Below are 222,456 nucleotides of genomic sequence, written 5' to 3' on the forward strand. Positions count from 1 at the left end.
ACGCGATCTGTCGTTCGACACCATCTCTGCCGCCGCCGGTCACGCCGCGCTGCCGCATTACAAGGTCGACGCGGACAGCAATATCCCGATCCCGCCGGGTTCGATCTATCTGGTCGATTCAGGGGGGCAATATGCCGATCAGTCCGGCGGCGGCACCACTGACATCACCCGCACGGTGTGGGTCGGCACGCCCGATGGTTTGGGCGAGCCAACCGCCGAAATGCGCGACCGCTTCACCCGTGTCTTGAAAGGCCACATCCAGATTGACCGCGCAGTATTTCCGCAAGGCACCTGCGGCGGGCAGCTCGACGTGCTGGCGCGGCAATATCTGTGGGAAGCGGGCGTTGATTACGGCCACGGCACCGGCCACGGGGTCGGCAGCTTCCTCGGCGTGCACGAAGGCCCGCAGCGGATCGCCAAGCCGGGCGGCGGGCAGGCGGGCACCGGGCAGGAATTGTTCGCCGGGATGATCCTGTCGAACGAACCGGGCTATTACAAATCGGGCGCATTCGGCATCCGGATCGAAAATCTGGTGCTGGTCGAAGAACGCGAAATTGGAGGCGCAGAAGGCCGCTATCTCGGGTTCGAAACGCTGACCTTCGTGCCGCTGGACCGCAAGCTGATCGCGCGAGAACTGCTCACCGCAGACGAAATCGCGTGGGTCGATGCCTATCACGCCAAGGTGCGCGCGCTGATTGCCCCGCAGCTTGCGGGCGAGGATCTGGCGTGGCTGGAGCGTGAGACGGCGGCGCTGTAGCGCTGGTGGTGAGGTGGTATGAACGCCCGTTTCTGCCGGCAAATGACGATAGCGGCACGGCAGGTTTCAGGACAACGCCGCCCTGCTCGCAATGGCTGGACGTGGGTGGAAAACGGGCGTTCGTCGCTTCATTTATAAGGCAGGTTCACGACCCTGCGCTGCTCCGTCACCATGAACTTTCCGACGCCGGAGGCAGACCCCTCGCTGACCGTGGTGACCTCATAGACTACTCCTACGCGGAGCGGTTTCGCCTTTACCGCATACTCATCGTTCTCCCGGAACGGAGGGCCTTTCAGCGGCTCGCCGTAGACAACCGGGAATGGATTTTCACACGAGGTGACGGCGAAGCTCTCATGCCAATACATCCCATTCTCAACCATCCCGAGGCTGTCGCCTTCTTCGGGGTTCGTGGACGGCCCGTCCGCCGCTGAGACCGAGATCGAGTAGATGCAATCGGGTTCGCCCCAGATGTCGGTGTCGGTCGGCACGAATGCGACCTTGCCGTCGATCACTACTGCTCGAACGTCATAGACCGAAGAGCACCCGCTCAGGGCCAAGATTAGGATAAGCGCCGCGGTTGTCCTGTAAAGCATCGGCAGTCTTTATCAGAGGCCAACCGAATGTCCTAAGCGGGGTCGATACCGGAAAGGCCGAAAATGCCAAAAATCTCTTGAAAGCTGCCTTATCGCGAGCGGTCATTCATCGATTGCGCCGAACATCCGATCAGAACAATACCATCGACACCCGCGCATGTTCTGGTATTGTTCCGACATAGGCGAGTCGCAGCGGGCGGCGCGGGGGATGGGAGAACAGATATGATCGGTTACGTTACGGTTGGCACCAATGATTTGCCGCGCGCGGCGGCGTTTTATGACGCCTTGGCCGCGCATTTCGGGGTTGGGCGGATGATGGACACGGAAAGCTTCATCGCCTGGGGCGAATGGGGCGGCGCGCCGGGGATTGCGGCGACGGTGCCGTTCGATGGCCAGCCCGCCACGGTCGGCAACGGGGTGATGGTCGCGCTCGAAGTGAAAACGCCGGAGGATGTCCATGCGGTCTACGATATCGCCATGGCTCACGGCGGCAGCGACGAAGGCGCGCCCGGCCCGCGCGGCGATGATGGCTTTTTTGCAGGCTATTTCCGCGATCCCGATGGCAACAAGCTGAACGCCTTTTGCATGGTTGCTGCGGCCGAAAATTGATGCGCGCGATCAAGGCGGGCTAGACCCTGCCTAGGTCGCTCCAGACCCCGCCTAGACCCCACGTTCCGCGATGTTTCACGTGAAACATCGGGTCTGGGCGGGTGCAGGTTCAGCGCATCAGCCCGCCGATCAGGTTGCGCACAAACCGGCCCACGATTGGCCCAGCCAGATCGGTCGCGATCGATCCGGCGGCTGAGGTAACGCCCGAGGCCACCGGGTTCGACCGGCTTTTCTTGCCGAGTATTTTTGACGCCGCCATCCCCGCCGCGCCGCCCATTGCAACCTTGGCCCCGCGCGACATCGCCTTGCCCCACAGATTGGGGCTTTTACGAGGCTGCCCGCGCACGTCCGCCTCGCCGCGCTCCTCAACTTCAGCCGCAGTGGCGGCGGCATCGGCTGCTTTGGCGGCGATCACTTCTTCGGCGCTTTCGCGGTCGACCAAGGTATCATATTTGCCATCCAGCGGGCTGACGGACTGAATGATCGCGCGCTCTTTCGGCGTCACCGGGCCAAGGCGTGAACGCGGCGGTTTGATCAGGGTGCGCTGGACGATGGTGGGCGCGCCCTTCTCGTCGAGCGTGGAAACCAGCGCCTCACCCACCTTCAACTCGGTGATCGCCGTTTCGACGTCCAGATCGGGGTTGACGCGAAAGGTCTCCGCCGCCGCCCTGATCGCGCGCTGATCGCGCGGGGTAAAGGCGCGCAAGGCGTGCTGCACCCGGTTGCCCAGCTGGCCCGCGACTTTCTCAGGAATATCAATCGGGTTCTGGGTGACAAAGAACACCCCCACGCCCTTTGACCGGATCAGCCGCACCACCTGTTCGATCTTGTCCATCAACGCCTTGGGCGCATCGTCGAACAACAGGTGCGCTTCATCGAAGAAGAACACCAGCTTGGGCTTTTCCGGGTCGCCAACTTCGGGCAGGCTTTCGAACAATTCGGCCAGCAGCCACAGCAGAAACGTGGCGTAAAGCTTGGGGCTGCGCATCAGCTGATCGGCGGCAAGCACATTGATATAGCCGCGCCCCTGTTCGTCAACTTGCAGGAAATCGTCGATTTCCAGCGCGGGTTCGCCAAAGAAATTGCCCGCCCCCTGCGCCTCGAAACTGAGCAGCTGGCGCTGGATTGCCCCAACCGAAGGCCGCGTGACATTGCCATATTTGCCCGACAATTCCGCGGCGTTCTCGCTCGCCCATTGCAGAACGGCTTGCAGATCCGCGAAGTTGAGCAGCAGCAGACCGTTTTCATCAGCATGGCGGAAAATGATCTGCAGCACGCCTTCCTGCGTCTCGTTCAGATCGAGCAGCCGGGCCAGCAGCAGCGGCCCCATTTCCGAAATCGTGGTGCGGATCGGGTGGCCTTGCTTGCCGAACAGATCCCAGAAAATCACCGGATTATCGGCATAGGAATAATCGCTGATGCCCAATTCCTTGGCCCGCGCCTCAAGGCTGGCGGCGTGTTTGAAGGTGGACGAACCCGGCATCGCGATGCCCGACAGATCGCCCTTCACATCGGCGACAAACACCGGCACCCCGGCGGCGGAAAAGCTTTCCGCGATGCCTTGCAAGGTCACGGTTTTGCCGGTGCCGGTCGCCCCCGCGATCAGCCCGTGGCGGTTCGAGCGGCTCAGCGCGAGCGCTTGGCGCGATCCGTCCCCGCCCAGCCCCAGATAGATGTCGCCTGCCATATCCGTCATTGCCCGTCCCTGAAATTGCCTGTTCGCGGGTGATGTGCAGGGCCGCGCGGCGGCGGTCAAGTTCTCGACTTGGCGGCGAATTGGGCTATGGGTCGCGCCATGGTTAGCCCTGCGCCGTTTGTCCTGCTTGATGATGCCCGCGCCGGAGCGGCTGCGGCGGATGCATTGCTGTACGAAAGCCCGCGCAAGGTGTTTGTCGCCGCCCGTCCCGATCAGGTTGAAATCACGCTCGACGCGGCAGAGGCGGCGCGGCAGGCGGGCGGCGGATCGCTGGCGGGGTATATTGCCTATGAAGCGGGCCTTGCGCTCGAAGGCAGGCTGGCGGGGCTGGCGGCGGCGCGCAGCGGCGCGGCGGGGCCGCTGGTGTGGCTGGGGCTGTTTGACGCACCGACGCCGATTGCCGCGGCTGACGTGCCCGGCTGGCTGGCGGCGCGCTCGCAAGGCACGGGCAGCATCGGCCCGCTGGAACCGCAATTGTCGCCCGGCGGATACACAGCGGCGTTCGCGGCTCTGCGTGAGGCGATCCTGGCGGGCGATATCTATCAGGCAAACCTCACCTACCTGCTCGCCGGTTCCTATCGCGGCGACCCGGCGGGGCTTTATGCCGCGCTGCGCGGGGCGGCGGCGGCGGGTTATGGCGGTTTGATTTTCGATGGCTCGCACTGGCTTTTGAGCTTTTCGCCCGAATTGTTCGTGGCGCTTGCGGGGAATGAGGCCAAGGTCAAGCCGATGAAGGGCACGCGCCCGCGCAGCCCCGATCCGGCGGCAGACCGCGCGCTGGCCCAAGACCTTGCCACGTCGGTCAAGGATCGCGCCGAAAACCTGATGATCGTCGATCTGATGCGCAATGATCTTGCCCGCGTGGCCGAGGCGGGCAGCGTGGTGGTGGATGCGCCGTTTGCGGTAGAAAGTTACCCGACGGTGCACCAGATGGTGTCAACCGTGCGCGCGCGGCTCGCCCCCGGCAAGGGCGCGATGGATCTGGTGCGCGCGCTGTTCCCGTGCGGATCGATCACCGGCGCACCCAAGATCAGGGCGATGGAACTGCTCGGCGAAATCGAGCGCGACGCGCGCGGGGCCTATTGCGGGGCGATTGGCCGGATCGACGATGATGGCAACGCGGCCTTCAATGTCGCGATCCGCACCTTGCGCCTCACCCCGGTCGAGAATGGTCAGGGTAGCGCGGTGCTCGGCATCGGCTCGGCGATTGTGGCGGATAGCGATGCGCTGTCCGAACGGCGCGAATGCGAGGTCAAGGCCGGGTTCGTGCGCCGTGCATCGCCCGATCTTGCCGCACCCGCGTTCGACCTGATCGAGACGATGCGGTTTGCACCCGACAGCGGCATCGCCCTGCTCGAACTGCATCTGGCGCGGATGAAACGCAGCGCGGAAATCCTCGGCTTTGCGTTTGATCGCCATGCGGTGCGCAACCAGATACAGGCGTTGTGCTTTGAACTCGATGCGCCCGCGCGGCTGCGGCTGCTGGTGGCGCGCAGCGGGGCAAGCGCGCTGGAGGCAGCGCCGCTGCCCGCCCCGCTGCCCGCGCCGCTGGATAAGCCGGTCAAGGTCACCGCGTTGCCCCATCCGATTGATCCCGGGGACTGGCGGCTGATGCACAAGACTTCCGATCGCGGGTTTTACGATGATGCGCTGGCAGCGGCGCACAGTATGGGCGCGGCTGAGGCGGTGCTGGTGCGCGATGATGGGCTGGTGACAGAGGGCAGTTTCACCAATCTGTTCGTGGATGGGCCGGACGGCGCGCTGCTGACCCCGCCCGCCGCGCTCGGCCTGCTGCCCGGTGTGCTGCGCGAAAACCTGATCGCAGACGGCCGCGCGCGCGAGGCGCAACTTACTCTTGATGATTTGCAACACGGCTTCTGGCTCGGCAATGGCCTGCGCGGGCTGATGCGGGCCACCTTGATCTAAACCCCGCTCCGCTCGCCCTGAGCTTGTCGGAAGCGAAGCTGACGCGCAGGGTCAACGGCCGTATTTCACTTCTAGCACCACCCTCGAAGACAAAAGCGGTGCTTCGACAAGCTCAGCACGAACGGTTATTGGAAAATCATGCCTGACATCACAATTCTCTACGAAGACGGCGAAGCGCTGGTGATCAACAAGCCTGCGGGCCTGCCGGTTGATCGGCCCAAGCGCGGCGGGGTGTGTCTTGATGACCATCTCGACAATCTGAAAATGGGGTTCCTGCGGCGTCCGGTGGCGGTGCACCGGCTGGATACCGACACGAGCGGCTGCCTGCTGCTCGCCCGCAATCCCAAGGCGCTGGCGCGGTTCAACAAAGCGTTTGAGGATCGGCTGGTCGGCAAGACCTATCTGGCGGTGCTGGCGGGCCATCCGGTGGGGACGCAAGGCACCATCGAACTCGCGCTGACCAAGATCAGCTCGGCCGAAGACGGCTGGCGGATGATCCCGGCGAAAAAGGGCAAGCCTGCGGTTTCGCACTGGGAACTGGTGCAGGAACTGGGGCCGTACAGCCTGATCCGATTCCGCCCCGAAACCGGCCGCACGCATCAGTTGCGCGTCCATGCGCTCCACGGGCTGGGCGCTGCGCTGCTGGGCGATCCGGTCTATGGCGCGGGATCGGTGCCGGGGGCTGCGCGCACCATGCTCCACGCCGAAAGCCTCACCGTCACCCGCCCCGGCAAAACCCCGATTGAGGCGCGCGCACCCTTGCCCGCCGATTTCGCCGCGCTGGGGGCGCAAGATGGATGACGATGCGCCCAAACCAGACGCCGAACCGCTAACAACGCGCGCGCTGCGGCTGGCCGAGGAAAGCTTCCTCGCCGGGTCGGGGCCGGGCGGGCAGAACGCCAACAAGGTCGCGACCGAGGTGGAACTGCGCGTCAATATCTACGCGCTGCGGCTTGCCCCGCCGGTGTTCGCGCGGCTGCGGGCGCTGGCGGGATCGAAGCTCGCGGGCAATGGCGATCTGATCATCACCTCCAAGGCCAACCGCACGCAGGAAGCCAACCGCGCCGACGCCCGCGCCAAGCTGACCGCGCTGCTGGAGGACGCGCAGACCGAACCCAAGCGGCGGGCGAAAACCCGGCTCAACCGGGTGGGCAAGACCGAACGGTTGAAGGGCAAGAAGGTGCGCGGGACAGTGAAGGCCAATCGCGGGCGACCCAGCAGCGCCGATTGGTGATATCAGCGGGGTGCTCCGCACCACCTGACGGATCTGAGCGGATTTCATGTCAAGCGCGCGGTATTCGTCCTCGGTCTCCGAAATTGCATCGATCCGGCCACACAGGTGCCCCTGCCTTTCAGCAGAGGCGGCGAGGCCTTGGAGCTTTGGTAGGCTATCAGCAACGTGGTGGCTGTGTGGATCGACAATATCAAACATCGCCCGCCAACCTGCGCGGCAGCACACGCGTGACGCATCAGAAGTGCACGACACTGCTGGTATTGTGACCGTAGCCCGAAGATTACGATGGCGTTGATGCGGGCGGCGCAGAGGATGGTGACTTCGCCTCTTCGGAAACAGGGATTTGCGTCGAATCATCGACCGGCAATTTCGGCTCAGGAATGCTCACTGCAATCTCGACCCGGCGGTTACGCGCGCGGCCTGCGGGATTATCGCTCCCGTCGGCGAGAGAATTGGGTTCGAGCGGGCGATCCTCTCCCAAGCCGATAACTGTGATACGCGCTTTATCCACGCCGTGTTCGATAAGGTAATCGCGCACGGTTTCAGCACGTTTAATCGACGCGCGCCGATTGTCTTCATCCGATCCGCGGGAGTCGCTGTGACCGCGCAAGGTAATCCTCCCGCCAGCCTGTAATTCCTCGGTTTCGAGTAACTGATCGAGCGTGCTGCGTGCCGAATCGTCAAGGCCATTGGCCTGAAACCCGAAGGTGATCGTTCGTGAAATCGGTGCCAGCGGCGCCTTTTCAGTCGCGGCCATTGACGGGCGTAAAATCGATTTGGCCGACGAAGCGTGCGGCGCGGGTTCCGGTTGCGCGGCAGGATCGTCCGTGGGCTCAGGCGTAGGCGATGATCCGGGATCCTGACGACAGGCGGCAAGGGCAGCAACCAGTGCTAAAGCGGTTGCCCAGTGTTTGCGGCGCGTCATAAAGGCGACTCTCCTGTGACTGGTTTTTCCGGTTTTACGGCCCGGGCACCGCGCGCTTCGGGCGCGCTGGGGGGGGCGTAGGACACCACAATGTCACCGGTATCGGCTGACGGGCGCGATGCATGGGTAAAGAAGTGTAATTGTCCATCGGCACGGAGCAAAAACAACAGCTCGGCCCCTTGCGGAAGCTTGGCGCGAGCGGCTTCGAAATCGAATTGCGCGGTCAGCTTAGTCTTACGGAACTTCCATCCCGCCGCATGACAGGCAAACACGTCGTCAACGCCCAACCCAGCTTCGAACATGGCCTGCCCCCGCAGCGCACCAGGAAGCGCGCGATGATCATCATCATCATCACGCGCCTCACCCAGCTGGTATACCTTATCGCGCCCGAAATCCCGTCCAAATTCCTGACATACCAAGGTGTTATAGGCTTCGTTATCGGATGTCGCAACCAGCACCTGAAACTGCCCCAGATCAAGTCGGTCTTCCGTCGTTTCGGATAGGATCTCACCGTGATAGGTCTGAACTCCGGCCTGTCGCAGCGGCGCAAGCTTGTGCCAGCGAGTATCGGCGACGGTCACCGGGATATCCAGCTTGCGCACCTCCTTGGCCAAGGCAGAACTCCATTCATTTGCGCCAACAATCAATAAGCCCTTGCCCGAAACGCTGTTCACCTTCAGCCTGCGCGCCAGCGGCTTGATCGTGAAGCCATGCGCCAGGATCGTCACGATCACGACCGCGAACGACAGCGTGACCAGAATCCCACCATCGCCATAGCCCAGCGCATCAAGCCTGAGCGCAAACAGGCCCGAAATCGCCACAGCAACAATCCCCCGCGGGGCGATCCACGCGATCAGCAAACGCTCATTCCACGGCACGCGGGAAAAGGCCATGCTGGTCAGCACCGCAGCCGGACGCACGATGAATAGCAAAACCGCGATAAATGCCAAAAAGCGCCATTCGAACTGGCGCAAAACCTCAAGATTGAGCGACGCAGACAGCAGCACGAACACGCCCGACAATAGCAGAACCGTAATGTTTTCCTTGAACAGCTGAATTTCGCGCAAGCTTTGGAAGCGCATATTGGCCAGCGCCATTCCCATGACCGTGACCGCCAAAAGACCGGTTTCCTGCTGGATCGCATTTGATGCCACAAATGTGCCGATCACTGCCACCAGCAGCACAGGCGCCTTCAAGTATTCTGGCACATGGCCGCGCGGGAACGTCCATGCGATGGCGCGCGCAGCGATATAACCAATCAGGCCGGCAACCACAGCCGCGCCCAGCATCGCCACTATGGTCCCCAGTAGCGAGGGATCCTGTTCGGCCCGCCGCAAATATTCATATGTCAACACCGCGCACAGTGCGCCAAACGGATCGTTGACGATACCTTCCCATTTCAGAATTGCACGCGGCCGCGGCGCGATATTGCTTTGCCGCAGCAACGGTGTGACCACCGTTGGCCCTGTGACTACGAGGATGCCTGCAAACAGGATCGCCACCGGCCAGACAAGCCCGGCAATATAATAACAGGCCACCGCGCCCAGCGTCCAAGCCACCGGAATGCCGATCACAGCCAGCCGAGTCACCGCGCCTTCGGTTTTGCGCAATTCTCGAAAATTGAGGCTTAGCCCGCCTTCAAACAGGATCAGAGCCACTGCTATCGATATCATCGGTTCCAGCAGTTCGCCAAATGTCTCTTCAGGATGAATCAGGCGCAGCACGGGTCCGGCGATAACCCCCGCCGCCAGCATCAGCGCAATAGCGGGCCAGCCGGTGCGCCAGGCAACCCATTGCGACCCCACCCCAAGCAACCCGATAAGCGCAATGATTAAAGCATTATACTCCATCATGTTTGTCTACGGGGCGGTTCAAAGTCGGTAAACCATTATATGGGTCACTTATGCCAGCGCGCTGAGATGCTGAGCGCCCGCTTCGAAAGTTCATCAAGCATAGCAATATCTTGCGTTACGGTATGCGCGTAGGCGGATTGAGGCGATGTGCACCCATGCGGTTGAGCTTCCGATGGATTTCTCCCAGTCTTCAGCCAATCGCCTGCACCGGCCCAGCCATGCAAAGGTTCGCTCAACCAGCCAGCGGCGTGGCATACCTATTGCAACCCTATTGCAACATGTGCATCGGTTCATACCGCAACGCTGAAGGCTATCGTGGGCCCCGTCGCTGACTGCACCTTCATCGTGGACATATTTTCCTCACGGTAAAACGGCCATGGCGGTGGGGCTGAACTGAGTCACTATCGGGGTAAGCTCCCGCCTTGACTTTTCCCCCTGATTCGCCCAATGGCCCGCCCGTGTGGCGGTGTGCCGGGCTTTCCGGGCGCGCCGCTATTTTATTTTTCAAGCCCGTGCGCATCTTCGCGGGCCGACCCATTTGACAGGAACCCGCCATGGCGAAGCCCACCACCGTCAAGATCCGCCTCGTCTCATCCGAGGGCACCGGTTTCTTTTACGTGACCAAAAAGAACCCGCGCAACATCACCGAAAAGATGAGCTTCCGCAAATATGATCCGGTGGCGCGCAAGCACGTTGAGTTCAAGGAAGCCAAGATCAAGTAAGATCTGGCTGTGCCCGCCGCATAATGGCGGGCGCGATAATTCATCGACAGTTCAACCGGGCGGCCTTAGGCGGCTTGGCATGACACAGCTTCAAACATCCGCGCGCGCGCTCATCCTTGGTCTTGGGGCCGGGGCTTTGGCGCTTGGTCTTGCCCCGGCTGGCACCACCGCAATCACCCCGCCGCTCGCCGCGCAATCTGCCACCGATGCCTCCGCCGATCTCGACCGGGTGGTGGGTGCCTTGCGCGAAATCAGCACGATGCGCGCCGATTTCACCCAGACTGATCGGCTTGGCAACACCATGCGCGGGGTGATGACGATGAAGCGCCCCGGCAAAATCCGCTTCGATTACGGCAAGGACGCCGATTTTCTCGTCATTTCGAACGGCAGGTCGCTCTATGTCGTCGATTACGAAGTGAACCAGGTGGAACGCTGGCCGATCAAGAATTCACCGCTCGGCGCATTGTTCGACCCCGAACGCGATGTGAAGCGGTTCGGCAAGCTGGTCCCGACCGGCAACCCTGACGTGTTCAGCGTTGAAGTGCGCGATCCCAAAAAGCCCGAATTCGGGATGATCAACATGATCTTCGTGCGCAATCCGGCCGCGCCGGGGGGACTGCAACTGACCCATTGGGTGGCATTGGACGCGCAGAATCACCGCACGCGGGTGCAGCTATCCAACCAGCGTTACGGCATCGCGGTGGCAGACAGCGCCTTCACCTTCCGCGATCCGCGCCGTTCAGCTCGTCGCCCCGGATAGGCAGCACGTCGACGAACAGTTGTATGGAAACGACCAAAACGGGGCTGTGTTCATGTCAGTGAAAGGCGCCAACGGTTAATTGTTGTCAACAAGGCGGTTCGAAGGTGGGTTTCCCCCCTGTTGCCCTCCCTTCCGCAAAGACCGCTTTGTACAAGCGTGACGAACGCTCAATGGAACCCTCGACCCAACGCCCCCGGGTCGGGGGTTTTGTTTGCGGGTTACTCCCAACCCAGCGCCTTGCGCATGATTGTGTAGATCACGTTCTGTTCAATCACCCCGCGCGCGCGCTGTGCTCCCGGCCCGGTGGCAAACAGCGCGACATCCTCGCCCGCGTGGGTTTCCGCGCCGGTGGGCACGGTCGCCTGCTGTCTTGCCGCGACCCCGGTTTCAGGTACCGTCCGCTCGCCGCGCAGCGCGCCGGGGCCGTTGGCATAACCGAGCGTGGTATAGGGCTTGCCATCCGCAGCCAGCACCGGCGATAGCCCGTCACCGCCATCCTCACCGCGCCCCTTGGGTGCCACCACCAGCCCGAGAATGTCATTCCCGCGCCGTGGATAGCCTGCGATGGTGAACACGTGGCTGTGATCGGCGGTGACCAGAATCAGCGTTTCGGCCGGATCGGTGTGATCCACCGCCCACTGCACCGCGCGGGCAAACTCCACCGCTTCTTCGAGCGCATAGCCCGCCTGTCCGCCGTGATGCGCGTGATCGATCCGCCCGCCTTCGACCATCAGGTAGAACCCGTCAGGATCGGCCTGCAATCGCGCGATTGCCTGCGCGGTCATGTCGGTCAGGGTCGGTTCGGGCGAATCGGGCTTGCGATCGACCATGAAGGTCAGATGGCTGGGGTTGAAAATGCCGAGCACCGGCTTGTCCATCGGCGCGGCGACGAGGCTGGCGGCGTCTTTCACCACCACCCCGCCGCTGCGCGCCGCCCATGCGCCGGGCAGATCAGCCGCTGCATCGGCGCGCATTCCGCCCTTGTCCTTGCCGTAAAACACCGCCGTCCCGCCGCCGAGCGCCACGTCGAAATCAGCCTCTGCCAGTTGCAGCGCGATGTCCTTGCACCCCTGCCCCTGCTGATCGTCGGGGATTGCGGCGTCCGCCTCCCAGTCGCGGTCGGCGCTGCGCGAATAGACGCTGGCCGGAGTGGCGTGGGTGAGCCGGGTGGTGGTGACGATGCCCAGCGCCAGCCCGCGCCGCTTCACTTCTTCGCCCAGCAACGGCAGCGGGTGCGCCAGCGCATCCTTGCACACGCCCTTTTCCGCGTCCGGCCCGATGCCGAGCACCCCGATGCGGGTTTTGACGCCCGAATGCATCGCGGTGGCCGTACCCGCGCTATCGGGCACCTGCGCATTGGTGTTGTAGGTCTTGACCAGCGCCACATGATCGAACTTTTCAAAGCTCAGCTGGTTTTCCTCACCCGTTTCCCCGCGCTTTTGCGCTTCGTAGATGCGCGCGGCGGTGATGGTGGAAATGCCCATGCCGTCGCCGATAAACAGGATGACGTTTTTGGCGCGCGGCTCGGCGGGGGCCTCCTCGGCAAAGGCGGGGACGGTCGCGGTGGTGAGCAACAGGGCGGCAAGGATGGTGCGGGTCATAGAGGGCTCCGTTGAAGTTGCTGCGGCCTATCGCGCCTTCGTGCGACAATAAAGTGAAAGCTGGAATGTTGGATGATTGCCGCTTAAGTCCGCCCCCATGATCTCTGTCGCCACCTGGAACATCAATTCGGCCCGCCTGCGCGTCGGACTGATCGAAAAACTGCTCACCGAAGCCGCGCCCGACATCCTGTGCCTGCAGGAAATCAAGTGCGAGAGCCACCTGTTCCCTGCAGAAGCACTGGCGAACCTCGGCTACACCCATCAGGCGGTAAGCGGGCAGAAAGGCTATCACGGCGTAGCCACGGTCAGCCGCGTGCCGATCCGCGAAGTCACCCGCCACGATTGGCAGGCCAATGGCGAAGCGCGCCACATCGGGGTGGAAGTGCTGGGCAAGGATCTGTGGGTCGAAAACGTCTATGTGCCCGCAGGCGGCGACGTGGCCGACCGTGAGGTAAACCCAAAATTCGCGCAAAAGCTCGATTTTCTCGGGCGCATGACCGGCTGGGCAGACACGCTTGACCGCCCCACGCTGATCGTCGGCGATTTCAACATAGCCCCGCTGGAAAGCGACGTGTGGAGCCACAAGCAATTGCTCAAGGTCGTCAGCCATACGGCCGTAGAGGTGGAGACGCTGGGGCGGTTTCAGGACGCCCACGGCTGGATCGATCTGGGGCGCGAACACGTGCCCGCCCCGGCGCGCTATTACAGCTGGTGGAGCTATCGCAATCCCGGTTGGCAGGAGAACGACAAGGGGCGCAGGCTCGATCATATGTGGGCCTCGCCCACCCTTGCCCGGCAGGCGAGCGCGCACCGGGTGCTGGAGGATGCGCGCGGGTGGGAAAAGCCATCCGACCACGTGCCGCTGATCACGGAGTTTGACCTCTGAGCGAGCCGCCCTCCCCAGCCCGCCGCGCAGCGCAGGCGGTTGACGCATTGCGCCACGGCTGGCCGCTGGCGTTTGCGGGCGGGCCGACCTTGCTGCCGGTCGAAACCGCCATCGCCAGCGCGGCGAGCGCGCCGCAAATGCTGATTTCGGCGGCGCGCGCGGCGACGCTCAAACTCGCTAATCAGCGCGATGCCGCTGCCCCGCACGCCCCGGTGCTGATTGCGGGCGGAGAACGGTTCGACTTGCGCGATGCCCTGCCGATTGCCGATCCCGCGCTTGATCTGGGCAATCCGTTGAAAGGCCCGTTCAAGGCGCTGACCCTGACGTGGGAGGAAAGCGCGCGCGCCGCGCTCGAACTGGCGCGGATCGCCGGAATCCTGCCCGCCTTTCTGGTCGATCCGGCGGACGCGGGAGAGGCGGTTGCGGTCGCCCCGTCTGACCTTGCCGCCTATGCGAACGCCGGCGCGCTGCGGATCATCACCCGCGCGCGTCTGCCGGTCAGCGCCAGCGAGGATGCCGAAATCGTCGCCTTCCGATCCACCGCCGATTTGCGCGAACACGTCGCGCTGATCATCGGCAGGCAGACCGGCGACCGCCAGCCGCTGGTGCGGCTCCATTCCGAATGCCTGACCGGCGACATCCTCGGCAGCCTCAAATGCGATTGCGGCCCGCAACTGGACGGCGCGCTGCACGCAATGGCGCATGAGGCGAAGGATGCAGGCGGCTGGGGCGTGCTGCTCTATCTGCGGCAGGAAGGGCGCGGGATTGGGCTGATCAACAAACTGCGCGCCTATCGCTTGCAGGATCAGGGGTTCGATACGGTGGAGGCCAACCAACGGCTCGGCCTGCCCGATGAAGCGCGCGATTTCCCGGTAGCGGCACGGATGCTCGAACTGCTGGGGGCGACGACGATCCGCCTGCTGACCAACAACCCGGCCAAGGTGACATCGCTGGAAGCCGCCGGGATCACGGTGAGCGAACGGGTGGCGCATCAGCTCCCCGAAAACCCGCACAACGCCCGCTATCTGGCGACCAAGCGCGACCGGTCCGGGCATTTGCTGATCTAGTCCACCCCGAAATCCGCGTCGAGCGAGTCCTGCCACGCCTGCATCGCCGCATCATGTTCGGGCGTGCCGGGGATGCGATCGGGGCGCTGGGGGATGGCGGCGGCTGGGTCGATCCAGACTGTCTTCGCTCCCGTCGGCGTGGCGAGCCGGGCGATGGCGGCGAACTGCGGCTCAGGCGCGGCGATCCAAAAGGTCGAATTGACCGCTGCCCCGGGTTTCACGCGCGCCGCCGCCTTGGCGAAGGCGGCCACCAGCCCATCCGGATCGCAGGGCGCGGCGAAGGCGGCGTCGGTGGGGAAGTCCAGAACTTCTGTCACTTCATCGCGCAGCCACTTCACGGATTCGCGGTAGCGGGGATGGTCGCGCGGGAACAACACCGTGGTCGAAGTCGAAAGTTCGAACGGCGGCTCGGTACTGAGCCGCCCGTGCGCCTCGCGCAGGTATTCATGCCAATCCTGCTCCTCACAACCCTGCGGCGGCGTGAGCGGGGCCTTGCGCTCGGCGAGCCACTTCGCCTCCGCCGCGATCATCGCCGCCCTGACTGCCGCAGTGGCGGCCAGCGCAGACTCCCACTGCGCCGCCGGGGGCAAGGTCACCGCCCCGTCAGCCAGCGCGATGGTGAAGGGGACGGTCTCCACATCCTCCCCCAGCCCGCCGCCATGCGGGACCACCACGGGGATGACGACGCTGGCACCATCGGCTGAAAAGCCCTCACCCTTGCTCCAGTAGACCGAGCTGACCGAGCGCGGCAGGGCGATCATGTAATCTTCCGGCACCAGATCAGTCAGGCTGAGCGAGCGCACCAGCGCGCCCTCCGGCCCGTAGATTACGACCACATGCTCGCCGTGGCCTATGCTGTGCCAGTTATCGAAGGTGACGACATGGCGACCATTATCGGCCACCAGCACGGTGACCGGCGCCACCGGGTTGGCGAGCGGCCCGGCCCACACCGGCTGCCACTTGTCCCGCGCATCGCGCTTTTCAAGCAAGCCGAGCGGCGCGGGGCGCTCCACCGGCATCCCGCTTTTCTCCGCCGCCACTTCCCCGCGGAAATAGTCGAGCTGGCTGCCAATATGGGCGGGGGTGACGGTGAAGCGGAACTGGCCGTTGGCGGAGAGCGTCGTCTCGGTCTCGGGCATTGCCCAGCTATCCGCGCGTGCCTGTACGCCTAGCAGCAATGCGACCGCCGCTAGACACAGCGCGGCTAACGACAAGCGGTTGATCGAGCGGGCTTTCGTCATGGGTGAAGCATACGCCACCCCAACGGAGGTGCAAGCGTTAACGCTGTTCGTATGGCTTCAGCCCGGCGGCCAGCTTGTTGCCCTGCATCACGATCCGCGAACCCGTCCAGTCGGCGAAGAATACGCTTTGGCGCTGCAGGCCGGGGACGAAACGCGCTTCGTTGTTCACGACCTCCAGCCCGTCGGACGAATGCAGCAGGTCTTCCGCGCCGAGAGCGATGAAGGCCGAATAATTCTCCTTATCGCGCCCCTGCACGAACCAGTTGTCGGCGATCCGGCCCGCGCTGCCCGCGGGCAGATCGATCATGTAATTGGTGGCGCGCCCGTTTGCGTCGTCAAAGCTGTTGCCTTCGATCACCACCTCGGCAGCGCGCGCCTTGAGATAATGCCCGCCGGTGCCGCGTTCGAACCGCGATTCGCGCACCGTCAGCGATCCGTAATTGCCGATATACAGCGAATGCGCGCAGCCTGCGGAGTTCTCGCAGGTGCCCAGCCCGCTGAAGGTTGACCGGGTGATATAGATGCGCCCCTGCGGATCATCGCCTGTCAAAATGCCCTGCTGGCTGTTTTCAAACCGGGCATAGGCGACATTGAGCGCGCCCTGTTCCAGCCGGATGCCCGCGCCATTGCCATCGGCCACCGCCAGATTGCTGAAGGTGATCCCGCGCACTTCGGCCCCGGTGCCGCGCAGCACCAGCGCGGCCTTGCCCTCGCAGGATCGGCCCGCAAAAGTCACGCTTCCCGGTTCAACCGCGACATAGGTGATGACGCCTTGTTCCTGAACAGCGCACTGGCGATAGGTGCCGGGCGCAATGCTGATCGTGGCGCGGGTGTTGCCGATGGCGTTGACCGCGTCCTGCAAGGTGGCGAAACTCTGCCCGCTTTCGACCACGGTAAAGGCACCGGGAACAGGCTGGGCGACCAGCATCGCGGTGGGCAGCGCGGCAACCCCGGTAAGGGCCAGCAAGGCAAAGGAGCGGGCGTAGTTCATGCCTGCAATCCTACCCGCCAATGGTTAAAGCACCATTTGCCACTTGGCGTTGCCCCCCCGGCTTGGCTACACCCCTGATCAAGGCTGCGGGCACCGGCCCGCGCGTAACCCTATCTGAGGAGAGACACTGATGAAAACCTTTGCCCCACTGGCCGCCCTTGGCGGTGCCGCGCTGTTGCTGAGTGCCTGTGGCAGCGCCGATGATGCCTCGACCGAAGCCAGCGCCGACACGGTGGAAATGCCCGCTGACGAAGCGTTGAGCGCAGTGACCGATGAGGCCGTGGCCGATCCTGACGCCACCGCGACCGATGCGCCTGCCACTGACGCCGAAGTTGAGGCCGGGGCGGAACAAGCCGCTGATGCCGCTGCCAATGTTGCGGCAGAAGCTGCTGCTGCGGCCGAAGCGGCCAGCGAGTAAGACTAATGGCACCGCGCCTGCTGATCGCGCTCGGCCTCGCGCTTGCCCTTGCTGCCTGCGGCGGCGACCGGGCGAGCGCGCCGGGCGGAGTCAGCGAAGGCGAGGCCAGGGCGCTCGACAAGGCAGCGGCGATGCTCGATCAACGCCGCCTGCCGCCCGAGGCCATCCCAGCCGAACCGGCCCCTGCCGAAATCGCAGGCGACAATGCCAGTCAGCAATGATCCGGCGCCTGTCGTGAAACGCGAGAGCGCCGCCGCCCAAGGACAATGAACACCATGAATGTCTCTGCCACAATTCCCGCACCGTTTAATCCCGGTATGGATGAGGACGTGTTCGAACAATTTGCCGAGCAGCTCACCCGCTATGTCCGTGAACGGCTGATCCCGGCCGAAGCGCAGGTGATCGCCGAAGATCGCGTGCCCGAAGATATCCTGAACGAGATGCGCGAGATGGGGTTGTTCGGTCTGTCAGTGCCGGAAGAATATGGCGGCGCGGGGCTGAACACGGCGCAATATGCCCGCGTGGTGAACATCATGGCCTATGCCGCGCCCGCCTATCGGTCGATTTTCTCGATCAATGTCGGGATGTTTGCCAGCGCGCTGAAAAACGGTGCGACCGCAGCGCAGAAGGCCGAATGGTATCCGCAGATCGCCGCGGGCAAGATCGCCTGTTTCGGCCTGACCGAGCCGGGTTCGGGCAGCGATAGCGCCGGATTGCAGACCACCGCCGTGCCCGACGCGCAAGGCAATGGCTGGATCCTCAACGGCACCAAGCGTTACATCACCAACGCCCCCCACGCCGATGTCGCGCTGATCATGGCGCGCACCAACAAGGAAGCCCTGCCCAAAAACGCGCACGTTTCCGCCTTTCTGGTGCCGATGAACGCGCCGGGCGTTTCGACCGGGTCGCCCGACAGGAAGATGGGCCAGAGCGGATCGCACATTTCCGACATCATGCTCGATGATGTGCGCGTGCCGGGCGATGCACTGCTCGGCGGGGAAACCGGCAAGGGCTTTGTCTTCGCGATGAAGAGCCTTGATAATGGACGCATTTCGGTCGGCGCGGCGGCGACCGGCTATGCCCGCCGCGCGCTCGATTCGGCGCTGCGTTATGCCAATGAACGCAAAGCATTTGGCGAACCGATCGCCAATTTCCAGCTGATCCAGCAGATGCTGGCCGACAGCGAGATCGAGATTTACGCTGCCGAAGCGATGATGGCGGATGTCACCGCGCGGGCCGACCGGGGCGAAAGCATTCTGGTCAAGGCCGCCGCGTTCAAGGTGTTTGCCTCGGAAATGTGCGGCCGGGTGGTTGACCGGGTGGTGCAGATTTACGGCGGCGCGGGATACCTCGCCGAATATGACGCCGAACGCTTCTTCCGCGATGCCCGCATTTACCGCATCTACGAAGGCACCACGCAGATCCTGCAACTCCAGATCGCCAAGCACATGCTGCGCGAATGGAGGGATTCTTGATCCTCCCCGAAACGGGGAGGTGGCAGACGCCGAAGGCGGCTGACGGAGGGGACTCTCCGATAGCGGGGCCCGGGCGGCGAATCCCCTCCACCATCCTGCGGATGGTCCCCCTCCCCGAAACGGGGAGGAACTGATGTATAACCTCCTCTCCGACCTTTCGATCATCGAAGTTTCCAGCTTCGTCGCCTCGCCCACGGCGGGGCTATACTGCGCGCAGATGGGCGCGGAGGTGATCCGGGTTGATCACACGGCGGGCGGGCTGGATTACAACCGCTATTTGCTGACGGCAGAGGGGCGCTCGCTCAGCTGGGAAAACCTCAACCGCGCCAAGAAATCGGTCGCGCTCGATCTGCAATCGGGCGCGGGGCGCGAATTGTGCGTGGAGCTGGCGGCGACCACGGGCCAGCTGATCACCAACCTGCCCGAACAAAGCTTTCTTGCCCACGCGGCACTACAGGCGCGCCGCGCCGATATGATCTCGCTGCGGATCATGGGCTGGCACGATGGGCGTCAGGCGATGGATTTCACCGTCAACGCCGCTTCGGGTTATCCGCTGATGTGCGGGCCGGAAGATTGGGACGCGCAAACCGCGCCGCCGGTCAATCAGGTGCTGCCCGCGTGGGATTTCATCACCGGGGCATACTGCGCCTTCGCCATGCTCGCCGCGCTGCACCACCGGGGCCGCACGGGTGAGGGCAACGAGGTGCGCGTGCCGCTGGGCGATGTGGCGATTGGCACGCTCGCCAATTCGGGTGCGATGGCGGAAATGCTCTATCGCGGCGCGGACCGCGAACGGTTGGGCAATGCGATCTGGGGTGCGTTCGGACGCGATTTCCGCAGCCGCGACGGGGTGCGCTTCATGGTCGCCGCTTTGACGCCCAAGCAGTGGCGCGGGCTGGTCACGGCATTCGGATTGCAGCAGGGTATCGCCGCGCTGGAGGCGGAACTGGGCGTGCGCTTTGCCGACGGGGATACGCCCCGGTTCCAGCACCGCGCCGCGCTGTTCGCGCTGTTCCAGCAGGCGGCGGACGGTTTTGATTACGCCGCGCTGGCTGCGCGCATGGCGGCCGAGGGCTGCACCTTCGAACGCTATCGCACCGCTTACGAAGCCGCCAATGATCCGGCGCTGGTGGCAGACAACCCGCTGTTCGGCTCCGCGCCCGCCAACCCCAGCGGCTTCGACTATCCCGCCACCCGCAGCTTTGCCAACCTGCCGGGGCGCGACGCGGGCGACCCTGCCCCTGCGCCTTTTCTGGGTGAGCATACCGAAGAGGTGCTGGCCGAGCGGCTGGGGCTATCGCCCGGCGCTATTGCCAAGCTGGTCGATGCCGGGACGGTGGCATTGAGTGACAAAACCACAATTTAGGACAGACCATGACCAGAAGAGCCGCCATCTGCACCCCGCTGCGCACCCCCGTGGGCAAGTTCCTCGGCGGGCTATCCAGCCTTAACGCGGGCCAATTGGGCGCGGTAATCCTGAAAGCGTTGATGGAACGCAGCGGGATCGATCCGGCGCGGGTCGATGACGTGGTGTTTTCGCAAGGCTACGGCAATGGCGAAGCGCCGGCGATTGGCCACTGGGCATGGCTGGCGGCGGGACTGCCGATCGAAGTGCCGGGATTCCAGCTTGATCGCCGCTGCGGATCGGGCGTGCAGGCGGTGGCGACGGCAGCGATGATGGTCGAGACCGGGATGGCCGATGTGGTGGTTGCGGGCGGCGTCGAATCGATGTCGAACGTCGAACATTACACGCTCGCCGCGCGCGGCGGTTCGCGGATGGGCGACATCACGCTGCATGATCGCCTCAGCCGGGGGCGGGTGATGAGCCAGCCGATCGAACGCTTCGGCGTGATTACCGGGATGATCGAAACCGCCGAAAACCTCGCCAAGGATTACGGCATTTCGCGCGAGGCCGCCGATGCCTTCGCGGTGCGCAGCCACCAGAACGCCGCCAAGGCGTGGGCCGACGGCAAGTTTGCCGAACAATTGGTGCCGGTCGCAATTCCCCAACGGAAGGGTGATCCGGTAATCTTCGATCACGACGAAGGGTACCGCGCCGATGCCAGCATGGAAACGCTCGGCAAGCTTTCGGCGCTTGATATCAAACGCGACCCCGCCGCCATCGTCACCGCCGGCAATGCCAGCCAGCAGAACGACGCAGCGTCTGCCTGTCTGGTGGTGGCCGAAGACAAGCTTGAGGAGCTCGGCCTCACCCCGATGCTGTGGTTCGGCGGCTGGGCAGCGGCGGGGTGTGATCCGTCGCGCATGGGGATCGGCCCGGTGCCTGCGGTGGAGCGCCTGTTCGCGAGGGCCGGGTATTCGTGGGACGATATCGGGCTGGTCGAACTCAACGAAGCCTTCGCCCCGCAGGTGCTCGCCGTGCTGAAAGGCTGGGGCTGGAGCGAGGACGATTCGCGCCGCGACATCCTCAACGTCAACGGATCGGGCATCAGCCTTGGCCATCCCATCGGCGCGACCGGGGGGCGCATCCTTGCCGACATGGCGCACGAAATGCATCGGCGCGGGGCGCGCTATGGGCTGGAAACAATGTGCATCGGCGGCGGTCAGGGGATCGCGGCGGTGTTTGAGCGTGCAGCATGAGTTTCGACGCGTGGATCGGGCGGGAGGTTCGCGCCAGCGACCGGCTGGATGAAAGCTTGGCGGCGCGCTGGCTTGCGACCTTTGACCTGCCGCGCCCCCGCCCGGCGATCATGCCTCTGGGCATCCACTTTGCGCTGTGCACCCCGGACGCGCCGACCGCCAATCTGGGCGAGGATGGCCACCCGGCGCGCGATAATAGCGCGGACAGTTTCCTGCCGCCCTTCCCCATGCCGCGCCGGATGTGGGCCTCCTCGAAGATGCAATTCGTCGCGCCCATCGCCATCGGGTCAGTGATTGAGCGGGTCAGCTGCGTCGCATCGGTGAGCGAAAAGCCGGGCGGATCGGGCCGCCTCGCCTTCGTCGATGTCGAGCATACCACGCGCGCGAACGGCACGATCGCGGTGATCGAAACGCAGACGCTGGTCTATCGTGATGCCGCAAGCGCCGATGCGCCGCTATCGCCGCCCGCTCTGGGCGAGGCGCAATTCGATCCCGCCGGGTGGGACGCGCACCGCAGCCTGACGCCGGACGCACGCCTGCTGTTCCGCTATTCCGCGCTGACCTTCAACACCCACCGCATCCATTACGACGCGCCCTATGCGCAAACCGTCGAGCGCTATCGCGGGCTGGTGGTGCACGGGCCGTTGATCGCGAGCCTGCTGCTGCAACTGGCGGCGCAGGAACTGGGTGAGAACCGCTTGCACACGTTCCAGTTTCGCGGGCTGTCCCCCGCGATGGCAGGCGAGCCGCTGCATCTGGTGCTGCGCAAAAACGACGCGGGCTATGATCTCGCCGCCTTTGCCGATGACGGGCGGCAGGTGACGGGGGCGAGCGCGGCGCTTTAACCCACCGGATAATCCGCAATCGGTTTGAGCACGCCGTATTTCTCCGTGGCAGGCTTGCGCCCCAGTTCAGGAAAATCGATCGCGGGCGGCTCCTCATGCGTATCCGGCACCCGTTCGAGCAAATCGCGGATCAGCGTCAGCCGTCCGCGCCGCTGATCGTTGAAATCAACGATCCGCCACGGCGCGTGTTTGGTGTGGGTCGCCGCCAGCATCGCCTCTCGCGCTGCGGTGTAGGTATCATATTTCTCGCGCGCGGCGAGATCGATCGGGGACAGTTTCCAGCGTTTGAGCGGGTCATCCAGCCGTTCGCGCAGGCGTTCCTCCTGCTGTTCCTGATCGGTCGCCAGCCAGTATTTGAACAGCAGGATGCCGTCATCGGTCAGCAGTTTTTCAAACACCGGAACCGCGTCCAGAAACGCATCGACCTGCGCATCGCTGGCGTAACCCATCACCTTTTCCACGCCCGCGCGGTTATACCAACTGCGGTCGAACAGCACGATTTCGCCCGCGTGCGGCAGGTGCGCGACATAGCGCTGAAAATACCACTGGCTCGCCTCGTCCTCGCTCGGTTTGGATAGCGCCACGGTGCGGCACTGGCGCGGGTTCAGCTTATCACGCACCGCGGTAATCGCGCCGCCCTTGCCCGCCGTGTCGCGCCCTTCGAACAATATCACGATCCGCGCGCCGCAACATTTGGCCCAGCGCGCCATGCTCACCAGTTCATGGGTCAGCGGTTCGAGCGCCGCTTCATAATCCTTGCGCTTCATCCCCATGCTCGCCTCCTCAATTGTCCTTGCGGCACTGGCGTGGTAGTATCATATGAAACAATATGGCCACGCTCACCGATCTTGCCCCTGATTACACCGTCTTGCCCGAAATGGCGGGCGATGTCTTTACCGCGCCGCTGGCGAAGCCCAAGCATGTCGGCGCGGATTGGCTGGAGCCTGCGCAAACCGCCTACACCGCCGAAGATAACGCCGTGTGGGACGATCTGTTCGCGCGCCAGATGGAGGTGCTGCCCGGTCGCGCCTGCGCGGCGTTCCTGCACGGACTTGAAAGGCTCGACCTGGGGCGCGGGGGCGTGCCCGAATTCGGCCGTCTGTCCGAAGAACTCGGCGCGCTCACCGGGTGGAGCGTGGTTCCCGTGCCGATGCTGATCCCCGATCACGTGTTCTTCTGGCACCTTGCCAACCGCCGCTTTCCCGCTGGCAATTTCATCCGCACGCGCGACACGTTCGACTATATTCAGGAACCCGACGTGTTCCACGATGTGTTTGGCCATGTGCCGATGCTGACCGACCCCACCTATGCCGATTATATGCAGGAATATGGCCGCGCCGGGTGGAAGGCGATGCGTTACAACCGGCTGAAAGCACTGGGCGCGCTGTATTGGTACACGGTTGAATTTGGCCTGATTGCCGAAGCAGGCGGCGTGCGCGCTTACGGCGCGGGCATATTGTCCGGGCCGACCGAGGCGCGCTTTGCGGTCGAGGCGCAAAGCCCCAACCGCATCATGCTGAATGTCGACCGGGTGATGCGCACCGATTACGTGATCAGCGATCTGCAACCGACCTATTTCGTGATCGAGAGTTTCGACGACCTCTACCGCCAGACGGTGGAGCGCGATTTTGACCGGCTGTATCGCAATCTTTCCGCCGGGTTCACCTATGCCAATTCGGCGGTGATCGATGTCGATAATGTGCTGCACCGGGGAACGCAGGAATACCACCTGCGCGGCGGGCGCGGCAGCGCGGCGGTGCCGGTTTAGCGCACGGTCCAGCCATTCTAGAATCAGGCCCAATCCCCCAGCAGCGGGGTGAACTCGTCAACCCGGATCAGCTGCCAGACCCCGCCGGTAAGGTAGGGATCGCCCGCGAGCACCGCCCGCGCGGCGGCTTCGTCCTGGGCTTTGACGATCAGCAGCGTGCCGATGATCAACCCGTCGGCGCGTTTCAGGGGGCCGACGATCACGAAATGATCGGCGTTGGCGTGGATGAAATCGAGATGCGCCGGGCGGTGGATCGCGCGCAGGCGGCCACCATCTTCGCCATCGCGGCAATGAAAGCAGAACATTCGCATTGGCGTGACCCCCTGTGATGAAGCGCAGGCTAACCGGGCGATGCCACGCGATCAAGCAGCGCGCCGGGAGTTCTGCCTGCAAACACTAGCCTTGAAGCGCCGCCGCCATGCGTCCAAGGCGCGGATTTGTGACCCGACTCGTTTCAGGTGATATCATTTATGGCTAACCGTACAGCTACCGCCCCTGCTTTTGCCCCGATCGACCGCACCGCGCTGCGCCGCGCCTATCGGTTGGAAGAGGAGGCCTGCATTGCCGAGCGGCTGGATCAGGCCGCCCCGGCGGCGCAGGTGCATGGCGGCGCGGCCGCGCTCGCGATCGATCTGATCGAAGGCGCGCGCGCCCACAAGGCCAGCGGGATCGACGCATTCCTCCAGCAATACGGGCTCGACACCGATGAAGGCATCGCGCTGATGTGCCTTGCCGAAGCGCTGCTGCGCGTGCCCGATGCCGCCACCGCCGATGCGCTGATCCGCGACAAGATCGGGCAGATCGAATGGGGCGACCATCTCGGCGAAAGTTCCTCCACCTTTGTCAATGCCGCCACCTTCTCGCTGATGCTGACGGGCGAGGTGCTCGATCCGCCCGAAGCCCATCAACGCGGCATGGGCAGCGTGCTCAAACGCGCGATGAACCGGCTGGGTGAACCGGTGATCCGCTCCGCGACAATGCAGGCGATGAAGATCCTTGGCGGGCAGTTCGTGTTCGGTCGCACCATCGACGAGGCGCTGAAACGCGCCGCGCCTGAACGCGCGGCTGGCATCACCCACAGTTTCGATATGCTGGGCGAGGCGGCGATGACCTTTGCCGATGCCGAGAAATACCGGCAGGCCTATGACGCCGCGCTCACCCGGTTGACGCGGGAGGCGGGGGCCGGGATCACCGGATCACCGGGGATTTCGTTGAAACTGTCGGCGCTTTACCCCAAATATTCGTTCCTCCACGCCGATGCGGCCACGGCGGCAATGGTGCCGATGATCAAGGCGCTGGCGCTGCGCGCGCGCGATGCCGACATCCACTTCACCATCGACGCCGAAGAGGCCGAACGGCTCGAACTCAGCCTTGATATCATCGAGGCGCTGGTGGCTGATGATGAACTGTTCGCCCGCCCCGATGGCAGCCGCTGGGACGGCTTTGGCCTGGCCATCCAGGCCTATCAGAAACGCGGCGTGGCGGTGTGCGACTGGGCGGGCAAGCTCGCCCGGCGGCATGGGCGCCGCCTGTTCGTGCGGCTGGTCAAGGGCGCATACTGGGACAGCGAGATCAAGCTGTCGCAGGTTGGCGGCCATGGCGATTACCCGGTGTTCACCCGCAAGGTGGCGACCGATGTGTCCTACCTCGCCTGCGCCGCGCGGTTGTTTGAACACGGCGACGTGCTGCACAGCGCGTTTGCCACCCACAACGCCTATACCATCGCCGCGATCAAACAGATGGCCGAGGCATCAGGCTGCGACGCGGCAGGCCAGCCAAAAGCATTTGAATTCCAGCGCCTGCATGGGATGGGCGAGGAAGTTTACGCGGCATTGCGCCGGATCGAGGGCGACAATCCCACCCCGGTGCGGATCTATGCGCCGGTTGGCGGGCACAAGGACTTGCTCGCCTATCTGGTGCGCCGCCTGCTGGAAAACGGGGCCAATACCAGCTTCGTCAACCGCATGGGTGATGCCGATATCCCGGCCGAAGAACTGGTCGGCGATCCGGTCGCGGAACTCGCCGCGCTCAGCCCCCGCCGCAATCCGGCGATCCCGCTGCCCAAGGACATTTTCGGCAGCCGCTTGAACAGCGCCGGGATCGACCTGTCCGATCCCACCGTGCTCGGGCCGTTGCAGGCGCAGCTGGCGTCGCTCGACGGGGCGCTGTGGCGGGCCGAGCCGACCTTCCCGGCGGCCACCCCCGGCGAAACCGCCCCGATCACCATGCCGCATGATCTCGCCAGCGTGGTCGGCACCCGCCGCGATGCCACCGCCGAGGAGGTTGAGGCCGCCTTCACCCGCGCCGCCGCGATCCAGCCCGGCTGGGATGCGCTGGGCGGCGAAGCGCGCGCGCTACTGCTCGAAGAAGCCGCCGATCTGTTCGAGACGCACACCGCCGAATTCCTGTCGCTATGCCAGCGCGAGGCGGGCAAGACCTTGATGGACGCAGTGCTCGAACTGCGCGAGGCGGTCGATTTCCTGCGCTATTACGCCGCCGAGGCGCGCCGCCAATTCAGCGAGCCCACCATCCTGCCGGGGCCGACGGGGGAGGAAAACACCATTGCCCTGCACGGGCGCGGGGTGTTTGCCACGATTTCCCCGTGGAACTTCCCGCTGGCGATTTTCATCGGCATGGCGTCTGCCGCGCTGGCAGCGGGCAACAGCGTGATCGCCAAGCCCGCCGAACAGACCCCGCTGATCGCCGCCTTCGCGGTCAAACTGTGCCACGAAGCAGGCATTCCGCCCGAAGCACTGCAACTGCTGCCCGGCGCGGGCCACGTCGGCCAGATGATCACCGCCGATCCGCGGCTGGCCGGAATCGCCTTTACCGGGTCGACCGAAACGGCACAGGCGATCAACCGGACACTGGCCGCGCGTGACGGGCCGATTGCCACGCTGATCGCCGAAACCGGCGGGCAGAACGCGATGATCGTCGATAGCTCGGCGCTGCCCGAACAGGTGGTGCGCGATGTGCTGGCGAGCTCATTCCAGAGCGCGGGGCAACGCTGTTCGGCGCTCCGGGTGCTGTATCTGCAAGACGACATTGCCGATGAGATGCTGGAGATGATCCGCGGCGGGTTCGAAGCGCTGACCATCGGTGATCCGGCCAACATCGCCACCGATGTCGGCCCGGTGATCGATCCCGATGCGCAGGCGCGGCTTGAACGCCACGTCGCGCGCTGCGAGGCGAGCGAACGCAAGGTCACGCGCCTGACGCTGCCGCCTGAAACAGCCAAGGGGTGCTTTGTCGCTCCGACCATAGTCGAACTCGGTTCGATCCGCGATCTTGCCCGCGAACATTTCGGGCCGGTGCTGCACGTCGCGCGGTTCCGTTCGGACGGGTTGGCGCAGGTGATCGAGGATATCAACGCCAGCGGATACGGCCTCACGCTCGGCCTGCACAGCCGCATCGCGGAAACCCGGCGGTTCGTGCAAGCCCGCGCGCGGGTCGGCAATTTCTACGTCAACCGCAACCAGATCGGCGCGGTGGTGGGCAGCCAGCCCTTCGGCGGCGAGGGCCTGTCAGGCACCGGGCCGAAAGCGGGCGGGCCGCATTACCTCGCCCGGTTCGCGACCGAACGGGTGATGACCATCGACACCACCGCGGCGGGCGGCAATGCCAGCCTGCTGGCGGCGGGTTAATCCGCAAGGACGCTGGTCAGGCCGCGAGTGATGCGAGGCACGCCGCGAATATGTCGCGCTGTTTCTTGACGGGGAAGGCTGCCAAAGCCTCAGCCCGGGTGAACCAGCGCGCTTCGGCGATTTCTTCGGCTTGCAGCGCGATTGACGCGCCGCTTGGCAGGCGCACCACGAACATCGCGGCTTCCTGACCATCGTGATCGAGCGCGCGTTTGGCCTTGTGTTCGGCGGTGTAGATAAAGCGGTTGCTGACCGGAAGCTGTTCCAAATCCTCTTCGAGCGCCAGCCCAAGTTCTTCGGCAATTTCGCGGCGCATTGCCTGATGCACAGTTTCGCCCTGCTCCACGCCGCCGCCCGCCAGCGTCCATTCGCCGTCGCGATAGCCGTGCGGGCGAACCAGCAGAAATTCGCCATTATCATTGACCACGACAGCGTGGACTTTCTGGCGCAGCCTGAGCCCGCCCGTGTTAAGAAAAGCAGCCATGGCAACCGTTTATGATAACAACGGTTAAGCCTCCGTCACCATCAGCGGTTTTTCCTGTTGCCGGGCGCGTCCGTGACGTAATACCAGCGCGCTGAGATGCTAACGCATCACGCGCTGGAATTGCTCAAGCGCCGCACGGGCTTAACCAAAGTCCGATGAGGCGGGGCTCATCGAACTTCGGTATAGGGCAAACCCATGCTTCAATTCATGCGCCACAACGCCCGCTGGCTGGCGGCGGGCTTTCTGCTTTCGATGTTTTCATCATTCGGGCAGACCTTCTTTATCGGTCTGTCGGGCGCGGCGTTTCAGGCGCGGTTCGATCTGTCTGGCGGTGAATTCGGGCTGCTCTACATGGCGGCAACTTTGGGAAGCGCGGCGATGCTGCCGTGGATCGGCCGATCGATGGATGTGATGCGCGGCGCAGTGGTTGCAGCATTCGTGATTCCAGGGCTGGCCGCTGCCTGCCTGCTGGCTGCATGGTCGCCCCATATCCTCGGCTTTATGGTCGCGCTGTTTCTGCTGCGTCTGCTGGGTCAGGGGATGATGACGCATATTGCCCAGACCGAAACCGCGCGCGGCTTTGTGGCCAATCGCGGGCGGGCGATGTCGCTGGTGGTGCCGGGGCATCAGGCGGGCGAGGCAGTTCTGCCGGCGCTGTTCGTGGTGGTGGCCGCGGCCATCGGCTGGCAAGGGGCGTGGAGCGCTGCGGCGGCTGTGCTGCTGCTGGTGGGAATGCCGGTGATTGTCGGCCTGCTGGCCCGGCCGCGTATCCCCCAACAGGCCGAAATCACTCAGGCCAATGCCGAAGGGCGGCGCAACTGGACACGCGGCGAAGTGATCCGCGATCCGGTGTTCTACCTGCTGCTGCTGGGCCTGCTCGCCCCGCCGTTCATCGGCACCTCGATCTTCTTCCATCAAGGGCATCTGATCGCGGTTCGCGGCTATGATCAATTGGCGTTTGCCGGGGCATTCCCGCTGATGGCGATAACCACGGTAGGGTTCGGGCTGGTGTGCGGCTATCTGGTTGATCGGTTCGGAGCGGTGCGCCTGCTGCCGTTTTTCCTTGGGCCGATATTCATCGCCAGCCTGGCGGCGGCATCGATCACCGCGCTGTCCGGAATCTATCTGTTCATGTTCCTGTTCGGCATCAGCTACGGGCTGACTTCGACCTTGTTCGGGGTGATCTGGCCCGAGATTTACGGAACCGCGCATCTGGGTTCGATCCGGGCGCTGATCGTATCGGGCATGGTGCTGGCCACCGCGATCGGGCCGGGACTGACGGGGGCCTTGATCGATCGGGGGATCACCCTGCCCGAACAATTGTGGTGGATGGCGTTATGGTGCGTGTTCGCCACCTTTGCGCTGGTGCTGGCCGCGCGCATGATCGCGCAGCGCAGCCCATCACCGCGCGATTGCGCATGACGCTGATCCGTTTCAACAAGCCGTTTGGCGTATTGTCGCAATTCACCGATCAGGCGGGCGATGGCGCGCGCGCGACCTTGTCCGATTTCATCGCCATGCCGGGTGTCTATCCCGCAGGTCGGCTTGACCGCGATAGCGAGGGATTGCTGCTGCTGACCGATGATGGCGCGTTGCAGGCGCGGATCGCCAATCCGCGGTTCAAACTGCCCAAAACCTATCTGGTGCAGGTTGAAGGCATTCCCGATGCCGCCGCGCTTGACCGGCTGCGCAAGGGTATCACGCTGAAAGATGGGCCGACCCGTCCGGCGCAGGCCGACCTGATCGATCCGCCCGATCTGTGGCCGCGCGATCCGCCGGTACGATTCCGCAAGAGCGTGGCGGATTGCTGGCTGCGGCTGACGATCACCGAAGGGCGCAACCGCCAGGTGCGCCGCATGACAGCGGCGGTCGGTCATCCAACCTTGCGGCTGGTGCGCTGGAGCATTGGCGAATGGACGCTGGATGATCTGCCGCAGGGCACGTGGGCACTGGTCTGATCAGGGGCGCCGCCCGAGATAGATCAGATTGAACGCCGGTTGTTCGCGATAGGGGGTGGCAAACTCCACCCGCTCCACCCGCACATCGATCAGACTCTGGCTGAGCGCGGCGACGAAATCGGCATCTTCGGCATCGGTTGACCACAGCGCGAACACGCCGCCCGGCTTCAGCTTGCCCGTGATCGCGGCGATGGCGGGGGCGCTGTAGAAACCCGCACTCGTGTCCTTGATCAGATGGGTGGTCGAATGGTCGATATCGATCAGGATCGCATCGTGCAGCTGCTGCGGCTGGGCCGGATCAAACCCCTCAGCCGCTCCGGCCAAGGCAAAGAAATCCCCCTCACGCAGGATGCAGCGCGGATCGTCGGCCACGATCTTGCCCAGCGGCAACAGGTGATCGCGGTGCCACTGGATCACCTCGGGGATCAGATCGACAACGATCAGCTTTGCCACCCGGCTATCGCGCAGCACGGCTTCGGCGGTGTAGCCCAGCCCCAGCCCGCCAACCACCACATCCAGATCATCGCCGCGCGTCATCGCCAGCGCCAGATCGGCCAGCGCAATCTCGCCATCGACGAATTGGCTCGACATCAGGTAGCCTTCGTTGAGCTTGATTTCCCAGATATCCTCGCCGTCACTGCTCAGCCGCCGTCGCCGCAGCGCCAGTTCTCCGATCGGAGTCTGCTGCCAGTCAATTTCTTCAAACATCGGGTTCATGGCCACGGGCATTAGCCTGCCCGCGTGCAGGCGGCACCCCTTTTTGTTTATCTTCGCACTTGCAGCATAGAGCCACTTGGCCTAACGCGCGGCGACATTCGCTGGACCCGGCATCTGCCGGGTGGCTCAGCCCGGCGCCTATCCCCGGGACAAACCTTTCCCCTGATCTGCATCCCGCGACGCGGCCCACCGGGTCTGCGTAACGGGCGTTGCAGAGCGTCATAACGATACAAGGTCATTCATGCCAAATTTTGATACCATCAAACGCGAGTGGTTTTCGAACCCGCGCGGCGACATCCTGGCCGGGATTGTCGTAGCGCTGGCGTTGATCCCGGAAGCGATCGGGTTTTCGATCATCGCCGGGGTTGATCCGCGCGTTGGGCTGTATGCCTCGTTCTCGATTGCGGTGATCATCTCGCTGGTCGGCGGCAGGCAGGGCATGATCTCGGCCGCGACCGCCGCCATCGCGGTGCTGGTGCTGCCACTGGTGCGCGACCACGGCGTCGATTATCTGTTCGCCGCCACCATCCTGATGGGCGTGATCCAGCTGATTGCCGGCTTCCTGCGTTTGAACGTGCTGATGCAATATGTCTCACGCTCGGTCATCACCGGGTTTGTCAATGCGCTGGCGATCCTGATCTTCATGGCGCAGCTGCCCGAATTGATCGGGGTGCCGGTGATGACCTATGCGCTGGTCGCAGGCGGGCTCGCGGTTATTTACCTGCTGCCATACCTGACCAAGGCCGTGCCATCGCCGCTGATTGCGATCGTGGTGCTGACCGCGCTGGTGTTTTACACCGGGTTCGATGTGCGCACCGTGGGCGATATGGGCGAATTGCCGTCGTCGCTGCCGGTCTGGTTGATCCCCGATGTGCCGTTCACGCTGGAAACGCTGCAGATCATCCTGCCCTACTCGCTGACGATGGCGGCGGTTGGCCTGCTGGAATCGATGATGACCGCGCAGATTGTCGATGATCTGACCGATACCCCGTCCGACAAGCAGCGCGAGATGAAGGGGCAGGGCATCGCCAACTTCTTCACCGGATTTCTGGGCGGCATGGGCGGCTGTGCGATGATCGGGCAATCGGTGATCAACGTGAAGTCCGGCGGCGAAACGCGGCTATCCACCTTTGTATCGGGCGCGTTCCTGCTGTTCCTGATCGTGGTGCTGGGGCCGCTGGTGGCGATCATCCCGATGGCCGCGTTGGTGGCGGTGATGATCATGGTGGCAATCGGCACGTTTTCGTGGCGATCAATCCGCGACATCCGGCATCATCCGTGGCAGTCGTCCATCGTGATGGTGGTCACTGTCGTCATCACCGTGTGGACACACGATCTGGCGCAAGGCGTGCTGGCGGGCGTGATCCTGTCGGGGCTGTTCTTTGCCAGCAAGGTAAAGCGCATCTTCACGGTGGAATCGCAGCTATCGGCTGACGGCCTGACCCGCCATTATCAGGTATCAGGGCAGGTGTTCTTTGCATCGTCGGACAGCTTTGTCGAAGCCTTCGATTTCAAGGAAGTGCTCGACCACGTGGTGATCGATGTGTCACAAGCCCATTTCTGGGATATCTCTGCGGTGGGAACCCTCGACAAGGCGATCCTGAAGTTCCGCCGCGAAGGCACCGTAGTCGAAGTGATCGGGCTTAACCTGGCGAGCGCGGCGATGATCGACCGCTATGCCATCCACGACAAGCCGGGCGCACAAACGCAGCCCGGAGCGCATTGAGAGGATCATGACCATGGAACACGTCCTCGCCTGTATCGACGCATCAAGCTATGCCGACAGCGTCTGCGATCTCGCCGCCTGGGCTTCCAAGCGGCTGGCCATGCCGGTTGAACTGCTGCACGTCGTTCAGCGCAGCGATGCGGTGGCCGCGCGCGGCGATCGGTCCGGGGCCATTGGCCTTGGGGTCAAGACCAGCCTGATGGAAGAACTGGTCAATCTGGAAGCCGCCGATGCGCGGCTGAAGGTGGAGCGCGGCCGCGTGCTGCTCGCCGCCGGGGAAAAACGCCTGCGCGAAGCGGGCGCCTTTGATGTGCGCACCTTGCACCGGCACGGCGGGATCGTTGAAACGATCCTTGAACGTGAAGAAGGCGCCCGCGTTGTGGTGATTGGCAAGCGCGGCGCGAGCCACGAATTTGCCACCGGCCATATTGGTTCGAAACTCGAACGCGTGGTGCGCGCCAGCACCAAGCCAGTGCTGGTCGCCTCACGCGAAGTGACCGAGCCGCGCAGCATCGTGTTTGCCTATGATGGCAGCCCGGCTGCCGAACGCGCGCTGGGCCGTTTGGTCACATCGACGCTGTTCGCCGGGATGCCGGTCAATATCGTCATGGCCGATGCCGACACCGAAACCCACCGCCGCGCATTGCAAGATGCAGCGACGCGGCTGGGGGCGGGGCGTGACGTCACGACCACGCTTGAACCCGGCAAGCCCGAAGCCGTTATCGCCAAGGTGGTCGAACAGACGCCCGGCGCGATGCTGATGATGGGTGCCTATGGCCATTCGCCAATCCGCACCCTGATCGTCGGCAGCACGACCACCACGATGATCCGCACCGTCCGCGTGCCGGTTCTGCTTGTGCGCTGACATGGCGCTCGACCTCGCCCGGCTGCGCGAAAAACTGCTCGCCCGGCGCGAAGAGCTGCTGGCTGAAGATGCCATGTCGGCAGAAGGCCGCGCGCCGGTGACGCTGGATCAGGACAGTGTCGGCAGGCTGTCGCGCATCGATGCGATGCAGATTCAGGCGATGGCGCTGGCGCAGGCGCGGCGGCGCAAGGCCGAGCGCGGCGGGATTGACGAGGCGCTGCGCCGCATGGACGAAGGCGAATACGGCTATTGCCTCAAATGCGGCGATGACATCGCGCCCGCCCGGCTGGAACACAGCCCCGCGGTGACAACCTGCATCGAGTGCGCAAGAGCAGGGTAATCACAACCCCCAGTCGATCACCCCGCGTCCGTGCTGTTCCAGAAAAGCGTTGGTCTGGCTGAACGGGCGCGAGCCGAAGAAGCCGTTATGCGCCGATAGCGGGCTGGGGTGGGCCGACGTCAGCACCAGATGCTGTGATGACCGCGCCAGCGCCGGAATGCGGCTCGCCTTCTTGCGCGCGTGGCTGCCCCACAGGATGAACACCGTCGGCGCATCGCGCTGCGCCGCCGCCGCGACGCAGGCATCGGTGATCGCATCCCACCCGCGCCCCGCATGGCTGCCCGCTTGGCCCGCCTCAACCGTCAGCGTGTTGTTGAGCAGCAGCACGCCCTGCCGCGCCCACCGCGTCAGATCGCCGGTCGCGGCGCGCGGCAGGCCAAGGTCAGCCTCCAGCTCTTTATAGATATTGACCAGCGAGGGCGGCACCCGCACCCCGTCCTGCACCGAAAACGCCAGCCCATGCGCCTGCCCCGGCCCGTGATAGGGATCTTGCCCCAGGATCACGCAGCGCACGTCATCCAGCGGGGTCAGCGCCAGCGCGGCGAGGCGGGTTCCGCGCGGCGGATAAACCTGTTTACCCGCCGCCTCTTCCGCCGTGAGCCATCCGCCCAGCCGCCGCGCCTCCGGGGTTGCCAGCACGGGTTCAAGCACGCTGCGCCAGCTATCGGGGATCGTTTCGGCTGCCATCATCCACCCCTGCTACACCCGGTATAAGCAGTCGCGCCACTCTGCCCTTCCCCTCTTTCCCCAATCGGCGTAGGGCGGCACCTATGACTGTGCATTTCCACGAAGAAGACCTCCCCCCCGGCGTGCTCCAAGGCAATAGCGCGATTGCCATCGATACCGAGACGATGGGCCTGATCACCACCCGCGACCGGCTGTGCGTGGTGCAATTGTCCGATGGTTCGGGCGATGAACATCTGGTGCGCTTCAACCCCGGCAGCAGCTATGATGCGCCCAATCTGAAAGCGCTGTTGAGCGATCCTTCGCGGGTGAAAATCTATCACTTCGGCCGGTTCGATCTGGCTGCGATCCACCACTACCTTGGCGTGATGGCCGCGCCGGTGTTCTGCACCAAGATCGCCAGCAAACTGGTGCGCACCTATACTGATCGCCACGGATTGAAGAATCTGGTCGAGGAACTGCTGGGCGAGAATATCTCGAAACAGCAGCAATCGAGCGATTGGGGCGGCCCGGTGCTTTCCGATGCGCAGCGCGATTATGCGGCGTCCGATGTGCGCTACCTCCACCGGCTGCGCGATGAATTGACCCTGCGGCTGGAACGCGAAGGGCGCACCGCGCTGGCGCAGGCGTGTTTCGATTTCCTCCCCACCCGCGCGTTGCTCGATGTGGCAGGCTGGGCGGAAACCGACATATTCAGCCACATGTAAGCGCGCGGATCGCAAACCTGACCGATGGTGACCGGCAAACCCCGCATTGAAACGACCGAGGCCCGCGAACTGCGCGGCCGGCGCCAGCATTTCGCGGCGCCCGGCGGATCGCACGACCGGATGGTGCGTTTCCTCGCCCGCGCGCTGCCGATGGCGGTGGGGGTGGTTGCGGCGCTGATGGTGATCACGCCGCTCGGCCCGCGCGGCGAAGTCAGTTTCCTGCTGGATCGCAACAAGGTCGCGCGGATCGATCAACGGCTCAGCGTCGATAATGCGATGTATCGCGGGCGTGACGATCAGGGCCGGCCATTTTCGGTAATGGCGGGCGAAGCGGTGCAGGCATCCAGCGCCGAAGGTTTGGTACGGATGCAGGATCTGGTCGCGCAATTGCTGCTGACCGAAGGGCCAGCGCGATTGAGCGCCCCGGGCGGCACCTATGACATTGAAAACGAAACCATGGCAATCGATGGCGCGGTGCGCCTTGTTGGTGCCGATGGCTATTCGATGATCGCGCGGGGGGTGTCGATCGATCTCAGGACACGCGAGATGCGCGGGGATGACGGCGTGTCGGGCACGCTCCCGGCGGGTGAGTTTTCGGCCCGGTCGATCCGTGCCGACCTCGCCACCCGCAAGATTTTGCTTGAAGGCGACGCGCGCGTTACCATGATCCCCGGCCAGTTGAGGATACCGCAATGACCCAGCCTACTTCCCGCGCGTCACTTCGTAACATCGCCCTAGCCTGGGGGATCGGCGGCTTTGCCCTGACCGCCGCGCTGGCGGGCGGCATGGCGCTGCACGCGCAAGGCATTGCCGCGCATGATTCGCGCGCGCCGGTCAGCACGCAGGCGAGCCGGATCGAATGGCTCGACCGCGAAAACCGGGTGCTGCTGAGCGGCGGTGTCACCGTTACCCAGGCCGATCTGACCATCCAGTCGAACCGGATGCTGGTCAATTACACCGATGTCGGCACGCTCGAAATGCAACGCATTACCGCGACCGGCGGGGTGATTGTCACGCGCGGCAACGAACGCGCCAGCGGCGATAATGCGATCTATGATTTTAACCGGCGGATCATCACCATGGCCGGCAATGTCCGCCTGCGCCGCGGCACCGATACGCTCAACGGCGGGCGGTTGGTGATCGATCTTGAAAGCGGCGTTTCAAGCGTGGACGGCAGCGCGGCAGGCGGCGATCGCAATGGCCGGGTGAACGGCACCTTCACCGTGCCGCAGCGGAGCGACGCGAAAAAGGAACCAGCCGCCCCCGCCGATCAATAGGCATTATCGTGCCGCAGCACCATCATGGTGCGCATCACGATGCCGATATCACGCAGAAGCGACCAGCCCGCAATATATTCCAGATCGGATTGCAGCCGGTCGGTAAGGTCTTTCTCGACCTCGGTTGCGCCACGATGGCCGCGCACCTGTGCCAGCCCCGTCAGACCCGGTTTCAATGAATGGCGCTGCCAGTATGCGGCGTCGACCTCCCAGAAATATTTGTCGTTCGCACGGCTGCCGATTGCGTGCGGACGCGGGCCGACGATCGCCATATCGCCGCGCAGCACATTGATCAGCTGCGGCAGTTCATCAATGCTGGTGCGCCGCATGAAGGCGCCGATCCGGGTGATCCGCTCATCATCGCGCGCGGTTGACCGATCACCATAGGGATCGCGCCGTTCTTCGCGCATCGACCGGAACTTGAGCATATCGAAAAACTGGTTGCCGCGCCCCAGCCGCCGCTGAATGAACAGCACCGGGCCGCCATCTTCCAGCTTGATCAGCACCGCGACCACGATCATCAGCGGCGCCAGCGCGATCAGCCCTGCCAATGCTGCAACCACATCAAACCCGCGTTTAAGGATGCGGTTGCGCAGTCCCAGCGGACCGGTCGACACCACCAGCGTGGTGCGATCCAGCGCGTCGTAATGATGCACGCCGATCGCGCCGAGCGCATGGGCGGGTTCGCTCACGATCTCGCCATGAACCCCCGCCGATTTGAGCACCAATGCCCAGGCACCGCGCCGTTCACGCGGGCAGCTGACCACCACCTTGTCCTGATTGCGCAGCAATTTGCCCAGCCGGTCGAGCATGAAGGGATCATGGCTGGCGGGATCCAGATCATAATCAGCCGCCGCGATCGTGACCGCATCATTCATCGCGAAGCCCGATCCGCCGTCATCGATCACCAACTGGTTGATGATCCGTCCGCCCCAGAGATGCGCGATTCCGACCGCCACCAATCGCCGGAACCCCACCAGCAGGATCGCGGTGAACACCAAACCCAGCGTCACCGCGGCGCGCGAAAAATCCTCATTGGTCTTGGTATAAAAGCCGAGGAAATTGATAAGCGCCGCCGCAATTGTCAGCGCGATCAACACTTTGCGCGCAGCAAACAGCCAATCGGACAGCGCCCTGACGCCATAAGTTCCGCTATAGAGCGCGATGGTGAAAAACACCGGCAACATCGCTTGCGCCGCCAACATCGCGCGCGGTTCCCACCAGCGCCCTTCCCACAGCAGGGCAGCGAGCGCGAAGCTGAGATTGAGCAGCGCGCCATCCGCCACGAGCATCAGGATATAGGCGCGCAGCCGCCGCCGCTCCAGCGATGGCGGAATCTTGTTTTCACCAATATCATTCCGCACTGATCTGATCAGTTGCGGCGTGACCTGATTCATCAGGATGGCTTCCAATCGGCACGAACCCTAGGGAAATTACTTAGGGGCAATTACAGGGGATTGGAAAGGTCTGAGCAACAGCGACGTGCAATTCGTCACAACTAATTATCGTTTCGCGGCAAATCGGGCGATTTCGGTCAGTTCCTGCGCCAGCAGCAGCTCCGCCGCCTGACTATTGGCAAGCAGCGTGCGGTGCAATCCGATCAGTCGCGGGATCAGCCGGTCGAGCCGGGTTTCGCGCCCGCCGCGTGCGGCCGGCTGGGTCCAGCGTTCAAATTGCTGGATGATCGCGCGCTCTTCACGAAAGAAGATGCCGAGCTGCATTTTCTCGCCTGGCCCGAGCGACGGGATCTTGCCATTGGTGCCGATCTTCGCCGCGATCTGCGCCAATTGCGCAGCGCGCCTTTCGAGCGCGAGCGCGACGCCGACCGGGTTCAGCCCCAGCTCGCGCATCCGCCGCACCTCCCCGCCGATCCGGCCCACCTCTCCGCCCAGCACCGCGTTGACCAGCGGGGCAAAGCCGTCCTCCTCGGTCGCCGCGCCAATCGCGGCGTGATCTTCAAGGCTGGCGGGCTTGGGAGCCTGCGGATCGGCATCGCAATAGAGCGCCAACTTGGTGACTTCGGACTGTGCCAGCCGCACATCAAGCCCGGCCCCGCGCGCGATCCGTTCGGCCAGATCGCCGCCCAGCCGCAGGCCCGCCGCGTCCGCCATCCCCCGCACCGCGCCTGCGACCGACCCGAGATCGGGCGGGTGGAACATCGCCACCATCGCATCTTTGCGCTTTTCAAGCAGCTTGGCGGTGCGCGATTTGTCGGTCGCCGATGTCGCGATCACCAGCACCGGAGCCGCCGCGCCCGCGCCTGCATCGGCGGTTTCGATCAGGATTTGCAGCGCATCATGCGCTTCGTCTCCGCTGGCGCGCACCCAGATATGGCGCTGCCCGCCGAACAGCGAGGTGGAGCGCGCCTCGTCCCCCAGCAGCGCGGGATCGCGTTTGAGATCGGCTCCGGTCAGTTCCACCCGGTCGCCCGCGTCGGGTAGCGCGGCGGCGATGCGATTGGCAGCCGCGCTCGCCCCGGCTTCATCGGGGCCGCAGAAGAAGAACATCCGCGCCGCCTGCGTGCCGGGCGGCAGGCCGCGAGCGAAATCGCTGTTCTTGGCCTTCACTGGCTCACTGCGGCGCGATTGCGCAGCGTCAGCGCAACCTGCGTCACGATCCGGTCAGCCACATCGACGGCAAGGTTTTCAAGCGCTTTCTGTTCGGCAGCGATGGTAGCATATTCAGAACTCACCACGTCGATCCCGGCATCCGATTCGGCGGTCGCATCCAGCAGCACCGTGTCCGTAGCCAGATCGATCAGCTGATAGCGCGCGCGCAAGATCCGGCGTTCGCGGCTGATCGTATCATCGTTGAGCACGCCCAATGCCTCAAGCGCATCATCAAGCCGCACGTCAAGGCGGTAGGCAGGCGTGGTGTGCCCAGCCGCGCCCAGCCGCGCTTCAAGCGCGTTCTTGACCAGCCACCCGTCGCGTCCGTCAATCGCGGGCACATCAACCGCAGCGATCCCTTGCGCCACCGCCGAAGTCCCGCCGCCCGCATACATCGGCGACAGGCCGCAGGCGGACACGGCAAGGGCGGCACAAAGGGCGAGAGCAACGCGCATCAGGTAACGATATTGACCAAACGATCGGGCACCACAATCACTTTGCGCACCGCCGCGCCATCAATCGAGCGTTGCAGATTGGCCGAGGCCAGCGCCAGCGCCTCCAGCGTGTCCTTCGACGCTCCCTTGGGCGCGGTGATGGTATCGCGCAGCTTGCCCATGTGTTGCAGCGCGATGGTGACTTCATCATCGACCAGCAGTGCGGGATCGACTGCGGGCCACGGCGCATCGGCGATGAGTTCTGAATACTCGTCTCTCATGGTTGAAATAAATTTCGACTTTTCAGTAGGATAAATAAATTTTGCCCAGACTTCCTCGGCCAGATGCGGCATCATCGGCGCGACCATGTGCACCAGCGCGCGGATCGCGGCGGAGCGGCTGGCCGAGGGTGCGGATTTTTCAGCCGCGCCGGTCAACTCGTAAATCCGCGCGACAGCCTTGTTGAAGCCCAGCGCCTCGATATCGGCGGCAACCGCAGCGATGGTCTGGTGGGCCTTGCGGTCGAGGCTCTTGTCTTCGCCCGTCGCGCCCGCGTCATAGGCGTTGAACAGCCGCCACAGCCGTTGCACGAAGCGCGCACAGCCCTCGATCCCCGCATCGGACCACGGGAGATCGCGTTCCGGCGGCGAATCCGACAGCATGAACCACCGCACCGCATCCGCCCCGTGGCGGGCGATGATCGCATCGGGATCGACGACGTTCTTCTTCGACTTCGACATCTTGATGACGCGGCCGATGTCGACTTCTTCACCACTGAATTTAATGAAAGCCTTGTTGCCTTCTCGACGAATTTGATCGGGGCTGAAGTAAACAACACGTTCTCGAGCAGGCTCCCCAGTCGAAACATCAATCCATTGATCGCCAACTTTTTTGAACTCGAGTGGCTCAGAATCTTGGTATTGACCGGGGACGAACGGACGGACACGAGAAATTTCGATGGCGCTATAAGTCTCATGCGTCACCATGCCTTGCGTAAACAGCGCCGCGAAAGGCTCCTTCACCGCGATCTGCCCCATGTGTGCGAGCGCCCGCGTCCAGAACCGGGCGTAGAGCAGGTGCAAAATCGCGTGTTCGATCCCGCCGATATAGTGCTGCACCGGCATCCATTTGGCGACCTCTTCCGGGTCGAACGGACGGTCGGCAGGCTGGCTGGCAAAGCGCAGGAAATACCACGAGGAATCCACAAAGGTATCGAGCGTATCGGTCTCACGCAGCGCGGCGCACCCGCACTTGGGGCAGTCCACGTGCTTCCACGTCGGGTGGCGCTCCAACGGGTTGCCGGGGATATCAAAGCTGACATCATCGGGCAGCGTCACCGGCAGCTGATCCTTGGGCACCGGCACCACGCCGCACGCCTCACAATGGATGAACGGGATCGGCGTACCCCAGTACCGCTGGCGCGAAACACCCCAATCGCGCAGCCGCCACACGGTGCGCCCGGTGCCCCAGCCTTCGCCCTCGGCGCGGGTAATCACCGCCTGAATGGCATCGTCAACGCTCATGCCATTGAGGAAACCGGAATTGACGATCACCCCGTCGCCGGCTTCCGCCTCACCCTTGAACGGGTCGTCCGCGCGTGCCGGGTCGTTCGCCACCACGCGGGTAATTGGCAGGGCGTATTTGGTCGCAAAATCGAAATCGCGCTGGTCATGCCCCGGCACGCCCATGATCGCGCCGGTGCCGTAATCCATCAGCACGAAATTGGCGATATAGACCGGCAGGTCTGCCCCGGTGAGCGGGTGGCGCGCGGAAATTTCAGTGTCAAAGCCGAGCTTTTCCGCCGTTTCCAGTTCCGCCGCCGTGGTGCCGCCCTTTTTGCAGCGGGCAATGAAGCTGGCGACGTCGCAATTGTTCATCGCCAGCGCCTGTGCCACTGGATGATCGGCGGCCACCGCGACAAAACTCGCGCCGAAAATCGTATCGGGGCGGGTGGTGTAAACCGGGATGCGATCCCCGTTTGACAGGTCGAAACTGAACTCCAGCCCCTGTGACTTGCCGATCCAGTTTTCCTGCATCAGCCGCACTTTTTCGGGCCAATCCTCAAGGCTTTCCAGCCCGGCGAGCAAGTCCTCGGCAAAATCGGTGATCTTCAGGAACCACTGGTTGAGCTTGCGCTTTTCCACCTCGGCACCCGAACGCCAGCCCTTGCCGTCGATCACCTGTTCGTTGGCGAGCACGGTCATGTCGACCGGATCCCAGTTGACCGTGCTTTCCTTGCGATACACGAGGCCCGCTTCGTACAGATCAGCAAACAGCGCCTGTTCGTGGCCGTAATATTCGGGATCGCAGGTGGCAATCTCGCGCGACCAGTCGAGCGCGAAGCCGATGCGCTGCAACTGTGCCTTCATCTGCGCGATGTTCTGGCGCGTCCAGCCGCCGGGGTGCACGCCCTTTTCCATCGCCGCGTTTTCGGCCGGCATCCCGAAAGCGTCCCACCCCATCGGGTGCAACACTTCAAACCCGCGCATCCGCTGATAGCGCGCCAGCACGTCGCCCATGGTGTAATTGCGCACATGGCCCATGTGGATGCGCCCCGAAGGATAGGGGAACATTTCAAGGATGTAGCTTTTGGGCTTTGTGCTGTCCGAATCGGCGGTGAATGTCCCCGCCGCATCCCAGGCGCGCTGCCAGCGTCCGTCTGCGGTGGACGGATCGAACCGCCCCCGACCGTCAATGACGGACGGATCAATACGAATGTCGGTCATACGCAGTGGCCTTGGGCGAAAGGTCTCAGGAGGAAGCGAGCGCCTGTCGGCGCAAATCGCGGGCTTTGGTCAGGATGATGTCTTCCAGCTTCTGCACGGTAGCGGCCTGCACCGGGGCTTCCACCCAGTTTCCGCCGTCGGACACCTGCCGGATAGCGGCCACCCGCAGCGCATCAGCGCGCAGATCCTGATCGAGGATCGTCACCGTCATCTTGACCCGTTCATTGGGATTGGCCGGGTTGGCGTACCAATCGGTCACAATCACCCCGCCCGCGCTGTCCGCCTGCAGCAGCGGCGCAAAGCTGACCGTTTCGAGCGCGGCGCGCCACAAATAGGCGTTGACCCCGATGGTGTTGATCTGCGCGGCCTGCAATTCGGTGCGCGGGCGATCGCTGCCGCCGCACGCGGCCAGCGCAAACAGCGTCCCGCCAATCAGCGCGGCGCGAAGGGTGCGGCGCAGGGCCGGGCGGAAAAGGGCGGAGTTGGCACGTGTCACAGCCGAATAATCCTCATCATCTGTCGTGGTGACGCTCTATAACCCTCAACGCCTGCGCGGCAAGCATCATCCGCCGCAGACCGGCTGACAAAGGCGCCCGGCGGCTTTACCCGCGCTGAACCTGCGCGCCGCATTGCCTGCTGTGTGTATCGCGCCACAGTGTTCAGGGGAATCCGCCCGCGCACGGTAAGACCATTGCAACATTGCAATGTCAGACTATCACATCATAACGGTCCCAATGCGACTCAGCTTCGGTTAATGTCGCATATGGTCTGGTGAAAGCCGGTTGGGGTTACACGGGGGTTCAGGCAAAATTATGAAGGCACGGCCAGACAGGACAGCAAAGGCGCGGCATTCGCTGCCGCTGGTTGTGCTGTGCGGCGTGCTGGCATTGGGCTTGCCGAGCGCCGGGCTGGCGCTGGCCGGTTCGGGTGCGGAAGCCCGCGCTGCATCTTTGGCGGCGATGGGCCTTGATGTGTTCACCCCGGCATCGGTCGATCCTGCACTTGCCGCCCGCGTCGCTGAAAAAGCCCGGGCGCGCGGCATCCGCTTCACTCCCGCCAGCGCCACCCCGATCTCGGGCGAGCGCACGGTGACAGTCGCGGTGCGGGTGGATGATGAAAACGCGCAGGCGATTTCGGTGCGCAAGGCGATTAATGCAGCCCCCGGCCGCGGGATCGGGCTGACCGCGCTTGATACCAGCCGGTTCCAACTGGGATCGGCGCGCGGTTACAAAAGCTTTGCCCGCACGGTCGATCTGAGCGCGAATGTCAACAGCATGAGCCTGCCCGATCTGGCGCAGTTCGAACCATCACGCCCCAAAGCGGATGAGAAGCCCAGCCGCCTGCAGCCGCGGATCGAACTGGAAGACCGCCCAATCGTGGGCCGATCACCCAACACACTCGATTCGATTGGCACGCAGACCGTGGATGTGGGTGGCAGCTTCAGCCTCTCGCCCAACCTCAACGTGACCGCTGGCGTGCGCTATTCGCAGCAACGCGAACGGCTCGATCCGCTGACCAATTCGGTGCAGGATAGCCAAGCGGTCTACGTCGGCACCCAGATCAAGTTCTGATCGGCTGCAAATTGCTGGTCAGCGCGGCTGACTGGTTCAGATCCTTTGCCAGACCCGCGCTTGCTGCGGCTAGGTGCCAGTTAGACCCCTGTTTGACCCCTGCTTGACGGGGCCTTGCCCCCCTCTTGCACGCCGTTTGACCCCGGTTTTCGCGCATAGCTATTCCCCGCTTCCCCTTACGCTACGGCAACGCTAGATTGCTTGTCATAAGACTTGCAAACAAGGGAGAATGCCATGGGCCGGGTTGCCATCGTTACCGGAGGAACGCGCGGAATCGGGGCGGCGATCTGCAAACGCCTCCAACGCCAGGGCCATACGGTCATCGCCAATTACGCCGGGAATGAGGAAAAGGCGCGAGCCTTCACAGCGGAAACCGGCATCCCTGCCTACAAGTGGGACGTGGGCGATCACGAAGCGGCGATGGCGGGCTGCGCCCAAGTCGCCGCCGATCATGGCCCGGTCGATATCGTCGTCAACAACGCCGGGATCACCCGCGACGGCACGCTTCACAGGATGAGCTTTGACGACTGGAACGATGTCATGCGCATCAACCTCGGCGGGTGCTTCAACATGGCCAAGGCAACCTTCCCCGGAATGCGCGAAAGGGGCTGGGGGCGGATCGTCAACATCGGCTCGATCAACGGGCAGGCGGGGCAATACGGGCAGGTCAATTACGCTGCGGCGAAAAGCGGAATTCATGGCTTTACCAAAGCCTTGGCGCAGGAAGGCGCGAAGTTCGGGGTGACTGTCAACGCGATTGCGCCAGGCTATATCGACACCGACATGGTCGCCGCTGTGCCGCCTGCGGTGCTCGAAAAAATCGTGGCGAAAATCCCGGTCGGCCGCCTCGGCATGGCCGAAGAAATCGCCCGCGGCGTGGCGTTTCTGACGAGCGAAAACGGCGGCTTCACGACCGGCTCGACCATGAGCATCAACGGCGGCCAGCATATGTATTGAGGTGGGCGGCGGGTTTGCCGTCGGCTCCCGCCATCACCTCAATCAAACACAACGCCCGCCACCTTCCACGCGCCATCCTCCCACGCCAACGACAGGCTCTCGGTCTGCGCGGTGCCATTGGCGTAGATCGAGCGGAACTTGACCAGCCGGTAGCCTTCGGGCGGAGCGGGGACGTATTCGTTGGCGATCAGATCGCGGGTCAACAGCTTGCCGAGCGGCGGGCGCACGCGCTCGGACACTTCGCTCCAAACCGCAAGCGTGTTGAGGCGGCGGAACTGCGCGCTGGTGGCGGCGTAGCTTTCAGCCCAGCGCGATTCGTCGACCAGCATCAGGAAATCCTCGGCGGCACGCGCGGCGACGCTGGCCGAAGGTTCGGCGGCGACTGGCACCACAGGGGCAGGGGCAAGCAACGACAGCGGTGAGGCAGGCAGGAACAGGGCGGCGAGAATCAGCGACATGGCAAGCACTCCGATCGAGGTAAGGGCGAGGCCGAGCCTCACCCACCGCCGGGTAGCGGATGCCGTTACTGGTGCATCGGGAGGGGTCGCCAAAGCATCCCTCAAAGGCTTGTCCCCCAGCAATTCGGGGGTCTCGTCCTCCTCCGCCAGCAAGCGCCGCGCCGCTTCCCGGCTGCTGGTTACACCCAGCTTGCGCCGCGCATCGCGTAGCCGTTCGTTGACCGTGTGCACCGACAACCCCAATTCTCGCGCCGAGGATTTGGCATCATGCCCGCGCAGGATCAGCCGCAGGGTCTGGCGTTCCTTGTCGGTCAGGGTGTCGAGGGCGGTGGTCATGCGGAGAGGTTTAGGGAGAGGGGCAAAGGCGGGCCACCCCGAATTTTTTGGATTGGCGCGCCGGCCGGCCGGCAGAGAAGACCAAATTCCCGAAAGGGGTGGCGGACACGGCCTTGGCGCACCCGACAGGATTCGAACCTGTGACCTCTGCCTTCGGCAGCGGGTACAAAAAGAGTACGTCAGACTACGAAAATCTACGCTAAAGCACTGTTTTACCGTATTTTGCATTGATTCCAATTTGCGCTGGCGTAACCCTGTTTACGCCGCGGTTTTCGCTTGCCTGCTTACTCCATTGGATGGTTCACACTCATGCTGCGCTTACTCCTGCGGGATCTGCGCGTTCCGACTTGGCCTTCTCCTCTTTCCGGCGATTCACCAGCAGGTAAAGCGCCGGAAGCACGAGGAGGGTCAGGATCGTCGAGGTGATGATCCCGCCGATCACCACGGTGGCGAGCGGTCTTTGCACTTCCGATCCGGCGCCGACATTCACCGCCATGGGCACAAAGCCCAATGAGGCGACCAGAGCGGTCATCAGAACCGGGCGCAGGCGCACAAGCGCCCCGTGCCGGATCGCTTCGGCCAGCCTTTCACCCCCTTCACGCAGATCCCGGATGAACGATAGCATCACCACCCCGTTCAGCACCGCTACCCCGGACAGAGCGATGAACCCCACTCCGGCGGAGATCGAGAACGGAATATCGCGCAGCAGCAGCGCCGCAATGCCGCCTGTCAGAGCCAGTGGCACGCCGGTGAAGACTACGCCCGCATCGCGCCACGACTTGAACAGGGTGTAGAGCAGGCCGAAGATCAGCAGCAGCACCAGCGGCACGACGATCGACAGGCGGGTGGCCGCAGACTGCAACTGTTCGAATGTTCCGCCATATTCGACATAGTAACCAGCGGGCAGTTCCATATCGCTGTCGACCTTGCCCTGCAATTCATCGATAAAGCTGCCGAGATCGCGGTCACGGACATTGGCGGTGATCACTGCACGCCGCTTGCCGTTTTCCCGGCTGACCTGGTTTGGCCCGGCGGCGAGCGTAATATCCGCCAGCTCGCCCAAAGGCACCGAGGCACCATTGGGCAGCGGGACGGGCAGATTGGTCAAGCGGTCAAGGTCGGTGCGAAGGTCCTCGGGCAGGCGCACCACCACCGGAAAACGCCGGTCGCCATCGAAGATCTGGCCCGCCTGCTGCCCTCCGGTCGCGATGGAGACGATATCCTGCACCGTTGACATGCTGACGCCATAGCTCGCCAGCATGTCGCGCTTGGGAACGATCGAGAGCACCGGAAGGCCGGTCACCTGTTCGAGCTTCACGTCTGCCGCGCCCGGAACGCTGGCAACGATCTCTTCGAGTTCCTGCCCGCTGGCAATCAGCTGATCGAGATCATCGCCAAACAGCTTGACTGCGACATCTGCTCGAACCCCGGCAATCAGCTCGTTCATACGCATCTGGACAGGCTGAGTGAACTCGTAATTGTTGCCGGGGATCAGATCGACGGCCGCATTTAGTTCAGCGATGAGCTGTTCGCGAGGCTTGCGCGGATCGGGCCATTCCTCCCGCGGCTTCAGCATGATGAAGTTGTCCGCGACCGAAGGGGGCATCGGATCGGTGGCGACATCGGGCGTGCCGATCTTGGCAAACACCCGCTCCACCTCCGGGAACTGGCGAATGCGCTCCTCCAGTGTTTCCTGCATCTTGATCGCCTGCGACAGGCTGGTGCCCGGAATGCGCAGCGCGTGCATGGCGATATCGCCTTCATCGAGCTGCGGAATGAATTCCGAGCCAAGCCGCGTCGCCCCGAAGCCCGCCACCGCAATCAGCAGCACTGCTCCTGCAACAACGGGCTTGGGACGGGAAAGCACCTTTTCAAGCAGCGGAGCGTAGCGCGTGGAAAGCCAGCGCATGACCCGGTTCTCCTTCTCCTCGACTTTGCCGGTCACGAACATGGCGACTGCGGCAGGCACAAGCGTGAGCGACAGGATCATCGCTGCGGTCAGCGCGAGCACCACGGTGATCGCCATCGGATGGAAGGTCTTGCCCTCGATCCCTTCGAGCGCGAAGATCGGCAGATAGACTGCTGTGATGATGATGATCCCGAAGATACTGGGCCGGATTACCTCGGCGCTGGCCGAAGCGACCAGCCCGAACCGCTCGTCCCGGTTGAGCAGGCGGCCCAGGCGGTGCTGCTGTTCTCCCAGACGCCGCAGACAGTTCTCGACGATGATCACCGCCCCATCAACGATCAGACCGAAGTCGAGCGCGCCGAGGCTCATCAGATTGGCCGAGGTGCGCGTTGCCAACATCCCCGTCAGCGCCATCAGCATTGCCACGGGAATCACCGCTGCTGTAATCAGCGCGGCGCGGAAATTGCCGAGCAGCAGGAACAGCACCACGACCACCAGCAAGGCGCCTTCGGCGAGGTTCTTCTCGACGGTGGCAATCGTGCGCTCGACCAGTTCCGTGCGGTCGTAAAGCGGGTGCGCGACGATGCCTTCGGGCAATGAGGCGGTGACCTGCTTCAATCGATCGGCAGTAGCCTGTGCCACCATGCGCGGATTTTCGCCCGTCAGCATCAGCACTGTGCCGAGCACGATCTCGCGCCCATTTTCGGTCGCTGCACCAGTGCGCAGTTCAGAACCAATAGTGACCTCTGCCACGTCGGATACGCGGATCGGCACGCCGCCTCGGGTGGCGATGACGATTGTGCCGAGGTCGGCTTCGTTAACTGCCTGACCCGGCACGCGGATCAGGATCTGTTCCCCGCCGCGGTCAACATAGCCCGCGCCGCGATTGGCATTGTTTTGTTCCAGCGCCTCGACCACGTCGGTTAGCGACAGGCCGAGCGCAGCCAGCTGCACCGGATCAGGGGTGACATGATATTGCCGTTCATAGCCGCCGACGGTGTTCACCTCGGCAACGCCCGGTATGGTGCGTAATTGCGGGCGCACCACCCAATCTGACAGGGTGCGCAGATCGGTTGGCGTCCATTCACTGCCATCCGGCTTGCGCGCGCCCGGCTCGGGCTCGATCGCAAACATGAAGATTTCGCCAAGCCCGGTGGCGATTGGGCCCATCTGCGGCTCGATCCCGCCTGGCAACTGGCTCTTCACCTGCTGGATGCGTTCATTGACCAGCTGCCGCGCAAAATAGATGTCGGTGCCGTCCTCGAACACAACCGTCACCTGGCTCAGGCCGTAGCGCGAGATCGAACGGGTGTATTCGAGCTTCGGGAGACCGGAAATGGCGGTCTCGATCGGGAAGGTGATGCGCTGTTCTGACTCCAGCGGCGAAAAGCCTTCAGCCTCGGTGTTGATCTGCACCTGGACATTGGTGATGTCCGGCACGGCATCGATGGGAAGGCGCAGGGCGCTCCACACCCCCAGCGCGCTCACCAGCGCGACAAGGGCAAGGACAAACCAGCGCTGGCGGATCGATAGTCCGACGATACGTTCAAGCATGATCTGGTCTTTCCTTAATGGTCGTGGCTCGCGCCGGACTTTTCGATGTCCGCGCGCACAAGGAAGGAGCTTGCCGTGACATAGGGCGTGCCGGGTTCGATCCCCGCGAGCACCTCGGTAAATTCGGCACCTTTGCGTCCGAGTTCCAGCATCCGCACTTCGTAGGCATTGCCATAACGGGCATAGACCACCTGAAAGTCGCGGAAGGGCTGGATAGCCACGGTTCGGACCGCGAGCGGAACACTTTGCTCGTTGACGATCAAGCGCCCGCGCATCGCCATGCCAGACCGGATCCACCCCCCGCGATTGGGGATTGCGGCACGGATCAGCGCGGTTCCCGCCTGCGGATTGCCTTCGGCCAGATATTGCCCAAGCGTCGAAGTGCCGACCTCGCGCCCGTCCTGCGACGCCACGGTGATACGCATACCGGGACGCACAATGCCCAGATCCCGGGGGAATATGTTGAAAACTACCGTGGTCGCAGAAGGGTTGGTGATGACGAAAAGCGGCTCCCCGCCGGTCATATTGCCTGGGTTTCCACCGCGTTCAGCCACCACACCGCTGACGGTGGAATAGACCGGATAGACCTGTAAGCTTTCCGAAGATTCGATCCGGGCCAGCAGTTCGCCTTGCTTTACAAAATCACCAACCTGCTTGGTGACCGAGACGACCCGGCCCGGAAATTGTCCGCGGATTTCAGAGCGGGCGGAAGGGTTGAGCTCGACCGTGCCGTAAAGCTCGCGTTCGTCGCCGATGGTGGCAGGCCCGGCTGCCTCCACCTTGATGCCGCCTTGCTCGGCCGCCTCAGGGGTGATCGTAGTGCGGCCTTCGTAATTCTGGTAGCTCCACTTGCTGCGTTTGCCATTGACCGCAGCGACCACTTCGACATCGAAGCTGTGCGGTTCGCCCACGACGCCCTGACCAGCAAGAAAGTCTCCCTCGGGCTTGAAAGCGAAGCGATCCACTTTGCCGCCGAGGCGCGAAAGGGTGATGGCGAGGTCGACCTTGGCCGGATCAAGCGGCTTGCCGTCAAGGAAGGGATAGACGCGGTATTGCGGCTCCTGTCCGGTCTCGAAAATCGTGATTTCGAGGCCGAGCGTGCCATCGGTCAGCAGTTTGCCGCCATGCGGGCCTTTGGGCGCTTCGGCGGCTTCGGCCTCGCCGTTTTCGGCGTGCTGCGGATCAGAGCCGCAGGCTGCGAGCGTTCCCGCCAAAAACGCCAGCGGCGCGAGGCGAACGAGGATGTGTATGTTAGTCATGGAAGTGTCTCCGCGGCCCCGTCGAAGCGGCCAGTCAGTCGGTCAATTTCGGATTGGGCGTCGCGGAATTCGGTCATCGCTTCGGCCCATTGCTGCTGCACGGTGACGGTCGCATCGGCCGCATCCTGCACATCGGAAAAGCGGAAGCCGCCGCGATTATAGCCCTCGCGCACCTGTTCGAGTGTCTTGACCGTTTGCGGGTAGACCTGATGCATCAGGCCATCCGCGCGCGCTGCTGCCGCACTGGCCTGCGCCCGCAACTGGGCGAGCCGCCGCAGACGGGCGAGACGGTCAGCTTCAGCTTCGGCTTCAATCCGCTGCCGCTGCGCCTGTGCCTGCGCGATGTTGCCCTGATTGCGGTCGAACCGCCCGAGTGGGATCGATACAGAGGCGACCAGGGCGGCATCATTGGTCTCGCGCAGGAAGCGCACGCCGCCGCCGACGGTGTAATCCTGCCGCGCGCGCGATTGTTCGAGCACCACCCCGGCGCTCGCCTGTGCCACAGCTGCCTCGCGCACCGAGGCATCGACATGCGCGAGAGTTGGCTTCACAGAAGCGGGCTTCTCGATGCCCTCGGCCACTTCCAGCGCCGCGCCATCGCCGCCCCAGTAAGACGCGAGCAGCGCGCGCGCCGCATCCGCACGGGCCTTGGTCTGCTCCAGCGCCAGTTCCGCGCTGGTGATTCGCGCGGCCATCTGGGTCTCGACGAACAGCGGGTCACGATAGCCACGCACCCGGCGGAGCGCCTCGACCTGCAATTCGCGCTCGGTCTCCAGCCGGCGACCGGCGATCCAGACGAGCTGATCGGCAATCTGCACGTCGATGAAGGCGCGCTGCACCTGCGCGGCCAGATCCAACCGCCGCTGACGAGCCTGCGCATCGGCCAGATCGAGCCCGCGCGCTGCATAGGCGAGCCGTGCATCGCGCTTGTTGCCGCGTTCGATGCGCTGCTCATAAGTGAGCGTCACCTGCGATTGTCCGAAGGCGTTGAAGGGACCGGTTCCGGCGAAATCTTCCGTCTCAAGCGTCACGACAGGGTTGGGTCTGACCCCGGCCTGCGTGATCCCGGCTCTTGCGCCCTCGACCGATGCCCGTGCGGCAACAACCTCAGGCGAGGCGCCGACGGCACGGTCAATCGCGGCCTCAAGCGTCAGCGGCTCAGCTGAAAGCCCAGCTGACCACAGCCCTGCGACCCCTGCAAGCAGGGTCGCACAAATTCTCGTATTCATTGGGAAACATCCCTTGGCTAACTGCTAGATTACGCGTGTCTTTCCAGCACGCGGTGAAGGCAGTCAGGGCTTGGGAGGGTTTAGCGGCGGTGCGCGCATGGTCGATCCAAGTGGTTTGATGGCCGCAGGCTTGAACCGCTCACTGCCAACGAAGTCAGCATCCTGACACGGGTCCATATCAACCGCTGCAAAACTGGGGCAGTGATGGTGCGAACCATACTGATCGCTTGCATCCGGCTGCGAGGAACTGCCTTCGTCGTGCTGGTCGGCATGATGCGCGCTGAAATGTTGCGGATCGCCCTCGTGCGACTCCGCTGGCCCGGCGTGGATGCCGGACACGAGCAACGCCATGGCGGCGAAAAGGGCGAAAACGATGCGCACGTTCCAGAGATAGCCGACGGTTTGGGGAATAGCCACTGTCACTGCATGAACTTTTTCAGGTCGGGCAGATCCCCACAGGATAGCCGAGGTGCCAAGCAGGCAAATGCAGACTCCGATCGCGTCCCTACGGTCAGGCCTGACCCCTTCTGCGATTCACAACCAGTCCAGCGCCGATAGGATGTAGATGCTGCCATAGGCCGCATACCTCTTTGCTGCCATTACGGTTAGCCGTGCACCAGGCTAAGGAAGCACGCTGGATTTGCGGGGCTACACAGTTCTGCGGAATATGCAGAGCAGCAATTGTTCTGTCTGCATGCGACAGACTCAGCCGGTGTTTCGCCGGAAAACGCACCAATTGAATTTCTGGATTGCGCCCCAAGGAGTGCGGTGTTCGCTGCGCCAGTCATCAACTAGGGAGAATTCACTGCCCAACGCCACCGCGAGGCTGGCAGCATCATGCCGGCAGACTGGCAGGCCACTGCACTTTTCCGGGCCATCTGGCGCAAAGGTGGCGATGATGACCAGTGTATCAGTCGTCGTGCCGGCCAGCAAAGCCTGACGGTAGGCCGCCTGCTGCTCGGGCTCGGTCAGGAAATGGAACACCGCCCGGTCGTGCCAGACACCATAGCGGCGCGCAGGGTGCCAGGCCGTGATGTCGGCGATCTCCCATAGGACGCATGCTGACTCATCGCCCAACCGGTCTTGTGATGCTTTCAACGCTGATCCAGCGATATCGACCACTGTCAGGTCGCTCCACCCCCTTGCCAGGAGTGCATCAACAAGGTTCGACGCACCGCCCCCAATATCTATGAAGGCACGTGTGGTAGGCACTGCAAAGCGGGTGAGCACTGCGAGAGTGTCGCTCGGCTCGGGCTGAAACCAGCTCACGTCGCCGGGCATCTTTTCAGTATAAACCCGTTCCCAGTGATCCTGCTGCTGGTCTGTCATCACGAAATTCCTGAAATTTGCATCTAATGGGCCACCTTAACCACAACGCGGGATGGCATGCCTCACCGCTGTGTCGATTGGCATATGCAATCTCACAGCAATCGAGCACCCTCGTTCACAGCAAGGCGATCCGCACGCGTATCATCGTCGGGTCTTGGCTCGCGCCTGCTTCCCGCTTTATTTGCGCCACAGGGAGCCCTGCGGCGAGTACTTGAATCCCGACAGGCGGCTTCGGCCTATTCGCGGATAGGAGCGGCAATGCGACAAACTGCCCAGCAGCGGTCATGATAACTCTCAGCGGCTACGCTGACTCTTTCCCAAAAGAGGACCCGTCCTTACTGCGGAGCGCAGTCGGCCGTTGATCATTCTTCCTTAGGTGATTGCAGATTACCGTTGCCATCTTGGCGGGGATTGCAACGCACCTGTCGAAGTAGAGCGCCTTAAGAGCGGTTCCATCGTTGAGGCACAACATTGCAACCTGACAACCCGGAACGCACCAGAGAGTGCAATTCTCCATATATTTCAATTGATTGGCGCACCCGACAGGATTCGAACCTGTGACCTTCGCCTTCGGAGGGCGACACTCTATCCAGCTGAGCTACGGGTGCTTCGCGACGCCCGACTAGCCGTTCCGGGGCCTGTTGGTCAACGACTTCCGACGACCCGCTGGAAACCTAAAGGTTCATTCAGTTGACCGAGGCGATCCGTGCCTGCTCGCACGCGTTCAAAGCAGCCGCCCGCTGGATGTGCTTACAGCCTGCTTACGGCGGACACATCTTGCGCTGAGCGCAACCCCACCAAGTATAAAATATCACTTGTTTACAGAAGTTTGAAAATATTTATGCCCGAAAAACCGGCCTTGACACGTGCCTTCGGAGGGCAGCGCTCTATCCAGCTGAGCTACGGGTGCATGGGCCATGCGTCGCGCGGCAATTTTGCCTGTGGGCGCGGCGCTTAGCAATAGCGTGGGCGCGGCGCTACACAATTGTTCCCTTGCGGCGGCCAGACTCGTCTGGGCGCAGGATTGGCACGGCCCGGCTTAACCAATCGGCAAGGTGCGGCGGTTAGATTTACCCGATGGCTACGCTCCCGCCCGAAACGACCTTGCCCCGAATAGATTCGGCCCTGCCTGGCGCGGCGGCAATCGAGGCGGAGTGGCTTGCCCTCCACCGGCAGGCGCAGGAGCTGGCAAAGCTCGCCCGAATCGCTGCTGAACCTGCGCAGATTACCCCTGCGCTTGGCCAGTTGATCGCCAACGCCAAATCATGGCAGCACACCTTGCTGAGCCAAGGGATCGAGGATGTCGCGGCGATGCTGGGCAGCGGAATGGCTGCATTGGCGACGCTTGCTGACCGGGGGCAGGACACCGGCGCCCCGGCGCTGGCGCTGTGGCGCGAGTTCCATGCCGCACGCGGCGCGCTGCTGGCGGTGCTGCATACCGATGGGGATGGCTGACGCAAATCTGTCCGGCTTGACTGCGTTCCCACTCTGTTCCATTTTGCCGCCATGGCTGGTGCGCATTCTTCATCCGCTGATTCGCCGCCGCTGGCGGGATTGACCGCTGGCGATGTCGCGCGCGGGATCGGGCGGCTGTTCGCGCGCAACGATATCTGGTGCCTGGGCGAAGTGCCGATCCGCAATGGTCGCCGCGCCGATCTGATGGGGATCGATGCCAAGGGGCTGGTGGTGATCGTTGAGATCAAGGTTGCGCGGGCTGATCTGCTGGGCGACACCAAATGGCCCGATTACCTCGATTTTTGCGATCGGTTCTTCTGGGGGGTGCCGCCGGGGCTGGATCGCAGCCCGTTGGAGAGCGAGGCTTACCGGCCCGAAACCTGCGGCGTGATCGTTGCCGATGGCTATGATGCCGAAATCCTGCGCCCGGCCGCGCTGGCTCCGCTGGCCCCGGCGCGGCGCAAGGTCGAGGTTGAACGGCTGGCGCGGATGGCGATGCGGCGGCACGCGGGGCTGATCGACCCGCTGTCCGCGGCAACCGGTGTGCGCGGCTGATATTATTGTGTCGCGCCGCAGCGATTTGTTCCATAGCCTGCCGTCATGCTTCCGCCTGATCTGCCCGTCCCGCTTGCGCTGCTGATCGTCAGCTGCGCCGTGACGCTGATCGTCGCGCTGCGCTATATGCTGTCGAGCGGGCTGTTCGCCTTTATCACCGCGCGGGTGCGGCCTGGCCTCTATGCCGGGCGCGGGCAGCAGATCATGCGCGAAGTGCGCTGGTCGATGCTGTCGGCAGCGATTTACGGCACGCCGGCGGGGATCGTGTTGTGGGGCTGGCAGCACCTCGGATGGACGCACATCACCGCCGATTTCGCCGCGCTGCCATGGTGGTATCATCCACTGTCGGTGCTGATCTACCTCGCGGTGCAGGACACCTGTTTTTACTGGGCACACCGCTGGATGCATCAGCCGCGCTGGTTCCGCATCGCCCATGCCGTCCACCACCAAAGCCGCCCGCCAACCGCGTGGACCGCGATGAGTTTTCACCCGATCGAGGCGCTGACCGGCGCGGTGGTGGTGCCGCTGCTGGTGTTTTTCGTGCCGATCAATATCGCAATGCTGGGACTGGTGCTGACGGTGGCGACGGTGATGGGGGTCACCAATCACATGGGGTGGGAAATGTTTCCGCGCTGGGTTGTTCATTCGCCATTGGGCAAGTGGCTGATAACGGCCAGCCATCACGAACGCCATCATGAGGAATATGGATGCAATTTCGGACTATATTTCCGCGTCTGGGACCGTTTGTGCGGCACCGACAAGGGATTATCGCAGCGGATCGTCGCAGCGGCCGGACATGGGCGCGAGGCGGCGGTTTGATGAGGCTCATAGCGCTGATGCTGGCTGGTGGCGGCGCGCTTGCCGCGGCAGGCCCCGCGCTGGCGGGCGATGTGGTGATTTCCGTCACCGATCTCAGGTCAACCAAAGGCGTGGTGCGCGCCTGCATGACGACCCGCGAAGATATATTCCCCAAATGCATCAAGGATCCGACCGCGCACCGCACGGTGGTGCCAGCCGGCGAGACAATCGAGATCCGCTTTTCCGGGGTAAAGCCCGGCGACTATGCGATCGCGCTGCTGCATGACGAGAATGACAATGGCAAGGCCGACCGCGCGCTGGGGATGATGCCTAAGGAAGGCTATGGCTTTTCGCGCGATGCACCGGTCAGGATGGCGCCGCCCAAATTCAAGGATGCGGTGTTCAAGATTGAAGAAGGCCTCAGCCGCGTCTCCATCAGGATGCGTTATTTCCTCTAGGGTCAGGATTTTCTCTAGGGTCAGGGCCTATTAACCCCGCCAAATCCGCCGATCGCTTAACGTGATGTTTACCACGCCGCGCCACAACGGCCGGGTAATTGTTCACACAAGGGGCGAATGACAGCCATGGACACTCTGCGCGGCACCTTCGACCACGGCGATTCTGCTGATCGGAGCTGGGACGCATCCGATGAGGAAAGCGCCGAACCGGCAAGCAACCGCGTGTCGCCGCCCGAAGCGATCGGGCAGGACGAACGCCGGATGCAGGTGCGCGCCTATAATCATTGGGCGAGCCTGCTGGGTGAACGGATGTTCCCCAATATCGATGATCTTGAACCGGCGCACCTGCCCGATTTCGGCCCCTATAGCGTGCTGCTCGATTTCTCGCTGGGGATTGATGATCCGGTGGTGCGTTTCGTTGGCGAAACGCTGGCGCGCGAATGCAGTTCTGACGGCAAGGCGATCAACCGTCTTTCGGACGTGCCGCCGCGCTCGTTGCTGAGCCGCATTACCGATCACTACATGCAGATCCTCGCCAATCAGGCCCCGATCGGATTCGAAGCCGAATTCGTCAATCAACGCGGCGCGGCGATCCTGTATCGCGGCATCCTGCTGCCCTATTCGAGCGATGATGAAACGATCGATTTCATCTATGGCGTGATCAACTGGAAAGAAATGGCTGACCAGTTGACCGCTGATGAACTGCTGCTCGAAATCGACCAGGCGCTGGAGCTGGGGGCTGATCTGGAAGTGGACTCCGAACAGCCGCTACGCGCCGCTGATCCCGTCACCGATTGGGCGGATTCTCCCGCGCACGAAGCCGACGATATGCCCGCCGAAACCGGCTCTGCTGCGTTTGTATCCGAGTTTTCTGACGAGCTTTCCAGCGATTATGCGGATGATGGTGACGATGATTTCGCCAATGTCGCGCCGCTTGATGCTGCGCCGTCGGAGGATGCCTCCCCTGCCGACCTGCCGCAGCCCGATTTCAGGCACTTCGGCCTTGACGACGATGATGAGGAATATGACGAGGACGAAGGCGAGGCCGAAAGCCCCGGCTACAGCTTTGCCAGCCTCGCCGATTATATCGAACCGCCGGTCAAAAAGGCGATCGACCCTTCGGAGTTCGCGCTTGATCCCTATGTCGATGCCAGCGTTGATACGGATTACGCCGCCATCGCCGCCGATGACGATGATGATGACGCGCCTTTCGTCGCAGAACTGCCAGCCGATGCCGGGATTTACGATTGCCTCGCTTCGGCGCGCGAATTGGCGCGCACCGCTGACACCACCGAAGACCGCAGCCGCAGCGCGCTTTATGCTGCGGTCAGCCGCGCTTACGACTTCGCGCTCGCCGCCGAGGCTGCGCCGGATGACTATGCCGAACTGGTCGCCGAAAGCGGGCTGACGGTGCAGGAACGTGCGCCGATGACCCCGGTGGTCAAGCTGGTGTTCGGGCATGATTACGACAAGACCCGGTTGACCGAATATGCCGCCGTGCTGTCCCATGCTCATCGGATCGGGCTTGAACGCGGGCGGTTGGCCGATTTCCTTGCCGAAACCGAAGGCGGGGTGAAAGCGGTGGTCAAGGCCGAACGCCGGATGCGCCGCGAAGAGCAGGGCAAGCCGGTTGACGATCCCGCCGCCGTGCGTGAGGCACTGGCGCAGCAGTTGCGCGCGCTCGACGCGATCATGCTCGAAGAACTCGACGGCGCAGGCCCCGAATTCGCACTGGCGCTGATCCGCCGTGACGAAACCGGCTGCGCGGAAATCCTCGCCGAAGTGCCCGAAGACATCGCGCAGATCGAACGCGCGGCGCGCAAGCTGTTTGGCTAGGCGCAGAACCTAGGGCGCTTTCCGGCCATTCCGGTTCACCTTGCGAACCGCTTCAGTTTGAGTTCAGGCAGAAACGCGGTAGGTATGGCAGCATGCGCAGTCGCCCTAACCTTGTCGCTTACGTCTTCGCTTTGCTGGCGAGCGCGCTGGCCGCGTTTCAGCCGGTCGCGGCGCAATCGATTCTGCGCGATGCCGAAACCGAACAATTGCTGGCCGACATGGTCGCCCCGCTGGTCGAAGCGTCGGAGCTTGAATCCGACAATGTCGACGTGGTGCTGATCAATGATGGTTCGATCAATGCCTTCGTGGCCGGGGGGCAGGCAATCTATGTCCATTCGGGCCTGATCAACGAAGCTGAAACCGCCAACGAGGTGCAGGGCGTGCTCGCGCACGAATTGGGCCACATCACCGCCGGTCACGTGATCCGCTTCAATGAGCGGACAAAGGCGGCGACCAACATCTCCATCCTGTCATTGTTGCTGGGGGTTGGTGCGGCGCTGGCCGGATCGAGCGATGCAGCGCTGGGTGCGGTGATGGCTGGGCAGCAGGCCGCGATGGGCAGCTTTCTGGCTTATAATCGCAATCAGGAAGCTTCGACCGATCTTGCCGGGGCGCGCTACCTTTCGGGAGCGGGTATTTCTGGTCGCGGCATGCTCAAGTTCTTCGAACGGCTGCGCGGCAACGAGATTCGCCGGGGCTATAGCCAGTCGGATGAAGCCGCCTATTCCCGCACCCACCCGCTGTCGGGCGACCGGATTCAGACCTTGCGCGGACTGCTGGAAGAAGACCCGGCGTGGGGCGTTCCCCCCGATCCTGAATTGCAGGAACGCTTCATGCGTGCCCGCGCCAAGCTTTACGGTTTTCTCGCCGAACCGCGCCGCACGCTGACCTATTTCCCGCCGAGCGACACCAGCATTCCCGCCCGCTATGCGCGCGCCTACGCCTACCACAAGGATGCGCAGGTCGACATGGCGCTGGCCGAGGCCGATGCGCTGCTTTCAGCCGAGCCTGACAATCCGTGGTTCCTCGAACTCAAGGGGCAGGTGCTGCTCGAATCCGGGCGCCCGCGTGATGCGCTCGTCCCGCTGCGCCGCGCGACCGAGATCACCCGCGCCCATCCGCTGATCGCTGGAATGCTGGGCCATGCGCTGATCGCGACCGAGGATGAAGCCAATTTCGCCGAGGCGGAAACCGTGCTGCGCGCGGCGGTGCAGAAAGATCGCTACAATCCCTTCGCCTGGTATCAGCTGGGCGTGGTCTATGCCGCGCGCGGCGATATTCCGCGCGCGCGGCTGGCCAGCGCCGAACAGCAGGTGATGAGCCGCCGCTATCCCGAGGCCCTGCAAAACGCGCAGGCGGCCGAGGCGAACCTGCCCTATGGTTCAGCCGACTGGATCCGCGCACAGGATATTGCCCTGCAGGCGCGCAGCGAACTGGAACAGCTGCGCGACCGGCGCTAGGCTGATGACCACCCCCTGTTGTTGACGGAAACCCGATGTCCACCACGCCCCTGCCTGAAACGAACCACGCCGCGCCTTCGACCTTGCGTCATACCCTGCTGACGGCGTTGCTGGCGCTGGTGTTCGGTTTTGCGGGCGCGGCGGTGTGGTCTTATTCCGGCCTCGCCGATAACCGCACCCGCGCGTTCATGCTCGGCAATCCCGATATGTTGCCGCAAATGGTCGAAGCCTATGAGGCGCAGGAGGCTGAAAAGCGGCTGGCCGATATGGGGCCAGAACTGTTCACCCCCTTCCCCGGCGTGGTGATCGGCAACCCGTCGGGCAGCAAGGTGCTGGTCGAGTTTACCGATTATAACTGCCCCTATTGCGAGGCGAGCCTCAAGGATGTGAACCGGCTGGTGGCCGAAGATCCCGATCTTATGGTCGTGGTGCGCGAATGGCCGATCTTCGAAGGCAGTGAACAGGCCGCGCGCATGGCGCTTGCCGCTGGAATGCAAGGCAAATACCGCGCCTTTCACGACGCGATGTTCAGCACCGGCGATGTTACCGCGGCTGCGCAGGCGGCGGGGCTGGATATGGCGCGCGCGCAGGCGGATGCGGCGTCGCAGGCTGTGACGACCGAGATCGCGCGCAATTACGATCTCGCCCAGTCGCTCGGTTTCACCGGCACCCCGGCATGGATTGCGGGGCGAAAGCCGATTAGCGGTGCGGTGGGTTACGATAAGCTCAAGGCTGCGATTGCCGGGGACAAGGCGGGCTGATGCGCGCCAGCCGGGGGGTGGCTGGGGGGCTAATCGGGGCCGCGCTGCTTGCCGCCCCGCTTTCGGCTCAATCTGAATCGGCCGCGATCGATTACGCCGCTGAACGCGCTGCGATTGCTCACTATCAGGACGCCGACCAGCGCCTGCAAGACGTCGGCTGGCAATTGGTGCGCGGCAATGCCGGGTTCTGCCCCCGCTTGGTGCCATCCATCGGGCTGCAATTGCAGGACATGGCAAGTTACGGCGCGCCCGCGATTGCCCGGACGGCGATCGGCCTGAACGGTGACTTTGCGGTGCAGACCGCCGCACGCGGATCGCCCGCCGCGCGAGCGGGTGCCTTTGCCCGCAACCGTGAAATCACCCGGCTCGAACGGCTCGATCCCAATCAATGGCCCGCAGCAGGCCCGGCGATGGATTGGCAGCGACTGGTGTGGGCGCATGATCATATCGACGCGATGCTGACCGAACATGGCGGCATCGCGGTTGGCTTTGCCGATGGCAGCGAAGCGCGCGTTCAGCCGGTTGAGGTGTGCACCACCCGGTTCGAACTTATGGGCGAAGGCAAGACCGCCGTGGCTGACGGCGCGCGCGTGGTGATCGGCATTGATTTTCCCGCTTTCGCCTATGACGAAGCAGTTTTCGCCGGCGTGGTCGCGCATGAACTGGCGCATAATGTGCTGGGGCATGACGCGTGGCTTGATCGGAACGGGCGCAGCCGCCGCCATGTGCGCCGCATCGAACGCGAAGCCGACCGGTTGATCCCGTGGCTGCTCGCCAATGCGGGCTATGACCCCGCCGCCGCCGTCACCTTCATGACCCGCTGGGGATCACGGCACGCCGCCGGGTTCCTGATAGTGCGCAAACACGATGGCTGGGACGAGCGCGCGGCATTCATCGCCGCCGAATTGCCGATCATCGCCGAGGCCATGGCGCGCGAGGGCCGGGCTGATTGGGCAAGGCATTTCCGCCGCGAGATCGACCCTTCAGGCGGCCTTGCGGCCAAGCCCGGCAAATGATCGCTGCGCCCAACCGTGGCTGGCCCGCGCCCGCCGCCGCGATTTGCGGTGCGGACCGCCGCGAAATCGTTTAGGACGTTCCGGCTATGGCAGTGCTCCAGATCCAGGCTGCGCCGTTCTTTGCGAGCAAGAACCGGGCGTTCTGGAACCTCCAGCTGGCTGGCTGGGGCGCGGCATTTCTGCTGCGCGCGGCATCGGCGCTGGCAAATGGCCAGCCGCTCGATCTGCTGACGCTGATCCTTGTCACCACCATCACCGGCTTTTCGATCAGCCTGATCCTGTCGGTGATCTATCGCCAGCTGATCCGGCAACAGCCGTTTGTCACCTGGGGGCTGACCGCGCTGGTGCTGCTGGTGGCGGTGGTGCTGCACGCCTCGATCGATGCATGGGTGCAGGGGATCTATTACGCCGCCAGCCGCGAGACCACCTTTGCGCAGCGGCTGATCGGCTTGCTCTATCTGCCGCTGACCTTGCTGGGCGGGTGGAGCGCATTGTATTACGCGATCAATTTCTTCCTCACCGTGGAACAGCAGGCTGACCGGCTCGAACGGCTCGAAGCGCAGGCAACCGCCGCGCAGCTGGCGATGCTGCGTTACCAGTTGAACCCGCATTTCCTGTTCAACACCTTGAATTCGATCAGCACGCTGGTGCTGCTCAAACAGACCGGGCCTGCCAATGCGATGCTCACCCGGCTATCGGGCTTTCTGCGCCACACGCTGGTGGCGGAACCCGGCAGTCAGGTGACGCTGGAGCAGGAGATCGAGACGCTGCAGCTCTATCTCGACATCGAACGGATGCGGTTTGAAGAACGCCTGCGCACCCATTTCGACATTGATGACGCCGCCTTGTCGGCGCGGTTGCCATCGATGCTGTTGCAGCCGCTGGTCGAAAACGCGATCAAATATGCGGTCAGCGCGCAGGAAGAAGGCGCGCGCATCTCGCTCACCGCTCGGGTGATCGGTGATCGGCTGCGCTTGACGGTTGAAGATACCGGCCCCGGCGTGGATGAGCCGCTGCATTATCTGACGCGCGATAATGGCGATTTGCGGGCGGTTATCGATGCCAACCCGGTGCCGGGCCGCCCGGTCTCCACCGGGGTTGGCCTTGCCAATATCCGCAACCGCCTGCGGCAGGCCTACGGCGAAAATCACCTGTTCGAAACGCGCTCGGAAGCCGGCGGCGGCTTTACGGTGATGATCGAGATTCCATTCATCAGGCAAGACGCCGCCCAACCCCAATCTCGCTCTGCGCCAGCGGCGGTATCCGCTGCTGCCAGCACGAGCGACAACGTCATCGCCATCACCCCCCCGCAACGCAACTTCGGAACCCCAGCATGACCATCAGAACCATCCTCGTCGACGACGAGAAGCTCGCCGTTCAGGGCCTGCAATTGCGGCTCGCCGCGTTTGAAGATGTCGAGATCATCGACACCTGCGCCAACGGGCGTGAGGCGATCCGCAAGATCAAGACGCAAAAGCCCGATCTGGTGTTCCTTGATATCCAGATGCCCGGATTTGACGGGTTTTCGGTAGTCAAGGGCGTGATGGAGATCGAACCCCCGCTGTTCGTGTTCGTCACCGCCTATGAGGAACACGCGATCCGCGCGTTTGAAGCCAACGCGGTCAATTACCTGATGAAACCGGTTGACGAACAGAGGCTTGCCGACACCATCGAACGCGTACGCCATCGCCTTGCCGAGAAGAAATCGGCCGAAGATGCCGAACAATTGCTCGATGTGCTGGCCGAAGTTGCGCCTGACCGGGCGGCCGATTTCGTCGATACTGCCTCCTCCACCCCTGAAAGCGCCGATCGCTTTGAAAAGCTGATCAACATCAAGGATCGCGGCCAGATCTTCCGGGTCGAAGTTGACACCATCGAACATATCGAGGCGGCGGGCGATTACATGATCATCTCCACCGGCGACAATTCGCTGGTGCTGCGCGAAACGATGAAGGACCTCGAACGGCGGCTCGACCCGCGCAAGTTCCAGCGGGTGCACCGTTCGACCATCGTCAACCTCGATCTGGTGCGGCAGGTGAAGCCACACACCAATGGTGAGTGTTTTCTGGTGCTGGAATCGGGCGCGGAAGTGAAGGTTTCGCGGTCTTACCGGGATGTGGTGGCCAGATTTGTTCACTGACCCCCAACCCCGTTCGTGCTGAGCTTGTCGAAGCACCGCTTTTCCTTCTAACAAAGTGAAAGACAGCCCTTCGACAGGCTCAGGGCGAGCGGAGTTGTTTTGTGACCTTCACCCTCCCCGGTTTCGACCTCGCCAAATTCATCCGCGAAACGCTGGCCGAAGACCTTGGAGAAGGCCTGCCCGGCGGCGGACGCGATGTCACTTCGGAGAGCGTGATCCCCGCCGATGCGCGGTTTTCGGGCGTGATGGACAGCCGCGATGCGATTGTCGTTGCAGGCCTGCCGCTGGCCGAGGCATTCTTCCGTCACCTCGACCCCGATTGCACAATCGAATGCCTCGCGCATGATGGTGACAAGGTGCCCGCCGGCACCGATCTGATGCGGATCGAAGGCAAGGCCCGCGCGCTGCTGACGGCGGAGCGCAGCGCATTGAACATCGTGCAGCACCTGTCGGGCATTGCCACCATGACGCTAGGCTATGTCACCGCGATGCGCGGGCCGGATGGCAACCCCGCCTGCACCCTGCTCGATACCCGCAAGACCATTCCCGGACTGCGCTTTCTGGAGAAATACGCGACCCGCCAGGGCGGCGCGCAGAACCACCGCATGGGATTGTGGGACGCGGCGATGATCAAGGATAATCACGTTGCGGTGGCGGGCAGCGTTGGTGAGGCGGTGGCCCGCGCGCGCGATGCTGGCGTGGCGCGGATCATCTGCGAGGTTGACCGGCTCGACCAGATCGAACCCGCGCTGGCAGCAGGCGCGCACCACCTGTTGCTCGACAATATGTCGCCCGAAACGCTGGCCGAGGCCGTGGCGCTGGTCGCAGGCCGCGTGCCGACCGAGGCGAGCGGCGGAGTAAACCTTGAAACAATCGCAGCCAAGGCCGCGAGCGGGGTCGATTACGTCTCGGTCGGGCGGCTGACGCAAAGCGCGCCTGCGGCGGATATCGGGCTGGATTTCAAGCCGGTATGAAGTGGCGCAAGGGGTCGCGGCCTTGGCCGATCAATGTCTTTGCCGTCACCTTCCTGAGCGTGGGGGCATGGCAATTGGCTGACAACCTGACAAAGCTGCATCGTCATCAAATTATCCTCTTCGGAACCGAGATTTCGCGTGATGAAATGATCGTCTTGCTGTCGGCGCAGTTCACGATCCTGTGCATTCCGGTCGTGGCGATCTGGCTGTTCGGCAGCAGGGTGGCGCGCTGGCTGATCACCATCATGACGGCGTGGGGTGCGCTGACTTTCTTGATGCAACTCGACACCGCTCGCCTGCCCATGACGATGGAAATGAGCCTGCTCGATTTCTGGAATCTCTACGGAACGAGGATGGCCTTTCTGGTGGCTGTCATCTTGTTGTTTGCTCCGGACGCGCGTGGCTGGTTTGCCCACAAGGGAGGCGATGAGGTTGCGGTGTTCGAATAACGTCCCCACAGCCCCTCGTCATCGCGAGGGGCGCAGCCCCGCGGCGACCCATGAACCGGGGGCCCTGCGGAACGCATCGGTCGATGGATTGCTTCGTCGCCTGCGGCTCCTCGCAATGACGATGCTTCTGGCCACAAGTGCGTCCATCGCCCACGCGCAGGCCTATCAATGCCGCGCGCCGCAGGTCAGCACCGTTCCGCGCATTGCGCCCGATGGCCCGCGCCGGGTGATGCCGATCACGGGCTATACGCTTGCACTCAGCTGGAGCCCGGAGTTCTGCAAACCGCGCAAGGATGCCCGCGCCCATGCGGTACAATGTTCGGGCAGCAACGGCAGCTTCGGCCTCGTGGTGCATGGGCTGTGGCCCGAAAGCGGGCAAAGCTGGCCGCAATGGTGCGATGCGGGCGCGGCGCTGACCCCGGCGCAGGTGCGCAGCGCGCTGTGCATGATGCCCTCACCGCAGCTCGTGGCGCGGGCGTGGGCCAAGCATGGCAGCTGCATGGTCAAACGCCCTGACGCGTATCTCAAGGTCACGCGCATCCTGTGGGAGTCTTTACGCATCCCCGATTACGACCGCATCAGCCGCGAAGACAGCCTCACCGCAGGCCGCATCCGCGCCGCCTTTGCCGATGCCAATCCGGGCATTCCCGAAAGCGCCATCGGCGTTAAGCTGAACGAACGCGGCTGGCTGGAGGAAGTGCGGCTATGCTACGCCAAGACCTTCCGCCCGGTGCGCTGCCCGGCGGCGCGATGGGGGGCGAAGGATGGGGCGGCGGCGAAAATCTGGCGGGGGTTATAGGCTGGTCTAGGCTGCGGTTAGACCCCTGCTAGACCCTGTCTCGACTGGCGTATTCGCAATGTTTCACGTGAAACATTGGCCTTTGTTGTCGCATCGTAAAAAGCTGAAAACCGGTTCCCACTTTTCAGCACGATGCTCTACCGCCGCTCCTTGAAGAACCCGCGCAGCATTGCCGCCGCCTCGGCCTCGCCAATGCCGCTATAGACTTCGGGCCGGTGCAGGCATTGCGGCTGGTCGAACACCCGCGCGCCGTGTTCCACCGCGCCGCCTTTGGGATCGCTCGCGGCGTAGTAGAGGCGGGCGATGCGGGCATGCTGGATGGCACCGGCGCACATCGCGCAGGGTTCGAGTGTGACCCACAGCTCGCAATCGCTCAGCCGTTCATCGCCCAGCACCTGCGCCGCGCGGCGAATCGCCAGAATCTCGGCGTGGGCGGTAGGATCGCGATCGGTGCGCGGGGAATTATGCGCCTCGGCAATCACCACCCCATCCTTGACCACCACCGCGCCAATCGGCACCTCGCCCGCCTGCGCGGCCGCCCGCGCGGCGGCGAGGGCACGTTGCATCGGCAAGGGAAGCGGCCAGATCGTCATCATCGCCGGGCTAGCCGGGGCAGCGCAGCCGCGCAACTTGCTTGACGATTCGGGTCCGCCCCGTTATGCGCGCCGCTTTCCCTGTCTAGGCCCGAGCTTAGACCCGATTTTTACGAGAAGAGACAGACCATGGCTCGCATCTGCGAACTGACCGGCAAGGGCCGCATGACTGGCAACAATGTCAGCCACGCCAACAACAAGACCAAGCGCGTGTTTCTGCCCAACCTGCAGAACGTCACGCTGATGAGCGAAAAGCTGGATCGCAGCTTCAAGTTCCGCGTGTCGACCCACGGGCTGCGCTCGGTCGAGCACAATGGCGGGCTGGATAACTGGCTGCTCAAGACCAGCGACGAAAAGCTGTCGGCGGGTGCGCTCAAAGTGAAGCGTGAGCTGGTTAAGGCCCAAGCGGCGGCGTAATCTCGGCTGTCCTTCGGGACGCGCAAGCCAATCGATTAGGCGCTCGGGATTTCCCGGGCGCTTTTCGTTTGCGCCGTCATATCTGCGGGTCGAACACCAGCTTCGCCAGCAAGCTGCGCTGGATGATCGAGAAATTGTCGTCCGACATCACCCACACATCGACCCGCCCATCCTTGCGCGGACGCAGCGCCAGCCCTTCGTAATTCTCGCGCGGGATCACGCGATCGAGCGGCAGGGTGATGCCGGGCGCAAACTCGCCGCCTGCCTGCGGGGGCTTTCCAATTGCCAGCAGCGCGGAAAACGGCGGCCAGACGGTGCGTGATGGCCGCGCCAGCTTGCGCATCAGCACCAGCAGGCGGCCATCAGGCAATTGCGCCATATCGGTTGCCTCATAGCCTTTGGCGGGCGAGCGAAAGCGGAAGGTGGCAGGCGCTCCGCCGCCAACCGGGTCAGCGGTGAAGATCAGGCCCTCACGCCGGCCTTCAGGCACAATGACGAAGCGTCCGTCGGCCAGCCGCACCATCGCCTCGATCCCGGAATTATCCGGCCAGCGAACCGCATCGCGCAGATCGCGCACCCCGTCAGAGCGACCGGCGATGGTGCTGCGCTGAATGGTGTGCACCTGTTCATAGCCAAGCCAGTAAGAGCCGGTCGCGGGATCGCGGGTAGCGGATTCGATGTCGGTCAGGATATATTCCTGCCCCGGCGGAACCGCTTGGCGGCTCATGGCCATCCGCGGCGCGGGCAGATCAGGCGCGGTGAAGGTCATGCGAAAGCCGCGATCGGTGAAGGCAAAGAACCTGCCCTGCTCCAGCGCGAACATGGCCGAAAAACCGCCAAAATGGGCGCTTTGCGCGCGATACTGCCAGACGCCCGCCAGTTCCCATTGGGCCACAGGGGTTGGCGCTGCGTCGACGATCAGGGTCGCGGTAATATCGCGCGGCAGCGCCGGTTCAACCGCGCTGCGCAGCCACGTGCCGGGTGCGCACAGCAGGGCCACGGCCAGCGCCGCAGTCAGCCTGCCGATGGCGCGCATGTCAGTTCATCGGCCCGGTAAACAGCAACGGATCGAGCCGCGCATCGCGCCACTTGATACCCCAGTGCAGGTGCGGCCCCGTGGCCCGGCCGCTGGCGCCGATCCGGCCAACCGGCTGGCCTTGGCGCACCGCATCCCCTTCGCGCACCAGAATGGCCGAATTGTGCAGGAACGCGCTGTTGAGGCCGTTGCCGTGATCGATGATGAGCAGATAGCCTTCAAGGCTGAACGGCCTATCCGTCGCCAGCACCACCACGCCATCGGCTGGCGCAACAAAGGTGGCATTATCGCCGCCAGCAATGTCGATGCCCGAATGATAACTGCCCGGTTCGCCGCGATAGATGCGTTGCGAACCAAACCGCCCAGAAATACGCCCGCGCACCGGCCAGATGAATTGCTGCCGCCAGCCTTGCGCGCCAGTGTCAATCGCGCGCGCGGCGATGATGCGGGCCAGTTCGGGCCGGCGGCGCTTCATGAACGCTTCGCTGGAACCGCCAGAACGCCGCGCCACATTCACCCGTTCAATCTGCCAGGCACGCGGCGCGATGGTGAGCGCGGTGGTCACCACGCGCCCGTTCTGCAAGGTGGCCGCCAGTTCCGCTTCCGGCCCCGCATCGCGATCAAACGCGGCGAAGAAATGCCCTTCGGTGTCAAATGTAAGCGGCTGATCGCCAAGTCGCGCGGACACGGCCCCCGCCGGGATGCGCCCGCGGATCCAGCCGCCTTGGGTCAGCTCTCCTGCGAATGTGAAACGGGCAGGGACAATGTCGGTTTGCGGCGTTGGCGCGGCTGCGGGTGCGTTGGGTAGAGCAGGTTTGGGGATCGCCGTCGGCGTGTCCGCAGCGGCAAGCGATTGCGCCCCGGCCCTGTCACCCCCGGAACAACTTACCGACAAGGCAAGGGCAATCGCACCCACAGCAACAGCAACGCAGCGCATAATCAATCAGATCAAGCCTGATCCAGCAGGCGGCGCGTGGCGATTTCGCATGAGGCATAGGCCTCCTGCCGCTCGGCGCTCCAATAGCGCAATTCGGCCAGTTCGATCGCTTCGCCGCTGACCGCGCAATAGACGTGCGCGCCGGGGCGCAGCACGCGGAAGGTGGAGGGGCCGTAGTGAAGCTTGGCGGCCTTATCGGAAGAAGACATCAGCATGGGGCGAACCATAGCATCGAGTGGCTAGCTGAACAAATCATCTTGCTTGGGCGGGGTCGCGGGGCGCGGTTTGGGGGCTGGTCGCGGTGTAGGCGTGGTCGCAGCGCCAGAGGGCACTGCGTCCATCTGCCCATCACGGAATTGCAGCACCAGCGCCGCCTCACGCGCGGCCTCTGCGCGGGTGGTCAGCGCCCTGCCGCCAGCATCGCGGATGATCGCATAGCCGCGCTCCAGCGGTTTTTCGGGGTGGAGCTGGCTCATTACCCGCGTCAGGGCCGCAAGCCGGTCTGTGCCGATACGCAAAGGCCGATCAATCAGCGCAGGCGTCAGCCGCGTCCGATCCAGCCGCCGCGCCGCTTCGGCAGCACTCCGCGTCAGCAGGCTGGGCGATAGCCGCGCCGCAACGCCCGCCAGCCGCTCGCGCCCCTTGGCCGAGCGTTCGCCAAGGCCGCGCCGCAGCCGCTCCGCCAGATCATCCAGCCGCTGCGTCTGCGCCTGCAACAACGCCTCGGGCCGGGGCAGCAGCCGCGCGCGCGCCGCCAGCCGTTCGCGCCCCATTTCGACCGGGCGATAGACCGCGCGCCGTTGCCGGGCGCCAAGATCGGCCAGCGTCATCGCCAGATCAGCGCGCACCGGCACCGCCATCTCCGCCGCCGCCGTGGGTGTGGGGGCGCGGCGGTCAGCGGCGAAATCGGCCAGTGTGGTGTCAGTTTCATGCCCCACCGCCGAGATTACCGGGATGGTGCATTCGGCGATGGCGCGCACCACCACTTCTTCGTTGAAGCTCCACAGATCCTCGATCGACCCGCCCCCGCGCGCCACGATCACCACATCGGGGCGCGGGACAGGGCCGCCGGGTTGCAAGGCCGAAAAGCCCCGCACCGCCGCCGCCACCTGATCGGCTGCGCCCTGCCCCTGCACCAGCACCGGCCAGACGATCACATGGGTGGGAAAGCGATCCGCCAGCCGGTGGAGGATATCGCGGATCACCGCGCCGGTCGGCGATGTCACCACCCCGATCACTTGGGGCAGATACGGCAGGCGGCGCTTCTTGCTATCCGCGAACAGGCCTTCCGCCGCCAGCCTTGCGCGGGTCTTCTCCAGCAGCGCGAGCAACGCGCCCTCGCCCGCCAATTCGAGCGAATCGATCACGATCTGGTATTTCGACCGGCCCGGATAGGTGGTCAGCTTGCCGGTGGCGATCACCTCCAGCCCGTCTTCGGCGCGGAAGGCGAGCCGCTGGGCATTGCCCTTCCACATCACCCCGTCGATCACCGCGCCTTCATCTTTCAGCGCGCAATAGAAATGGCCGGACGCGGCGCGCTTCACGCCCGAAAGCTCCCCGCGCAACCGCACAAAGCCGAAACGATCCTCGACCGTGCGCTTCAGCAACGCGGATATTTCGCTAATGGTGAGCGGCTGCGCGTTGTCCCCGCCGCGCGAGCGCGCTACCAGCCCGGCATCATCATCGTGTATCGGCGGAGGGGCCATGAATATCCTGCTTCTGGGTTCGGGAGGCCGCGAACATGCGCTGGCATGGCAATTGGCGCAATCCCCCGCCTGCACCCGGCTTTACGCTGCCCCCGGAAATCCCGGCATTGCCGAGGAGGCGGAATGCGCGGCGCTCGACGCGAGCGACCACGGCGCGGTGATCGCCTTTTGCGAAGCCAAAGCGATCGGCCTCGTGGTGATCGGGCCGGAAGCGCCGCTGGTGGACGGGCTTTCCGACAGCCTGCGCGCCGCCGGGGTGCCGGTGTTCGGCCCCTCGCAGGCAGCGGCGCAATTGGAAGGATCAAAAGGCTTCACCAAAGACCTGTGCGCCCGCGCGGGCATCCCGACCGCAGGCTATGTCCGCACCGCATCGCTGGCAGAAGCCCGCGCCGCGCTCGCCCGGTTCCAGCCGCCCTATGTGCTCAAGGCCGATGGCTTGGCAGCAGGCAAGGGCGTGGTGATCGCCGAAACGCTGGCCGAGGCCGAGGCCGCGCTCGCCGACATGTTCGCCGGAGCCTTCGGCGCGGCCGGGGCCGAGGTGGTGATCGAGGAGTTCATGCACGGCGAGGAGGCGAGCTTCTTCGCGCTCACCGATGGCACCACCATCATCCCGTTCGGTTCTGCGCAGGATCACAAGCGCGTGGGCGACGGCGATACCGGCCCCAATACCGGCGGCATGGGCGCATACTCCCCCGCCCCGGTGCTGACGCCGGAATTGCAGGCGCGCGTCATGGCCGAGATTATCGAGCCGACGGTGGCAAGGATGCGCGCGGATGGGGTGCCATATTCAGGCGTGCTGTTTGCAGGCCTGATGCTGACCGCCGAGGGGCCGAAACTGATCGAATACAACGCCCGCTTTGGCGACCCTGAATGCCAGGTGCTGATGATGCGATTGCGTGATGACCTGGCAAACATGATGTGGCTGTGCGCTACCGGCGCACTGGATGAACTGGACGAGGAATCGCCCGAATTCGAAGGCTGCACCGCGCTCACAGTGGTGATGGCGGCCAAGGGCTATCCCGGAAGCCCGGACAAGGGCGGCGCAATCAATCTGGGCGGGCCGCACCATGAATGGGTGAAGGTGTTCCATGCCGGAACCGCTCTTGTGGATGGCGCGCTGGTGGCGAGCGGTGGCCGCGTGCTGAGCGTGACCGCGATGGGCGCGAGCGTAACCGAGGCGCAGCGGCTCGCCTATGCGGCGGTTGACCGGATCGCCTTCGCATCCGGCTTCTGCCGCCGCGACATCGGCTGGCGGGAGGTGGCGCGGGAACGTGGAAAAACTTCTACTTAGGACTGGTCAAGCGGGGCAAACTGGCCTATTGTTCTGCATTTGTTCGCGGAGGTTGTATGTCGGAATTGGAGCCCGTTCATCTGCAAGAGGATGAAGACACTGGGGATCGGTTTCTCGTTTATTCTGACGGAACCGGACTTCACGTCGAGGTCGGCTATGCCGGTGAGCAACTGTGGATGACACAAGCCCAGATCGCTGCACTTTACGGGCGAGACATCTCGACAATATCGCGGCATATCAACAATATTCTCGAAGAAGGTGAGCTGGATTCGACTTCTTTGCGGAAAACGCAAACAAGTCTGGGGCGTCCGGCCGCAATCTACTCCCTCGATATGGTGATCTCTGTCGGTTACCGTGTGTCCTCCAAGCAGGCTACGCTCTTTAGGAAGTGGGCAACCGATAAGTTAGTCCAGTTCGCGACCAAGGGGTTCATCATCGACGCCCCTCGGCTGAAAAATCCTGCGTATCGCGATCGCATCGCTGAACTCAAAGAGATCATTCGGGACATCCGTTCGGATGAAGCAAATGTTTACAGCGAGTTGAAGGCGATCTGTGCCCTATGTCAAGACTATGATGGGAGTTCGCCAAAGTGGAGGGATTTCTATAAGAAGACTCAGGCCAAATTAATCTATGCAGTCTGCAGTAAAACTCCCGCTGAAGTGATCCACTCTCGAGCCGATGGATCTGCAGAAAACATGGGGCTTCGAGCTTGGCCGAATGAGAACATTCGAAAGACCGATGTGACAATCTCCAAGAATTATCTTGGTGAGGCCGAAATTCGAGAGCTGAATCGCCTGACAACAATCCTTCTCGATATTTTCGAAGATCAGGCTGACCTTGGCCGCCTAACTCTTATGAGCCAAGCAGAGGCTATTCTCGATAAGCAATTGCGCAGCCTTGGGCGCGTCGTGCTCAGTCATGGGGGTAAAATCTCGATGGACGATGCCAAGCGCAGAGCTGAAACAGCATTCAGCAGATTCAAAGCCAATCAAAAAGCGATCAGGAAGGCTGAAGCTGACCGGGCAATCGCCGAAATTAAAGCAGCACAGAAGAAGCTGCCGAGGGAAAGCCGCGACAAATAGAAATTGATCACGATCAAGGACGCACACCCACCGTGGGCGGATAAGGTAAGCATGACCCAGCACTCCCTTCGCGCCATCATCCTGCTAGCCGCCCCGCTCTTGGCGCTTTCCGCCTGCCAGACTGCAGGCACTGGCAACCCACCGCCGATGGTGGGCAAATCCACTTCGCCCTCGCCCGACACCCGCGCGCCTGCTTTCGTCGAGGCGGCCTGCGGCGGGTGTCATGCGGTTGAACCGCCGTTCCTGTCGCCCAATCCGGCCTCGCCCAGCTTTGCCGCGATTGCCAACCGGCGGGGCCTGTCCGAAAAGTCGCTCGCCGATTGGCTGGCCGAGGCGCATAATTACCCCGAGGACATGGACTTCACCCTCACCCGCCCACAGATCGACCAGATCGCGCGCTACATGGTGACGCTGCGCAAGGCCGGATACGTGCCGGACGAGTAATACCAACGCGTGTCGCGTCAGCATTGCAGCGCGCTGGTATAGGCGCGCGGCATCCCCGCGTTTTGCCGATTGCCGCAAAAGGTGTTATGCCGCTCCCCGGTCGCATTCGAGAAGGGGGGTCTCGATGCCATATCGCAACGCACATTATTTTGTAGGTGCTGTCCTGCTGGTCATTCTGACGGGCTTCTGGGCAAGCTATTTTTCAGTAGCCAATGGGGTGCCGACGGCGTTTCATGTCCATGCAATTTCATCGATGACCTGGCTGCTGCTGTTGATCGCGCAGCACGTGGCGATCCACCGCCGTCACAATGCGCTGCACAAGCAGATGGGGTTGGCGAGTTTTGCCTTGTTTCCGTTTCTGATTCTCGGCTTCGTGATGATCATCAACGTTTCGGCCACGCGGTATTCCGCTGGCGGGGATGAGGGCATCGCCCTGCTTGGGCCGGCGTTCGGGATCGGAATGGCAATCGCCATCGCCGCCTATCTCACGCTATTCTATCTCGCGCTCAAACACCGCCGTAATGTGAAGCTCCACGCTGGTTACATGCTGGCGACACCGCTGATCCTGTTTGAATCGCCTTTCAGCCGCGTCATCCTCGACTATCTGCCGTGGTTCAATGTCATCGGCAGCGAAGGGCCGCGCGTTGTGCTCGACGTCATCGTGATCAGCGATGGCCTCGCGATCCTGTTCGCGCTGGGGCTCTATGCGATGGATCGCAAGCACGGTGCCCCATGGCTGATCGCTTCGGCCTTCATGGGCGCGCAGGCGGCGGTAATGTGGTTTGCACCCTCAATCCCGCTGATCGGCAGCGCATTTGGCGTCTATGCGGCAATCCCGCCGGCTGTATCGCTCGCGCTGGGTGTTGTCGCAGGCGGGGCGGCTGCATGGTTCGGTTGGGAGGCAGGCAAGGCACCGCGCAAGCGCGCCGCGCAGCCCGCCTGAGCCCTTTAAAGCCGCTCTGCCATCAGCGCGACCATGTCGGCCTCAGGGCGCGGGCCGTAATGCGCGATCACTTCGGACGCGGCAATCGCCCCGCGTTTGAGACAGCGCGTCAGCGGTTCGCCCTTGACATAGCCCGACAGGAACCCGGCGGCGAACTGATCGCCCGCGCCGGTGGTGTCGACCACCTTGATCACCGGCACCGCGGCAACCTCGGCGCGCTCACCATGGGCAATCGCGACTGCGCCCTTTTCACTGCGGGTGGCGACCAGCACCGGCACCTTGCCCGCGACCATCGCAAGGCCCGCTTCGAAATCAGCTTCGCCGGTCAGGGTGGCGAGTTCGCTTTCGTTGACGAACAGGATGTCGATCACACCGTCTTCGATCATGGCGCGGAAATCATCGCCGTGGCGGTCAATCACGAAGCTTTCCGAAGCGGTAAAGGCAACCTTGCGGCCCGCCGCACGCGCCACTTCGATCGCGCGGCGCATCGCGCGGCGAGGTTCCTCGGGATCCCACAAGTAGCCTTCGAGATAGAGAATCGCCGCCGAAGCGATCAGATCTTCGTCCAATGCAGCGGCGGGGAGGTATTGGCCCGCGCCAAGAAAGGTGTTCATCGTCCGCTCGCCATCGGGGGTGACGAAGATCAGCACGCGGCCGGTGGCAGGTTCGCCTTCACGCGCGGGCGTATCAAAATCGATCCCGGTGGCGCGCATATCGTGGCGGAACACCTTGCCCAGCTGATCGTCAGAAACCTGCCCGATAAACGCGCATTGCAGGCCAAGCGTGGCAAGGCCAGCAAGCGTGTTGGCCGCAGACCCGCCCGACAATTCGCGCGCCGGGGGCATGGCTTCGTAAAGTTCATCAGCCCGCGCCTCGTCGATCAACGTCATCCCGCCGCGATTGAGCTGGAGTTCGTCGATCAACTCCTCCTCGCACGAAGCAATCACATCGACCACGGCATTGCCGATGGCGATCACGTCATAACGGGGCGGGGTGGTTTCGGGCACGGCAAGTTCCTTCAATAGCGCTTGCGCGCCGCCTAGCCGCCTTCTTGGCCCGCGCCAAGACCTGTGTGCGGTGCGGTTCGCATGCGTTGACTTCGCGCGGCGCTGCCCGCATTTCCCGCCCCATGTCCGCTGTTCCCGCCGCTCTTGCCAAAGCCATTGGCCAGCTTGCCGACCGCGCCGTGGTAATGGTGGCGATCAAGAGCATCGCAATCACGCTGGCGCTGTTCGCAGGACTGGGCGGGGGGTTCTATTTCGGGCTTGCCGCCTTGGGCGAAAGGCTGGGCGCGCACGGGGGGTGGGCCGTGCTGTTTGCGCTGGTGCTGGTGCCGATCGCGGTGTGGCTGCTGTTCCGGATTGTGGCGCTGGCGGTGCTGCAGTTCTTCGCCGACGAGGTCGTGGCGGCGGTCGAAGCGCGGTATTATCCGGCGCTGGCGGCCACGGCGCGCGCGCTGCCATTCCGCCGCGATCTGACCAATTCGCTGCGCGGACTGCGCAGGGCACTGGGCTACAACGCGCTGGCGCTGCCGGTTGCGGGGTTGGTCATGTTCACTGGGATCGGCCCGGCGCTGGTGTTTCTGGCGGTAAATGCCGTGCTGCTGGGGCGCGAACTGACCGACATGGCGTGGCTGCGTCATTGCGCGGGTGATGAGGTGGGCAATCCGGCGGGGCGCGGCGAACGGATGCTGCTGGGCGCGGCGGTTGCAGGGTTGATGCTGGTGCCGTTGGTGAACCTGATCGCTCCGATCATTGGCGCGGCGGCGGGCGCGCATCTGGTGCTGCGGCGGCTGGAGCAGGCGGGCGGGCCGCGATGATCCGGCGCGTGATTGCTCTTACTGCACTGGGGCTGGCGCTGTCCGGCTGCGTGGGCGGCGCGAGGCCTGCCGCTGACCGCGCCGCACCGCGCAGCGCGATTGTGGTGGTGCCGCAGGTGATGGCGGCACAAGGGCTAGGGGGCGTGATCGGATCGCCCGCAGGCGCGCTTACCCGCCGGTTCGGTGCGCCGCGCATCGATCTTGCCGAAGGCGACGCGCGCAAGCTGCAATTTGCCGGGCCATCCTGCGTGCTCGATATCTTCCTCTACCCGCTCAGCGCCGGGGCGGAGCCAACCGCCACCCATGTCGATGCGCGACTGCGCCAAGGTGGGGCGACGGTCGATCAGGGCGCCTGCATCCGCGAACTGGAAACCCGATAATCCCCTTGGTAACCCCGTCTTAAGCCTGTTGGTGGCATGACGCATTGCCAAACTAGGGGATTTGACTGCGCCATGACCACGCAATTCATCGACTTCGCGCAGCGCGCTGCGGCTGACGGGCAGGTTACGTCAGAAGAGCTGATCAGCCTGCGCCGCGAAGGCTGGGGCGATGGCATCATCACCCGCGCCGAGGCCGAGGCGCTGTTTGCGCTCAACAATTCGCTGCGCGACCGTAGCCCCGAATGGTGCGATTTCTTTGTCGAGGCAATCGGCGAATTTGTGCTCAACGCCGCCCCGCCGCGCCTGCAATGCAGCGATGATGAAGCCGCCTGGCTGATCCGCCAGATCGATTCCGATGGCGTGGTCGAAAGCATGGTCGAACTGGAAACGCTGGTGCGGATCATTGAACGCGCTGAAAATACGCCCGACCGGCTCAAGAATTACGTGCTCGATCAGGTCGAACGTGCCGTCATCACAGGTTCCGGCGCGACCCGCTGCGGCGGGACGCTTGACGCGGCCCATATCAGCGCGGCCGAATGCCGGATCATCCGCCGGGTGATCTTCGCCAGCGGCGGCCACGGCCCCGCCGCCGTGACGCGGTTTGACGCCGAAATGCTGTTCCGGCTGAAGGACGAAACCATCGCGGAGGAAAACTCGCCCGAGTGGGATAATCTGTTCATCGACGGGGTTGCCAATTATATCAAAGGCTTCACGCTTTCCAACGCGCAGGTCAGCCACGAACGCAAGCTGGAGCTGGAAGGCTTCATCGCCGACAACAGCGCCAGCATGGGCCGGCTTATGGGCCGGGTCGCGCGTGAAGCGCCGCAGGTGTCGAACCATTTCGGCAAGGTGTTCGGCAAGAAGCCCAAGCCCGGGCCGGATTACGATGCGCAGGCAGCAGCGGGCGAAGTCGTGACCGATTTCGAGAACGAATGGCTTGAAAAGATGATCGATGCCGATGGCGAAGTCGATGAACTGGAAAGCCGTCTGATCGCGCGACTGGCGGCGGAAGCCTGAGTGCCTTAGCTGTCAAAATCCAACTGGGCGGCAGCGCCACCCTGCATAGGTAGCGGACCGCGCGGCGGGATAGCAGGAACGGGTAGTCCGCTCTCGGGCGGTTTGCGTCGCGGGGTCGGGCGTTGACGAAGAAGCTCGTCCAGTGACCGTGTGCCCGGCCGCTGGTCAGGCCTCGCACCCTGCTTATGCGTAGCCATTGCGCCAAGGGCTGCAACAGCAAGCAACCCAAACCCGGTTGCAATTTGCGCCAAACCGCTCAGAATATCGCGCTCTGCTTGGTCTCTGTCAGCCATACCGCTGTTTATACCATGAAACTTTCGCCGCAGCCACAGGCACCCTTGGCGTTGGGGTTTTCAAACACGAACCCGGCGGTGAAATCATCCTCGCGCCAGTCCATGATGCTGCCGATCAGATAGAGCACGCTCGCCCCGTCGATGTAGAACACACCGCCGGGCGTCACGATCTTCTCATCGAACTTCGCTTCGGCGGTGACGTAATCGACCGAATAGGCGAGGCCCGAACAGCCCCGGCGCGGGGTCGACAGCTTGACCCCGATGGCATCCGCGGGCGCCTTGGCCATCAGATCGGCAATCCGCTCCTCGGCAGCGGGGGTGAGGATCACCGCCGCCTTGGGCGCGGGGCGCGGTTTGGTGGTGGTTTCGGTCATCACAACATTCCCAGTTCAAGCCGGGCTTCGTCCGACATCTTGTGCGGCCCCCACGGCGGATCCCATACCAGAACCACCTCGGCATCGCGAATCCCCGGCACCGATGACACGCGCAGTTCAATCTCGCCCGGCATTGATTCGGCCACCGGACAATGCGGCGTCGTCAGCGTCATGGTGACGATGGCATCGGCATCATCATCGACCTCGACCCCGTAAATCAGGCCGAGATCGTAGATATTGACCGGGATTTCCGGGTCATAGATTTCGCGCAGGGCCGCGATCACATCGGCCTGCAAATCGCTGCCATCGCCGCCTGTCGGCGCATTGCCGGTCTTGGCCGCAAGAAAACCATCAAGGTAATCGCGGCTGCGCGGGGCGGAATTATCGGGCGCGCTATCGTGGTCAATCGCATCTTCCACCCGCGCGCGGGGTGGTTTGCTGACTGTCATGTCCGATTGATCGGCTGAGCTGTCCATTGCTCTCATCCTCTTCCAAAAATGCGGCGGGTGCGGGCGATCCCGGCCAGCAAGGCGTCAATATCCGCCTCGGTCGAATAGAGCCCGAAGCTGGCGCGCGCGGTGGCGGGCACGCCCAGGTGATCCATCAGCGGCTGGGCGCAGTGGTGCCCGGCACGGATTGCGACATTTGCCTCGTCAAGGATCGTGCCGAGATCGTGCGGGTGGATGTCGCCCACCATGAAACTGACGATCCCGGCGCTGTCCTGCGGCCCGAACAGGCGCACGTCATTCATCGCGGAAAGTTCGCGCCGCAGCCGGGCGGTCAACGCCGCTTCGTGCGCGTGGATCGCTGCCAGTCCGGCGGTACTGACGTAATCGACCGCTGCGCCGAACGCGATGGCTTCGGTGGTCGCGGGCGTCCCGGCCTCGAACCGCTGCGGGGCGGGGGCATAGGTGGTGCGCTCAAACGTCACGCGGTCGATCATCGCCCCGCCGCCCTGATAGGGGGGCATGGCGTCGAGAATAACGCTGCGCGCCCACAGCGCCCCGATCCCGGTCGGGCCGTAGAGCTTATGCGCGGAAAAGACGTAGAAATCGCAGCCCAACGCCGTAACATCGACCGGCATATGCGGTGCGGACTGGCACCCGTCGAGCAGCAGCAACGCGCCGACTGTGTGCGCCAGCGCGGCGGCGCGCGGGGCATCGAGCACGCTGCCAAGCACGTTCGAGACATGAGCAAAAGAAACCAGCTTGTGCGCCTCGGTCAGCATCGCCTCGGCGGCGTCCAGATCAATCTGGTGGTCGGCGGTCAACGGGCAAACGTCGATCACTGCGCCGGTTTCTGCGGCGATCATCTGCCAGGGCACGATGTTCGAATGATGCTCCAGTTGCGACAGCAGGATGCGATCACCGGGTTTGAGGTTTGCGCGGCCCCAGGTCTGCGCCACCAGATTGATCGCCTCGGTCGCGCCGCGGGTGAAAACCAGCTCGCTTTCTGCCCCGCCGATGAAGCTCGCGACCTTGCGCCGTGCCGCTTCAAACGCCAGCGTCATCTCGGCAGACCGGGCATAGACCCCGCGGTGGACGGTGGCGTAATCCTCCCCCATCGCGCGCGCCATCGCGTCAATCATGGCGCGCGGTTTCTGCGCCGTCGCGGCAGTGTCGAGATAGTGCCACGGCGCGCCTTCGCCTGTGGTAAGGCCGGGGAATTCGCCGCGCAGGTCGCGGTTGATGGTGGCAGGTGCGTTCACAGCCGTGCCCCCTCCAGCGCGCTGAGCGCCGCATCGAGCAGCCGCGCGTGCTCATCCGCATCATCCAGCGCCACGAAGGCATCGCCGAGAAACGCCTGCACCAGCAGCCGCTGCGCCGTTGCGGGATCGAGCCCGCGCGCCATCATGTAGAACCGCGCGGCTTCGTCCAATTCGCCCACCGTCGCGCCGTGCGCGCACTTCACATCGTCGGCGAAAATTTCGAGCTGCGGGACGGCATTGGCGCTCGCGCCTGCCTCAAGCAACAGCGCCTTGAAATCCTGCGCCGCGTCAGTCTTCTGCGCATGACGCGCGACCTTGATTTCGCCGAGGAAATTGCCAGTGCCGGTGTTCCAGTGAACGGCGCGCACTGTCTGGTTGCTGGTCGCCTCGGGTTCGGAATGGATCACCTTGGTCACAAATTCGCGGGTCGCATCACCGCCGCCGATGGTCACGCCGCCAAATTCGAAATGCGCCCCCTTGGCGAGGCGGATTTCCATCTCGACACGGGTGTAATCCTGTCCGGCATTGGTGACGAAGAACGCGGCCTGCGCGCCTTCGCCCAGCGTCACGCGGAAGCGGTGCAGTTCGGGCGCATCGCTGCCGACGATCAGGCAGCGCGTCACGCTCTCGCCCGCGCCCACGTCGATCGCCTGCCACTGATCGAGCGCGTCCGCGCCCAGCCGCGCCAGCCCGTCCATATCGGCATAGCGCCACGCTTCATCGCGGCGAGTAGGGAGGGTCGCTACCGTCACGCCATCACCGCATCGTAACCCTCGGCCTCCAGCCGCAGGGCGAGTTCGGGGCCGCCGGTTTCAACAATCCGGCCATCGGCGAGCACGCTCACCTTGTCGGGCTTCACCACGTCGAGCAGGCGCTGGTAGTGGGTGATCAGCAGCACGCCCTTGTCAGGTGCGCGCATGATCGAATTGATCCCTGCCCCAACAATCCGCAGCGCGTCGATATCGAGGCCGCTATCGGTTTCATCCAGCACGGCAAAGGCGGGATTCAAAATGCCCATCTGCACCATCTCGGCGCGTTTTTTCTCGCCGCCGGAAAAGCCGACATTCACCTGCCGCTTGAGCATATCCATGTCCATCTGCAGCAGCGCGGCCTTGTCCTTGGCGAGTTTCAGGAACTCGCCGCCGCTCAATGGTTCTTCCCCGCGCGCCTTGCGCTGGGCGTTCAATGCCTCGCGCAGGAACTGCACGTTGGAAACGCCGGGGATTTCGACCGGATATTGAAAGCCGAGGAACAGCCCCGCCGCCGCGCGTTCATGCGGTTCGAGGCTGAGCAAGTCCTGCCCGTTGAAGGTCACGCTGCCTTCGGTCACATCATACCCCGGCTTGCCGCCCAGCACGTTCGCCAGCGTTGATTTGCCCGCGCCATTCGGCCCCATGATCGCATGGATTTCGCCCGCCGGGACGTGCAGCGTCAGCCCCTTGAGGATCGGGGTGGGATTGTCCGGGCCGCCGACGGTGGCGTGGAGGTTGGTGATTTCAAGCATGTCAGTTCTCAAGTCCATCGTCGCCCCGAGCTTGACCCGGGGTCCCGCTGCCTTGGGCTGCGCGGGAAGGAAGAAAAGCGGGGTCCCGGGTCAAGCCCGGGAAGACGGAAACGGCAAGGTTCATCCCTTGCGCTCCCCGTGCGGTTTGGGGCGGTCGTAGCTTTGCTTCGGGTTGGCCGCCTTGTGCGCGCGGGCGGCGGCTTTGCGTTCGGTGATCCGGTCGCGCATCACGGTGGTGAGGCGCCCAAGCACCGCGTCTATGTCATCGAGAATGTCGCTGGCCGCGATCCGCATCACCTTGATGCCGACGCTTTCAAGGCTCTTGTCGCGGCGCTTGACGAGGGCATCGTTCTGCCCCTCCTCGTCAATCGCCAGCGCGAGGCCGAGATTGTGGCAGTTGAAATCGACAATCGCGCTGCCGACCACGGCGTGGCGTTTGAAGGTGTAGCGGCCCAGATCGGCAGCCGCGAACTTCTCCGCCAGCGCCTTGTGCGCATCGGACGAATGGCGCCGCATTTCGCGCGCCTGTTCATGCAGGGCGTCGAGGCGCGAATCCGAAATCTCCCACCCACGGCCCTTCTTCTTGAGCGCGGGGGCATCGGTGGAGGCGGCATCGGGATTGAGGGCCAGGGTTTTACGAGTGGTCATTTTCGCATAGCATCCGCTGTAAATTGCATTTCTTGCCTCAAGCTATCAGCAGCACTTCCGGCGCCTTCGATGTTGTCCATCTGTGCTTCACAGAACCGGACGATAAACTCACGATGCTCTGAAAATTCCCGAAGCGAATAAACTGCCGCTACCTTCGCTGCGATGGTGCCTTTGCCATCGATGAATTGCATAAGCTCGAAAAAACGCTCGCGCCGCCTAACCGCTTTGTCTTGGAACAACTTTATCACGTAGGCTACTGCGCTCCCGGCGATTCCAAACAGTGGAATGGTTGTTGCGCCTAGTGTGATCCAGTTCTCACTCACCCCACGCTCCCCTCAAGCGAAATCGCCAGCAGCTTCTGCGCTTCGACTGCGAATTCCATCGGCAGCTGCCGCATCACGTCCTTGGCAAAGCCGTTGACGATCAGCGCCACGGCTTCCTCTTCGCCCAGCCCGCGTTGCATCGCGTAGAACAGCTGTTCGTCGCTGATCTTGCTCGTGGTCGCCTCGTGCTCGATCTGCGCGCTGGGGTTCTTCACCTCGATATAGGGCACGGTGTGCGCGCCGCATTGGTCGCCGAGCAGCAGGCTGTCGCACTGGGTGAAGTTGCGCACGCCGCTGGCGGTCGGCCCGACGCGGACGAGGCCGCGATAGGTGTTTGACGATTTGCCCGCCGAAATCCCCTTGGAGATGATCGTCGAGCGGCTGTTCTTGCCGTTGTGGATCATCTTTGTGCCGGTGTCGGCCTGCTGGAAATTGTTGGTGACCGCGACCGAGTAGAACTCGCCCACCGAATCCTCGCCATTGAGCACGCAGGAAGGATATTTCCACGTCACCGCAGAGCCGGTTTCCACCTGCGTCCAGCTGACCTTGGAACGATCACCCTGACACAAAGCGCGTTTGGTGACGAAGTTGTAGATCCCGCCCTTGCCCTCGGCATTGCCGGGGTACCAGTTCTGCACGGTCGAATACTTGATCTCGGCATCGTCCATCGCGATCAGTTCAACCACGGCGGCGTGGAGCTGGTTTTCATCGCGCATCGGCGCGGTGCAGCCTTCGAGGTAGCTGACATAGCTGCCTTTTTCCGCGATGATCAGCGTGCGTTCGAACTGGCCGGTGTTTTCGGCATTGATGCGGAAATAGGTCGAAAGCTCCATCGGGCAGCGCACGCCTTCGGGCACGTAGACGAAGGTGCCGTCAGAGAAGACCGCACAGTTCAGCGCCGCAAAGTAGTTGTCGCGCACCGGCACGACGCGGCCGAGCCACTTTTTCACCAGATCGGGATATTCGCGGATCGCCTCTGAAATCGAGAGGAAGATCACGCCTGCACGCTTCAATTCCTCGCGGAAGCTGGTGGCGACGCTGACAGAATCGAACACTGCATCCACCGCGACCTTGTGCGCGCCCTTTACCCCGGCCAGCACTTCCTGCTCGCCCAAGGGGATGCCCAGTTTGTCGTAGATGCGCTTGATCTCGGGATCGAGTTCATCGAGCGAACCGAGTTCGACCTTCTTCTTGGGCGCGGCGTAGTAATAGGCGTCCTGATAGTCGATCGCGGGATAGCCGACCTTAGCCCAATCGGGCTCGTCCATGTTCTGCCACAGGCGAAACGCCTTTAGCCGCCAGTCGAGCATCCATTCGGGCTCGCCCTTCTTGGCCGAAATGAACCGCACCGTGTCTTCGGTGAGGCCTTTTTCAGCAAATTCGGTTTCGATGTCCGATGACCAGCCATGCTCGTAATCGGCGGCTTTCGCGGCAGCTTCGCGGGCCTCGATATCGGTTTCGGGCCGGGCTTGCAGGTCTGTGTCTTGGTTCATGCCAGATGTTCCTCAACCAGGGGGAGCGGGCGCGGCGCAGGGGGATTGCGCAGTTGCGACAGGGTGATCCCCGCCAGCGCGCCGCGCAGCGCGTTATTGATGATCGGCCAGTGCGGTTTCATGCTGCACCCGGTTTCGAAATCGCAGGGGACGTGATCGATGCAGGTCGCCAGCGCAATCGGCCCTTCGATCGCCTCGACAATATCCGCGACCGTGATTGCGGCGGCAGGTCGGCCCAGTTGAAGGCCGCCATGCGCGCCGCGCACTGATCGGAGCAGGCCAGCGGCTGTCAGCTTTGACACCAGCTTCTGCACGGTCGGCACCGGCAGCCCGGTTTCCGCCGCCAGTTCCGCCGCGCTCACCCGACCATTGCCGCAGTGCAGTGCGGCTTGGCACATCGTGATCACGGCATAATCAGCAAGGTTTGACAGGCGCATTGCGAGCAGTTCTCAATTCAGACGAAATCGTTCTGAATTAGAAATAGGAGCAATCCGCTCCGATTACAATCGCAAAAACCGCGCGGGCGATCAGCCGCCCTTTTGTGCTGCGACCCAACTGCCGACATTTTCCTCCATGATCGACAGCGGCACCGGCCCGCTGGTGAGGATCACATCGTGGAAGGCGCGAATGTCGAAATCAGCGCCCAATTCGGCCTGAGCCATCGCGCGCAGCTCCATGATCTTCAATTTGCCGATCATATAAGCGGTCGCCTGCCCGGGATAGACGACATAGCGTTCAATCGCCTTTTCGATGTCGCCCGCCGGGTTCGGTGTGTTGTCGGCGAGATATTGCATCGCCTCTTCGCGGCTCCAGCGTTTGTGGTGGATGCCGGTATCGACCACCAACCGCGCGGCGCGCCACAATTCCATGCCGAGCCGTCCGAAATCGGAGAAGGGATCGGTATAGAACCCCATGTCCTTGCCCAGTTCCTCGGTATAGAGGCCCCAGCCTTCGGAATAGGCGGTCACCCCGCCAAACCGCCGGAAAGCGGGCAGGTTGCCAAGCTGGGTCTGCACCGAAAGCTGCAAGTGATGGCCCGGCAAGCCTTCATGATAGGCCAGCGCTTCCAGTTCATTCTTTGACATGTCGCGCAGGTTGTAGAGGTTGACGTAGTAGATGCCCGGGCGCGATCCATCAGGCGCAGGGCGCTGATAAAAGGCCTTGCCCGCGCTTTTTTCACGAAAGGCTTCAACCGCGCGGATCTCCAGCGGATCGGTTGGCAGAGTGGCGAAAAATTCGGGCAGCTTGGCATCCATCGCCGCCAGATATTGCTTGGCATCGGCAATGTAATCTTCGCGGCTGGTGTGGAAGAAGCGCGCGTCATCGCGGGTGTAGGCAAAAAATTCCTGCAAGGTGCCGGTAAAGCCAACCTTGGCCATGATCCCGCGCATTTCGCCGTGGATGCGGTCGACTTCGCCGAGGCCGATGGCGTGGATTTCGTCAGCGGTCAGATCGGTGGTGGTATAGCTTGCGAGCAGCGCGGCGTAATATTTGTCGCCTTCGGGAAAGCGCCACACGCCATCACCGGTCGGAGCGATGGCCTGCTGGCGCTCCATTTCGGCGCGCAGGCGCTGGTAGGCGGGGGCGACGGCGGTGCTCCACCCTGCGCGGGCGCGTTCCTGCAAGGCGGTTTTTTGTTCGGCGGGCAGATCAAGCTGGCCGAGCTTCTTGGCAAAATCCTCCAGCACCGCGTTATCATCGCCTGCGCCCAGCAGATTGCCGATATCGGAAATCACGTAAGGATAGACCCATTTGGGCGGCATTACGCCTGCGTCCGCCCGATCGCGCGCCTTGGCGATGAGCGCGTCCAGCTGCGGCCCCATGCCTTCGATGCGCGAGACATAGGCTTCGGCCTCAGCCAGATTGGCGACCCGGTGGGCGCTGATCAGAAACGCAGGCATCCGGCTTTGCGCGCCGTTCATCTGGTCGAAGATGTAGCCATAGTCGCGGTAGGGGTGAAGCGAGGCGCGGCGCGCCGCCAGCTGTTCAAACAGGCGGTAAGACAGCGCTTGCTGGGCGGGCAATTGCGCCGGATCGAACGAAGCGCGCATTCGGGTGGCTGTATCCTGCAAGCGCGCAAGCTCGGCATCAGCCGCCGCATCGGAAGGGTCATCCCACTTGCCGTAATCCTGATCGCGGATGCCGCGGAAGGCCTTGCCAAGCGGAGAATTGGCGAGCTGCTCTGCATCATAGGCGGCAAACAGCGCATCAATCGCCGCAGCTTCGCTGGCGGTGCTTTCAGCCGCAGGTGCGGGCGCTGCGTCCTGCGCGGCAACGCCGACCGGTGACAGCGCCAGCGCCAGCGCCAACAGCGAGGGGGTAACAGCAAATGCGGAAGCAGCGCGGAAATGGGGCATGGTCACTCTCAGGTCAGATTGGCACAATTTCATCGGTGTAAAGAATGCAGCCCTGCGCGACTAGCCCCCCAGTTCGCGCAGGTTCCTCGAATTGATCATCTCGGCAAGATAGGGCGTTTCCCGATCGTTCAGCCGAGCCGGGGTGCGCCCGACGAAATGGGTGATTTCGCGGATCATGTGCGATTGATCGAAGAAAGCTTCGGCAATTTCGGCCTCGTCCTCCAGCGACAATTGCGGGGAAGAAAGCAGCGCGGCGACCCGCAATGCGCGGTATTTGCGCGCCAGTGCCCGGGGCGGCAGGCCAAAATAACGTTCGACTAGGCGCTGCACCTGTCGTGTGGAATAGCCAGCAGTCCCGTTCAGCGCGCTGACTTCCGGATTGAACCCGGCACTGAGCCAGCGCCCCACCGCGATGATGAGTTCAAGATGGCGCGGATTGACCGGGCGTATCCGACCTTCGATGAAGGAGCCGATCGCCAGAGCGCATTCCTGTCCCGTCATTGTGCCTGCGCGATATGCACCAAGCAACTGCACACCAAGCGCATCGATTTCCGGCCCAAGCACCGGTCCAGCAGGCAACAGCCGGTCACGGTGCCTCCCGGCATGAAGCCCGGTCAGCGCCGCCCAGCCAAGCGGGGTCAGCGCCGCGCCAACAGCGTGGAATGGCCCATCAATCACAATCGCCACCGCGCGCGAAAGCGGGGTGAGCAGCCCAACGGCATGATTGGGGTCGCGGTTCCCGTCGGCAAAATGCAATTCACCCGTGCCATGCGGGAACAAGCACAGATGACCGACCGAGGCTGGCTGAATGTCGCGGATCACCGGTTCATCGCAGCGGAAATGATACAGGGTGGTGACGTACGGCGCGATGGATTGCGATGGCGCGATGTAATCGATCGTAATCAGCGCCGCTGGCGTAAGGCGCGGCGGATCAACCGTGACCCTTTCGGATAATTGAGCGGGAGGAAAGATCGCGTCCATAACTTACCCAACCCACTATTACTGCATTTGTTTCCGCAGTCAAAAGTGAGATGGTCAAAAAAAGGCGGCGCTCCGTAAGGAACGCCGCCTATGAAAGTTGAGGAACTCTTTGCAATGATGCTCCGAGCCCTTCGGGTCGCAAGAATTGCCTTAGACTACGAATCGCCTGCGGGATTGTATGTAAGCGACAAAAAAATGTATCGGCTGGCAAGGTAACATATTACAAGATTGTCATATTCTGCCAAAACCGCCTGGGATCAGGCGTTAAAGCGTGAAGGTGTATTGTTCAGGTGCTCGACACCTGCCGCACACTGCCATAGGCGCGATTCCCATGCTGTTTCATTTGCTCAAGCCCGCCATGTTCGCGTTCGATCCGGAAACCGGACACCGATTGGCGATTCGCGCGCTTTGCGCGCTGCCGCTTCGCACGCCAAAGCCTGCCCCTGATGGGCTGGCGATTACGGTTGCGGGGCTCACTTTCCCCAATCCGGTCGGCGTCGCGGCGGGGTTCGATAAGGATGCCGAGGTGCCCGATGCGCTGCTCGGCCTCGGTTTCGGGTTCGCCGAAGTCGGCTCGATCACACCGCTGCCGCAGGTGGGCAACCCCAAACCGCGGCTGTTCCGCTTGGTTGAAGACAAGGCCGTCATCAACCGCATGGGGTTCAACAATGCTGGCGGCGCAGCGGCGCTTGAACGGCTGCGCACGCGCGCGGCACGGCCCGGCATTGTCGGGGTCAATATCGGGGCCAACAAGGATTCGCCGGATCGCATTGCTGATTACGCGGTGATGGCGAAAATGATGGCCCCGTTCGCAAGCTATCTGTGCGTCAATATCTCCAGCCCGAACACGCCGGGCCTGCGCGCCTTGCAGGATGAAGCCGCGCTGACCGCGCTGATCGATGCGGTGATCGCCGCGCGGGCCGAGGCGAAGTGTGACGCGCCCCCGCCGATCTTCCTCAAGGTCGCGCCCGATCTGGAGCCTGCGGATATCGACGCGATTGCGCGGATCGCCATCGACAAGCAGCTGGGCGCGCTGGTGGTTTCCAACACCACGATCTCGCGGCCCGCCTTGCGATCACACCACGCGGGTGAGGCAGGCGGGCTGTCGGGTGAGCCGCTGCGCGATCTGGCGGTGCAACGGCTGCGCGATTTTCGCAAGGCGACCGGCGGCGCAATCCCGCTGGTGGGCGTGGGCGGCATCGCCAGCGCGCAGCACGCGTGGGAGCGTATTCGCGCAGGGGCCAGCCTGGTGCAGCTCTATTCGGCGATGGTCTATGAAGGGCCGGGGCTTGGCGCGCGGATCGTGCGCGGGTTGGAGGTTCTGATGCGGCGCGATGGCTTCACTAGCATTGCCGAAGCGGTGGGAAGCGAATAGCGAGCGTTTCATGCGTTTGTTTCATCATCTGATCGCCCCGCTGGCTCTTGCCGCTGCAGCCTGCACCGCCACACCCGCTCCGCAAACCGCTGCTGCGGTTCCGATCCCCGCAGGCGCGGTCAGCAGCGCCGATCCGCGCGCGACGGCAGCGGGGGAGGCTATCCTTGCGCAAGGGGGATCGGCGGTTGATGCAGGCATCGCGGTGATGCTGGCACTGACCGTGGTCGAACCGCAAAGCTCGGGCATCGGCGGGGGCGGGTTCATGCTGCGCGCTGACGGCGAATCCGGCGCACTGACCACTTTCGACGGGCGTGAGACTGCGCCTGCCGCCGCCACGGGCAACCGCTTCCTTGACGCCGATGGGAAGGTGCTGCCGCGCGAAATCCGCGTGTTTTCGGGCCTCAGCGTCGGGGTGCCTGGCAACATCGCGCTCGCCGCCGAGGCCCATGCGAAACACGGCACGCTGCCCTGGGCCGCGCTGTTCGAGCCCGCGATTGCGCTGGCCCGCGACGGCTTCACCGTGAACCGGCGGTTGCACGAATCACTAGCCGCGAACAAGGGCCGAGCGGACAAGACCGCTGCTGCGCGCGCGGTGTTTTTCGGCGCCGATGGCGAACCGCTGCCGATTGGCGCGACGGTGCGTGTGCCTGCGCTGGCCGATACGCTGGAGACGCTCGCCAAGGCCGGGCCAGAGGCGATGTATGGTGACAGCGCCGCCGCCGCGCTCGCCAGCTACGTGGCGGGCGAAACCCCGCAGGACGGGCGCATAACGCCTGCCGATATCACCGCCTATCAGGCGAAAGAACGCGCCCCGGTATGCGCACCATACCGTGTTTACCGGGTATGCGGGATGGGGCCGCCGTCGTCCGGCGGGGTCGCGGTGGCGCAGATGCTCGCGCAGCTCGAAGGCTTTGATCTGGCCGCGCTTGGCCCGGACAATCCGCAATTCTGGCATCTGTTCGTTGAAAGCCAGCGGCTCGCCTATGCTGATCGCGAGCTGTATTCGGGCGACACCGATTTCGTCGAAGTCCCTGTCGCTGGGCTGGTCGATGCGGGCTACCTCAAACAGCGTGCAATGCTGATTTCCCCTGACACCGCGCTGGCCAAGGCCGAGGCAGGCGTGCCGCCCGGTGCGCCGCTGGCACGCGGTGACGGGCCGGAGGAACCGGAAAATGGCACCACCCATTTCGCGATTGTTGACGGTGCCGGCAACGCCATCAGCTACACCTCAACCGTCGAAGGCGCGTTCGGATCGGGGCTGTATTGGCGCGGGTTTTATCTCAACAACGAACTCACCGATTTCACCCTCACCCCCGAAGCTGATGGCAAGCCGGTCGCCAACCGGGTCGAAGGCGGAAAGCGCCCGCGTTCGTCGATGGCGCCGACAATCGTCTATGATGCCGATGGCCGGATTGTGCTGGTGATCGGCGCGGCGGGCGGCCCGACGATCCCGGTGCAGGTTGCCCGCTCGATCATCGGCGTGGTGGATTTCGGCCTGTCAGCGGAAAGTGCGCTGGGCCTGCCGTTCATCATGAGCTTTGGCGATAGCGTGTTGATCGAGGGTGGCACCGCGCTCGAAGGCATGGAGGCCGCGCTCAAGGCGCTTGGCCATGCCAGCATCCGCACAGGCGCGCCGCCGCTCAAGGCCAATGCCCTGCGGCTGTTGCCCGGTGGCGGGTGGGAAGTGGCGGTGGACCCGCGCCTGCAAAGCAAGCTGGCCTATGAATAGCATTTGAGCACATCGCTGCGCACACCGCTTGCCGCTCCCGCAATCAGCTTCTAATCTGCGGCTTCACGGGGACGCACATGAACCCCGAATAATATTCGAAGGGATCAGGAGCCTTTGCCAGAGCATTCTCCAACTCAGCTTCACGCTGCCCGCGCGGTGGTGAACCCTGCGGATAACCAGCTGTTGCAGGATATCGATGGGGCGCAGAACCTCGTCGAGCTGTTCCTCAAACGCGCCGACGCCAAGGGCGATGCGCCGTTTCTGGGCCACAAGGCGGGCGGGCAATGGATAACCCAAAGCTGGCGTTCCGCGGCAGAGCAGGTGTGCCTGCTGGCGGAAAGCCTGCGCGCCATGGGGTTGAACGATGGCGACCGGGTGGCGCTGGTTTCGGAAAACCGGCCCGAATGGTGCATCGCTGACCTCGCCATCATGGCCGCCGGGTGCATCACCGTGCCGACCTACACCACCAACACCCGCCGCGATCACGCGCATATCCTCGATAATTCAGGCGCGAGGGCGGTGTTCGTTTCGAACGAAAAACTGCTCGCCCCAGTGGTTGGCGCGATCGGTCAGACCGGATTGGCCGAACACGTTATCGGGATTGAGGATCTCAAACGCCAGCAATCGAGCAGCTTTGAATATCACGATTGGGCGGCGCTGATTTCCGGCGATGCGGCTGCGGCGCGCGCGGCGGTGGACGCGCGCATTGCCGGCATTCAGCGCGATGACACAGCCTGCCTGATATATACCAGCGGCACCGGCGGCGCACCACGCGGGGTGATGCAGCACCACGGCGCGATTTTGTGCAATGTCGCAGGCGCTGCCGAGGTTTTAATCGAAGATTTCGGCATCACCGACGAACGCTTCCTGTCGTTTCTGCCGCTGTCGCACGCCTATGAACATTCGGGCGGGCAATATCTGCCGATCGGGGTCGGCGCGGAAATCTTCTATTCGGAAGGGCTGGAAAAGCTCGCATCGAATATCGAGGAAACGCGCCCCACCATCATGGTAGTCGTCCCGCGCCTGTTCGAAGTGTTGCGCACCCGGATCATGAAACAGGTCGAAAAACAGGGCAAAGTCGCCAATTTCATGATGGACAGCGCGCTCAGGATCGCTGGCAAAGCCACAGAGGGCAAAAAGCGCCTGCGTGACAAGCCGGTCGATTTCCTCGTCGAAAAAACCCTGCGCCCCAAGATTCGCGCCAAGTTTGGCGGGCGGATCAAGGCGATGGTATCAGGCGGCGCGCCGCTCAATCCCGAAGTCGGCAATTTCTTCGATGCGATGGGCCTCACCATGCTGCAAGGCTACGGCCAGACCGAAGCCGGGCCGGTGATCAGCTGCAACCGTCCGGCGGCCGGCCTCAAGATGGACACCGTCGGCCCGCCGCTCAGGGGCGTGGAAGTGCGCATTGCCGAAGATGGCGAGATTCTGGTGCGCGGCGAGTTGGTGATGCACGGCTATTGGCGCAACGAGGCGGAAACCGCGCGCACGCTGCAACCCGATCCGGAGGATCAAAACGGGAGACCCTGGCTGCATACCGGCGATATCGGCCATTTCGACCACAAGGGCCGGATCGTCATCACTGATCGCAAGAAGGACATGATCGTCAACGACAAGGGCGACAATATCGCCCCGCAAAAGGTTGAGGGGATGCTGACGCTCCAGCCCGAAATCGCGCAGGCGATGGTGAGCGGGGACAAGCGGCCTTACGTGGTCGGGCTGATTGTGCCCGATGCCGAATGGGCGCTTGAATGGGCGCGTGAGAATGACGAGAAATTCGATTTGAAAGCGTTGCAGGAACTGCCCGCCTTCAAAAACGCAGTGCGCGCCGCAGTCGATCGCACCAATGCCGATCTGTCGGTGATCGAAAAAGTGCGTCAATTCGCGTTTGCGGATGAAGCATTCTCGATCGAAAACGAGGAAATGACGCCGAGCATGAAGATCAGGCGCCACAAGATCCGTGAGCGGTATCAGGAACGGATCGACGGGCTGTATCGGGGGTAAGGGGCTAACCCGCGGCCATTTTCCAGCCTCTCAAACGGTTCCGCCGTGCAGTGGCCAGCAAAGATGATAAGCGTCTTGCGTCCGCATGGCCGCGTTGCGATACTGTTCGGGCATTTTACTCGCTGACAGTCGAGTAGGGCACCGGGGGGTATCGAGAATGACGACTGATCAAGGCTTTGTTGATTTCTACGCGGTTCTTCATGTGCACCCCAGATGCGATCTGCAAACGCTGGAAACTGCATATCGCAATCTGGCGAAGCGATACCATCCCGATCATCCCGAAACCGCCGATACCGACAAATTACGGGACGTTCTGGAAGCATACAGAGCATTGAAAAACCCCGACGATCGGGCAAAGTATGACGATGAATATGCTGCGAAAATCGGTTTCCCCTTTGCGGAAAGTGAATTCAGCGCAGAAGGAGAGCAGCTCGCGCTTTCGGATGGCGAAGCCCACGAAAAACTATTGATGCACCTATATCGTCGCAGGCGTAGTTTTGCCCAGGATGCGGGCGTTGGGCAATATTCATTGCAAAAACTTGTCGGATGTTCCGACGAAGCGTTTGATTTTCACATCTGGTATCTGAAAGAAAAAGGATTGATCAGTTATACTGAGGAGGGAACCATCGCAATAACGATCAAGGGCGTTGATCATACAATATCAATGTCTCAGGTTCACCGCCAAGAGAAGCTGCGAATATCCGGATCCACAACCATGAATGGCGGCGCCGATGTGAATACTGACCCGCCGTCTGATTAATGGGATCGGGTTCTGAACCTGCATTTGAAATCCGCTTGAATGCCGGTGAGGTTGAATCGGTGGGGACTTACTCCTCCCACTTCTCCAGCACACAGCCATAGCCTTTGCGGTAGGTCGCGGTTGCATCGGCCACCAATGGGAAACGCGCGGTCACGCTTTGGGTCGCCGGGTCATCCGACAGCGTCACCGCCTCCATCCCCGCCAGCTTGTCCTTGGTGCAATCATCAAGGCTGCGCCCGGCAACGAACCGGCACGAACAGGCGACCCGCGCCGAATAGGCCGACGCGATGCTGCCATAACCGTTGATCGGTTCGCGAAACGCCCACACCGCCGCGCCCAGCGCCGCAACAATCAACACCAGCAGCCACAGCCCCGCGCGCAGGCCGAAGCGCGCGCCGCGCTTGCCGGTCGGGGAAGGTGATTTCGCCATTGCCAAGCCTTTACACATCGGGAATTGAAGGTGCGATGACCCTGAACAAACGAAGCCATAACCGCGCGCACCTGATCGCGCCAGTGCTGCTGATACTGAGCGGATGCACCGCCGCGCCGCCTGCCGAAGCGCCGCTGTCCGAGGCCGCGCTGGCCGCTGTGACCGATGATGCGGGGGCGCCCAAGGATCAGCTCGCCCGGCAGATCGACGATCTGTTCACGATGGAGGGGCTGGGCGAAACCCGCGCGGTGGTGGTGATGGCAAACGGTAAACTCGCCGCCGAACGCTATGGTCCGGGCTATGATAAGGACACCCGTTTTATCAGCTGGTCGATGGCCAAGACGATAACCGGGGTGCTGATCGGGATGTTGATCGCCGATGGCAAGTTGAGCCTTGATGAGCCCGCCCCGGTCGCCCTGTGGCAACGCCCCGGCGATCCCCGCGCCGAAATTACCTTGCGCCACCTGCTGCAAATGCGCAGCGGGCTGCGACACACCGAAGCGGGCGATCCACCCTATGAAAGCAGCGAAGTGCGGATGCTGTTTCTTGACGGTCGCGACGACATGGCGCGCTGGGCAAGCGAACAGCCGCTTGAGGCCGAACCGGGCGAAAAGTTCGAATATTCGTCGAACACCAGCGTGATCCTCGCCGATATTGCCGCGCGCGCGCTGACGGATAGCGACGCACCCGATGCCCGGCGGCAGGCGGTGGCGGATTATCTGCAAGTGCGGCTGTTCGGCCCGCTGGGCATGGCCAGCATGGTGCCCGAATTCGATGCATCAGGCACGATGATCGGCGGCAGCCTGATGCACGCCAGCGCGCGCGACTGGGCCAAATTCGGGGAATTTCTGCGGTTGAAAGGCCGCACGCCCAGTGGTGAACAACTGGTGCCGCAACGCTGGGTCGAAGCAATGGTGGCCCCCAGCCCCGCCAGCCCGCATTATGGGTTCCAGACCTGGCTCAACCGCCCGATTCCCGGCGCTGAGCCCGGCCAGCATCCACTGTTCCCAACCCGCGCGCCGACAAGACTGTTTTCGCTGATCGGGCATATGGGGCAATATGTGCTGGTTTCTCCCGAACAGCGCGTGACGCTGGTGCGGCTCGGCCATTCGGACAGTGCGCAGCGCCCGCCGATGCTGCAACAGGCGGCCGATGTGCTGGATTTGTATTCGGTGAGATAAAGCAGCGCGCTCCCGCGCAGGGGCGCGGGGGATCGCGAAATAGTTGGTTGGCTAGAGGTAGAAGGTTCCCTTAACCACAGTGACGCACGGCCCGCCGAGCCATGCGCGGTTCCCGTCCTTGCGGCAGGTCAGATCGCCGCCGCGCGTGCTCGCCTGATGCGCGGTGAAGCTATCGCGGCCCAGCTTTTCGGCCCAGAACGGGGTGAGCACGGCGTGGGCCGCGCCGGTCACAGGGTCTTCATCCACCCCGCCGCCGGGGACGAACACGCGGCTGACAATATCTGTGCGCTGCCCCGGAGCAGTGCAGACGAACAGATTATTGCCCAGCTTTGCAAGCCCGCGCAGGTCAGGCTCCAACGCCCGAATCGTCGCCTCGTCGGGATAGAGGAACAGGTCATAACCCTGCGGATTGCGCCATGTCTCCAGCGGCGCTGCGCCAAGCAAAGCGGCAGCTTCTGGCCATGCACCGGGGGTCGTCGCAATGCAGGGTAGCCCCACTTCATACGCACCATTTGCGCGGCGCACTTCGAGGATGCCTGATTGACGGGTGCGGAAAGTGACCTGTTCGCCGCCATCGCGGCCCAATAGCACATGCCCGCTCGCCAGTGTCGCATGGCCGCACAGTCTCACCTCTTCGGCGGGCGTACACCAGCGCAATTCCCAGTCCGCCGCACCGGTCGTATCGCGCACCACGAAGGCGGTTTCGGCAAACAGGTTTTCCGCCGCGATCGCAATCAGCACATCATCATGCAGCCATTCGTCGAGCTCCATCACCGCCGCCTGATTGCCGCTAAACGGCACAGCGGAAAAGGCATCGACGTGCCAATAGGGGATCGATTGCGGCATTTGGCGGTTCCTCAGGGGTAGAGCAGCGTGTCCGACCACGGCGCATCGGCCGCAGAGCGTGTGAATTCGCGGCGATCGTGGAGGCGGTTGTCGCGATCAATCCAGAACTCGATCCGGCGGGGCGACAGCGTGAATCCCGTCCAGTGCGGCGGGCGCGGCACCTTGCCGTCGCCCTCGTGCGCGGCCCAGATTTCCTGCACGCGGGTCAAATAGGTCTGGCGGTCAGGCAGGGCACGCGATTGGTCGCTCGCCGCGCTGCCGACCTGGCTTTTGAACGGGCGCGAGTGGAAATAGGCGTCAGCAGCCTCGGGGCTGACTTCGATCAGCGGGCCTTCGATACGGATCTGGCGGCGCAGGCTTTTCCAGTGGAACAGCAGCGCGGCCTGCATATTGGCGCGGATATGCGCACCTTTGCGGCTTTCGGCGTTGGTGAAAAAGGTGAAGCCCCCGCCCGCGATCTCGCCCGCGCCGTGGCCCTTCAACAACACCATCCGCACCGAAGGCGCGCCATCCGCCGTCGCCGTGGCGAGCGCCATGGCATTGGAATCATTCGGTTCACTGGCATGGGCTGCGGCGAACCATTCGTCAAACAGCGCAAACGGATCGGCCCCGGCGGGCAGCACACTGGCGGCAAGCTGGGCATCATCAAGAGAGGGTGCGCTGGACATCGGGCTTCCTTACTATGTTGCTGCACACGGGACATAGGCACCTGCGCCCGCCGGGAAAAGGCGCGCATGGTAAATTTCGTCTGTTCGTTCGTGCGGCTCGATGCTTGCCACTTGCCACTGTTGCACCTAGCTAAATCACCATGCGCGATCCTTACAGCACACTTGGCATTGCCCGCACCGCATCCGAAGCGGACATCAAGAGCGCCTATCGCAAGCTCGCGAAGGAACTGCACCCCGATCGCAACAAGGACAAACCCAACGCGGCGGAGAGATTTTCCGACGTGACCCGCGCCTATGATCTGCTGTCCGACAAGGACAAGCGCGCGCAATATGATCGCGGCGAAATTGATGGCGAAGGCAATCCCGCCAACCCCTTTGCCGGGATGGGCGCGCGCGGCGGCCATAGAGGCGGCGGCACTTATGGTGCGGGGCCGGGCGGCGGAGATTTCGGCGGCGTTGGCCCTGATGATGTTGATCTCAGCGACCTGTTCGAAGGGCTGTTCGGCGGCAAAGCACGTCAGCAGCCGGGTGCAGGCGCGCGGCGCGGGTTTGGCCGTCAGGCTCCGCCACCACCCCCGCCGCCGCGCCGCGGGGCCGATATCCAGTACCGCCTCGCCGTTCCATTCGTCGATGCCGCCGCCGGGCGAGATCAGCGCATCACGCTGGCCGATGGCAAGGCGATCAACCTCAAACTGCCCGCCGGCGTCGATGATGGCACGATCATGCGCCTCAAGGATAAGGGGCAACTCGGGGTCGGCGGATATGGTGACGGGATCGTGATGGTCGAGGTCGGCAGCCATCCGTTCTTCCGGCGCGAAGGCGACAATATCCGCATGGATCTGCCGATCACCCTTGACGAGGCAGTGCGCGGCGCGAAGGTCAAATGCCCGACGGTCGATGGCGCGGTGATGCTGACGATCAAGCCGGGCACCAACGGCGGCACGGTTTTGCGGCTGGCGGGCAAGGGCTGGACGAAGAAGAACGGCAAGGTCGTGGATGGCAAGCCCGAACGCGGCGATCAACTGGTCACGCTCGAAATCCAGCTTCCCGCAGATCTGGCTGCGCTGGAAGAACGGCTCGACGGCTGGGTTGACACCGCCCGCCCACGGGAGAAGTTCGGCCTGTAGCGGGCCGGGCGCGCGGGCATCTATCCGGTGATCGACACCGCCCCCTTTAAACAGGCCGTGCAGGTGATCCGCCGGGTCATCACCGGCACCTTCAACGATGGCTTCATCCACGCGGGCAATCTGGCCTATCTGTCGATGCTGGCGATTTTCCCGTTCTTCATTCTGGGCGCGGCGCTGTTCGATCTGCTCGGCGGGCGCGCCAATGCCGAAGCAATGATCGCTGCGGTGACGCGGGCGCTGCCGGATTCGGTCGCCAGCGTGATCGGGCCGGTCGCCGAAGACGTGATCTATGCGCGTTCGGGCTGGTTGTTATGGCTGGGCGCAGCGGTTGGCCTGTGGACGGTATCGAGCCTGATCGAAACGATCCGCGACATCCTGCGCCGCGCCTATGACACGCCGCCGGTGCACGCGTTCTGGAAAACCCGTCTGCTGTCCGCCGGGCTGACACTGGCAGCGGTGGTGGTGTTGATGCTGTCGCTGTTCGCGCAGGTGGCAATTGGTGCGGTGCAACAGGTGATCATCGCCGCCTTGCCGCAGCTGGGTGAGGTGATTGCGCCCCTCAGACTGTCCCGGCTGCTGCCCGCATTGGGGCTGGGCGGGTCACTTTACGTGCTGTTCGTCAGACTGACCCCTGCGCAATATCGCAATTCCCGCGCGCCGCGCTGGCCCGGAGCCGCATTCACGATGCTGTGGTGGCTGGGGGTCGCCGCTGCGCTACCAGTGGTGCTGCGGCAGTTCTTCACCTATGACCTGACCTACGGCAGTCTGGCTGGCAGCATGGTTACCTTGTTGTTTTTCTGGCTCGTCGGGCTTGGGCTGGTTATTGGCGCAGAATTGAATGCGGCGTTGGCGCTGACACAGCCACACACAGCGTTTGGCGAAGAACGCGAGGAGATGACGGAATGAACGGATCAATGCCCGGTTTAATGCCCGGATTGATGCAGGCCAAGCGCGGCCTGATCATGGGGCTGGCCAATGACAAGTCGCTCGCCTGGGGCATCGCCAAAAAGCTGGCCGAACACGGCGCTGAACTGGCGTTTTCCTATCAGGGTGAAGCGCTGGCCAAGCGGGTGATCCCACTCGCCGCCGAACTGGGCAGCGATTTCACCTTTGAATGCGACGTTTCCAGCATGGAATCGCTCGATGCCGCTTTCACCGCACTGAAACAGCGGTGGGACAGCATCGACTTCGTGGTTCACGCGATCGGCTTTTCCGACAAGAACGAACTGCGCGGGCACTATGTCGACACCAGCCTCGACAATTTCCTGATGACGATGAACATTTCGGCCTATTCGCTGGTGGCGATCACCCAGCGTGCCGCCGCGATGATGCCCGAAAGCGGCGGCGCGATCCTGACGCTGAGTTACTACGGCGCGGAAAAGGTCGTGCCGCATTACAACGTCATGGGCGTGGCCAAGGCGGCGCTGGAAACCAGCGTCAAATACCTCGCCAATGATCTGGGGCCGCGCAATATCCGCGTCAACGCGATCAGCGCCGGGCCGATAAAGACGCTGGCGGCGAGCGGGATCGGCGATTTCCGCTACATCCTCAAATGGAACGAGCTGAACGCCCCACTGCGCCGCAACGTCACGATTGAGGATGTTGGCGGCGCGGCGCTCTATCTGCTGTCAGACCTCGCTTCGGGCGTCACCGGCGAGACGCATCATGTCGATGCGGGCTATCACTTGGTAGGCATGAAACAGGAAGACGCGCCGGATATTGCGCTGTCGTAAGAGAACGCAACGCTATCCAATATATTCCATCGTGATCAGCGGGGTAGCTCGCGCATGATTGAAGCCCTTTTGGCACTTGCCTTAACCTTTCCAGGCATGGCGCTGGTGGACGGGTTTGCGCGGCCGCGCAGCGTGCGGGTTTTACGCCGCCTGTCGGGCTTGTGGCTGTTGTTCTGCATCACCGCCATCGTGTTCGGCGTGCTGCTGGGGTTGAGCGGCAATCCGGCTCTCGCCGCCGCCCTGACGCTGGCTATCCACCTGCTGTTCGTATTTGCGTCTAATGCCAAGAACCGCATGCTGGGCGAACCTCTTGTTTTTACCGACTTGGCGTTGATCGGCTCGACGTTCCGCCATCCACAATTCTATTTTTCGGTGTTGGCGGCGTGGCAGAAAATTGCCGGGGTGGGTGCAGTTATTGTCTTGCTGGCCGCACTTTCATGGTTAGCCCGTCCAACCCTCACCTTGGCCATTACTGGGGCGATGGTGACTGCAATCGGGCTGGTTGCTAGCTATCTGAGTTTGCACCTTGGGCTGTTCAGCAAGCTGGCACGCAAGCCTGATGCTGCCGCAGACACCGCCGCGCTGGGCCTTCTGCCGTCCTTGACCTTATACTGGCTACGCTGGCGAGAGAGCGGCACCCGGGCCAGACTGGTTGAACATGCCCCAAGAAAGCCGGCAAATACCGAGGGGGCAGCGAACCTCATTGTGGTTGTCCAGTGCGAATCCTTCGCCGATCCAGTCGAACTCTTTGGCCGGCCCGACGATGCGCTGCCTTCACTTGAGGCCGCGCGCGCAGACGCAATACAATGGGGCAACCTGCTGGTGAGCGGATTCGGAGCCTACACCATGCGAACAGAATATGGTGTGCTGTTCGGCCGCGACGAAGCGGCATTGGGTTTCCGACACTACGACCCCTACCTGACTGCAATCGAGGATGCTCATTACGCGCTGCCGCAAAGGCTGGGGGTTGATCGCTGGCAAAGCCTGTTTGTGCATCCCCATGATATGCGCTTTTATAACCGAAACCGCATTTTGCCGTCGGCTGGCTTCGCCGAAATGATCGGCGAAGCCCATTTTGCAACCAAGTCCCGTGGCGGCGGGCGCTATGTCACGGATGAAGCGGTCGCCGACAGGATACTCGCGCTTGCAGGTGCCACTAACGATCCCACTTTCGTCTATGCCGTCACAATCGAGAACCACGGTCCATGGGCACCGCGCGGTGATGCCAAGGCCGAAGTGACGATCGCAAACTACAATCGCCTCGTGTGCGCTGGCGATAGGATGCTCGGCCAGTTGCGAGAGGGAATCGCGCAACTGGCAAGGCCTGCGATACTCGTGTTCTTTGGCGATCACAGGCCAAGCATTCCTGGCGTGAGCATCCCGGGCGGTGAGCGTCACACGCCCTATGTCATCGTGAAATTCGATGCCGAAGGGCGTATTATCACTGGATCTAACCGCAGGATAGATGTGACACCCGCGCAACTGCACCACGCGATCTTGGATCTCGAAGGCGGCCACGCCGACAGATGACCGTGCATTCGGTCAAGGCTTCAGACGCGTTAGAATATGATCCCGCAAGGCCATTGGCAGTAACCGGTCCAACGTCTGGAAAAGCGCGAATGGCCACGGTGTGACGAAGTGCCGCGCCTTGCGTTCGGCAGCATCAGCAATGCGCCGTGCAGCCTCTGCTGCTGTCAATTCAAACGGGCGGTTAGAGGAAATGGCGCGCGCAGCAGGCGTATCGATGAACCCGGGCGCGGCCAGCGTGACACTCACCCCATGTGGCTTGACCGCAAGGCGAAGCGCATCAGCGAACCGTGCCAGCCCGGCTTTCGAACCGGAATAGGCGGCAGCGAAAGGCAAGGAATGATGCGCTGCCGCTGACCCGATCAGAACGATCCGTCCATGGCCCCTTTCTGCCATCCTCGCCGCCAATGCCGCCGCCATAGCAGCGGGCGCAGTAAAATTTACCTGAGTCGCCCGCAGCACCAATTCCGGCGGCTCTACCATTGCGCCTTCCGGGCGCACATCTCCGATTCCGGCAGCGAGATACGCCACGTCGAATGGGGCGGCGCGATCTTGTTTAATCAAGATTTCGATCGCACCAGCCGTATCGCTTAAGTCGTGGCAGGTTCGTTTCGCCTTGGCCCCACGGGCCTCCACCGCCTCACATGCTTCTTTCAGCCTTGCAGGAGAGCGCCCCCAAAGGTCAAACGCAGCCCCGGCCTGGGCGTGATAAAGCGCAAGCGCACGGCCAAGACCACCCGAAGCTCCGGTGATAATAATGTTCTGAGCAGAATTTTGCATAATCGCCTCGTCACGCCTGAGCCACACCCCAGCTTTTCAGGATGGCATTTGCTAGGTTCAGCGTTCTATCCGGCTTGACAAGGTAATCGCTTTTCTGTCGAGGCCAATGATATGAATCATCAGCCCCATCAAAGTGACCGTCTCGTTTTGTTCGAAAACCGATGGCTTGAGAAATTCACGGTTATTTCCGTGGGGTGGTTTGTGGCGATCTGGGCTGTGATTGTGCCGCTGGTTGTAATGACTGCCTGGGGAACCTTATCGCCGCTGTCTGCGACCGGCCTGATGCTTACCGGATGGTTTATCTGGAGCATTTTTGAATATATCGCCCACCGCAAGCTGTTCCATTTCGACACCGACCGGCCCTGGCTTGAACGAGTCGTTTTCGTCATCCACGGCAACCACCACGTGCAACCGCGTGACGAATTGCGCAATCTCATGCCCCCAATCGTCAGCGTTCCGGTGTCGATGTCGATTTGGGCGCTGTTGTGGGCACTGGCTGGCGATGCTGGCACGTGGATGTTCGTGGGCTTCATTGGCGGTTATGTCGCCTATGATCTTACTCATTATGCGTGTCATCATTGGCCAATGCGTGGACGAGTGGGTATGTTCTTCAAACGCCATCACATGCAGCACCACTTCATAACCGGGCACGGCAATTTCGCCATCACGGCAATCTTCTGGGATTATGTGTTCGGCACGCGCGTTGTCCGGTAGGGCGTGATCAGGCACAGGGCTGATATGGGAAGAAGTCGCTGCATTTCACCGAACAACCATCGACTTGTTTCGCGGTCTTTCCGGTTCAGCCGACCGTCGATCTTATCACCCCTGCGGCGATTGCCATGTGCTCAGACCAATCCGGCGCATCCCATTGCTTGAGCCGCGCAAGCTGGGCGCGGCGCAGGGCTCCGTTTTGGGCGTAATCGAGAATGGCCTGCCGCCAACGCGGCCCATCAAGGGGGTCAAGATAATCTGGCGCAGCTCCACCTGCCTCGCGGTGCGCGGGCAAATCGCTGGCAATAACAGGTGTGCCGATAGACAGCGCCTCTGCAATCGGCATACCATATCCTTCCGCAAAAGATGGCATGAGCAAGCCGCGCGCGCCCCGCAACAGAGCGGCCAGTTCTTCATCACCGCAACTGTTCACTTCATCAACGAATGGATGGAGCGCTGGGCAACGGTCAAGAAGATCGAGGATTTGCTCATTCTCCCATCCCCTTCGGCCAATCACGACCAGACGCGGCACATCATCGGCGGGCAGTTCCTGCGCCATGCTGCGCCACAAGTGGAGGAGCATAAGGTGGTTCTTGCGCGGCTCAATCGTACCAAGGCAGACGAAAAAAGGCCTGTTGTCTTTTGGCGCCGAAGCCGGGGTTTGGGGCAAAGACTGGGTGCCGAGCAGGGCGACGTGGATCGGAGGTGAATTCGCGCCATGCGTTGCGATCCAGCGGGTCAGCGAAGCGCCGGTCGCGGCCGAGTTCACAACCACCGCATCGGAGAGCTGGGCAACGGTTTCCATCCGCGCTTCGTGCAGCGCCCGTCCGCCGGGGCGCGCGTATTCGGGATATTCGATCGGGATGAGATCGTGAACCAGGCACACGAATCGCGCTTTCTCGCGGGCGAGGATCGCGCGCTTTTTCGCGGTCTGATGCAGGTGGTGGGGGGAAACCTGAACCATAACGTCGCTCGTCCCGATCCCGCGGCGCTCCGGCATCAGGCGGGCCATCCATGGCATAACCGAAGCCAGTGACCTTTGCCCGATCCGCCCGTCCGGGACCGCCCAGCGCGCTTCGAGTTCATCAAGATAGGCAAGCGCAGACGTCTGCCCGATCCGACCGTATAACCCCGACGGGTGCACTGCCGCAAAGGCGAGGTTATCGCCGAATGTCTCCCTTAGCCCACGGGCATAGGCCATCTCGACCCGGTCCACACCCGAAGGCCGCGCGTGCCGCACCCGCGAAATAAGCCGTGAAATATCGAGCAAAACCTTCGTCATCGCCCCCCCATGCGGCGCAGCCGCACCATCGCACTTCCCTGCACGCGCCGCATCGGGCCGAGCCAGCCGAGCCGGTTGGGCATTTCCCCCGCAGCCATACGCCTCACCAGCACCTCTGGCGGACACGGCAGGCCGCTCACCGGGTCGAGATAGCGGGGATAGAGCAGAAGCACGCCAGCGACCAACTCATCCAGCGTGAGCACGCGCCCGCGCCGTTCAGGAACCACGCCGAGATCGCGCGTCAGACCCCACCCGGCATAAAATGGTGTGCCGTGGCAGATCACCTCGCGCCGCCGCAGCAACGCCTCAAAGCCCGATAGCGATGTCAGCACATGCACAGCGTCGACCTGATCGAGCAGGTCGGTGATAGACTCCTCCCGCACAATCCTGTCAGTATATTTGAGCGCCGCAGCATCGGCGACAGCGCCATTGCGATGCCCGGCATCAACATCAGGGTGGGGTCGCCACCAGAGTTCGGCGTCAGGCTCAAGCGCGCTTGCCCGGCGCAGCAATTCGAGGTTCGGGCTTATTCCTCCACCTCCGGCGCGCACCGACATGTCATCCTCGACCTGCCCGGTTATCAGAACCACACGCCGATCTTTGGCGTTGTTTGGGCGTCCTCGCCCGTCTGCGGCATGGCTCGCATACTTGCTGATCCCCGCCGCAACTATCGCATCGCGCAGCCGCGCAGCGCGTTCGAGCAGCGCTGGCGAAAAATCCGTGTGGGCAAGAATGTGCTCAAGGTCACTCGGCCTTTGCGGATCAAAATGGATCCCCCTGCGATCAACAATCACTGACAGCGGCGGAACCAGATTGCTCCCCAACCCGACAGAACGCACAAATCCGTCCTCGACCCGGACCAGCGGCACCCCCGCCTTGTGCGCCTCAGCAATCAGAGACGGGGAAATGCGCGAGGGCCAGACTGCCAGAGCAGCGCCCTCGCCCCGCGCCGCCGCCAGCGCGCGCCGGGAGCTCATGAAAATCCGCAAAGGCTTACCCGGCGACCACAGAAAGCGCCGAATTTCAGAGCGCTTCCACCAGCTAATCCCGCAGGCCGCGACCAGGCGTTCGCCCGCGCTGCCGCGATTTGCATCAATGACCCTGCGCCATTCGGCCAGCAACGCGATTGCCTCCATCGGGCCAAACCAGCCATCTGAAAACGGATCAGGCAGTGGCTGCGAGAGCGCGTGCGCCGCGCGCTGCGCCAGCATCGCGTTATTCTCGCCCGGTTCGCCGAAGCGGCCGGGCGAAAGCACCTCGACCGTGAGCCCGATCACGCTGGCGAGCGCGATCCATTCGTCTTCGCCATGCGCAATCAACCGCCGGGCGCGGGTAAGAACGCTCCACGGATCAACCGCTTCGTCCGCCTGCGCTGGCCCAAACGCAACCAACGTCTCATCGCCAACCTTGGCGCGCATTTCGACGAGTTCCGCATCTGATTGCGCACGCAACACCACGTGCGCAGAGGTGCCCGCAAATGGATCAGCCCAGAACGCGCCGCCGACCCGCGCCTCACGCAGCGCGGCAAACAGCGCGGTGCGCTGCCCTGCACTCAGCGCGAGGGAAGAGGGCATCTCTCCGTGTTTGGCAACCGCTTTGAAATTTGGAAACGGCGGCGCGCGCAACAATCCCTTGTCGCCGATCATGGGCGCGCGCCCCACTTTTCGAGCTTAAGGCTGCCATCCTCACACCGCACAATCACGCCATAACCGCCGGTCGGCAGCTTGAGCGTGGCGAGGCTCGCCGCCTGTTCAAGCAACGCCGGATCAGCAAGCAGCGCGAAGCGCGCCGCGCCGTTGCTCGTGACAAGCAGGGTCGGGCCATTGGCAGGGGGTGCGAAAAACAGTGTGCGCCACGCCGCAATCCGTGCCTCGCGGTCAACGATCCAGCCCGGCGGAGCGACAGCGCGGCTTTCCCACGCCCCTATCGCATCACTCCCGATCCGCTTGAGCACCGCGTCTTCATTCTGACCCTCGTCAGGGCCATGATCGATTTCGCGAAGAAAGTTGGCGCATTGCAGTGCGCGCGGAGATTCCTGTTGCGCAAGGATTTCTGCCGCTGTCTGTCGCGTGCGGATCAGCGGCGATGCGAATGCTTGCGCAAACGCAATCCCGCTGTCTGCGAAATGCATACCCAACGCGCGCGCCTGCGCTAACCCGGTCGCGGTCAGCGGCAAGTCAGTGCGCGCGCCGATCCGGCGTGGCAGCGTGCCTGCCTCAAAAGTATTCCCGTGGCGTACTAGGACGAACATTAAACGGGCTTGTAGCGGCTGGCCTTTCGACCGCAAGCGCGCTCAGACGGGGAACGGATCACCGAACCTCGCGATAGCGGCTTCGGCGGCAGCCAAGTCTTCGGGAGTGTCAATTCCCGACAAAGCATGACGGGGCGGTTCCACCGGGATGGTGGCGATCTGCCACCCGTGCTCGAGGAAGCGCAGCTGCTCCAACCCCTCAAGCGTTTCATAGGTGCCTGCGGGCGTCGAAACGAACCAGTCGAGCGCCACACGCGTAAAGGCGTAAAGGCCAAGATGCTGCCATACTGGTGACAGCGGTTCGCGGCGCAGTTCCGTCTCTCCGCGCATCGCAGGAAGGATCAGCTTGGAAAACCACAGAGCCTGCCCCCGCGCGTCGCGCACGCACGTGGTGCCGGAAAAGGGCGCGACGTTTTTGTGCCCGCGCAATTGGTCGAGCCGGTCCCAGTCAAGCCGATAGACTGGCGTAGCGATATCGGCTGTGCCTTGGCGCAGGGTTTCGATAAGCGCGGCGATAGTATCAGGCGGGATGAACGGCGCATCGCCCTGAATGTTGATGATGCGTTCTGGTGTATCACCGCCTTCGCATATCGCCAGCGCCGCCGCGTGCGCACGGGCGCTACCCGAGGTGAGCGCACGATCGGTCATGATAGCGCGAACGCCAAGCATGCGCGCATGGTCCATAATCCGATCATCATCGGTCGCGACCACCACATCGCAATGCCGGGCCAAATCGGCTGCGCGCCGCGCGTTGGCAACTACCCGTTCAAGCAAAGTGTGCCCCGCAAGAGCAAGCAGCGGTTTGCCGAGAAGCCGGGTCGAGCCAAAGCGCGCGGGTATGACGATAAGATCCGGAGCTGGCCGATCGGGGTCTGGAGGGGTCATCACAGGCCCAGCCTAACGCAAATTCACGAAAAACGCAGCAGTATCGCGATCACGTGATCCCGAGCCGAACGAGGTCATGAATGTGGACGATGCCGGTCAGCTTTTCATCCTCCGTGATGAACAAAACCGAAACGGCGTTATCATTCATCAATGCGAGCGCATCCACCGCCAGCATCGAATTGGATGCAGTTAGCGGCTGCGGTGTCATGTGACTAACGATGCGTTCGTCGAGATTGTGAACCGCGATGCAGCGGCGCAGATCACCATCCGTAAAGGCCCCTGCCAGCCTGCCGCCCTCATCGACGATTGCGGTGCAGCCATAACGCTTGCGGCTCATCTCGATTGTGGCGCTGCGCAGCGTCGCGTCGAGCGGGACGCTTGGCAAGGCATCCCCGGTTCCCATGACCTTTTCGAGCGTTGTCAGCCGCGCGCCCAGCAGACCGCCAGGGTGAAGAACACCGAAATTCTGCGGAGAGAAATCGCGCGCCTCGATCAATGCCACCGCCAGCGCATCTCCCATCACCATCTGCACTGTCGTTGATGAGGTGGGCGCCAGTTCGTTCGGGCAGGCCTCTCGCACTTTGGGTAAAGCAAGGCAGATGTCGGCGGCCCTGCCGATCCAGGCTTCCGGATGCGCAGTAGCAACGACCAATTTCTGGCCCGTGTGCGCACAGAAGTTCACGATGTCACTTAATTCTTGCGTCGCGCCGGACCAGGTAATCGCGAACACGACGTCGTCTGCTGACATCATACCGAGGTCGCCATGGCTGGCCTCGCCCGGGTGGAGGTAGAGTGCAGGAGTCCCGGTCGATACAAAAGTCGCTGCGATTTTGCGGGCAATATGGCCGCTCTTGCCGATCCCGGTCACAATGATCCGGCCCTTGGTCGAAGCGAACAGGTTAACAGTGCGCTCGAACGCCGTGCCAAGGTCGGTGTTGGCAAGTGCGTGCTCAAGATCCCTGAGCCCTCTGAGTTCAATCGCCAGAGTTTTCAGGGCAGCAGGCAAATGCGTTGCGATAAGCGTTTGATGCTTGCTCAAAATGACCCAACCCAGTTATATTCAAAGAGCCTTACCGATCGGCCCTTGCAGCCCATTATGTCAATCGTTTACCGCCCTAAGTGCGACCAACTGATACAAATGTCGTGTGAATCGTAGCAAGCTGCATTCGCCGTCCCATACAATCCCGCATTTGCGCAAAGGATGGCACATCAATGAAGCTGTGTTCCCGAACGATTGATGCTCATAGCCCAATCTTTCTGATTGCCGGACCGTGCGTGATCGAGAGCGAGACGCACGCACTTGGCGTAGCGCAAGTGCTCGCAGAAATCGCCGAGCGGCTAGGCTTGCTGCTTATCTTCAAGAGCTCATTCGATAAGGCCAACCGCTCCTCGGGAACATCTTTCCGCGGCCCAGGCCTTGAAGAGGGGCTGCGAATCCTGGAGAAAGTGCGTTCGGAAACTGGCCTGCCGGTGCTGACAGATATCCACGAGCCTGCGCAGGCCGCGCCAGTTGCGCAGGTGGTTGATGTCCTTCAAACTCCTGCCTTTCTCGCCCGCCAGACTGATTTCATTTGTGCGGTCGCAGCGACTGGAAAGCCGGTGAACATCAAGAAAGCGCAGTTCATGGCTCCCGCCGAAATGAGCAACGTCGTTGCCAAGGCGCGCCATACGGCAGCGCAAGCGGGGCACGAAACTGACAACTTCCTGCTGTGCGAACGCGGAACCTCATTCGGCTACAACACCTTGGTATCTGACATGCGAGGCCTGGCGATCATGGCGGAAACCGGTTGTCCGGTCGTATTCGACGCGACTCACTCCGTGCAACAACCCGGAGGGCTCGGTTCGCGTTCGGGCGGGCAGAGCGAATATGTTCCCTTGCTTGCGCGCGCGGCGGTCGCAGCCGGAGTGTCGGGGGTGTTCATGGAAACCCATCCAGACCCGGCAAACGCACTCTCCGACGGGCCCAACGCGCTCCCGCTTGAGCGTTTCGAAGGTCTGGTGCGACAGCTTCAGGCCATCGATGCGGTTGCCAAATCTGCGCTTGCCTAGAAACGGCGGGGCGGGCCTACGGCAGCGCGGCGTGCAATTACGGAGTCGAACGCAAACGATCCCCATGTTTTCGGTGCATTATTAATGCAAGGGCGAAGCACGCCGCCACCGGCCCGATGATGTCGGCATATTGATCGTAGCTGGTCCACACCCGTCCGTCGAATGCCGCCCACCACGGGGCGTTTGCGCGCAGTCCTTCGCCGAAATGCTCGATCCAGCGATATTCCGCCTGCGCAAGTTCGCGACCGACAAAATAACAGCAGGCAGCAAGGCCGCCCACCCACCAATTGCGCGTCAATATCCCAACCGCGACTTGGGCAGCCACTGCTATGATGGTGTGTTCGATCAACGCAAACGCTACCATCCCATCCATATCAATTGCCGGAACCCGAGCTGAGGTTATCAGTCAGCGTTGTTACCGTAACGATTGGCGCAAACAGTTGGCTGATCGTCTGTATCAGCTTGCGTGGCTGATTGGCAGCCGCGTTGCCGAAATACAGGACGTCGCCATCGCGCAGCGCGAATTGTTGCGCGAGAAAGTAGGTCGGCGCCTGCATCATGTTGAAATGATATACAGTTGGCTCCGTTCCGCTTGGCCCGGCATAGCGGAACAGGAATACCGCCTCGGGATCGCCGGCATCGTCGCGCGGCCCGCCTGCCATCGCTATGGCTTCAACCACGGTCATCCGCTCGCGCGGGAACGGCATCTGTTGGACCCGCCCGGTCGCCCCAAGCACCGAAAACATCAGCGGCTCGGGCAGTATCGTGAGCCGGTCGCCAGGATAGGCGCGCAGGCTGCGATAGGGGCCGGTCATCACGTCCCCCAGTCGCAAGCGAGCCACATTCTCGCCCCGTTCGACTTGCAGAACCAACGCGCGCGGCTCACCGCGATACCCCCCGGAAAGCGCGATGATGTCGGCCAGGCTTTCGCGATTGGTCTGAAGCACCAATCGCCCAGGCCGTGTCACTTCGCCGCCGACAATGATCGAGTTACCGATCACTTCCTGGCGATTGATCAGAACCTGAGGGTCTTGCGAAAGATTGCGCAGCGCGCGGCGGATCTGGCCTTGAACTTCAAGAATTGTCCTGCCTGCAACCGCTACGCGGCCAACATAGGGAACGTCGATATGGCCCGTATCATCCACGCGGCGCGGGGGTAGGGTGTGCGCTTTGACCGATGGATCAAATCCGCCTGCTCCCGCCACGGACGAGGGGGCGTCGCCGCTGAACAGAGACACGCCAGCCTCAAAAACCGTGATCAACAAAACATCGCCGGCACCGATAAGATCGGAGGGTGGGGCCTCAAGGTCGGGCAATTGCCATTCGGCCGGTGCAACCACGGGCGGGATTGCAGCTACTGAATTGACCGGAACGATTGCAATGTTAAGCCCGGTCTCCCCGGCCTCGACCACGGACTGTTCAATTTGGCTGCCGGTCGGGCCGCTGGAGGGAAGGGTCGCGCAAGCGCTGAGCGAAGCCAGCACAAGCGAGCAGAGCGGGAGTTTCAGATTCATCGTGTGTTTTTGCCAAGTTTGCTTATGGAGCGCTCCTCTAACGACAAAGCTGGTTCAGGCATAGCCCATTGCAGGACAATTCAAGCCAACCCGCCACCCACCGCACGGTGAGCCGCATTTCAGAGCAGCGCGCGCTCAACCTGCTGTTGCTGGCTGGCCTGCGGCCACACCGCTTGGTGGCCAATCTGTGGTGGCGTGTGATCGGCAAAAAGCTGCGGGCTCGCTCCCGAATCGACGCGGCCATAAGAGGTTTGCCGTTCGCACATGCGCGGTGGGTGAAAGCGTCCGGGATTGAAGATCAGGAAATTGTCGCAATTGGGCTTGCAGCGGGCACCGCTCCAGCGTTGTGCATGCATTTGCATATATCCCAGAACGACCGCCCCGGTGAGATCCGCAGGGCAGTGCGATCAGCCCTGAAACAGAGTGTGATGCCGCTGCACGTCGTTATTACGCGTGAAAACGGCGTTCCAATCCCTTTCACAAGCAGCACGATGGTGACTGTGCTCCCCGAAGAATTCGGATCGCGCACAGGCGGGTTGTGTGCGGCGCTCCGGATGGCAAGCGAGATCGGAGCAGACTGGCTGGTGCCGCTCGATTGTGGCTCACGCCTCGCCCATCATGCGCTGGCGGCGTATGGCGCGCACCTGCTTCGTCGCCGACCGAGCGACGCAAACGCTTCAGCCCCAGCGCTGCTTTATGGCGATGAAGGTGAAATTGCGTGGTTGCGGGCGAGGCCGAAACTGTGGCTGAAACCGCAGTGGGATCGGCGCATGATCCTGTCACAAGATTATGTCAGCCGCGCCTGCGCACTGGCAGTTGGCCCCGCGCTTGACGCGGCGGCTCGCTGCGACGGAGGGGAGCCGCAGAGCCTTTACGAGCTTGTGCTTCGGATCGCAGAAAATGCGCCGGTTGAGCACGTTGAGCGTATTACCGCGCTGACGCCTGATGACAGTTGGCTCCATGATGGGGCGGCAACGCTCGCGGCAGTGCGCCGGGTGATGAGCGCGAGTGCCGATGACATCGTGCCCGGGCCGTTTGGAACGGTCGCATTGCAATTCCCGTTGCGCCAGCCGCTGCCGACCGTCAGCGTGGTCGTCGCCACGCGCGATCGTGTCGAATTGCTGCGGGCCTGCGTTGAGGGAGTGCTTTACGCGACTGATTACCCGGCATTAGACCTGATCATCGCCGACAATGACAGCGTCGATCCGGAAACCCTGGGGTACATGGACGAGGTATCCGCCGACCTGCGGGTCAGCGTCGTGCGCTGGCCGCACCCGTTCAACTATTCGGCGATCAACAATTTTGCGGCGAGCCGTGCGCGCGGAGAATATCTGTGCCTGCTCAACAACGACATCGAAGTGATCGAGCCGGATTGGCTATCTGCGATGATGCGCGAAGCGTTGCAGCCGAAAGTAGGCGCGGTGGGCGCAAAGCTGCTTTATCCTGACCGGTCAATCCAACACGCGGGGGTCGCGATCGGACTGGGCAATGCGGCCGGCCACGCCCACCGTGGGTTACCCGAAGGCGATCCAGGCTATTTTGCGCAAGCACACATCGCGCGCGGGGCAAGCGCAGTTACGGGTGCATGCCTCCTAGTCGCACAGCGGCACTTTCAAGCTGTTGGCGGGCTAGACGAGGAGCATCTGGCAGTCGCATACAACGACGTGGATCTTTGCCTGAAGCTGCGCGAACGCGGCCTAGCGACCATCTACACCCCGGCTGCCACGCTGATCCACCACGAAAGCAAATCACGCGGGCTGGACTTTGCACCGGAACACCGTGAACGCTATATGCGCGAGCTTGAAGTGTTCCAAAAGCGTTGGGGCTCTGAGTGGGTCGTGGACCCGTGGCACCACCTGCGGCTTGACCGGGCAAGCGAGGTCTATCGCGCGTGATCTTTCAGCACGCCAACTCAGGAAATCGACCAGCTGACACCGGAGGGCATCCGCCCCATACAGCGCCTTAAAGACCCACGACGTTTATAAGACGCTTAACGTCGGCAAGCTTATCGCCGAGCGCCGAGAAGACCGAATGTCGCACGAGAACGCAGACCACGTCCGCCTGCGCAATCGCATCTTCGAGTGAGGCCAACGTGACCGGAAGGCCCGCAAGACCTTCGGGAAGCGCATCGATATGTGGTTCAACAACAAGGACTTGGCAACCGAGCGCCCCGAACTGGCTGGTGATTTGCAGGGCTGGGCTTTCGCGCAAATCATCAATATCCGGCTTGAAGGCAAGGCCAAGACAGGCGACCTTGATATCCTCCATCGCGCGCGATTGATCAGCGGCAAGTGCGTCCATGATGGCCTCCTTTCCTTTGTGCAAAACCCAATCGGGCTTCGCGTCATTCACTTCGCGCGCCGTGCGGATCAAGCGTGCCTCGTCAGGAGCGGAGGAGACAATGAACCATGGGTCAACCGCGATACAATGCCCGCCAACGCCTGCCCCCGGTTGCAAAATGTTCACCCGGGGATGCCGATTGGCCAATGCAATCAGTTCCCACACGTCGATAGAAAAACGGTCGCAAATGATGCTGAGTTCATTGGCAAAGGCGATCTGGACATCGCGCGAGCTGTTTTCGGTCAGCTTGCACATTTCTGCCGTGCGCGCATCGGTTATGACGCAATCGCCGCGCACTACCTTTTTGTACAAAGCCACCGCCAGTTCACTCGCGCGCTGCGACATGCCGCCGATAATCCGGTCATTGTGCACCAGCTCGGTCAACACCTGTCCCGGCAGCACGCGTTCGGGGCAGTGCGCGATGTGGATGTCCGCATCGTCACCTGCATCTTGCGGAAAGATCAGGTCAGGGCGCGCCTCGGCCAGCCACGCGGCCATCTGTTCGGTCGCGCCAACCGGAGATGTGCTTTCCAGAATGACCAGATTTCCGGGTTCCAATACCGGAGCGATCATTCGCGCTGCGCTGGCAATATAGCTCAGATCAGGCTCGTGCGCGTCCTTGAATGGCGTTGGCACAGCGATGATGAAGGCCTCAGCCGGTTCTGGCACCAGCGTCGCGTGCAGCAGGCCCTTGTTGACGACGTTGTGCACCACTCCGTCGAGGTCGGGCTCAACCAGATGGATTTTACCGGCATTGATTGTGTCAACGACACGCTGTGAGACATCGACCCCGATCACCCTGACGCCATGGGCCGCAAACAAGGCCGCCGTCGGCAGGCCAATATAGCCCAGCCCAACCATGGAAATACGATCAAACATCGATTGTTCCTTTACTTGGCCCGTGCCCGCGCAACGAGAGCCGCGGCAATCCGCTCTGCCGCCTTGCCATCACCATAAGGATTAATGGAGTGGGCCATCAGCGCGTAGGCTTCGGGATCGTGCAACAAGGTAAGCGCAGATTCCCGGATGCGGTCGGGATCGGTTCCCACCAACCGCACTGTGCCGGCATCCACGGCTTCGGGTCGCTCGGTCGTGTCGCGCATCACCAGAACCGGTTTGCCGAGCGAGGGGGCCTCTTCCTGCACCCCACCCGAATCGGTGATGATGAAATGGGAGCGGCGCATCAGCCAGACGAAGGGCAGGTATTCTTGCGGTTGGATCAGGTGAACGCCGGGCGTGCTGCCGAGGATCCGCTGAACTGGCGCCTGCACATTGGGATTGAGATGCACAGGATAGACGATCTGCGCATCACCCTGTTCGCTGATATCGCGCAAAGCGCGGCAGATGTTTTCGAAACCCGAACCGAAATTTTCCCGCCGGTGCCCGGTTACCAGAATCATCCGGCGGCCGTCTTCCAGAAACGGGAATTGCCCCTGCAATTGCGCTTCCAGCGCTTCGTCGCCGTCCAGCTTTGCCACCACATCGTGCAGCGCATCGATCACGGTATTCCCGGTCACGATGATGTTCCGGTAGGCGACGTTCTCCGCCAAAAGGTTTTGACGCGAGGTTTCCGTCGGTGAGAAATGCAGGTCGGCAAGGCGGCCCACGATCATGCGGTTCGCCTCTTCAGGCCAAGGCGCATAAAGATTGCCAGTGCGAAGGCCAGCCTCGACATGGGCGACCGGCACCTGCGCATAAAAAGCGGCCAGCGCGCCGGCCATCGTCGTCGTGGTATCGCCGTGGACGATCAGCCGATCATAGCGTTTTTCCTTCAGCACATTGCGCAGCGCGAGAATGATGTTGGCGGTAATATCGGTGAGATCCTGCCCCGGCTTCATCACATTCAGATCGAAATCCGGCACGATATCAAACAGCGACAAGACCTGATCCAGCATCTCGCGGTGCTGGGCAGTGACGCAAACGTCAACGTCAAGCCCCGGCGCAGCCTTGAGGCGGCGCACCACGGGTGCCATCTTGATCGCTTCCGGACGCGTGCCAAACACGACGAGTATGTTCATGACTGGTCCCATGATTTCGCTGGTGGGTCGGAAGGGCGCTATGCGGATATTGTCTCGACTTACAACCCCCGTTTAGCATAAAGCATGCTAATCGCGCGATATCTTGAGGCGGTTGGGCATTCTTCATAGAAGTTTCGGCTGCGCATAGCGACCGGCATCGCAATCAAAGTGGGCCGCCTTTTAGCCCGGTTCAGGAACAGCACCAGCGACATGAGGGGTCAGCACGAACGAAGCCTGAAAACCGCGCGTGGTTTGGCCCTGGCCGCGCTGCATCTTTCTGCCAGTGGCAAGACTTCAGCACTGAATCTCGCGCGCCAGGCAGTCGCCATGAATGCGGAGCCCGAAACCTTGGTCGCCTATTGCCGCGTTGCAACCGCGCTTTACGATATTGGCGCCCTCGAAGATGCTGTCGCGCTGGCCGAGCCCTATGCCGCTTCCAGCGCTGAATTGGCTGCGCTGATAAATGAGCTGCGCGTCGGCCCGCTTGCCGTGATCGCGCTTGCCCGTCGCCTGCCTGCGCGAGAGCCGCTCGCGATTACGCCCACCCCGGGGCGCATCCTCTACATCCTGCACAAATCACTTCCCCATGCGACCGATGGCTATGCAACGCGCAGTCACGGTCTTGCGCGGGCGATGCTGGCCCGGGGGGCTGATCTTGTCTGCCTCACCCGGCCCGGATTTCCCCACGATCTGGATGTGGACAGCGGCGGCGCGCTGGCAGACAACGCAATCGAAACGGTTGGCGGGGTGCCCTATCACCGGCTGGCCTCACCCAAGCGCAGCGCCTTTCCACCGCCGCCTTTCGAGTGCATGGCACACGCCTCAATCGAATATCTGACCCGGTCGGCGGCGCGGCTGGTCGAAGCTATCCGGCATCATCGGCCAGCCTGCGTAGTGGCCGCATCAAACAGCACGACGGCGCTGCCTGCGTGTCTGGCCGCGCATCAATTGGGCATCCCCTTTGTCTACGAAGTGCGCGGGTTCTGGGAAATCAGCCGCATGGCGGGCGATCCGGATTACCTGCGCACGACCATAGGCCGTCAGGAACGCTATCTGGAAATCGCCACTGCGCAAGCGGCGCAGGCGGTCATCACCTTGACCAGCCCGATGCGCGATGAGCTGATCGCGCGGGGTGTGGAGCCTGCGCGCATTACCGTGGTGCCCAATGGCTGCGATCCCGAAAGCTTCGCGCCCAAGCCGCGCAACCGCGCGCTGGCAGAGCGGCTGGCACTGGCGGCGGAAACGCCGGTGATTGGCTATGTCGGTTCGTTCAATGCCTATGAAGGCCTCGACATTCTGGTGCGGGCCTGCTCCATATTGAGGCGTGAAAGCCTGCAGTTTCGATTGCTGCTGGTGGGGAGCGAGCCACCTGACAGCGCAGGCAACCAACCGGTCACGGACGAAATCAACCGCATGGCGACCGAGCAAGGGCTGGGAGACTGGCTCATCATGCCGGGCCGTGTTCCGCATGACACAGTGGCCGATTGGTATTCGCTGATCGACATCGCGCCATTTCCGCGCAAGTCACTGCCGGTGACGCAACTGGTTTCCCCGCTCAAACCGCTTGAAGCGATGGCGATGGCCAAGGCGGTGGTGGCATCCAGCGTGGGGGGAATGCAGGAGATCGTGGCGGATGGCCACACCGGACTTGTCGTTCCGAGTGACAGCGCCCCTGCCCTTGCGAAAGCGCTGCGCGCATTGCTACAAAATGAAAACCAGAGGCATCAGCTTGGCGCGGCGGCGCGTGAGTGGGTGCGGGATGAGCGGGGTTGGGAGCATTCTGCGATCAAAGTGATGAATGTGTTAATCGAAACAAACGCAAATATGTCCGATCAAAACCTGAAAATACTAAATTCAAAATATCACAGGATTTCCATGAATAAATCTCTGACCTTACGGACAAATATATCTATATCATAATTTCGCCGTACGTGCGCGATGCCTTTCTTACGTTTATCGTCAAATTCGCTTCTACTCTGGGAAATAGACTTTATTGCTTCAACAATCTCGTGCGACTCCTCGAAAATACATTCTTCTCCCCAAATGTATTCTGCGCCCGGCCACCGCTTGACCAACGAAATGCACCCGCCTGCAAAGCCATCAGCAATTGCCAAATGGAAACTTTCAAAACCAGGGAAACCCAAATCTGGTTCGCTTAAGGATAGAACATATCCAACCTTCTGCCGAGCTAATTCAACCTTCACGTCAACATGGCCAACAAATTCTACAGCATCCCCTAATTTATTTTTAAGAATATAATTTTCACATTCCGAATAATATTTCATCTCTACCGTATTATTTGCTATCCAATGCAAATCTTCAGGGCGTTTCCCAAAAATCTTTATTTTAAACCTATCATTAAATTTTTTAAGATCTGCCAATATTTCTAAAGCCGCTCTATAGCCTTTCTGGGATGGTAAGATCCCTATCATAGCGAGTGTGCAAAGCCGGTCTTCATAAAAAGTGGCGTCGTAAGCATCGGTACGGATAAAATTATCAATTATATGAACTTTATTTCGTGGAATAGACGGGAATCTCTCAATAAGGCGCTCAAAAAAGAATACAGATACTATAATAAATGCATCTACGTTATTTATTGCAATCTTATCACCATAATCGCGCCCAAGCTCCATTCTATGAACCCGTATTATCAATCGTTGATGCGGCATCTTACGTTTAGAATACCATTCAGCATTACCCAAAAGCCATTCGCACCATATAAAATCCGCCCACTGTAAGTGCTCGTAGCTATCCTCTTCATGATGAGTTTCATGACCTCTCCATTCATCATATTCAATATTGAAATATTTAGAAAGTTCATCGCGAGCTTCTTTGATAAATTTTAAGTCGTAGCCAGCTATCAAGAGTCTTGGCTTTATGAGATTGATGAATTCATTGAATGACGCACTTCTTATAGCTTCAACTATATCTTTGATGCGTGCCGTATAATTAAATTGGTTAATATTTGACCAGTAGCGATTGACGAAATCTGAAAATGTCTGAAATATTATCGTATCGATATCGCCCCTGTTTCGATATATGAGGCTTTCGATTACGACCCTTAGCCCAACCTTCAATCGCAATTGAATGTAATTTAATCCGAGCGATGATAGAATACTTTGCGTGCTTTCCCAAACCTCCAGATGATCGCCGAGTTCTTTAGATCCATACCTTTGGGTGCTGGCCGGAGTAAGTGCGGGAATTTTGAAGTAAATATATGTTGGGGCTGCAAGATATTCAATATTTTTAGCATGTGTGAGTATATAAGCGAGGAAAATAGTATCCTCTCCCATCCGAATCAGCTCAGGCCATTCTATATTATGTTTTCGAAGTAACTGCGCTCTCACCAGACTCGTTGGCACCGTACTCTGTTGCCCGATTATCAAAGAGACTTTTTGCTTTTTCGATAGTTGATTGCACCATGCATCAATCTTATTCATCAGCTTATGCTGCCTTCCATCATAAGCTAAGAGCTCAGATCGAACCACACAGGCATCGGTTTTGCTAGCCATCTCCCAAAGCTGCGATAACGCATCGGGAAGAATCTCATCGTCACAATCCAAAAAGTATATGTACTCGCCCTTCGCCTCCTGAATTCCCTTATTCCGAGGGCGGGACGGTGATCCGCTATTTTCCTCAAGGCGGAAAATGCGCCAATTTTCCCTGCGCGCACACGCCTCATGCATAAATCCGTAAGTTCCGTCATCAGAACAATCGTCGATGAATATAACCTCAAAAGCTTCGGCGTCGTAATTCAATTTTGACAATGAAGCTACGCACCGACCAATCTTGTCAATTGCGTTGAAACACGGAATTATAATTGATATATTGATCATATTAGACTCTGTACGCACGAATTGACTGATTATGTACTCGGCAATGTAGCCATTCGAAAAATTGACCGGCACTGCCTATAATGGCTGAATCTGCTTCGGTTGATGCAACTAAGTAGCGCTGATCGTGCTGGTCTTCTAACGTCAGCAGATCATCTTCAACATATTGTAGGTGGAGGATGGCATGAATGATGCGATCCACATCAACTGCACCGTCAGTGCTCAAAGCAATGAAATGAGAAGTTTCTATTGGCTGAAAACGGTCGAGCATTGCATATTTTTCAAAGTGCGACGCAGACGTAACCGAAACCCCAAATCGATTAAATTCCCGATAAATCTGCGCCACATCGAGAGGCTTCATTTCAATATGGCAAACCAGAAGAAGGCGCGCGCCTGGAAACTGGCTGCCATATTGCTGATACCACGAAATTGCCGATAGAGCATTTTCTCGTCCCTCGACGACAAATACAAAAGTCGGAATGACTGGATCTTCGAGGTACGAAAAACCGATAGAATCTAAGATTGTACGCCAACGATGCTTATAAGTGTGATTAGACAACACCTCGTGCAGTGCATCATAGCGCATCTGGTTTACATTTTCTTGGGTTAGAGATTGAAGCCTCTCAGGGTTTTTGTCAGCGAAAATAACAAGATCGCCGAACATAAGATTCACGCCTGTCGAGAAATTTGACACCACAAGCGTGTTACTTGATATCAATTCGAATACGCGCCTAGCGAACATCGTTTCTGATTCAGTGACAGTATTAAAGTTAAGACCAATTTTGCTCAACGTATAAACCAGAGGCATTTCATCATGGGGTCGCGCTGGATTTAGAAATTTTCGGTATTTTTGTGGCCACTCGTGAAGTAGATCATTAGAATTATGGTACCTGTCAAATATCTTCAAATTAAAATTATTCGAAATAATCTGATCTAAAATATTTTCCATAGCAATAGTTCGATCATGATGATTTTTATACCAGCTTCCCGCAAAAACAATTTCATCCCTTCGGCCAATGTCAGGCGTAGGCTTGAAAAGGCGAGGATTTGTAGCAAATGGAAGAGAAAAAACATTTTTTGAGCCATGTTTAGATTTATAACTTTCGATGCACTCGACTGCGGTTGTAAAAACATTATCAAAAAGCTTGGCTGTTTCTACAAAGTTATGAATTTTATCGTCATGGTGAGTTGGATCTTCTTTATTCCAAAAAATCGTCGGGATGTTTTTATTTTTACAATGATTTAATATTGCTATAATTTCATTCCGATTTTCGCGCGCAAAATTTTTGCTCGCATATACTTTGCCCTTCCACGGTCGACTCTTCGAGTCGATTCCAGACCAGGCAGACTCGCAAAGAAAAATATCGGGCTGATGCTTTTCAAAGGTTTCCAACCAATTCTCGGGTGTTACTGGTAACGCCAGAAATTCATGTCGGAAGCTGTTGAATGTGAATTCGTCAGCAATTATCGCAACCCTGATGTCTGATATTTTTTTCGGTATCATTTTTTCGATGTCAGCGGCCGAGCGATTGTGTTCCGAGGCCTCCTCCTGAAGACCCTTCGCCCAAGTGCCGCCAAAAACCGATGCTTGATCGTTGCTCGCAGATTTGAACGTCCGAAGCGCATCACTAACCGCCTTCATATGCGCTTGCGTTGTTAGTTCTGCTGATTGCGAAGGCTGTGCGGATTTCAGGGCATCGCGAAGAGCCGCCGCAAGACTTTCGGGTGAGGCGGGTGTAAACGGGAAGACGAGGCGATTTTTTGCTTGCCCCACGCGCGCACTGAACTGATCCGGAATCACAACAGGCTTGCCAAGCGCGTGTGCCATTTCCTGCCTGAAATGGTGGATCGGAAACGGGCCGTTGTTATTGCCCGCCATCAACACCGCGGCATCCATGCAATCAACCAGCGCCGCAGTTTCGCCGAAACCGTCCAGCAGCGTTTCGTGTATCCACTCGCGGCCAGCTGTTAGTGAACTGGTTGACGCAGGCTCATGAGTCGCGCTGAGGATCAGGAGATGAATCGGCACACCCGCATCGCGTAGCATCGTGCAAGCCGCGATTAAATGCTCCCTGTCTTGCGGGGACGCCGAGCCCGCCCAAAAGCCAATGACTTTTGAATGGTGATCTATTTGCAGTCTTTTTTTGATTAGATCACCGCTTCTGCGGCTCTCCGATAGAGTGTTCCTGGTGTCCCTGGTGTCCCTGAGGGGCTTTTCCATCGTTTGTCGCAAGTCATCATATTCTTCGCGATTGTTCAGGGCCTTTTCAATCCACGCCCAACGCTCTGAATCCGTGCCCGCGATGGTTTCTAGCAGCGCTTCACATTCCGCAGCTATGGCGATATTCTTCCGCCGCATAGCTGCCCAGAAATAAGCTCCCGATGTCTCTTCCGACAAATGCGCTTCAAATGCGGCGTGCGCTAATGCGTATTCCGACTCACTTCGCCCAGCCTGATGGAGGCAACGAGCCGCGAAAATAAGGGATTCTGCCTGTTGAGAGGATGAGAGGCGATGGGGAGACGAAACCAAAGAGCAATTCTTTTCCATACCGTTAGCCAGTATCGCGGGCACAGCTTCTGATCAATTGCTATCAGGGGGGTACTTGCCAAAAAGAATTTCTAATGGTTTTGCCGGGTTGGCAGCGTGGCTTGCCCTTCGACCCGCTAACGAAAAACTTGCTTCGCCTCTAATATCATCCATAGCCCAACTGGGACCCGACCAGTGACCAACAAACCCTTCATGCCCGAAGCCGAGACTGCCCATCTCACGCAGGTCTACGCCGATGCGCGCGTTATTCTTGAGTATGGCTCTGGTGGATCGACGCGCGTTGCTGCGGCCATGCCGGGCAAATTCATCATGAGTGTGGAATCCGATCTCGATTGGACCCGCGGCTTGCGGCGCGATCTGGCGGGTGCGGCGTCTCCGGTGATCTTGCACCATGTCGACATCGGGCCGACGGGGCCGTGGGGCCGTCCGTTGAGTGATGATAAGTGGCGGGCGTACCATCGCTATCCCAACACGGTGTGGGATCAAACCTGGTTTCGCCAGCCAGATGTCGTCCTGATCGACGGGCGCTTTCGGACGGCTTGCCTTGCTGCAGTGATGCTGCGCACCAGCCGCCCGGTGAAAGTGCTGTTCGATGATTACGGTGTGCGTGAGAAATATCGTCTGGTCGAAAAGGTCATCAAGCCATCGCAAACCATCGGCCGGATGGCTGAATTCACGGTTTTGCCGGGTGCCACATCGCAAGCAGATTTGGGCTTTCTGATTGAGCAATTTTTCGAGATGACGGTCCATGGCGAAGGCGAAGCGGCCTATCGGCTTCCCGAGTCTGCGTCATAACCACGAGGGGAAATGCGGCCGTTATTGGGCCGCGCGCTGGCCGGTTGTAATCGTTCTGCAATTCAAGGATAGCCGCCACGGTCGGCCCGTTTGACCCGATGGCCGTAAAAGGATAAAGCATGTCGCAGTCTCCAGAGCCGAAATTGCCCGCGGGAAAAGGCGGCTACACCAGCCAAGCGCTCGATATTCTCGGGCGAGAAATCCTCAACCCGGCAGCCAGTTGGACGCCGTTCTGGAAACCGCGCTTTGTCGCGGCTTCGCCTGCGCTTGTCCACCTGCCGTTCCTGTTCTGGCTGATGGAAAACCACGCGCCGCAGCGCGTGGTGCAGCTTGGTGTCGGCGATGGCGTTGCCTATCTGGCACTGTGTCAGGCGGTCGATAAGCTTGGCCTCAATGCTGCCTGTCGCGGCATTTCATTGTTCGGCGGGCAGGAGGCCAACCCCGAAGCTGCCGCTCATAATGCTAAAATGTATGAAGATTTCTCAGTCCTTTCGACCGAAGAGCTGGCGACCGCCAATCGGCATTACCGCAAAGGGGGCATCGACCTGTTGGTCATAAACACGCCGCTTGGTGCCGACATTGCTGGCGTATTAGCTGACAAGTGGAACAGATTGATGTCGGATCGCGGCCTTATCGTGGTGCTCGACAGCACGGCGAAGATGACGGAGGAGGGCGCTAAAGTTTGGCTCACTCCCTTGCTCGATACCTGCCCGGCAATCGAGCTTGAACAGGGAGAAGGTCTGCTTGCGCTGACGGTCGGGCCCGATCAGGATGGCCGGATCAGTCGGCTTGCCGATCTTGAACTGGGCATGGCCGGCTATCGTGAAGCGCGTCAGGTCTTTCAAACTCTGGGTGACAGGATTGTTGCGGGTCACTCTGCTGAAGAGCTGCAAGCTGCGCTTGAGGTCAAAAGCTCTTCCCTCACCGATTCGCAAAATCAACTGTCACATATCCAGCAGGAATTAGCCAAGGCACGCGCTGCGGAAGACAATGCGAACGAAGAATTGGCGCGGGTTCAGGCGCGAAGCTTCGATCTGGAGAATGAACGGTCTGAACTGGCGGCGAAACTAGCCGAGGCGGCTCGTGCGCGGCGCGAGCTGGATGAGCAGCTATCCGCAGAACGGGAACGTCACAGCGCCGAACTCGCCGCGAAGATCGCTGAGACGCAGACGGTGGAGGCTGATCTCCAGAAGTCCCAAACCGCGCGCGCCGAGCTCGAGACGAAGCTAGCCGAGGCGGAGGCTGCGGCGAGCAACCTTGAGGAAAGCCTCGCAAAGGCGCGGGAGGCTGAGGAACAGACCGCGATCCTTGCAGCGCAGCAAGCAGATGCGGCCCGCATCGAACACGAAAAGATTATTGCCCTTGTCGAGCATCGCCTTGCCGAAAGCGAGGCTGCTCTGGCCAAGGCGGATCGTGCGCGGCGCGAGTTGGAGGAGCAGCTATCCGCCGAACAGGAACGTCACAGCATCGAACTGGTGGCGAAACTGGCCGAGGCGGAGGCTGCGGCGAGCAACCTTGAGGAAAGCCTCGCAAAGGCGCGGGAGGCTGAGGAACAGACCGCGATCCTTGCAGCGCAGCAAGCAGATGCGGCCCGCATCGAACACGAAAAGATTATTGCCCTTGTCGAGCATCGCCTTGCCGAAAGCGAGGCTGCTCTGGCCAGAATGGATCGTGCGCACCGCGAGTTGGAGGCGCAGCTATCCGCCGAACAGGAACGTCACAGTATCGAACTGGTGGCGAAGAATGACGCGTTGTCTAATTCATCGGAAAAATACCGCGCGCGCCTCGCCGATATCGCGGAACTGGGGCGGATCATTCGCGCCAAGGACGAAGAAGTTGCGCGGCTCCGGTCACAAAATGAGGAAAGCGATCGCGAGCGCATCGAACTGCAGCAAAAATTATCCACTGAGCAGGACCATCACAGCGCCGAACTGGCAGCGAAATTGAAAGAGCTCGAGCGCTCAAAGACTGAATACCGCGAGCGTCTCGCCGATATCGCGGAACTGGGTCATATCCTTTCTTCCAAGGACAAAGAGCTTACGCAGCTTCGGGCACAGCATGAAGAGGATGAAATTCGTTACCGCGTCCTTGCGCAACTGGCGAAAACGAAGGCCGAACTGAAGCAAGCCGAAAAGCCGAAATTGCGGCTTCGTCCTGATCGACGCGCGAACAATGCAATTGCCGAGGACATTCGTCTGGTGGAGGCATCCGACCACTTCGATGCCGATTGGTACCTCGCCTTCTACCCCGATGTCGCCGCAGCGGGAGCCGACCCCGCTCACCATTTCGTTACCGAGGGCGCCTACGAGTTACGCAATCCCGGACCGGGTTTTGACTCTCTGAAATATCACAAAGCGTATCCCGACGTGACCGCCGAAGGGCTTGCCGGGTTCATTCACTATATTCGTCACGGGCGCGCGGAAAACCGCGAGACGTTCCCGGTTGGTGAGCGGCGCTGAGACGCACGAAGGGGGCATCGCCCCTCCTTCCAAGCACTCTCACTTCAGACCAAAGCCTGATCCTGAATCTCACGCGCGCACGCGCGCGCCGCGCGGCTCATCCGTTCCAGTTGCAACCGCGCCGCGTCCAGCGCCAGCACGGCATCGGCGACGCTCTTGGGCGAATCCGCCGGAACGACGAAACCCGTCTTTCCGCTAATAATCAAAGATGGTGGCGCACCGCGATCATAACAGATCACCGGCCGTCCCGCAGCCATGGCTTCGACCACGGTGCGCCCGAAGCTTTCAGCGAAATGTGACAGGCTAAGCACAATGTCAGCCTGCCCGATCGCCTCTGCCGGGGTCGCAACGTAGCTGCGCATGATTACGTTTGGTGGAAGCGGATACAGCAGATCTAGATCGCCAGTCTTCGGCCCGATCAACAGGAAATGCACAGGCCATCCGGTGGCGGCAACGATGCGCGCGGCCTCGACCACATCGTTGATCCCTTTCTTCGCGATGTTGCTGCTAATCAACGCCACTTTGAGAACTGGCCCAGGTGCAAAAGGCAAGTCGAACAGTTTTTCGTCAATCGCATTGGGCCGAACGGTGCAACGATCCGGGCTTGCTAGCCAATCGGCCACAACCTGCGATGGCATGATAAAGCGGTCCGCCTGTTCCAGCAATTGCCCGCGCAAAGCTTCGGCGGCCATCCCCAGCGCTCGGCACAAGTCCGGATCCTCTGTGGGCATTTCTCGCACATAGACGACGCTGGGCGCACCCTCTGCCCGCGCAGCAATCAATGGGGCTTCAAGAGCGACGGTGTTTACGTGAACCTCCGCCGGCCGATGCTTGCGGATCAACGCGCGCGCAGCTTCCACAGTTTGGGGCGACGGCGGGTAAAGCGCATTGCGCCATGTTTGCGGCAGGGTTTCCACGGCGACGCTGATTTCCAGCAGTGCGTTCAGATACGCAATGTTTCGAATAGTCGGAAGCACCACGACCGGGCACAAACCATCGCGCACGAGGCGCTTGACGACATCGAGCAAGCTGCGCTCTGCGCCGAACAGAGTTTCTCCCGAAGTATGGGCGAATACCAGAGCGCGCCGGGCGTCGGGCGCTGTTGGCTGCAGTTTACCCTTGAAGGTGGGCAGGCACGCTGCTCCTTGCGCCTGCCCCACCCGCAAAAAGTGCAACAGAGGGTTTTCATCAGCGTTCAGCCCCTGGGCATGCCGATAACCACTGGTGCTGAAGCATGGGCTTGGATCGCGATTTTCGCCTGCGCCTGCGGCGAGGTAGTGCCGCGCCGCACCAAGATCGGACTGCATAATGTCCGGATGGGCCAGCAGGTACCAATCTTCGTCCAGCAGGTCCGATGCGACCAGCGCATCGTGATCGTCAGGTTCGGCATCACTGCCATCAAGGGCGACACCGGCAGGCGCGCGAAAGGGGCGCTGTGTCGGGTGTTGCGGCAGGTAAAGGTCTACTGGTTGCGTAGCGCGCGCGTGCCACGCGAGGGCGGCCTCCATATAATCATGGCGAATGCCCGAATACTGCGTGCGCATGTGCGTCAGGCTGCGATTGGTGAGCGATCCCGGTTGGGTTCGACCAAAGGCCAACGGCACTCCGGGACACACTTCAGCGATGGCTCCGCCGCCATAGGCATTGAGCAGGCGATAATAATATTCGGTATCGGCATTAACACGGGTGCGATCCCAATAACCGATCTCGTCGCGCAGGCTTGCCCGGATCATAAGCGAAGAGACATTGCGGTAAACCCAGCCCTCTTCGATCCGCCAGCGGGTCATTGCCAATTCATCATCCACCCGGGCCCAGTGGGAAACCGAGGCTTGCCGAGCAGGATCGTCGATTAGCGCGAGCGCCTGACGCTCAACTTTATGCGGGTGCGACCAGTCATCGGCGTCGTGCACTGTCACGAACGCCCCGCGCGCTTGCGCAAAGCCTTCATTGCGGGCGGCATAAGCGCCCTGGTTCGCACCCAGAGCAATGACCTTGATGCGCGGGTCTTGCGCGGCGGCCGCTCGGGCAAGCTCAAGTGTCTGATCGGTCGATCCATCATCAACAATCAGGATTTCGAGGTTCGGCCAGCTTTGTGATCTCAAGCCACGCAATGCTGTGGGCAGCACTTTGGCTCCGTTGAATATCGGCACGATGATGCTGACCAGCGGTTGGCTTGCGAGCCGCTCTTCCGCATCTGCTATTGGTTCGCCCTGCAGCCTGTCAAACAGCCCGTTATCGCCGCCCGACAATAATATCGCCGCCAACCCTGAACCTGCATAAATCCGGTTCAGGATTGTTGAAAGATCGCGATCTGATGCACCATGCGCCTTTGCCAGCGAGAGGTGGGTGAGGGTGAAATCTGGCGATTCACCGAACCGTTCGATCCCGGTTTGCAGAATCTCAACGGCACGCCGGGCGTCATCGCACACAACGCCAAGCTGCACAGCGAGCAGGTAAGGGCCAGGATGCGGCACGGCCCATCCGCCTTCGGGGTGAGCATGGAAGGCAAGAATGGCCTGATAGGCGCGCTGCAGGTTGTGCTGATCAACCTCCCAGCGCGCCAGCACCCAGCCAGCAGCAGCCTTTTCTGCTGGCGGGCCGCGCTCCAGCAGCGCCCGAAGCCGGGGTAGCGCGAGATCGTGGAAGCCACGCCAAAGCATCCGATCCAGCTCCAGCGCGTGAACCGGTGCCTGTCGTGCATGCGGAACGGCCGGAACGGATTGAAGCCAGTCAAAAAATTTAGCCGAATCCGCATCGAAGCGTGGCGATTGTGATTGCGGCCTCACGCGGAATCTCCATCAGGCCAGAGGCCTGCCTTCGGCTTTTCCGCAATGCAGGTAATGGACCAACGCCGGCCAGCCAGCATCGATAACATCGGGATTGGCGAGATAGTAGTTCATGGTGTCGAAATCAGGCCCCGGATTGCGCCGCTCGAACGCCCCGGCGCGAACATAATGTTCGGCGGCATCAATGCCGCTTGCGGCAACATCGCGATACGTATGGGCATACCACTGCGGGTCGAATTGCGGCGCTTGCATCAGAAGCCCAATCTGCTGCTGCACCGATGGCAGTCCCTCAGCAGGGCCGTTGAGCACCATCTCATAGGTCGCGTGCAGAAGGGCGATTTCCACCTTGTGCCTGAATTGCAGCTCTCTGATTTCCGCACGTAAAACGGCCTGAATTTCGAGATCACTTTGCCCTGCGCTCATCTTCGCGATCGCTTTCCCGTCGATGATCGACCACCGGCGCAGATCACGCAAGTGCCAGCTAGGATCACTGTTTCCGCCCCAAGCGGCCAACCCACTTATGCCACCGCGTATCTTGCGGCAAAGCACCAAATGCCTCGCCAAGATACTGGTTCGGCCGCCGTTGGCCATCATGGATGGCCACGACCTCGCGCGTTTGCAACTGCCCGGTCACCTCGTCGGAAAAAGCAGGAGTATAATAGACGCAGTCCTCAAAATAGTAATGCGTAACCTGCGACCAGCGAGTGAGCGTTGGGTTTGTTTGGTGACTGCCGCCATGCAGCAGATTCGCGCCCCAAATCAGCGCTTGCCCCTTGCGAGCGGTGAAAACTTCTTCCGAAGCGCCATGAACATCGCACAGTGCTTGCCAGGCTCGAGCAAATGGCAATTGAGCAGACGCCTCCTCGCTGCCGAAACCTCGCCTTCCGATCATCGCATTCGATATGATCGGCCAGCGGTGTGAGCCACGCACGTAAAACAATGGCCCTGCATCGAGCTTTACATCCTCCATCGCTAGCCACACACCGCACATGAAGCGTTCAGGCAAGGACGAGAAATGGACTGAGTCGGAATGAACTTTCTGCTGGGTGCCAACAGGAAAATTAAGCGTCTGAAACGGAAAAGCTGGGCGGCCATAAAGCTTGCCAAGCAGATCTAGCACATCCGAATTGGCGGCAATCGCGCGCACGTCATCGTCGAACTGCCAGGCATCCTGAATGCGGCGCTCGCCCCTGGTCTTGTCGGCCTGCGGGTCATCAAACGCGATATTGAAGTGCGGCCCAAGGCGCACCTTTATTCGTTCGATCCGAGCATCAATTTCGGGATCCGGAAAGTCGATAACAGCAAAGCCATGGGTATTGAGATCTCTGGCAATGGACTGCTCCGCCTCAGTCAAGTCGGAAAGGCTATCGCTGGCAAAGATCGGCGATTCGAACCGCGGAACACCTGGGAAAATAGGATCGTTCATAATATCCTTTACCTGAAAGCAATCACTAAAACCTTAAAGTGTTTTATAAATTTCAACAGCTTCTGCCACGTTTTCATAAACAGTTGCTTTCCCATCATTCAACAATATTGCGCGATTGCAATATTGATTTATCATTTCGAGACTGTGAGAGGCAAGCAATAGTGCGCGGTCAGTGCGCTTTTCGAAAAACTCGGCCTTTGATTTGTTCTGAAAATTCCTGTCGCCGACCATGATCACTTCATCGATTAGGTAGCAATCAAATTCGATGGCTAACGAAAGAGCGAATGCGAGGCGCGCACGCATGCCAGAAGAGTAAATCTTTACCGGCATTTTCAGATTGCTGCCGAGCTCGGTAAACTCCTCCACATATTCGCGAATTTCTGCATAAGGCTTGTCATAAATCCGGGCAATAAAGCGGGCATTATCATATCCGGTCAAACTGCCCTGAAAGCCGCCCGTAAAGCCCAGCGGCCATGAACAGGTCATGCGGCGGGTTACCTTTCCCGCAGTCGGCATTTCAACGCCGCCAATCAGGCGGATCAAGGTTGATTTGCCCGCCCCATTGCGGCCAAGAAGGCCAATGCGATCACACGGATTGATTACAAAATCGACGCCCTTAAGGACATTTTTCGTCACATGCCCGCTACGGTAGTCCATGTGGAGGTTGCAGCATTCAATCATGTAATCGTCATCGTTCTGCGGACCCTACGAGACAGGATCAGTCCGATTAAAAGGCAGACAAGCGAAAGGCCCAAAGCCTTAGGGATATCGTAATAAGGCGTGACAGCTGCTCCGAAGACACCAAAGCGCATGAGCTCCATCCCACTGACCAGCGGAGACCACATGAGAGCGTCTCTGACGTTAGGCGGCAACCAAGCTGCCATGTTGAACACGCCTGAGAACGGAAGCGCGATGTAGACACTAATAGGGACGAGTTTTTCGACCGCTTCCGACATTTCCGAAATAGGCGCGAGAATTGTGCAAAGCGAAAATATGAAGAATACGTAGATCGCCCAACCCAGAACGAGAACTCCAATATCAGCGGGGAAAGGGAAGAGGCCAAAAAATGCCAGCACAATACCAGCAAATATATACGCCATCATCGCACCAACCGACTCGATCAGCACGCGCACGATAATAAAATCGAGAATTTTGACTTGCCGGTGATAAAGTAATGAAGAATTGGCTACAAATATTTTTGCAGACTGGCCGAAAGAATGGCGCAAGAAAGTCAGTGGGATGTAACCAGTCGCCACGAACGCGAATACACTCATACCGTGATTAGTGGGGGCTTTAAGAAATGACCACACTAATCCAACCAAGCTTGCAAACAGCAGTGGCTCTACCATGATCCATAGAAAGCCGATATTTTCTCGGCCAAAGCGAGTCATCAACTCACGGCTCGTCAAAGCCCGAATCACCTTGATCTGGATGCGCCACCCTTCGCTAAAACGCGCCATCGCCCGTCAGTCAATCTTCTGATGCGTGCTCGCGCACCCCGACAGCCAGCATCCAGCCAACGAAATAGAGGCAAAGCGTCCCGAACAAAACGGCCAGAATGGCGCGCAATCGTGCAGGCTTGATGGCTTCATCAGGTCGATTGGGTTCGACCACGCGTTCGAGATAATATTGTTGCTGCACCGCCTCAGCCCGCGCTTGTTCAAGGGCGGCGTTGGCTGCAGTCAACATCTGTTCGGCAAATTCCTGCTCAACCAGCAGATTTTCGTATTGTGAGATCTTGGCGGCAATCCCGTCCGGCGTGCCAACCGCACGCCCGGTCTGCTCGGCCACCTGCTGCGAAATACCTGCGATGCGATCCTGCAGCGCGGGTATCGATGGATGGTTGGGTGCGTTACGTTGAATTTCTGACAGTTGCGCGCGCAGCGCAGATTCTTGTATGATTAATGCGTTCGAAACTTCCAGCACGCCGATGCCTTGCTGCTGGGGGTCGAGGATTTCTGCAGAATTGCGGTAAGCGCCCAACTGAACGCGCGCGCCGCGCAATCTGTCCTGCGCTTCGTCGACGCGCGCCTGCGCTTCCTCAATCGCCTGCGAATTGATCCGCTTGTTAAGCTTATTGACCAAATCCTCACCCAAATTCAGCAATCCGGCATTGAGTTCCCGCGCTTCTTCGGGGGTGAAGGCACTCACACTCAGCACAGTGAGCCCCGTTTCTGCATCCGGGTTGGCCTCAATCATCGCAGTGTAGTATTTATACAGGCCTTCGAACGTATCGCTCTGATAGACCAGCGGGAACCGGCTAAGAAAATCGGCTTCGGGCGAGGCAAATGCACCGCGAACATCCACCTGCTTTGACAGGTCTGACAGCGCGTTGCGCGAACGTAAATATCCAATTATTTCACTGGCTTGCTCAGCGCCATTGCCCAAGCCAGTGGATTGCAACAGCCCCTGCAGCGCCGAACCGCTTGATTGTTTACGATCAGGGGCCTTGATGACGAAACGTGATTCAGAAACGTAAATATCAGAGGCGATTACCCCGTAATAGAGGGTGGCCAGCAGCGTCGGAAGGACCACCGAAAAAATGAACCAGCGACGGCGCCGGATCACCGAAGCGAATTTGTGACGCCCACCAATCGCCGCGACATGGCGTTGCAATTCAGGATCGTGTTGCATGATGTGTGTTTTGAACTCAGCGTCTTTTGATGAGGATTTCATCCATAGCATGCAATTTGTCCGTCGCGGCTATGATCTGCCCCATAGCACCCGTTTTGCAAAATTTCCAAATTCTTTAAGGCCGAACGCGGTCACGCGTAATAAGGCCGAACGCGGTCACGCGTAATGGGGCCTGCCACCCCAATGACACGTATTATCGCGCCCTAGCGGCTTCGCCCCCAGCGCCGCGCATCCGCAAGGCGCCGAGCGATCATTTTACAGGCGCGTGACACACCATTTTCCCCTGCCAAGACCAGCAGCAACAGATCTTTGAAATCGTGCCGCAAGGTCGCTGTGTCATCAAGCGTCTGGTAAATGTTCCAGAATTGCTCGGTGCCAAGAACGCGGGGCATCAGGAATACGCCGTGATAGCCGAAGGCGGCGGCAGGGTCTCCCGAGCGCTCGACGGCAAAGATATCCGCAAGCGCGGCTGGCGCAAAGCGCAGCCCAAGACTTTCCAGAAATATGCGATTGGTGCGGCAAATGGCGACATCCTCTGGGTGATGCGCAGCGAATTGCGGATGGCGGCAGGCTTCCATCAAGCGCCGGCTGCGCAGCGAAAAGCCGCCATTGCCAACAACATGACCATCATCGAATTGCGGCCAGCTTGCCCCGATGTAATCATAATCGAGGAACTCCGGGCGCCAGCGCGATGCATCCAGAACGTGCCCATCCCATTGCACAATCAGACAGTGGCTGGTGGTGCAATGGTCGACCAACTTCGCAAGGATGAAATGGGAATAGGCCACGGCGGAATTGATCCGTTCCACTCGGACGACACGGATTTTCTCCGAAATGGTCGCGCCAAATTCAGCCGGATCAGCATCGGTGAACAGCAACGCTTCGGCGACCTCGATCTGGGCGAGACTTGCCTCAAGTGCGCGAATGGTTGCTGTCACATTTGTTGAACTGACGGCGCACATTGTCACGTCGTCCAGAACCAGACGCGGGGGCGCAGGATCAGAGCGCGGGGACAAAGTGTTCGCTCAACCGGCTAAGGTGCGGGTGGTGGAAGGGGTCATACGTTGCCCCCTTCGTGACGAGGCGCATGTTCCACAGATCATTCAGGAATGCCACCTCGCGCGCCTGACGCGCTGCACCTGTTTGATCGCGGTCCAGCCTGCGTGACACGGATTCGTGGTGCACCAACCGCGCGCGCGGTTCGTAGAGGCTGCACCATCCACGCGCACCCAGCCGCAGGCACAGATCGACATCGTTGAACGAAACCGCAAAGCGTTCGGCATCAAACCCGCCAACAGCATCAAATTTCGTGCGCTCCACCACCATGCAGGCCGCTGTTACCGCCGATACGAATTGGGGCAAGGCATGGCGATGGAAGTAACCCTCCTCGTCGGGTTTAAGCAATCGGTGCGCATGCGCCGCTGCGCCGCCAATTCCGATCACCACCCCGGCGTGCTGAATGCGGCCATCCGGATAAAGCAGCTGCGCGCCCACCGCCCCGACATCTGGCCGAACGGCTTGGCGTGCCATTGCAACCAGCCAGCCCGTCTCTTCAATCTCGATGTCGTTGTTGAGAAAGCATAGCACCGCGCCCCTGGCCTCTTGAACAGCGCGGTTGTTGATCGCCGCGAAATTGAACGGACCATCATCGCGAAGGACACGCACGGCCGCCGGGTCAAGCTGCGCAAGATAATGGAGCGTTGCCGGGTCGTCGCTGCCATTGTCGATCACAAGTATCTCTAACGGTTGCGGATATTCGGTGCGCGACAGCCCTTCAAGGCAGTTTGCGAGCAAATCGACACGATTGCGCGTGGGCACCAGCACGCTCACGCGCGGCAAGGTTTCCTGCGCGCGCGCTGGCTGGCGTTGCGCAAGCGGCAGGCGTGGTGCTGGCCGTGATCGGCGGTGATGCAGGATGTGGTGGAGGTGAATGATGGCACCGTTTTCACGCTCGCTGTCCTCCACAGCCTCGGCAACAAGCCGGGCGGCCCAGTACGGTTCACGGCCCTTGATCGATGGCGCGCGCGCCGCTCTGACAAGTGCAGCACCAGTCACGTAATCGAAGTGGCGGAAAAGCTCACTGTTCCAGTCGGGTTTGAAATGGGGCTTATGACGCCGTCCTTTGCGGTCGATCAGATCATCATCGGCATAAATGACGCGGCAATTCTCCGGTGCCTTGGCGGCGGCTGCGCGGTAGTAATCCCCCGCCCCGCTGGCAATAATATCGCCATTGGCAACCGGCATGACCCAGCCTTCGCTATCAGATATCGCCCATTGGACGTCGGAAACTGCGCTTACCACCCGCGCTTCGATTGACTCGGCGAGGAGGCTGGCAAGTGTCGCCTCGCTTCCTTCGCCATCCTGGATCAAAGCGACAATCCTTGGTGGCTTTGCGGACTGTTCGATGTGCGGCAACGCTCCGTTGCGGGCCAGCCACAATGCGAAGGCGTGCGGCGTTTGCCCCAGCAGCGGGGCAAGATGAAGGCCGGCACGCATCCGCTTGCCGATCAAATACCACCACAGACTGCGCCCATAAAGCACAGGGTGCGCAAGCATGGCCTCGATATGCACAACGAGCAGCAAGAATGCAGCAGCCATTCCGGACGATCGGGGTGGCACAGGGGAACGCGTCATAGGCGTGCGTTAAGCTACCACGCTTTCGAAGCAAGCCCCCGTTAATCTGAAATGTGGCTTTAGCACTGCCGCTGTTTCAGTGAGAGGCTTGAGAACGCACACGAAAATCTTGCCAAAGGATCGACAGGTTACAGGCATAGCGACTAGGGTCGATTGTAACTTCGGTTGCAATTATGGAATTATCCAAGTTCATCTTATGACCTCAACAACCATTCCGCTTTCCGCGCCTGACGCCGCGCCCGCCAAGTCACCGCGCCGTGTCATGCTGCTCCAAGGCTTGATGGGCCCGTTCTTCCGTCAGCTTGGGCAAGGTCTGCGCAAGGCCGGGCACACGGTGTTCAAGGTCAATTTCAACGGCGGTGATCGGGCTTACTGGCGGCTGCCGAACGGGATCGACTATCGCGGAACCCTGTCCGAATGGCCGGATGCTTTCGCCGATCTGCTGCAACACCACCAGATCACCGATGTCATGCTGTTTGGCGACTGCCGCGATCACCATATTGCCGCGCTCAAGGTCTGCCGGGAACGCGGTGTTTCCGCCTGGGTATTCGAGGAAGGCTATGTCCGGCCTGACTGGGTGACGATGGAGATCGGCGGCGTCAACGGCCACAGTTCGCTCCCGCGCGACCCGCAATTTTACCGTGACCGCGCCGCTGCATTGCCGCCCGTGCCCGATCACCGCAAAGTGCCGTCTTCGTTCCGCAGACGCGCCAGTGAGGGGTTTTTTTACAACGCTGCCGATGTGCTGACCCGCTGGCGTTATCCGGGCTGGCACACCCATCGTCCGTGGCATCCGCTGGTCGAAGGCATGGGCTGGGCGCGCAAGCTCAGCCGCAGCAAAGAGCGGCGCGAACAGGCCGCAGCCTTGATTGCGCGCTTGCTGGATCGGGATGAGGCCTATTTCCTGTTTCCATTGCAGCTCGATTCAGACGCACAGATCCGCCTTCATTCCCCATTCGCCGGGGTCAAGGAGGCGCTGAAAGTCGTGCTTGAATCCTTTGCCAAACACGCGCCAGCCCATACCCGGCTGGTGGTGAAGGAGCACCCACTCGATAACGGGGTCCGCAACTGGGAGCTTGAAACCAGCGACCTTGCCGAGCGATTCGGGGTTGCCGGGCGGGTAGATTACTTGGCGTGGGGGGATATCGAGGCGATTTCCGAACGCGCGCTGGGGATGGTCACAATCAACAGCACCAGCGGAACCTTGGCACTTGCCATGGGCGTTCCGGTGGTAGTGCTGGGCACAGCGATCTACGACTTGCCTGATCTCACCTGCCAGAACGGGCTCGACCATTTCTGGACCGAAGCTACCCCGCCCGATCGCGAAACCTTTGCAGCCTTTCGCCGGGTGTTGATTGATCACTGCCTGATCCCGGGGGGCTTTTTCTCCGGCGAGGCGCTGGACAAGGTGGTTGCGCACGCCGTTGCCCGGTTTGATGGGCGCGGGCTGCCGCCGGACTGATTCCGACGTCCTTGCGGCGCAAACCAATTCTGTCGAATGTGCGTCGACATGGGTCAAAAGGGCAATTTTTTTTAGCTTTTGCTTGTGGGCACAACGGATACGGTGTTGCTTCCCGCTGCTACTGCCCACGCCACTCGGTAAATCCGGTTGAAGGATAATTCATGCGCACCATTCTCGTCACCGGTTCGGCCGGTTTCATCGGCTACCACCTGTCGCAGTTGCTGCTCGATGAAGGTTTCCGCGTGGTCGGCTTTGACGGGATGACCGATTATTACGATGTGCGGATCAAGCAGCGGCGCCACCAGATGCTGCTGCAACACCCGCATTTCAGCGCGACCGAAGCCATGCTCGAAGATTTCGACGCGTTGCACGCGCTGGCACTAGCGGAAAAGCCCGATGTGATCGTCCACCTCGCAGCCCAAGCGGGGGTGCGTTACAGCCTCGAAAACCCGCGCGCCTATATTGAGGCGAACCTGATCGGCACCTTCAACGTGATGGAATGCGCGCGCGAACTGGCGGTCGATCACCTGCTGATGGCCTCGACCAGTTCGGCTTATGGCGCGAATACCGAAATGCCGTTCACCGAAATGCAGAAATGCGACACGCCGTTGACGCTCTATGCCGCGACCAAGAAGGCGAACGAGGCGATGGCGCATTCCTATGCCCATCTGTGGAACCTGCCGACCACGATGTTCCGGTTTTTCACCGTCTATGGCCCGTGGGGGCGGCCCGATATGGCGCTGTTCAAATTCACCAAGGGGATCCTCGAAGGCACGCCGATCGATATCTACAATAACGGCGATATGTTCCGCGATTTCACCTATGTCAGCGATCTGGTGCGCGGCATAAGGCTGCTGGTGGATACGCCCCCGGTGCGCCCCGAAACGCCCGAGGATATCGCGCCGGGTGACAGCCTTTCCCCCGCAGCCCCGTTCCGGGTGGTGAATATCGGCAATGGCGACAAGGTGCGGCTGATGGATTTCATCACCGCGATCGAGGCGGAATGCGGGCGCGCAGCGGTGCGCAATTATCTGCCGATGCAGCAAGGCGATGTGCCCGCGACCTGGGCCGATGCGAGCTTGCTGAAATCGCTTACCGGCTATGCGCCGCAAACGCCGTTCCGCGAAGGGATCAGGCAGTTCGTGGCGTGGTACCGCGATTATTACCAGGTCTGAATGGGCGCGTTAAAATGGGCGCGTTATAGCGGCTGATCGCTCTCGGCCTCGGGCGGCGGCAGCGCGCCTTCGGTCGGCACCTCCGCATCACGTTCGCGCTCAAGCCGCTCCATATATTCGCGCTCGATCATTTCGACCCGCTCCTGCTCGGCAGCAGCATCGGTGTCGATGTTTGACAGGCGCTCGGCCCGCGCTTCTTCGATCAGTTGGCTGAAACGCACGTTTTCGCTCTCAGCGCGATCTTTGTAAGCGGCTTCGATGAATTTCTGGGTGCAGCCGGTGAACCCGCCTGCGCCTGCCGGACTGCAACTCATTGTCCCGAAATCGCCGACATACTTGAATGATTCCACCCGCCGCGCCCAGGCAACATTCTCGGGTGAGTCGCTTTGGCGCAGGTTGGGTGGGATGCGGTAGCGATCAGCCTCCACCAGAATTTCGCAAATGACCACCTCGCCCGGCTGCGCGACCGGACATTCATCTTCGCTATAGGCGATCACCATGTTGATTTTTTCATCGGCGCTCTGCGCCGCAGCCGGAACACCGGTGACCGTCAGAGCAGCCATTGCAAACAAAGCGGGGGTCAACACGAACTTCATTCGGCCGGTTCTTTCGTTTCTAATGCGTTTTTGCAGGTCGCCAAGTGGTGTTACAGTGATCGAAGTCTAGCGATGAACCATCCAATGCCTGCGTTCCAAAGCACTTGTCCAGCCCGCTTTCTCTATCACATGATTTTATCGGAGCCTAACCGGCGAAAGCTGAACTGACGCTGTCCCCCTCCCAAAAACCGGCAAGGTCTGACACGCAAATGCCCGGAGGATCCACAAGAATGCAACAGGTTCTGTGCGAATCCGGCAGTTTGAAACAGGTTCAATTCGCTGACATATCTGCTAAACGTTCCAAAGCAGCCCGCAAGCAAAGGGCTAAGGAAAATCGTCGCATGGCCAGCAGTTTTGTCAAAATCCTGATGGCTCCGGTCTGGCTTTTACAGCTTGCGACGGGGGCCAAGAGCTTCCTCGACAATCCATTGATCGGCTCCCAAGCCCTGAACCGGCGCGGCCTGCATGTGGCCCGCGTCAGGTTTGCCAATGCGATGTGCCTGTGGCGTCGAAGGCGGCTGGCAAAGGCGGTTCGGGCTGACTGGCGTGAAGCGTTTGACCGCGATGGCTTCGTCGCGATCCCCAACATCATCCCGGATGAAGAATTTGCCGCCCTGCGCGACGCAATTCTGGGTTACGTGGGCGATGCGCGCGAAATGCAGCAGGGGGATGCGATAACCCGGCGCATGGCGATTGATCCGGCCATGCTGCAGGCGATCCCGGCGCTGCGACGGCTGCTTGATCGCCGCGATATCATGGCGTTGCAGCATTACGTGGCCAGCTATCGCACCGCTCCGCTCCACTACATCCAGACCATTGTAAGCAAGATCGGTGACGGGGGAGATGACCCCCAGGAAACCATGCATGCCGATAGCTTTCACGCATCACTGAAATCGTGGTTGTTTCTCAATCCTGTGGCCATCGAGGATGGGCCGTTTGCCTATGTTCGCGGATCGCACCGCTTCACGCCAGAACGGCTGGACTGGGAATATAACCGCAGCCTTGCCGATCCACGCGCGATTGACCGGCTGTCCGCACGCGGATCGCCGCGCACCACCGCGCATGAGCTTGAGGCGATGCATTTGCCGCCACTGGAAAAGATGGCGGTTGCCGCGAACACTCTGGTGGTTGCCGATACGGTCGGGTTTCATGCGCGGGCACCATCAACGGTGGGCGGGGAACGCGTGGAAATCTGGTCCTATGCGCGCCGCAACCCGTTTCTGCCGTGGATCGGCGGTGACTTGTTGAGCCTGCCGGGCCTTGCCGAGCGGCGGATTGGGTGGGTTTGGTCGCTGCGCGACAGATTCGAGAGCCTGATCGGCCAGCCATGGAAGCCGGTTGGGCGGCGGCGGCCAGCCGATTTTGATTGAGCGGGGCTGACGGTTAAACCCGCTCGCTCACCTTGATGGCGATGCGGCAGCCCAGCCGGATCGCGCCTGCCAGCAGCGGATAGGCGGGTGCGCGTTCGGCGCCGCTCGCCAGCGCGGCGTCGCGGTGTTCGCGTTCATCGTCGCGGAAGGCGGTGATCATGTCTGCCAGTTCAGGGTCGGCCCCGCTCGCCTCCAGCTTGTCAATCTGTTCGCTGTAATGCTTGTCGATCTCGGTTTCGATCGCCGCCGTGCAGGCCATCGCCGCTTCGGGGCCGAGCAGCGCCGTGCCAGCGCCCAGCGCATAGCCCGCCGCCGACCAGAACGGATGCAGCGCCGTCGGCCGCACACCGCGCCCGGCCAGCAGCGCATCGAATTTGGCGCGGTGTTCGCGTTCCTGTTCGGCCATGTGGCGGATTTGCGCGGAATGCGGCCCGCGATCACCCATCACCGCCAATTGGCCTTCGTAAATCCGGGTCGCGCCGAATTCACCGGCCTGATCGACCCGGATCATGCGGTGGAGTTCTTGCCTGTCCATCATCCGTTCCCTTCGCCTGCGCCTGCCTTAGAATACGCAGCCAGCGCCACAATAGCCGCACCGCCGATGCAGGAAATCAGAAAATTATACCCTGCCAGTGAAATGCCCCATAGCGTCCACGGCGCAACATCGCAGCGGATCAGCGGCGCTGCGGCGGGGTTCATCACGTCGATCCCCGAAGGCAGGGTTGAGCACCCGGTAATCCCGGCCCACCAGCCATATTCGACCCCGGCGTGGAAGCCCCCGATCACCCCGGACGTGATGATCGCCAGCCCCGCCAGCGCAGCCCAAACCTGCGGCGGCTTCAAAAAGAAGGCGAGCGCGCCAATGCCAAGCGCCGCGAAATGCGGGTAGCGCTGCCACCAGCACATCTCGCACGGCGGCAGGCCGAACCCATATTGCGCGATATAGGCCCCGCCCAGCAATGCAGCGGGCAACGCCAAGGCGAGCAACCTTGCCCTGTCCAGATTGTTCATACCGTTGGCCTTAAGGCTTGGCCGCGCGCGGTGCCGGGCGCAGCGCCACCGTGCTCTGCGTGGTGCGGCGCAGAGTTTTCAGCGCATAATCGAGCTGGAAGTCCTTAACTCCCTGCTCCTCCAGCTCGGCAGCGGTCAATTTGAAGCGCGGATCGGTGATCTTGTCCGCCTCCATCTCTTCATCCTTGATGCCGAGTTCGTTGATCAGATGCCCGCGCAGGTCGCTTTCGCGGGTCTGGTATTTGGCCCGCAAGGCCATGTCGGGATCGGACAGCTGCGGCACCGCGATATCGGGCTTGATCCCGCCTTCCTGCACCGATTTGCCCGCCGGGGTGAAATAGCGCGCGGTGGTCAGCTTTAAAGCCGCATTCTTGCCGAGCGGCAGCAGCGATTGCACCGATCCCTTGCCAAAGCTGCGTTCGCCCATGATCAGCGCGCGGCGGTGATCCTGCAATGCGCCTGCGACAATTTCCGATGCCGATGCCGACCCGGCATTGATCAGCACGATCATCGGCACGCCTTCGGCCATATCGCCGGGATAGACGGTTTCGGCATCATACAGCATCGTTTCACCGCGCGCGCGCCCGCGCTGGCTGACGATCCGGCCCGAGGTGAGAAACAGGTCGGACAGCGCCACCGATTCATCCAGACTGCCGCCCGGGTTGTTGCGCAGATCAAGCACCAGACCATTGACCCGCCCACCGGGGGCCTTTTTCAGAATTTCCTGCCACGCCGCGAACACATCCGCGCCGACATTGGCAGAAAATTCGTTGACGCTGATGACGCCGATATTCCCGGCGGCGACTTCATGCGTGACCGGTTCGAGCGCGATCACGCCGCGCGTTACATCCACCTCCAGCGGCTCATCACGGCCGGGGCGGAAAATCGTCAACCGGATTGCCGAGCCCGCAGGGCCGCGCATCTGCGCCACCGCATCATCCAGATTTCCGCCGTAAATCAGCCTGCCGTCCAGATGGGTGATGAAATCGCCCGCCTTGACCCCGGCGCTGTCCGCCGGACTGCCACGGAACGGCGAGATCACCTTGACCGCGCCATCCTCCATCACCACCGACAGGCCAAGGCCCGAATATTGCCCGTCAATCATCGTCTCCAGCCGCTGGAGATCGCTGCCATCGAGATAGGCCGAATGGGGATCGAGCGCGGCCAGCATTCCGTCAATCGCGCCGCGGATCAGCACCTCGTCCTCAACCGGCTCGACATAGCTGGCCTTGACCCGCTGAAACACCGCGAACAGCTTGGCGAATTCAGGCCCGGCGCGGCCATCGACCTGCGCCATGGTGGCGGTGGTGGCGGGGATCAGCGCAACAGCGGTGACAAGTGCGGCGCTGCGCAGGAGGGCGGCGATTTTCATATGGGGTGCAAGGCTCCTTTATGGCGGTAATGTATAGGTTTGCCGAGCTTAACGCCAGATGAGAGCTGTGCGGACGATTGCAACCTGTCCCGGCGGTGCACAAAATCGCGGCGTGAGGTTGAGCCTTGGATGATTAGCGCAGTAATTGCAATGGGTTAACGGGCTCTCCGTCCCGCCGCAATTCGATCGTCACCGCTTGCGCTGCGCCATCGGCCATGCCCAGCGGGCTGCCGCCGATGACATTATCGCCCACCGCCACGTTCACCCGCTGAAGCCCGGTGACAAGGCTGGTCCAGCCGCCAGCATGTTCGATAATCACGATTCGTCCGAACCCGCGATATTCGCCGGCAAAGGCCACCCGCCCGCGTCCCGGCGCGACCACTTGCGCCCCCGAGGCCGGGGCGAGCGTTAATCCGGTGCTGGCGATGCCACTGTCGCGCTTGGCGCCGAACCCGATCAGCGTGCGCCCCTGCACCGGAAGCTGGAAATCCGCAGGCGGCGGGGCGCTGGCGGCAGAGGGGGGCGCATTATTGGGCGCAGCCAAGGCTTCCGGGGCGAGCGGCGCGGCGAGATCAGCCGGACGCAGCACCGGCCCCGGCAGCGCGGCGAGTTCACGCCGCAATGCCGCCACTTCGTCAAGCTTGTCGACCAATCCATCCAGATCGCGCGCTTCTTCGGCCAGCGCCAGCGCGCGCTCAGCCTCACGCATGGCCGCGCCGCGTGCACTGCGTGAGGCGATGCGTTGCTGGTTTTCAACCGCGGCGAGGCTTTGGCGGCGTTCCCGCAGCATCCCTTCGCTGCTGCGCAACTGATCGAGCGAGCGCGCCGCCTGCGCTTCCAATGCGCGCCCGCGATCAAGCTCACTACGCAGCGCGGCGGTGCGGGCGCGGATCTGCGGCACCGCGCTATCGAGCACCGCGCGCACATAGACCACGTCTTTGAGCGACCCCGGTTGCAGCGCCGACAGCGCCAGCGGGCGGCGCGCTGCGGTTTGCAAGGCAGCGGTGAGGCGCGCGGTCGGTTCTTGTTTTGCAGCCAGCCTTGCGGTCAAATCGGCGCGCTCGGCCCGCGCGATCGAATAGCGCGCGCGTGCGGCTTCGATATCGGCTTCGGCCTGCTGAATCCGCGCGGCGAGCGCGGCGGCTTCGTTGGCGGTGCGCTGCACGGCTTCGGTGGCGGCTTCGGCCTCACGCGAAAGGCGGGCGGCGCGGGCTTCGGCAAGGCGGCTTTCGCGGGTGGCGCGGGTCAGCGCGGCCTCGGCCTCATCGGGCGCGATCAGCTGCACGGCGGTTTGCGCGCGGGTGGCTGGCAGCATCGCAAGCAGCGCGGCGCAAGTGGCGGCGGTGCACAGGGCAAGCAGCGCAGAGCGGTTCATTGTCCTATCCTGCCCGATGATAGGGGTGTCCGGCAAGGATGGTGGTGGCGCGGTAAAGCTGCTCCATCAGCATCGCGCGCGCCAGCATATGCGGCCAGGTGGCAGGGCCGAAGGCGAGCAGCAGATCGGCAGAAGCGCGCTCATCGTCCGAATGGCCATCCGCCGCGCCCAGCATAAACCGGGTTTCGCGCACACCATCATCGCGCCAGCGGCCCAGCAAGGCGGCAAAATCCTCTGACGTCATCGCCTTGCCCCGTTCGTCGAGCAGCACCGTGCGGCAGGGATTAAGCGGATCGGCCAGCTTGCCCGCGCCGGTATCGGGCCATTCGGTCAGCTTGACCGGCCACGTCAGGCGTTTGGCATAACGATCAACCAGATCGCCCTCGGGCGACCGACCAATTTTCCCGCGCGCGATGATGTGGAGGAGCATTTTTTGTTTGGCCTCAAGCGCCGGCGCGCGCGTCCGCGCGCTTGGCTATCCTCGCTCACGCGACCTGAAGGTCGCATCGCTGCGGGCGGCCGGTCGGCCTTGCGGCTTGCTGCGCAAGCCGAACCAGCACTCAATCACTCTGGTCAGACGCGCCCGGTCGCCGCCGTGTCCGATCCCTCGAACGACCACATCCGTTCAAGATTGTAAAAGCTGCGCACTTCGGGGCGGAACAGGTGCACCACCACGTCGCCCGCATCGATCAGCACCCAGTCGGCGGCGGGCAGACCTTCGATCCGCGCATGGCCGAACCCGGCTTTCTTGATCTCTTCAGCCAGTTTCTGCGCCATCGCAGCAACCTGCCGGGTCGACCGCCCGCTGGCGATCACCATGTGATCGGCAATCGAGCTTTTCCCCGCGAGCGGGATCGAAACGATTTCCTGCGCTTGATCATCATCAAGCTGGGTCAGAACCAATTGGTGCAGCGCATCGGCGTCCATGTCAGAACGCGCCAGCGTTTGGGCTGCCGTGGCAGCGGCTTGAACCGCACCGGGCGGCACGGACGCGACAAAGGCTTCGGTAATCGGCAATCGGGTATCTCCAGATATCAGGGCGATGGGAACGAACGGCACGCAGACGAACAAACGATGGAGCCGAAACGCTTAAGCAGCGTCTCATGCCTCCTCCTCTGACCGGATGCTGCGAAATGTCAGCCGATCACGCACCGGGGCTCTGCGTTTCCCATTTTCCGAATCCGTGCCGAGAATATCCTCAGCCCATCCCGCATTGGCGCGGCGAAAAGCCGTGGCCGAGCGGTGATCCGGATCAAAACGCAATAACACCAGAACCGGTGCGCTCCATTGCCCCCGTTTCCGAATACTGGCAGCGGGCACACGATAGCGCCTGAGCCAGGCCATGGCGGGGCTCGTCATGGCGGCTGCATCATAGCCGGGCCGGGCGACCACCGCAATCGGCATTGTCCGCGCGATCCTCCGCCAGTCTTTCCAGCGGTGCAACTGGGCGAGATTATCCGCCCCCATCAACCAGATGAACCGCCGTTTGGGGTAACGCCGGACGAGCTTTGCCAGCGTGTCGGCAGTGTAGCGGGTGCCCAATTCACGTTCGATCGCGGTCGGCACAATCGGTGCGCGGCGCGCCTGATGGTTGGCTGATCGCAGCCGCGCGGCGAGCGGGGCCATGCCTGCTTTCGGCTTCAACGGATTGCCGGGGGACACCAGCCACCACACCGCGTCCAGCCCCAGCGCCTCAGCCGCGAACAGGCTGACCCGGCGATGCCCGCCATGCGCGGGGTTGAAGCTGCCGCCGAGCAGCCCGGTCAGGATCGGGATCGAACGCAATGAAGTCAGGGCCGAAAGCTCATGGCCGCGCCTGGCCTTGCCCGCGCACCTGCCATTTGTAGGTCGTCAGCCCTTCCAGCGCGACCGGCCCGCGCGCGTGCAGCCGCCCTGTGGCAATTCCGATCTCTGCGCCGAGGCCAAATTCGCCCCCATCGGCGAATTGGGATGAGGCGTTGTGCATCACGATCGCGCTGTCGACTTCGGCAAGGAAGCGTTCGGCGGCGGCATCATCGGCCGTCACGATAACATCGGTATGGCCCGAAGAATGGCGCGCGATGTGCGCTAGCGCCGCGTCCAGCCCATCTACCATCGCAACTGACAGGATCGCATCGAGATATTCGGTGTCCCAATCATTCGCGCTGGCCGGGATCACACGGCTGTCGAGCGCGCGGATACGCTCATCACCGCGCACTTCGCAGCCCGCCGCGATCAACGCGGCGACCAGCGCGGCGGCATGGGGAAAGGCCGAATCGATCAGCAGCGTCTCCATCGCCCCGCAAATGCCGGTGCGGCGCAATTTGGCATTGAGCGCGAGCGCGCTCGCCATGTCCGGATCAGCGGCGGCGTGGACATAGGTGTGGCAGATGCCATCCAAATGCGCGAGCACCGGGACACGCGCATCGGCCTGCACCCGTGCGACCAGGCTTTTGCCCCCGCGCGGCACGATCATGTCGATCAGTCCCGCAGCGGCCAGCATCGCGCCCACGGCGGCGCGGTCTTGCGTCGGGATCAGTTGCACCGCTTCGGTCGGAACGCCGCCTTCGACCAGCCCTTCAACCAGTGCGGCGTGGATCGCGCGGTTGGAATGCACCGCCTCGCTCCCCCCGCGCAGCAGCGCCGCATTGCCCGCGCGCACGCACAGCGCGGCGGCATCGGCGGTGACATTGGGGCGGCTTTCATAGATGATCCCGATGGTGCCGATCGGCACCCGGATGCGCTGGAGACGCAGGCCATTGGGCCGTTCAGCCGAATCAATCACCTCGCCGACCGGATCGGGCAGATCGGCCACAGCGCGCACCGCCTGCGCGATGCCCGCCAGCCGCGTTTCGTCCAGCGCCAGCCGGTCAAGCATCGCTTGCGCCAGCCCGTTCGCCTGTCCTGCCGCAAGGTCACTTGCGTTTGCAGCAAGAATGGCGGGCGCCGAAGCCTCAAGCCGTTCAGCCGCGCGGTGGAGTGCAGCGGCGCGGGCCGCGCTGGTCATCATCGCCAGCTGGCGCTGGGCTTTGCGCGCCGCACGGGCCATCGCGGTGACGAGTATTTCATGATCGGTGTCGTTCGAGTGAGTCGATTGGGTTGCTGTCTGGGTCATGTCGCTGAGTCTAGCAGCCGCATCGCCGATTGTCAGGCCCGACATCGGCAAGAGGGCGGGCAAATCGGGGCTTTCATTGCAAGGTTGGCACGAATCAGGAACAACGGCAGTGATGATGCGAAATTTGCAACCTGTTCAGGCAGCCTTCACGCAAGATGACTCCGACTTGAACCATTCACCGCGATTCCGCTTCGCTTCAACCTCCTTGTCGCCAGCGGGATTCGACCGCGTGCGAGGGTGCTGTTAGCGCGCTGACACCGGGGCGTTCAAAACAAAATCGGGGTCGGAGTGTCAGACAGGATTACCGCGCAGAAGTGGGGCGAGCGGCTGCGACAGTGGTTCCCCGACCGTGAGTTTTTCATGCGCGCCGACGGGCAGGTGCGCTTCATCAAGCTATCATCGAAATTGCAGATCCGCGTCGCGGCGGGCGCAGTGGCGCTGGCGCTGGGATGGTTGATCGCGCTCGCCGTGATGGGCTGGGGCCAATACCGCGCCGAATCCGATCTCGCGTCCTTCGCTGAAGAAAAGGCCCGCGTCGCCACCGCCAGCGAACGGCTGGACGCCTATGGCGGCGATCTTGGCCGGGTGGTGAGCGAGCTGGAGCAACGCCAGCAATTCCTCGAAGAAATGGCGCAGATGCTGCCTGAGGACATGATCGCCCAGGGCGATGCCACCGGCACCGTCACCGATTCTTCCGACGAATCCGCCAAGACCATCGAAAAAGTCGGCGCACTGATCCCGCAAGCGCGCGGCCTCGCCGAGGTTGAAGCCCGCCAGCTCGCCTTTGTCGAACGCCTGACCCGCTTCGCCGATGCCCGCGCCCGCCGCGCCGAAGCAGCGATGCGCAAACTCAATCTCGACCCGCGCGCGATGAGCCGCCAGACCCAAACACTGCAAGCAATGGGTGGCCCGTTCGAAGCTTTGAGCGGCGCTGACGGCGCTATCGACCCGCGCTTTGAACGGCTCGGCCTCAGCCTTACGCGCATGGCGGTGCTGGAACGCGCGTTGAACGGCATCCCGCAGGTCGTGCCTGCCACGGTCGAGAACATCACCTCAGGTTTTGGCTATCGCCGCGATCCGTTCAATGGCCGCAGCGCGATGCATTCCGGAATCGATTTCAAGGGCGTAACAGGATCGCCGATCTTTGCCGCTGCCGATGGCCGCGTGACCCATGCCGGGTGGAAATCAGGCTATGGCAAGGCGGTGGAAATCACCCACGGCAATGGCATGATGACCCGCTATGCGCACTTGTCGCGTATCGATGCGCGGGTTGGCCAGCAGGTCGATGCCGGGGCCACCATCGGCGGGCTGGGCAGCACCGGCCGTTCAACCGGCCCGCATCTGCATTTCGAAGTCCGCATCAATAACCGCGCGGTCAATCCGCGCCCGTTTCTGGAGGCCGCCCCCGATGTTCTCAAAGAAGCCCGCAGCGCCGGACCGGACCGTCTCGCCGCCGCCACGGCCCGCAAATAGGAGCAGCATGATGGCTTCGGGTTCAACCTTTTCGGTGATCGGCGCGGATGTGGTGATCAAGGGCGATATCAACGCCACCGCCGATCTGCACGTCGACGGCACGATCGAAGGCGACATCAAATGCGCCTCGCTGGTGCAGGGCGAATCGAGCAGCATCAGCGGCGCAGTGACCGCAGAAAGCGCGCGGATGGCAGGCAAGCTCAACGGATCGATCACCGCGCGTGAGCTGGTGATCCTCAAAAGCGCGCAGATCGAAGGCGATGTGCATTACGATGCGCTGACGATCGAACAGGGCGCGCAGGTCGATGGCCGCTTCGCCCCCAATGCGCGCCAGCCGGTGAAGGCCGTGCCATCGGTGCGTGTCGAAGCGGCGGAATAAACCGCCCGCCTACAATACCTCGGCGCGCAGGGTTTTGCGGTCGAGCTTGCCGATAATGGTTTTGGGCAGGCTGTCGCGAATCACAACCTGATCGACCCGTTCGTGCTTGCCGATTTTGGCGTTGAGCCAAGCGCGCAGTTCCTCCCCCGTCGCGCCGCCAGCCTCGTGTAGCGTGACATAGGCGCGGGGCACTTCGCCGTGATATTCTTCGGGAACGCCGATCACCAGCGCCTCTTTCACCGCCGGATGTTCGACAATCACGTCCTCGACCACGCTGGGAAATACCTTGAACCCGCCAACCGCGATCATATCCTTGATCCGGTCAACGATGGCGAGGAACCCGTCCGCGTCGATCTGCGCGACATCGCCGGTGCGCAGATAGCGTTTGCCATCACGTTCAACAAAGGTGTCACCGTCGCTTTCAGGGCGGTTCCAATAACCGCGCATCACCTGCGGGCCGCACACGGCGAGCTCGCCCGGCTCGCCATCGGGGGCGAGGCGGGTCGGGTCTCCCTTGTCGAGCAGGATCACTTGCGTGCCGGGCACCAACTGCCCGATGGTGCCGCGTTTGCGCGTGCCTTCATAAGGATTGGCCGACACCACGCCCGAACTTTCGGTAAGGCCATAGCCTTCGACCAGCCGCACCCCGGTGACTTCTTCAAACTGCACATGCACCGGCGCAGGCATCGGCGCGCCGCCGGAAATGCAGATTTTGAGGCTGGAAAGATCGGTTTTCGCCAGATCGGGATGATCGAGCATCGCCTGAAACATCGTTGGCACACCGGGAAAACCGGTGCAGCGATAGCGCGCAATCGTCTCCAGCACCTGCTTCGTTTCAAACCGCGGCACCATTGCGATCGAAGCGCCGGTGGCGACGGCGTGGTTGAGCAGCGCAGTGTTGGCGAACACATGAAAGAACGGCAGCGCCCCCATGAACACCTCCGCGCGGGCATTGCCAAACGGGTTGATCGCGGCGACCTGCTGCGCGTTGATGCTGAGCTGATCGTGCCCCAGCATTGCGCCCTTGGGCCGCCCGGTGGTGCCGCCGGTATATTGCAGCAGCGCCAGATCGGTGTGCGGATCTAGCGAAACGGGGGTGAAAGGCGTGTCGGGCGCGCAATCCTTCCAGCGGCGAATGGTCGGCCCATAGGTGACATCGGCGATTTGTTTACGTTTGAGCAGTTTGAACGCGATGCCCTTCGCCCAGGGCAGCATATCGGCAAGGCTGCCGACCACCAGCATTTCCAGCCCGGATGCGGCCTGCACCTTGGCTGCGGTGCCATAAAGTTCGGGCACATCCAGCGTCACCAGCACCCGCGTGCCGCTGTCTTCGACCTGCCAGCTCAGCTCCTCAACCGAATAGAGCGGCGAGAAATTGACGACAATCGCACCCGCCATCATCGCCCCGTAATAGGCGGCGGCGTAGATCGGGACATTGGGCAGGAACAGGCCGACCCGGTCGCCCTTGGCAATCCCCATCGCCTGAAGCCCCGCAGCAAAGCACTGCGCCTCTGCGCGAATTTCTCGATAGGAATAGGTGCGCCCGAGGAAATGCAGGAACGGCGCGTCGGGGGCCTCCCCGGTGGTGCGTTCAAACAGCGCTGGCAGGCTGATCGCCGCAAACTGTGTGTCGGGCGGGGTCGGGTGGTGATAGGCAGCGTTATTGACAGTCATGGCAGCGATGGTGACTGACATCACGCTGGCGCACAAGCGAAACTCGCTGATGCAATGTCGCTTTCATGCAAATTCGCGCGTGGCTTTGCCGAGGTGCTGGTGCAGCACCTCGGCACGCCCGATCAGTTCTGGATGAACCCGCTTTCGGGGTCGATCTTTTCTTCGGCGGCTTCGGCAGCGCGGCGGGCGGCGAGCCAGCTTTGCGCCTCGGCTTCCTGCGCGGCGGCACCGGCAGCCTTGACGTTGGCATCGCGTTCGGCGCGCAATTCTTCGATCAGCTTTTCGCGATCATTGCGCTCGGACCTGACCGGAGCATCGGCGTCTTCGGTGATCCCGGCGCGCTTGGCGGCCTTGGCCACCATCGCATCAAGCTCACGCTGTGAACACAGGCCCAGCGTCACCGGGTCTTTCGGCGTGATGTTCTGGATGTTCCAGTGGCTGCGGTCGCGAATCGCGCCGATGGTGTTGCGGGTGGTGCCGATCAGCTTGCCGATCTGCGCATCCGACACTTCGGGATGGCTGCGCAGGATCCACGCGATGCCATCGGGCTTGTCCTGCCGCCGGGACACCGGGGTATAACGCGGGCCCTTGGTGCGGGTCGCTTCGGCCGGGGCCTTGTGCATCTTGAGCGAATAGGTCGGGTCAGCCTGACCCAGCTCAATCTCGCCCTGCGTAAGCTCGCCCGAGTGCAGCGGATCGCGACCGGTATATTTGCTGCCCGCCAGATCATCGGCCATCGCCTGGACTTCTAGGATGTGTATCCCGCAGAATTCGGCGATCTGTTCGAATGACAGCGCGGTGTTGTCCACCAGCCAGGTTGCGGTGGCGTGCGGCATCAGCGGCTTGGGCTGATCCTTGATGGCCATGGGGGAATCTCCGTTGAAAATAGAAGGGCCGCCCCTTTCGGAGCGGCCACATTGCTAGCCCTTATAGGCCAAGCCTCCGCCGACGGCAAGCAAACCTTGATTCAGAACGCAGGTGCGGCTGCAAGCGAGACGGTGTGTTCTTCCTTCAACGCCGCCAGTCCCGCCAAAAACTGGCGTGTCGCCGCCTCCCAGCTGAAGCCCGCCGCATAGGCAGCGCATTCGGTTCCGTCGCAATAGCGCGCCGCGTCAATCGCGCGGGTCAGGTCTTCGGAAAGCGCACCAACCGCGTCGGTGACGATATCAATCGGGCCGGGCACCGGGAAAGCCGCAACCGGGGTTCCGCAGGCCAGCGCCTCGATCATCACGAGGCCGAATGTATCGGTGCGGCTGGGGAACACGAACACGTCGGCCCCGGCATAACAACCCGCGAGCTCCGCGCCCATGCGCTTGCCCAGAAACAGCGCATCGGGAAACTTCGCCGCCAACGCGCCGCGCGCCGGACCATCGCCGACCACCACCTTGGTGCCGGGGTAATCGCAGGCGAGGAAGGCTTCGATGTTCTTTTCCACCGCGACCCGCCCGACATAGAGCAGGATCGGGCCTTCCAGACCGGCATATTCAGGCGGCGGCGGCGCGGTGGGGGAAAAGCAGGCGAGATCAACCCCCCGGCTCCAATGGGTAAGCTGGGTCAACCCCTGTTCGCGCAGCTGCGCGCGGATCGTCTCGGTCGCCACCATGATCGTTTCCGCCGGACGGTGGAACCAGCGGATATAGGGCCAGAAAAAGCGCGCGGGCAGGCCAGTGCGGCGTGCAAGGTAATCGGGAAACTGGGTGTGGTAAGCGGTGGTGAACGGCACCTTGCGGCGGACGCAATATCGCCGCGCGGCAAAGCCCAATGGCCCTTCGGTGGCGATATGCACCGCATCAGGCGCGATTTTCGCCAATTGCCGCCCCACCGCGCCGGGCGCGGTCAGCGCCAGCCGGATTTCGGGATAGGTCGGCGCAGGCATCGAAGGGTAGCCTTCGGGCGAGATCACCGTCACCTGATGCCCCCAGCGGCGCAGCACATCGCAAGTGGTCGACAAGGTGCGCACCACCCCGTTGGTCTGCGGGTGCCACGCATCAGTGATAATCGCGATCGAAGCGGGTGTGGCCGGGGCCGGGGCGAGGGCCGCGGTATCAGGGGTGATGGTGGTCAACCGGTTCACGCCGCCTCGCGCGTCGCACGGGCCGGATCGGCGGGCGCGGCCGGAACCTGCTCGGCCTCGCGGCGTTTGATCTCATCAGGCCAGTGGAGGATTTCCATCCGTCCATCGTGATGTTCGACCAGCGCGTTGCAGCCTTCCACCCAATCGCCATCATTCCAGTATTCGATCTGGCGGCCATCGTGATCGAACGTGCGAAATTCGGCGGTGTGGATATGGCCGCACACGACCCCGTCAACCCCGCGTTCCCCGGCGGCGCGGGCGACGACTTCTTCGTATTTGCCGATGAACTCGACCGCGTTCTTGACCTTGTGCTTGGCCGCTTTGGACAGCGACCAATAGGGCTTGCCCAGCCAGCGCCGCACCGCGTTGACCGCGACATTCAGCCTCATCATCAGGTGGTAGGCATTATCACCAACGAACGCGAGCCAGCGGTGCGATAGCATCACCGCATCGAATTCATCGCCGTGCAGCACCATCAGCCGCCGCCCATCGGCGGTATCGTGAAAGGCGGCGCGGCGAATTTCGATCCCGCCAAAGTTCAACCCGGTGAACTGCCGGAACATTTCGTCATGATTGCCGGGGATGTAGATGATGCGGGTATCGCGCTTGGCCCGTTTCAGAATGCGCCAGACGATGTCATTATGCGCAGCGGGCCAGTAGAATTTTTTCTTCAGCCGCCAGCCATCGATGATGTCGCCGACCAGATACATCAGATCGCTGTCGGTATTGTCGAGGAAGTCGATCAGCATATCGGCATTGCAGCCCTTGGTGCCGAGATGCACGTCGCTGATCCAGATGGTGCGGAAGCTGCGCCGCTCGCCATTGGCGGGTTCCGGCGTGCGCGGAGCGGACAGCGGCAGGCTGGTAATGTTGTCGCTGATCAGATCGGACAGATCGGCACCGGTCATGGTAATTCCCTGCGTGTCACGTCGTGTTCAGACGCGGACATAACAGCGGAATGTTACAAGCGTCGCGCAGACGCGTGACGGTTTGGAGTCAAACCCCAGTCAATCCATCGCGATAAAGCCAGGCAGCGCCTCGATCCGCGCAATCCAGGCGAGGATATGCGGATAATCGCCAAGACCGAAACCGCCTTCTTCCGCGACATGGGTATAAGCGAACAGCGCAATATCGGCGAGCGTCACCGTGGGGCCGCAGAAGAAGGTGTGATCCGTCAGATGGCGGTTCATCAGATCGAGCGCAGCACAGCCCGCCATCCGCTTCGCCATCACCTGCGCGCGCTGTTCGGCGGTAAGGTTCTTCTCGCCCACAAAGCGCAGCCAGAACCGCAGCGTCGCGATGTTGGGTTCGTGATTATACTGTTCAAAGAACATCCAGCGCAGCACGTCAGCCTGCGCAAAGCGGTCTGCCGGGATCAGGGCACTGCCATGCGCAAGATACCAGCAGGCGGCGTTGCTTTCGGGCAGGAAACGCGCCTGCGCACCCGCGCCGATCTCAAGCACCGGGATGCGCCCATTGGCGTTGACGCGGGCAAGAAATTCGGGCGTCCGGGTTTCGCCCTTCATGATATCATAGGCGCGCGTTTCCAGCGGCAGGCCGAGCAGCGCGGCGGTCAGCTTGATCTTGTAGCAGTTCCCGCTGCGCGGGTCTTCGTGGAGGGTCAGCGCCTCAGCCATTGTCCGTGCCCTTGGCCACTTCCAGCACGATCTTGCCGATATGCGCGCCTGCTTCCATCCGCGCATGGGCGGCGGCGGCTTCGGCGAGGGGGAAGGTCATGTCCATTACCGGAGAAAGCTCTCCGCTCGCGAACAGCGGCCAGGCATTGTCGGCGATTTCATCCGCCAGCGCGGCTTTGAAAGCGTCGGAACGCGGGCGCAGCGTCGATCCGGTCAGCGTCAGCCGCCGCATCATCACCGTCGCCATATTGAGATCGGCCTTGGCCCCGCCCAGCAGCGCGATGGTAACGTGGCGGCCGTCTTCGGTGAGGCATTTGAGGTTGCGCGCGACATAATCGCCCGACACCATGTCGAGCACGATGTTGACGCCCTTGCCCCCCGTATGCGCGGCGATGGCCTCGACAAAATCCGTCTCGCGGTAATTGATCGCGAGGTCGGCCCCGATCCGGCGGGCGGCGGCGCATTTGGCTTCATCGCCGCAGGTCACGATCACCTCCATGCCGAACGCCTTGGCCAGCATGATCGCCATTGTCCCGATGCCCGAAGTGCCGCCATGCACCAGCACCCGCTCACCATCGCGCGCCAGCCCGCGTTCAAACAGGTTGTGCCACACGGTGAACAGCGTTTCGGGCAGCGCCGCGGCTTCGGCCAGCAGCATCCCTTCAGGCACGGGCAGGCAGTGCTGCCAATGCGCGGCGCAATATTCGGCGTAGCCCCCGCCCGGCGTCAACGCGGCGACATATTGCCCGATCATTTCGCGCGGAGCTTCGGAGCCGACCGCCACCACTTCGCCCGCGACCTCAAGCCCCAGCAGCGGCGATGCCCCCGGCGGCGGCGGATAGGCACCGGCGCGTTGCAGGCAATCGGGGCGGTTGACCCCGGCATAGGCGACCCGGATCAGCACATCATTGGGGCGCAGGCGCGGCAGGGGGGCGGTTTCGATCCGCAGCACATCCGGCCCGCCGGGCGCATCGAACCCGATCGCAGCCATGTTTTCGGGCAGTTCCGCGCCATTGCCTGCGATCATTACCAAAATCCCCCTGATCCAGCTTCGTTAACCACTTGATGCGCGCCAATAACCGTGTCTCGGATTGACAGCAACCCGCTTGGCTTGCGATGCTGCATCCTGATGGAAGAACCCGATCTGCCAAGACCCAAAGGAGACGCGGCCGCCCGCCTCGCGGCGGAGGATCTTGCGCCCTATTCCCAGGCTGAATTGGCGACCCGTATCGCGCAGCTCGAAGCGGAAATAGCGCGCGTGATCGCCCACCGCGACAAAGCCGCCGCGCACCGCGCCGCCGCCGATGCGCTGTTCGCAAAGGGCGGCGGATGATCTGCCGCGCGCCCTCCCTCGCCTTGATGGTAACGGATTCGCAATTTTATCGCGCGATCCCATATGATGCGCAAATGGCTTTCCCCGCTCGTTCGCCACGAGCACTTACCGCCCGCTGAAAAAGGCCGCTCCCATGCCCAGCTTCGCCCAGAACCTTGAACGCACGCTGCACAACGCGCTCGGCAATGCGTCTGACCGGCGGCACGAATATGCCACGCTCGAACACCTGCTGCTGGCGTTGATCGATGATGAGGATGCCGCCCAGGTGATGGCCGCCTGCGGGGTCGATCTGGCCGAGCTGGGTGAAGTGGTGAAGCAGTATCTTGATCAGGAATATCAGTCGCTTAAAACAGAAGATGGGGCCGATCCGCAGCCCACTGCCGGGTTCCAGCGGGTGATCCAGCGCGCGATCCTGCACGTGCAATCTTCGGGCAAGGATACCGTCACGGGTGCCAACGTGCTGGTCGCGCTATTTTCCGAACGCGATAGCTATGCGGTCTATTTCCTCCAGCAGCAGGATATGAGCCGGCTGGATGCGGTCAGCTATATCAGCCACGGCATCGGCAAGGGTGGCCGCCAGATCGAACCCAAGACCGCGCAGGGCACTGACAAGCCCGACGAACCGGCGCAGACAAAAGAAGGCGGCAACAAGAAAGAAACCGCGCTCGACCAGTTCACCGTCAACCTCAACGCGCGGGCTGAGGCCGGCAAGATCGATCCGCTGATCGGGCGCGGGCCGGAGGTTGACCGCACGATCCAGATTCTCTGCCGCCGGTCAAAGAACAACCCGCTCTATGTCGGCGATCCCGGCGTCGGCAAAACCGCGATTGCCGAAGGGCTGGCGCGCAAGATCGTTGAAGGCGACGTGCCCGAAGTGCTGAACGAAGCGGTGATCTACTCGCTCGACATGGGCGCATTGCTGGCGGGCACGCGTTATCGCGGCGATTTCGAGGAACGGCTGAAACAGGTCGTCAACGAACTGGAAGCGATGCCGCACGCGGTGTTGTTCATTGACGAGATTCACACCGTGATCGGCGCAGGGGCGACCAGCGGCGGGGCGATGGATGCGTCCAACCTGTTGAAGCCTGCATTGTCGAGCGGCGCAATCCGCTGCATCGGATCGACCACCTACAAGGAGTTTCGCAACCACTTCGAAAAGGATCGCGCGCTGCTGCGCCGGTTCCAGAAGATCGACGTGAACGAGCCGACGGTTGAGGATACGATCAAGATTCTGAAAGGCCTTCGCAGCGCCTTCGAAGAACACCACAAGGTGAAATACACCCCCGACGCGATCAAGACCGCGGTGGAACTGTCAGCACGCTACATCAATGACCGCAAATTGCCCGACAAGGCGATCGACGTGATCGATGAAGTCGGCGCGATGCAGATGCTGGTGCCCCCCAGCCGCCGCAAGAAGACCATCACCGCCAAGGAAATCGAAGCGGTGATCGCGACCATGGCGCGCATCCCGCCCAAATCGGTGAGCAAGGACGACAAGAAAGCGCTCGAAAACCTCGAACGCGATCTGAAACACGTGGTGTTCGGGCAGGACGAAGCGATCAAGCGGCTGTCGACCGCGATGAAGCTGAGCCGCGCAGGGCTGCGCGATCCGGACAAGCCGATTGGCAGCTTCCTGTTTTCCGGCCCCACCGGGGTGGGCAAGACCGAAGTTGCGCGTCAGCTTGCCAGCATCATGGGGATCGAGCTGAAACGCTTCGATATGTCCGAATATATGGAACGCCATAGCGTTTCCCGCCTGATCGGCGCGCCTCCGGGCTATGTCGGTTATGATCAGGGCGGCCTTTTGACCGATGCGATCGACCAGAACCCGCATTGCGTGCTGCTGCTCGACGAAATCGAAAAAGCGCACCCCGATCTGTTCAACATCCTGTTGCAGGTGATGGATAATGGCCGCCTGACCGATCATCACGGCAAGACCGTGGATTTCCGCAATGTCGTGCTGATCATGACCACCAACGCCGGCGCGTCCGACATGGCGCGCAGCGGGATCGGGTTCGGCGACGTGTCGAAAGAAGACGCCGGAACCGAGGCGGTGAACAAGATGTTCACGCCTGAATTCCGCAACCGGCTTGATGCGATTGTGCCGTTTGCCTACCTTGGCCGGTCAACCGTGGCGCGAGTGGTGGACAAGTTCATCCTCGAGCTGGAATTGCAGCTGGCCGAACAGAACGTCCACATCCAGTTTGATAGCGAAGCGCGCAGCTGGCTGGGCGACAAGGGCTATGACAAGCTGTACGGCGCCCGCCCGATGAGCCGGTTGATCCAGGACAAGATCAAACAACCGCTCGCCGAAGAACTGCTGTTCGGCAAGCTGTCAGACGGCGGTGAGGTGCAGGTCAGCGTCAAGGACGGCAAGCCGACCTTTGAAATCACCCCGGCCCCGCCGAAGGTGAAAGCAGTCAGAAAGCCCGCTGAGAAGAAAAAGGCCCCCGCGAAAAAGCCCGCGTCTGAGGCGGGAGAGGGCTGAGGCCCGACCGCACAACCGCCTCCCTTCTTTGAAAAAGAAAAGGGGGGGGCAGCAGTCGGCTTACTGAATGGCGGCGAGGTCAGCGGCGATTTTCGCCAGCACTTCCTCGGTAATCATCCCTTGCGAGAACGGCGCGACCGCGGTCAGGCTCATCGCCTTGAACTGTTCATAGGCCGGATGCTGATCGAGATCGGGCAAGGTCGTGAGCACCGCCGCCTTGGCGCGCTCATCAGCCATCAGCGCTTCGATCGGCATATCGACCGTGAACGCAGCAGCAGCAGCAGTGGTGGTGGCCGCATCATCTTCAGCGGCGAAGGCCGGGGCGGTCAGGGCAGCGGCAGCAAGGCCGAGCGCGGCCAGCGGAATGAACTTCATAAAAGCGGTTCCTTGTTGGCGCGACTGATAACCAGCGCGCCGTGCGGTGGATTTACCGCAAACATATGGCATTGCAATGAATATGGCGCAGGCTGGTGTTCGGCGCACAAGTCGCGCCGCGCAACTTCTGGGCGCAGCGCCATTTCCCCACCTCTTGGATTGCGTCGTCGCCAATCACGGCGTAGCGGCTGCGTTCATGCAACCGAAAATTCTGACCACAATGAAGGAATACAGCCCTTCGTTGTTCCTCGCCGATCTGATCGCGGGCGTGACTGTCGCGATGGTCGCGCTGCCGCTCAGCATCGCCATCGCGATCGCATCGGGCGCTGATCCGGCCAAGGGGCTGATTACCGCTGTCATCGGCGGGCTGCTGATTTCGCTGCTGGGCGGCAGCCGGGTGCAGATTGGCGGGCCGACCGGCGCGTTCATCGTGGTGGTGTTCGGGGTGATTGCCGAACATGGGTATGATGGGCTGGTGCTGGCCACGATGATGGCGGGCATTATCCTGATCGCGGCGGGCTGGCTGCGGATTGGCAATCTGATCGCCTATGTGCCCGAAGCGGTGATCAACGGCTTCACCATCGGTATCGCGATCATCATCGCCGCCAGCCAGATCAACGATTTCTTTGGCCTTGGCCTGACTGCGATACCCGCCGATTTCCTCGAAAAAATTCCTGCCCTGTGGGCGGCGCGCGGACTGTTGAACCCCTATGCGCTGGCCGCCGGTGCGGGGGCGTTGGGGTTGATTATTGTGCTGCGCTGGAAGTTCCCGCGCCTGCCCGGCCTGATCGTCGCCATCGCGGCGATTTCTGCAATCGCGGCGCTGGCGCAGTGGCCGGTCGATAGCATCGGATCGCGTTATGGTGCATTACCCAGCGGCCTGCCGTTCCCCAGCCTGCCCGATATCAGTGCGGCGCGGCTGATCGAGCTACTGCCATCGGCAATGGTGATCGCGTTCCTCGCCGCGATTGAATCGCTGCTTTCGGCGACGGTGGCGGATCGCATGATGGGCGGGCGGCATCGCCCCAATGCCGAGGTTTCCGCGCAAGGCTGGGCCAATCTGGGTTCCGGCCTGTTCGGCGGGATGCCCGCCACCGGAGCGATTGCGCGCACCGCCACCAACGTGCGCGCCGGGGGCAAGACCCCGGTTGCGGGCGTGCTGCACGCCATCATCATCCTGATCATCATGGTGGTGGCCGCCCCGCTGGCGGGTTATCTGGTGATGCCCGCGCTGGCCGCGCTGCTGCTGATCACCGCGTGGAACATGAGCGAGCCGCACAAGTGGCGCGGATATTGGGCAACGCCGCTGGCCGAACGCGGGTTGCTGGTGCTGACCATGGTGCTGACCGTGGTGGCTGATCTTACCATTGCCATCGGGGTCGGGGTGGTGCTGGGGCTTGCGCTGCGGCTGCGCGATGCGGGTGCAAAACCGGGCGCGTGGAGCGGGCCAGAGCGTTAATACCAGCGCGCTGATATCAAGCGTCGATCTGCACTAGCTTATCGCGCCCGGTCGCGCCGCGCAGCAGGTGCAGTTTTGACGGGGGGATGCCCAGCGCACGCGCCAACATCGCCAGCACCGCAGCGTTGGCCTCACCATCATGCGCCTTGGCCCGAACCTTGATCAGCACCGCGCCATCGCCCAGCGCAATCTGTTCGCTGCGCGCGCCCGGCGTAACCCTCAACGCCAATCGCCGCCGATCATCGGCCAGCGCCAACAGCGCCGCGGCGGGCGGGAAATCGGGCTTGGGCCGCGCCATGATCCCCGCTTACGTCAGCGCCGCCGCCACCGCTTTGGCGTGGTGTTTTGCATTTTCGGCGTAATGAGCGGTGCCGATCCGCATTCCCATGATCGCCGCTTCATCCAGATCGCGCATCTTGCGCGCCGGGCGGCCGCCCCACAGCTCACGCGGGGCCATCACCTTGCCTTCGGTCAGCATCGCGCCCGCTGCCAGCATCGCGTCCGCACCGATCACCGCCTTGTTCATCGCAATCGCGCCAAGGCCAACGAACCCGCGGCTTTCGATCGTGCAGCCGTGCACCATCGCCATGTGGCCGATCAGCACATCGTCACCGATGATCAACGGTGATCCCTCCGGATCGCCCGGGCGCGGCGGGTCGCAGTGGAGCACCGATCCATCCTGCACATTGCTGCGTTCACCAATCACGATCCGGCTGACATCGGCGCGCAGCACGCAATTATACCAGATCGACGATCCCGCCCCGATTTCGACATCGCCGATGATCGTGCAACCGGGCGCGATAAAAGCGGTATCGTGGATGCGCGGGGTCTTGCCGTGGATCGGGATGATGGTGACGCCCGGTCGTTCGGGGGGCCGATAAGTCATAGTCTGTGCGCCTCCCATTGCGCTCGCGTGATTGCATACTGGATAATCGGTTCAGGCTCACCCGGATCGGCAAAATCGAGGTCTTCGCGCCGTTCCATCCCAAGCTTTTCCATCAATCGCCAGCTTCCCACATTGGCCGCGCAGGTCAAGGCGACGATCTGCGGCGCACCAATAACGCCAAAGCCCCAATCGACCACCGCGTGCATCGCTTCCAGAGCATAGCCGCGCCGCCAGCGATCTTCACGCACCAGCCAGCCGATTTCGAAGTCGTGCGGGTTGGGGGCGAGCGGGTGGGCGACGCGGCGCAACCCGCAATGGCCGACAATGTCGCCGGTCGCCCGCTCCTCCATCATCATGAAGCCGAACCCTTCGGCGGCAAAACTGGCCCGCGATGCGGCGTGCTTGGCCGCGATAACCTCGCGCGTCTGCACGCCGCCCAGATACTGCATCACCGCAGGCGTGTTGAGCAACGCCATGTGCGGGTCGAGGTCGTCAACAGCGATTGCGCGCAGCGCCAGCCGGGGAGTCGTCAGCACCGCAGCCATCATCCCGCTTGCCAGACCGCGCGGGTGATTGAATGGACAATAATGACCGGATTTTCGGGATCGAAATCGCCGCTGTCAAAATCGAGATCCGCGCGCCGTTCCATCCCCAGACGCAGCATCAGACCCCAACTGGCGGTATTGCCCTGCACCGTCAGCGCGATCACCTCATCCGCAGCGAAGCGATCAAACGCAAGGGCCAGCGCGGCGGCGGCAGCCTCTTTGGCGTAGCCTTGCCCCCAGGCATCCTCACGCAGCCGCCAGCCGACTTCCATCATCCCCTGCGGCCCGCCAGCCTGATTGGAACGCTTCAACCCGCAAAAGCCGAGCAGCGCGGCGTCGCTCTTGCGTTCCACCACCCAGAAGGTGTGGCGATGATCGCGCTGATAGCCGAGCAGGCGTTCTTGCGCAGCGGCCCGCGCCGCATCATCCGCCACCCCGCCCAGCCAGCGCATCACCGCCGGGGTGTTGGTCGCCTGCCAGAACGTGGGCCAATCCGCCTCGCGCCAGTCGCGCAGGATCAGCCGTTCGGTTTCGCAGCGGAACCCGGCCATGTCAGCCATTCAGCAGGCGGGCGGCGTGGGCGGCGTGGTAGGTCAGGATGCCGCTTGCACCGGCGCGTTTGAACGCGATCAGGGTTTCCAGCACCAGCGCATCGCGATTCCCCGCTCCGGCCCGTGCCGCAGCCTCAATCATCGCGTATTCGCCGCTCACCTGATAGGCGAACACCGGCACATCGAATCGCTCCTTCACTCGGCGCACGATGTCGAGATAGGCGAGGCCGGGCTTGACCATCACCGAATCCGCGCCCTCGGCAATGTCCATCGCCACCTCGCGCAGCGCCTCGTCGCCGTTGGCCGGGTCCATCTGGTAGGTTTTCTTGTCACCTTTGAGCAATCCGCCGCTGCCCACCGCATCGCGGAACGGGCCGTAGAACGCGCTGGCATATTTGGCGGCGTAGGACATGATCTGCACGTTGGCGTGCCCGTTCATTTCCAGCGCCATGCGGATCGCACGGATGCGGCCGTCCATCATGTCGGACGGGGCGATGATGTCCGCGCCCGCATTGGCCTGATTGATCGCCTGATCGACCAGCGCGGCCACCGTATCGTCGTTCACGACATAGCCCGCCGCATCGACCAGCCCATCCTGCCCGTGGGCGGTATAGGGATCGAGCGCCACGTCGGTCAGCACGCCGATATCATCCCCGCAGGCATCCTTGATCGCGCGGATCGCCTGGCACATCAGGTTATCGGGATTATGCGCTTCGGCCCCGTCATCGCTGCGCAGATCATGCGGCGTATTGGGAAACAGCGCCACCACCGGAATGCCGAGCGCCGCCGCCTCTTTCGCGCGCGCCACGATCCCATCGACCGACCAGCGCGATACGCCGGGCAGGCTGGCAACCGGCTCCTCCACCCCTGTTCCCGAAGTCACGAACAGCGGCCAGATCAGGTCGGCGGGGGTGAGGATCGATTCGCGGTGAAGCGCGCGGCTCCATGCGTGGGCGCGGGTGCGGCGCAATCGAGTGTTGGGATAGCTGGCGGTCATGCGCGCGGGTTTAGGCGCAATCCGGGCGTTGGGACAAGTCGTTCAGCGCACCGGCTGCGCGATCTCGACCTTCTCGATCTCGCGCAGCGGTTCCTTGACCTCGCTCGGCAGCGGTTCGAGATCCTGCAGCGCAGCGCCGACCTCGATATCTTTCATCTGAATCAGTTGGCGGCGGAAATCGATCAGTTCGGTGCCCGAAAGTTCGGCGCGGTTGACGAATTGCACGCTCGCCGGATTGATCACCCGCCCGCTGCGATACATTTCGTAATGCAGGTGCGGGCCGGTCGATAGCCCGGTCGATCCGACATAGCCGATCACCTGCCCGCGCCGCACCTGCTGCCCGGAACTCACCGCCATCCGGCTCATATGGCAATAGCGCGTGGCCAGCCCGCTGCCATGATCCAGCCGCACCGCGATGCCGCAGCCGCCCGCGCGGCCCGCAGAACTGACCCGGCCATCGCTGACAGCGACAATCGCGGTGCCATAACGCGCCTTGAAATCCATACCTTCGTGCATCCGCCGATAACCAAGGATCGGGTGGCGCCGCATCCCGAAGCCCGATGAAATCGCGCCCGGCACTGGCGCCAAGAGGCCACGACGCTGCTCACCCACGCCCGACGCTTCGAAGAACCGCCCGTCCTTGCCCCACCGCATCAACTGGGTGCGCGGCTTTCCGGCGCGGTCGACCCCGGCATAGAGCAACTGCCCCGCCTGACGTTCGCCCGTCGCGGCGCGGCGATAGGAGATGATGATGTCGAATTCGTCGGTCGAGCGCACTTCGCGGTCAAGGTCGATCTGCGCATCGAGCGCTTTGAGATATTCCTGCACCGCGCTGGCCGGGACACCGGCCTGCCGCATCGAACGATAAAGGCTCGACCCCACCGGGCCGCGCACCCGCAGCGGCGTATCGTCGACGCGGATGATGTTGCGTTTCAAGGCCAGCGGCCCGTTGGGTATCACCGGCATGCCATCGGCGGTAATCTCACCCACGCCGGGCCGCGTCAGTTGCAGCTCCAGATCGAACCGCGCGCGGAAGGCGAGGCTATCAAGCGGGCGCGGCTGGCCGGGTGCGGGGCGGCGGCCGAGCAGCACGTCCATCTGCGTTCCCGAAGCAATCTCCCCCAAAGGCAGCGCCTGATCGACCAGCGCGGCGGCGCGATCAATATCGTCTGCCGCAACCCCGGCGCGGCGCAGCATCGCGGCAAAGCTGTCCCCCGGCGTCAATGTCACCACCATCTGGATCTGCGGGCGTTCGGGCGCGCTTTTGAGCGGGATGACCGCCTGCGTCGGCCCCATCCGCCGCCCGCTATCCGCGCCCAGCGCCAGCGGCAGGATCATCTGGCTGCGCAATTCGCTGGTCACCGCGTCACCATGCGGCATCGCGGGCCGCGCTTCCAATGGGGTCAGATCGGGCCACAAGGCCAGCGCCACCACGCCAAGGCCGACCATCGTGCCCAGCCCGCGAAACCACCGGCGGCTGCCAATGTTTTCGGCCAGGTCAGGCGCAAGATCGAGGCTGTCGAACCAGCGCGAGGCGGCAAGACGCCATTCGTCGTAACGTTCGGACACACCATTGACCCGCGCCAGCACCGTGCGCCCGGCCTGCTGCGCTGCGGTTGGCGGGGCCAGCGCCTTGGCATTGCGGAAATAGGGCAGCAATTCGCGCGCGGTTTCAGGATCGATCGGGGCAGGCCCGGCTGATGCGGATACGGCGCGCAGATCCGCTTCCGGGCCGTGCTCCGGCTCGGGCGGATCGTTCAGATTGCGCGCATGATCCAACATCTGTGCCCTGAAAGCGGCGCCCTGACGGGGCAAGCTTGCCTCTATCCCAACCGCTCCTTTGTCGCATTTTCCTGCCACAACAAAGTAAATCCCGCATTAACCAGCGACCAGCCGTATCGCAGATGCGACAAGGTGTTGTGCGTAGGCCGAATGGTGATGGGTGCGCGCCCTTGCCCCACCCTGCCAAGCCTGACACAAGCCGTGTCACTGTGACCTTTCCCCTCAGCGATCATTCCGTCGCCTCGCGCGGCGCTGCCTTTCGCGATGACAGCGTGCGCGCGGTGCTCGGCCCGACCAACACCGGCAAGACCCATCTGGCGATTGAACGGATGTGCGGCCATTCGTCCGGGATGATGGGTTTCCCCCTGCGGCTGCTGGCGCGCGAGGTGTATGACCGGGTACGCAGCATCAAGGGCGATAAGCAGGTGGCGCTGATCACCGGCGAGGAACGGATCGAGCCGCCCGACGCACGCTATTTCCTCTGCACCGCCGAAGCCATGCCGCGCACGGCGGGGCAGCACGCCTTTGTCGCCATCGACGAAGCGCAATTGGGCGCTGACCCTGCACGCGGGCATATTTTCACTGACCGGCTGCTGCACGCACGCGGGCGCGAGGAGACGATGATCCTCGGTTCCTCCACCCTGCAACCGATCATCAAGGCGCTGATCCCGCGCGCGGACATCACCACCCGCCCGCGTTTCTCCACGCTGTCGCACGCCGGGGTGTGCAAATTGTCGCGCCTGCCCAAACGCAGCGCCGTGGTCGCGTTTTCGATCGAGCAGGTTTACGCGATGGCCGAAGCATTGCGGCGCTTCAGAGGCGGCGCGGCGGTGGTGATGGGCGCGCTCTCACCCGAAACCCGCAACAAACAAGTGGCGATGTTTCAATCGGGCGAGGTCGATTACATCGTCGCCACCGATGCGATTGGCATGGGGTTGAACCTCGATCTCGATCATGTGGCCTTTGCCGCGCTCAGCAAGTTCGACGGGCAACGCAAACGGCGGCTGACCCCTTCGGAAATGGCGCAGATTGCCGGGCGGGCGGGGCGGCACCAGCGCGATGGGACGTTCGGCACGCTGTCGGGGATGGGAAAGGTGGATAGCGGCGAGCCGCTCGCCTTCACCGATGAAGAAATCTACGCGATTGAAGAACACCGGTTCGCGCCGCTGACCCACCTGTTCTGGCGCGAGGCGGAGCCGCGGTTCGATACGCTCCCCACGCTGATCGCCGATCTGGAAGCGCGGCCCGATGATGCGGTGCTGCGCGCTGCGCCCGAGGCGGTCGACATGGCGGTGCTGCGGCGGCTTTCGGAAGACAGCATCGCCCAATCCGTGCGCGGGGCAGGCAGCGTCCGGCGGTTCTGGGAGGCGTGCTCGCTCCCCGATTTCCGCAACCTTGGAGTGGAACAGCACGCGCGGTTTGTCGCACGGCTGTGGCAGGATCTGGGCCAAGGCTATATCGGCGCGGATTTCGTCGCCGCGCGCATCGCGGAACTTGACCGGATGCAGGGCGACATCGACACGCTGCAAGGGCGGATCGCAGCGATTCGCAGCTGGGCTTACATTTGCCAGCGCCCCGATTGGGTGCTGGCACGAGACGAAATGGCGGCGCGGGCTCGCGCGGTCGAGGCGAAGCTTTCGGATGCGCTGCACGCGCGGCTGACCGAACGCTTCGTCAACCGGAGGACGACACTTTTGATGAAATCGCTGGGGCAGGACGCAGGCGCGCTGCCGGTCACATTGGAACCCGATGGGCATCTGACGGTCGAGGGGGAAACCATCGGGCGGCTTGAAGGATTCCGTTTCCATGTCGATCCTGCGGCGGGCGCGCATGATCGGCGGATGCTGCTGGCGGCGGGGGAAAAGGCGCTGCCCGCGCTGCTCGCCAGCCGCGCCGAATGGCTGCTGGCCGGCGGCATTGGCGAGCTGGAAATCGCTGGCGGCGCGATCCGTTGGCAGGGGCAAGGTGGGGGGCAAGGGCAAGGCCGCGCGCTGGCGGAGATCACCTTTCCGGGTCATGTCGGTGCAGGCAATTTCGGCAACGCCCGCCTCGCGCTGACCCGCGATCTGGGGTTGCTGGCCGAGGCTTCGCGCGCGCAACTGGAGGCAGGGCTTGCCGCATGGCTCGATAAGCAATTGGAGCCGCTGGCCCCGTTGCGCAAACTGGCCGAGGCCGCACGCGATCCCGCAGCCGGGTCGCAGGCGCGCGCGCTGCTGATCACGCTGATCGACGCGCGCGGGGTGATCAGCCGCGAAGACGCCGGGCTGGAACATCTGCCCAAGGAAATGCGCCCGTTCCTGCGCAAGCTGGGGGTGACGTTCGGCGCGCTCGATATTTTCGCGCCCGCCTTGCTCAAACCCGCGCCGCGCCACTTGCTGCACGCGTTGGGCCTCGATCTTCGGCCGCTGGAGCCAGCGATGCTGCCGGTGCTGGCCGAAGGAAGCTGGGCGCAGGGGCGGTTGCCTGCGGGCTATCGTTACGCAGGGTCGCAGGCGATCCGGGTTGATCTGGCGGAGAAAATCCTGCGCGCCGCGTTTGAAGCGCGCGCTGTTGTTACTGCCGCCAAGCCCAAGCAGCGCAACCTCACCTTCCGGATTGATCTGGCACTGCCCGTGTCAATCGGGCTTGAAGCGGAGAACGCCCGCCGCCTGCTGGGCAGCGCGGGTTTCCGCTGTGACCGTGCGCGGCCTCTGCCCGAAGGCGCGTTCGGCCCACCCGCACACGACCGCTGGCACTGGCGCCCGCGCCGCGCCGGTGAACGCGAAGAACGACGGCCTGTGCGCAGTGCCGCGCGCGCCGATTCGGGCCAGCCACGCGCCAAGGGCAAACCCGCCAAGGCCAGACCTGATCGCGATGCCGCCCAGCGCCCCCCTCGCCCCGCCCAGAGCGCATCCAGACCCGCGCCCAAGCTCGCGCCCAAACCCTTTGGCGACACCGGCCCGGCCCGTGCCAGCGGCGCGTTCGACAAGCTGGCAGACCTGCTCAAGCGGTAATGGCGGGCGGTGTGGAAGGTTCAATCCGCTCCCCATCCATCAGGATCGACCGGCTGCTGGTCTATCTCCGCTTCGCCCGCACCCGCTCGGCGGCGGTCGCGCTGATCGAAGCCCACGCTTTACGCCGCAACAGAAAACATGTGCTGCGGCCATCGGAGCAAGCGTATATTGGTGACGTGTTGACCATCGCGCTGGGCGATAGCGTGCGGGTGATCGAACTGCTGACGATCCCCGACCGACGCGGCCCGCCTGCCAGCGCCCGTTCGCATTATCGAGAGGTTGGCCAGTTCCGCGAGGTTGACGAGGCCGAACTTGACCGTAAAGGGCAAATGCCCATAGCAGCGTCGCCGCTTGTGGCGGACAACCCGCCTGACCTACCCGAAAAGCGCTTTTGAAAGACCCTCAATGACTTACGTCGTCACCGAAGACTGCATCAAGTGCAAATACACCGATTGTGTGGAAGTGTGCCCGGTGGATTGCTTCTACGAAGGCGAAAATATGCTGGTGATCAACCCCAGCGAATGCATCGATTGCGGCGTGTGCGAACCCGAATGCCCGGCCGAAGCGATCCTGCCCGATACCGAAGACGGGCTGGAAAAGTGGCTGGAGCTGAACACCAAGTATTCCGCCGAATGGCCCAATATCACCAGCCAGAAATCCCCGCCCGAAGATGCCGACGAGCACAAGGGCGAGCCGGGCAAGTTCGAGAAATATTTCAGCGAAGCGCCCGGCGAAGGCGACTGATTTCGCCAGCAAAGTTGCGCCCGAATCGCGGTGCAGGGGCACAAGCAATCGCCGACTCGCAATTTTGTTGCGGGTGTGCTATATAATGCCTGCACCGCGCAGGGTTGAGGCCAGCGCAGGCGATAAAAAACCAGGAAGGCCCGACACCAGCACCCCCCCTTACCGGATGATCCGCTCACGGCGCTTTACCTTAAACGAGGTTCTCACCTCGGTTGGGTTAGCCGCCGCAGGGATGATTCTCCGCTCTCCTGCTGGCAAGACGGCGCACAGAAAGGAACTTGCATGGCAAGCACCGCAAACGCATTCACGGTCGGCGATTATGTTGTTTACCCCAAGCACGGCGTGGGCCGTGTAATTGAACTGCAGAGCGAGGAAATCGCCGGAATGCAGCTCGAACTTTATGTCCTGCGGTTCGAAAAGGAACGCATGACGCTGCGCGTTCCGGTGGGCAAGGTCGAAGCGATCGGAATGCGCAAGCTGTCCTCCGACAAGACCCTGAAACAGGCGATGGAAACCCTGAAGGGCAAGCCCAAGGTCAAGCGCACCATGTGGTCGCGCCGCGCGCAGGAATACGAAGCCAAGATCAACTCGGGCGACCTCGTATCGATTGCCGAAGTGACCCGCGATCTGTTCCGCCCCGAAGATCAGCCCGAACAGAGCTATTCGGAACGCCAGATTTTCGAAGCCGCATCCAGCCGCCTCGCTCGCGAACTCGCGGCGATGGAGGAAACCGATGAACCGGCTGCGCTGAACAAGATTCTTGACGTGCTGCGCGAACACGCGCCGCAATATTACGAAAGCGCCGAAGAAGCGTAATTCGTTCCTCAGGCAACTGAGCAACCATCAAGGGCTGCCCCCGCCGGGGCGGCCCTTTTTGTTTACGGCTGTGCTTGTGCCGTTGGCCGAGGTGTATTATATAAGTAATACGCCATTCGGCCTGACGGGAGAGCAAAGCATGATCCAACCCCTCATCAAATCTTCGGCGCCGCTTGCGGTGCTGGCGTTCGCCGCCCCCTTGGCGGGGTGTGATGGCGCTGATGTTTCGATCAATGGCAAGGAGGGCGTGCCGCTCGCCGAGGTTGAGATCGCCGGCCCCCCGCCATCCGAACTGGTGCTGTCTTCGGGCGACACCGTGATCCTTACCGAAGGCGATGTCTTCGCGCTCAAGGTCGAAGGGCAGAACACCGATAGCTTGCGGTTTGTGCGCGATTCCGAAGTGATCGGCATCACCCGCACGGATGGGTGGAGCGGCAACCAGAGCGCCACCATCCGCATCACCATGCCCCCGCCCAGCGAAGTGGTGATCGCGGGCAGCGGCACGGTGCAGGCGCAATCGCTTGCCAGCACTGCTGAAATCTCGATCGGCGGATCGGGCACGGTCACTTTCGCCAGCGTCGCGGCAGACAAGCTCGACGTGAACATCGGCGGCAGCGGAACGGTGAGAGGTGCGGGCACGGCCAAGCGGCTTGAGATCAATATCGGCGGCAGCGGCGATGTCGAACTTGCCGGACTGAAAGCCGATCGCGCCGAAGTGTCAATCGGCGGAGCGGGTGACGTTGCCTTTGCCTCAGACGGTGAGGTTGAAGCCAATATAGCAGGTTCCGGCGATGTGACCGTCGCGGGCAGCGCCAAATGCACCGTCAACACCTTCGGATCGGGCACGCTCACCTGCGCATCGAAAAGCACCGCGACCGCCGCTGTCCCGGCAACAGGCGCGGTTCCGGTTACCCCGACCGCTCCAACCACCCCGATTGCGCCCAAGCCTGCCGAATAATATTTGCATTACAGCGCGCGGCGGGTGAAAAGTTGCCCCATGCGCGCCGCTTATCTCGTCGTCCTGATGCTCGCTGCCCTTGCCCTGCAAGGGTGCCTCGCCCGTGCGGCGGTGGATGTTGTCACCCTGCCGGTGAAGGCCGCGAGCGCAGGGGTGGATGCGGCGACCACCAGCCAGTCCGAAGCCGACGAGAAACGCGGGCGGGAAATCCGCAAGCGCGAAGAACGGCTGGGCGCGCTCGAACGTGATTACGACAGGCAGATGGAACGCTGCGGAGACGGCGATGATGCAGCTTGTGACAAGGCGCAGGCAATCCGCGCCGAGATGAACGCGCTGATGCGGGGTGTGCCGGTGGAGCCTGAGCGTTAGTCTGCCGCTGCCCTGCGCAGCCGGTCATTGATTGCGCGGCCCACGCCCATTTCCGACACCGGCGCGATGGCGATGCGCGGGTGAGGGGCGTTGGCGGCTTCGTGAAGGCAGGCGTAGAGCCGCGCCGCTGCTTCGCTGACGTCACCGCCCACTGACAGTGTGCAATCACCCTGCACCGCGCCAAATCCGATCCAGAATTCGTCCGCTTCGGCGTGAGTCGCATTCAATCGCACCGGCTTTCCCGGCGCATAGTGGCTGGCGAGCTGGCCGGGGGCTTCAATCCGCGCTTCGCTCCCCTCTGAGGCAGCCTGCGCGCATATTTGCAGGGGGCCGGGGCGCAGTTCTGCGATGCTGCCATCCGCGCGCACCGCGACAATCGTGGATTCCACCCCCGCGCTGCACGCCCCGCCATCGAGCACCAGATCGATCCGCCCATCAAGCGAGGCGAGCACGTGGGTGGGCGTGGTCGGGCTGATAAACCCGCTGCGATTGGCCGATGGCGCGGCGAGCGGGAATGCCACCACCTCAAGCAGCGCGCGCATCACCGGATGGGCGGGGGCGCGCAGGGCGATGGTGGGCAGGCCTGCGGTCACCGCGTCAGCCAGTCCGGCGTCAACGCGGCGCGGCACCACCAGTGTCAACGGGCCGGGCCAATGTGCAGCGGCCAGCGCCAGTGCAGGGGGTGAGAATTCGCCGAACCGCACCGCCTGCTCCATATCCCGCACATGGACGATCAGCGGGTTGAAATCGGGCCGGCCCTTGGCGGCGTAAATCCGCGCCACCGCCTCGGCGCTGTCAGCCCGCGCGGCGAGGCCATAGACCGTCTCGGTCGGCACCGCGACCAGGCCGCCCGATTCGAGGATCTGCGCCGCGCGGGCGACCCCTGCGGCGTTGGCCAGCACCACTTCCGTAACGTTCTTGCCGCTCATGCCCCGGCGCTATATTCAAACCCTCGCCCTGCCAAGTGCAAGGCCCACTTCCCATGCCAAAGGACGCACCCCGCCGTGACCCCCTATACCCCGCCGACCGCTGACCAATTGCTCGCCATTCGCGTCAATGCCGGGATCGAGGAACTGGCCCAGACCGCCCGCTTCGCCCATGCCGAAGCCGATCTGGTCGAAGCCATCGTCGAAGGCGTGGGGCAGTTCGCCGCCGGGGAATTCGCGCCCTTGAACCGCATTGGCGATCTGGAAGGCGCGCGGCTGGAGAACGGCGTTGTGCGGCTGCCGGACGGGTTTGACGCGGCCTACCGCGCCTATGTCGAACAAGGCTGGAACGCGATTGCCTCTCCGGCCGAGTTCGGCGGGCAGGGGTTGCCGTTCACGCTGTCGTGCAACGTGCTCGAAAACCTCGGCGCGGCGAATATGGCGTTCAATCTGCTCCCCATGCTGTCGGTCGGCGCGATCGAGGCGCTGGAACATCACGGCAGCGCGGATCAGCAGGCCAAATACCTGCCCAATCTCGTCAGCGGAAAGTGGTCGGGCACGATGAACCTGACCGAGCCTGCCGCGGGCAGCGATGTCGGCGCGCTGCGCAGCACCGCGGTTCCGATCACCGATGGGCCGCACGCGGGCAAATACCGCATCACCGGCCAGAAGATCTACATCACCTGGGGTGAACATGATCTGGCGGACAACATCATCCATCTCGTGCTGGCACGCCTGCCGGGTGCGCCTGATGGATCGCGCGGGATCAGCCTGTTCGTGGTGCCCAAATATCATGTCAACCATGATGGGACGCTGGGCGCGCGCAACGATCTGCGCTGCGTCAGCCTTGAACACAAGCTCGGCATCAATGCCTCGCCCACCTGCGTTATGAGCTACGGCGACAACGGGGAATGCATCGGCGAACTGGTCGGGCATGAAAACAAGGGGCTGGCGGCGATGTTCACGATGATGAACAACGCCCGTATCAATGTCGGCAACCAGGGCGCGCAGATCGCCGAACGCGCGACCCAGCAGGCGCTCGCCTATGCGTGTGACCGGGTGCAATCGGCGCGCGCAGGCTCACCCGACAAGACCCCGGTGGCGATTATCGAGCATCCCGATGTGCGCCGCATGATCCTGCGGATGAAGGCGCTGACCGAGGCGGTTCGCGCGCTGCTCTATTACTGCGCCGGTCAGGTCGATCGCGGCAATCTGGGCGATGACGCGGCAAAGAACCGCTCCGAGATCATCGTCCCGCTGATCAAGGCGTGGGGCACGGATATCGGGGTGGAAGTGGCGGGCCTCGGCATCCAGATTCACGGCGGGATGGGCTTTATCGAGGAAACCGGCGCGGCGCAGCACTGGCGCGATGCGCGGATTGCGCCGATTTACGAAGGCACCAACGGGATTCAGGCCGCCGATCTTGTCACCCGCAAACTGGGGCTGGACGGCGGGGAGGCGATGATCGCGCTGTTCGATAGCATCGCGCGCGATACCACCGCCGGGGAAGCGAGCCTTGCAGCGCTGGCGCAGGATTGCGCCGCCATCGCGCGCTGGATGCGTGACGAGGCGAGCCTTGATGATCGGCTCGCAGGCAGTGTCCCGTTTGGCACGATGGCGGCAGTGGCGGTCGCCGGGTGGCAGCTGATGAAGCAGGCGCACGCGGTGGCCGCAGGCGCAGCACCATCGCTCGCCGCGACCAAGCCGGTGACGGTGCGGTTCTTCCTCGACCGGATCGTGCCCGAAGCCGCCGGTCTGCGCGCCGGGGCGACCGCCGGGGCCGCCGGGCTCTACACCCTGCCCGCCGCCGCGCTGGTGGGCTGACATGGATCGGCGCGACCCGCTGGAGCGCATCGCCGCCGCGCTCGAACGGCTTGCCCCGCCGCCCGCGCCGCCGACCGATTGGCTGAGCGCGCCCGCCTATGTGTGGGAGGGCGAACGCGCGCGGGCCGTGCCGGCGCTCGATGCGCTACCGCTCGACAACTTGCACGGGATCGACGCGCAAAAAGCCGCGCTGCGGGCCAACTTCGCCCGGTTGGCTGCGGGCGCTGCGGCGCATGATGCGTTGTTATGGGGCGCGCGCGGGATGGGCAAATCGGCGCTGGTGCGCGCGGCGGTGGCTGATGTGCAGGGGCAAGCGCACGGCGCGCTGGCGCTGGTGCAGCTTGCCCCCGGGACGCTGCCGAGCTTCCCCACGCTGATCGCGCAGCTTGCAGAGCAGCCCCGCGCCTTCGTGCTGTTTATCGATGATCTGGGCTTTGGCGCGGATGGGCGCGCGGCGATGCTGGCGCTCAGGAGCCTGCTCGACGGCGGGGTTGCCCCGCGCCCGCCGCATATCCGCCTGGCCGTGACCGCCAACCGCCGCGCGATTGTGGAACGCGCAGACACCAGCGCCGCCATCCATGAACGTGATGAGCGCGATGATGCGCTGGCGCTGGCAGACCGGTTCGGGCTGAGCCTCGGCTTTCACCCGGCGGACAAGGACACCTACCTGGCCATTCTTGAAGGCTACACCGCCCCGCTCGGCCTCATTTTTGACGCTGAGGAAGCGCTCGCCTTTGCGATCCAGCGCGGCAACCGTTCAGGCCGCACCGCGCTGCAATTCGCGACCGAACTGGCGGGGCGCGCGGGGGTGCGGCTCCAGAGCGGGCTGCGTTAAATCTGACGCACGTCGCCCGCTCTAATCTTTGTTGTCGCATCGTAAAAAGCTGAAAACCGGATCCCACTTTTCAGCACGATGCTCTAATTCGCCTTTTTCCCCGCCTGTTCGCGCAGGTAATCCTCCTCGAACGCGGCGCGCGGGTCGGTCAATTGGCGGGGGGGCAGCTTTTCGCTTTGCAGCGCGGCAATCGCAGGCGCGGGGCTGGCACCGGGCGCACGCACCCGCCAGATGATCCCGGCGGTGTCATCCGATACCAGCAGCGCACCGTCTCCGCCCCATTCGACCCAGGTGGGCCGCCCGCGGGTGGTGCCGTCATCCTTGAGAAACCCGGTCAGCACCGGCACCGGCTTGCCAACCGGATTGCCGCGCGCATCAAACGCAACATAGACCACGTCATAACCCGAAGGCGGCTTGCGGTTCCACGATCCGTGCCGCGCAATAAACGCCCCGCTGGCGAATTTATCGCCCATCACATGGCCTTGCCTGTTGAACACCAGCCCCAGCGCAGCCACGTGCGGGCCGAGCGCATATTCGGGATTGCGGGTATATTCGAGCAGGAAGCGCGGCATCGGCGCTTCGACCCGGCGATCAATATTGGTTTTGTAATAGATCCACGGCCAGCCATATTGTGCGCCGACCGGGACATTGGTGAGGTAATCGGGCACCAGATCCGACCCCAGCATGTCGCGTTCATTCACCGTCGTCCACAACTCGCCGGTCCACGGGCTGAAATCGAGCCCGTTGGGATTGCGCAGACCCACCGCAAACGGGCGCTGGCGTCCGGCGGCCAGATCATATTCCCAGATCATTGCGCGGCCTTCCTCAACCGCCATGCCCGCTTCGCCGATATTGCTGACCGAACCGACCGCAACGTAAAGGCTTTTGCCGTCGGGTGAGAGTTCCATATTGCGCATCCAGTGCCCGCCGCCGCCGGGCAGGTCCATCAGCTTGCGCGGGGAAGCCGTCACCTTGTCGCTGCCCAAGGCATAGGGAAACGCCAGCACCGCGTTGTGGTTGGCGACATAAAGCGTGCCATCCTGCCAGCTCATGCCCGAAGGCGAATCGAGCCCTTCTTCAAGAATCACGGTCTTGGTTTCCGCCGTGCCATTGCCATCGGCATCGCGCAGCAACACGATCTGGTTGGCGGATTCGCCCGTCGCCCCGGCCTTGGTCATCAGCCGGTTGGCAATCCAGCCATAGATCGCATCCATGATCCCGCCGCCGCTCTTGTCGCTGGCAGGCGCACGGGTCAGTGCCACCAGCACATCGCCATTGGGCAGGGTGTAAAGCACACGCGGGTGATCGAGCCCTTCGGCAAACCGCACCACTTCCAGCCCCTCGGCCGGAACTGGCAGTTCATCGGCCTGCCAGCCCACCGGCTCTGCAATCTTCACCGTCGGGAAGGTTTCCGGATCGCCTTCCTGCAACACCGGATCGGTGCCCGCGACATCATCAACCGAAAGATCGGCGGTATCGCCCCGGCTGAGAAACCAGAACGCCGCAGCGAGCAGCAGGACAAGGACACCAAGGGTGATTGCGATTTTGCGAATAATAGCCATGTGACATCCGATAGAGCCGGGCCGCGCGGGCGGCAACTGGCAACAAACGAAAAGGCGCGTCCGATGTATGATTTCAGGCCCGATGCGGCGCAGGCTCCGGCGGAACGCTACCGCGAATTGCTCGGCGCGGCTGACGCCTTGACGGCGGATGAGCCCGATGCGGTCGCCAATATGGCCAATGTTGCCGCGCTATTGTGGGAGTTTCTGCCCGATCTGAACTGGGCCGGGTTCTACCGCATCGCCCCGGCAAAGCGCGAAAACGCAAGTGAACTGGTGTTGGGGCCGTTCGTTGGCCGCCCGGCCTGCATCCGCATCCCGTTGGGCAGCGGCGTCTGCGGCGCGGCGGCGCAGAGCGGAACGACGCAGCTGGTCGCCAATGTCCACGCCTTCCCCGGCCACATCGCCTGCGACGCGGCGAGCCGATCCGAACTGGTGGTGCCGGTGCTGCGCGATGGGCAGGTGATCGCGGTGATCGATTGCGACAGCCCCTCCCCCGCCCGGTTCACGCAGGCCGATGCCGAGGGTATTGAGGCACTCGCCGCGCTGCTGGCAACGCGTATCTGACAGATTTTGCCACCTAATCGGCCCGAAACGGGACAGCGGCCACAGCACGGCTTGGGCGCGCGGGCTGGGCGGTGTTAAGTGGGCGCTAACCATCCGCCGCCGTGCGCGGCCATCCGGGGGATTTTTTGATGCGCCTGCCGCTCCGCAACCCGACCAGCCTTGGTGTAATTCTGCCCGCGCTCGCGCTGCCCGCGATGGCCAGCGCGCAGGATTACAGCGACCTGCCACCGCTTACCCCGGTGGATGAAGCGGCGGTGCGCAGCCTGCCGCCCGAATATCGCACCGCGCCGGTGATGAGCCGAATCACCGAAACCGTGACCGCGAAAGACGGGGTGGAAACCATCATCCGCACCCGCTGGATCGAAGCGCCGCGCCGCCAGCTTGTGTCCAGCGCTGCGCCCCAGAGCTATCCGCAGCAAGCCTATCCCAATCACAGCCATGCGCCGGTGGCCTACACCCCCGCGCCGGTGGTGTTTGAGCGCGAACAGTGGCTCGATGAATGCCGCCGCCGCACGGCGGGTCGCGATAATGACGAAACCGGGCTGATCATCGGCGGGCTGCTCGGCGCGATTGCGGGCGGCGTGGTGGGTCATGAAATCGCCAAGGTCGGCGACCGTACGCTTGGCGCTGTGGTCGGCGCAGGGGGCGGCGGGCTGATCGGCGGGTTGCTCGGCAGCCTGATCGGTGGCGGCAAGAAGAAAGACCGCTACGATTGTGAGGCAGCGCTGGACGGCTACCTGTCGCAATATGGCGCGCCGGGTGCGCGGGTGGCGGCGCGCGAGATCGCCTATGCTCCTTATCAGGCGGCTCCGGCCTATGGTTACGGCTACGGCTACCCCGCGAATACCGGCTATGCCTACGCCCCGCCGCCGCAGATGGTGATGGTGCCGGTGCGCAGCGAGGTGCAGCAACAGGTGGTAGTGCGCGAAACCGTGCGCGAGGAGACTTATACCGTCCCCGGCGCGGTGCGGGTGATCCCGGCTCCGGCGCCCACAGCAAAGATGATCAAGGGCGGCCGCTAAGCCGCGCCCCCGCCGGAGTCGCGCCGCGCAACTCTGGCGGCGGGTATCAGAACTCGCCGCCGGTCAGCCGCTGACACAGCAGATCAAGCTGATCGAGCGTGGTGTAGCGAATGGTGATCGTGCCCTTGCGCGGATCGCCCTCAGGCTTGATCTTCACCGCCAGGCCGAGAAACTCCTCAAGGTGCTGTTGCACCGCGATAATATCGGCGTTTTCAGATGAGTGATTATAGCGCCTGGGCGCAGCAGGGGCTGGTTCTGGCCTGCTCGCCTTGCGCGTGAGCAGTTCCACCTCGCGCACCGAAAGCCCTTCTTGGACCGCGATTTCGGCAATCTGCACCGCATCATCGCGCCCGATCAGTGCGCGGACATGGCCGGTTGAAAGCTTGCCCTGTTCAACCAGCACCAGCACCGGTTCGGGCAGGCTCATCAACCGCTGCATATTGGCGATATGACTGCGCGATTTCTCGACCATCTTGGCGACGTCGACCTGAGTCATGCCCTCTTCAACAGACAGACGGTGATAGGCGCGCGCTTCTTCGACCGGGTTGAGATCCTCGCGCTGCAGGTTCTCGATCAGCGCCAGCGCCATCACTTCGCGGTCGGTCAGCGTGCGCACCAGCGCCGGAATCTCGTGCAGCCGCGCCCTTTGCGCCGCGCGCCAGCGGCGTTCGCCTGCGACGAGTTGATAGCCTTCGCCCTGCGGATGCGGGCGCACGATAATCGGCTGGATCACCCCGCGCGCTGCAATCGACGCGGCGAGTTCATCGAGCGTGGTTTCATCGAAATGCTTCCGCGGGTTGCCGGGCAACGGCTTGATCTGCGCCAGCGACAGCATCCGCAGCGATGTGGAGGTGCCCACCGCCGCCCCGCCCTCTGCCACATCATCGCGCCGCACCAGCGGTTCTTCGCGCCGGGTTTCCCCCAACAGCGCGCCCAACCCCTTGCCCAGCCGCCGCGGTTTTTCCGCGGGGCCGCGCGAAGTCGCAGCAATATCAATGGGTTGGCCTACTTCATCGCTCATGCGGCTTGTCTTTCTGCGGGAAATCGCCCGATCAATTCACGCGCCAACGCCATATAGGCACGGCTGCCAGTGCAGTGCTGATCGTAAATCAGCGCGGGCAGGCCGTGGCTCGGCGCTTCGGACAGGCGCACATTGCGCGGGATCACCGTTTCAAACACCAGCTTGCCCAGGCAATCGCGCACATCATCGGACACCTGATCGGTCAGCCGGTTGCGGCGATCAAACATCGTCAGCGCCACCCCGATGATGCCGAGACTGGGGTTGAACCGTTGCTGCACCTGATCGACCGTTTGAAGCAGCTGGCTCAGCCCCTCCAGCGCGAAAAATTCGCATTGCAGCGGCACCAGCAGCGTATCGGCGGCGCACAGCGCGTTGAGCGTCAGCAGGCCCAGTGACGGCGGGCAATCAATGAAGCAGATGTCGTGCCCGGTGTAATTCGCCAAGGCGCGCTGCAGGCGGTGGGTGCGGCCTTCGACTGCAACCAGCTCCACCTCAGCCCCGCTCAAATCGACCGTGGCAGGGATAATGTCGAGCCGGGGGATGCTGGTCGGCACGATGGCGCTATCCAGCGGCACTTCATCGACGATCAGATCATAGCTCGAAACCTCACGCGCGGCGGCGTGAACGCCCAGCCCGGTCGAAGCATTACCTTGCGGGTCGAGATCGATCAGCAGCGTGCGCCACCCGGTTGCCGCCATCGCGGTGGCGATGTTGATCGCGGTGGTGGTTTTGCCCACGCCGCCTTTCTGATTGGCGATCGCGATTGTCAGCATGATGGGGTCAACATGGTGTTCCCGTCCTTCCAGCGCGCCAATTCGCCTTGAATCGTCGCGGTTTTCGCGTGTCAGGCCTTCACGATGATCCCGGCCTCGGGATCGGTCAAGGAATGTTTCACGTGAAACATTGCTCGAATCGCTGGTTTCAACGCTTCCAATTCCTGCGCCGCTGATCGCCCTTTGGGCAAGACATAGCGGGTGGCGCTTGTGGAGAAGGGTGCGGATAAGGTCAGCAGCTTGGGCAGCGGAGCAAAGGCGCGTGCCGAAATGGCGCGGGCGGGAAATGGTGCAACCCGTTCCAGCCGTTGCGCTTCCACCCGGCATTTGGGCAGATCGAGCGCGGCGATGCAGCGGCTCAGAAACTCCGCCCGTCGGCTACGCGATTCGACCAGTACCACCGGCATATTGGGATGAAGCGCGGCGATCACCAGCCCCGGAAACCCCGGCCCGCTCCCCAGATCGAGCCACGCCCCGCCGGCATTCGCCCCGAATGTTTCACGTGAAACATTTTCGATGAGCTGCGCCGAATCCGCAATGTGGCGCTGCCAGATGTGCGGTTCGGTGGGTTTGGCGATCAGATTCTGGCGCTGGTTTTCCTCAAGCACCAGCGCGGCAAAGGTCTCGATCCGCGCCAATCCCTCGGCATCGGTCAATCCCGCCACATAGGCGCGGGCTTCGGCTTCGTTGCTGATCACGCCGCGCGGCTCCCGTTGGCGATCCGCCGCGCGTGCACCAGCAAGGCTGACAGCGCCGCCGGGGTGACGCCCGCCACCCGCCCCGCCGCCGCCAGCGTTCCCGGCGCGGCCTTGGTCAAGCGCTCGATCATCTCGTTCGACAGGCCGGGAACCGCGCCATAGGGAAAATCCGGGGTCAGCGGCAGCGCCTCGCTCGCGCGCAGGTCGCGCAATTCGCTGTCCTGCCGCGTCAGGTAAGGCGCATAGGCGGCATCCTCGGCCATTTCTGCGGCCAGCAGCGGATCGCGCGCGGTCGCATCGCCGAGCCAGGGGGCCAGCGCATCGAGCGTCACCCCATCGTAGCGCAGCCATTCAGCAATCGGCTTTTCACCGACATCGCGCCGCACCGGCAGGCCCGCATCGGCGAGGTCACGCGCGTGGACGGGATGCGAATGTTTCACGTGAAACATTTTGCGGGTGTCTTCGCGCCGTTCCCACCACGCGCGGCGAGCCTCTCCCACGCAGCCTGCGGCTATCCCCAACCCGGTCAGCCGCGTCGCCGCATTATTGGCGCGCAGACGCAGCCGGTATTCGGCGCGCGCGGTCAGCATCCGATAGGGTTCGGACACCCCCTGCAAGGTCAGATCATCGACCATCACCGCGATATAGGAATTGGCGCGGTCGAGCGCGGGCGCGGCTGTGCCGAGCGCCGCTGCCGCCGCCTCCAGCCCCGCGACCAGCCCCTGCGCGGCGGCTTCCTCGTATCCGGTGGTGCCATTGATCTGCCCGGCGCAATAGAGGCCGGGGATCGCGCGCAGCTGCAAATCAGGGGTCAGCGCGCGCGGATCAATGTGATCATATTCGACCGCATAACCCGGCTGCACAATCTGCGCGCGCGCGCAGCCCGGCATGGTGCGCACCACCACTTCCTGCACATCGGTGGGCAGCGAAGTGCTGATCCCGTTGGGATAGACCAGATGCGTGGTCAGCCCCTCCGGCTCAAGGAACACCTGATGCCCGCCGCGATCACCAAAGCGGTGGATCTTGTCCTCGATTGACGGGCAGTAACGCGGGCCTGCCGCCGCAATCGCGCCCGAAAACAGCGGTGAACGGTGGAGATTGGCACGGATCGCGTCGTGCCCCGCCTGCGTTGTGCGGGTGATCGCGCAGAAAATCTGCGGGTTGAGCCGCCGCAGGGTGAGCGGCGACATCGTCCACGCCTCCCCGTCGGAGGGCTGTTCTTCCAGCGCCGCCCAATCGATGGTGCGCCCGTCGATACGCGGCGGCGTGCCGGTCTTGAGCCGCGCCATCGGCAGTTCAGCACCGCGCAGCTGCCCGGCCAGACGCTTCGCGGCGTTTTCCCCGATGCGCCCGCCCTCAAACCGTTCCTCGCCCCGGAACAGCACCCCGCCGAGGAAGGTGCCGGTGCACAGCACGATACGTTCCACGTGAAACACTGTGCCGTCAGCCAGTTCCAGCCCGGCGACTCTGCCGCCTGTCAGAATGAGCGCCGCCGCCTCGCCCTCGATCAGCGTCAGGTTCTCCTGTGCGCGGACGATCTGCTGCACCGCTGCCTTGAACCGCACCCGGTCAGCCTGCACGCGCGGCCCCCACACCGCGCTGCCTTTCGAGCGGTTGAGCATCCGGTAATGGATCGCGCCTGCGTCCGCCGCGCGGCCAATCACGCCGTCAAGCGCATCGACTTCGCGCACCAGATGGCCCTTGCCCAAGCCGCCGATGGCTGGATTGCAGCTCATCGCGCCGATGGCATCGAGGTCAAAACTCACCAACGCCGCGCGCGCACCCATCCGCGCCGCACCACAGGCAGCCTCAACCCCGGCGTGACCGCCGCCGATGACGATGACATCAAAGGAATGCATGATGCGCGCGATAGGACGCGGGCGGCGAATCGTCAAAGCGGATTTGAGTGAGGCGCTGAGGGGTGAGATAGGTTTCAAATGGGCTACCAATGTTTCACGTGAAACATTTTGCGCGAGTTTGTGGTGTTGCTCTCGATCAAGGACTTGTGGACTCTGGCCCAAATATCAGAATAAGCTCAGCAAGGGCAAACTTTCAACGGTGATCTTCTTTCAATGTCTGACAGCAATCGAGGCTTCAAAGACACGCCTTTAGGCCAAGGGTTTGCTGTAATTGCCGCGATCATTCTGTGCTGTCTGATCGTCGGAATTTTGTCGTTCTCATGGGGGCGCGCGAGCGAACGCGATAGCGAGAGAGCTATTGAATACCAGAAATATGCCGATCATCGGCAGAGCATCTTTTGTGCCGGACTCGAAGGCAACCTTCTCGCTCAATGCCGCATAGAGCAAGAGCAGATTACCAAAAGCGTCTACCAATCCGAGCGCGATCTGGAAGCCCAAAGAGATATGTCACTCTGGGCGCTTGCAGTGTTCATAATAAGCGCGCTCACGGCTTTCCTTACACTTTGGGCGCTCGTTTATGTTCGCGGAACTCTGGTTGCAACTCGGGAGGCACTAGAAGATACTGGTCAAGCCACTCGAGCGATGATTAGACAAAACGAAATTTCTGAGAGATCGCAGCGGCCATGGCTCGCTATTCGCTGTATTCCCGCGAAATTAAGTGTGAAGCGTGTTGGCGGCGCAGCCTCTGTTAGTGTTAAAATAGACATTATAACTGCCAATCTTGGGGTCATGCCTGCTGTTTATTACCAATTAAGGTTTAAACTTATTTGGTCTAAACAAGGCGATTTCGCAGATATTGAGAGGGCGTTAAAGAAATTTGATCCGGGAACATCCAAAACTCGCAAAACCGTGATACCTAAAGATGAGGTGTTATTTTCCTATTGGTCGAATGCATTGTTGTCAGAAAGTGCATTCAACTCACACGGTGAAGTTTATGGTATATTTGTTGTTAGCGCCTTTTATAAAATAGATTCTACTTCGACAGAATGGTGCCGAACCGATAGCGCTTACATCATTGGTTGGCGTTCTAATGGAGAAGTTAATTCTAGGATCCGAGCTATAGACGCCAATTTCAGGGCCGACAATTTGGTTCTTGAGACTATGCTTAGTTCGACGCTCGCTGACTAAGGTCAGGCAACCACTAGGATGATTTAGGTTTCAAATCCAATACCAATGTTTCACGTGAAACATTTTGCGCGGGTTTGTGCTGCCGCCTTACTTCCCGATGCAGAACCGTCCAAACAGCGTGTCGAGCATGTCTTCGGTGGTGGCGCGTCCGATCAGGCGGTCGAAGGCGAGCCGGGCGCGGCGTAGTTCTTCGGCGACCAGCAGCGGGTCGGCCAGGCTGCGCGCCGCCGTCAAAGCCTCCGCCGCCTCGGTCAGCCGCGCGTGCTGGCGGGCATTGAGTGCCGCCTCCCCCGGCTTGGGCAGGCGTGCGCGGGCGGCATCGACCAGTGCCAGCTGGAGATTGCTCAGCCCCGCTCCCGTCACCGCCGACACCGTAAACCGCGCTGCCGGTTTAGGCACAAACCCCTCGCGGTCAGCCTGCGCGGCGATTTCCCATGCGCCCGCTGGCGCTTCGCCTTGCGCGCCGAGCCACAGCACCAGATCAGCCCGCGCCAATTCGCCGCGCGCGCGGCCAATTCCGATCGCCTCGATCTGGTCGGCGCTTGCTGCCTCCTCGACCCCCCGTAGCCCGGCCGTATCGACAAAGGTGAACGCCGCCCCGCCAATCGCGACCGAGCGTTCGATCACGTCGCGGGTGGTCCCGGCAATCGATGAGGTGATCGCCGCCTCGCTCTCGATCAGAGCGTTGAACAGGGTCGATTTGCCCGCATTGGGCGGCCCGGCAAGCACCACGCGGAACCCCTCCCCCAGCCGTTCGGAACGCGGGCGGGTGAGCCAATCGGCCAGTTCCTGCGCCAGCGCGCCGATGTTCCACGTGAAACATTCGGGCAGGCCAGCGGCGTCTTCCTCATCGGAGAAATCGAGCACAGCCTCAACCTCGGCGGACAGCACCAGCACCCGTGACCGCCAATCCTCGACCTGCCGCGACAAAGCGCCCCCGGCATTGGCAAGCGCGGCGGCGCGTTGCCACTCGGTTTCGGCAGAGAGCAGATCGGCCAGCCCTTCCGCCTCGGCCAGGTCGATCCGGCCATTGGCAAAGGCACGGCGGGTAAACTCGCCCGGCTCGGCTCGGCGCAGGCCGGGGAGCGCCGCCAGCGCTGCCTCCACCGCCGCAATCACCGCCCGCCCGCCGTGGCAATGGAGCTCGGCCAGATCCTCACCCGTCGCGGTATTCGGCCCCGGAAACCACAGCACCAGCGCCTGATCAAGCATCGTCCCCGCGCCATCGCGCAGGCGTGCCAGCGAAGCCCGGCGCGGCTGCGGCAGCCGCCCTGCCAGCGCCGTCAGCGCAGCGCCCGCCTGCGGCCCGGACACCCGCACCACGCCGATGGCCGAAGGCGCAGCGCCGCTCGAAAGCGCAAAGATGGTGGAACCAGCGGTCATGCAGGGGGAATTATTCGGAACCCTTCGGCCCATCACTCCCGCGACCACCAGCGCCGCTTGCGGCCTTCATCCCGCTTTCGACAAAGCTTTGAAACAGCTTCAGCCCGACCTGCCCCATCGGTGCCAGAGCGGAGGCATATTCCTGTAATTGTTCAGGATTTGACACGCCTTTCATCGCCTTGGTGATGTTGTCGATATAGACATTATTGGCCGCGCTGACATCGGGCAGGCCCAGGAAGCTGCGCGCTTCTTCGGGGGTGCATTCGATTTCGACATTGATCTTCATGGGGTCGCGTCTCCTGTCCCGCTCGCTCCTCCCTTATTTGGGCTTGGCAAGCGGGCAAGGCAATAGATAGGGTTGCTGCGCCGCATCAACCAGAGAGAGACCCGCAATGACCCTGAATGCCAGAATCCCGACATTGGAAGGTGACGCGCAGTTCGGCGCCTATATCGCCCGCCCCCAAGGCACACCCAAGGCGGCGATTATCGTCATTCAGGAGATTTTCGGGGTGAACCCCGGCATCCGCCAAAAATGCGACAAGCTGGCGGCGGAAGGCTATATCGCGCTCGCCCCCGACCTGTTCTGGCGCTTGCAACCCGAAATCTCGCTCGATCCCGATGTCGAAAGCGAGTTTACGACCGCGCTCGATCTGATGGGCAAGTTCAATCAGGACGCAGGGATCCGCGATATTCAGGCGGCGATTGATTACCTGCGCGGTTCTGAGGGCACCGCCAAAGTCGGCTGCGTTGGATACTGCCTTGGTGGGCGGCTCGCTTACATGACCGCCGCGCGCACCAGCATCGACGCGAGCGTGGGCTATTACGGGGTCGGGATCGATGGCCTGCTGGGCGAGAAGGAGGCGATTGCTAACCCGCTGCTGCTTCACATCCCCACCAATGACGGGTTTGTTCCACGTGAAACACAGGCCGCGATGCACGCCGGGCTGGACGATCATCCGCGCGTGACACTGTTCGATTATGATGGCCTCGACCACGGATTCGCCACCGAACACGGCAAACGCCGCCATGAAGAGGCCGCGACCCTTGCTGATAGCCGCACCGCCGCGTTCTTTGCGGAAGCTCTGGCATGAGCGGCGATAATCTCGCGCGCTGGCACGCCTATATCGACAGCGGGAGCGATCCTGACGCGCTGTCGGCGCTGCTCGCCGATGATGCGGTGTTCCATTCGCCGGTAGTGCACACTCCGCAGGTGGGTAAGCCCGTGGTGATGGCCTATCTCGTCGCGGCCAGCCACGTGCTGGGGAACGCAAGTTTCCGCTATGTCCGCGAGCTGGTCGACGGGGACGAAATGATGCTCGAATTCGTTACCGAATTAAACGGTGTCACGGTCAACGGGGTTGATATCATCCGCTGGAACGCAGACGGGAGGGTCAGCGATTTCAAGGTGATGGTGCGCCCCTTGAAAGCGATCAACGCGGTGTGGGAGATGATGGCCGCGCAGCTTGCAGCGGCGAAGGGTTAGAGCCGGTCCCGCAGAAATGCGAGCCTGTCAGAAACACTGGCAAGCGGCAAGTCTTCGACACCATACCCGTAATGTCGCCACGCAGCCGTAACCGCCCGGTCGCTCTCTGCCGCCTGATCCCAATCCTGCGTTCTTTCGGAATCCGAACGATAAATCTCGCGCCATGCCGGAGCCCTTAATACCGGGCCGTGATAGCGCACCATCCGGCAGACCCTATCAATTTCATTCGGCACTGCGAGGCCGGATACCTCCAGAAAGCCCACCACATCAGGAAAGCCCCGGTCGAATACCACTGGGGCCTGAACCTCCTGAAATCGTTCATATTCAGCAAGATGCGCGGACAGCATCGCATCGGCAAAGCCGAGCGGGTCATTTGCCCGCAGCGCCATTCCACCGGGTTGCTTGAGCAGTGCGCGGGCAACTTCAGGCGAAGTGGTTAAGCCCGCCCGCTCTGCTTCAAGAAGCAGTGCGGTTTTCCCCGCACCCGGCCCGCCCGTCAGAACCACGTGCCGAACCATGGCCCGCCCCCGCCGCAGTTTTACTGGTTCATGGTGTCGAAGAAATCGTCGTTTGTCTTGGAATCCTTCATCTTGTCGAGCAGGAATTCCATCGCGTCGACAGTGCCCATCTGCATCAGGATGCGGCGCAGCACCCACATCTTGGACATCTTGTCCTTGTCCACCAGCAGTTCTTCCTTGCGGGTGCCGGATTTGCCGACATCCAGCGCCGGGAAGATGCGCTTGTCCGAAACCTTGCGGTCGAGCACAATTTCGCTGTTGCCGGTGCCCTTGAACTCTTCGAAGATCACTTCGTCCATGCGGCTGCCGGTATCGATCAGCGCGGTGGCGATGATCGATAGGCTGCCGCCTTCCTCGATATTGCGCGCCGCGCCAAAGAACCGCTTGGGCCGTTGCAATGCATTGGCATCGACACCGCCGGTCAGCACCTTGCCCGATGATGGCACCACGGTGTTGTAAGCACGGCCCAGACGCGTGATCGAATCGAGCAGGATCACCACATCCTTCTTGTGTTCAACCAGTCGCTTGGCCTTTTCGATCACCATTTCAGCCACCTGTACGTGGCGATTGGCGGGTTCATCGAAGGTCGAGGAGATCACCTCACCCTTTACCGAACGCTGCATATCGGTGACTTCTTCGGGCCGTTCATCGACCAGCAGCACGATCAGGAACACTTCGGGGTGATTATCGGTGATCGCCTTGGCGATGTTCTGCAACAGCACGGTTTTCCCGGTGCGCGGCGGGGCGACGATCAGTGCGCGCTGCCCCTTGCCCTGCGGCGCGATGATGTCGATCACCCGCGCGCTCTTGTCCTTGACCGTCGGATCAAGGCTGTCGAGCGTCAACTTCTGTTCGGGGTAAAGCGGGGTGAGATTGTCGAAATTGGTGCGCAGTCGTACCGCGTCAGGATCGTCAAAATTGACCTTGGCAAGGCTGGTGAGCGCAAAATAGCGTTCGCCATCGCGCGGGGCGCGGATTTCGCCTTCGACGGTATCGCCCGTCCGCAGGCCCCATTTGCGCACCTGGTTGGGCGAGACGTAGATATCATCCGGCCCGGCGAGGTAATTCGCCTCGGGCGAGCGCAGGAAGCCGAAACCGTCCTGCAGCACCTCAATCGTGCCGATGCCCATGATCTTGTCGTCATATTCCTCATCCTCGGCCAGTTCGCGCAGGATACTGAACAGCAGATCCTGACGGCGCATGGTCGAGGCGCCTTCAACGCCCAGTTCTTCGGCCATCGCGACCAGTTCGGCCGGGGTCTTTCGCTTGAGGTCTTTGAGATGCATTGTAATTTTCCGAAAGCAGGAGTGGCCGGATGGTCAGTACCTCCGCAGGGCGAAGGCGTCTTGCGTCGTGCCGTGATGGCTTGCAAGACTGGGCTTGGAGAAAGCAGACCTGACGGAGCGGGTATCGCCCCGGTTACCGGTAAGGTGAAAGCGAAATAGGAGCGCCAGCGCGCAAGGTCAATCGCGAAAAATGCGCGCTTTGCAGGGTCAGAACGGTCGCACGTAAACCAGCACCGCGATCAGCACCAGCAGCAACCCTGGCACTTCACCAATCATGCGCAAGCGGGCTTCTGTCAGTGGACGTTGCCCCAGCGCCATCATTTTGGTCTGCCCCACCAGCCAGCCGTGATAGCCGGTCAGCAGCAACACCAGCAGCAGCTTGGCATGGAGCCATCCGAACGCGAAATGGCCGCCTGCATAGGCCATGCTCAACCCCAGCACCCAAACGATGATCAAGCTGGGGGTGAGGATGATTTTGCGCAGCTTGCCCATCCGGGTCGCCCACTTGGCCTCCCCTTCGGATCCCGGCGCGTGATCGAGCATGTAAATGCACTGGCGCGGCAGCATGAACAGCCCCGCCAGCCAGAACACCATGAAAATCACGTGCCCGGCCTTGAGGAAGGGGTAAATCGATAGCAGCACGCTTTGCATGGGTTAGCTCCTCACCTCGCCTCTCAGGGCGGCAAGCAATTGTTCGACGTGGGCGATCGGAGTGAATTGCCCGATCCCGTGGCCAAGGTTGAAGATGTGCGGGCGATCCTCAAATGCCGCGATGATCGTACGCACCCGCTGCGCCACAGCCGGGCCGCCAGCTTCGAGCAGCAACGGGTCAAGATTGCCCTGCACTGGCATGCCCGCAGGCAAGCTGGCGTGCGCCCAAGCGGGATCGAGGGTTTCGTCCAGACCCACAGCGTCCACACCCGTTTCGCGGGCATAGGCTGGCAATTTCGCGCCAGCACCCTTGGGAAATCCGATCACCGGGGTGCCGGGGTGCGATTGCTTGAGCTGCGCGGTGATTGCGGCATTGGGCGCGATCACCCACTTTTCAAACTGATCGGGGGCAAGGCTGCCCGCCCAGCTATCGAACAGCTGCACCGCTTCGGCCCCAGCATCGATCTGGCCGCGCAGATAGGTGACTGACACCGCGATAATCGCATCGATGATCGCCTGCAGATGCGCCGGATCACGGTAAGCCAGCAGCCGTGCGGCGCCTTGATCCTTCGACCCTTCGCCAGCGATCATGTAGGTCGCGACTGTCCACGGGCTGCCCGCAAAGCCAAGCATGGTAACATCCGGCCCGATCATCGCGCGGGTGCGGCGCACGGTTTCATACACCGGATCGAACCGTTCAAACGCCGGAGTGAATGAGTCTAGCCCCGCTTCGAGCAGCGTCGGCGCCAGATGCGGCCCTTCGCCAGCGGCAAAGGTCAGCCCCTGCCCCATGGCGTGCGGCACAATCAGGATATCGGAAAACAGGATCGCGCCATCAAACCCGAACCGCCGGATCGGCTGCACGGTGATTTCAGCCGCCGCTTCGCTGTCGTAAACCAGTTCGAGAAACCCGCCCTTTTCCGCTCGAAGTTCCCGATATTCAGGTAGATAGCGCCCGGCCTGACGCATCAGCCAGACGGGGGCAACGTCCTGACGGACACCTTTGAGCGTATCGAGCAATGGACCAGGCATAGGGTTCCTTTAAACAAAACAAATCAATTTATAAAAGGATTGATGGAGGTTGTTGGCCCTGTGGAAACCGGGAATTACCAGCCCTTTTGTGCTTACCCCCAGCAGGCATCAACCCAATTACCCCTTGCCGAATCCGCAGAGATGAGACGTCAAGCAGCCTTTATCCCCACACTTGCCAGCCTGTTCACAACACTTGTCCCATGTCGACAAACACCCCGACAAAAAGCCTGCTAGTGGGCAGGAAAATTGCTCCCCCGCTTGTTAGCCTTCCCCTCCCGTGGTTTATGCCATGGTCTATCCACAGCCCCTGACTGCCTGCGAGCGCGAATCGTCATGAACCGACTCAATCTGCATCTGGTATCGGATTCAACCGGTGAAACGCTGGAAATGATTGCCAAGGCGGCGCTGGCGCAGTTCGATGATCCGATGGTCAATCGCCATTTCTGGCCAATGGTGCGCTCGCTCCAGCATCTTGACCGGATCGTCCCCGATCTTGCCGCGCATCCCGGTCTGGTGCTGTTTACGCTGGTCAATCCTGAAACCCGCAAGCGGCTGGAGGAGCATTGCCGCCATCTGGGCCTGCCCGCGGTGCCGGTGCTCGATCAGGTGACCGCCGCGCTCGAAGCGCAGTTGGGACAGGAAGCCCATGGCCGTCCGGGCCGCCAGCACATGATGGATGAAACCTATTTCAAGCGGGTTGAGGCGATCCAGTTCACCATCGCGCATGATGATGGCCTGGCGCATGAGGATTGGGAGCAAGCCGATATCCTGCTGGTGGGCGTCTCGCGTTCCTCCAAGACCCCGACCAGCATCTATCTCGCCAATCGCGGGTACAAGGTCGCCAATATCCCGCTGGTGGTGGAAAGCCCGCCGCCTTCAGAACTCTACCGGCTGCGGCACCCCTTGGTGGTGGGGTTGACGACCTCGCCCGAACGGCTGGTGCAGATCCGTCGCAACCGGCTGTTATCGCTGAACGAGGCGACCGAGACGGCTTATGTTGATAATGACCGGGTGAAAGCCGAGCTGCAATTTGCCCGGCGGATGTTTGGCGATAATGGCTGGCCGGTGATCGACGTTACCCGCCGCTCGATCGAGGAAACCGCGGCCGCGATCATCCGGTTGGCGCAGGAACGCGGGCGCAAGCCTGCCAGCGAAGGCGGGGTGGGCCAACCGATATGAGCGATCCGGCACGCCTGATCCTCGCTAGCAAATCCGCCTCGCGCCGGGCGATGCTCGATGCGGCGGGGGTGGCGTATGAGGCAGTCCCTGCCGATCTCGATGAGCGCGGCGTTGAGGCGGGGCTGGCGGGCGCCACCCCCGGCGAAGTGGCAGAGGCGCTGAGTGTTGCCAAGGCGGCGGCTGTCGCTGCGCAGCATCCCGGCACGTTGGTGCTGGGGAGCGATTCGCTGGTGGTGGCAGGGGGCCGCCGGTTTGATAAGCCGCGTTCGGTTGAAGAAGCCGCTGAACATCTGCGGTTCTTTTCGGGGCGGGTGATGGAATTGCACAGCGCGGCTGCCTTGGTGCGCGATGGGGGGTGCGAATGGAGCCATGCGAGCATCGCACGGCTGCATGTGCGCGCATTGTCAGAGGATTTCATCGCGTATTATCTCAGCCTCGAATGGCCCGCGATTCGCCACACCGTCGGAGCCTTTCGGATTGAAGGGCCGGGAGTGCAATTGTTCGACAGCATCGAGGGCGATCAGTTCACCGTGCTCGGCATGCCGCTGCTGCCGCTGCTGGGCGCGCTGCGCGAGGCGGGGGTGCTGCTGGCATGACCCGCGCATATGCAGAGGTGATCGGCGATCCGATTGCGCAGTCGAAATCGCCCGCGATCCACAATTTCTGGCTCGGCAAGCTGGGGATCGATGCTGAATACCGCGCCTGCCACGTGCGGCCTGGGGAGCTGGCGGATTACTTCGCCGCGCGTCAGGGGGATCCGTTGTGGCGCGGGTGCAATGTCACCATGCCGCACAAACAGGCGGTGATGCCGCTGCTTTACAGTGTGGAGCCGCCTGCCGATGCGATTGGCGCGGTCAACACCATTCTACCGCTGGGCAAGAGCGGTCTAACGGGCACCAACACCGATGCAGCAGGGTTTCTCGAACCCCTCGCCGCCGATCTGGCGCAGACGCATTATTTCCGCATGGCGCGGATCATCGGCACCGGCGGCGCGGCGCGGGCGATCATCACCGCGCTGGCGGGCCACGGGTTCACGCTGGTGGTGGCCGGGCGCGATCCGGATAAGGCGCGCGCGCTGCTCGATGAACTCGCGCCCAAGGGGGAGCATCACGCCATCGACATCGCCCACTTTACCGACCCGACCGATTTCGCCTTTGACGATCGTGAGGCCTGCCTTGATCTGGTGATCAATGCCTCATCCTTGGGAATGCAGGGGCAACCCCCGCTCGCCTTCGACTGGAGCCATGCCCCGCCGGGCAGCATTGCCTATGACATCGTCACCGCGCCGCTCGATACCGCGTTACTGCAAGGCGCGCGGGCGAAGGGCCATCGCACCATTGACGGGCTGTCGATGCTGATTGGTCAGGCGGCGGCCGCGTTCGAACGCTTCTTCGGCGAAGCGCCCCCGCGTGAACACGACGCCGAATTGCGCCGGATCCTTACCCAATGAACCGCCCGAAAATCATCGGCCTCACCGGATCAATCGGGATGGGCAAATCGACCGTCGCCGCGATGTTTGCAGACGCAGGAATCCCCGTGTTTGACGCCGATGCCGAAGTGCGCGCGATGCAGGGGCGCGGCGGCGAACTGGTCCCCGCCATCGAAGCCGCCTTCCCCGGATCGACCGGGCCGGACGGGGTCGATCGTGACCGGCTTGGCCATCAGGTGTTTGCTGACAAGGATGCGCTCGCGCGATTGGAAGCCATCGTCCACCCGGCGGTGGCGGAGCGGCGCGCAGCGTTTCTCGAACAGCATCACGATAAGCCCGCCGTGGTGTTTGACATCCCGCTCTTGTTCGAACGCGGCGGGCATGAGGCGGTGGACATCATCGTCGTCGTGTCCGCGCCGGAGGATGTGCAGCGCGCCCGCGTGCTTGCCCGCCCCGGCATGACCAAGCAGAAATTCGATCACATTTTCAACCTGCAACTGCATGATACGCACAAGCGCACGCGCGCCGATCACGTAATCGATACCGGCACCACGCCCGAAAACACCCGCGCGCAGGTGACGGCTCTGATTGCGTCACTTTGATTGCAAGCACCCCTTGCAACCGGCGCGGCATGGGAGGATAGTGCCGCCAATGCGGGAAATCATTTTCGACACCGAAACCACCGGACTCGACCCCAAGACCGGGGATCGCATGGTGGAAATCGGCTGCATCGAAATGGTTGGCCGGGTCGAAACCGGCAGCACCTTTCACGCCTTCTTTAACCCTGATCGCGATATGCCGCCGGAGGCAGAGCGGGTTCACGGCCTCAGCGCCGCATTCCTCGCAACCAAGCCGCGCTTTGCCGAAGTAGCGGACGAATTGCTTGCCTTTCTGGGTGATGCGCCGCTGGTGGCGCATAATGCCGGGTTCGATTTCGGGTTCCTCAACAACGAGCTTGAAATCACTGGTCGCGCCCCGATCAGCCTTGAACGCATGATCGACACCGTGGCGATCGCGCGCAAGCGGCACCCGGGTGCTAAATTGTCACTCGATGCGCTGTGCACGCGTTACGGGATTGATCGCAGCCACCGGGTCAAACACGGCGCGCTGCTCGATGCCGAATTGCTCGCGCAGGTCTATGTTGAATTGAATGGCGGGCGGCAGATCGGGCTGGGCCTGACGGGCAGCGAAAACCGCGCGGGGCCTGCCGCCACCAATACCCCCAATGCGCCCCCCAATGCATCATGGCATCGCCCGACCAGCGACCGCCCTCGGCGCGAACCTCGCCCCCATGTTGCCAGCCCGGAGGAGCTGGAACGCCACCGCGCCTTCATTGCCGGAATCGACAAGGCGATCTGGACGCGCTGATCGGCGCGTGCGGGCCGCGATAGTTTACAGTAACCGCATCACAAACGGGAGGTCTACACGACCATGGATATTCGGATTTCAGGCCACCAGATGGAAACCGGCACCGCGTTGCAGGAACACGCGGCTGAACGGTTGGGCGCAATCGTCGAGAAATATTTCGACCGCGCGCTATCCTCCCACATCACCTTTGGCAAAGCCCCCGCCGGAGCCTTTACCTGCGATATCGTCACCCATGTGATGCAGGGCCTGATCCTGAAAGCACAAGGATCAGCGCCCGATGCGCATATCGCGCTGGATGATGCCGTGGCCAAGATCGACAAGCAGCTGCGCCGCTACAAGCGCCGCCTGACCGATCGCCACGAACAGACCAGCTATTCGCGCGCCGAAGATGACGCCGCCTATACCATCTTCGCGGTTGAGGAGGATGTCGAGGATGAGGTTACTGCCGATGCCCCGCTGGTGATTGCTGAAACCCGGGTCGACATCCCCACCGCCAGCGTTGCCGACGCGGTGATGATGATGGATTTGCGCCATACCCCCGCGCTGTTTTTCAAAAATGCTGGCACCGGGCGGCATAATATGGTTTACCGCCGCGCCGATGGCTCGATCGGATGGGTTGAGCCGAAATAGCAGTGCGATACGCGCTTGCCGTAAGGGAAAAGGCGATTTTCCAACTGCGCAGGCGGCGGTAGCAGGAGCGCCTGCGCTGCGGCGGATATTCGCTACTTGCAGGCACTTTCAATCGGGATTCGCAACAACATGGACGTCAATCTGGCTCTTTCACCGCAAGCGATTGCGTTTGCTCGGCTTGATAGCAAGCCCAAGGTGCTTTCGAAGATCGCGCATCTGCTCGCCGACGCCTACGGGCTCGATGTGGGCGAAGTGCTCGAAGGCCTCGAAGCGCGTGAGGCACTTGGCAGCACCGGCTTCGGGCGCGGTGTGGCGATCCCGCATTGCCGCAGCAAGACTATCCGCCGCCCGTCACTGGCGCTGATCCGGCTGGAGGCGCCGATCGATTACGCTGCTGCCGATGCGCTTCCGGTTGCCCTGGTGTGCGGCCTTGTCTCGCCCGAGAATGCCGGGGCTACGCATCTGCACGCGCTGGCGGCGATTTCGCGGCTGACACGCGATGAAACGATGCTGCAGATGATGGCCGATGCGCCCACGACCGAAGCGGTCTATGCGCTGCTGACCAACCAATTCCTGCGCGATGCCGCCTGATCCGATAGAACACGTGATGCCCGAACGTCCCGACCAACCTCTCACGACTGGGCCGGACACGGGGGCTCAGCAGCATTACCGGGCGCTTGAACGGCTTTATGCCTCGGCCCCGATCAACCGCAAGTTTGCTTCATCACTGCACATTCCGGGTGAGGGATTGTCGCAGTTGCGCTTTACCGTGACGCCTGAAGATTACCACGCGGCGGGGGCGGCGCACGGGACGATCTATTTCAAGATGCTCGATGATGCGGCCTTCTATGCCGCAAACACGCTGGCGACCGACCGATTTTTGCTGACCACCAGCTTCAACCTCCACTTTACCAAGCCGGTGCGCGTCGGGACGGTGATCGCCGAAGGGCGCTGGGTTACGGGCAAGCGGCGGGTATTCGTGGCCGAAGCGCGGCTGGTGGACGGGGAGGGCGATGAAATCGGGCGCGGCACGGGCACCTTCATGCGTTCGCGCATGGCCTTGTCGAGCCTGCCCGGCTACGCGGCGGATGGGGCTGCCGGGGCCATGGAATGAGCGCCCGGCTGCCCGCCCATCTTGAGGCCAGTGCGATTATCCGGCTTGCCGAATCGCAAGGCGGCTATGCCACGGTGCTCGCCAAGGGTGAACGTGATGCCGGCACGATCCTGATTGTAACCCTGTGTCGCGGTGCTGGGGCAGTGCTTTACGAAAGAATGCCGGGGCTGGACGATTCACGTTCTTTTGTTGCGACGAAACGAGAAAACGCTGAAAACAAGCGAGAATTTTCCGACTATCTTGATCGCAGGCGACAACAAGATGACGATTTGTGGTTAATCGAGGTTAATATCGCTGATCCTGAACGCTTCATCGCGAATTTGCCCGATTAACTTGACCCCTGACCCTTTGAGCCTATTTGCCGCCGCACTTCCCAGCGCAGGCTGATGGGGCGGCATTTCGGCTGTCCGGTCAGCACGCAGACGGGGGGCGGCCGGCAGGCTTTTTCGAACCCACCACAATCAGCGATGATTGAAGCAAGGTTCCCGCCTGCGTCGGAGCGCGCTCACCGCCCAATTTGTAGTTTGCATGACTCGCAAGAGTGTTTCAATTATCGCGATTGCCGCTGTGGCGGTTGCAACCTCGATGTTTCCGAGCGGCAATGACGCCCTCGCGCTGGCCCAGTCGGCCAATAACCAGTTCACACCAACCCCAGTGGTTGACGCTGTCGAGCTGGTGCCAGACCAACCCATCACCTTTGTTTCGCAGGAAGTGGTCCAGCCACTTTCCGCCGCGCCTGCCCAGGCCGTGCTGACCGAAGCCGGTTCGCTCGCTGATCTGGTTGGCATGGTTGATGCCGACACCGCTTTGACCGAAGAGATGCGCTGCCTCGCCGGCGCGGTCTATTTCGAAGCGCGCGGTGAACCCCTGGCCGGGCAATTGGCGGTGGCGCAGGTGATCATCAACCGTTCCGAAGACAACCGCTTCCCGCGCAGCTATTGCGGCGTGGTGGCGCAGCCGGGGCAGTTTTCCTTCATGCGCGGTAGCCGGATGCCTGCGATCCGCACCGGAACCACGGCATGGTCACGCGCGGTGGCGATTGCTGAAATCGCCGACAAGGGCCTGTGGGAATCCGAAGCGGGCGACGCGGTGTTCTTCCACGCCAAATATGTCCGCCCCAGCTGGAGCCACCGCAAGACGCGGTTGGCGCAGATCGACACGCATATTTTCTATCGGTGAGATAGTAGGTTGCGGGGCTTAATCCCCCCGCAACTTTACCCAAACAGGCGCATGATCGCTGGCTTTTTCGCGGCCGCGGTGATCCTTGTCGACGCCGACGGCCTCCAGCCGGTCGGCGCATTCGGGTGACAGCAGGATGTGATCGATGCGGAAGCCGTGGTCGCGTTGCCACGCGCCCGCCTGATAATCCCAATAGGTCCACACCCCGCCGCGCGGGTTCAGTGTGCGCACCGCATCGCACCAGCCATCGCCAAGCATCCGCGCATAGGCAGCACGCGATTCAGGCTGCATCAACGCATCGTCCTGCATCGCCTTGACCGACCAAGTGTCATTGTCTTCCGGAATGACGTTGAAATCGCCCGTCACCACGGCGGGCACTTCCTCGGCCCAGATCGCGGCCATGCGCGCGCGCAGGGCTTCCATCCATGCCAGCTTGTAATCGAATTTCGGCCCCGGATGCGGGTTGCCGTTGGGCAGATAGAGACAGGCGATGCGCACTCCGCTGACATCGGCTTCAAGATAGCGCGCCTGTTCGCCCTCGCCGTCTTTGGGGCCATCAACTCCCAGACCGCGTTGCACTTCGGTGATTGTGTATCCGGCCTGCGCATCCACCAGAATCGCGACCCCGTTGAAGGCTTTCTGCCCGTGCCAGATCGCTGTGTAACCCAGCGCCTCGATCTCGGCGGCGGGGACGCCTTCGTCCTGCGATTTGATTTCCTGCAGGCAGGCAACGCTGGGGCGCGTTTCGGCGAGCCATTCGGTAAGACGCGGCAGCCGCGCCTTGATCCCGTTGATGTTGTAGGTGGCGATTTTCATGCGGGCCGTGATGCCCCAAAGCTGCGCGCGGGTCTAACTCAAATCCCGAAACTCGAACCGCACCCGCACCCGGCAGCGGCCTGCGGGTTTTCAACCTTGAATGCTGCGCCGCCGAGCGATTCGACGAAATCGACCACGCTGCCAGCGATCAAATCAAGGCTCATGGGGTCAACCACCAGCTGCACCCCGTCGGTTTCGCTCACGCTGTCGTCGCTGTCGGGCGCATCGGCGAGGTCGAATTTGTATTGAAAGCCCGAACACCCCCCGCCTTCGACCGATAGCCGCAGGATCGCCGGGCGTGATTGCTTGTCAGCGATCCACGCGATCCGCTTGGCGGCGGCGGGGGTGAGGGTTAGCGGCTGTGCGGTCATGACAGTGATCTAAGGTGCGCAGGCTGGTTCCTCAAGCCTTCACGCCGATTGAATATAGGTGCGCAGCGCCTCGGCTTCGTGTTGCACTTCGTCGATCTTGTGCTTCACAAGGTCGCCGATCGAGATGAAGCCAACCAGTGCGCCAGCTTCGACCACCGGGAAATGCCTAAACCGGCGACGGGTCATCATCGCCAGCGCATCGTCTATAGTCGTCGCAGGTTCGACCGTGATAGCGGGCGAGGTCATGATTTTTTCAACCGGCAGCCCAAGGCACGCGTCGCCGTGTTCGGCGAGGCGATAGATCACGTCGCGTTCGGACACGATGCCCGCCACCTTGCCATCGCGCAGCACCGGCAGTGCGCCGATCCGCCGGGTGGCAAGGATTTCGACTGCTTCGGCCACCAAGGTGGACACGTCGCAGGCAATAATGTCGGAAGATGCGCGTTGGGCAATGATTCTGGCGATAGTCATGGACCGATTCCCTCCCTCTCACCTGTGAAAGTGCCATGTTTGCCGCGAAAAGGCGAATCTGCGCAGGCGGGGCGTTGCACGACATGAACCGCCGGTTGCGTGCTTTCGCGTTGCATTGCGGCAAAGTGCGCGCCATGTCGCAGGCCATGACCCGCAAATCTCCGCTTGATGACCCTGTGAACGCCGCCCATGCTTGGGCACGTTATCGCCAGATCATGAAGTGGCTGATGGCCGCCACCACGTTAACCGTGGGGATCGCGATAGCCATTCTGTTTGCGTATAACGGAATGATTTCCGTGCATTTTTACATTGCTGTGGCGATGGGGATCAGCCTGACGATGCTGCTGGGCGGCGCATTGATGGGGCTGGTGTTCCTGTCCAACGGCACCGGGCATGACGAATCGGTCGATAATAAGCTGCCTTCGTCCGACGAATTCTGGTCGCCCAAGGATGATTAGGAAGGCGGCAGCAGCCTAAACTCTTCCACCGGCACGCCGCCGACAAGATGTTCCTCGATGATCCGGTCGAGCGCTGCCGGGCTGCATGAATGATACCACACCCCGTCAGGCCACACGACCGCAACCGGGCCCGCGGCGCAGATTTGCAGGCAATCGACCTTGCTGCGCTGCACCCCACCGCCCGGCCCGCGCGGGCTGTCATCGCCCCGTTTCGGGCCGACGAGGCCGCGCTCCTTCAGCCGAGCTTTCAGGAACTGCCAGCTTTCCTCGCCTGCTTCGCGCGAACAGCAGTTCTGCTTGTCCGATAGCGCGCACAGCATGATGTGGCGGGTGATGGCGGTGCCCTTGGCCGGGTCGCCGTAATGCTTGGCCAGCGATGTCTGGGCGGACAGCAGTTCCTTGCGGTTCATTCGTCCGCCTCAGGCTCCGTCTGCAACCAGCGATTCAACCACGCGAATACGGTATTGTGCCATTGCAGCGAGTTTTTGGGGCTGAGCACCCAGTGGTTTTCATCCGGGAACACCAGCAATTGCGACGGAATCCCGCGCTCCTGCAAGGCGGTGAAGCTTTGCAGCCCTTGAGTGTAAGGCACACGGAAATCCTGCTCACCCGTCACCACCAGCATCGGGGTTTGCCACTTGTCGACGTGGTTTGCCGGGTTCCACTTTTCGTAAACATCGCGCGCCTGTTCATAGGAGCCGCCGAAATCCCAGCGCGGGAACCACAATTCCTCGGTGGAATAGTAGAAACTGCGCATATCGAACAGGCCATCATGCTGGACGAGGCACTTGAACCGCTCGGGCCATTGACCGGCGATCCAGTTGACCATGTATCCGCCGTAACTCGCCCCCATGGCGCAGGCGCGGGTGCCGTCGATCTGCGGGTCGAGCGCCAATGCGGCGCCAAGGCCTTTTTGCAGGTCTTCCAGCGGTTTGCCGCCCCAATCGCGGTTGATCGCATCGGTAAAGGCCTGCCCGTATCCGGTGCTGCCGTGAAAATCGACCGAGATCACCGCATAGCCTTGGCTGGCGACCACGCGCGGGTTCCAGCGGGTTGACCAGCCATCGTTGAAGCTGCCCTGCGGCCCGCCGTGGATATAAAGAATCACCGGGATCGGCCCGTCCTGATCGGCCAGCCGCGTGATCTGCCCCCACACCGTATCGCCGCCAGCGCCCGCAAAGCTGAACCGGCGGGTGACGATACTGGCCATCCCGCCCATCCGGGTGGTGGCCACATCGGTCAGCGGGCGGGCCTGCGCCATTCCGTCCGACAGGTAGAGTTCCGCCGGATTGCCCAGCGAATCACGGGTGAACAATATCCGCCCGCCGGGCAGCGGGGTGAGGTTGGCGATATGCGCCTCGTTCCCCGCCATCAGATTAAGCTCGGTCACCGAGCCTGTGTTTGGATCAATGCGGAAGGCCGGGGTATCAAGCACCTTTTGCGCGGTGGCGATCAGCGTCTTGCCATCCGCGCTCCACGTCAGTGAGCCAAAGCTGAGGTCGGTCTTCGCGGTCAGATTGCGCAGCTTTCCGGTCTTGAGATCGAGCAACTGCACCGCCAGCTTGTCCGCCTCATAGGTCGGGCGTTCCATTGCCAGCCATGCGAGGTAGCGACCATCGGGCGATGGGGCGGGGGTGGTGTCGGTTGCGGCATTGCCTGCGGTGAGCAGGATCGGGGCGGCACCCGACAGGTCGGATATGTAGATATCGAGATTGGTCGACGTCGGTTCGGCCCCATCAGCCACCCGCGCGGTGAAATAGAGCGCGCTGCCATCGGGCGCAAAGGCGATTTCTTCGCCGCCGCCGAACGGCATGGTCGGGGTGTCGGCAGTGAGGCCGGTGGCGGGATCGCGCCCGTCAACCGGCGCGCCGTCACCCACCGCTTTGCCGCCTTCGATCGGGAAGACGAACACGCGGTTGTGGACGCCGGGAGTCTCCCACTGATCCCAGTGGCGCACAAATCCATCTGCGCCATCATACAGGCGTCCGGTTCCGGGGCCGGGCAGGTGTTTTGGCTTGGCATCCGGGCAGCCGAACTGCGGACAATCGCGCGGGATTGCGGCCCACATCGCGATGGCCTTGCCGTTGGGGGCGAGTTTGAACCCGGCGATGTCAGCGCCGGGGAAATCCGCCACCACTTGCGCCGCGCTGCTGCGGCCATCCTTGCCAATGGCGATGCGCCACACGCGGCTGCGCGCTTCGGCCCCATCTTGCGGGGCTGCGCTGCTGAGGAAATAGAGCTGCCCGTCCGGCCCAAACGCGGGGGACGAGGCTTTCAGCCCGAAATCGAGCGCGACCGGTGCAGCCCCCGGTGTGCCGAGATCCAGAAGAAAAAACGCAGTGCTGCGCGCCAGGCTTTCCGGATCGGTGGTGGTCACGCCATAAACCGCCAGCGTGCCCGCCGCGTTCACCGTGGGCGCGCCCAGACGCGGCATGGTGACAAGGTCATGCGCGCTCATCGGAGCGGCAGGCTGCCCGTCTTGTGCAGCAAGCGGCGAGGCGATCAGCGCGGCGGCGATCAACGCGCCGGCTACAGTAAAATGTCTCATGAGCGCGGGATTAGCCCGCCACGCCGCGCGGCGCCAGAACTTACGGACGTTTGCCGACGATCCGGGCGATTTCCGCCTGCACCAGCTTTTCTACCATCGCGGGCAGGTTCGCCTCCAGCCATTCGGCCAGCATCGGGCGCAGCAATTCGCGGGTCAACCCTTCCAAGGAGGTTTCGCCCGACCGGACGATCTGCGGCCGCGCGCCCGGTTCGGCCAGCATCGCCAGCGCGGCAAGGTTTTCCTGCATCGCGTCACGCACTGTTGACGCGATCAGAGGTGCATCTTCGGTTTCGCCAGTGGTTTTCGCCGCTGCTTCGGGCAGGCACTCCATCTCCGCCAGATCGAGCACTTCGTCCTCGTCGCGCACGATGTGTGGGCGCTCCGATTCGGTGCTTTCAGCCGCAGCCTGATCAGATTCATGTTCAAGCCGGCGGCGTGCTTCGATCGCTCCGGTGCGATTGTCGCGTGCGATCACTTTCTTGATCGATTCGAGGATTTCCTCGACCGAAGCTTCGCCATCTTGCGCCATCATATGCCCCATTTCCACGCGCCCGACCTGTCCCGAATCGGGAAAGCAATCACTCGCCGGGCAGCAATTGCGGCCCGATCATTGCGTCAGCGGCAGGAATGTCAACGGTGCTGGTCGATTTCGCTCTCGGTTCGGGGTCACGATCCCAATCCCAGTACTTGGTATTCACCCGCTTGGCGTTGATCGTGGGGTCATACATCACGCCGCTGGTATCAAGGTTGAGATCGCGCGCTTCGGCGCGGCCCATCAGCGCCAGCAGATTGAACCCGGCGACATAGGCATTGCGCCGCGCGGTCACCAATTGCGCGCGCGCGTTGAGCAATTCCTGTTCGGCATTGAGCACATCAAGGATAGTGCGATTGCCAATCGAATTTTCCGCGCGCACGCCTTCGAGGCTGAGTTCAGCGGCGTCGACCGCGGCCTGAGAGCTGCGGATCACGGCGTTGGCCGCCTGCCAGTTGGAAAAGGTGGAACGGGCTTCGGCAATGACCTGCCGTTCTGATGCGATCACGTCTTCCAGCGCGGCGGATTCGCGTGCTCCGGCCTGGCGTTGGCGCGCGGCGGGCAGCCCGCCCTGAAACACCGGGATGGTCAGCCGCACCCCGGCATTGGCGGTTGTTTCATTTTGCAGAAAATTGGCAGCGACTGGCCCGCCCAAGGTTCCGAAAAAATTGGTGTAATCGACGTTTGCGAACATGCTGATGGTGGGCAGGCGGCCAGCGCCAGCCACCTTGGTATCGAACCCGGCGGCTTCGGCGCGCTGTTTGGCGGCGATCAGGTTGGGGTTGTTTTCGAGCGCGGTGACGATTGCCTCACCCACCGCGTCGGGCAGGCCGGGCAGTGGCGGCGGGGCCTCCAGCTCGCCCGGCGCGCGGCCAACCAGCCGCGCATAGGTTTCGCGCGCGGAAATCAGGTTGGCTTCGGCTTGTTGAAAATCGCCTTCGGCCACCGCCAACCGCGAACGCGACTGTGCGACATCGGTGATGGTGACGTCACCAATCTGGAACCGATCACTTGTGGCTTCAAGATTGGTGCGCAGCACCGCAACATTATTGGCGGAGAGCGCGGCCAGCGCCTCGGTCCGCAGTACATCCATATAGGCCGCGACCACCTGGCTGAAGACGGTCGCCTCGGTATTGCGCAGATCGGCCTGCCCGGCGTCGATCCGCTGTTTGGCGGCGTTGATGCCGTTGCGGATTGCGCCGCCAGAATAGACCGGAACCAAAAGCTGGGCATTGACACCAAGGTTCCGTTCGGGCGCGGTAAAGGAGTTGGCTGATCGGCGGACAAACTCAATATGGGTGGCCGTGAGGTCGGCAGATGGCAGCCCCTGCGCACGCTGGATTGGCACACCTTCATCGGTAGCGCGTAGATTGGCGCGGGCGCTTTCGAGTGTCGGGTTGTTATCATAGGCCGCCGCCAGCGCATCGCGCAAAGTATCGGCCTGCGCGGGCGCGGCCAGACCGGTTAGTGCCAGCAGGCTTGCCGACCCGGTCAGCCGCAGCAGAACGGCAGTCATTTCGGTCACGCGAAGGTCCAACCCTTGGGCGCAGCAAAGGCGCGCAGCACCGGAATGCCGAGATCCTCGATCGGTTGAAGGTTGACCCGCCCCCCGACCTTGCGGCCCGACGCCAGCCGCGTAACCTGCCGCAGCACAAGGCCGGTGACGATGCGGCCATTTTCGGCCAGCAGCGCCGCCAGCGTATCGGGCAATTGTTCAATTGCGCCATCGATCACGATCAGCGAATAGGTGCCCCCAACCCCGGTGGCAGCCGCGTTGGTCGCGGCGTCGGCGGCGCTGATGGCGGTCAATTCCGCTACCAACGGGCGCAGCAGCGTGGGCAGGTAGTCGGTGCCGCCGTCCACCACCAGCACCCGGTCATCGCGCGCAGGCGCGGCTTCGACCAGCAGTTTGCCATAAAACAGCGGCGCAGCAAGGTGCCCGCCTTCGCCAAGCGCCACGGCCCGGTCAATATAGGCTACCGATGCCTTGTCGGCTGGCAGGAAGTCTTCACGCGGGACAGCCAGCATCCGCGCCAGCACATATTCCTCGTTGACGCCGCTGGTGCGCAGCTGGCTGTCAATCATCGCCCGACGCGCGGTCGCGCTTGGCGCATGGTGTAAGGTGGTGGTCATGTCGCTCATCTTTACTCCGGCAAGCTGTATTATACGCACAACACAGTCCGTCAAGCCTTGCTGCGGCCGATTATATTCTGACGCGCCTTTAGACTTGCCGCGCCAGTGTTCCAAGGCCTTTGACCTCGCAAGCGGACAGTGCTTAGGGGAGCGCGCAGACCTTCGGGACTGTATTCGACTTAAGCAGGGATGGCTTCGATGAGTGACATGACGAGCAGAGACGACAATGTGCGGATCGAAACCGATTCGCTGGGCGAAGTAGCGGTCCCGGCGCATGTTCACTGGGGCGCGCAGACCCAGCGCAGTATCGTCAACTTCCCCATCGGCGGCGAACGGATGCCGCCGGCCTTGGTCCGCGCGCTCGGCCTGCAAAAACTCTCGGCGGCCAAGGCCAATATGGCGCTTGGCGTGCTCGATACCCGGCTTGGCGAAGCGATTGTCGCCGCAGCGCGCGAAGTGATTGATGGGACGCTGGCTGATCAGTTCCCGCTGGTGGTGTGGCAGACCGGATCGGGCACCCAGTCGAACATGAACGCCAACGAAGTGATCGCCAGCCGCGCCAATCAGATACTTACCGGCAAAATGGGGGGCAAGGATCCGGTGCACCCCAATGATCACTGCAACATGGGCCAGTCGTCGAACGACACCTTTCCCACCGCGATGCATATCGCTGCGGCGAGCGAGGCGATCGAACACCTGATCCCGGCGCTAAAGAAGCTGCACGGTGCGCTTGACGCCAAGGCCAAGGCCTTCGCCGATATCGTCAAGATCGGCCGCACGCACTTGCAGGATGCCACTCCGATGACGCTGGGGCAGGAATTTTCCGGTTATGCCAAGCAGATCGAATACGGCATCGCCCGCGTCGAAGCGACATTGCCGCGCGTGCTCGAACTGGCGCAGGGCGGAACGGCGGTGGGCACCGGGATCAACGCCAAGGTTGGCTTTGCCGAAGAGTTTGCCGCTCAGGTCGCGGCTGAAACCGGCCATCCGTTCGTCACCGCCCCCAACAAGTTTGAAGCCTTGGCCGCGCATGATGCGATGGTGGAGATTTCGGGCGCGCTCAATGTGCTTGCGGTCAGCCTGATGAAAATTGCCAATGACATCCGCCTGCTCGGCTCCGGCCCGCGTTCGGGCCTTGGCGAACTCAGCCTGCCCGCCAATGAACCGGGGTCGTCAATCATGCCGGGCAAGGTCAACCCGACCCAGTGCGAAGCGATGACGATGGTGGCTGCGCAGGTGATCGGCAACCATATGACGGTGACGGTGGCGGGCACGCACGGGCACCTGGAACTCAACGTGTTCAAGCCGGTGATGATCTACAACGTGCTGCAATCGATCAAGCTGCTGGGCGATGCGAGCCACGCCTTCACCGATAATTGCGTTGTCGGGATCGAAGCGAACGAGGATCGGATCAACCAGTTGCTCAATGAAAGCCTGATGCTGGTGACCGCGCTCAACCCGCATATCGGTTATGACAACGCAGCCAAAATCGCCAAGAAAGCCCACGCCGAAGGCACCACACTGAAGGCGGCGGCGCTGGCGCTGGGGCTGCTGACCGAAGAACAATTCGCGCAATGGGTGGTGCCGGCGGAGATGATTCGCCCTCGGGCGTGACCGGCGCGCATCCATTCGACCAAGGCCTGACCCCGCCCGACGACAAGCGCCGCGCATAGTGGCGCTTGCCGTTCGGGGGCGTTATCGCTCTTTGGCATAATGTTGATGTCCCGACACAGCGAAGCGAGCCTCGCCCCGCCATCGGCCACCGTGCCATTCCGCACGGTGCTGTTTTCGATGGTGGTGCTGTGGGTGACCTATTTCGTCCTCACCACTTTCCGCGCGATGGTGATGGATTTTGGCCTCCAGTTCGAACTCGGCTGGCGGCGGATGCTGGTTACGGCGATCGGAGTGGCGTTCACCCTCGTGCTGTGGCTGTTGCTGCGCCTGTTCGACAGCAAACCGCTGTGGATCAAGATTTCCGCCGCGATCGCGCTGGCGCTGCCGGTCGCAATCGGGATCGGGCAGGTCAATTACTTCGTGTTCAAGGACATGGAGGCCGCGCAGGAACAGGCCTATGCGCAGAAATACAACATCAACCTGCGGCGCGATGAAAGCGGAAATTTGCTGGTCGACGTGCCGGTTCGCCGGGTTGGCCCGGCTGGGCCTGACTCAGAGGGCGCGCAGCAGGACGACAAGGATGTGGTCGATTCCGAAGCAGTGATCATCGCGCGAGCGGAAACCTATGCCGATTTCTGGCGCAAGCTGCTCGACATTGCATTGGGGCGGTACTTCCTGCTGCTGGCCTGGGCGGCGACTTATTTCGCGCTGCTTGCAGGGGTGCAAGCGCGTGCTTCGCAGTGGCGCGAAGAACAGTTCCGCACCGCCGCCAAGGCGGCTGAACTGCGATCGCTGCGCTATCAGGTCAATCCACATTTCCTGTTCAACACGTTGAATTCACTGTCGGCATTGGTGATGACCGGCAAGGCGGAACGGGCCGAGCGGATGATCCAGACGATCAGCCGTTTCTATCGCCACAGCCTTGCCACGGAACCCACCGCCGATGTTGCGTTGAAGGACGAATTCGACCTGCAGAAGCTCTATCTCGATATCGAGGCAGTGCGCTTCCCGACGCGTCTGGTGACGGTGTTCGATCTGCCCGCCGATCTTGAAGAAGCGCGCGTGCCGGGAATGATCCTTCAACCGCTGGTCGAAAATTCGGTCAAATATGCAGTGTCGCCGGTTTCGCGACGGGTAACGATCACGCTGGCCGCGCGCGCGGAGCTTGATCAGCTGGTGATCACCGTCAGCGACGATGGCCCCGGCGTGCCGCAAGGCGGCAGCCATGGGCTCGGCATTGGCCTTGTCAATGTCCGTGATCGGCTGGAGGCGCGGTTTGGCCCTGATATCGGCTTTACATCGGGCCCGGTGCCAGGTGGCTACCGCACCGAAATCCGCATTCCCCTTTCGCAACCGCTGAACCGCCCGATGGACCACCATGCCTGATACTGACAGCGACGATTCCCCTCTGCGCACGCTGATAGTCGATGATGAACCGCTCGCGGTGGAGCGGGTGCAGGTGATATGCGCCGAAATTCCCGCAGTGCGCGTGGTTGGCACCGCCAGCGATGGCGCGGCAGCGTTGCGACTGGCGGAGAAACTCAGCCCTGATCTGGTGCTGCTCGACATGACCATGCCCGAACTCGATGGGCTGGGGGTTGCCAAATGCCTTGCCGAACAGGATCAGGCCCCGGTAGTGATCTTCGTTACAGCGCATGATCACTTTGCGGTGGAAGCCTTCGATCTGGAGGCGGTGGATTACGTGCTCAAGCCGGTTTCCGCCGACCGGCTTGAACGTGCGATCGAACGCGCGGTGGCGCGGCGCGGGCAACGCCGTCAGCGCGCCAGCCAGTTTCTTGATGAATTGTGGGTGCCGCATCGGTCAGAGCTGCTGCGGATCGCGGTCAGCGAAGTGCATCAGATCGATGCCGAACGCGATTATGTGCGGCTGCACGTCGGCGGGCCGGAGGCGCAGCGATCCTATCTGCTGCTGCAAACCATCGCGGGGCTGGAAGAACGGCTCGATCCTGAACAATTCATCCGCATCCACCGCTCCACCATCCTGAGGCGCGACAATATCCGCGGGTTGCGGCACGATGGGCTGGGCGTGTGGTCGGCGGAACTGGTCAATGGCGATGCGCTGAGGATCGGGCGGACGTATTTAGGCCGGGTCAAGGCGATGGCGGGGCGCTGATTTCAATCGTAAAACGGCGGCCCGAACCCGGTTTAGGGTTCGGGCCGTATTACCTGCGCCGTGCAGCTTGCGGCGCGGGATCGCAAGCGCGGTTCAGCCGCCGCGTTGCTGATCTCTGGCGAGCTTTGCGGCGTGCTGGCGCACTTCGGCGCGCGCTTTGACGATGCAGGCGCGTGCGTCGTTGTTGATGATACGCGTTCCGGTTTGCGGGCTATTAACCTGGCAAACCGTGCGCGCCGCTGCCTCAATCCGGCGGTCGAGGACGCGCTGGCCTTCGGGCGTGTTCAGATTGATGTCGGCCAATTCGATTTTCACCGTCATCCTTTCAGGCTCGCCAGCATAGGCGGGGCTGAGCGCGGTGCCGATCAGGCCGAATGCGGCGATAGCTTGGGTAAGGGGTTTCATCATGGTCATCCTCCAATTGCAGTGGGTCTGGGGTGGGGCGGGGCCCCGATACGGGGTTTGCCAGACACCCTGCTGACACCTTTGATACGCCGCTTCATGTGCGCGCACATTCATGCTTCGATAAACCCGCTCCACCGATCCGACCGGCGCAGCGCCAAATGACCAATCGCGCGAAAAGCCGGACAAATGGCGGTTTCCAATCGACCAGCGCATCGCCATATTGGCGGGCATGGGAGCCGCGACCATTGTCATCTTTGTGCTGGGGATCGCCAATTTCGCGCTTAATCGCGCGGTGTTTGACAGCGGGCACCCGCTGTTCGCGCGCTTGCCGCGGTCGAGCCAGATGCTGGGCCGCCGCACCGCTTTGATAACCGAATTTGTGGTGCTGTTTTTCGCGCTGCTACTGTCGGTCGAAGGCTGGCCGGGGTTCGCCTGGGCCTATGGCGGGTACACCGTGTTCAACGCCGTTGCGGCATGGCTAATCCTTAGCGGGCGGGTATAGGTTCTGCGCGATGACCACACGCTTGTTCCATATCAGCGACGTGCATTTCGGGGTTGAGGATGCCGCCGCGCTCGATGCCGTAGCGCGCGCGGTGGCGGCAGAGCGCCCCGATGCGGTGATCTGCACCGGCGACCTGACCCAGCGCGCCAAGCATTCCGAATATGCTCGGGCGGAACAATGGTTCGCTGCGCTGGGCGTGCCGGTGGTGCTTGAGCCGGGCAACCACGATATGCCCTATTACAACCCGTGGGAACGCTTCACCGACCCGTTTCGGCGCTATAATCGCCTGAAGAAGGCGGTAAGCTGTGCATTCGCTTCGTCTGATGTGGTGTTGGTGCCGCTGCGCACGACCGTGCGGGCGCAGCGCCGCTTTCCGTGGTCGGACGGGGTGATCAAACCGGCTGCGTTACAAGCAACGCTGGCCGCGCTGGCGGCATTGAAAGGCGATCCACGCACGATCATCGTAATTGCGCATCACCCGCTGCTGGGGCCGGAAGGCGCGACCCGAAATCCGACGATCGGCGGGGATAATGCCTTTGCGCAGATCGCCGCAGCGGGCGCGCACGCGATCATTTCGGGCCACGTGCACGTGCCGTTTGATCAGCAGCGCGCGCGTGGCGGGCATAGCGCCCGCATGATCGGGACCGGTACGCTCTCCACCCGGCTGCGGTATGGTGCGCCTGCATCGTGGCGTGAGATTACTTGCGAAGCTGGCGGAGTGATTGAAACCCAGCTGCGTCTGGCAGCGGTCGAGGCCGCCGCGGAAAACCCCTCAGACGCGCGTTAACCTTTCCCATAGTATTGCCGTTAAGAAATTGTTGGTGAAATGCGCCAGCAGGTTTCCGCCGCGCCGCAACGCGTCCTGCCTGCCAGTTCATGCCGATATGACAAGCCGTTTGCCGTTCAATTGCGAAAGGTAAGTGCGATGGAGATGATCAAAGCGCTGACGCTGGGTGCGATCCTATCTGCAACGATCGCGCTGGTGATCGGGTCTCAGGGGGTGAGCGCTGGCCCGCTGGCGATTCATCTGGTGCCGGTGGCCGAGGCCAAGCTGTATTGGTCGTGGCCAATCTTTCTTTCGGGCAGCGGTCTCGCCTGGGGGATCATGTTGCTGCAACGCTGACGCGCGGCAGCGCTGCAAAACAAAAGGGCGGCTCCCTTGCGGGGCCGCCCTTTGTGTTTCGCGTCTGGAAGCGGTTTAACGCTTCGAGAACTGCCAGCCGGAGCGAAATTAGCGCTTTGCTAATCGAACTCTCTAAATTATTATATAATATCAGTGTATTATGAGACACTGAATTTATTTTGCTACCAATCTGCTATTTCTGGCCTAATGCGCTGAAAAGTCAATTCTTCCTATTTCTCAGTTTGCTAAGCGTCATTTCAATAGCAGAATCCAGTTCTCCGTTTTGTGCTGCTACTCGTAGCGTCTCCAAAACAGGCTTCACCTCAGCGATCTCTTTCACGAAGACCGCGTTAGAGAACCAGATCCCCATCGAGATGTTCGACCTTATTCTCATAATAAGCCATCTAACAGAACCTTTTCTCGATCAAAGCCCAGTCGTCTTCAAACCGTGCAAGCTGCTCAAGCGTGACTGAGTTGTGGGTTGTTTGCGCGTTTCGTGGACGTTTGCCATCGTGCTTCGCGAGAAACGATGTGTATCCCTGCTCCATCAATAACTGAAGATTGCGCTGTGAAAGCAGGAAGAAGCGATCATCTCCGAGCTTCTCTCCGATCATCACGAAAACGAAGACAAGGTCAGGGTCAAGCTCGTCATTCAATCCCGTAACCGACTGAATGTCATTGCTGATATCGATGTTGAGATAACGCGTCGCATCGAAGCTGACAGAGCCATTGCGCCATGCCTTCACTTGAAGCGCGCACGTTTGCCCGTCCTTGTATGCGAGAAGATCAATGTCAGGCACATTGCCAGCGAACGCCGTTGCGACGATTCCCCTGCGTCCTAGCTCTGCCACGACGAGAGCTTCACCGATCTGCCCTGCGAGCTGTGTCTTGAAGCTTCGTGCCATCGTCAGCTCCCAAAAGATGCCCTGACTGCTACGAACTTGCTATTTCCGAGAACCCGAAACGTCAACGTTTCCAGAAAACTGCTACCATTCTGCTACGCAAAAAAGGGGCTGCGATTTCTCGCAGCCCCTTGATTTTGTTCGGAAAAACCGACTGTTTGTCTTAACGCTTTGAGAACTGGAAGCTGCGGCGGGCCTTGGCCTTGCCGTATTTCTTGCGTTCCACCACGCGGCTGTCGCGGGTGAGAAAGCCTGCTGCCTTGACGGTGGAGCGCAGCTCCGGCTCGTACTTGGTCAGCGCCTGGGCAATGCCGTGCTTCACGGCACCGGCCTGACCCGACAACCCGCCGCCGCGCACCGTGGCAACCACGTCAAACTGACCGCTGCGGTCAGTGATCGTGAAGGGCTGGTTGATGACCAGACGCAGCGTCGGACGTGCGAAATAGGCTTCCTGATCCTTGCCATTGACGATGATCTTGCCGGTACCGGGCTTGACCCATACGCGGGCAACGGCATCCTTGCGGCGGCCGGTAGCGTAGGAACGGCCCTGCGCATCGATTTCACGGTCGCGCAGCGGCATGGCCACGCGGGCGATTTCAGCAGCATCGCCCTGAGGCGCGTCGCCAGCGATTTCCTTCAGATCGGCGAGATCGGAAACGGTGGTCGTTTCGGGGGTGGTTTCTTCAGTCATTATGCAACGACCTTGTTCTTGCGGTTCATGGAAGCAACGTCGAGCACTGTCGGCTTTTGACCGTCATGCGGATGCTCGGTGCCGACATAGAGGTGCAGTGCACGCATCTGGTCACGGCCAAGCGGGCCGCGCGGGATCATGCGTTCAACCGCTTTTTCCAGCACGCGTTCGGGGAACTTGCCGCCCAGCACCTTGGCCGGGGTGGTTTCCTTGATCCCGCCGGGGTGGCCGGTGTGCTTGTAATAGACCTTGTCGCCCATCTTTTTGCCGGTGAACTTCACCTTTTCGACGTTGATGACGATCACGTGATCGCCGCAGTCAACGTGCGGGGTGTAGATCGGCTTGGTCTTGCCGCGCAGGATGTTGGCGATGATCGCGGCGAGACGGCCGACGACGAGGCCATCGGCATCGATGATGTGCCAGTTCTTTTCGACCTCGGCCGGTTTGACGGACTGGGTCTGCTTGCTGAGCGCCTTCATGGCATGGTGTCCTTGGTTCGAAACTGTTTCTCAGGAGAATGTCCGGAGAATCGCCCTCCGATCTGGTGACCGGGCGGGCAAGAGGCGCGCAAATGTCGCCCGAACCCGCAAAAGTCAAGCAAAAGCCGGATAAATTGATGCGGTAAAATAATACCTCAGTGCAAAATGCGCCACTTTGAACCTTCCGCGCACCACCAAGCATTGGCGCGCATCAGGCTCCGCCGTCTTTGTTCTGCCGTGCGGTCCCATCGCTGTGCATCGCCCAAACCGTCGCCGCCACGGTCAGCGCGCCGACCAATTGATGTGCGGCGGCGATCCACAGCGACACCTCGCTCATTACCGTGGCAATGCCGAGCAGCACCATCGTGCCGAATGCGCTATGCACCGCGATGCTGGCGAAGCGATCTATCTTGCGCACCCGGCGGGCCAGCCACACCAGCGCCGCGACCGCGATCCACGCCCACCAGCGATGCAGGAATTGCAGCAGGAACGGATCATGGGTGATCGTCCAGACAATCCCGCGCGACCAGTCGACATCCGGCACCAGCCGCCCGTTCATCAGCGGCCAGTCATAGGCGGCATGGCCTGCGTTAAGCCCCGCCACCCACGCGCCGAGCAGCAATTGGATGAACAACACGCCAGCCACCAGCGCGGATGCGCGCGTCAGCGGGGCAGGGCGCGCACCGGGCACCCGCGCCAGCCGCCGCATATCGCGCGCCGTCCATACGAGGCCAGCGAGCAGCGCCAGCGCGGTCAGCAAGTGGAGCGACAGGCGGAAATGGCTGACATCGGTCATATCGCCGACGAGGCCGGACTGCACCATCAGCCAGCCAAACAGGCCTTGCAGCCCGCCGAGCGCCAGCAAGCCCAGCAACCGCGCCTTGTAGCCCTGCGGGATCGCGCCGCGCCACCAGAACCACGCCAGCGGCACCGCGTAAACCAGGCCGACCACCCGCGCGATCAGGCGGTGCACCCATTCCCAGAAATAGATGAACTGGAAATCAGCCAGGGTCATCCCGCCGATGGCCGCTTCGAGCCGGTATTCGGGGGTGGCCTGATACTTGGCGAATTCGGCCTGCCAGGCGGCTTCGGTCAAGGGTGGGAGGATGCCGGTAATGACATTCCATTCGGTGATCGACAGCCCGCTTTCGGTCAGCCGGGTAATCCCGCCGACCAGCACGATTCCGACCACCATAGCGGCGACAAGTTCCAGCCAGCGCGCCAGTGCCAGTGGGCGCCCGCGCGGGTTTGGTTGCGCTGCAAACAGGTTCGATACAGAGGCGAAGGTGGCCATGGCGCAGCGGTAAATGTGCCGGGACGGCGACTTGTGCAAGCCTGTTCAGTGCAAGCAGAGGTGCGGGATGCGCAATCAAGTCTGCGACAATCGCCGCTTGCGCAATGTGATAATATAACATAAGGGCCAAAAGAAGATGACGCATAACGCCCTTCCCCCCGCGAATCACACCTCGCTGCGCCGCCGCCTCGATCAGATCGGGATCGGGCTTGCCGGGCTGTGTGTGCTGCATTGCCTGACGACGCTGGTGGTGATTTCATCGCTTGGGCTGGGCGGGCATTTCCTGCTTGATGATAATATTCACCGGATCGGCCTGGCGCTGGCGCTGGGTGTGGCGGCGGTGGCAATCGGCTGGGGCCTGATGCGGCACCGCCGGATGTTGCCGTTCGGGCTGGCGCTGGTCGGGCTGGTGTTGATGGGGGCTGCTTTGGTGGTGCCCCACGGCACCGATGAACTGCTGTTGACGCTGGTGGGTGTGGCGCTGGTATCGATCGCGCACCTGATCAACCTGCGCGCCGTACGCTGAGCGATTGCGCAAACTCGCTGTTGCAGCGCGGGCGCAAGTGCCTATGTCTCGCGCCATGAACGATCCCAAGACCATCACGCTGAACGGCGATCCACGCCGCACCCACGCCGCCACGATTGCCGATCTGGTGCGCGAGCTGGAGCTTGCCCCTGAAAAGGTTGCGGTTGAACGCAATGGCGAAATCGTGCCACGTTCGACTTTGGAGGATGCTCCGCTGGCCGATGGCGACAGGCTGGAAATCGTCCACTTCGTCGGCGGCGGCGATCATCCGGCGGATAGCTGGACGGTGGCCGGGCGCACTTTCACCTCGCGGCTGATCGTCGGCACGGGCAAGTATAAGAACTTCGAGCAGAATGCGGCGGCGGTCGCGGCTTCGGGGGCAGAGATCGTCACCGTGGCAGTGCGCCGGGTGAATGTCAGCGATCCCAAGGCGCCGATGCTGACCGATTACATCGACCCCAAGAAAATCACTTACCTGCCCAACACCGCCGGGTGCTTTACCGGTGAGGACGCGGTGCGCACGCTGCGGTTGGCGCGCGAGGCGGGGGGCTGGGATCTGGTCAAGCTGGAGGTGCTGGGTGAGGCGCGCACGCTCTACCCCGACATGCGCGAGACGCTGAAGGCGACCGAGGTGCTGGCCAAGGAAGGTTTCCTGCCGATGGTGTACTGCGCCGATGATCCGATTGCGGCGAAGCAGCTTGAGGACGCGGGCGCGGTGGCGATCATGCCGCTGGGCGCGCCGATTGGTTCGGGGCTGGGCATCCAGAACCGGGTGATGATCCGCCTGATCGTTGAAGGCGCAAAGGTGCCGGTGCTGGTCGATGCGGGTGTGGGCACGGCATCGGACGCGGCGGTGGGGATGGAGCTGGGCTGCGACGGTATCCTGATGAACACCGCCATTGCCGAAGCCAAAGACCCGATCCGCATGGCCCGCGCGATGAAACTCGCGGTCGAAGCCGGGCGCGAAGCCTATCTGGCGGGGAGAATGGCGCGGCGGATGTATGCCGATCCGTCGAGCCCGCTTGCCGGTCTGATCTGAACCCAACCAACTTTGCGTGTGGCGGTGAATCGGCGCACGCAGTGCGCCGCAAGGCCGACTGGCCGCCCGCAGCGAAGCGAGGATTTCGCGCGCCGGAGGCGTGCGGACACAAAAATCTCACGCAGTGCGCCGCAAGGCCGACTGGCCGCCCGCAGCGACGCTGGCGTAGCCAGCATGAGCGAGGATTTCGCATCGCGGACGCGATGCGGAACACAAAGACTCCGGCCACTATCTCCATACCTAACCTTAAATTAACCATGACGTGCGACGTTCTCCTCGTCTGAAGGAGACCTGCGCCATGATGATGCCGATTGCCGAGATGCGCGAATTTGCAGGCTTCGCCCCTGCCGAGCAGCGTTATATCAAACGCAGCCTCGATATCGGCCTTGCGCGCACCGATGCGTTTCGCCGTTGGGGTCGCAGCGAAGCGGAAAATACCGCGATCCGCCGCCAATATGTCGCCTATCAGGATTTGAAGGCGCTGCGCGCGCTGATCCCGCAGGAAGGCACGCCGAACGAGGTTGAACGCTTCCTTGGCAAGCTGGTGCGGATCGCCGCCTTCGATCTGGAGCAGGAACGGCTGGAATGCTTTTCTGCCTTCCGGTTCCTGTATGAACGGATGCTCGGCGCGAGCGTGCGCCCCTATCTGCCAGCCGCCTTTTGCGCCGCTGCGGCGCTGCCCTCGATCCGCCCCGAACGGCGCAAGCTGCTGCTGCAATCGCTGTCCGAAGCCGCCGCCACCGCGCCCGCCTGGTCGGACCGTGAACCCGGTTTTTACCCCGAATATGTGGACGACTTCGAGGCGGCCTAGGTGCTAGTGGAGCGGGAATGGAGACACCCTCGCCCTATCACCCGCCGGTCAAGCGCTCGCTTTCGATTGCGGGCCATGCGACCTCGATCAGCCTTGAACCGCTGTTCTGGGACATGCTGCGCGCGGCTGCTGCGCGCGAAGGCGTGGCGATTGCCGCGCTTGTCGCCCGGATTGATGCCGAGCGGATCAAGTCACCCACCCCGCCGGGGCTGGCAAGCGCAATCAGGGTGTGGCTGGTGGTGAACCGCTAGACTTCGTCATGGCGAGGCCGAAGGTCGCGGCAATCCATGGACTTCGATTGCGGCTGTCGCGCAGATTCGCAGCCGGTTCACCATGGATTGCTTCGCTGCGCTCGCAATGACGACTGGCCCTTAATCATCCACCCGTTCGATATCCGCACCCACGAGCTGCAACTTTTCCTCCAGCCGTTCATAGCCGCGGTCGAGGTGATACAAGCGCCGCACGGTGGTCTGGCCCTCAGCCGCCAGCGCGGCGATGACGAGGCTCATCGAGGCGCGCAGATCGGTCGCCATGACTTCGGCACCGGTCAGCCGCTCCACGCCCTTGACGATCGCGGTGCGGCCTTCGGTGTTGATGTCCGCACCCATGCGCGCCAGTTCGGGCACGTGCATGAAGCGGTTTTCGAAGATCGTTTCGGTCAGCACGCTCGCGCCTTCGGCCTTGCACAACAGCGCCATCAGCTGCGCCTGCATATCGGTGGCAAGTCCCGGATAGGGCGCGGTGGTGAGATTGGTCGCTTTCAGTGTGCCGTTCGCGCGCACGTTCACACCCTTGGCGTCCCAATCGACGTGGATGCCGATGGCTTGCAGCGCATGGATGGTCGCCATCATGTCATCGGCCTTGGCGCCTTCCAGCCGCACCTCGCCCCCGGTGATCGCCGCCGCGCAGGCGTAGGATCCTGCCTCGATCCGGTCGGGCATGACGCGGTAAGTCGCCCCGTGCAGCCGCCTGACCCCATGGATGGTGAGGTTGGAGGTGCCGATCCCTTCGATCTCCGCCCCCATCGCCGCCAGCATATTGCACAGATCGACAATCTCAGGCTCACGCGCGGCGTTGAACAATCTGCTTGTCCCATTGGCCAGCACGGCGGCCATCAGCGCGTTCTCGGTCGCACCGACGGACACTACCGGGAAATCGAAATCCCCGCCCGGCATTCCGCCATCGGGCTGCACCGCGCGAACATAGCCTTGCGCCAATTCAATCTGCGCGCCGAAGGCCTCCAATGCTTTCAAGTGCAGATCAATCGGGCGGTTGCCGATCGCGCAGCCGCCGGGCATCGACACGGTCGCCTCCCCGCTGCGCGCCAGCATCGGGCCGAGCACGAGGATCGAGGCGCGCATCTTGCGCACCAGATCATAGGGCGCGATCGTGGAGGTGATCCGGGTCGCCTCCATGCTCATCACCCGGCCGAAATCCTCGGGGCGCGTGCCCTGGATCGAAGTGGTGACGCCGAACTGGTTCATCAGGTGCTGAAACCCGTCAATATCCGCCAGCCGCGGCAGATTGCGCAGGGTCAGCGGCTCCTCGGTCAGCAGCGCACAGGGGATCAGCGTCAGCGCCGCGTTTTTCGCGCCTGAAATCGGGATCGAGCCGGAAAGGCGGTTGCCGCCGCGAATGATGAGTTTGTCCATTGCGTCAGCCTTAGCGAAAAGTGCTTTAGGCGCAACAAGTGGCGCAGAACAGCCAACAGTGATTGACCTTGTGCAAACAGCGCGGCACGGATCAGGTTAGGCGCATGACAAGCCAGTAAGGATACGCTGATGCCTCCCAAGCCGATCCGTAAGGCCGTATTCCCCGTCGCCGGGCTCGGCACGCGGTTCCTGCCTGCGACCAAAGTGGTGCCCAAGGAACTGCTCCCCGTGGTTGACCGTCCGCTGATCCAGTATGCGGTGGACGAGGCGCGCGAGGCGGGGATCGAGCAGATGATCTTCGTCACCGGGCGCGGCAAGACCGGGATTGTCGAACATTTCGACATCGCGTTTGAACTCGAACAGACGATGACCGAGCGCGGCAAGGATCTGTCGGTGCTCGAATGCACGCGCGCCACGCCGGGCGATGTGATCGCGGTGCGCCAGCAGGTGCCGCTCGGCCTTGGCCACGCCATCTGGTGCGCGCGCGCGATTGTGGGGGATGAACCCTTTGCGATCTTCCTGCCCGATGAACTGATGGTCGCGCGCGAAGGCGGCTCTGGCTGCATGAAGCAGATGGTGGAGGCCTATAACGCGGTTGGCGGCAACCTTATCAGCGTGCTTGAAGTGCCGATGGAGCAGGTTTCCAGCTACGGCGTGATCGACCCCGGCGCGCAAGTTACCGGTTCCGGGGCGACGCTGACCGAAGTGCGCGGGCTGGTGGAAAAACCGCGCGTAGCCGAAGCGCCGTCGAACAAGATTCTCTCGGGCCGCTATATCCTCCAGCCCGAAGTGATGCGGGTGCTGGAGCATCAGGGCAAAGGCGCGGGCGGGGAAATCCAGCTGACCGATGCAATGGCCAAGATGATCGGCACCCAGCCGTTCCACGCAGTCACGTTTGATGGCGCGCGTTACGACTGCGGCAGCAAGACCGGCTTTGTCGAGGCGACGCTGGCGATTGCGCTGGCACGGCCCGACATGGGCGCAGAAGTGCGCGCGATTGCGCAAAGGTTGCTGGGATAAGCCGGGTTCGCCTCCCCACGCCGCCCGTGTTGGAGACACATGTGACACTGTCCAGGAACAGAAAAACGCCTACCCCTGACGCGTGTTCGAGCAGCGGCGAAGGGAGCGGGCAGGACAGATCATGTCCGCGATCCTGGCAGAGCCCGGACAGGTAGGAAAGCGCGCTGACGCACGCGTGTAGCCGCGAACGGATTTGATGGATTGGTGTTTTACTCCGTCGCCTCGCCTGCCGACACGTCCGCGTCATTGTCGCGCGCGATGGACTTTTGCGGCGCAGGCTTGGCCGGTGCCGGGGCGGGCGCAGGTGCCGCCTCCGCCTCCGCTGCGCCCTTGACCAGTCCGGACAGCGACGAGCCATCCAGCCCCAGTTCCTTCATCAGCCCGTCAAGCACCGGTGCCTGCGCGCGGTAGGCGAGCGCCGCTGCGACCGCATCGCTGGCAAGGTTGCCTGATCCGCCGCCTGACCCGCCCGAACCATTACCGTCGCCAGCCCCGCGCCCACCATTGGTAAGCCCATCGACCTGCACGATCTTGATCGAATCGATCGCTTCCATCGGCTTGGCGCTTTCGCGGATGACTTCGGGCAGCACTTTTAACAGCGCCAGCTTGGTCTGGAGCGAAATCTGATCGTTCGACAGGATATTCGCCGCCTCGTTGATCGCCCGCTGGCCTGCGGCTTCGACTTCGAACCGCACCCGCGCAGCTTCGGCGCGGAGCTTTTCGGCCTCGGCCTCACCCTGCGCTTCCAATCGGAGCGCTTCGGCGCGGTTGGTGGCGGCGTCTTTCTCCGCTTCGGCCTGCACCTTCACCCCGATCGCATCGCGTTCGGCCTGCTTCGACGCTTCGATCAGTTCGATCTTCTTCTGACGTTCAGCGATTTCGCTTTCGCGCGCGGTAGCGACGCCTTCCTCGGCCTCGACCGCTTTGGCGCGGGCATTATCGGCTTCGGCCTTGGCCTGGCTTTCTTCGCGGCTTTTGTTCTGCACCGCGATCTGCTGTTCCTGCCGGGCGATTTCGAGCGCGCGTTGCTGATCGATGCGGGCTTCCTCGACCAGGCGATCCGCCTCGATCTGCTGGGCATCGACCTGCTTCTTGGCCTCAATCCGGGCGGCGTCAGCCTCACGGTTGCGTTCGGCCTGTTCGCGGGCGATTTCGGCGGTCTGCGCAGCGCGCCGCACTTCGACTTCGCGTTCCTGTTCCAGCCGCGCATATTCCTGATCGCGCGCGATCTCGAAGCTTTTCTGATTAGCCTCGAGATTCTTGGTCTCGATCTGCACGCGGGTGTCCTGCTCGATATCATTGCGCAGCTTCTTGCGCGCTTCGATCTGCTCGGTCAGCTTCGTCAGGCCCTCGGCGTCAAACGCGTTGTTGGCGTTGAAGTGTTCGATGCTGGTCTGGTCGAGGCCAGTCAGCGAGACCGATTCCAGTTCCAGCCCGTTCATGGCCAGATCGTTGGACGAAACTTGCTGCACCTTCTGCACAAAGTCGGCGCGCTGTTCGTGCAGCTCGTTCATGGTCATCCCCGCCGCGACCGATCGCAGCGCGTCGACGAATTTGCCTTCGACCAGGTCCTTGAGCAGATCAGGCTGCATCGTGCGTTGGCCCAGTGTCTGCGCGGCCATGGCGATGGCCGCAGCATCGGGACGCACGCGCACATAGAACTCGGCCTTCACATCAATCCGCAACCGATCCAGCGTGATCAGCGCTTCGTTATCGCGCCGCACCACCGGTAGCACCAGCGTGTTCATGTTGACCGGCATGGTTTCGTGGAACACCGGAAACACCAGCGCCCCGCCGTTCATCACCACCTTTTCCCCGCCAAGCCCGGTGCGCACAAACGCGGTTTCCTTCGACGCGCGGCGATACAGCCGGATGAGAAACGCGAAGAAGATGACGACGAAGAGCACCGCGCTCACGCCGACAACACCATATGTCATCAGATCACCGGATGAGCTTACATCCCCGGTCGTGGTCAAAGCCATTTGCGTTTCCCTTTAGCTATCCAGCCCAAGCAGCGGGCTTTCATAATGTATCGCGAAGAAAGTCTGACCTTCGCGGCGGACGAGCAGGACGGTATCGCCTGCGTTCAATTCAATCGTTTCATCATGGGGTTCAACCATGACAAAATGCGGATGGCCGTGGCGGTCGATCACCTTGGCGCGGGCGGGCGATCCGGCCCGCGCGGTGCCGATCTGGATTTCGGCATCGCGCCGCACCAGTTCATCAAGCGTGACGGCAGTGGTTTCATCTTTCGGCATGATCGCGGCGAGCGGGCGCGCAGCGAGAGAGGTGAGCGGCAGCGCCGCCCCGCCAGCCAGCAGCGCGGCCCACCCGGCGGAAAGCGGTGCGCCCAATGTGCTGGCCAATACCATCTGCCCGATGACGCCGACCGTGCCAAACACGAACAGCAACGCCGCCAGCCAGATCAGGAAAGGCACCCGGCCCAGCCCCAGCAGCGTGGTCAGCGCTTCGCCAAATCCGCTGGCGTCCAGCCCATCGGGCGCATCGAAATCGCCCGCCCCTTCAACCGCTTCGGACACACCGGTAAGCTGCACCAGCGCGATCAGCGCCAGCGCGCCGAACGCGATCAGGAACGGCAGGTTATGCGGTTCAAGCAGGCTCATACCGCCAGCCCCCGCTGTGCCCCTGAGAGGATTGGGCGAAGAAGAAATCCCATGCGCTGAAAACTAGGACAAATGGGGACGAAACCCTAGCAGAATCGGACAGCGCCTGTCCGATTATTCGCCGCGTTATCAGGCAGCCGTCACCCGCAGCGGCAGGGTCTTCAGCCCGCCGACAAAGGTGCTGCTGGCGCGCTTGGCCTCGCCCGCCGGTTCGACGCTCGCGACCCGGTCGAGCAGGGCTTCGAACAGGATCTTCATCTCCAGCCGCGCCAGATGCAGGCCAAGGCATTGGTGCGCGCCCGCGCCGAACGCGAGGTGCCGGTTGGGGCTGCGCGCCGCATCAAACCGGCGCGGATCGGGGAATTGCGCGGGATCGTGATTGGCGGCGACGTAATTGATCATCAACCAGTCGCCCGCCTTCACCTGCTGCCCGCCCAGCTCCACATCCTCAGCCGCAGTGCGCATGAAGTGCTGCACGGGCGAGGTCCAGCGGATCGCTTCTTCGACAATGCCGGGAAGCAGCGAACGATCAGCCTTGACCCGCGCCCATTGCGCCGGGTCGTTCGCCAGCGCCTGCATTGCGCCTGCCGTGCTGGCGCTGGTGGTGTCATGCCCGGCGGTGGCGACGATGATGTAATACCCCGCCATGTCGCGCGGGGGCAGCGGCTGGCCATCGACCAGCGCATTGGCGATCACGCTGGCGACATCATCGGTCGGGTGCTTGCGGCGGTCTTCGGCGATCCCGGCGAAGTAATCCTCGAAGGTCTTCACTGCGCCTGCGACGATCTGCACCACTTGCTCCGGCGTCATCTGATCCATCCCGGTGCCCGACAGGTCCTTGTCCTGCCCGCCGAACAATTGCTGGGTCAGCATCTGCATTCGCGGTTCATCCTCTGGCGGCACACCAAGGATCTGCATCACCACGCGTAAAGGATAGGGGCCGGAGACTTCCTTGACGAAGTCCACTTCCGGGCCTTGTTCGATCATCCGGTCGACTGTCCGCGCTGCCAGCGCGCGCAGCTCGCCTTCCAGCTGCGAAAGGTTCCTCGGCATGAACCATTCCTGCGTCAGCTTGCGGTATTTCGGGTGGATCGGCGCATCGAACACCACCAGCGAATCGACCAGCATATTGGAACCGGTCGCCGCGCGGCTGAATTCGATCGCCTGATTGAAGCTGAACACCACCGGGCGCGGGTTGTTGAGGAAGGCGGCGTTGTCCTTCGATATGCGCATCACATCGTCATAGCGGGTGATGAGCCAGAACGGATCGAACAACCCCGGCGTATCGGGCTGCACGCGCACCACCGGCGTGGTTTCGCGGATATGATCGAAGGTGTCGAGCAACCCGCCCCATTCGGCATAGGCGTGCGGATCGATCACCCGCCGCGCCAGATCGCCGGGGAGGATCGCTTCCGCGCTCACGCCGCGCCAGCTTTCGCTTTCGCCGCAAATTCATCGCGCAATTCGCGCTTGTAGAGCTTGCCATTGGCTTCGCGCGGCAGATCGGGGCGGAAATCGAACAGCTTGGGCATTTTGATCTTCGACAGGCTGCCGCCGAGGAACGAGCGCAGTTCTGCTTCCAGCGCGTCGCCAGCCTCAGCCATGTCGCGCGGTTGAACCACCGCCACCACCTTCTCGCCCAGATCGGGGCAGGGCGCACCGATTACTGCGGCGTCCATCACCTTGTCGTGGGTGACGAGCAGATTCTCGATTTCCTGCGGGTAGATGTTCACGCCCCCGGAAATGATCATGTGGCTCTTGCGGTCGGTGAGGAACAGGAAGCCGTCCTTATCGAGATGCCCGATATCACCCAGCGTCATCCAGCCGTTGGGATGCATCGCCTCGGCGGTTTTGGCCGGGTCGTTGTGATAGGTCGGCAGCAAGGCGTTTTCGAAATAGATCAGGCCGTCCTCGTCCGGGCCAAGTTCCTCGCCGTCAGGGCCGCAGATGTGCAGTTTGCCATAGATCGCCCTGCCGACGCTGCCGGGATGGGTGAGCCAGTCGGCGCTGCCGATCATGGTCATGCCGATGCCTTCGCTGCCCGCGTAATACTCTTTCACGATTGGGCCCCACCATGCGATCATGTCACGCTTGATCGGCACCGGGCACGGCGCAGCGGCGTGGAGCGCGCGTTGGTGGCTCGACAGATCATAACGCGTGCGCACTGCCGGATCGAGTTTCAGGAAGCGCACAAAGTGCGTCGGCACCCACTGGCTGTCTGTCACCTTGTAACGTTCGATTGCCTGCAACGCGGCTTCGGGCTCGAACTTCTCCATCATCACCACCGTGCCGCCCAAGCGGTGGACGACCGAACACCAGCCGATCGGCGCGGCGTGATAGAGCGGGGCGGGGGAGAGATAGACCATCGATCCATCGGTGGGCATGCCCGCCCCCATCACCGCCAACCCGACCAGCGGAACCGTGGCTTGCGGATCGGGATCTTCGGGCGGAGCGGGGCGAATGCCCTTGGGCTGACCGGTGGTGCCGCTCGAATAAAGCATCACCATCCCGGCGCTTTGATCGGGAATCGGCGCGGGCGATTGTGAGGCGAGTGCGGCGGCGAAATCTTCTGCGCCGCCCCCATCCCCTAAAGCGTCCATCACCAGCACGGTCAGGCCCGGACATTCAGCGCGGATATCCTCCAGCACGTCTGCGAAATAGCCCGAGGTGATCAGCAGCTTTGCTTGGGAATCGCGGATGATATAGGCGGCTTCCGGCGCGGTCAGGCGCGAGGAGATTGGCACCATCATCGTGCCTGCGCGCTGCGATCCCCAGATCAGCGTGAAATATTCGATGCGGTTTTCCAGCAGCACCGCAAAGGCATCGCCGGCACCGATCCCGTGGGCGCGCAGCAGATGCGCAAAGCGGTTCGATTCCGCCTCCAATTCGCCAAAGGTGATCTGCTTGCCCGACCCGGTCATGATGACAGCGGGATGATCGGGACGGGTCGCGGCGTGCGCGATGGGGTGCATACTCATGGTTCTCTCTCCCTTGCCGCAGCGCAGCGCGCTGTCTGGCTTGGGGAGGAAATTGAACTGTGCGAGGCGACCCCGCAAGCAAAAACAGTATGAGAAATGCTACTCATTTTCGGAAGGGGGCATCAGCGGGCAGTCCGCAGCGCCACACAAAAAAGGCGGCGGGTAAACCCGCCGCCATGATCGGACACCCTCTCCAATGTCCGGCCCACTTATCGTGGGCAATTTCGTAGTCTTACTCGCCGCCCTGACCGGTCAATTTCTGGTCACGCACATAGGCGAGCTGTGCTTCGCTTTCTACCATATACGGAATCGGATTGACTGCAAGCCCATCAACACGGACTTCGTAATGCAGGTGCGGCCCGGTCGAACGGCCGGTCGATCCGACATAGCCGATCAGGTCGCCCTTCTTGACATTGTCGCCCGCTGCCACGGCCAGACGCGACAGGTGCGCATAGCGGGTTTCCATCGACGCGCCGTGATTGATGCTGATGTAGAGGCCGTAGCTCGAATACCAGTCGGCCCGCCCAATCACGCCATCAGCCGTGGCGTAGATCGGGGTGCCGGTTGGCGCGGCCAGATCGATGCCGGTGTGGTTGCGGCGGCCACCCAGCACCGGATGGGTGCGCATTCCGTAATTGCTGGTCAGCTGCGCACCTTCAAGCGGCATCCGCGACGGCACCGAAATTGCGCGCTGCGGAATTGGCGAGGAAAAAGCGGTTATGTCCGCACCCATGCCCAGCGTCGGGGTGGTGCGTTCCAACGCGGTCCAACCTGCGAACAGCGATTTGAAGCGCTGATCATTGTTGGCGGCATCATCATTCCGCGCTTCGCGCACGGGTTCGATAATATCGGCGCTGGAATTGGCATTGGCAGTGTTGGCAAAAGCAGGCGACGCGGCGGAAACCATAAACGCAGCGCAGGCCGTAGCTGCAAACTTGATAAGGTGGCGCACGGCAAATTTCATAACTGACCCGGTTCCCGATTGCGGCTGTTGCCGTTGGAAAATTCCGGCACGTCTGTTGCGCGCCTGTTGTTGGAGGGTGGTTATGCGGGGGTATCGTTAATGTGCAATCACTGTGTAAAATTCACGCGACAAACCGGCTGCAAGACGCGCTGAGTCGTTGAATGGCGGCTTAATGGCCCCGCCAAAGTGCTGTTTTACGAGCGTCTGCCACAGGGATTCGGGGCGGGCTTGCGCCATTTCGGCACATCGCAAAAAGTGTTTGGTGCCGAATCCGACGTGGCGGATTTCGTCGTCAAGGATGCGCGCAAGGATTTTTGCCCCGCCCGTATCGCCCGCCGCCTGCACCCGTTCGAGCATCGCAGGGGTCACATCCAGCCCGCGCGCTTCGAGCACCATTGGCACCACTGCCAGGCGCGCAGTGACATCGTGGCGGGTGGCATGGGCGGCCTCCCACAGCCCTGCGTGCGCCGGAAGCGCGCCGTAATGGCTGCCGAGCTGTTCCAGCTTGCGCGCCAGCAGCGCGAAATGCATCGCTTCATCGGCGGCGACATCGAGAAAATCGCTGACGAATTCTGCGCCCATTGCCTCCCCAAAGCGCCCGGCCATGTCGAGCGCCAGATCAATCGCCACGAATTCGATATGCGCAAGGCTGTGCCACAGCGCGATGCGCGCTCGCTCGGAACCGAACTTGCCGCGCTTGGGCATTTGGCTTGGCGCGAGCAATTCGGGCGTATCCGGCCATGCAGG

At 62.3% G+C, this 222,456-nt stretch carries 224 protein-coding genes, 1 tRNA gene, 1 pseudogene and 1 other annotated feature (2 of these 227 only partly in view); of the genes and pseudogenes, 106 read left to right on the plus strand and 120 right to left on the minus strand.

Annotated features, from left to right (window positions below; translation table 11 throughout):
• Nucleotides 1–757, plus strand: partial view of an aminopeptidase P family protein gene (locus ACSSV3_RS00480; protein ID WP_354325312.1) — the final stretch only. The gene continues 1,088 nt to the left of window position 1, outside the view; only the last 757 of its 1,845 coding nucleotides appear in the window; the start codon falls outside the window, past its left edge; it ends in the stop codon at nt 755–757.
• Nucleotides 758–885: 128 nt separating this feature from the next.
• On the opposite strand, the gene ACSSV3_RS00485 is transcribed toward ACSSV3_RS00480, so the two are convergent.
• A complete protein-coding gene (locus tag ACSSV3_RS00485) occupies nt 886–1,269 on the minus strand; it encodes a hypothetical protein (RefSeq protein WP_354325153.1) in 384 nt (127 codons plus the stop codon).
• 303 nt (nt 1,270–1,572) lie between these two features.
• Here ACSSV3_RS00485 and ACSSV3_RS00490 point away from each other — a divergent pair, with 303 nt between their 5' ends.
• Entirely contained in the window at nt 1,573–1,959 is a 387-nt protein-coding gene (locus ACSSV3_RS00490) for a VOC family protein (RefSeq protein WP_354325151.1), read from the plus strand.
• Between the two features lie 109 nt (nt 1,960–2,068).
• Here ACSSV3_RS00490 and ACSSV3_RS00495 read toward each other — a convergent pair whose 3' ends face one another.
• Nucleotides 2,069–3,655, minus strand: a complete 1,587-nt coding sequence (locus ACSSV3_RS00495; protein ID WP_454184726.1) for a helicase HerA-like domain-containing protein — start codon at nt 3,653–3,655, stop codon at nt 2,069–2,071.
• A gap of 99 nt (nt 3,656–3,754) precedes the next feature.
• On the opposite strand from ACSSV3_RS00495, the gene pabB reads away from it, so the two are divergent.
• The 3 genes from pabB (at nt 3,755) to arfB (ending at nt 6,815) form a co-directional block, all read left to right on the plus strand.
• Nucleotides 3,755–5,581: an aminodeoxychorismate synthase component I gene (gene pabB, locus ACSSV3_RS00500; RefSeq protein ID WP_354325150.1), complete on the plus strand. Its 1,827-nt coding sequence runs from the start codon at nt 3,755–3,757 to the stop codon at nt 5,579–5,581.
• Between the two features lie 138 nt (nt 5,582–5,719).
• Nucleotides 5,720–6,382 (plus strand): RluA family pseudouridine synthase, encoded by a 663-nt coding sequence (locus ACSSV3_RS00505; protein ID WP_354325148.1) that lies wholly within the window; start codon nt 5,720–5,722, stop codon nt 6,380–6,382.
• A complete protein-coding gene (gene arfB / locus ACSSV3_RS00510) occupies nt 6,375–6,815 on the plus strand; it encodes an alternative ribosome rescue aminoacyl-tRNA hydrolase ArfB (protein ID WP_354325146.1) in 441 nt (146 codons plus the stop codon). The genes ACSSV3_RS00505 and arfB overlap by 8 nt, the downstream gene beginning before the upstream one ends.
• A 280-nt stretch (nt 6,816–7,095) precedes the next feature.
• Here arfB and ACSSV3_RS00515 read toward each other — a convergent pair whose 3' ends face one another.
• The 3 genes and pseudogenes from ACSSV3_RS00515 to ACSSV3_RS00525 all read right to left on the minus strand — a co-directional run.
• Nucleotides 7,096–7,572 (minus strand): OmpA family protein, encoded by a 477-nt coding sequence (locus ACSSV3_RS00515; protein WP_354325144.1) that lies wholly within the window; start codon nt 7,570–7,572, stop codon nt 7,096–7,098.
• 164 nt (nt 7,573–7,736) lie between these two features.
• Complete coding sequence (locus ACSSV3_RS00520; protein WP_354325309.1) at nt 7,737–9,590, minus strand: cation:proton antiporter; 1,854 nt, start codon at nt 9,588–9,590, stop codon at nt 7,737–7,739.
• A gap of 96 nt (nt 9,591–9,686) precedes the next feature.
• Nucleotides 9,687–9,848: pseudogene (locus ACSSV3_RS00525) on the minus strand (transposase); the annotation flags it as partial.
• A gap of 299 nt (nt 9,849–10,147) precedes the next feature.
• Between ACSSV3_RS00525 and rpmG the strand changes: the two are divergent.
• Together rpmG and ACSSV3_RS00535 are read left to right on the plus strand one after the other, a co-directional pair.
• Entirely contained in the window at nt 10,148–10,315 is a 168-nt protein-coding gene (gene rpmG, locus ACSSV3_RS00530; protein ID WP_017664380.1) for a 50S ribosomal protein L33, read from the plus strand.
• Between the two features lie 79 nt (nt 10,316–10,394).
• On the plus strand, nt 10,395–11,075 hold the full coding sequence (locus ACSSV3_RS00535) for a LolA family protein (RefSeq protein WP_354325141.1): 681 nt from the start codon (nt 10,395–10,397) through the stop codon (nt 11,073–11,075).
• Nucleotides 11,076–11,293: 218 nt separating this feature from the next.
• Here ACSSV3_RS00535 and ACSSV3_RS00540 read toward each other — a convergent pair whose 3' ends face one another.
• On the minus strand, nt 11,294–12,676 hold the full coding sequence (locus ACSSV3_RS00540) for an alkaline phosphatase (protein WP_354325140.1): 1,383 nt from the start codon (nt 12,674–12,676) through the stop codon (nt 11,294–11,296).
• 97 nt (nt 12,677–12,773) lie between these two features.
• Here ACSSV3_RS00540 and ACSSV3_RS00545 point away from each other — a divergent pair, with 97 nt between their 5' ends.
• Nucleotides 12,774–13,562: an exodeoxyribonuclease III gene (locus ACSSV3_RS00545; RefSeq protein WP_354325138.1), complete on the plus strand. Its 789-nt coding sequence runs from the start codon at nt 12,774–12,776 to the stop codon at nt 13,560–13,562.
• Nucleotides 13,563–13,609: 47 nt separating this feature from the next.
• Nucleotides 13,610–14,629 carry a GTP cyclohydrolase II gene (gene ribA, locus ACSSV3_RS00550; RefSeq protein WP_354325136.1) on the plus strand — a complete coding sequence of 340 codons (1,020 nt, stop codon included), beginning with the start codon at nt 13,610–13,612 and terminating at the stop codon, nt 14,627–14,629.
• Here ribA and ACSSV3_RS00555 read toward each other — a convergent pair.
• Both ACSSV3_RS00555 and ACSSV3_RS00560 read right to left on the minus strand, forming a co-directional pair.
• Nucleotides 14,626–15,870 carry a hypothetical protein gene (locus tag ACSSV3_RS00555; protein ID WP_354325134.1) on the minus strand — a complete coding sequence of 415 codons (1,245 nt, stop codon included), beginning with the start codon at nt 15,868–15,870 and terminating at the stop codon, nt 14,626–14,628. The genes ribA and ACSSV3_RS00555 overlap by 4 nt on opposite strands.
• 37 nt (nt 15,871–15,907) lie before the next feature.
• On the minus strand, nt 15,908–16,861 hold the full coding sequence (locus ACSSV3_RS00560) for a right-handed parallel beta-helix repeat-containing protein (RefSeq protein WP_354325133.1): 954 nt from the start codon (nt 16,859–16,861) through the stop codon (nt 15,908–15,910).
• A gap of 130 nt (nt 16,862–16,991) precedes the next feature.
• On the opposite strand from ACSSV3_RS00560, the gene ACSSV3_RS00565 reads away from it, so the two are divergent.
• From ACSSV3_RS00565 to ACSSV3_RS00590, 6 genes are all read left to right on the plus strand, one after another.
• On the plus strand, nt 16,992–17,279 hold the full coding sequence (locus ACSSV3_RS00565; RefSeq protein ID WP_354325131.1) for a hypothetical protein: 288 nt from the start codon (nt 16,992–16,994) through the stop codon (nt 17,277–17,279).
• 5 nt (nt 17,280–17,284) lie between these two features.
• On the plus strand, nt 17,285–17,500 hold the full coding sequence (locus ACSSV3_RS00570) for a hypothetical protein (protein WP_354325129.1): 216 nt from the start codon (nt 17,285–17,287) through the stop codon (nt 17,498–17,500).
• A gap of 45 nt (nt 17,501–17,545) precedes the next feature.
• Entirely contained in the window at nt 17,546–18,754 is a 1,209-nt protein-coding gene (locus ACSSV3_RS00575) for an acyl-CoA dehydrogenase family protein (RefSeq protein ID WP_454184727.1), read from the plus strand.
• A 133-nt stretch (nt 18,755–18,887) separates the two neighbouring features.
• Nucleotides 18,888–20,120, plus strand: a complete 1,233-nt coding sequence (locus ACSSV3_RS00580) for a CoA transferase (RefSeq protein ID WP_354325127.1) — start codon at nt 18,888–18,890, stop codon at nt 20,118–20,120.
• 8 nt (nt 20,121–20,128) lie between these two features.
• Nucleotides 20,129–21,355 carry an acetyl-CoA C-acetyltransferase gene (locus tag ACSSV3_RS00585; protein WP_354325125.1) on the plus strand — a complete coding sequence of 409 codons (1,227 nt, stop codon included), beginning with the start codon at nt 20,129–20,131 and terminating at the stop codon, nt 21,353–21,355.
• A complete protein-coding gene (locus ACSSV3_RS00590) occupies nt 21,352–22,200 on the plus strand; it encodes a hypothetical protein (RefSeq protein WP_354325123.1) in 849 nt (282 codons plus the stop codon). Before ACSSV3_RS00585 ends, ACSSV3_RS00590 begins: the two co-directional genes overlap by 4 nt.
• On the opposite strand, the gene ppk2 is transcribed toward ACSSV3_RS00590, so the two are convergent.
• Nucleotides 22,197–22,973, minus strand: a complete 777-nt coding sequence (ppk2, locus tag ACSSV3_RS00595) for a polyphosphate kinase 2 (protein ID WP_354325121.1) — start codon at nt 22,971–22,973, stop codon at nt 22,197–22,199. The two genes, ACSSV3_RS00590 and ppk2, sit on opposite strands and share 4 nt — an antisense overlap.
• Before the next feature lie 56 nt (nt 22,974–23,029).
• On the opposite strand from ppk2, the gene phhA reads away from it, so the two are divergent.
• Nucleotides 23,030–23,968 (plus strand): phenylalanine 4-monooxygenase, encoded by a 939-nt coding sequence (gene phhA, locus ACSSV3_RS00600; protein WP_354325119.1) that lies wholly within the window; start codon nt 23,030–23,032, stop codon nt 23,966–23,968.
• Nucleotides 23,969–23,991: 23 nt separating this feature from the next.
• On the opposite strand, the gene ACSSV3_RS00605 is transcribed toward phhA, so the two are convergent.
• Complete coding sequence (locus ACSSV3_RS00605; RefSeq protein ID WP_354325118.1) at nt 23,992–24,279, minus strand: YciI family protein; 288 nt, start codon at nt 24,277–24,279, stop codon at nt 23,992–23,994.
• 159 nt (nt 24,280–24,438) lie between these two features.
• Between ACSSV3_RS00605 and putA the strand changes: the two genes are divergently transcribed.
• A complete protein-coding gene (gene putA, locus ACSSV3_RS00610; RefSeq protein WP_354325116.1) occupies nt 24,439–27,612 on the plus strand; it encodes a bifunctional proline dehydrogenase/L-glutamate gamma-semialdehyde dehydrogenase PutA in 3,174 nt (1,057 codons plus the stop codon).
• A 16-nt stretch (nt 27,613–27,628) separates the two neighbouring features.
• Here putA and ACSSV3_RS00615 read toward each other — a convergent pair whose 3' ends face one another.
• Complete coding sequence (locus tag ACSSV3_RS00615) at nt 27,629–28,093, minus strand: NUDIX hydrolase (protein ID WP_354325115.1); 465 nt, start codon at nt 28,091–28,093, stop codon at nt 27,629–27,631.
• Nucleotides 28,094–28,288: 195 nt separating this feature from the next.
• Here ACSSV3_RS00615 and ACSSV3_RS00620 point away from each other — a divergent pair, with 195 nt between their 5' ends.
• Nucleotides 28,289–29,515 (plus strand): MFS transporter, encoded by a 1,227-nt coding sequence (locus tag ACSSV3_RS00620; protein WP_354325113.1) that lies wholly within the window; start codon nt 28,289–28,291, stop codon nt 29,513–29,515.
• Nucleotides 29,512–30,051 (plus strand): pseudouridine synthase, encoded by a 540-nt coding sequence (locus ACSSV3_RS00625; RefSeq protein ID WP_354325111.1) that lies wholly within the window; start codon nt 29,512–29,514, stop codon nt 30,049–30,051. The genes ACSSV3_RS00620 and ACSSV3_RS00625 overlap by 4 nt, the downstream gene beginning before the upstream one ends.
• Here ACSSV3_RS00625 and ACSSV3_RS00630 read toward each other — a convergent pair whose 3' ends face one another.
• On the minus strand, nt 30,052–30,759 hold the full coding sequence (locus ACSSV3_RS00630; RefSeq protein ID WP_354325109.1) for a polyamine aminopropyltransferase: 708 nt from the start codon (nt 30,757–30,759) through the stop codon (nt 30,052–30,054).
• Nucleotides 30,760–30,868: 109 nt separating this feature from the next.
• Nucleotides 30,869–30,923 (plus strand) — a sequence feature (sul1 is cis-regulatory element that is thought to sense ions involved in sulfur or methionine metabolism; They are found in Alphaproteobacteria).
• 86 nt (nt 30,924–31,009) lie between these two features.
• On the opposite strand from ACSSV3_RS00630, the gene ACSSV3_RS00635 reads away from it, so the two are divergent.
• From ACSSV3_RS00635 to ACSSV3_RS00645, 3 genes are read left to right on the plus strand one after another with little or no spacing between them, the layout of a single operon-like run.
• Entirely contained in the window at nt 31,010–32,494 is a 1,485-nt protein-coding gene (locus ACSSV3_RS00635; protein WP_354325108.1) for a SulP family inorganic anion transporter, read from the plus strand.
• A 13-nt stretch (nt 32,495–32,507) separates the two neighbouring features.
• Nucleotides 32,508–33,359: a universal stress protein gene (locus tag ACSSV3_RS00640; protein WP_354325107.1), complete on the plus strand. Its 852-nt coding sequence runs from the start codon at nt 32,508–32,510 to the stop codon at nt 33,357–33,359.
• Nucleotide 33,360: 1 nt separating this feature from the next.
• Nucleotides 33,361–33,699 (plus strand): TraR/DksA family transcriptional regulator, encoded by a 339-nt coding sequence (locus ACSSV3_RS00645; protein ID WP_354325105.1) that lies wholly within the window; start codon nt 33,361–33,363, stop codon nt 33,697–33,699.
• Here the strand turns inward: ACSSV3_RS00645 and ung are convergent, their stop codons facing one another.
• A complete protein-coding gene (ung, locus tag ACSSV3_RS00650; RefSeq protein ID WP_354325306.1) occupies nt 33,700–34,386 on the minus strand; it encodes a uracil-DNA glycosylase in 687 nt (228 codons plus the stop codon).
• Nucleotides 34,387–34,469: 83 nt separating this feature from the next.
• On the opposite strand from ung, the gene ACSSV3_RS00655 reads away from it, so the two are divergent.
• From ACSSV3_RS00655 to ACSSV3_RS00665, 3 genes are read left to right on the plus strand one after another with little or no spacing between them, the layout of a single operon-like run.
• Nucleotides 34,470–35,090 carry a ribonuclease D gene (locus tag ACSSV3_RS00655; protein ID WP_354325104.1) on the plus strand — a complete coding sequence of 207 codons (621 nt, stop codon included), beginning with the start codon at nt 34,470–34,472 and terminating at the stop codon, nt 35,088–35,090.
• A gap of 24 nt (nt 35,091–35,114) precedes the next feature.
• Nucleotides 35,115–35,786, plus strand: a complete 672-nt coding sequence (gene lptC / locus ACSSV3_RS00660; protein WP_354325102.1) for an LPS export ABC transporter periplasmic protein LptC — start codon at nt 35,115–35,117, stop codon at nt 35,784–35,786.
• Nucleotides 35,783–36,367, plus strand: a complete 585-nt coding sequence (locus ACSSV3_RS00665) for an LptA/OstA family protein (RefSeq protein WP_354325100.1) — start codon at nt 35,783–35,785, stop codon at nt 36,365–36,367. Before lptC ends, ACSSV3_RS00665 begins: the two co-directional genes overlap by 4 nt.
• Here the strand turns inward: ACSSV3_RS00665 and ACSSV3_RS00670 are convergent.
• The 5 genes from ACSSV3_RS00670 to ACSSV3_RS00690 all read right to left on the minus strand — a co-directional run bounded on the left by ACSSV3_RS00670 (nt 36,361) and on the right by ACSSV3_RS00690 (nt 42,596).
• Nucleotides 36,361–37,764, minus strand: a complete 1,404-nt coding sequence (locus ACSSV3_RS00670; RefSeq protein WP_354325098.1) for a sugar transferase — start codon at nt 37,762–37,764, stop codon at nt 36,361–36,363. The genes ACSSV3_RS00665 and ACSSV3_RS00670 overlap by 7 nt on opposite strands.
• Before the next feature lie 105 nt (nt 37,765–37,869).
• Nucleotides 37,870–38,934 carry a DNA polymerase III subunit delta gene (locus tag ACSSV3_RS00675; protein ID WP_454184728.1) on the minus strand — a complete coding sequence of 355 codons (1,065 nt, stop codon included), beginning with the start codon at nt 38,932–38,934 and terminating at the stop codon, nt 37,870–37,872.
• On the minus strand, nt 38,931–39,431 hold the full coding sequence (gene lptE / locus ACSSV3_RS00680; protein WP_354325097.1) for an LPS assembly lipoprotein LptE: 501 nt from the start codon (nt 39,429–39,431) through the stop codon (nt 38,931–38,933). Before lptE ends, ACSSV3_RS00675 begins: the two co-directional genes overlap by 4 nt.
• On the minus strand, nt 39,431–42,136 hold the full coding sequence (leuS, locus tag ACSSV3_RS00685) for a leucine--tRNA ligase (RefSeq protein ID WP_354325095.1): 2,706 nt from the start codon (nt 42,134–42,136) through the stop codon (nt 39,431–39,433). The genes lptE and leuS overlap by 1 nt, the downstream gene beginning before the upstream one ends.
• A gap of 25 nt (nt 42,137–42,161) precedes the next feature.
• Nucleotides 42,162–42,596: a DUF3576 domain-containing protein gene (locus tag ACSSV3_RS00690; protein ID WP_354325302.1), complete on the minus strand. Its 435-nt coding sequence runs from the start codon at nt 42,594–42,596 to the stop codon at nt 42,162–42,164.
• A 352-nt stretch (nt 42,597–42,948) separates the two neighbouring features.
• Here ACSSV3_RS00690 and ACSSV3_RS00695 point away from each other — a divergent pair, with 352 nt between their 5' ends.
• Both ACSSV3_RS00695 and phbB read left to right on the plus strand, forming a co-directional pair.
• Entirely contained in the window at nt 42,949–43,707 is a 759-nt protein-coding gene (locus ACSSV3_RS00695) for a hypothetical protein (RefSeq protein ID WP_354325093.1), read from the plus strand.
• A 234-nt stretch (nt 43,708–43,941) separates the two neighbouring features.
• A complete protein-coding gene (phbB, locus tag ACSSV3_RS00700; protein WP_354325091.1) occupies nt 43,942–44,664 on the plus strand; it encodes an acetoacetyl-CoA reductase in 723 nt (240 codons plus the stop codon).
• 38 nt (nt 44,665–44,702) lie between these two features.
• Here phbB and ACSSV3_RS00705 read toward each other — a convergent pair whose 3' ends face one another.
• From ACSSV3_RS00705 to ACSSV3_RS00735, 7 genes are all read right to left on the minus strand, one after another.
• Nucleotides 44,703–45,458: a helix-turn-helix domain-containing protein gene (locus tag ACSSV3_RS00705; protein WP_354325089.1), complete on the minus strand. Its 756-nt coding sequence runs from the start codon at nt 45,456–45,458 to the stop codon at nt 44,703–44,705.
• A gap of 307 nt (nt 45,459–45,765) precedes the next feature.
• The gene (locus ACSSV3_RS00710) at nt 45,766–48,921 is read right to left on the minus strand and encodes an efflux RND transporter permease subunit (protein ID WP_354325087.1); all 3,156 of its coding nucleotides are present in this window, start codon (nt 48,919–48,921) and stop codon (nt 45,766–45,768) included.
• Between the two features lie 14 nt (nt 48,922–48,935).
• Entirely contained in the window at nt 48,936–50,180 is a 1,245-nt protein-coding gene (locus ACSSV3_RS00715) for an efflux RND transporter periplasmic adaptor subunit (protein ID WP_354325086.1), read from the minus strand.
• Entirely contained in the window at nt 50,177–51,409 is a 1,233-nt protein-coding gene (locus tag ACSSV3_RS00720) for a TolC family protein (protein ID WP_354325084.1), read from the minus strand. Before ACSSV3_RS00720 ends, ACSSV3_RS00715 begins: the two co-directional genes overlap by 4 nt.
• A gap of 63 nt (nt 51,410–51,472) precedes the next feature.
• A complete protein-coding gene (locus ACSSV3_RS00725; protein WP_354325082.1) occupies nt 51,473–51,826 on the minus strand; it encodes a hypothetical protein in 354 nt (117 codons plus the stop codon).
• Nucleotides 51,827–52,114: 288 nt separating this feature from the next.
• Entirely contained in the window at nt 52,115–52,738 is a 624-nt protein-coding gene (locus ACSSV3_RS00730; RefSeq protein ID WP_354325080.1) for a class I SAM-dependent methyltransferase, read from the minus strand.
• Nucleotides 52,739–53,269: 531 nt separating this feature from the next.
• Nucleotides 53,270–53,346: transfer RNA gene (locus tag ACSSV3_RS00735), tRNA-Arg, on the minus strand.
• Nucleotides 53,347–53,815: 469 nt separating this feature from the next.
• Here ACSSV3_RS00735 and ACSSV3_RS00740 point away from each other — a divergent pair.
• The 13 genes from ACSSV3_RS00740 (at nt 53,816) to ACSSV3_RS00800 (ending at nt 65,439) form a co-directional block, all read left to right on the plus strand.
• Nucleotides 53,816–54,193, plus strand: coding sequence for a hypothetical protein (locus tag ACSSV3_RS00740; RefSeq protein WP_354325078.1), 378 nt, complete (start codon nt 53,816–53,818; stop codon nt 54,191–54,193).
• A 51-nt stretch (nt 54,194–54,244) separates the two neighbouring features.
• Nucleotides 54,245–54,748 carry an MmcB family DNA repair protein gene (locus tag ACSSV3_RS00745; protein ID WP_354325076.1) on the plus strand — a complete coding sequence of 168 codons (504 nt, stop codon included), beginning with the start codon at nt 54,245–54,247 and terminating at the stop codon, nt 54,746–54,748.
• Between the two features lie 45 nt (nt 54,749–54,793).
• Nucleotides 54,794–55,567, plus strand: a complete 774-nt coding sequence (locus tag ACSSV3_RS00750) for a sterol desaturase family protein (protein WP_354325074.1) — start codon at nt 54,794–54,796, stop codon at nt 55,565–55,567.
• Entirely contained in the window at nt 55,567–56,004 is a 438-nt protein-coding gene (locus ACSSV3_RS00755; protein ID WP_354325072.1) for a DUF2141 domain-containing protein, read from the plus strand. The genes ACSSV3_RS00750 and ACSSV3_RS00755 overlap by 1 nt, the downstream gene beginning before the upstream one ends.
• Before the next feature lie 126 nt (nt 56,005–56,130).
• Nucleotides 56,131–57,840, plus strand: coding sequence for a PAS domain-containing protein (locus ACSSV3_RS00760; RefSeq protein ID WP_354325070.1), 1,710 nt, complete (start codon nt 56,131–56,133; stop codon nt 57,838–57,840).
• Nucleotides 57,841–57,932: 92 nt separating this feature from the next.
• Nucleotides 57,933–59,300 (plus strand): M48 family metalloprotease, encoded by a 1,368-nt coding sequence (locus tag ACSSV3_RS00765; RefSeq protein WP_354325068.1) that lies wholly within the window; start codon nt 57,933–57,935, stop codon nt 59,298–59,300.
• A gap of 35 nt (nt 59,301–59,335) precedes the next feature.
• Nucleotides 59,336–60,061, plus strand: coding sequence for a DsbA family protein (locus ACSSV3_RS00770; protein ID WP_354325066.1), 726 nt, complete (start codon nt 59,336–59,338; stop codon nt 60,059–60,061).
• Complete coding sequence (locus tag ACSSV3_RS00775) at nt 60,061–61,077, plus strand: M48 family metalloprotease (RefSeq protein ID WP_354325065.1); 1,017 nt, start codon at nt 60,061–60,063, stop codon at nt 61,075–61,077. The genes ACSSV3_RS00770 and ACSSV3_RS00775 overlap by 1 nt, the downstream gene beginning before the upstream one ends.
• Before the next feature lie 86 nt (nt 61,078–61,163).
• Entirely contained in the window at nt 61,164–62,414 is a 1,251-nt protein-coding gene (locus ACSSV3_RS00780) for a sensor histidine kinase (RefSeq protein WP_354325063.1), read from the plus strand.
• Nucleotides 62,411–63,217: a LytR/AlgR family response regulator transcription factor gene (locus tag ACSSV3_RS00785; protein ID WP_354325061.1), complete on the plus strand. Its 807-nt coding sequence runs from the start codon at nt 62,411–62,413 to the stop codon at nt 63,215–63,217. Before ACSSV3_RS00780 ends, ACSSV3_RS00785 begins: the two co-directional genes overlap by 4 nt.
• 101 nt (nt 63,218–63,318) lie before the next feature.
• On the plus strand, nt 63,319–64,191 hold the full coding sequence (gene nadC / locus ACSSV3_RS00790; RefSeq protein WP_354325060.1) for a carboxylating nicotinate-nucleotide diphosphorylase: 873 nt from the start codon (nt 63,319–63,321) through the stop codon (nt 64,189–64,191).
• Nucleotides 64,188–64,640: a hypothetical protein gene (locus ACSSV3_RS00795; protein WP_354325059.1), complete on the plus strand. Its 453-nt coding sequence runs from the start codon at nt 64,188–64,190 to the stop codon at nt 64,638–64,640. The genes nadC and ACSSV3_RS00795 overlap by 4 nt, the downstream gene beginning before the upstream one ends.
• A 115-nt stretch (nt 64,641–64,755) precedes the next feature.
• A complete protein-coding gene (locus ACSSV3_RS00800; RefSeq protein ID WP_354325058.1) occupies nt 64,756–65,439 on the plus strand; it encodes a ribonuclease T2 family protein in 684 nt (227 codons plus the stop codon).
• Between the two features lie 137 nt (nt 65,440–65,576).
• On the opposite strand, the gene ACSSV3_RS00805 is transcribed toward ACSSV3_RS00800, so the two are convergent.
• A complete protein-coding gene (locus ACSSV3_RS00805) occupies nt 65,577–66,032 on the minus strand; it encodes a nucleoside deaminase (protein ID WP_354325301.1) in 456 nt (151 codons plus the stop codon).
• Nucleotides 66,033–66,161: 129 nt separating this feature from the next.
• Here ACSSV3_RS00805 and rpmB point away from each other — a divergent pair, with 129 nt between their 5' ends.
• Entirely contained in the window at nt 66,162–66,449 is a 288-nt protein-coding gene (gene rpmB / locus ACSSV3_RS00810; RefSeq protein ID WP_354325056.1) for a 50S ribosomal protein L28, read from the plus strand.
• A 76-nt stretch (nt 66,450–66,525) separates the two neighbouring features.
• On the opposite strand, the gene ACSSV3_RS00815 is transcribed toward rpmB, so the two are convergent.
• The 4 genes from ACSSV3_RS00815 to xseA are packed head-to-tail and all read right to left on the minus strand — an operon-like array spanning nt 66,526 to nt 70,128.
• Nucleotides 66,526–67,485 (minus strand): esterase-like activity of phytase family protein, encoded by a 960-nt coding sequence (locus ACSSV3_RS00815; RefSeq protein ID WP_354325054.1) that lies wholly within the window; start codon nt 67,483–67,485, stop codon nt 66,526–66,528.
• Nucleotide 67,486: 1 nt separating this feature from the next.
• Nucleotides 67,487–68,422 (minus strand): M23 family metallopeptidase, encoded by a 936-nt coding sequence (locus ACSSV3_RS00820; RefSeq protein ID WP_454184729.1) that lies wholly within the window; start codon nt 68,420–68,422, stop codon nt 67,487–67,489.
• Nucleotides 68,423–68,433: 11 nt separating this feature from the next.
• Nucleotides 68,434–68,637, minus strand: coding sequence for a DUF2093 domain-containing protein (locus ACSSV3_RS00825; protein ID WP_354325050.1), 204 nt, complete (start codon nt 68,635–68,637; stop codon nt 68,434–68,436).
• A gap of 24 nt (nt 68,638–68,661) precedes the next feature.
• Nucleotides 68,662–70,128 (minus strand): exodeoxyribonuclease VII large subunit, encoded by a 1,467-nt coding sequence (gene xseA / locus ACSSV3_RS00830; RefSeq protein ID WP_354325048.1) that lies wholly within the window; start codon nt 70,126–70,128, stop codon nt 68,662–68,664.
• On the opposite strand from xseA, the gene purD reads away from it, so the two are divergent.
• From purD to ACSSV3_RS00850, 4 genes are all read left to right on the plus strand, one after another.
• Nucleotides 70,127–71,419: a phosphoribosylamine--glycine ligase gene (gene purD / locus ACSSV3_RS00835; protein ID WP_354325047.1), complete on the plus strand. Its 1,293-nt coding sequence runs from the start codon at nt 70,127–70,129 to the stop codon at nt 71,417–71,419. The two genes, xseA and purD, sit on opposite strands and share 2 nt — an antisense overlap.
• 56 nt (nt 71,420–71,475) lie before the next feature.
• Nucleotides 71,476–72,501, plus strand: coding sequence for a RhuM family protein (gene rhuM / locus ACSSV3_RS00840; RefSeq protein ID WP_354325046.1), 1,026 nt, complete (start codon nt 71,476–71,478; stop codon nt 72,499–72,501).
• Between the two features lie 51 nt (nt 72,502–72,552).
• Entirely contained in the window at nt 72,553–72,945 is a 393-nt protein-coding gene (locus ACSSV3_RS00845; protein WP_354325045.1) for a hypothetical protein, read from the plus strand.
• Between the two features lie 124 nt (nt 72,946–73,069).
• Nucleotides 73,070–73,888 (plus strand): hypothetical protein, encoded by an 819-nt coding sequence (locus ACSSV3_RS00850; RefSeq protein WP_354325043.1) that lies wholly within the window; start codon nt 73,070–73,072, stop codon nt 73,886–73,888.
• A gap of 5 nt (nt 73,889–73,893) precedes the next feature.
• On the opposite strand, the gene ACSSV3_RS00855 is transcribed toward ACSSV3_RS00850, so the two are convergent.
• A complete protein-coding gene (locus tag ACSSV3_RS00855; RefSeq protein ID WP_354325041.1) occupies nt 73,894–74,895 on the minus strand; it encodes an adenosine kinase in 1,002 nt (333 codons plus the stop codon).
• Nucleotides 74,896–75,017: 122 nt separating this feature from the next.
• Here ACSSV3_RS00855 and ACSSV3_RS00860 point away from each other — a divergent pair, with 122 nt between their 5' ends.
• From ACSSV3_RS00860 to ACSSV3_RS00870, 3 genes are all read left to right on the plus strand, one after another.
• On the plus strand, nt 75,018–75,707 hold the full coding sequence (locus ACSSV3_RS00860; RefSeq protein WP_354325040.1) for an EI24 domain-containing protein: 690 nt from the start codon (nt 75,018–75,020) through the stop codon (nt 75,705–75,707).
• The gene (locus ACSSV3_RS00865; RefSeq protein ID WP_354325038.1) at nt 75,704–76,087 is read left to right on the plus strand and encodes a hypothetical protein; all 384 of its coding nucleotides are present in this window, start codon (nt 75,704–75,706) and stop codon (nt 76,085–76,087) included. The genes ACSSV3_RS00860 and ACSSV3_RS00865 overlap by 4 nt, the downstream gene beginning before the upstream one ends.
• Nucleotides 76,088–76,159: 72 nt before the next feature.
• Nucleotides 76,160–77,104, plus strand: a complete 945-nt coding sequence (locus ACSSV3_RS00870) for a hypothetical protein (protein WP_354325036.1) — start codon at nt 76,160–76,162, stop codon at nt 77,102–77,104.
• A gap of 301 nt (nt 77,105–77,405) precedes the next feature.
• On the opposite strand, the gene ACSSV3_RS00875 is transcribed toward ACSSV3_RS00870, so the two are convergent.
• The 11 genes from ACSSV3_RS00875 to ACSSV3_RS00925 form a co-directional block, all read right to left on the minus strand.
• Complete coding sequence (locus ACSSV3_RS00875; RefSeq protein WP_354325035.1) at nt 77,406–77,771, minus strand: HesB/IscA family protein; 366 nt, start codon at nt 77,769–77,771, stop codon at nt 77,406–77,408.
• Nucleotides 77,771–78,247, minus strand: coding sequence for an SUF system Fe-S cluster assembly protein (locus tag ACSSV3_RS00880; RefSeq protein WP_354325034.1), 477 nt, complete (start codon nt 78,245–78,247; stop codon nt 77,771–77,773). The genes ACSSV3_RS00875 and ACSSV3_RS00880 overlap by 1 nt, the downstream gene beginning before the upstream one ends.
• Nucleotides 78,248–78,252: 5 nt before the next feature.
• Nucleotides 78,253–79,479: a cysteine desulfurase gene (locus ACSSV3_RS00885; protein WP_354325032.1), complete on the minus strand. Its 1,227-nt coding sequence runs from the start codon at nt 79,477–79,479 to the stop codon at nt 78,253–78,255.
• Entirely contained in the window at nt 79,476–80,231 is a 756-nt protein-coding gene (locus tag ACSSV3_RS00890; RefSeq protein WP_354325031.1) for a SufD family Fe-S cluster assembly protein, read from the minus strand. Before ACSSV3_RS00890 ends, ACSSV3_RS00885 begins: the two co-directional genes overlap by 4 nt.
• Entirely contained in the window at nt 80,228–80,983 is a 756-nt protein-coding gene (gene sufC, locus ACSSV3_RS00895) for a Fe-S cluster assembly ATPase SufC (protein WP_354325030.1), read from the minus strand. Before sufC ends, ACSSV3_RS00890 begins: the two co-directional genes overlap by 4 nt.
• 120 nt (nt 80,984–81,103) lie before the next feature.
• Entirely contained in the window at nt 81,104–81,631 is a 528-nt protein-coding gene (locus tag ACSSV3_RS00900; RefSeq protein ID WP_354325029.1) for an endonuclease domain-containing protein, read from the minus strand.
• The gene (locus ACSSV3_RS00905) at nt 81,628–81,954 is read right to left on the minus strand and encodes a hypothetical protein (protein ID WP_354325028.1); all 327 of its coding nucleotides are present in this window, start codon (nt 81,952–81,954) and stop codon (nt 81,628–81,630) included. Before ACSSV3_RS00905 ends, ACSSV3_RS00900 begins: the two co-directional genes overlap by 4 nt.
• Entirely contained in the window at nt 81,951–83,447 is a 1,497-nt protein-coding gene (gene sufB, locus ACSSV3_RS00910) for a Fe-S cluster assembly protein SufB (RefSeq protein ID WP_354325026.1), read from the minus strand. Before sufB ends, ACSSV3_RS00905 begins: the two co-directional genes overlap by 4 nt.
• Nucleotides 83,444–83,884 carry an SUF system Fe-S cluster assembly regulator gene (locus ACSSV3_RS00915; protein ID WP_354325024.1) on the minus strand — a complete coding sequence of 147 codons (441 nt, stop codon included), beginning with the start codon at nt 83,882–83,884 and terminating at the stop codon, nt 83,444–83,446. Before ACSSV3_RS00915 ends, sufB begins: the two co-directional genes overlap by 4 nt.
• 90 nt (nt 83,885–83,974) lie before the next feature.
• Nucleotides 83,975–85,804 carry a DUF885 domain-containing protein gene (locus ACSSV3_RS00920; protein ID WP_354325299.1) on the minus strand — a complete coding sequence of 610 codons (1,830 nt, stop codon included), beginning with the start codon at nt 85,802–85,804 and terminating at the stop codon, nt 83,975–83,977.
• A 60-nt stretch (nt 85,805–85,864) separates the two neighbouring features.
• Nucleotides 85,865–86,785: an AraC family transcriptional regulator gene (locus tag ACSSV3_RS00925; protein ID WP_354325022.1), complete on the minus strand. Its 921-nt coding sequence runs from the start codon at nt 86,783–86,785 to the stop codon at nt 85,865–85,867.
• A gap of 331 nt (nt 86,786–87,116) precedes the next feature.
• Between ACSSV3_RS00925 and ACSSV3_RS00930 the strand changes: the two genes are divergently transcribed.
• From ACSSV3_RS00930 to ACSSV3_RS00945, 4 genes are all read left to right on the plus strand, one after another.
• A complete protein-coding gene (locus tag ACSSV3_RS00930) occupies nt 87,117–88,160 on the plus strand; it encodes a quinone-dependent dihydroorotate dehydrogenase (RefSeq protein WP_354325021.1) in 1,044 nt (347 codons plus the stop codon).
• Between the two features lie 10 nt (nt 88,161–88,170).
• Complete coding sequence (ggt, locus tag ACSSV3_RS00935; RefSeq protein WP_354325019.1) at nt 88,171–89,889, plus strand: gamma-glutamyltransferase; 1,719 nt, start codon at nt 88,171–88,173, stop codon at nt 89,887–89,889.
• 180 nt (nt 89,890–90,069) lie between these two features.
• The gene (locus ACSSV3_RS00940; protein WP_354325297.1) at nt 90,070–91,893 is read left to right on the plus strand and encodes an AMP-dependent synthetase/ligase; all 1,824 of its coding nucleotides are present in this window, start codon (nt 90,070–90,072) and stop codon (nt 91,891–91,893) included.
• A 157-nt stretch (nt 91,894–92,050) separates the two neighbouring features.
• The gene (locus tag ACSSV3_RS00945) at nt 92,051–92,653 is read left to right on the plus strand and encodes a J domain-containing protein (RefSeq protein WP_354325017.1); all 603 of its coding nucleotides are present in this window, start codon (nt 92,051–92,053) and stop codon (nt 92,651–92,653) included.
• Between the two features lie 67 nt (nt 92,654–92,720).
• Here ACSSV3_RS00945 and ACSSV3_RS00950 read toward each other — a convergent pair whose 3' ends face one another.
• Nucleotides 92,721–93,083, minus strand: coding sequence for a hypothetical protein (locus ACSSV3_RS00950; RefSeq protein ID WP_354325015.1), 363 nt, complete (start codon nt 93,081–93,083; stop codon nt 92,721–92,723).
• 35 nt (nt 93,084–93,118) lie between these two features.
• Here ACSSV3_RS00950 and ACSSV3_RS00955 point away from each other — a divergent pair, with 35 nt between their 5' ends.
• Nucleotides 93,119–94,264, plus strand: a complete 1,146-nt coding sequence (locus ACSSV3_RS00955; RefSeq protein ID WP_354325013.1) for a serine hydrolase domain-containing protein — start codon at nt 93,119–93,121, stop codon at nt 94,262–94,264.
• A 51-nt stretch (nt 94,265–94,315) separates the two neighbouring features.
• On the opposite strand, the gene ACSSV3_RS00960 is transcribed toward ACSSV3_RS00955, so the two are convergent.
• Both ACSSV3_RS00960 and pdxH read right to left on the minus strand, forming a co-directional pair.
• Nucleotides 94,316–95,110: a PhzF family phenazine biosynthesis protein gene (locus ACSSV3_RS00960; RefSeq protein WP_354325012.1), complete on the minus strand. Its 795-nt coding sequence runs from the start codon at nt 95,108–95,110 to the stop codon at nt 94,316–94,318.
• An 11-nt stretch (nt 95,111–95,121) separates the two neighbouring features.
• A complete protein-coding gene (gene pdxH / locus ACSSV3_RS00965; RefSeq protein ID WP_354325010.1) occupies nt 95,122–95,778 on the minus strand; it encodes a pyridoxamine 5'-phosphate oxidase in 657 nt (218 codons plus the stop codon).
• Nucleotides 95,779–95,918: 140 nt separating this feature from the next.
• Here pdxH and ACSSV3_RS00970 point away from each other — a divergent pair, with 140 nt between their 5' ends.
• The 4 genes from ACSSV3_RS00970 to ACSSV3_RS00985 are packed head-to-tail and all read left to right on the plus strand — an operon-like array spanning nt 95,919 to nt 100,168.
• A complete protein-coding gene (locus ACSSV3_RS00970; protein WP_354325008.1) occupies nt 95,919–96,905 on the plus strand; it encodes a DnaJ C-terminal domain-containing protein in 987 nt (328 codons plus the stop codon).
• A gap of 27 nt (nt 96,906–96,932) precedes the next feature.
• Entirely contained in the window at nt 96,933–97,811 is an 879-nt protein-coding gene (locus ACSSV3_RS00975) for a YihY/virulence factor BrkB family protein (RefSeq protein WP_354325006.1), read from the plus strand.
• 20 nt (nt 97,812–97,831) lie between these two features.
• Nucleotides 97,832–98,638, plus strand: coding sequence for an enoyl-ACP reductase FabI (fabI, locus tag ACSSV3_RS00980; RefSeq protein ID WP_354325295.1), 807 nt, complete (start codon nt 97,832–97,834; stop codon nt 98,636–98,638).
• Between the two features lie 54 nt (nt 98,639–98,692).
• The gene (locus tag ACSSV3_RS00985; protein ID WP_354325005.1) at nt 98,693–100,168 is read left to right on the plus strand and encodes an LTA synthase family protein; all 1,476 of its coding nucleotides are present in this window, start codon (nt 98,693–98,695) and stop codon (nt 100,166–100,168) included.
• A 12-nt stretch (nt 100,169–100,180) separates the two neighbouring features.
• On the opposite strand, the gene ACSSV3_RS00990 is transcribed toward ACSSV3_RS00985, so the two are convergent.
• A complete protein-coding gene (locus ACSSV3_RS00990; protein ID WP_354325003.1) occupies nt 100,181–100,945 on the minus strand; it encodes an SDR family NAD(P)-dependent oxidoreductase in 765 nt (254 codons plus the stop codon).
• 111 nt (nt 100,946–101,056) lie between these two features.
• Here ACSSV3_RS00990 and ACSSV3_RS00995 point away from each other — a divergent pair, with 111 nt between their 5' ends.
• A complete protein-coding gene (locus tag ACSSV3_RS00995; protein WP_354325001.1) occupies nt 101,057–101,659 on the plus strand; it encodes a sterol desaturase family protein in 603 nt (200 codons plus the stop codon).
• An 85-nt stretch (nt 101,660–101,744) separates the two neighbouring features.
• On the opposite strand, the gene ACSSV3_RS01000 is transcribed toward ACSSV3_RS00995, so the two are convergent.
• The 5 genes from ACSSV3_RS01000 to ACSSV3_RS01020 all read right to left on the minus strand — a co-directional run bounded on the left by ACSSV3_RS01000 (nt 101,745) and on the right by ACSSV3_RS01020 (nt 107,113).
• On the minus strand, nt 101,745–102,938 hold the full coding sequence (locus ACSSV3_RS01000) for a glycosyltransferase family 4 protein (protein ID WP_354325000.1): 1,194 nt from the start codon (nt 102,936–102,938) through the stop codon (nt 101,745–101,747).
• Nucleotides 102,935–104,512: a capsular polysaccharide export protein, LipB/KpsS family gene (locus ACSSV3_RS01005; protein WP_354324998.1), complete on the minus strand. Its 1,578-nt coding sequence runs from the start codon at nt 104,510–104,512 to the stop codon at nt 102,935–102,937. The genes ACSSV3_RS01000 and ACSSV3_RS01005 overlap by 4 nt, the downstream gene beginning before the upstream one ends.
• Nucleotides 104,513–104,580: 68 nt before the next feature.
• Nucleotides 104,581–105,189: a histidine phosphatase family protein gene (locus ACSSV3_RS01010; RefSeq protein WP_354324996.1), complete on the minus strand. Its 609-nt coding sequence runs from the start codon at nt 105,187–105,189 to the stop codon at nt 104,581–104,583.
• 42 nt (nt 105,190–105,231) lie between these two features.
• Nucleotides 105,232–106,074 carry a 3-deoxy-manno-octulosonate cytidylyltransferase gene (locus ACSSV3_RS01015; protein ID WP_354324994.1) on the minus strand — a complete coding sequence of 281 codons (843 nt, stop codon included), beginning with the start codon at nt 106,072–106,074 and terminating at the stop codon, nt 105,232–105,234.
• A 49-nt stretch (nt 106,075–106,123) separates the two neighbouring features.
• Nucleotides 106,124–107,113, minus strand: coding sequence for a KpsF/GutQ family sugar-phosphate isomerase (locus tag ACSSV3_RS01020; RefSeq protein ID WP_454184730.1), 990 nt, complete (start codon nt 107,111–107,113; stop codon nt 106,124–106,126).
• Nucleotides 107,114–107,286: 173 nt separating this feature from the next.
• Here ACSSV3_RS01020 and kdsA point away from each other — a divergent pair, with 173 nt between their 5' ends.
• Entirely contained in the window at nt 107,287–108,123 is an 837-nt protein-coding gene (gene kdsA / locus ACSSV3_RS01025; RefSeq protein ID WP_354324990.1) for a 3-deoxy-8-phosphooctulonate synthase, read from the plus strand.
• Nucleotides 108,124–108,160: 37 nt separating this feature from the next.
• Here kdsA and ACSSV3_RS01030 read toward each other — a convergent pair whose 3' ends face one another.
• From ACSSV3_RS01030 to ACSSV3_RS01040, 3 genes are all read right to left on the minus strand, one after another.
• On the minus strand, nt 108,161–108,496 hold the full coding sequence (locus tag ACSSV3_RS01030; protein ID WP_354324989.1) for a hypothetical protein: 336 nt from the start codon (nt 108,494–108,496) through the stop codon (nt 108,161–108,163).
• Nucleotide 108,497: 1 nt separating this feature from the next.
• Nucleotides 108,498–109,637: a polysaccharide biosynthesis/export family protein gene (locus ACSSV3_RS01035; protein WP_354324987.1), complete on the minus strand. Its 1,140-nt coding sequence runs from the start codon at nt 109,635–109,637 to the stop codon at nt 108,498–108,500.
• 119 nt (nt 109,638–109,756) lie between these two features.
• Nucleotides 109,757–109,993, minus strand: coding sequence for a cupin domain-containing protein (locus tag ACSSV3_RS01040; RefSeq protein ID WP_354324986.1), 237 nt, complete (start codon nt 109,991–109,993; stop codon nt 109,757–109,759).
• Between the two features lie 135 nt (nt 109,994–110,128).
• On the opposite strand from ACSSV3_RS01040, the gene ACSSV3_RS01045 reads away from it, so the two are divergent.
• Complete coding sequence (locus ACSSV3_RS01045) at nt 110,129–111,532, plus strand: glycosyltransferase family 2 protein (RefSeq protein WP_354324984.1); 1,404 nt, start codon at nt 110,129–110,131, stop codon at nt 111,530–111,532.
• Between the two features lie 67 nt (nt 111,533–111,599).
• On the opposite strand, the gene wecC is transcribed toward ACSSV3_RS01045, so the two are convergent.
• Nucleotides 111,600–112,856 (minus strand): UDP-N-acetyl-D-mannosamine dehydrogenase, encoded by a 1,257-nt coding sequence (gene wecC / locus ACSSV3_RS01050; RefSeq protein ID WP_354324983.1) that lies wholly within the window; start codon nt 112,854–112,856, stop codon nt 111,600–111,602.
• A gap of 11 nt (nt 112,857–112,867) precedes the next feature.
• Nucleotides 112,868–113,995 carry a non-hydrolyzing UDP-N-acetylglucosamine 2-epimerase gene (gene wecB / locus ACSSV3_RS01055; RefSeq protein WP_354324981.1) on the minus strand — a complete coding sequence of 376 codons (1,128 nt, stop codon included), beginning with the start codon at nt 113,993–113,995 and terminating at the stop codon, nt 112,868–112,870.
• 327 nt (nt 113,996–114,322) lie between these two features.
• Here wecB and ACSSV3_RS01060 point away from each other — a divergent pair, with 327 nt between their 5' ends.
• Entirely contained in the window at nt 114,323–115,915 is a 1,593-nt protein-coding gene (locus ACSSV3_RS01060) for a glycosyltransferase (RefSeq protein ID WP_354324979.1), read from the plus strand.
• Here the strand turns inward: ACSSV3_RS01060 and ACSSV3_RS01065 are convergent.
• Nucleotides 115,858–117,831, minus strand: a complete 1,974-nt coding sequence (locus ACSSV3_RS01065) for a glycosyltransferase (protein ID WP_354324978.1) — start codon at nt 117,829–117,831, stop codon at nt 115,858–115,860. The genes ACSSV3_RS01060 and ACSSV3_RS01065 overlap by 58 nt on opposite strands.
• A 1-nt stretch (nt 117,832) precedes the next feature.
• Complete coding sequence (locus ACSSV3_RS01070) at nt 117,833–120,400, minus strand: CgeB family protein (protein WP_454184731.1); 2,568 nt, start codon at nt 120,398–120,400, stop codon at nt 117,833–117,835.
• Nucleotides 120,401–120,550: 150 nt separating this feature from the next.
• Between ACSSV3_RS01070 and ACSSV3_RS01075 the strand changes: the two genes are divergently transcribed.
• Nucleotides 120,551–121,171, plus strand: a complete 621-nt coding sequence (locus ACSSV3_RS01075) for a hypothetical protein (RefSeq protein ID WP_354324976.1) — start codon at nt 120,551–120,553, stop codon at nt 121,169–121,171.
• A gap of 119 nt (nt 121,172–121,290) precedes the next feature.
• Nucleotides 121,291–123,630 carry a hypothetical protein gene (locus ACSSV3_RS01080; RefSeq protein ID WP_454184732.1) on the plus strand — a complete coding sequence of 780 codons (2,340 nt, stop codon included), beginning with the start codon at nt 121,291–121,293 and terminating at the stop codon, nt 123,628–123,630.
• Between the two features lie 44 nt (nt 123,631–123,674).
• Here the strand turns inward: ACSSV3_RS01080 and ACSSV3_RS01085 are convergent, their stop codons facing one another.
• The 8 genes from ACSSV3_RS01085 to ACSSV3_RS01120 all read right to left on the minus strand — a co-directional run bounded on the left by ACSSV3_RS01085 (nt 123,675) and on the right by ACSSV3_RS01120 (nt 133,032).
• Complete coding sequence (locus tag ACSSV3_RS01085; protein WP_354326097.1) at nt 123,675–126,290, minus strand: glycosyltransferase; 2,616 nt, start codon at nt 126,288–126,290, stop codon at nt 123,675–123,677.
• Nucleotides 126,291–126,428: 138 nt separating this feature from the next.
• Nucleotides 126,429–126,890 (minus strand): hypothetical protein, encoded by a 462-nt coding sequence (locus ACSSV3_RS01090; protein ID WP_354326096.1) that lies wholly within the window; start codon nt 126,888–126,890, stop codon nt 126,429–126,431.
• 13 nt (nt 126,891–126,903) lie between these two features.
• On the minus strand, nt 126,904–127,842 hold the full coding sequence (locus ACSSV3_RS01095) for a phytanoyl-CoA dioxygenase family protein (RefSeq protein WP_354326095.1): 939 nt from the start codon (nt 127,840–127,842) through the stop codon (nt 126,904–126,906).
• Between the two features lie 33 nt (nt 127,843–127,875).
• Nucleotides 127,876–128,523 carry an ABC transporter ATP-binding protein gene (locus tag ACSSV3_RS01100; RefSeq protein ID WP_354326093.1) on the minus strand — a complete coding sequence of 216 codons (648 nt, stop codon included), beginning with the start codon at nt 128,521–128,523 and terminating at the stop codon, nt 127,876–127,878.
• The gene (locus ACSSV3_RS01105) at nt 128,520–129,302 is read right to left on the minus strand and encodes an ABC transporter permease (RefSeq protein WP_354326092.1); all 783 of its coding nucleotides are present in this window, start codon (nt 129,300–129,302) and stop codon (nt 128,520–128,522) included. The genes ACSSV3_RS01100 and ACSSV3_RS01105 overlap by 4 nt, the downstream gene beginning before the upstream one ends.
• A 10-nt stretch (nt 129,303–129,312) precedes the next feature.
• Nucleotides 129,313–130,527, minus strand: coding sequence for a Wzz/FepE/Etk N-terminal domain-containing protein (locus ACSSV3_RS01110; RefSeq protein ID WP_354326090.1), 1,215 nt, complete (start codon nt 130,525–130,527; stop codon nt 129,313–129,315).
• Between the two features lie 152 nt (nt 130,528–130,679).
• Nucleotides 130,680–131,414, minus strand: a complete 735-nt coding sequence (locus ACSSV3_RS01115) for a DUF5672 family protein (RefSeq protein ID WP_354326088.1) — start codon at nt 131,412–131,414, stop codon at nt 130,680–130,682.
• A 61-nt stretch (nt 131,415–131,475) separates the two neighbouring features.
• On the minus strand, nt 131,476–133,032 hold the full coding sequence (locus tag ACSSV3_RS01120) for a glycosyltransferase family 2 protein (protein ID WP_454184733.1): 1,557 nt from the start codon (nt 133,030–133,032) through the stop codon (nt 131,476–131,478).
• Between the two features lie 274 nt (nt 133,033–133,306).
• On the opposite strand from ACSSV3_RS01120, the gene ACSSV3_RS01125 reads away from it, so the two are divergent.
• Nucleotides 133,307–134,572: a capsule biosynthesis protein gene (locus tag ACSSV3_RS01125; RefSeq protein WP_354326084.1), complete on the plus strand. Its 1,266-nt coding sequence runs from the start codon at nt 133,307–133,309 to the stop codon at nt 134,570–134,572.
• A gap of 161 nt (nt 134,573–134,733) precedes the next feature.
• Nucleotides 134,734–135,747 carry an NAD-dependent epimerase/dehydratase family protein gene (locus ACSSV3_RS01130; protein ID WP_354326082.1) on the plus strand — a complete coding sequence of 338 codons (1,014 nt, stop codon included), beginning with the start codon at nt 134,734–134,736 and terminating at the stop codon, nt 135,745–135,747.
• Between the two features lie 23 nt (nt 135,748–135,770).
• Here the strand turns inward: ACSSV3_RS01130 and ACSSV3_RS01135 are convergent, their stop codons facing one another.
• The gene (locus tag ACSSV3_RS01135) at nt 135,771–136,343 is read right to left on the minus strand and encodes a hypothetical protein (protein ID WP_354326080.1); all 573 of its coding nucleotides are present in this window, start codon (nt 136,341–136,343) and stop codon (nt 135,771–135,773) included.
• 341 nt (nt 136,344–136,684) lie between these two features.
• Here ACSSV3_RS01135 and ACSSV3_RS01140 point away from each other — a divergent pair, with 341 nt between their 5' ends.
• Nucleotides 136,685–137,713: a phytanoyl-CoA dioxygenase family protein gene (locus tag ACSSV3_RS01140; RefSeq protein ID WP_354326079.1), complete on the plus strand. Its 1,029-nt coding sequence runs from the start codon at nt 136,685–136,687 to the stop codon at nt 137,711–137,713.
• Nucleotides 137,714–137,726: 13 nt separating this feature from the next.
• On the opposite strand, the gene ACSSV3_RS01145 is transcribed toward ACSSV3_RS01140, so the two are convergent.
• From ACSSV3_RS01145 to ACSSV3_RS01180, 8 genes are all read right to left on the minus strand, one after another.
• Nucleotides 137,727–138,248 carry a demethoxyubiquinone hydroxylase family protein gene (locus ACSSV3_RS01145; protein WP_354326120.1) on the minus strand — a complete coding sequence of 174 codons (522 nt, stop codon included), beginning with the start codon at nt 138,246–138,248 and terminating at the stop codon, nt 137,727–137,729.
• Nucleotides 138,248–138,724: a disulfide bond formation protein B gene (locus ACSSV3_RS01150; protein WP_354326078.1), complete on the minus strand. Its 477-nt coding sequence runs from the start codon at nt 138,722–138,724 to the stop codon at nt 138,248–138,250. The genes ACSSV3_RS01145 and ACSSV3_RS01150 overlap by 1 nt, the downstream gene beginning before the upstream one ends.
• A gap of 10 nt (nt 138,725–138,734) precedes the next feature.
• On the minus strand, nt 138,735–140,096 hold the full coding sequence (locus tag ACSSV3_RS01155) for a S41 family peptidase (protein ID WP_354326076.1): 1,362 nt from the start codon (nt 140,094–140,096) through the stop codon (nt 138,735–138,737).
• A gap of 133 nt (nt 140,097–140,229) precedes the next feature.
• Nucleotides 140,230–141,471, minus strand: a complete 1,242-nt coding sequence (locus ACSSV3_RS01160) for a murein hydrolase activator EnvC family protein (RefSeq protein ID WP_354326074.1) — start codon at nt 141,469–141,471, stop codon at nt 140,230–140,232.
• A 4-nt stretch (nt 141,472–141,475) separates the two neighbouring features.
• Complete coding sequence (locus ACSSV3_RS01165) at nt 141,476–141,901, minus strand: 23S rRNA (pseudouridine(1915)-N(3))-methyltransferase RlmH (RefSeq protein WP_354326072.1); 426 nt, start codon at nt 141,899–141,901, stop codon at nt 141,476–141,478.
• Between the two features lie 143 nt (nt 141,902–142,044).
• A complete protein-coding gene (rsfS, locus tag ACSSV3_RS01170) occupies nt 142,045–142,398 on the minus strand; it encodes a ribosome silencing factor (protein WP_354326118.1) in 354 nt (117 codons plus the stop codon).
• A 174-nt stretch (nt 142,399–142,572) separates the two neighbouring features.
• Nucleotides 142,573–143,256, minus strand: a complete 684-nt coding sequence (locus tag ACSSV3_RS01175) for a nicotinate-nucleotide adenylyltransferase (protein ID WP_454184734.1) — start codon at nt 143,254–143,256, stop codon at nt 142,573–142,575.
• A 19-nt stretch (nt 143,257–143,275) separates the two neighbouring features.
• Nucleotides 143,276–144,565, minus strand: coding sequence for a glutamate-5-semialdehyde dehydrogenase (locus tag ACSSV3_RS01180; protein WP_354326115.1), 1,290 nt, complete (start codon nt 144,563–144,565; stop codon nt 143,276–143,278).
• Nucleotides 144,566–144,853: 288 nt separating this feature from the next.
• On the opposite strand from ACSSV3_RS01180, the gene ACSSV3_RS01185 reads away from it, so the two are divergent.
• Complete coding sequence (locus ACSSV3_RS01185) at nt 144,854–146,038, plus strand: M23 family metallopeptidase (RefSeq protein ID WP_354326070.1); 1,185 nt, start codon at nt 144,854–144,856, stop codon at nt 146,036–146,038.
• A gap of 10 nt (nt 146,039–146,048) precedes the next feature.
• The gene (locus tag ACSSV3_RS01190; protein WP_354326113.1) at nt 146,049–146,417 is read left to right on the plus strand and encodes a bactofilin family protein; all 369 of its coding nucleotides are present in this window, start codon (nt 146,049–146,051) and stop codon (nt 146,415–146,417) included.
• Between the two features lie 9 nt (nt 146,418–146,426).
• Here ACSSV3_RS01190 and ACSSV3_RS01195 read toward each other — a convergent pair whose 3' ends face one another.
• The 6 genes from ACSSV3_RS01195 to ACSSV3_RS01220 all read right to left on the minus strand — a co-directional run bounded on the left by ACSSV3_RS01195 (nt 146,427) and on the right by ACSSV3_RS01220 (nt 152,829).
• Nucleotides 146,427–148,091, minus strand: a complete 1,665-nt coding sequence (locus tag ACSSV3_RS01195) for an AMP-binding protein (RefSeq protein WP_354326068.1) — start codon at nt 148,089–148,091, stop codon at nt 146,427–146,429.
• Between the two features lie 122 nt (nt 148,092–148,213).
• Entirely contained in the window at nt 148,214–148,957 is a 744-nt protein-coding gene (locus ACSSV3_RS01200) for a DUF1013 domain-containing protein (RefSeq protein ID WP_354326066.1), read from the minus strand.
• 101 nt (nt 148,958–149,058) lie between these two features.
• Nucleotides 149,059–150,156 (minus strand): glycosyltransferase family 4 protein, encoded by a 1,098-nt coding sequence (locus ACSSV3_RS01205; protein ID WP_354326065.1) that lies wholly within the window; start codon nt 150,154–150,156, stop codon nt 149,059–149,061.
• A gap of 5 nt (nt 150,157–150,161) precedes the next feature.
• On the minus strand, nt 150,162–151,073 hold the full coding sequence (locus ACSSV3_RS01210) for a UDP-2,3-diacylglucosamine diphosphatase (protein ID WP_354326064.1): 912 nt from the start codon (nt 151,071–151,073) through the stop codon (nt 150,162–150,164).
• A 99-nt stretch (nt 151,074–151,172) separates the two neighbouring features.
• The gene (locus ACSSV3_RS01215; RefSeq protein ID WP_354326062.1) at nt 151,173–151,802 is read right to left on the minus strand and encodes a glutathione S-transferase family protein; all 630 of its coding nucleotides are present in this window, start codon (nt 151,800–151,802) and stop codon (nt 151,173–151,175) included.
• Nucleotides 151,795–152,829, minus strand: a complete 1,035-nt coding sequence (locus tag ACSSV3_RS01220; protein ID WP_454184735.1) for an NAD(P)H-quinone oxidoreductase — start codon at nt 152,827–152,829, stop codon at nt 151,795–151,797. Before ACSSV3_RS01220 ends, ACSSV3_RS01215 begins: the two co-directional genes overlap by 8 nt.
• A 102-nt stretch (nt 152,830–152,931) precedes the next feature.
• Here ACSSV3_RS01220 and ACSSV3_RS01225 point away from each other — a divergent pair, with 102 nt between their 5' ends.
• Nucleotides 152,932–153,135 (plus strand): DUF1192 family protein, encoded by a 204-nt coding sequence (locus tag ACSSV3_RS01225; protein ID WP_354326061.1) that lies wholly within the window; start codon nt 152,932–152,934, stop codon nt 153,133–153,135.
• Nucleotides 153,136–153,268: 133 nt separating this feature from the next.
• A complete protein-coding gene (gene clpA / locus ACSSV3_RS01230; RefSeq protein WP_354326059.1) occupies nt 153,269–155,623 on the plus strand; it encodes an ATP-dependent Clp protease ATP-binding subunit ClpA in 2,355 nt (784 codons plus the stop codon).
• Nucleotides 155,624–155,683: 60 nt separating this feature from the next.
• On the opposite strand, the gene ACSSV3_RS01235 is transcribed toward clpA, so the two are convergent.
• Nucleotides 155,684–155,998 (minus strand): hypothetical protein, encoded by a 315-nt coding sequence (locus ACSSV3_RS01235; protein ID WP_354326057.1) that lies wholly within the window; start codon nt 155,996–155,998, stop codon nt 155,684–155,686.
• 196 nt (nt 155,999–156,194) lie between these two features.
• Here ACSSV3_RS01235 and ACSSV3_RS01240 point away from each other — a divergent pair, with 196 nt between their 5' ends.
• Entirely contained in the window at nt 156,195–157,457 is a 1,263-nt protein-coding gene (locus ACSSV3_RS01240) for a SulP family inorganic anion transporter (protein WP_354326056.1), read from the plus strand.
• A gap of 16 nt (nt 157,458–157,473) precedes the next feature.
• Here the strand turns inward: ACSSV3_RS01240 and ACSSV3_RS01245 are convergent, their stop codons facing one another.
• Genes ACSSV3_RS01245 through ACSSV3_RS01270 form a run of 6 tightly spaced genes read right to left on the minus strand, consistent with a single transcriptional unit; the run spans nt 157,474 to nt 162,218 of the window.
• The gene (locus ACSSV3_RS01245) at nt 157,474–157,755 is read right to left on the minus strand and encodes a DUF167 domain-containing protein (RefSeq protein WP_354326054.1); all 282 of its coding nucleotides are present in this window, start codon (nt 157,753–157,755) and stop codon (nt 157,474–157,476) included.
• 9 nt (nt 157,756–157,764) lie between these two features.
• Nucleotides 157,765–158,343, minus strand: a complete 579-nt coding sequence (locus ACSSV3_RS01250; protein WP_354326053.1) for a gamma carbonic anhydrase family protein — start codon at nt 158,341–158,343, stop codon at nt 157,765–157,767.
• On the minus strand, nt 158,340–158,891 hold the full coding sequence (locus ACSSV3_RS01255) for a GNAT family N-acetyltransferase (protein WP_354326051.1): 552 nt from the start codon (nt 158,889–158,891) through the stop codon (nt 158,340–158,342). Before ACSSV3_RS01255 ends, ACSSV3_RS01250 begins: the two co-directional genes overlap by 4 nt.
• On the minus strand, nt 158,888–159,439 hold the full coding sequence (locus ACSSV3_RS01260) for a GNAT family N-acetyltransferase (protein WP_354326110.1): 552 nt from the start codon (nt 159,437–159,439) through the stop codon (nt 158,888–158,890). Before ACSSV3_RS01260 ends, ACSSV3_RS01255 begins: the two co-directional genes overlap by 4 nt.
• Before the next feature lies 1 nt (nt 159,440).
• A complete protein-coding gene (gene hemB / locus ACSSV3_RS01265; protein ID WP_354326049.1) occupies nt 159,441–160,436 on the minus strand; it encodes a porphobilinogen synthase in 996 nt (331 codons plus the stop codon).
• Between the two features lie 42 nt (nt 160,437–160,478).
• A complete protein-coding gene (locus tag ACSSV3_RS01270; protein ID WP_354326047.1) occupies nt 160,479–162,218 on the minus strand; it encodes a M23 family metallopeptidase in 1,740 nt (579 codons plus the stop codon).
• Nucleotides 162,219–162,547: 329 nt separating this feature from the next.
• Here ACSSV3_RS01270 and ACSSV3_RS01275 point away from each other — a divergent pair, with 329 nt between their 5' ends.
• From ACSSV3_RS01275 to ACSSV3_RS01300, 6 genes are all read left to right on the plus strand, one after another.
• On the plus strand, nt 162,548–165,211 hold the full coding sequence (locus ACSSV3_RS01275; protein ID WP_354326109.1) for a helicase-related protein: 2,664 nt from the start codon (nt 162,548–162,550) through the stop codon (nt 165,209–165,211).
• Nucleotides 165,212–165,222: 11 nt separating this feature from the next.
• Entirely contained in the window at nt 165,223–165,606 is a 384-nt protein-coding gene (locus tag ACSSV3_RS01280; RefSeq protein ID WP_354326046.1) for a S4 domain-containing protein, read from the plus strand.
• A gap of 10 nt (nt 165,607–165,616) precedes the next feature.
• Nucleotides 165,617–165,955, plus strand: a complete 339-nt coding sequence (gene fdxA, locus ACSSV3_RS01285; RefSeq protein WP_354326044.1) for a ferredoxin FdxA — start codon at nt 165,617–165,619, stop codon at nt 165,953–165,955.
• Nucleotides 165,956–166,237: 282 nt separating this feature from the next.
• Complete coding sequence (locus ACSSV3_RS01290; RefSeq protein WP_354326042.1) at nt 166,238–166,771, plus strand: CarD family transcriptional regulator; 534 nt, start codon at nt 166,238–166,240, stop codon at nt 166,769–166,771.
• A 139-nt stretch (nt 166,772–166,910) separates the two neighbouring features.
• A complete protein-coding gene (locus ACSSV3_RS01295; protein WP_354326040.1) occupies nt 166,911–167,729 on the plus strand; it encodes a head GIN domain-containing protein in 819 nt (272 codons plus the stop codon).
• 39 nt (nt 167,730–167,768) lie between these two features.
• On the plus strand, nt 167,769–168,098 hold the full coding sequence (locus tag ACSSV3_RS01300; protein ID WP_354326039.1) for a hypothetical protein: 330 nt from the start codon (nt 167,769–167,771) through the stop codon (nt 168,096–168,098).
• Here the strand turns inward: ACSSV3_RS01300 and ACSSV3_RS01305 are convergent.
• Entirely contained in the window at nt 168,095–169,027 is a 933-nt protein-coding gene (locus ACSSV3_RS01305) for an L-threonylcarbamoyladenylate synthase (RefSeq protein ID WP_354326037.1), read from the minus strand. The two genes, ACSSV3_RS01300 and ACSSV3_RS01305, sit on opposite strands and share 4 nt — an antisense overlap.
• A 75-nt stretch (nt 169,028–169,102) precedes the next feature.
• Between ACSSV3_RS01305 and ACSSV3_RS01310 the strand changes: the two genes are divergently transcribed.
• Entirely contained in the window at nt 169,103–170,848 is a 1,746-nt protein-coding gene (locus ACSSV3_RS01310; protein WP_354326035.1) for an acyl-CoA dehydrogenase family protein, read from the plus strand.
• A gap of 1 nt (nt 170,849) precedes the next feature.
• Nucleotides 170,850–171,683, plus strand: coding sequence for a DUF815 domain-containing protein (locus ACSSV3_RS01315; protein ID WP_354326033.1), 834 nt, complete (start codon nt 170,850–170,852; stop codon nt 171,681–171,683).
• Between the two features lie 83 nt (nt 171,684–171,766).
• On the opposite strand, the gene ACSSV3_RS01320 is transcribed toward ACSSV3_RS01315, so the two are convergent.
• A complete protein-coding gene (locus tag ACSSV3_RS01320; RefSeq protein ID WP_354326031.1) occupies nt 171,767–173,245 on the minus strand; it encodes a PQQ-dependent sugar dehydrogenase in 1,479 nt (492 codons plus the stop codon).
• A 63-nt stretch (nt 173,246–173,308) separates the two neighbouring features.
• Here ACSSV3_RS01320 and ACSSV3_RS01325 point away from each other — a divergent pair, with 63 nt between their 5' ends.
• Nucleotides 173,309–173,809: a GAF domain-containing protein gene (locus tag ACSSV3_RS01325; RefSeq protein WP_454184741.1), complete on the plus strand. Its 501-nt coding sequence runs from the start codon at nt 173,309–173,311 to the stop codon at nt 173,807–173,809.
• Nucleotides 173,810–173,937: 128 nt separating this feature from the next.
• On the plus strand, nt 173,938–174,831 hold the full coding sequence (locus ACSSV3_RS01330; protein ID WP_354326030.1) for a glycine zipper 2TM domain-containing protein: 894 nt from the start codon (nt 173,938–173,940) through the stop codon (nt 174,829–174,831).
• A gap of 46 nt (nt 174,832–174,877) precedes the next feature.
• Here the strand turns inward: ACSSV3_RS01330 and ACSSV3_RS01335 are convergent, their stop codons facing one another.
• From ACSSV3_RS01335 to mnmG, 4 genes are all read right to left on the minus strand, one after another.
• Nucleotides 174,878–175,852 (minus strand): ParB/RepB/Spo0J family partition protein, encoded by a 975-nt coding sequence (locus tag ACSSV3_RS01335; protein WP_354326028.1) that lies wholly within the window; start codon nt 175,850–175,852, stop codon nt 174,878–174,880.
• Complete coding sequence (locus ACSSV3_RS01340) at nt 175,849–176,625, minus strand: ParA family protein (RefSeq protein ID WP_354326026.1); 777 nt, start codon at nt 176,623–176,625, stop codon at nt 175,849–175,851. Before ACSSV3_RS01340 ends, ACSSV3_RS01335 begins: the two co-directional genes overlap by 4 nt.
• Before the next feature lie 71 nt (nt 176,626–176,696).
• Entirely contained in the window at nt 176,697–177,323 is a 627-nt protein-coding gene (rsmG, locus tag ACSSV3_RS01345) for a 16S rRNA (guanine(527)-N(7))-methyltransferase RsmG (protein WP_354326024.1), read from the minus strand.
• On the minus strand, nt 177,320–179,182 hold the full coding sequence (mnmG, locus tag ACSSV3_RS01350) for a tRNA uridine-5-carboxymethylaminomethyl(34) synthesis enzyme MnmG (RefSeq protein ID WP_354326023.1): 1,863 nt from the start codon (nt 179,180–179,182) through the stop codon (nt 177,320–177,322). Before mnmG ends, rsmG begins: the two co-directional genes overlap by 4 nt.
• A gap of 213 nt (nt 179,183–179,395) precedes the next feature.
• Between mnmG and ACSSV3_RS01355 the strand changes: the two genes are divergently transcribed.
• Entirely contained in the window at nt 179,396–180,370 is a 975-nt protein-coding gene (locus tag ACSSV3_RS01355) for a hypothetical protein (protein WP_354326021.1), read from the plus strand.
• An 87-nt stretch (nt 180,371–180,457) separates the two neighbouring features.
• Here the strand turns inward: ACSSV3_RS01355 and mnmE are convergent, their stop codons facing one another.
• Both mnmE and ACSSV3_RS01365 read right to left on the minus strand, forming a co-directional pair.
• Nucleotides 180,458–181,753: a tRNA uridine-5-carboxymethylaminomethyl(34) synthesis GTPase MnmE gene (gene mnmE, locus ACSSV3_RS01360; RefSeq protein WP_354326019.1), complete on the minus strand. Its 1,296-nt coding sequence runs from the start codon at nt 181,751–181,753 to the stop codon at nt 180,458–180,460.
• Between the two features lie 10 nt (nt 181,754–181,763).
• Nucleotides 181,764–182,039: a DUF6489 family protein gene (locus tag ACSSV3_RS01365; protein WP_354326018.1), complete on the minus strand. Its 276-nt coding sequence runs from the start codon at nt 182,037–182,039 to the stop codon at nt 181,764–181,766.
• 106 nt (nt 182,040–182,145) lie between these two features.
• Here ACSSV3_RS01365 and ACSSV3_RS01370 point away from each other — a divergent pair, with 106 nt between their 5' ends.
• Both ACSSV3_RS01370 and ACSSV3_RS01375 read left to right on the plus strand, forming a co-directional pair.
• Nucleotides 182,146–182,844: a dienelactone hydrolase family protein gene (locus ACSSV3_RS01370; protein ID WP_354326017.1), complete on the plus strand. Its 699-nt coding sequence runs from the start codon at nt 182,146–182,148 to the stop codon at nt 182,842–182,844.
• Nucleotides 182,841–183,236: a nuclear transport factor 2 family protein gene (locus ACSSV3_RS01375; protein ID WP_354326015.1), complete on the plus strand. Its 396-nt coding sequence runs from the start codon at nt 182,841–182,843 to the stop codon at nt 183,234–183,236. Before ACSSV3_RS01370 ends, ACSSV3_RS01375 begins: the two co-directional genes overlap by 4 nt.
• Here the strand turns inward: ACSSV3_RS01375 and ACSSV3_RS01380 are convergent.
• The 4 genes from ACSSV3_RS01380 to hemE form a co-directional block, all read right to left on the minus strand.
• Nucleotides 183,233–183,754 carry an AAA family ATPase gene (locus ACSSV3_RS01380; protein WP_354326013.1) on the minus strand — a complete coding sequence of 174 codons (522 nt, stop codon included), beginning with the start codon at nt 183,752–183,754 and terminating at the stop codon, nt 183,233–183,235. The genes ACSSV3_RS01375 and ACSSV3_RS01380 overlap by 4 nt on opposite strands.
• Nucleotides 183,755–183,774: 20 nt before the next feature.
• Nucleotides 183,775–185,040 carry a transcription termination factor Rho gene (rho, locus tag ACSSV3_RS01385; protein WP_354326012.1) on the minus strand — a complete coding sequence of 422 codons (1,266 nt, stop codon included), beginning with the start codon at nt 185,038–185,040 and terminating at the stop codon, nt 183,775–183,777.
• 207 nt (nt 185,041–185,247) lie between these two features.
• Nucleotides 185,248–185,691 carry a CopD family protein gene (locus tag ACSSV3_RS01390; protein ID WP_354326011.1) on the minus strand — a complete coding sequence of 148 codons (444 nt, stop codon included), beginning with the start codon at nt 185,689–185,691 and terminating at the stop codon, nt 185,248–185,250.
• A 3-nt stretch (nt 185,692–185,694) separates the two neighbouring features.
• Nucleotides 185,695–186,723: a uroporphyrinogen decarboxylase gene (gene hemE, locus ACSSV3_RS01395; RefSeq protein ID WP_354326009.1), complete on the minus strand. Its 1,029-nt coding sequence runs from the start codon at nt 186,721–186,723 to the stop codon at nt 185,695–185,697.
• Between the two features lie 333 nt (nt 186,724–187,056).
• Here hemE and ACSSV3_RS01400 point away from each other — a divergent pair, with 333 nt between their 5' ends.
• The 10 genes from ACSSV3_RS01400 to ACSSV3_RS01445 all read left to right on the plus strand — a co-directional run bounded on the left by ACSSV3_RS01400 (nt 187,057) and on the right by ACSSV3_RS01445 (nt 193,622).
• A complete protein-coding gene (locus tag ACSSV3_RS01400; RefSeq protein WP_354326007.1) occupies nt 187,057–187,902 on the plus strand; it encodes a pyruvate, water dikinase regulatory protein in 846 nt (281 codons plus the stop codon).
• Entirely contained in the window at nt 187,899–188,498 is a 600-nt protein-coding gene (locus ACSSV3_RS01405; RefSeq protein ID WP_354326006.1) for a Maf family protein, read from the plus strand. The genes ACSSV3_RS01400 and ACSSV3_RS01405 overlap by 4 nt, the downstream gene beginning before the upstream one ends.
• On the plus strand, nt 188,495–189,352 hold the full coding sequence (locus ACSSV3_RS01410) for a shikimate dehydrogenase family protein (RefSeq protein ID WP_354326005.1): 858 nt from the start codon (nt 188,495–188,497) through the stop codon (nt 189,350–189,352). The genes ACSSV3_RS01405 and ACSSV3_RS01410 overlap by 4 nt, the downstream gene beginning before the upstream one ends.
• A complete protein-coding gene (coaE, locus tag ACSSV3_RS01415; protein WP_354326004.1) occupies nt 189,349–189,933 on the plus strand; it encodes a dephospho-CoA kinase in 585 nt (194 codons plus the stop codon). The genes ACSSV3_RS01410 and coaE overlap by 4 nt, the downstream gene beginning before the upstream one ends.
• 49 nt (nt 189,934–189,982) lie before the next feature.
• Nucleotides 189,983–190,699, plus strand: a complete 717-nt coding sequence (gene dnaQ / locus ACSSV3_RS01420; protein WP_354326003.1) for a DNA polymerase III subunit epsilon — start codon at nt 189,983–189,985, stop codon at nt 190,697–190,699.
• 63 nt (nt 190,700–190,762) lie between these two features.
• Nucleotides 190,763–191,329, plus strand: a complete 567-nt coding sequence (gene hpf / locus ACSSV3_RS01425) for a ribosome hibernation-promoting factor, HPF/YfiA family (RefSeq protein ID WP_354326002.1) — start codon at nt 190,763–190,765, stop codon at nt 191,327–191,329.
• A 129-nt stretch (nt 191,330–191,458) separates the two neighbouring features.
• Nucleotides 191,459–191,920 carry a PTS sugar transporter subunit IIA gene (locus tag ACSSV3_RS01430; RefSeq protein ID WP_354326000.1) on the plus strand — a complete coding sequence of 154 codons (462 nt, stop codon included), beginning with the start codon at nt 191,459–191,461 and terminating at the stop codon, nt 191,918–191,920.
• Nucleotides 191,921–191,936: 16 nt separating this feature from the next.
• Entirely contained in the window at nt 191,937–192,443 is a 507-nt protein-coding gene (locus tag ACSSV3_RS01435) for a PaaI family thioesterase (protein WP_354325998.1), read from the plus strand.
• Nucleotides 192,440–192,775 (plus strand): DUF1491 family protein, encoded by a 336-nt coding sequence (locus ACSSV3_RS01440; protein WP_354325997.1) that lies wholly within the window; start codon nt 192,440–192,442, stop codon nt 192,773–192,775. Before ACSSV3_RS01435 ends, ACSSV3_RS01440 begins: the two co-directional genes overlap by 4 nt.
• A gap of 196 nt (nt 192,776–192,971) precedes the next feature.
• Nucleotides 192,972–193,622, plus strand: coding sequence for a cell wall hydrolase (locus ACSSV3_RS01445; RefSeq protein WP_354325996.1), 651 nt, complete (start codon nt 192,972–192,974; stop codon nt 193,620–193,622).
• Between the two features lie 18 nt (nt 193,623–193,640).
• Here ACSSV3_RS01445 and xth read toward each other — a convergent pair whose 3' ends face one another.
• Genes xth through ACSSV3_RS01460 form a run of 3 tightly spaced genes read right to left on the minus strand, consistent with a single transcriptional unit; the run spans nt 193,641 to nt 195,280 of the window.
• Nucleotides 193,641–194,438 carry an exodeoxyribonuclease III gene (xth, locus tag ACSSV3_RS01450; RefSeq protein ID WP_354325994.1) on the minus strand — a complete coding sequence of 266 codons (798 nt, stop codon included), beginning with the start codon at nt 194,436–194,438 and terminating at the stop codon, nt 193,641–193,643.
• Between the two features lie 38 nt (nt 194,439–194,476).
• A complete protein-coding gene (gene erpA, locus ACSSV3_RS01455) occupies nt 194,477–194,809 on the minus strand; it encodes an iron-sulfur cluster insertion protein ErpA (protein WP_354325992.1) in 333 nt (110 codons plus the stop codon).
• 39 nt (nt 194,810–194,848) lie between these two features.
• Nucleotides 194,849–195,280, minus strand: a complete 432-nt coding sequence (locus ACSSV3_RS01460; RefSeq protein ID WP_354325990.1) for a CBS domain-containing protein — start codon at nt 195,278–195,280, stop codon at nt 194,849–194,851.
• Nucleotides 195,281–195,426: 146 nt separating this feature from the next.
• On the opposite strand from ACSSV3_RS01460, the gene ACSSV3_RS01465 reads away from it, so the two are divergent.
• Nucleotides 195,427–195,738, plus strand: a complete 312-nt coding sequence (locus ACSSV3_RS01465; RefSeq protein ID WP_354325988.1) for a hypothetical protein — start codon at nt 195,427–195,429, stop codon at nt 195,736–195,738.
• On the opposite strand, the gene ACSSV3_RS01470 is transcribed toward ACSSV3_RS01465, so the two are convergent.
• Genes ACSSV3_RS01470 through ACSSV3_RS01490 form a run of 5 tightly spaced genes read right to left on the minus strand, consistent with a single transcriptional unit; the run spans nt 195,735 to nt 200,951 of the window.
• Nucleotides 195,735–196,148 carry a (2Fe-2S) ferredoxin domain-containing protein gene (locus tag ACSSV3_RS01470; RefSeq protein ID WP_354325986.1) on the minus strand — a complete coding sequence of 138 codons (414 nt, stop codon included), beginning with the start codon at nt 196,146–196,148 and terminating at the stop codon, nt 195,735–195,737. The genes ACSSV3_RS01465 and ACSSV3_RS01470 overlap by 4 nt on opposite strands.
• On the minus strand, nt 196,145–198,286 hold the full coding sequence (locus tag ACSSV3_RS01475) for a S9 family peptidase (RefSeq protein WP_354325985.1): 2,142 nt from the start codon (nt 198,284–198,286) through the stop codon (nt 196,145–196,147). The genes ACSSV3_RS01470 and ACSSV3_RS01475 overlap by 4 nt, the downstream gene beginning before the upstream one ends.
• Nucleotides 198,287–198,326: 40 nt before the next feature.
• The gene (locus ACSSV3_RS01480) at nt 198,327–198,815 is read right to left on the minus strand and encodes a DUF2497 domain-containing protein (RefSeq protein ID WP_354326105.1); all 489 of its coding nucleotides are present in this window, start codon (nt 198,813–198,815) and stop codon (nt 198,327–198,329) included.
• Between the two features lie 49 nt (nt 198,816–198,864).
• Nucleotides 198,865–200,334 carry a TolC family outer membrane protein gene (locus ACSSV3_RS01485; protein ID WP_354325983.1) on the minus strand — a complete coding sequence of 490 codons (1,470 nt, stop codon included), beginning with the start codon at nt 200,332–200,334 and terminating at the stop codon, nt 198,865–198,867.
• 5 nt (nt 200,335–200,339) lie between these two features.
• Entirely contained in the window at nt 200,340–200,951 is a 612-nt protein-coding gene (locus ACSSV3_RS01490; RefSeq protein ID WP_354325981.1) for a protein-L-isoaspartate O-methyltransferase family protein, read from the minus strand.
• Between the two features lie 198 nt (nt 200,952–201,149).
• Between ACSSV3_RS01490 and fumC the strand changes: the two genes are divergently transcribed.
• The 3 genes from fumC (at nt 201,150) to ACSSV3_RS01505 (ending at nt 204,699) form a co-directional block, all read left to right on the plus strand.
• Nucleotides 201,150–202,565 carry a class II fumarate hydratase gene (gene fumC / locus ACSSV3_RS01495; RefSeq protein ID WP_354325980.1) on the plus strand — a complete coding sequence of 472 codons (1,416 nt, stop codon included), beginning with the start codon at nt 201,150–201,152 and terminating at the stop codon, nt 202,563–202,565.
• 105 nt (nt 202,566–202,670) lie between these two features.
• A complete protein-coding gene (locus ACSSV3_RS01500) occupies nt 202,671–203,951 on the plus strand; it encodes a sensor histidine kinase (RefSeq protein ID WP_354325979.1) in 1,281 nt (426 codons plus the stop codon).
• The gene (locus ACSSV3_RS01505) at nt 203,944–204,699 is read left to right on the plus strand and encodes a LytR/AlgR family response regulator transcription factor (protein ID WP_354325977.1); all 756 of its coding nucleotides are present in this window, start codon (nt 203,944–203,946) and stop codon (nt 204,697–204,699) included. The genes ACSSV3_RS01500 and ACSSV3_RS01505 overlap by 8 nt, the downstream gene beginning before the upstream one ends.
• 93 nt (nt 204,700–204,792) lie before the next feature.
• Here ACSSV3_RS01505 and ACSSV3_RS01510 read toward each other — a convergent pair whose 3' ends face one another.
• Nucleotides 204,793–205,107 carry a UrcA family protein gene (locus ACSSV3_RS01510; protein WP_354325976.1) on the minus strand — a complete coding sequence of 105 codons (315 nt, stop codon included), beginning with the start codon at nt 205,105–205,107 and terminating at the stop codon, nt 204,793–204,795.
• A gap of 226 nt (nt 205,108–205,333) precedes the next feature.
• On the opposite strand from ACSSV3_RS01510, the gene ACSSV3_RS01515 reads away from it, so the two are divergent.
• The 3 genes from ACSSV3_RS01515 to ACSSV3_RS01525 all read left to right on the plus strand — a co-directional run bounded on the left by ACSSV3_RS01515 (nt 205,334) and on the right by ACSSV3_RS01525 (nt 206,729).
• Complete coding sequence (locus ACSSV3_RS01515) at nt 205,334–205,606, plus strand: hypothetical protein (protein ID WP_354325975.1); 273 nt, start codon at nt 205,334–205,336, stop codon at nt 205,604–205,606.
• A gap of 10 nt (nt 205,607–205,616) precedes the next feature.
• Nucleotides 205,617–206,393 carry a metallophosphoesterase family protein gene (locus tag ACSSV3_RS01520; RefSeq protein ID WP_354325973.1) on the plus strand — a complete coding sequence of 259 codons (777 nt, stop codon included), beginning with the start codon at nt 205,617–205,619 and terminating at the stop codon, nt 206,391–206,393.
• 138 nt (nt 206,394–206,531) lie between these two features.
• A complete protein-coding gene (locus ACSSV3_RS01525) occupies nt 206,532–206,729 on the plus strand; it encodes a hypothetical protein (protein WP_354325972.1) in 198 nt (65 codons plus the stop codon).
• Between the two features lie 404 nt (nt 206,730–207,133).
• Here ACSSV3_RS01525 and ACSSV3_RS01530 read toward each other — a convergent pair whose 3' ends face one another.
• The 4 genes from ACSSV3_RS01530 to ACSSV3_RS01545 form a co-directional block, all read right to left on the minus strand.
• Nucleotides 207,134–207,634 (minus strand): PDDEXK-like family protein, encoded by a 501-nt coding sequence (locus ACSSV3_RS01530; RefSeq protein WP_354325970.1) that lies wholly within the window; start codon nt 207,632–207,634, stop codon nt 207,134–207,136.
• A 160-nt stretch (nt 207,635–207,794) separates the two neighbouring features.
• Nucleotides 207,795–208,322, minus strand: a complete 528-nt coding sequence (gene rpsI, locus ACSSV3_RS01535) for a 30S ribosomal protein S9 (RefSeq protein WP_354325968.1) — start codon at nt 208,320–208,322, stop codon at nt 207,795–207,797.
• Nucleotides 208,322–208,801 carry a 50S ribosomal protein L13 gene (gene rplM, locus ACSSV3_RS01540; RefSeq protein WP_354325966.1) on the minus strand — a complete coding sequence of 160 codons (480 nt, stop codon included), beginning with the start codon at nt 208,799–208,801 and terminating at the stop codon, nt 208,322–208,324. The genes rpsI and rplM overlap by 1 nt, the downstream gene beginning before the upstream one ends.
• Before the next feature lie 211 nt (nt 208,802–209,012).
• Nucleotides 209,013–210,095 (minus strand): COX15/CtaA family protein, encoded by a 1,083-nt coding sequence (locus ACSSV3_RS01545; RefSeq protein WP_354325965.1) that lies wholly within the window; start codon nt 210,093–210,095, stop codon nt 209,013–209,015.
• 136 nt (nt 210,096–210,231) lie between these two features.
• Here ACSSV3_RS01545 and ACSSV3_RS01550 point away from each other — a divergent pair, with 136 nt between their 5' ends.
• The 4 genes from ACSSV3_RS01550 (at nt 210,232) to ACSSV3_RS01565 (ending at nt 212,722) form a co-directional block, all read left to right on the plus strand.
• Nucleotides 210,232–210,621 (plus strand): MerC domain-containing protein, encoded by a 390-nt coding sequence (locus ACSSV3_RS01550; RefSeq protein WP_354325963.1) that lies wholly within the window; start codon nt 210,232–210,234, stop codon nt 210,619–210,621.
• Nucleotides 210,622–210,676: 55 nt separating this feature from the next.
• Entirely contained in the window at nt 210,677–211,660 is a 984-nt protein-coding gene (gene thiS, locus ACSSV3_RS01555) for a sulfur carrier protein ThiS (protein WP_354325962.1), read from the plus strand.
• Between the two features lie 298 nt (nt 211,661–211,958).
• Nucleotides 211,959–212,471 (plus strand): hypothetical protein, encoded by a 513-nt coding sequence (locus tag ACSSV3_RS01560; RefSeq protein ID WP_354325960.1) that lies wholly within the window; start codon nt 211,959–211,961, stop codon nt 212,469–212,471.
• Between the two features lie 17 nt (nt 212,472–212,488).
• The gene (locus ACSSV3_RS01565; protein WP_354325958.1) at nt 212,489–212,722 is read left to right on the plus strand and encodes a ribbon-helix-helix domain-containing protein; all 234 of its coding nucleotides are present in this window, start codon (nt 212,489–212,491) and stop codon (nt 212,720–212,722) included.
• A 120-nt stretch (nt 212,723–212,842) separates the two neighbouring features.
• Here ACSSV3_RS01565 and murA read toward each other — a convergent pair whose 3' ends face one another.
• Nucleotides 212,843–214,123: a UDP-N-acetylglucosamine 1-carboxyvinyltransferase gene (murA, locus tag ACSSV3_RS01570; protein WP_354325957.1), complete on the minus strand. Its 1,281-nt coding sequence runs from the start codon at nt 214,121–214,123 to the stop codon at nt 212,843–212,845.
• Nucleotides 214,124–214,252: 129 nt separating this feature from the next.
• Here murA and ACSSV3_RS01575 point away from each other — a divergent pair, with 129 nt between their 5' ends.
• Nucleotides 214,253–215,143 (plus strand): UTP--glucose-1-phosphate uridylyltransferase, encoded by an 891-nt coding sequence (locus ACSSV3_RS01575; protein WP_354325955.1) that lies wholly within the window; start codon nt 214,253–214,255, stop codon nt 215,141–215,143.
• A 209-nt stretch (nt 215,144–215,352) separates the two neighbouring features.
• On the opposite strand, the gene ACSSV3_RS01580 is transcribed toward ACSSV3_RS01575, so the two are convergent.
• The 6 genes from ACSSV3_RS01580 to ACSSV3_RS01605 form a co-directional block, all read right to left on the minus strand.
• The gene (locus tag ACSSV3_RS01580; protein WP_454184736.1) at nt 215,353–217,125 is read right to left on the minus strand and encodes a flotillin family protein; all 1,773 of its coding nucleotides are present in this window, start codon (nt 217,123–217,125) and stop codon (nt 215,353–215,355) included.
• Between the two features lie 12 nt (nt 217,126–217,137).
• Nucleotides 217,138–217,767 carry an OB-fold-containig protein gene (locus ACSSV3_RS01585; protein ID WP_354325953.1) on the minus strand — a complete coding sequence of 210 codons (630 nt, stop codon included), beginning with the start codon at nt 217,765–217,767 and terminating at the stop codon, nt 217,138–217,140.
• Nucleotides 217,768–217,896: 129 nt separating this feature from the next.
• On the minus strand, nt 217,897–219,189 hold the full coding sequence (locus ACSSV3_RS01590; protein ID WP_354325951.1) for a cytochrome P450: 1,293 nt from the start codon (nt 219,187–219,189) through the stop codon (nt 217,897–217,899).
• The gene (locus tag ACSSV3_RS01595) at nt 219,186–220,739 is read right to left on the minus strand and encodes an acyl-CoA synthetase (protein WP_354326102.1); all 1,554 of its coding nucleotides are present in this window, start codon (nt 220,737–220,739) and stop codon (nt 219,186–219,188) included. Before ACSSV3_RS01595 ends, ACSSV3_RS01590 begins: the two co-directional genes overlap by 4 nt.
• Nucleotides 220,740–220,977: 238 nt before the next feature.
• A complete protein-coding gene (locus tag ACSSV3_RS01600; RefSeq protein WP_354325949.1) occupies nt 220,978–221,709 on the minus strand; it encodes a M23 family metallopeptidase in 732 nt (243 codons plus the stop codon).
• Nucleotides 221,710–221,805: 96 nt separating this feature from the next.
• On the minus strand, nt 221,806–222,456 hold the 3' portion of the coding sequence (locus ACSSV3_RS01605; protein ID WP_354325947.1) for a ferritin-like domain-containing protein. Its footprint extends 141 nt past the window's final position; only the last 651 of its 792 coding nucleotides appear in the window; its start codon lies beyond the right edge, outside the window — the gene reads right to left on this strand; its stop codon occupies nt 221,806–221,808.

Source organism: Porphyrobacter sp. MBR-49, from assembly GCF_053628655.1.

Excerpts from the sequence above, each read along its gene's own strand:
- ACSSV3_RS00490 (WP_354325151.1), top strand. The coding sequence starts at position 1,573 with ATGATCGGTTACGTTACGGTTGGCACCAATGATTTGCCGCGCGCGGCG.
- ACSSV3_RS00495 (WP_454184726.1), bottom strand. The coding sequence starts at position 3,655 with ATGACGGATATGGCAGGCGACATCTATCTGGGGCTGGGCGGGGACGGA.
- pabB (WP_354325150.1), top strand. The coding sequence starts at position 3,755 with ATGGTTAGCCCTGCGCCGTTTGTCCTGCTTGATGATGCCCGCGCCGGA.
- ACSSV3_RS00505 (WP_354325148.1), top strand. The coding sequence starts at position 5,720 with ATGCCTGACATCACAATTCTCTACGAAGACGGCGAAGCGCTGGTGATC.
- arfB (WP_354325146.1), top strand. The coding sequence starts at position 6,375 with ATGGATGACGATGCGCCCAAACCAGACGCCGAACCGCTAACAACGCGC.
- ACSSV3_RS00515 (WP_354325144.1), bottom strand. The coding sequence starts at position 7,572 with ATGGCCGCGACTGAAAAGGCGCCGCTGGCACCGATTTCACGAACGATC.
- ACSSV3_RS00520 (WP_354325309.1), bottom strand. The coding sequence starts at position 9,590 with ATGGAGTATAATGCTTTAATCATTGCGCTTATCGGGTTGCTTGGGGTG.
- rpmG (WP_017664380.1), top strand. The coding sequence starts at position 10,148 with ATGGCGAAGCCCACCACCGTCAAGATCCGCCTCGTCTCATCCGAGGGC.
- ACSSV3_RS00535 (WP_354325141.1), top strand. The coding sequence starts at position 10,395 with ATGACACAGCTTCAAACATCCGCGCGCGCGCTCATCCTTGGTCTTGGG.
- ACSSV3_RS00540 (WP_354325140.1), bottom strand. The coding sequence starts at position 12,676 with ATGACCCGCACCATCCTTGCCGCCCTGTTGCTCACCACCGCGACCGTC.
- ACSSV3_RS00545 (WP_354325138.1), top strand. The coding sequence starts at position 12,774 with ATGATCTCTGTCGCCACCTGGAACATCAATTCGGCCCGCCTGCGCGTC.
- ACSSV3_RS00555 (WP_354325134.1), bottom strand. The coding sequence starts at position 15,870 with ATGACGAAAGCCCGCTCGATCAACCGCTTGTCGTTAGCCGCGCTGTGT.
- ACSSV3_RS00560 (WP_354325133.1), bottom strand. The coding sequence starts at position 16,861 with ATGAACTACGCCCGCTCCTTTGCCTTGCTGGCCCTTACCGGGGTTGCC.
- ACSSV3_RS00565 (WP_354325131.1), top strand. The coding sequence starts at position 16,992 with ATGAAAACCTTTGCCCCACTGGCCGCCCTTGGCGGTGCCGCGCTGTTG.
- ACSSV3_RS00570 (WP_354325129.1), top strand. The coding sequence starts at position 17,285 with ATGGCACCGCGCCTGCTGATCGCGCTCGGCCTCGCGCTTGCCCTTGCT.
- ACSSV3_RS00575 (WP_454184727.1), top strand. The coding sequence starts at position 17,546 with ATGAACACCATGAATGTCTCTGCCACAATTCCCGCACCGTTTAATCCC.
- ACSSV3_RS00580 (WP_354325127.1), top strand. The coding sequence starts at position 18,888 with ATGTATAACCTCCTCTCCGACCTTTCGATCATCGAAGTTTCCAGCTTC.
- ACSSV3_RS00585 (WP_354325125.1), top strand. The coding sequence starts at position 20,129 with ATGACCAGAAGAGCCGCCATCTGCACCCCGCTGCGCACCCCCGTGGGC.
- ACSSV3_RS00590 (WP_354325123.1), top strand. The coding sequence starts at position 21,352 with ATGAGTTTCGACGCGTGGATCGGGCGGGAGGTTCGCGCCAGCGACCGG.
- ppk2 (WP_354325121.1), bottom strand. The coding sequence starts at position 22,973 with ATGGGGATGAAGCGCAAGGATTATGAAGCGGCGCTCGAACCGCTGACC.
- phhA (WP_354325119.1), top strand. The coding sequence starts at position 23,030 with ATGGCCACGCTCACCGATCTTGCCCCTGATTACACCGTCTTGCCCGAA.
- ACSSV3_RS00605 (WP_354325118.1), bottom strand. The coding sequence starts at position 24,279 with ATGCGAATGTTCTGCTTTCATTGCCGCGATGGCGAAGATGGTGGCCGC.
- putA (WP_354325116.1), top strand. The coding sequence starts at position 24,439 with ATGGCTAACCGTACAGCTACCGCCCCTGCTTTTGCCCCGATCGACCGC.
- ACSSV3_RS00615 (WP_354325115.1), bottom strand. The coding sequence starts at position 28,093 with ATGGCTGCTTTTCTTAACACGGGCGGGCTCAGGCTGCGCCAGAAAGTC.
- ACSSV3_RS00620 (WP_354325113.1), top strand. The coding sequence starts at position 28,289 with ATGCTTCAATTCATGCGCCACAACGCCCGCTGGCTGGCGGCGGGCTTT.
- ACSSV3_RS00625 (WP_354325111.1), top strand. The coding sequence starts at position 29,512 with ATGACGCTGATCCGTTTCAACAAGCCGTTTGGCGTATTGTCGCAATTC.
- ACSSV3_RS00630 (WP_354325109.1), bottom strand. The coding sequence starts at position 30,759 with ATGTTTGAAGAAATTGACTGGCAGCAGACTCCGATCGGAGAACTGGCG.
- ACSSV3_RS00635 (WP_354325108.1), top strand. The coding sequence starts at position 31,010 with ATGCCAAATTTTGATACCATCAAACGCGAGTGGTTTTCGAACCCGCGC.
- ACSSV3_RS00640 (WP_354325107.1), top strand. The coding sequence starts at position 32,508 with ATGGAACACGTCCTCGCCTGTATCGACGCATCAAGCTATGCCGACAGC.
- ACSSV3_RS00645 (WP_354325105.1), top strand. The coding sequence starts at position 33,361 with ATGGCGCTCGACCTCGCCCGGCTGCGCGAAAAACTGCTCGCCCGGCGC.
- ung (WP_354325306.1), bottom strand. The coding sequence starts at position 34,386 with ATGGCAGCCGAAACGATCCCCGATAGCTGGCGCAGCGTGCTTGAACCC.
- ACSSV3_RS00655 (WP_354325104.1), top strand. The coding sequence starts at position 34,470 with ATGACTGTGCATTTCCACGAAGAAGACCTCCCCCCCGGCGTGCTCCAA.
- lptC (WP_354325102.1), top strand. The coding sequence starts at position 35,115 with ATGGTGACCGGCAAACCCCGCATTGAAACGACCGAGGCCCGCGAACTG.
- ACSSV3_RS00665 (WP_354325100.1), top strand. The coding sequence starts at position 35,783 with ATGACCCAGCCTACTTCCCGCGCGTCACTTCGTAACATCGCCCTAGCC.
- ACSSV3_RS00670 (WP_354325098.1), bottom strand. The coding sequence starts at position 37,764 with ATGAATCAGGTCACGCCGCAACTGATCAGATCAGTGCGGAATGATATT.
- lptE (WP_354325097.1), bottom strand. The coding sequence starts at position 39,431 with ATGCGCGTTGCTCTCGCCCTTTGTGCCGCCCTTGCCGTGTCCGCCTGC.
- leuS (WP_354325095.1), bottom strand. The coding sequence starts at position 42,136 with ATGACCGACATTCGTATTGATCCGTCCGTCATTGACGGTCGGGGGCGG.
- ACSSV3_RS00695 (WP_354325093.1), top strand. The coding sequence starts at position 42,949 with ATGAAGGCACGGCCAGACAGGACAGCAAAGGCGCGGCATTCGCTGCCG.
- phbB (WP_354325091.1), top strand. The coding sequence starts at position 43,942 with ATGGGCCGGGTTGCCATCGTTACCGGAGGAACGCGCGGAATCGGGGCG.
- ACSSV3_RS00705 (WP_354325089.1), bottom strand. The coding sequence starts at position 45,458 with ATGACCACCGCCCTCGACACCCTGACCGACAAGGAACGCCAGACCCTG.
- ACSSV3_RS00710 (WP_354325087.1), bottom strand. The coding sequence starts at position 48,921 with ATGCTTGAACGTATCGTCGGACTATCGATCCGCCAGCGCTGGTTTGTC.
- ACSSV3_RS00715 (WP_354325086.1), bottom strand. The coding sequence starts at position 50,180 with ATGACTAACATACACATCCTCGTTCGCCTCGCGCCGCTGGCGTTTTTG.
- ACSSV3_RS00720 (WP_354325084.1), bottom strand. The coding sequence starts at position 51,409 with ATGAATACGAGAATTTGTGCGACCCTGCTTGCAGGGGTCGCAGGGCTG.
- ACSSV3_RS00730 (WP_354325080.1), bottom strand. The coding sequence starts at position 52,738 with ATGACAGACCAGCAGCAGGATCACTGGGAACGGGTTTATACTGAAAAG.
- ACSSV3_RS00740 (WP_354325078.1), top strand. The coding sequence starts at position 53,816 with ATGGCTACGCTCCCGCCCGAAACGACCTTGCCCCGAATAGATTCGGCC.
- ACSSV3_RS00745 (WP_354325076.1), top strand. The coding sequence starts at position 54,245 with ATGGCTGGTGCGCATTCTTCATCCGCTGATTCGCCGCCGCTGGCGGGA.
- ACSSV3_RS00750 (WP_354325074.1), top strand. The coding sequence starts at position 54,794 with ATGCTTCCGCCTGATCTGCCCGTCCCGCTTGCGCTGCTGATCGTCAGC.
- ACSSV3_RS00755 (WP_354325072.1), top strand. The coding sequence starts at position 55,567 with ATGAGGCTCATAGCGCTGATGCTGGCTGGTGGCGGCGCGCTTGCCGCG.
- ACSSV3_RS00760 (WP_354325070.1), top strand. The coding sequence starts at position 56,131 with ATGGACACTCTGCGCGGCACCTTCGACCACGGCGATTCTGCTGATCGG.
- ACSSV3_RS00765 (WP_354325068.1), top strand. The coding sequence starts at position 57,933 with ATGCGCAGTCGCCCTAACCTTGTCGCTTACGTCTTCGCTTTGCTGGCG.
- ACSSV3_RS00770 (WP_354325066.1), top strand. The coding sequence starts at position 59,336 with ATGTCCACCACGCCCCTGCCTGAAACGAACCACGCCGCGCCTTCGACC.
- ACSSV3_RS00775 (WP_354325065.1), top strand. The coding sequence starts at position 60,061 with ATGCGCGCCAGCCGGGGGGTGGCTGGGGGGCTAATCGGGGCCGCGCTG.
- ACSSV3_RS00780 (WP_354325063.1), top strand. The coding sequence starts at position 61,164 with ATGGCAGTGCTCCAGATCCAGGCTGCGCCGTTCTTTGCGAGCAAGAAC.
- ACSSV3_RS00785 (WP_354325061.1), top strand. The coding sequence starts at position 62,411 with ATGACCATCAGAACCATCCTCGTCGACGACGAGAAGCTCGCCGTTCAG.
- ACSSV3_RS00795 (WP_354325059.1), top strand. The coding sequence starts at position 64,188 with ATGAAGTGGCGCAAGGGGTCGCGGCCTTGGCCGATCAATGTCTTTGCC.
- ACSSV3_RS00800 (WP_354325058.1), top strand. The coding sequence starts at position 64,756 with ATGACGATGCTTCTGGCCACAAGTGCGTCCATCGCCCACGCGCAGGCC.
- ACSSV3_RS00805 (WP_354325301.1), bottom strand. The coding sequence starts at position 66,032 with ATGACGATCTGGCCGCTTCCCTTGCCGATGCAACGTGCCCTCGCCGCC.
- rpmB (WP_354325056.1), top strand. The coding sequence starts at position 66,162 with ATGGCTCGCATCTGCGAACTGACCGGCAAGGGCCGCATGACTGGCAAC.
- ACSSV3_RS00815 (WP_354325054.1), bottom strand. The coding sequence starts at position 67,485 with ATGCGCGCCATCGGCAGGCTGACTGCGGCGCTGGCCGTGGCCCTGCTG.
- ACSSV3_RS00820 (WP_454184729.1), bottom strand. The coding sequence starts at position 68,422 with ATGCGCTGCGTTGCTGTTGCTGTGGGTGCGATTGCCCTTGCCTTGTCG.
- ACSSV3_RS00825 (WP_354325050.1), bottom strand. The coding sequence starts at position 68,637 with ATGCTGATGTCTTCTTCCGATAAGGCCGCCAAGCTTCACTACGGCCCC.
- purD (WP_354325047.1), top strand. The coding sequence starts at position 70,127 with ATGAATATCCTGCTTCTGGGTTCGGGAGGCCGCGAACATGCGCTGGCA.
- xseA (WP_354325048.1), bottom strand. The coding sequence starts at position 70,128 with ATGGCCCCTCCGCCGATACACGATGATGATGCCGGGCTGGTAGCGCGC.
- rhuM (WP_354325046.1), top strand. The coding sequence starts at position 71,476 with ATGTCGGAATTGGAGCCCGTTCATCTGCAAGAGGATGAAGACACTGGG.
- ACSSV3_RS00845 (WP_354325045.1), top strand. The coding sequence starts at position 72,553 with ATGACCCAGCACTCCCTTCGCGCCATCATCCTGCTAGCCGCCCCGCTC.
- ACSSV3_RS00850 (WP_354325043.1), top strand. The coding sequence starts at position 73,070 with ATGCCATATCGCAACGCACATTATTTTGTAGGTGCTGTCCTGCTGGTC.
- ACSSV3_RS00860 (WP_354325040.1), top strand. The coding sequence starts at position 75,018 with ATGTCCGCTGTTCCCGCCGCTCTTGCCAAAGCCATTGGCCAGCTTGCC.
- ACSSV3_RS00865 (WP_354325038.1), top strand. The coding sequence starts at position 75,704 with ATGATCCGGCGCGTGATTGCTCTTACTGCACTGGGGCTGGCGCTGTCC.
- ACSSV3_RS00870 (WP_354325036.1), top strand. The coding sequence starts at position 76,160 with ATGACCACGCAATTCATCGACTTCGCGCAGCGCGCTGCGGCTGACGGG.
- ACSSV3_RS00875 (WP_354325035.1), bottom strand. The coding sequence starts at position 77,771 with ATGACCGAAACCACCACCAAACCGCGCCCCGCGCCCAAGGCGGCGGTG.
- ACSSV3_RS00880 (WP_354325034.1), bottom strand. The coding sequence starts at position 78,247 with ATGGACAGCTCAGCCGATCAATCGGACATGACAGTCAGCAAACCACCC.
- sufC (WP_354325030.1), bottom strand. The coding sequence starts at position 80,983 with ATGCTTGAAATCACCAACCTCCACGCCACCGTCGGCGGCCCGGACAAT.
- ACSSV3_RS00900 (WP_354325029.1), bottom strand. The coding sequence starts at position 81,631 with ATGACCACTCGTAAAACCCTGGCCCTCAATCCCGATGCCGCCTCCACC.
- sufB (WP_354325026.1), bottom strand. The coding sequence starts at position 83,447 with ATGAACCAAGACACAGACCTGCAAGCCCGGCCCGAAACCGATATCGAG.
- ACSSV3_RS00915 (WP_354325024.1), bottom strand. The coding sequence starts at position 83,884 with ATGCGCCTGTCAAACCTTGCTGATTATGCCGTGATCACGATGTGCCAA.
- ACSSV3_RS00920 (WP_354325299.1), bottom strand. The coding sequence starts at position 85,804 with ATGCCCCATTTCCGCGCTGCTTCCGCATTTGCTGTTACCCCCTCGCTG.
- ACSSV3_RS00925 (WP_354325022.1), bottom strand. The coding sequence starts at position 86,785 with ATGGACGCGATCTTTCCTCCCGCTCAATTATCCGAAAGGGTCACGGTT.
- ACSSV3_RS00930 (WP_354325021.1), top strand. The coding sequence starts at position 87,117 with ATGCTGTTTCATTTGCTCAAGCCCGCCATGTTCGCGTTCGATCCGGAA.
- ggt (WP_354325019.1), top strand. The coding sequence starts at position 88,171 with ATGCGTTTGTTTCATCATCTGATCGCCCCGCTGGCTCTTGCCGCTGCA.
- ACSSV3_RS00945 (WP_354325017.1), top strand. The coding sequence starts at position 92,051 with ATGACGACTGATCAAGGCTTTGTTGATTTCTACGCGGTTCTTCATGTG.
- ACSSV3_RS00950 (WP_354325015.1), bottom strand. The coding sequence starts at position 93,083 with ATGGCGAAATCACCTTCCCCGACCGGCAAGCGCGGCGCGCGCTTCGGC.
- ACSSV3_RS00955 (WP_354325013.1), top strand. The coding sequence starts at position 93,119 with ATGACCCTGAACAAACGAAGCCATAACCGCGCGCACCTGATCGCGCCA.
- ACSSV3_RS00960 (WP_354325012.1), bottom strand. The coding sequence starts at position 95,110 with ATGCCGCAATCGATCCCCTATTGGCACGTCGATGCCTTTTCCGCTGTG.
- pdxH (WP_354325010.1), bottom strand. The coding sequence starts at position 95,778 with ATGTCCAGCGCACCCTCTCTTGATGATGCCCAGCTTGCCGCCAGTGTG.
- ACSSV3_RS00970 (WP_354325008.1), top strand. The coding sequence starts at position 95,919 with ATGCGCGATCCTTACAGCACACTTGGCATTGCCCGCACCGCATCCGAA.
- fabI (WP_354325295.1), top strand. The coding sequence starts at position 97,832 with ATGCCCGGATTGATGCAGGCCAAGCGCGGCCTGATCATGGGGCTGGCC.
- ACSSV3_RS00985 (WP_354325005.1), top strand. The coding sequence starts at position 98,693 with ATGATTGAAGCCCTTTTGGCACTTGCCTTAACCTTTCCAGGCATGGCG.
- ACSSV3_RS00990 (WP_354325003.1), bottom strand. The coding sequence starts at position 100,945 with ATGCAAAATTCTGCTCAGAACATTATTATCACCGGAGCTTCGGGTGGT.
- ACSSV3_RS00995 (WP_354325001.1), top strand. The coding sequence starts at position 101,057 with ATGAATCATCAGCCCCATCAAAGTGACCGTCTCGTTTTGTTCGAAAAC.
- ACSSV3_RS01000 (WP_354325000.1), bottom strand. The coding sequence starts at position 102,938 with ATGACGAAGGTTTTGCTCGATATTTCACGGCTTATTTCGCGGGTGCGG.
- ACSSV3_RS01005 (WP_354324998.1), bottom strand. The coding sequence starts at position 104,512 with ATGCCCTCTTCCCTCGCGCTGAGTGCAGGGCAGCGCACCGCGCTGTTT.
- ACSSV3_RS01010 (WP_354324996.1), bottom strand. The coding sequence starts at position 105,189 with ATGTTCGTCCTAGTACGCCACGGGAATACTTTTGAGGCAGGCACGCTG.
- ACSSV3_RS01015 (WP_354324994.1), bottom strand. The coding sequence starts at position 106,074 with ATGACCCCTCCAGACCCCGATCGGCCAGCTCCGGATCTTATCGTCATA.
- kdsA (WP_354324990.1), top strand. The coding sequence starts at position 107,287 with ATGAAGCTGTGTTCCCGAACGATTGATGCTCATAGCCCAATCTTTCTG.
- ACSSV3_RS01030 (WP_354324989.1), bottom strand. The coding sequence starts at position 108,496 with ATGGATGGGATGGTAGCGTTTGCGTTGATCGAACACACCATCATAGCA.
- ACSSV3_RS01035 (WP_354324987.1), bottom strand. The coding sequence starts at position 109,637 with ATGAATCTGAAACTCCCGCTCTGCTCGCTTGTGCTGGCTTCGCTCAGC.
- ACSSV3_RS01040 (WP_354324986.1), bottom strand. The coding sequence starts at position 109,993 with ATGCATGCACAACGCTGGAGCGGTGCCCGCTGCAAGCCCAATTGCGAC.
- ACSSV3_RS01045 (WP_354324984.1), top strand. The coding sequence starts at position 110,129 with ATGGTGACTGTGCTCCCCGAAGAATTCGGATCGCGCACAGGCGGGTTG.
- wecC (WP_354324983.1), bottom strand. The coding sequence starts at position 112,856 with ATGTTTGATCGTATTTCCATGGTTGGGCTGGGCTATATTGGCCTGCCG.
- wecB (WP_354324981.1), bottom strand. The coding sequence starts at position 113,995 with ATGAACATACTCGTCGTGTTTGGCACGCGTCCGGAAGCGATCAAGATG.
- ACSSV3_RS01060 (WP_354324979.1), top strand. The coding sequence starts at position 114,323 with ATGAATGCGGAGCCCGAAACCTTGGTCGCCTATTGCCGCGTTGCAACC.
- ACSSV3_RS01065 (WP_354324978.1), bottom strand. The coding sequence starts at position 117,831 with ATGATCAATATATCAATTATAATTCCGTGTTTCAACGCAATTGACAAG.
- ACSSV3_RS01080 (WP_454184732.1), top strand. The coding sequence starts at position 121,291 with ATGTCGCAGTCTCCAGAGCCGAAATTGCCCGCGGGAAAAGGCGGCTAC.
- ACSSV3_RS01085 (WP_354326097.1), bottom strand. The coding sequence starts at position 126,290 with ATGCTTTGGCGTGGCTTCCACGATCTCGCGCTACCCCGGCTTCGGGCG.
- ACSSV3_RS01095 (WP_354326095.1), bottom strand. The coding sequence starts at position 127,842 with ATGAACGATCCTATTTTCCCAGGTGTTCCGCGGTTCGAATCGCCGATC.
- ACSSV3_RS01100 (WP_354326093.1), bottom strand. The coding sequence starts at position 128,523 with ATGATTGAATGCTGCAACCTCCACATGGACTACCGTAGCGGGCATGTG.
- ACSSV3_RS01105 (WP_354326092.1), bottom strand. The coding sequence starts at position 129,302 with ATGGCGCGTTTTAGCGAAGGGTGGCGCATCCAGATCAAGGTGATTCGG.
- ACSSV3_RS01110 (WP_354326090.1), bottom strand. The coding sequence starts at position 130,527 with ATGCTATGGATGAAATCCTCATCAAAAGACGCTGAGTTCAAAACACAC.
- ACSSV3_RS01120 (WP_454184733.1), bottom strand. The coding sequence starts at position 133,032 with ATGCTTGCGCACCCTGTGCTTTATGGGCGCAGTCTGTGGTGGTATTTG.
- ACSSV3_RS01125 (WP_354326084.1), top strand. The coding sequence starts at position 133,307 with ATGACCTCAACAACCATTCCGCTTTCCGCGCCTGACGCCGCGCCCGCC.
- ACSSV3_RS01130 (WP_354326082.1), top strand. The coding sequence starts at position 134,734 with ATGCGCACCATTCTCGTCACCGGTTCGGCCGGTTTCATCGGCTACCAC.
- ACSSV3_RS01135 (WP_354326080.1), bottom strand. The coding sequence starts at position 136,343 with ATGAAGTTCGTGTTGACCCCCGCTTTGTTTGCAATGGCTGCTCTGACG.
- ACSSV3_RS01140 (WP_354326079.1), top strand. The coding sequence starts at position 136,685 with ATGGCCAGCAGTTTTGTCAAAATCCTGATGGCTCCGGTCTGGCTTTTA.
- ACSSV3_RS01145 (WP_354326120.1), bottom strand. The coding sequence starts at position 138,248 with ATGGACAGGCAAGAACTCCACCGCATGATCCGGGTCGATCAGGCCGGT.
- ACSSV3_RS01150 (WP_354326078.1), bottom strand. The coding sequence starts at position 138,724 with ATGAACAATCTGGACAGGGCAAGGTTGCTCGCCTTGGCGTTGCCCGCT.
- ACSSV3_RS01155 (WP_354326076.1), bottom strand. The coding sequence starts at position 140,096 with ATGAAAATCGCCGCCCTCCTGCGCAGCGCCGCACTTGTCACCGCTGTT.
- ACSSV3_RS01160 (WP_354326074.1), bottom strand. The coding sequence starts at position 141,471 with ATGAACCGCTCTGCGCTGCTTGCCCTGTGCACCGCCGCCACTTGCGCC.
- ACSSV3_RS01165 (WP_354326072.1), bottom strand. The coding sequence starts at position 141,901 with ATGCTCCTCCACATCATCGCGCGCGGGAAAATTGGTCGGTCGCCCGAG.
- rsfS (WP_354326118.1), bottom strand. The coding sequence starts at position 142,398 with ATGGACGCCGATGCGCTGCACCAATTGGTTCTGACCCAGCTTGATGAT.
- ACSSV3_RS01180 (WP_354326115.1), bottom strand. The coding sequence starts at position 144,565 with ATGACCCAGACAGCAACCCAATCGACTCACTCGAACGACACCGATCAT.
- ACSSV3_RS01190 (WP_354326113.1), top strand. The coding sequence starts at position 146,049 with ATGGCTTCGGGTTCAACCTTTTCGGTGATCGGCGCGGATGTGGTGATC.
- ACSSV3_RS01195 (WP_354326068.1), bottom strand. The coding sequence starts at position 148,091 with ATGACTGTCAATAACGCTGCCTATCACCACCCGACCCCGCCCGACACA.
- ACSSV3_RS01200 (WP_354326066.1), bottom strand. The coding sequence starts at position 148,957 with ATGGCCATCAAGGATCAGCCCAAGCCGCTGATGCCGCACGCCACCGCA.
- ACSSV3_RS01210 (WP_354326064.1), bottom strand. The coding sequence starts at position 151,073 with ATGACCGGTGCCGATCTGTCCGATCTGATCAGCGACAACATTACCAGC.
- ACSSV3_RS01215 (WP_354326062.1), bottom strand. The coding sequence starts at position 151,802 with ATGGCTGAGGCGCTGACCCTCCACGAAGACCCGCGCAGCGGGAACTGC.
- ACSSV3_RS01220 (WP_454184735.1), bottom strand. The coding sequence starts at position 152,829 with ATGATCGCAGGCAATGGCGCGGAACTGCCCGAAAACATGGCTGCGATC.
- ACSSV3_RS01225 (WP_354326061.1), top strand. The coding sequence starts at position 152,932 with ATGGAAGAACCCGATCTGCCAAGACCCAAAGGAGACGCGGCCGCCCGC.
- clpA (WP_354326059.1), top strand. The coding sequence starts at position 153,269 with ATGCCCAGCTTCGCCCAGAACCTTGAACGCACGCTGCACAACGCGCTC.
- ACSSV3_RS01235 (WP_354326057.1), bottom strand. The coding sequence starts at position 155,998 with ATGAAGTTCATTCCGCTGGCCGCGCTCGGCCTTGCTGCCGCTGCCCTG.
- ACSSV3_RS01240 (WP_354326056.1), top strand. The coding sequence starts at position 156,195 with ATGCAACCGAAAATTCTGACCACAATGAAGGAATACAGCCCTTCGTTG.
- ACSSV3_RS01245 (WP_354326054.1), bottom strand. The coding sequence starts at position 157,755 with ATGGCGCGGCCCAAGCCCGATTTCCCGCCCGCCGCGGCGCTGTTGGCG.
- ACSSV3_RS01250 (WP_354326053.1), bottom strand. The coding sequence starts at position 158,343 with ATGACTTATCGGCCCCCCGAACGACCGGGCGTCACCATCATCCCGATC.
- ACSSV3_RS01255 (WP_354326051.1), bottom strand. The coding sequence starts at position 158,891 with ATGATGGCTGCGGTGCTGACGACTCCCCGGCTGGCGCTGCGCGCAATC.
- ACSSV3_RS01260 (WP_354326110.1), bottom strand. The coding sequence starts at position 159,439 with ATGGCCGGGTTCCGCTGCGAAACCGAACGGCTGATCCTGCGCGACTGG.
- hemB (WP_354326049.1), bottom strand. The coding sequence starts at position 160,436 with ATGACCGCCAGCTATCCCAACACTCGATTGCGCCGCACCCGCGCCCAC.
- ACSSV3_RS01270 (WP_354326047.1), bottom strand. The coding sequence starts at position 162,218 with ATGTTGGATCATGCGCGCAATCTGAACGATCCGCCCGAGCCGGAGCAC.
- ACSSV3_RS01275 (WP_354326109.1), top strand. The coding sequence starts at position 162,548 with ATGTGCGGCCATTCGTCCGGGATGATGGGTTTCCCCCTGCGGCTGCTG.
- fdxA (WP_354326044.1), top strand. The coding sequence starts at position 165,617 with ATGACTTACGTCGTCACCGAAGACTGCATCAAGTGCAAATACACCGAT.
- ACSSV3_RS01290 (WP_354326042.1), top strand. The coding sequence starts at position 166,238 with ATGGCAAGCACCGCAAACGCATTCACGGTCGGCGATTATGTTGTTTAC.
- ACSSV3_RS01295 (WP_354326040.1), top strand. The coding sequence starts at position 166,911 with ATGATCCAACCCCTCATCAAATCTTCGGCGCCGCTTGCGGTGCTGGCG.
- ACSSV3_RS01300 (WP_354326039.1), top strand. The coding sequence starts at position 167,769 with ATGCGCGCCGCTTATCTCGTCGTCCTGATGCTCGCTGCCCTTGCCCTG.
- ACSSV3_RS01305 (WP_354326037.1), bottom strand. The coding sequence starts at position 169,027 with ATGAGCGGCAAGAACGTTACGGAAGTGGTGCTGGCCAACGCCGCAGGG.
- ACSSV3_RS01315 (WP_354326033.1), top strand. The coding sequence starts at position 170,850 with ATGGATCGGCGCGACCCGCTGGAGCGCATCGCCGCCGCGCTCGAACGG.
- ACSSV3_RS01320 (WP_354326031.1), bottom strand. The coding sequence starts at position 173,245 with ATGGCTATTATTCGCAAAATCGCAATCACCCTTGGTGTCCTTGTCCTG.
- ACSSV3_RS01325 (WP_454184741.1), top strand. The coding sequence starts at position 173,309 with ATGTATGATTTCAGGCCCGATGCGGCGCAGGCTCCGGCGGAACGCTAC.
- ACSSV3_RS01330 (WP_354326030.1), top strand. The coding sequence starts at position 173,938 with ATGCGCCTGCCGCTCCGCAACCCGACCAGCCTTGGTGTAATTCTGCCC.
- ACSSV3_RS01335 (WP_354326028.1), bottom strand. The coding sequence starts at position 175,852 with ATGAGCGATGAAGTAGGCCAACCCATTGATATTGCTGCGACTTCGCGC.
- ACSSV3_RS01340 (WP_354326026.1), bottom strand. The coding sequence starts at position 176,625 with ATGCTGACAATCGCGATCGCCAATCAGAAAGGCGGCGTGGGCAAAACC.
- mnmG (WP_354326023.1), bottom strand. The coding sequence starts at position 179,182 with ATGCATTCCTTTGATGTCATCGTCATCGGCGGCGGTCACGCCGGGGTT.
- ACSSV3_RS01355 (WP_354326021.1), top strand. The coding sequence starts at position 179,396 with ATGTCTGACAGCAATCGAGGCTTCAAAGACACGCCTTTAGGCCAAGGG.
- mnmE (WP_354326019.1), bottom strand. The coding sequence starts at position 181,753 with ATGACCGCTGGTTCCACCATCTTTGCGCTTTCGAGCGGCGCTGCGCCT.
- ACSSV3_RS01365 (WP_354326018.1), bottom strand. The coding sequence starts at position 182,039 with ATGAAGATCAATGTCGAAATCGAATGCACCCCCGAAGAAGCGCGCAGC.
- ACSSV3_RS01370 (WP_354326017.1), top strand. The coding sequence starts at position 182,146 with ATGACCCTGAATGCCAGAATCCCGACATTGGAAGGTGACGCGCAGTTC.
- ACSSV3_RS01375 (WP_354326015.1), top strand. The coding sequence starts at position 182,841 with ATGAGCGGCGATAATCTCGCGCGCTGGCACGCCTATATCGACAGCGGG.
- ACSSV3_RS01380 (WP_354326013.1), bottom strand. The coding sequence starts at position 183,754 with ATGGTTCGGCACGTGGTTCTGACGGGCGGGCCGGGTGCGGGGAAAACC.
- rho (WP_354326012.1), bottom strand. The coding sequence starts at position 185,040 with ATGCATCTCAAAGACCTCAAGCGAAAGACCCCGGCCGAACTGGTCGCG.
- ACSSV3_RS01390 (WP_354326011.1), bottom strand. The coding sequence starts at position 185,691 with ATGCAAAGCGTGCTGCTATCGATTTACCCCTTCCTCAAGGCCGGGCAC.
- hemE (WP_354326009.1), bottom strand. The coding sequence starts at position 186,723 with ATGCCTGGTCCATTGCTCGATACGCTCAAAGGTGTCCGTCAGGACGTT.
- ACSSV3_RS01400 (WP_354326007.1), top strand. The coding sequence starts at position 187,057 with ATGAACCGACTCAATCTGCATCTGGTATCGGATTCAACCGGTGAAACG.
- ACSSV3_RS01405 (WP_354326006.1), top strand. The coding sequence starts at position 187,899 with ATGAGCGATCCGGCACGCCTGATCCTCGCTAGCAAATCCGCCTCGCGC.
- ACSSV3_RS01410 (WP_354326005.1), top strand. The coding sequence starts at position 188,495 with ATGACCCGCGCATATGCAGAGGTGATCGGCGATCCGATTGCGCAGTCG.
- coaE (WP_354326004.1), top strand. The coding sequence starts at position 189,349 with ATGAACCGCCCGAAAATCATCGGCCTCACCGGATCAATCGGGATGGGC.
- dnaQ (WP_354326003.1), top strand. The coding sequence starts at position 189,983 with ATGCGGGAAATCATTTTCGACACCGAAACCACCGGACTCGACCCCAAG.
- hpf (WP_354326002.1), top strand. The coding sequence starts at position 190,763 with ATGGATATTCGGATTTCAGGCCACCAGATGGAAACCGGCACCGCGTTG.
- ACSSV3_RS01430 (WP_354326000.1), top strand. The coding sequence starts at position 191,459 with ATGGACGTCAATCTGGCTCTTTCACCGCAAGCGATTGCGTTTGCTCGG.
- ACSSV3_RS01435 (WP_354325998.1), top strand. The coding sequence starts at position 191,937 with ATGCCCGAACGTCCCGACCAACCTCTCACGACTGGGCCGGACACGGGG.
- ACSSV3_RS01440 (WP_354325997.1), top strand. The coding sequence starts at position 192,440 with ATGAGCGCCCGGCTGCCCGCCCATCTTGAGGCCAGTGCGATTATCCGG.
- ACSSV3_RS01445 (WP_354325996.1), top strand. The coding sequence starts at position 192,972 with ATGACTCGCAAGAGTGTTTCAATTATCGCGATTGCCGCTGTGGCGGTT.
- xth (WP_354325994.1), bottom strand. The coding sequence starts at position 194,438 with ATGAAAATCGCCACCTACAACATCAACGGGATCAAGGCGCGGCTGCCG.
- erpA (WP_354325992.1), bottom strand. The coding sequence starts at position 194,809 with ATGACCGCACAGCCGCTAACCCTCACCCCCGCCGCCGCCAAGCGGATC.
- ACSSV3_RS01460 (WP_354325990.1), bottom strand. The coding sequence starts at position 195,280 with ATGACTATCGCCAGAATCATTGCCCAACGCGCATCTTCCGACATTATT.
- ACSSV3_RS01465 (WP_354325988.1), top strand. The coding sequence starts at position 195,427 with ATGACCCGCAAATCTCCGCTTGATGACCCTGTGAACGCCGCCCATGCT.
- ACSSV3_RS01470 (WP_354325986.1), bottom strand. The coding sequence starts at position 196,148 with ATGAACCGCAAGGAACTGCTGTCCGCCCAGACATCGCTGGCCAAGCAT.
- ACSSV3_RS01475 (WP_354325985.1), bottom strand. The coding sequence starts at position 198,286 with ATGAGACATTTTACTGTAGCCGGCGCGTTGATCGCCGCCGCGCTGATC.
- ACSSV3_RS01480 (WP_354326105.1), bottom strand. The coding sequence starts at position 198,815 with ATGGCGCAAGATGGCGAAGCTTCGGTCGAGGAAATCCTCGAATCGATC.
- ACSSV3_RS01485 (WP_354325983.1), bottom strand. The coding sequence starts at position 200,334 with ATGACTGCCGTTCTGCTGCGGCTGACCGGGTCGGCAAGCCTGCTGGCA.
- ACSSV3_RS01490 (WP_354325981.1), bottom strand. The coding sequence starts at position 200,951 with ATGACCACCACCTTACACCATGCGCCAAGCGCGACCGCGCGTCGGGCG.
- fumC (WP_354325980.1), top strand. The coding sequence starts at position 201,150 with ATGAGTGACATGACGAGCAGAGACGACAATGTGCGGATCGAAACCGAT.
- ACSSV3_RS01500 (WP_354325979.1), top strand. The coding sequence starts at position 202,671 with ATGTCCCGACACAGCGAAGCGAGCCTCGCCCCGCCATCGGCCACCGTG.
- ACSSV3_RS01505 (WP_354325977.1), top strand. The coding sequence starts at position 203,944 with ATGCCTGATACTGACAGCGACGATTCCCCTCTGCGCACGCTGATAGTC.
- ACSSV3_RS01510 (WP_354325976.1), bottom strand. The coding sequence starts at position 205,107 with ATGATGAAACCCCTTACCCAAGCTATCGCCGCATTCGGCCTGATCGGC.
- ACSSV3_RS01515 (WP_354325975.1), top strand. The coding sequence starts at position 205,334 with ATGGGAGCCGCGACCATTGTCATCTTTGTGCTGGGGATCGCCAATTTC.
- ACSSV3_RS01520 (WP_354325973.1), top strand. The coding sequence starts at position 205,617 with ATGACCACACGCTTGTTCCATATCAGCGACGTGCATTTCGGGGTTGAG.
- ACSSV3_RS01525 (WP_354325972.1), top strand. The coding sequence starts at position 206,532 with ATGGAGATGATCAAAGCGCTGACGCTGGGTGCGATCCTATCTGCAACG.
- ACSSV3_RS01530 (WP_354325970.1), bottom strand. The coding sequence starts at position 207,634 with ATGGCACGAAGCTTCAAGACACAGCTCGCAGGGCAGATCGGTGAAGCT.
- rpsI (WP_354325968.1), bottom strand. The coding sequence starts at position 208,322 with ATGACTGAAGAAACCACCCCCGAAACGACCACCGTTTCCGATCTCGCC.
- rplM (WP_354325966.1), bottom strand. The coding sequence starts at position 208,801 with ATGAAGGCGCTCAGCAAGCAGACCCAGTCCGTCAAACCGGCCGAGGTC.
- ACSSV3_RS01545 (WP_354325965.1), bottom strand. The coding sequence starts at position 210,095 with ATGGCCACCTTCGCCTCTGTATCGAACCTGTTTGCAGCGCAACCAAAC.
- ACSSV3_RS01550 (WP_354325963.1), top strand. The coding sequence starts at position 210,232 with ATGACGCATAACGCCCTTCCCCCCGCGAATCACACCTCGCTGCGCCGC.
- thiS (WP_354325962.1), top strand. The coding sequence starts at position 210,677 with ATGAACGATCCCAAGACCATCACGCTGAACGGCGATCCACGCCGCACC.
- ACSSV3_RS01560 (WP_354325960.1), top strand. The coding sequence starts at position 211,959 with ATGATGATGCCGATTGCCGAGATGCGCGAATTTGCAGGCTTCGCCCCT.
- ACSSV3_RS01565 (WP_354325958.1), top strand. The coding sequence starts at position 212,489 with ATGGAGACACCCTCGCCCTATCACCCGCCGGTCAAGCGCTCGCTTTCG.
- murA (WP_354325957.1), bottom strand. The coding sequence starts at position 214,123 with ATGGACAAACTCATCATTCGCGGCGGCAACCGCCTTTCCGGCTCGATC.
- ACSSV3_RS01575 (WP_354325955.1), top strand. The coding sequence starts at position 214,253 with ATGCCTCCCAAGCCGATCCGTAAGGCCGTATTCCCCGTCGCCGGGCTC.
- ACSSV3_RS01580 (WP_454184736.1), bottom strand. The coding sequence starts at position 217,125 with ATGGCTTTGACCACGACCGGGGATGTAAGCTCATCCGGTGATCTGATG.
- ACSSV3_RS01585 (WP_354325953.1), bottom strand. The coding sequence starts at position 217,767 with ATGAGCCTGCTTGAACCGCATAACCTGCCGTTCCTGATCGCGTTCGGC.
- ACSSV3_RS01595 (WP_354326102.1), bottom strand. The coding sequence starts at position 220,739 with ATGCACCCCATCGCGCACGCCGCGACCCGTCCCGATCATCCCGCTGTC.
- ACSSV3_RS01600 (WP_354325949.1), bottom strand. The coding sequence starts at position 221,709 with ATGAAATTTGCCGTGCGCCACCTTATCAAGTTTGCAGCTACGGCCTGC.